The sequence below is a fragment of the Streptomyces sp. NPDC006602 genome (assembly GCF_042870385.1).
Lineage (GTDB): Bacteria > Actinomycetota > Actinomycetes > Streptomycetales > Streptomycetaceae > Streptomyces.
Genome location: NZ_JBIAHG010000003.1, coordinates 457627 through 683670, shown reverse-complemented (window position 1 = coordinate 683670; position 226044 = coordinate 457627). Strand labels below are relative to the sequence as shown.

Here is a 226044-nt window from a genome sequence, read left to right as displayed (position 1 = left end):
TGGATCCCTGGACGTCTTCGGTTCCTTGGATCCCTGGCCTCCCAAGTCCCCGGACCGCGGTCGGAAACGGCGCCGGAATGTCCCCAAGCCTGCCCAAGTCCCAAGTTCCCGAGGCCCCGAGAGCCCTTCGAATGAGCGCTCTCCCACCTGCCTCGGAACGCCCGAGGATCTAAGGATCTGACGTACGCATGAACAAGAACATCCGCCGTTCCATCGTCATAGCCGCCGGCGTCACCGGCGCGTGGGCGCTCGGTTCCACCGTCGCCAGCGCGGACGAACTGCCCGCGTCCTCCCTCTCCGCGCCGGACGCCACCACCGACGCCACCACCGACACGACCACTGGCCTCACTGACACCCTCGGGACGGTCACCGACACCGTCACCGGCACGGTCGACGGGGTCGTCTCCGACGTGCAGGACGCCATCACCGGTGCCGCGGTCACCGACACCGCAGCCGGCACCGCCGACACCGCCAGGAAGACGGCGTCCACCAGCGCCACGGACCAGGCCCGCCGGTACGTCGACGCGAAGGTCACCGTCCCGAAGGCGTCCAAGGTCAAGGGCGCCGCGGCCATCCAGGGCGCGAAGGCCGCCCGCGCGGCCCAGGCCGCCTCCACCACGGCCACCGCCGACGAGACCGTCACCGGCGTCCGGGCCACCGTCTCGGACGCGAGCGCACCGGGCGCTCCGAGTGTCCCGAGCGCTCCCCAGGACGGGATCGACTACCTCTTCGGCCCCCTCACCGCCTTCGCACCCGAGCTGGAGCAGGCCCTGGCCGCGGCCCAGACGAGGCTGCAGGGCGTGCAGTCCGCGGCCCGTTCCCAGGCGCAGGGCGTCGACGGCGTCGTACGGACGAAGGCGCAGCACACGGTCGCCGGCGCGGGCCGCGCCGCGGCAGGCGTGACCGGCGCCGCGCACACCGCAGTCACGGGTGCCGAGAGCCGGGCCGCCGGCGTGGCCACCACCGCCCACGGCATGGCCGGCACCGTCACGACCGCCGCCGACGCCACCGTCTCCTCCGTGCCGAGCCACGTCACGGGGACGGTCGGCGGCGTGGAGCAGCGGGTCGTCGGCACGGCCGCCGGCGTTCCGGGCACGGTCACCCCGGTCGTCGCGCAGACGGCGGCCGCGGTCCTCCCGCCCGTGGCGACCGCCGCCGTGGACGGGGTCCGGCCGGTCGCCGGACAGGCGGTGGCGGGTGTGGTACCGACTGCCGAGCACGCCTTCGCCGGGGTCGTGCCCGTCGCCGGGCACGCCGTGAACGGGGTGCACCCGGTCGTCACCGGGACGGTGCACGGCGTGACGCCGGTCGCGGGCGGTGCCGTGGCCGGGGTCCAGCAGACCGCCGGTCACACCGTCGACGCCGCGACCGCGCTGGCGTACGGGGCCGTGGCCGACGTCCAGCCCGTCGCGGGCGGCGTCGTGCGGGGCGTGCAGCCGGTCGCCGAGGGTGTGGTCCCGGGCGTACGGCCGGTCGTCGGCGGGGTCGTCGCGGACGTACCCCAGTACGCCGCGGCCACGGTCATGGACGTCCAGTCGGTCGTGAACGGCGTCGCCACGGGCGTCCCGGCCTACGCCACCGGCCTCGTCGGGCAGGCCGCCTACGGCACCACGGACGCCGTCCTGCCCCCGGTGGCGAACACCGCCGTGCACGGCGCGGTGCCCGTCGCCGGGCAGACCGTCGTCGACGCGACCGAGGTGGCGTACGGCGTCGCCCAGGAGGTCCAGGAGGTCCAGCCCCTCGCGACCGGCGTCGTCGGTGCCGTACCGCCGCTCGCGCACGGTGTGACCGGGCACGCGAGCGACCTCGGGTACGGCGTCGCCGGCCAGGTACCGCCGTTCGCACAGGGCGTCACCGGCGCCGTCCAGCCGGTCGTCGACACCGTCGTCGAGACCGTCCGGCCCGTCGTGCAGGGCGTCGGCGGCAGCGCGACCACGCTGGCGTACGGAGTCACCCAGGAGGTTCAGCCGTTCGCGTACGGCGTCGCCGGCGAGGTCGCCCCGTTCGGGTACGGCGTCTCCGGGCAGGTCGCACCCTTCGCGGAGGACCTGACCGGGACCGTCCGGGCCACCGCGGGCCCGCTCGCCGACCACGCCGTCACCGGAGTGGAGGGCGTCGCCGAGTCGATCACCCCGGGATACGTGCAGAACCTGTACCACGGCAGCCCGTACGGCGTCTGAGTCCAACGGACTCACGGACTCACGGACTCACGGACTGACGGACTGACCGACTGACGGACCGGCCGGGCCGACAGCCCGATCACCCGACTCCATGAGGCCGCAGGACCCGGACGGCCGAAAGCCATCGGTTTGTCCGGCCGGAACCTCGTGGACGGGGCCGGGTGGTCCCCATTGGGGTGGGGATCATCCGGCCCGTGCCCCTCAGGGGCTGTTCAAGGGGCCTCACCGGGTCAACCCCAGCCCGGTGAGGCCCTTCCCCAGTGGGTGCCCAGTGAAGAGCCCAGCGGGTGCCCAGTGCCTCTCCGAGCCCTCACATGCGGCACGCCGTGCCAGTGAGCGCGGCATCATGTGACAGGTATCACCGCTCAGGTGTGACCCGCGATTTAGAGGCCTCCGGCAAGCAGAGATAACCTGCGAGACGGACATGCCGCGCGCTCGGACACCGTGTGCGCCTCCCTTGTGACTGACAGACGGCGGACGTCACGTTGCCCTCGCGGCACGCCCACGCAGACAACGAACCGCGAGATCACTGATAGGGACGGAAGCGCGTGGACCTGTTCGAGTACCAGGCGAGGGACCTCTTCGCCAAGCACGATGTACCGGTGCTGGCCGGTGAAGTCATCGACACGCCTGAGGCGGCCCGCGCAGCCACTGAGCGTCTCGGTGGCAAGTCCGTAGTCAAGGCCCAGGTGAAGGTCGGCGGCCGTGGCAAGGCCGGTGGCGTGAAGCTGGCGGCCACCCCGGACGAGGCCGTCGCCCGCGCGACGGACATCCTCGGCATGGACATCAAGGGCCACACGGTCCACAAGGTGATGATCGCCGAGACGGCCCCGGAGATCCTGGAGGAGTACTACGTCTCCTTCCTCCTGGACCGCACCAACCGCACCTTCCTCTCCATCGCGTCCGTCGAGGGCGGCATGGAGATCGAGGAGGTGGCGGCCACCCGCCCCGAGGCCGTCGCGAAGACGCCGATCGACGCCAACGAGGGTGTGACCCCCGAGAAGGCCCGCGAGATCGTCGAGGCCGCGAAGTTCCCGGCCGAGGTCGCCGACAAGGTCGTCAACGTCCTTGTCACGCTGTGGAAGACCTTCATCGAGGAGGACGCGCTCCTCGTCGAGGTCAACCCGCTGGCGAAGGTCGCCTCCGGCGACGTCATCGCCCTCGACGGCAAGGTCTCCCTGGACGAGAACGCGGACTTCCGCCACCCCGACCACGAGGCGCTCGTCGACCACGCGGCGGCCAACCCCCTCGAGGCCGCGGCCAAGGAGAAGAACCTCAACTACGTCAAGCTCGACGGTGAGGTCGGCATCATCGGCAATGGCGCGGGTCTCGTCATGAGCACCCTGGACGTCGTCGCGTACGCCGGTGAGGCGCACGGCGGGGTCAAGCCCGCCAACTTCCTCGACATCGGCGGCGGCGCCTCCGCCGCGGTCATGGCGAACGGCCTGGAGATCATCCTCGGCGACCCGGACGTCAAGTCCGTCTTCGTCAACGTCTTCGGTGGCATCACCGCCTGCGACGAGGTCGCCAACGGCATCGTGCAGGCGCTGCAGCTGCTCAAGGACAAGGGCGAGGAAGTCACCAAGCCGCTCGTCGTCCGTCTCGACGGCAACAACGCCGAACTGGGTCGCAAGATCCTCTCCGACGCCAACCACCCGCTGGTGCAGCGCGTGGACACCATGGACGGCGCGGCCGACAAGGCCGCCGAGCTCGCGGCTGCGAAGTAAGGAAGAGGGACAGACACAGCCATGGCTATCTTCCTCAACAAGGACAGCAAGGTCATCGTCCAGGGCATGACCGGTGCCACGGGCATGAAGCACACCAAGCTCATGCTGGCCGACGGCACGAACATCGTCGGTGGCGTGAACCCCCGCAAGGCGGGCACGTCCGTCGACATCGACGGCACCGAGATCCCGGTCTTCGGCACGGTCGCCGAGGCGATCGAGAAGACGGGCGCGAACGTATCCGTCCTCTTCGTGCCGCCGGCCTTCGCCAAGGCAGCCGTCGTCGAGGCGATCGACGCCGAGATCCCCCTCGCGGTCGTCATCACCGAGGGCATCGCGGTCCACGACTCGGCCGCGTTCTACGCGTACGCCGGGTCCAAGGGCAACAAGACCCGGATCATCGGCCCGAACTGCCCCGGTCTCATCACCCCGGGCCAGTCGAACGCCGGCATCATCCCGGGCGACATCACGAAGCCGGGCCGTATCGGTCTGGTCTCGAAGTCCGGCACGCTGACGTACCAGATGATGTACGAGCTGCGTGACATCGGCTTCTCGTCCGCCGTCGGCATCGGTGGCGACCCGATCATCGGCACCACGCACATCGACGCGCTCGCCGCGTTCGAGGCCGACCCCGACACCGACCTGATCGTCATGATCGGCGAGATCGGCGGCGACGCCGAGGAGCGTGCGGCGGACTACATCGCGAAGAACGTGACGAAGCCGGTCGTCGGCTACGTCGCGGGCTTCACCGCGCCCGAGGGCAAGACCATGGGCCACGCCGGCGCCATCGTCTCCGGCTCCTCCGGTACGGCCGCCGCGAAGAAGGAGGCCCTAGAGGCCGCCGGCGTCAAGGTCGGCAAGACGCCGACCGAGACGGCGAAGCTGGCGCGCGCCATTCTCGGCAATTAAGTACGGCCTCGCCGGCTGAACCGACGCGTCATAGGGAAGGGCCCGCATCCTTGAACCAGGATGCGGGCCCTTCCCCGTGCGTCAAGGTCCCAGTGGCACCAGCTTTTCCGGCCCGTTCACCGTTTCCCCCCGCAACTTCGCCCGCAGCTCCACCTCCGCCTCCGACAAGGCTCCCGGCGCCACCCGAGGCGGTACCCCCCGCACCGTCTCCCCCGGCGCCACCGGCGGCTCGTACCGCGTGGGTGCCGACCGCAGCGACAGCGCCGTCGTGCCGATCAGGGCGACCGTGAAGGCGATGGCGGCCCGCGTCCAGAAGCGCGCCCTGCGCTCGCTGCACGTCCGTACCGTCAGCGGCTTCGCGGCCCGCAGGCGCTCCTTGGAGGCCAGTTCGGCCAGCCGCCGGGTGAGCTCCGCGGGGTCGGACAGCTCCGGCAGCCGTGCGGCGACGGCCTCCCGCGCGCGCAGCAGCCGGTTCGCGGCCGCCGGTGTGCTCGCCTCCGTCTCCGCCGCCGTCTCCGGCAGGTCGAGGCCGACACCGTCGTACAGCAGGAGCGTGCGGCGGTGCGGGGGCGGGAGATGCAGGAGTACGTCCATCAGCGCGCGGTCGGGCGCGTCGGCGGGCGGTGCCTCGGGGTGCCGGTAGCGCGGGCGGAAGCGGTGCCAGGGGGAGAGGGCGTACTCGTAGGCCGCTGCCCGCACCCAGCCCGCCGGGTCCGGGTCCACCGCCACCTCGGGCCAGCGCTGCCAGGCGAGTTCGAAGGCCCGCTCGACCGACTCGCGCGCGAGTTCCCGCCGCCCGGTGAGCAGATAGGCCTGCCGTACGAGTGCGGGGGAGCAGAACGCGTACAGGGCGTCGAAGGCCTGAGAGGGAGTCAGAGGTGACGGTGGGGGGTGACGTTCGGGCGCCGGCACCGGTACAGGGCCTGGTGCGGGGGGCGGCTCGGACGGCGCCGATGCCGATGCCGACGCCGCTGCCGGTGCCACGGGGTCGTCCGTTCGTAGGGGGCTGTCGGCCGCGTCGGTCGCCAGTTCGGCCAGCAGGCTCGCGTACGCCTCCCGTTTCCGGCCGCGCGGTGTCGTACGGCCGTTCTCCCACGCGCGTACCGTCTTGCGGGTGACGCCCACCCGGGCCGCGATCTGATCCTGCGTGAATGACCCGGCCACGCGCAGCCGCCTGCGCTCCTTCGGCGGGGGGAGCGGGGTCGCAGGACCCTGCGTCACCGGGCACCCCTTCGTGCGAAAAAGTACATAAAACGTATATTGGGCGACACTTCGGAGGTTCGCCTCTTGCGACGAGAATGCACGTGCCGTTGGGAGCATGACGGTCGTGATCCAGATGACCGCACGCCGACCACCGTTGTCGTCCCCGCGCGCCCGGTTGCGCGACCGATCGCCCGGACTGGCCGCCGGCCTCCTGGGCGGTGCGGTCGCGGCCGGGCTGGGCCTCGCCTCGTTCGCCGTCCTCGTGATGGTGCTGTGGATCAGCTCCCCCTACCCCGACAGCGGGCCCGACGGAGCGCTGCATGTCGCCGCGGCGCTGTGGCTGCTGGCGCACGGCGCCGAACTGGTCCGCACCGACACACTCTCCGGCGTTCCCGCACCCGTCGGCCTCACCCCGCTGCTCCTGCTCGCGCTGCCGCTCTGGCTGGTGCACCGGGCGGCACGCGACGCGACCGACGGGGGCGAGGACGACGACGGACGGACGGCCGTCTCGGGGAGGACGGCCTGCGCGGGCATCGTCCTCGGCTACCTCGCCGTCGGCGCCGTCGCCGCGCTCTACGCGACGGGCGGCGAGCTGCGGCCGTCCTGGGTGTGGACGGGTGTGAGCGTGCCGCTGCTCGTGACGGTGGCGGCGGCCACGGGGGTGTGGACGGCGTACGGCCGCCCGCGCGAGGTCCTGGACGAGGTACTGAGCCTGCTGCCGGGCCCACGACGGCTCGTCCTCGGCCCGGACGCCGGGGCCCGCCTCGGCACGGCCGCGCGCGCCGCGGGCGTGGGGACGGCGGTGCTCGTCGGAGGCGGGGCGCTGCTGCTGGCGGCCTCACTGGTGTGGCACGGCGGGGCCGCCCGGGGATCGTTCCTCCGGCTCACGGAGGGATGGTCGGGCCGGTTCGCCGTCCTGCTGCTCTGCCTCGCCCTGGTCCCGAACGCGGTGGTGTGGGCGGGGTCGTACGCCCTCGGCCCCGGCTTCACCCTCGGCGTCGGCCACACGGTGACGCCGCTGGCCTCCGCCCCAGCTCCCCTGCTCCCGCCGTTTCCGCTGCTGGCGGCGGTACCGGCCACAGGCACCGGGACGCCGCTGCACTGGGCGGCGGGGGTGGTGCCGGTGGCGGTCGGAGTGACGGTGGGGTGGGTCGTGGGGCGGGTCGCCGGCGGGGCACCGGTCGGCGAGGCTGCGGATGGGCCGGGTCCCGGCGGGGGACCGGGGGCCCGGGGTGTGGACGGCGGGCCCGTGGGCGGCGCGGGAGCCGGGCGCAGGGACGCTGATCACGGGCCGGTGGCGGCTGCCTGGTCGCCGGGGCGGACCGCAGGGACCGCCGGGCTGGCGGCCGTACTGTGTGCGGTCCTGGTCGCCGTCCTCGCGGCGTTCGCGGGAGGGTCGCTCGGCGTTGGCGCACTGGCCCGCTTCGGGCCGGTGTGGTGGCAGACCGGGGCTGCGGCGCTGGCCTGGACCTCGGCGCTGGCGGTTCCTACGGCGCTGGCGCTGCGGGCGTGGCGGTGCCGGGGCCGGCGCTCGATGCGTGAGGAGGCCGATGGGGCCGAGAAGGCCGAGGAAGGCAAGGAGCGTGCGGCGACGATCGGCAAGCCGCGGCCGGAAGGGCCGAAGGCCACGGAGACGCCGAGTACTTGGGAAGCCCCGAAGGCCCCGCAGGCACCCGGGGCCCGGGAAGCGCCGATGGCCGACGACAGCACCTTCGAGCCGTACGACTTCCTGCCCACCGAGGCCGCGCAGCCGCTGTGGCACGACGACGACGCGGCGCGTGAGGCGCGCTGGGCGGAGCTGAGAAAAGCGTCCGCGGAGCTGGAATCACCGGGATCATCCGATACCCCCGATACTCCCGATTCCCGCTGAGAAGCCGCCGTCAGCTGCTCGCCCCCAGCACCCCCCGCAGCTCCTTCGGCAGAAGGTCCGCGCAGGACTGCTTCGCCTCGTTGGTGAGGGCGTCGTTCGTGCAGGTGTAGTAGTCGCTGTAGACCATCTTCACGGTGAAGCCCGCGGCGACCAGGGCGATGGCCAGGGACGCCGTGACCAGGCCGCTCACCGCGGCGGTCCGCTGCGGGCGGCCGGTCTGCGCGTGCGCCGGGATGTTCGGGTCGGGCGCGGCGGGGGGCTTGGCGCGCAGGGCGCTGATGCCCCAGTAGAGGGCCAGCGCGCCGAGCAGCAGAGCGACGTAAGGCCAGCTGAACAGCGCGAAGAAGAAGGCCCACATGCCGGACAGGAGGGCGTACCGCGCGCGCCGCTGGCCCGGGTCCGTCGGGTCCCAGCGCAGACCGGGTCCCTGCCCGCCGCCGCTCGGCCCCTCGGGCGGACCGGCACCCGGGCGCTCACCGAAGCCGCCGGGGGAGCGGCCGGGCTGCTGGTCGCTCCACTGACTGCCCCAGGGGGCTCCACCGCCGTCACCGCTCGAACCGTCGGACCCCTGACCGTCTTCGCCGCCCTCGCCGCCCGTCGGGTGGCGACGCGGCTGCCACGGCCGGTCCGGAGTGCCCTCCGGCGGCGGTGCGAACGGGTTGTCGTCCGAGGCCGGAGTCGGAGCCGACGCCGGAGCCGGGGGCGCAGCCGGAGCCGAGCCGCCCTCCCCCTCGCCGTTCTGCTTGTCCGAGGGCGCGTCGGGCGGTGAGGCGGGGCGCTCCCGCAGAAGCACACCGCTACGCTCCCCTCCCTGCGACGACTGCGGGGGGAGTGTAAGGAGTCGCAAACTGCGGTCCGGCATCAAGTGAGCGTCTTCCCCTAGGTGATACGGCTGGCTGTCCTGAGCTGTCACGAGGAGAACGCACCGCACGACGACCGCGTTCCCGAGCCCGCTCCTCCCAGACGCTACCTTCCGGCCACGCCCCCGTCCCGTGGGGGCCGCCCGGTGTGCCGGTATCGTTGCTGACGGTCGGCCGCTTCGTAGACTTCCCCGTATCCCGGGGCGCGAAGCATTCGTATGACTGTACAAACCGGCCATGCAAACGCTCCCCCGAGAAAGGGCCCCACCGTGGCCGCCAAGCCCGTGGCCAAGCGCCTCGTCGTGCTGGTCTCCGGTTCCGGTACGAACCTCCAGGCGCTCCTCGACACCATCTCGACCGTCGGCACCGAGGCCTACGGCGCCGAGATCGTGGCCGTCGGTGCGGACCGCTCGGGCATCGAGGGACTGGCCCGCGCCGAGCGGGCCCGGATCCCCACCTTCGTCTGCAGGGTGAAGGACCACGCCACCCGCGACGAGTGGGACGCGGCCCTTGCGGAGGCTGTGGCCGCGTACGAGCCCGACCTCGTCGTGTCGGCCGGTTTCATGAAGATCGTGGGCAAGGAGTTCCTGGCCCGCTTCGGGGGGCGGTTCGTGAACACGCACCCCGCCCTCCTCCCCAGTTTTCCCGGCGCCCACGGTGTCCGCGACGCTCTCGCGTACGGCGCCAAGGTCACCGGCTGCACCGTCCACTTCGTCGACGACGGCGTCGACACCGGACCGATCATCGCTCAGGGCGTGGTGGAGGTCCGGGAGGAGGACCACGAGGACGAGGGTGCCGCTCTGCACGAGCGCATCAAGGAAGTCGAGCGAAGGCTGCTCGTCGATGTCGTGGGGCGGCTCGCCCGCAACGGCTATCGCATCGAGGGACGAAAGGTAGTTATCCAGTGACCGCCGAGAGCAACAAGCGGGCCATCCGACGGGCGCTCGTCAGCGTCTATGACAAGACCGGGCTCGAGGAGCTCGCGCGCGGGCTGCACGAGGCCGGTGTCGAGCTCGTCTCCACCGGTTCCACGGCCGCGAAGATCGCCGCGGCGGGCGTCCCCGTCACCAAGGTCGAGGAGCTCACCGGCTTCCCCGAGTGCCTGGACGGTCGCGTCAAGACGCTGCACCCGCGCGTGCACGCGGGCATCCTCGCCGACCTGCGCCTGGAGGACCACCAGCGGCAGCTGCAGGAGCTGGGCGTCGAGCCGTTCGACCTCGTCGTCGTCAACCTCTACCCGTTCCGCGAGACCGTCGCCTCCGGGGCATCCCCCGACGAGTGCGTGGAGCAGATCGACATCGGCGGACCGTCGATGGTGCGCGCCGCCGCCAAGAACCACCCGTCCGTGGCGGTCGTCACCAGCCCGGCCCGTTACGCCGATGTGCTGGCGGCCGTGCAGAGCGGCGGCTTCGACCTCGCCACCCGCAAGCGGCTCGCGGCCGAGGCGTTCCAGCACACGGCGGCGTACGACGTGGCCGTCGCGAGCTGGTTCGCCTCTTCCTACGCCCCTGTCGACGACTCTCAGTTCCCCGACTTCCTCGGCGCCACCTGGGAACGGGAGAACACGCTCCGGTACGGCGAGAACCCGCACCAGCCCGCCGCCCTCTACGTCGACGGCAGCGGTGGCGGCCTCGCCGAGGCCGAGCAGCTGCACGGCAAGGAGATGTCGTACAACAACTACACGGACACGGACGCCGCCCGCCGTGCCGCGTACGACCACGCCGAGCCCTGCGTCGCGATCATCAAGCACGCCAACCCCTGCGGCATCGCGATCGGCGCGGACATCGCTGAGGCGCACCGCAAGGCGCACGCCTGTGACCCGTTGTCGGCGTTCGGCGGTGTGATCGCCGTCAACCGTCCGGTGTCGAAGGAGATGGCCGAGCAGGTCGCGGAGATCTTCACCGAGGTCATCGTCGCGCCCGACTACGAGGACGGCGCGCTGGAGGCCCTCGCCAAGAAGAAGAACATCCGGGTGCTGCGCTGCCCCGAGGGCCCCGGCAACCCCGTCGAGGTCAAGCCCATCGACGGTGGCGCCCTCCTCCAGGTCACCGACCGCCTCCAGGCCGACGGCGACGACCCCGCCAACTGGACCCTCGCGACGGGTGAGGCGCTCACCGCCCAGGAACTGTCGGAGCTCGCCTTCGCCTGGAAGGCCTGCCGGGCCGTCAAGTCCAACGCCATCCTCCTCGCCAAGGACGGCGCGTCGGTGGGCGTCGGCATGGGGCAGGTCAACCGCGTGGACTCCGCGAAGCTGGCGGTGGAGCGGGCCGGCGCCGAGCGCGCGCAGGGGTCGTACGCCGCCTCGGACGCTTTCTTCCCCTTCCCCGACGGCCTGGAGATCCTGACCGAGGCCGGCGTCAAGGCCGTTGTCCAGCCGGGCGGTTCCGTCCGCGACGAGCTGGTGGTCGAGGCCGCGAAGAAGGCGGGCGTGACGATGTACTTCACGGGGACGCGGCACTTCTTCCACTGATCCCACTGATTCCGCTGACGGAACGACATCCTGGCGGCGCTACGTCGAACTGCGCAGCGCCGCCCAGGTGTTGGGCCCCACCTGGCCGTCCACCTCGAGTCCCTTGGCGCTCTGGAACTGCTTGACCGCCGACTCGGTGTCCCTGCCGAACTCGCCGTCGACGCCCGCGCTGCCGACGCTGTAGCCGCGCTTGGTGAGCATGCACTGCACCTGGACGACGCGTTGGCCCTTGTCGCCGTAGTCGGTGAGTTCGGTGCCGGAGTAGTACGTGCACTGGGAGATCCAGGGCGGGGTGGCCGGTGTCGTGGCGGTCTTGGTGGGGGTGGCGGTCGGGGCGGTGCCGCCACCGCTGTCGTCGCCGTCGGATGTGGGGGAGGCTTCGGCGGTGGGAGCGGACTGCGTGGGGCCTGCGCCGCCTACAGGTGCGTTCGGGCTCTGCGACTTCTCGGCCTCCGCTTCCCCCGGCCTGGTTTCCGTCCCGTTCCCCTTCCGCTTCCCCTTCTCCTTGTCGCCGGAGGGCGAGGCGGAGGAGCTGGGGAGGGGAGAGGCGTGCGCGGCATCGGGGGCGGTGCTGCCGGCTGCCGCCGGTGCGGCCGAGTCCGTTTCGTCGAGGGACGGGCGGGTGAGGAAGAAGGCGCCCGCGGCGACGGCGCACACGGCGAGGCCGGCGATGACGGCGAGGTAGGCCTTCCGCTTCCTCCGGCGGTCGCCGTCCTCCGGTGCCGGGGTCTGGATGGGGGTGGCGTGCTGCCAGGAGGGCGGTGCAGGCGGAGTGCTGGCGGGAGCGGGCTGCTGTGTCGGCGTACGCAACTGGACGGTCTCGTGGACGGCGACCTGTTCCAGCGCGTCGCAGGCCTGCCCTCGGGCCAGCAGCCGGGCGCTCAGCGGCTCGTGCCAGACGGCTGCGCGGCCGTGACCGGCGGCGGTGGCGGCTTCGGTGAGTTGGCGTGGGGTGGGTCGCCCGGCGGGGTCCTTGGCGAGGCAGGCGGACAGGAGGCCGGCCAACGCGGGGTCCACGGCAGCGAGTTCGGCCATGATCTCCTGCTTGGGCTCCTCGAAGGCGACCCGGTGCATCACGTCGACGCCGGTGCCGTCCCCGAAGGGGGCATGGCCGGTGGCCGCGTAGATCAGGCTCCCCGCGAGCGAGAAGACGTCGGAGGCGGTGTCGCACCGTCCCTCGCGCAGATACTCGGGTGCCATGAAGGCGGGCGTGCCGACCCTGCTCCCGGTCGAGGTGATCGCGCTGCTGTCGGCAGCCTGCGCGATGCCGAAGTCGATGACGTGCGCGCCCTGCGGGGACAGGATCACGTTGGACGGCTTGAGATCCCGGTGTACGACATCGGCGGCGGTCATCGCGGACAGCGCCTGCCCGAGGTCCGCCACCAGCCGCCACACGCCGGCCGGCGCCAGCGTGCCGCAGTCGCGCACGGCGTCGGCGAGATTGAGGCCGGGAACGTACTGCGTGGCCATCCACAGCAGCGTGTCGTCGAACCCGGTGCCGAGCAGCTGCGGCGCACGCGGGGTGTGGACCCGGGCGTGCACGGAGGCCTCCCGCTCGAAGCGCCTGCGGAAGCGGGGGTCTTCGGCGTACTCCGGGCGGATCACCTTGACGGCGGCGAGGCCGGGGGTGCTGTCGGCGGGGCGCGCGAGGTAGACCCGGCCCATGCCGCCGCTGCCGAGGAGGCCGAGGGGGACGTAGGGTCCGATGCGGCCGGGGTCGGCCGACTGCAGCGGTGTCGCGCCCGCGTGCTTCAGGGCGGCGTCATCGGACGCCGGCGTGTGGGACGGCATGGGCTGCCGCTGGTCTGTCATCGATCCCCCGAGTGCTGTTCTGGCTGCCTCCCCAACGTGCGCTTGTGTCACGCCAGTTGAGGTGAGGCTATCGCGTGGGGCGGGGGGAGTGGCCCCGAGGCGCCGGGAACGCCGGAATCCTCGGGGCACAGGTACGACCCCTGGTGAAGGGGGCGGCGTGTATCAGACGCCCAGCCTTGAGCAGCCGTGGACCGAGCCGCTGCCTCCCATGTAGAGGGGCCATTTCATGGCCTTGCGGGTCTCCGGCCCGTACACGCCGTCCACCCCCACGTCTTCGGCGTCCTGCACGGCCCTTACCGCCTGCCTGGTCTCCGGTCCGTAGATTCCGTCCCGTGAGATGTCCTGATAGCAGGTGTCGATGGCGATCTGGAGCGCGTACACGGCGTCCGACTGGGCCCCTTGGGACATCACGCAGTTCCGTGAGCCCGTACCGCTGTAGTAGGGCTGGTACGTGAAGAACGACCCGGATGCGGACACCGCCTTCTTGGCGTTGCACGTGGGATACGAGGCGGCATGAACCGCACCCGGAGACGCCAACACCGCACCCGTGCCCAACGCGAGAGCCCCGAGAACAGAGGCCAACTTCTTTCCCATGGTCCCCTCCTTCCTCACACCTGCGGCTTCTGGCACTTGTAGAAGCCCTCTCCCTCGATGTACACGCCCCAGTACGTGGCCTTGCGGGTCTCCGGGCCGTACACCCCGTCCACCGCGGCGTCCCCGTCCGTCTGTTCCTGGACGTACTTGACCGCGTTCCGGGTCTCGCTGCCGTAGATGCCGTCCTCACGGATGTTGGCGATGCCGTTGTAGCAGTCGTTGATGGCGAACTGCAGGCGCGTCACTCCCGCGGACTGGGCCCCGTAACCCATCACGCAGTTCCGTGAGCCGGTGCCCGTGTAGTACGGCTGCACCACGAAGCGCGTGGAGGAGATGTAGTGCTTCTTGGCGGCGTTGCACGTCGGGTACGAGGCGGCCTCCGCGGGGGAGGCCGTGACGGCGAGACCGGTTGCCGCCAGGGCGGCGGTCGAAACGGCGACGGCGTACTTCGGCATGATGGCGCGCAACCGCATCACAGCTCCAGGCACTTGTAGGAACCGCCGCGGCTGAACTCCCACTTCAGGTTGGAGCGTGACTCGTTGCCGTACTCGCCGTCCACGCCGATGCCCTCCTTGCCCTGTGCGTATTCGAGGGCCGCCTTGGTGGCAGGGCCGAAGATTCCGTCGACGTCCAGGCTGCGGCCGTAGCACTTGTTCAGCGAGATCTGGAGCGCCTTCACGGCCGCGCTGTTCGCGCCCCGGTTCATGTAGCAGTCCATGGACTTGTTGTAGGCGGGGATCTTCGCGTCGAAGGCGAAGCTGAGGGAGCCGAGCGCGCTGCTCCGGGTCACCGAGGTGTTGCAGTAACCCGCGTAGGCCTCGGCAGGCGACGCGGTGGCCAGGCCGAGGCCGACCCCGGACAGCAGGACGGCGGCGGCGGAGATTCCCGCCTTGGCGCGCAGTGTGCGCAATGCGTGCATGGTGATGTCCCCCTTGTTGTGTGGCTTGCGCACCCACTGTCACGGAGGGGAGGAGGGACGTGAACCTGAAACATTTCAGGTAGACCTCTTCCGGGCCTCTTCACGGGCTGCCGAGGAGTTCGCACCACACGGTCTTGCCGGCGGGTGTCAGCCACACGCCCCAGCGTCGTGCGATCGCGTCGAGCAGCAGGAGGCCGCGGCCGCTTTCGTCGTCCTCGCCCGGGTGGCGCGCGATGAGCGAGGCGTGCGGGTCGGGGTCGGTGACCTCCACCCGCACACGGCCGTCCTGACCGTGGACCAGACGGACGGTCACCGGTGCGCCCTCGCCGACATGGTTGATCACGTTCGTCAGCAACTCGCTGACGCAGAGCTGGACTTCGGGGCAGGGGCCGCCGAGGCACATCGCGGAAGTGGTCAGGGCCACACGGTCCATTGTGCAGATCGTCCCGGAAACCACCGCGACTCACCCGTTCATGGTGGGCATGACCCGGATCATGACCTTCCTCGACGCGCCACCGCTCGTGTACATCGAAGGTCTGCACAGCAGCCAAGTCATCGACTATCCGGCCCTCGTGATGCAGCACCGCGAGTCGTACGATCTGCTCAGGGCCGCCGCACTGCCCCCGGAGGCGTCCTTGGCCATGATCGAGGCAGCTGCAGAGGATTACCGGAATGAAGCCCAACAGCAACATCGACCTGAGCTCCGTGCGGTGGCGCAAGAGCAGCTACAGCAACGGGACCGGCGGTGAGTGCGTCGAGGTCGCCGACAACCTCCCCGGCATCATCCCCGTCCGCGACTCCAAGAATCCCGAGGGCTCGGCCCTGGTGTTCCCCACCCGAGCCTGGGCCCTCTTCGTCGTATCCCTCTAGGGGCGGTCAGTCCTTGGAGTAGTTCTCGGGCGACGAGCAGCCGTCTCCGCTGGCGGGCGGCTGCTGACAGACGGTGATCTTGATCCGGTCGATCCCGTCGGCGAGGTCCGTGTCGCCGATCGTGAAGTTGAAGGACCGCTTCGAACCGAGATCACTCTCGTTGTTGGTGGTCCGCGTCTCGGAATCGATCTTCGTCGACCCTGCAAAGGCTTCGAAGATCGCCCTGGTCGAGCGGCCGCCGTCCGAGATGTCCAGCACATATCCCTGGATGTTCGCGGTGCGGTTGTACCAGGTGATGGCGCCTTTGGTGTGGCCGTTCGGCTCCCCGAGGACGATGAACTCATCCGGCGCGTAGTCCGCCGCCGTCGCAGGGGCGACCGCAGCGCCGAGCGCTCCACAGGCCGCGATGAGGCCGACAACCACCTTGCGCGTGATTCGGGACATGCTCCTACCTCTCCACTGTTGGCGTACCGGCGGCGGTGCAGGAGTCAGCCTCACTCGTGACGGGAGCGCGAGGAACCTGAAATGTTTCAGGGTCGGTCGGAAGACGGCCCTGACGAGGAGTCAGCCGGCGGCCGCCGCCATGCAGCCTCCGTAGAGGAGGAAGAACGAGGCCCAGATGGGCAGCCAGACGAGGTCGCCGTAGCCCCATGTGCGGGACTCGCGGATCACGTCCAGGCTCTCCGCGTGGACGGGATCCGCGGGGTCGTAGACGATGGTGAACTCGTCGCCGACCTGGGGGATGCGGTCGTGGGTCCGGACGACGACCCAGATCTCGCCCTTCTGCTCCGGGTGCGTCCGGATGCCGCAGCGGACCCGCATCGGCCCGCCTTCCTCCTGGGGGTTGAGGTGTCCCCGGCAGATCCCCGTCGCGGTGCGGCCGTGCCTTCTCAGCCGGCGTTCGCGCTGTGCCCGGGGGAACGCCACCAGCATCGAGACGGCAGCGCCGATCGCGCAGAACAGCGCCCAATAGCGCACGGCATCCCCCCGTTCGGCACGCGCTCTCATCCACCCTTAGCAGGGACCCGACGGCTCGGGAAGCCCATCACCACCGTGAAGGAGGAGTTGAGGAGACGCGTCAGCGGTCCACCTCGTACTGCCCGACCTCCAGGAAGTACCGCAACTCCTCCGGCGTGCCGTCGATGGCCTTCTCGGCAGCCGCGCGCAGCGCGTCGCTGATGCTCGGGTCGGCCAGAATGCGGGCGATGGCGACGCGGTCGTCCTCGGCCTGGGCGAGGCGGTAGCCGGTCTCCAGGAAGGCGCGTAGGGCTTGCGGGGTGTCGGCTTCCAGGGCCTTGGTGGCTTCCCTGATGACCGCCTTGTCCTTGCTCTGCTGGGCGGTGTGGAGGATGCGGAAGGTGGCGACGCGATCGTCCTCGAACTGGGCGATCCAGCGACCCGTCTCCAGGAAGTACCGCTGGTCCTCGATGGTGCCGTCCAGGGCCGCCTGTGCGGCGGCGTAGACGGCCTTGCCGGTGTTGGGATCGGCGATGATGCGCGCGATCGCGACTCGGACGTCGTCGTCGGACATCTCGTCGACGCTGAGGTCGGCCGTCGCGGCCGCGGTCGCCACGGTGGTGGGCGAGGGCGCGCTCGGCTCGGCGGCGAAAGCCGGGGTGGTGAGCAGGAGGGCCGGCGTCAGGGCGGTGGCCGCCATGGTCAGGGCAGCGCGGGTCAATCTCACGGTGACTTTCCTTACTTGCCTGGACAACAGGTATGGAGCGAGAAACCGGCGGATGACGCGCAGGGCCGAAGCCGAAACGTCCCCCAAGTCCTGCGCCTCATCTGCCGGTACGGAAATTCTCGCTTCGGCCACGCTGGAGGTCACTGCCGGAACCAGGCACTCTTTACGGCTTGTTGTTGCCGTCCCGGCTGTCTCCGCTGTCTCCGCTGTCCCGGCACCCGCACCCGGGCCGCCGCACACGCGGGCGTCGAAAGCCCTAGCAGTTCTTGCTGACGACGTCCGTCCACGTCTTCCCCGCACCCGTGTACGTCTTGCCGTTGAAGTCCACGGGCTGGCGGTTGGCCTCCGTCGGGATGCCGTCCGTCTTGTAGCGCTGCTCGTAGTGCAGGTGCGCCCAGCCTCCGCTGTTGGCGCCGGTGGCACCGATGTGGCCGATCCGGGTCCCCGCGGTGACGCTGTCGCCCTCCTGGACGTACCTGTCGTGATTGTCCCTGAGGTGGTAGTACGCCGTGTACCAGCCGCTGCCGTGGTCGATGATGATGACGTTGCCGGCGCCTCGGTCCCAGAAGGTGCGGGCCACCTTGCCCTTGTAGCCGGGCAGCACGTTCTTGCCGGACGATCCCGTGTTGTCCTTCACCACGATGTCCAGCGCCGGGTCGTGGCCGCTGTCGTAGGTGTCGAGCCGCCAGTGCGTGTCGCAGGCGAACGGCATCTGGAACGCGGGCTTCGCCGCCGCGACCACGTCGGCCGGCTGGTCGGAGACCGGTGCCGCCGTGGCTGGGGCGCCGAACTGGAGGCCGAGCGAGAGCGCGAGCGTGCCGGCGCCGAGGGCCACGGCCGAGCAGAGCCAGGTCGTCCTCACGTACGAGGTCGAAGCGCAGGGCCAGGGAAACCAGGCGTTCCTTCTTGCCGTTCAGGCGCGGGCCGCCGCTCGGCACCGTGTCCGGAGCCGGTTTGAGACGCAGCTTGACCGCGAGGTAGTCGATGTTCCACGCCACCGACGTACGGGAGACCGCGGGCCACAACGGGCGCAGCTGCTCGACCAGCTCCTCGGCGGTCGGCAGCGGGGCGTGCGGTTCGCCGCGCAGGCGGGCGGCGCACAGGGCGACCAGGACGTGGAAGTAACGCTTGCCGCGGTCGAGCGGGAAGGCGCACGTGGTGGGCGTCCCGTCCCGCTGGCCGACGCGGTCCAGGAAGTCGTGGCGCGGGGCCCAGACGTCGAAGCTCAGCAGTTCGTTTCCGGCGGGCAGGACCACGCGGGCGAACTCGAAGGGCACCGGGGCGTCGAGCCGGCCCGGCGCGACCTTGATGTGCTCGCCCGCGCCCTCCGGGTTCTCGACCACGTACGTCTGCGCGCTGCTCAGATTGCTGAGCCGCCAGTAGGCGCCCGCGGCGGTGATCTCTCCGGCCGTACGGGAGACGCCCTCGTGCGCGACGGTCAGGTGCGGGCCGTGCGGTCCTGCCGTGCGGCCGAACGGCAGGGAGTCGCCGGGCTCCAGGTGAATGTGATCGTCCGGGCACGTGCTGTGCATGGGCACGACGATGATGCTGTGCATGACTGTTTCCTCCCCCGACAGAAACTGGAGCCAGGGTAGGAAGGGAAGGCGCGGATATCCCAACAGCATGCAAAAACGGCGTGTCCTGCACGAAATGTGCGGCATTATGCGATAGGGGGCTCCCCGGATAGGGGGCCGTCGTGCCGAGGGCGGAGATCTCGTCGGCGAACGGCCTCCGGCCCTCCCCCGAGGGAGCCGGAGGCCGCGGTCGGGCCGGACGTCGGTCAGCAGACCGGCAGGCCGGGGATGGGCTCGTAGTTGTTGCCGCCCGAGACCTTGTTCGCCGGGAAATAGCCCCAGGCGTTGTGTGAGCTTCCGGTGTCGCCCTGGGTGTAGAGCCACCAGTCGTTACGGGCGTCCCCGACGGGCGGGTTGGGGAAGTCCGGGACCTTCGACTGGCAGACGAACCAGTTGTCGCCCGCGTAGAGGTGCCCGATCGGCTGGCGGTACAGGTAGACGTCGCCGCCCTGGTAGTTGTGGCAGTAGCGCGCCGTGTAGGTGCGCCCCTCGGGGTCGGTCTGCGTGCCGGCGTTCCCCCAGCAGCCGTTCGGTGCCGCCGACGCGCCCGTCGGCGTCAGGGCGACGGCGCCCGTGGCCAGTACGGCCGCCGCACCCAGCGAGGCGAGCATGCGCTTCATGGTCGGTGTCCTTCCGGTGTTGCCACCCCCGTTGGTGGACAGGGACACCGTGCCGCCGGCGCGCCCCTGAGCGGTACCTCAGACCTCCCAGGGTCACTTCTTGCCGGGCGGCGTGTACTCCTTGAGGTAGTGGGCGACGCGGGTGGCGTAGTCGCGGTACTGCGGGGGAACTCCACCCGCGTCGTTCACGACCTTGGTCGACGTCCGGTACGCGGCCGCCAGCAGCACCTGGCGGTCACCGGACAACCCGGTCCGGTTCAGGCGCGGTTCCATGAAGCAGAGGTAGCGGCCCACGGCCGGGATCGACTCGGCCGGCGTGAGGGGAGGCCTGGGGGTCTCCTTCGCGGGGACGCCGTCGGCGCGGAGGTACCAGCGCAGGAGGCTCGGCGTCCAGCGGGCGATGCCGTACTCGCCCTCTTTCCCCACCGACGGGTCGGACAGGTTCGGGTCGAAGTTGCTCTCCGCCTTCAGCAGGGCGGCGATCAGCGCGGGGGTGACCTCCGGCTGGACGCAGTCGTGGGCGGAGTCGACGATGAGCCGGCGGTAGGCAACCGGGACGCCTTTGCCCGTACGGAGTTCGGCGGCGCCGTAGGTGGCAGCAGTGACCTTCGTGGTCCCGCCGGACCCCGGCCCCTCGCCGTCCGCGCCCCCGTCGGCCCAGCTGCTGATGCCGTAGCCGAGGAGGGCCACGGCGACGGTGGCCGCAGCGGTGGACAGGATCGTCGTACGACGGGAGCGGCGGCGCGGAAGCAGGGTGCGGGGCAGACGGGGGGAGCGGGCCGTGCCGGCTGCCGCCTCGACGCGGCGCAGCAGGGCGTCGGTGTCGACGCGGTCGGCGTGCGTACGGGCCAGACAGTCCCGCACGATCTCCCGCCAGACGTCCGGCAGTTCGGGCGACAGGCGCAGTTCGTCGGTGCCGCGGGCGTAGGCGGCGGCCGCGTCGCGGCGGGCCGTCGGGGTGCCGCCCGGCAGCGGGAAGGAGTCGGTCAGCAGCAGGTGCGCCAGCACGCCGAACGCCCAGACGTCGGCCGACGGGCGGATGCGGCGGCCGCGTTCGCCGATCTCCGACCAGAGGAGTTCCGGCGGGGTGTAGTCCGGGGTGGAGAAGGCGGGCGTGTAGGCGTGCGTGCCCTCCAGCTCCGCGGCCATGTTGAAGTCGGCGAGACGGGCCGAACCGTCCCGCATCAGCAGGACGTTGCCGGGTTTCAGGTCACCGTGCACCCAGCCCGCCCGGTGCAGCTGGGCCAGCCCCTCGCAGATCTGTGCGAGGAGGGCGGGGCCCGCGGACGGGCGGGGAGAGGCGGCGAGCAGGGCGGCCAGGGAGCGCTCCGCCCTCTCCAGTACGAGGACGGTGGCGCCGTCGAGCCGCGGGTGCCCGGGGTCGTCGACGGTGAGGGTGTCGTACATCCGGATCAGCCGCGGGCGGCGCAGCCTGCGGTGCAACTCCACTTCCCGGTCGATCAGTTCCCGCAGGTGGGCCAGCTGGCGGGGGGTGCCCGTGCCGGTCGGCAGGAACTTCAGGGCCGCCGTCCTCGGCAGCTCTTCGCCGCCGTCCGTGCGCCGCGCCTCGTACACGCTCCCGAACGCCCCCGTCGCGATCGGCTCGCGCACCTCCCAGACGCCGAGCCGGTACCCGCGGGGGACCTGCACGGCGTAGGGCTCGGTCACCGTGCCTCCCGGGCGGCCGGGTTCGAAAGGACGACGAGGTCGTCCTCCCGGACCAGGTCGAAGCGGAGCGCCAGGGACACCAGCGACTCCTTCTTGCCGTTGAGGCGCGGGCCCGTGTCCGCCGTGTCCGGCCCGGGTTTGAGGCGCAGTTTCACGGCGAGGTAGTCGATGTTCCACTGGACGGAGGTGCGGGACGCGGCCGGCCAGTTCGGGCGCAGTCGGTCCACGACCTGGTCGACCGTGGGCAGCGGCGCGTGCGGTTCACCGCGCAGGCGGGGTTCGCACAGGGCGGCCAGCACCGCGAAGTAGCGCTTGGTGCGGTCGACGGAGAAGGCGGGCGCGGTGGTGTCGCCGTCGAGGCCGCCCTCGATGCGCAGATGGTCGTGGCGCGGCGCCCAGACGTCGAAGGCGAGCAGGTCGCCCGCCGCCGGCAGCACGATCCGCGAGAACTCGAACGGCACGGGCGCGTCCAGGCGGCCCGGGCCGACCTTGATGTGCTCGCCCGCGCCCTCCGGGTTGTCCACCACGTACGTCTGGTGGGCGCTGAGGTTGCTCAGGGTCCAGAAGGTGCCCTGCGCGGTGATCGCGCCCGCTCTGCGGGACACCCCGTCGTGCGGAACGATCAGGTCGTTGTCGGCTGCGGAGCGGCCGAAGGCCAGCCGCTCGCCGGGTGCCAGCCGCAGTTGCGTCCGGTCCGGCTCGTCCTCCGTGGTCGGCGGAGGTACCACGACGATGCTGTACACGGTGCGTCTCCCCGTCCCCGCGTGTCTACGAGTCAGGGTGGGCGACGCCCGGGGGCCGTGTCACGACGTGACACGGCCCCCGGGAAAGGTTGGCGAGAAGGCGCCGTAGCGATCCGCCGTCAGTTGTGGTGAATCGGTGCTCAGTTCGAGCGGATCACGATGGACGAGCAGACCTTGTCGGCGAACGTCTGACGCTTGGCGTCCCAGGCCGGCCACAGCCAGCCGAGGTAGCACGCCAGGCTGTCCAGGAAGTGCGCGAGCCGACGGACGAAGGCCATGCCGACGCCGAGCGGCTGTCCGTCGCTCTCCCGCACCAGACGGATGCCGAGCGCCTTCTTGCCGACCGTCTGGCCGGTGCGGCCTTCCTTGATCAGCTGCCAGATCGCCAGGCCGATGACGCCGAGCGCGCCGATGACCGACAGGAACCCGGTCTGGGCGCTGACGTCGATGATGACGAGGATGTACGGAATCAGGAAGACGAGGCCGTCCACGAGGGTGCCGAGGAAGCGCTGGCCCCAGTTCGCGTACGACGGCGGCATTCCGTAACCCGGCTGCTGCGGGTAGCCGTAACCGGCCGGGGCCTGCGGCGCCTGCGGGTAGCCGTAGCCCTGCTGCGGGGGAACGCCCTGCGGGGCCTGCTGCGGGTAGCCGTACGGCTGCTGCTGGCCCTGCTGGGGGTAGCCGTAACCCGGCTGCTGCGGCTGCTGCGGCTGCTGGGGATTCTGAGGGTTCTGCGGCTGACCGTAGGGGTTGTTGGGCGAGCCGAAACTCATGGCGGGATTCCTCCGTTGCGCAAGCTGGGGACAATGCGGACTGTGCGGAGGAACGTCACGATATGAGCGGTTTGCCCCCCGAACATCAACCGCGAACTGCGCCACACATGGTTCTAGGCAGGCGAGTTGTTGTCCACCCGCATTCCGTATGTGTTGTGCAAGTGCAACATCGCTGATCATGGAGGGATACGGGCGGACGGGCGCCGTGATGTCCCGGCGGCACCCGGATTGGAACCGGGACCGGGTCATCCGCGAGGATGGGGGCATGACCGCCCAGATTCTCGATGGCAAGGCCACCGCAGCCGCGATCAAGTCCGATCTGACCGCCCGCGTGGCGGCGCTGAAGGAGAAGGGCGTCACGCCCGGCCTCGGCACGATCCTCGTCGGGGAAGACCCCGGCAGCCAGAAGTACGTCGCCGGCAAGCACCGCGACTGCGCCCAGGTGGGCATCGCCTCGATCCAGCGCGAACTGCCCGCCACGGCGACACAGGAGGAGATCGAGGCACTCGTCCGCGAACTGAACGAGGACCCGGCCTGCACCGGCTACATCGTCCAGCTGCCGCTCCCCAAGGGCATCGACGAGAACCGGATCCTGGAGCTCATGGACCCGGACAAGGACGCCGACGGCCTCCACCCGATGAACCTCGGCCGCCTCGTCCTGAACGAGCCCGCCCCGCTGCCCTGCACCCCGAACGGCGTGCTGACCCTGCTGCGCCGCTACGGCGTCGAGATCAAGGGCGCCGAGGTCGTGGTCGTCGGCCGTGGCGTGACCATCGGCCGGTCGATGCCGCTGCTGCTGACCCGTCGCAGCGAGAACGCGACGGTGACCCAGTGCCACACCGGTACGCGTGACCTGTCGGCCCACCTGAAGCGCGCGGACATCATCGTCGCCGCGGCCGGTTCCGCCCACCTGATCCGCGCCGAGGACGTGAAGCCGGGCGCCGCCGTCCTGGACGTCGGCGTCTCCCGCAGCGCCGAGGGCAAGATCGTGGGCGACGTCCACCCGGACGTCGCCGAGGTGGCCGGCTTCATCTCCCCGAACCCGGGCGGCGTCGGCCCCATGACCCGGGCCCAGCTGCTCGTCAACGTGGTCGAGGCGGCGGAGCGCAGTGTCGGCTGAGGGAATGCCCGGCAAGGCCGAGGACGTCGAGAGCGCCAAGGGCGTCGAGACGGTCGAGGACGCCGACGCCGTCGCGACTGCCGAGAACGCCGACGCCATCGCGACTGCCGGGGACACCGGCGACATCGAGGTGCGGGACCCCATCAGCGCTCCCGACGCCGACGGGAAGCCGCGCCGGACGACCCGTCGCTTCCCGCTGTTCACGCGGGACACCGCGCGCCCCGAGGGCGGCGGCCGGGCCGCACCGAGCGACGCCCCGGCGCCCGCCCGGCAGTGGCCGGTCCTCGCCGTACTGGCGATGGCCGGGCTCGGACTGCTGCTGACCGCCCTCGACCTGTTCCGGTTGGGCACGCTCCTGATCGGCGTCGCGCTGCTGGCCGGAGGTGTGCTGCGCTGGCTGCTGCCGGACGTCGGCATGCTCGCGGTGCGCTCCCGCTTCACGGACATCGTCACCTACGGCGTGCTCGGCCTCGCTATCGTCCTGCTGGCGCTGATGGTGCAGCCGAAACCCCTGCTGGTGATCCCGTTCCTGAAGGACACGCTGCACGTCACGGTCAGCAGCTGACCGGTGCCGAACGGCTGCGGCCCGTCCCCTCCCCCGAGCAAGGACGGGCCGCCGCCGAGCACCAGACTCCTGCACGGCGAACCGGCTGTTCAATGGCTGTCCGTGCGCTGTGGCACGGTGGTGACCGTTCCGCCACGGTGTCCGGGCCTTGCGACAGTCCCACCCGCCCAGGGAACCGATCAGCCCTCTGACGTCGTCACTTGCTCAGAACCGGGGTCCCAAGGGGAGGTGGCCGATGGGCGGCTGGCAGCCGTTGCCGGACGATCTGCCGCCGGAGGTGCGGCACTTCGTGGAACAGTTGCGGCTCCTGAAGGACCGCACCGGACTCAGCCTGGTCGCCCTCGGCGCCCGCACCGCCTACAGCAAGTCCTCCTGGCACCGCTACCTCAACGCCACCCAGCCCCCGCCCCGGCAGGCCGTCGCCGCCCTGTGCCGGATCGCGGGCCTCGGCGGCACGGACGCCGAACGCTTCGGCGTGCGCTGGGAACTGGCGGTCCAGGCGTGGCCCCGCCCGGTGACGGTGCCGGCCCCACCCGCCGGGAGCGAGGCGGGCGGCAACGGGAGCCACGAGTACGAGGACGATCCCACGCTGCCGTGGTGGGACGCGCCCCCCGAGGAGGGCGCTCGCTGGCGGAGCGGGCGGCTGCTTCTGTCGGCCGTGCTGCTGCTCCTTGTCACCCTGCTGATCGGCGTCGTCGGGACGGTTGCGTTTGGGTGAGCCGAACACTTGCGTGACAGGCGGTATTTCCGGTGTGTGACACTCGTGTCGATGTATTGAGACGTTCGCGGATTTGACACGAAGTCGTTCGACATCGGCGCTAGCGTGTCCCCTTCTGCCGTCGGCGTACTGGACCTCCGACCGGTGGGCGTGCAACGGTGCATGCCCGCGGCCACGATGCACCCGTGCGCCCCCACCCCGGGAACTGAGATCCTGACTGGGCGCATCCCTGTGGGTAGCCACAACGGGGACTCGGCAGAGGGCACCACGCATGGGGACAAGCGGGGAACAACCAGCACAACCCGGGGGAAGAGGGGGGTAGCAATGCCTCGTTGGAGGGCCTTGCCCGACGAGCTCGATCCGCAGGTCAGAGAGTTCGCAAGCCAACTGCGGCGGCTCGTGGACCGCAGCGGTCTGAGTATCGCCGCGGTGGCGGACCGCACGGGCTACAGCAAGACGTCCTGGGAGCGTTATCTCAACGGCCGGCTGCTCGCGCCCAAGGGCGCGATCGTCGCCCTGGCCGAGGTCACCGGCACCAATCCCATCCATCTGACGACGATGTGGGAGCTCGCCGAGCGCGCCTGGAGCCGCTCGGAGATGCGCCACGACATGACCATGGAGGCCATAAGGATCTCCCAGGCGCGTGCCGCGCTGGGCGAGTTCGGCGCGCCGCCGGCGGCCGCCCAGGGCAGCAGGACGGCCCGTAGGAGCAGTAGTGCCACCGCCACGCCCGGCATCGCCGGACCGGCCGGTGTGGTCCCGTCGGTGCCGCCGCAGCCGACGGCACCGGAGGCGCAGGACTCGGTCGGCGACGTACGGGATGTGCTTCCTTCGGGTGGGTCCTCGGGTGGTTCTGCGGGCGGTTCGTCCGGTGGCTCCTCGAGTGCTTCCTCGGGCGGCAACTCGTGGGGGCTGGCCGGGTATCAGCGGCCGGCACCGGCCGGTGGGCGGGGTGCCGGCGAGGGCGCCGGAGCCCCGGCATCGGCATCGGCATCGGCATCGGCATCGGCATCGGCATCGGCCGACGGTCCCGTTCGGACTCCGGCGCCGTCGAGCCCGTACGGCGAACCCCCGCAGGGTCCCCGTCCAGGCGGTGGGTCCTCCGGCGGGGCGGGCGGCAAGCGGCGGCTGACGATGTTCCTCGCGGGCGTCTTCGGCGTGCTCGTGGTGGTCGTGGCCGCGTACTTCCTCACCGACACGGGGGACGGCGGCAAGAACGAGGGCGCCGTCGACTCGCCCTCGCCGTCGGCCAGCACGAACCCCGACCTGCCGGCCGGGGTGAAGTGCAGCGGTGACTCCTGCACCGGCAAGGACGCGGAGAGCATGGGGTGCAGCGGTGACCTCGTGACCACCGCCAAGACCGCGACCGTCGGCACGACCGTCGTCGAGGTCCGCTACAGCGAGACCTGCGGCGCGGCCTGGGGGCGCATCACGCGGGCCGCGCAGGGCGACGAGGTGCGGGTGACCGTGGGGAAGGCCGAGCAGACCGGGAGCATCACGGTGGCCGGGGACACGATCGCGTACACGCCGATGGTGGCGGTGAAGGACGCGGGAGAGGCGGAGGCCTGCGTGACACTGTCCGCGGGTCAGGAGGGGTGCACGAAGTAACGGGAAAAGAATCCGGTCGGACGCGCATGCCCGCCTGAATCGGGGGCACGCGAACGTTACCCCCACGGGAGTCCGGAAATCGGTACCCCCAAATCGGCGGCCGCCTTCGTCCCCCCTCTCCCGGACGGGCGGCCGCCTCTTTGTGTGCGCACGCCCTTGGGGCGGGGACTCTGTGGGCTGGGCCACACGGACCCGCGCATCCGTGATCCCGGATGCGCGATAGCCTGACCGCTGGATCTCTTGACGCCGAGAGATCGATCAAACGTCCGGGGCAGGGACGCCCCACCGCCAGCTGTCATACGGAGAACGCCATGACCCGCACTCCCGTGAACGTCACCGTCACCGGCGCGGCCGGCCAGATCGGTTACGCCCTGCTCTTCCGCATCGCCTCCGGCCAGCTGCTCGGCGCGGACGTGCCGGTCAGGCTTCGCCTCCTGGAGATCACCCCGGCGCTCAAGGCCGCCGAGGGCACCGCCATGGAGCTCGACGACTGCGCCTTCCCCCTCCTGCAGGGCATCGACATCACGGACGACCCGAACGTCGCCTTCGACGGCGCCAACGTCGCCCTCCTCGTGGGCGCCCGCCCGCGCACCAAGGGCATGGAGCGCGGTGACCTCCTGGAGGCCAACGGCGGCATCTTCAAGCCGCAGGGCAAGGCCATCAACGACAACGCCGCGGACGACATCAAGGTCCTCGTCGTCGGCAACCCGGCCAACACCAACGCGCTGATCGCCCAGGCTGCCGCCCCGGACGTACCCGCCGAGCGCTTCACCGCGATGACCCGCCTGGACCACAACCGCGCGCTGACCCAGCTCGCGAAGAAGACGGGTTCGACGGTCGCGGACATCAAGCGCCTGACCATCTGGGGCAACCACTCCGCCACCCAGTACCCCGACATCTTCCACGCCACGGTCGCCGGCAAGAACGCCGCCGAGGTCGTCAGCGACGAGAAGTGGCTCGCCGAGGACTTCATCCCGACCGTCGCCAAGCGCGGCGCCGCGATCATCGAGGCCCGTGGCGCGTCGTCGGCCGCCTCCGCCGCCAACGCCGCCATCGACCACGTGTACACCTGGGTCAACGGCACCGCCGAGGGCAACTGGACCTCCATGGGTATCCCGTCGGACGGCTCCTACGGCGTCCCGGAGGGCCTGATCTCCTCCTTCCCGGTGACCACCAAGGACGGCAAGTACGAGATCGTCCAGGGCCTGGACATCAACGAGTTCTCCCGCACCCGGATCGACGCCTCGGTGCAGGAGCTGGCGGAGGAGCGCGACGCGGTTCGCGGCCTCGGCCTGATCTGAGTTTCGGCTCGACTCCTCCGTCCTCTGTCACGACCCCCACGGGCTCTGTTCCGGTACCGACCGGAGCGGGGCCCGTGGCCCTTTCCGACTGACCCTGGTGATCCCTCAGGCGAGGCGCTTCTCGAACCAGTGGGCGGCGTACACGTTGTCGTCGTAGCGAGGGATCTCCCGGTATCCGCCCGCCCGGTACATCGCCTGCGCCTCGGTGAGCGTCGCGTGCGTGTCCAGTCGTACGGCGTCGAAGCCGCGGGCGGCGGCCTCGCCCTCCAGCGCGGCGAGCAGCCGTCGGGCGAGGCCGAGGCGGCGGGCGTCCGGGTGCACCCACACGTGCCGGATCTCGCCGACCCGGGGCTCCAGCCGGCGCAACGCCCCGCAGCCCATCGGGCGGCTCTCCTCGTACGCGACGAAGAAGGCGCCGGCGTCGCCGGACACCTCCTCGGGCCGTACGAGAGCGGACGCGTCGAAGCCCTCCGGGAACCGGGCGTCGATGTCGGCGGCGTACGCCTCCAGGCAGGTGCGGGCGTCGGGGGAGGCGCCGGGCACGAGGACGACGGTGATGGCTGCCAGCCGGAGCAGGCGCTGCGCGGTGGCCAGCGCGCCGGTCAGCTCGGTGCGCTGGCCCGGGGCCAGGCCTTCGAGCAAACCGGCGGCGAGGGCGCCCGCCCGACGGTTCTGCTCCTTGACCTCGGCGCGTCCGGCGGGGGTCAGTTCCACCCTGCGCAGCCGGTTGTCGTCAGGGTCCACGCTCGTGCGGACCAGGCCCTGCGCCTCCAGGGCCTTCGCCATCCGGCTCAGATACCCGGCGTCGAGACCGAGCCGCGTCCTGAGCTCCCGCAGGGCGGCGCCGGACGCGTTCATGTGTATCTGGAACTCGTGGATCTCGAACAGCAGCCGGGCCTCGCCGAGCGGGCGGTCCTGGCCGAGGTAGTGGTCGTCCAGGACGCCGATGCGACGCGTGAAGTAGCGGTTGAAGCGGCGGAGGGCCGTCACCTGTTCCATCGACACTGGCTCCATATTTCTTTGACCTTAGTCAAAGAATCCCCATGGGTCCACGGTCGGGGCCGATTGTCAGTGGCGGCCCGTAGTGTGCGGGAGTGAGGGATGGGATACCCGCTGTGACATTCCGGTTCCGTCGGTCCCACCCGTCCCTCTATGCTGATGGTTTGTCAACAACAGCATGAGACAAGGACTTCAAGAGTTCATCCACGCATCGGGGGAGTGGAGTGAGCACCGCATACGTGCCTCAGCAACCACATCAGACATCCGCCGGCACACCGCCGGCCGAACCGCCGCCCATCGCGCCGCACGCCAGCGAGGCGACCCGGCTGCTGTGCGCGGGCACCTATCTCGACTCCGGTTATCGCGACCGCGTCATCGAGGAGCTGCACCTCAACGAGCAGCGGATCGTGGCCCCCTCGCTCGGTTACGACGCGGCCCGCGTCCTCGCGCACGCGCTGCGGGCCCGGCGCCTGGAGCTCGCCTGGGCCGGGGCGATCCTCGGGCTGTGGGTCGTCGGCACGGCCCTGACCGGGGGTGTGCTGGGTCTCTTCCTGTGGCCCAGCCTGTACCTCGCGGTCGCCGGATGGGTCAGGGGACGCGGGGAGCAGCCGCCGCTGTACCGCAGGGTCCCCGCATTCCTGCTCCGCTGGTGGGGCCGCATCATGTTCGCGCTCCTGCTGGTCCTGGTGACGGTCGCGGCGTTCGGCGGCTCGGACGACAGCGACGGGTACGGCTCGTCCTACGACTCGTACGGCTCCTCCGGCCTGTACGGCGACGGCTTCTCGGACTCGCCGGGGTTGTCCGACGCGCTGGTGCCCGACCTCGGCGACCTCGGCAGCCTCATCGAGCCCTGGCGGGCCTGGGCCACGCTCGTCATGTTCGCCCTGATCGCGCTCTGCCTCGCCGCGCAGCGTGGCCAGTTCGCCCGGGTGATGGCCGCCGAACTCTCCCCGCAGCGCTTCCCGGACGCCGCCGGCGACCCAGCCGAACGGGCCGAGGGGCAGCGGTTCCAGCGGCTGAAGGACCGTGTCCGGCTGGAACAGCACGCCCCGCTGATCATGTACAACGAGGCACGGCCGTTCTGCGGGGCCGGCGCGGCCTACGAGACCTGGGTCCTCGCCGTCGAGCTGCGCCCGGACGAGATGAAGAAGCAGGAGCCGCTCGGCAACCGCACGGTCCTGGAGAAGATCCGTCCCCTGCTCGAACAGCTGCGCCTGCCCGCCGAGTACGCCGGGAACCTGGGGCGCGACCGGCTGCGCCGACTGGAGATCGACGAGTGCGTGTTCCTGCCCGCCGAGGGGCTGCGGCGGCGCGAGGAGGCGCCGTACACCTTGCAGGCCTTCGAGGAGCACCGGGCACGTGCGGTCGAGGAGGGCGCGGAGAAGCGCCGGCACTTCCTGCGGATCCGGGTCGGCGGCTGGGAGGAGGAGCTGGTCGTCACAGTCTTCGTGCGCATCCACACCCAGGGCCGCATGCTCATGCTGGAGGTCGCGCCGCATGTGCTGACGCCGGTCCGCGAGGACTTCAAGAACGCCGACCGCACCGCCCACCGCTTCCGCCACAACAGCGCGCTGGGCAAGGCGGCCTGGGCGGTGGTCCGGGTGCCCGGATCCGCGGTCGGCTCCCTGGCCACGCTGGGCAAGGGAGTGGCGTACGTCTGGCGGCTGCTCACCGGCGGGCACGCGGGCGCGCTGCCCGAGGGGCCGGCCGTGTCGGTGCGGGAGCTGGGGTCGGTGACCGTCGGGTCCCTGTTCCAGGAGATGGACGTCCTGCGGTACCTCAAGAGCGTGCAGGACCGGGTCGCGAACGGGGTACGGGCCGCGCTCGCCGAATCCGGTTATGAGACCGGCGAGTTCGTCCAGAAGATCGTGAACATCAGCAACGGCGGCGTGAACATCGGCCGGATCGAGGGCAGCACCTTCGCGGTCGGCAGCCACGCCTCCGCGTCGTCCTCATCGACCACGACCGGCGCCGCCGCGCCGCAGAAGGGACCCCGTAACGATGGCAACGGATGAACCGAACGTCAGCATCGGCGACGTCTCGCACAGCACCTTCGCCATCGGCAGCCACGCGCACGCCGAGAGCCACCACGGCACGGCCGTACAGCGCGACCGGGCCGCCGAGGAACTCCTGAAGGCGGTGCGCGAGCTTCGCGCGGACCTGACCAGGGTCCGGGCCACCGAGGAGACGGCCACGCTGGACGAGGCACTCGCCGACACCGAGGACGAGATCACCCGCACCGGACAGGCGGGCCCGTCCCGCCTCGACCGCCTGCGGCAACTGCTCGCCGACTCGCAGGCCCTGGTCGGTCTCATCGCGTCCGCCGGGGCCGTCGCCGGTCTGCTGGGGCTGTGAGAGGGGCGGCATGAGCGGCAGCGGGGGAGCGCGGTACTGGAACGAGGAAACCCAGCGCTGGCAGGACGACGACGGCACGAGGCCCAACCTCCCGGCCCCGGCCACACCGCCACCACCGGCCCGACCGGGGGACGCGCCGGTGTGGCCGACGGGGGTGCCGGCACCGGATGTCACAGGCGGCCCGGCCATGGGCACGGCGGCCGTGGCGGGCGGCCCGGCTGCGGATCCGGCGCCTCAGGATCCGGCCCCGTCCCCGGCCCAGGCGCCGGGCCAGGCCCAGGCCCCGGTTCCGGTCCCGGCCCAGGCCCCGGCTTCGGACCTGCCGGGCGTATGGCCGGCCATCCAGTGGCCCAGTGATGCCTGGCCGCCCGCCGATCAGACCGTCCCGGCCGCCGCGGGCCCGGGCCGGGGCATGAGTCGTCGGCTCGTGTGGTCCGTACTGGTCGGGGCCGCCGCCGTCGGTGTCGCCGTGAGTCTGGTGCTGACGTTGGTGGTCGGCTCCGGGGACGACGAGGACGGGCCGACGGTCGCCGCGAGCGGGTCGCCGACCTCCGCGGGCGAGGTCTCACAGCAGAGCGACCCGAGCGCGTCGCCCACCGAGGAGTCGGCCTCGCCCACCGTCTCGGCCCTCGAACTCCCCGCCGGCTACGAGGAACAGGACGACACCGAGGGCTTCCGGATCGCGATACCCGAGGGGTGGTCGCGTACGACGGCGGACTCCCAGTACGGCATGGCCGTGGTCAACTACCGCAGCGGCGACGGCGAACACCGCTTGCAGATCTACCAGGTGTCCGAGGAGTCGCCGGACGCGTCGTTCGAGCTGTACCTGTCGGACCAGACCGCCAAGCCGGACGGCTTCGAGCAGCTTTCCCTGGAGAACCTGGACGGCGGCGAGTTCACCGGGTCACGCCTGGAGTACCTCGCCGACAGCATCAAGGGCGAGCCGGACGTCGGTACCTGGCACGTCTACGACGAGCGTTTCGTGGCCTCGGACGGCGACATCTACGCCATCGCCGCCTACGGCCCCGACGCGGACGGCCGTGACGACGAACTGGAGGTGCTCACCACGGCGTTGGAGTGGTTCTGCCCGCCGCTCGGCCAGTGCGCGCCGGCCTCGAGCTCGTTCGACATCGACTGACTCACACGCTCTGCGGATCGTCCTGCAGCTTTTGATGGCCCGCAGCGTGCGTTTTGCCTTGTTCGTCCCCATGTTCAGTGACGCAGCGCACTTTCGGCCATGGATTGCGCATGCAATCGAGGGTCGGGGGCATGCGCTAACGGTCCCGGTGAGTGACGCGTGTGTGACACAGGGGCACTGAACAGGAACGGAAGGCAAACCCGATCATGGCGGACACACCAGAACTCCAGGCGCGGAAGACCATCCACGTGGACGGGGAGTGGCTCGAAGCCGTCTCCGGCGCCACGCGCGAGATCATCGACCCCGCGGACGCCCTGCCGTTCGCCCTGGTCGCGGAGGGTGACGAGAAGGACACCGACCTGGCGGTCGCGGCCGCCCGGCAGGCCTTCGACCACGGCGCCTGGCCGCGCACCCCCGTCGCCGAACGCGCCGCACTGCTGCGCCGCGTCGCCGATCTCCTCGTACGCGACCGCGAGGAGCTCGGCCTGCTGGAGAGCCGGGACGCGGGCAAGACCGTGGAGGAGGGCCGCGTCGACATCGACTGTGTCGCGGACGCCTTCCGCTACTTCGCCGACCTCGTCGCCGCCGAGGCCCCGGGCCGGGTCGTCGACGCGGGCTCGCCCGACATCCAGAGCGTGGTCGTGCACGAGCCCCTCGGCGTGTGCGCACTGATCACGCCTTGGAACTACCCGCTCCTCCAGGCGAGTTGGAAGATCGCCCCGGCGCTCGCGGCCGGCAACACCTTCGTGGTCAAGCCGAGCGAGATCACCCCGCTGACGACGATCGCCCTGATCGACCTGCTGGCAGAGGCGGGGCTCCCGGCCGGCGTCGCGGGCATCGTCACCGGCCCCGGCCACTCGGTCGGCGCCCGGCTCGCCGAGCACCCCGACGTCGACCTCGTCTCCTTCACCGGCGGCCTGGCCAGCGGCACGAAGGTGGCCCAGGCCGCCGCCCCGAGCGTCAAGAAGGTCGCCCTCGAACTCGGCGGCAAGAACCCCAACGTCGTCTTCGCCGACGCCTGCGCCACCGAGGAGGCCTTCGACACCGCCGTCGACCAGGCCCTCAACGCGGCCTTCATCCACAGCGGCCAGGTCTGCTCTGCGGGCGCCCGCCTCATCGTCGAGGAGAGCGTCCGGGACCGTTTCGTCGCCGAACTCGCCCGCAGGGCGGACCGTATCCGCCTCGGCCGCGGTACCGAGGACGGCGTCGAGTGCGGCCCGCTCGTCTCCGAGCAGCAGCGCGCCAAGGTGGAGTCGTACGTCGACTCCGCGCTCGCCGAGGGCGCGGTGCTGCGCTCCGGCGGCAGGCGGCCGGAACCGAGCGACACGCGTCCCGCCACCGGCTACTTCTACGAGCCGACCGTCCTCGACCACTGCCACCGCGAGATGAAGGTCGTACGGGAGGAGGTCTTCGGACCCGTGCTCACCGTCGAGACCTTCCGCACCGAGGACGAGGCGGTCGCCCTCGCCAACGACACCGAGTACGGCCTCGCGGGCGGCGTCTGGACCGCCGACGCCGGCCGGGCCCGCAGGGTCGCGGGCCGGTTGCGCCACGGCACGGTCTGGATCAACGACTTCCACCCCTACCTCCCCCAGGCGGAGTGGGGCGGCTTCGGCAAGAGCGGGACGGGTCGCGAACTCGGCCCCGCCGGGCTCGCCGAGTACCGCGAGACCAAGCACGTCTACCAGAACCTCGCGCCGAAGCCCGTCCGCTGGTTCGCAGGCTGAGTCGCCTGCTCTCGCTCTCCCCCCCGCTCCCCCTCGCCCCCTGCTCTCCTCGCTCCCTCGCAAGCCCTGGAGTACCCCCCCCATGTCCGAGAACAGTCAGCTATACGACTACGTCCTGATCGGCGGCGGCACCGCAGGATCCGTCATCGCCTCTCGCCTCACCGAGAACCCCGACGTCACCGTCGCCGTCATCGAGGGCGGCCCCAGCGACGTCGGCAGAGACGACGTCCTGACCCTGCGCCGCTGGATGGGCCTGCTCGGTGGTGAGCTCGACTACGACTACCCGACCGTCGAGCAGCCGCGGGGCAACTCCCACATCCGGCACAGCCGCGCCCGCGTCCTGGGCGGATGCTCGTCCCACAACACCCTGATCGCCTTCAAGCCGCTGCCGTCCGACTGGGACGAGTGGGAGGCGGCCGGCGCCAAGGGCTGGGGCGCGGTGCCGATGGAGGCGTACTTCGCGCGGCTGAAGAACAACATCGTCCCGGTCGACGAGAAGGACCGGAACGCCATCGCCCGCGACTTCGTCGACGCGGCTCAGAAGGCACTCGGCGTCCCCCGCATCGAGGGCTTCAACAAGAAGCCGTTCGACGACGGCGTCGGCTTCTTCGATCTCGCCTACCACCCGGAGAGCAACAAGCGGTCGAGCGCCTCGGTGGCCTACCTGCACCCGGTGATGGACGAGCGCGCCAACCTGACGATCATGCTGGAGACCTGGGCGTACAAGCTGGAGTTGAACGGCACCCGCGCCGAGGGCGTGCACGTCCGCACGAAGGACGGCGAGGAGATCCTCGTACGGGCGCGGGGCGAGGTGCTGCTGTGCGCGGGCGCGGTCGACTCGCCCCGTCTGCTGCTGCACTCCGGCATCGGTCCGAAGGCCGACCTGGAGGCGCTCGGCATCCCCGTCGTGCACGACCTGCCCGGCGTCGGCGAGAACCTGCTCGACCACCCCGAGTCGGTGATCGTCTGGGAGACCGACGGCCCGATCCCGGAGAACTCCGCGATGGACTCCGACGCGGGCCTCTTCGTGCGCCGCGATCCCCAACACGCGGGCCCCGACCTGATGTTCCACTTCTACCAGATCCCGTTCACGGACAATCCGGAGCGCCTGGGCTACGAACGCCCGTCCCACGGCGTCTCGATGACCCCGAACATCCCCAAGCCGAAGAGCCGCGGCCGACTGTTCCTGACCAGCGCCGACCCGTCGGTCAAACCAGCCCTCGACTTCCGCTACTTCACCGACGAGGACGACTACGACGGCCGTACCCTCGTCGACGGCATCAAGATCGCCCGTGAGATCGCCAAGGCCGAGCCGCTCGCCGGCTGGCTCAAGCGCGAGGTGGCCCCCGGGCCGCAGGTCACGGGCGACGAGGAACTGAGCGAGTACGCCCGCAAGGTCGCGCACACCGTGTACCACCCGGCGGGGACCTGCCGTATGGGAGCCGCGGACGACCGAATGGCCGTCGTCGACCCCCAGTTGAGGATCCGCGGACTGGACGGCATCCGCATCGCCGACGCGTCCGTCTTTCCGACCATGTCCGCTGTGAACCCGATGATCGGGGTGCTGATGGTCGGGGAAAGGGCCGTCGACCTCATTGGAGGTAGTGCCTGATGACCACGACCACGACTGCGCCTGCGACCACGGCTCCCGTGTTCTCCGTCGAGGGCCTGTGGAAGGTCTTCGGCTCCAAGGCCGACAGCATCCCCACGGACCCCGAGCTGGCCGCCCTGCCGCCCGCCGAACTGCGCGCCCGCACCGGCTGCACCGCCGCCGTCCAGGACGTCTCCTTCGACGTGCGCAAAGGTGAGGTATTCGTCGTCATGGGCCTGTCCGGCTCCGGCAAGTCCACGCTGGTGCGCTGTCTGACCCGGCTGATCGAACCGACCGCCGGCGCCATCGCCATCGACGGCGAGGACGTTCGCGCGATGGACAAGTCCCGGCTGCGCGAGCTGCGCCGGCACCGCGCCGCGATGGTCTTCCAGCACTTCGGCCTGCTCCCGCACCGCACGGTGCTCGACAACGTGGCGTACGGACTGGAGATCCAGGGCATGGGCAAGGCCGAGCGCCGCGAGCGGGCCAAGAAGGTCGTCGAGAAAGTCGGTCTGGAGGGCATGGAGCAGCGCAGGCCCGGCCAGCTGTCCGGCGGTCAGCAGCAGCGCGTCGGTCTGGCCCGCGCACTCGCCGTCGACCCCGAAGTCCTGCTCTTCGACGAACCGTTCAGCGCGCTCGACCCGCTGATCCGGCGCGACATGCAGGAGGAGGTCGTCCGGCTGCACCGCGAGGAGGGCCGCACGATGGTCTTCATCACCCACGACCTCAGCGAGGCCCTGAAGCTCGGCGACCGGATCGCGCTGATGCGCGACGGCCGTGTGGTGCAGCTGGGTACGCCGGAGGAGATCGTGGGCTCGCCCGCCGACGACTACGTCCGCGAGTTCGTCCGTGACGTCCCGCGCGAGCAGGTCATGACGGTCCGCACCGCCATGCGCGCCGGGGACTGCGAGGGCCCGGAGCACCCGGGCGCGATCGCCGCCGACGCGGTGGTCGCCGAGGCGATCAAGGTCGTGGCCCGCAGCCACAAGCCCGCGTGTGTCGTGGAGGACGGCCGGTGTCTGGGGGTCGTCGATCACGAACGGCTCCTGGACGTCGTAGCCGGAACGGAGCTCCGCGAGGAGGCGGTCTGATGGCATCGGTCACCGCACCCGCCCCCCGGATCGCCCTGCCCGGCATCCTCAGGCACCGAGCCGTCCACAAGCTGCTGCTGCTCGCCGTCGCCGCGGCGATTCTCGTGCCCCTGGCGAACGCCCGCTGGGCCAGCGGCAGTTGGCCGGGCGCGCTCACCGTCGACCTCACCGATCCGCTGACGAGGACCAGCGACTGGATCATCGACAACCGCGACAGCCACCCGCTGTTCCTCTACTTCTTCGGCTACGTCAGCAACGCGGTCGTCCTCTCCGTACGGGCCGTGTACCTGGTGCTTCTCGCCGCCGGGTGGGCCGGGGTGACCGCCTTCGCCGGGCTTGTCGCCTGGCGCGTCGCCGGGGTGAAGCTGGCTCTCGGCACCGCCGCCGCGTTCCTGGCCTGCGGTCTGCTCGGCATGTGGATCCCGACCATGCAGACCCTCGCGCTGATGGTCGTGGCCGTCCTCGCGTCGGTCGTCGTGGGCGCCCTGCTGGGGCTCGCCGCCGGGCTGTCGGACCGCATGGACCGGATCCTGCGTCCGATCCTGGACACCATGCAGGTCCTGCCCGCCTTCGCCTACCTGCTCCCGGTGGTCCTGATCTTCGGCATCGGCGTGCCCGCGGCCGTCCTCGCGACGGTCGTGTACGCGGCCCCGCCCATGGCCCGTCTCACCTCGCTCGGCCTGCGCGGCGCCGACAAGGAGGTGCTGGAGGCGGTCCATTCGCTGGGGTCGACCGCCCGGCAGCGCCTGCTGACCGCGCGTATCCCGTTGGCACGCAAGGAACTCCTCCTCGGCCTCAACCAGACGATCATGATGGCGCTGTCCATGGCGGTCATCGCGTCGGTGATCGGCGCGGGCGGTCTCGGTGACCGGGTGTACCAGGCGCTGGCGTCGGTCGACGTGGGCGCGGCGCTGGCCGCCGGCATCCCGATCGTGCTCCTGGCCGTCGTACTGGACCGGATCACCGGCGCGGCGGGAGACGGCACCGAGGGATCGGGGCGCGCGGGATGGGCGTACGCGCTCGTCGCCGCCGTGGCCGTCGCGGTGGCCGGACGTCTCGTGGGCCGTCTGGACTGGCCCGACGGCTGGACGCTGAACATCGCCGAACCGGTCAACCGGGCCGTCGACTGGATGACGGACCACCTCTACTCCGGTGTGCCGGTCATCGGCGGCACCGCCGACTGGGCCGGCCACTTCACCACCTGGGTCCTCGACCCGGTGCGGGACGGTCTGCAGGGGCTGCCCTGGTGGTCGGTGCTGCTCATCGTCGCCGCGCTCGCCTGGCTGATCGGCACCTGGCAGACCGCGCTCACCGCGGTCCTCGCCATGGCCGCGATCGGCGTGCTCGGCGTGTGGAAGCCGTCGCTGGACACGCTCTCGCAGGTGCTCGCGGCGGTCGCCGTGACCCTCGTCCTGGGCTTCGCGACCGGTATCGCGGCCGCCCGCAGCGACCGCTTCGAGCGGATGCTGCGGCCCGTCCTGGACGTCTTCCAGACGATGCCGCAGTTCGTGTACCTGATCCCGGTCGTCGCCCTGTTCGGCGTCGGCCGCGCACCCGCCGTGGCCGCCGCGGTCGTCTACGCGCTGCCCGCCGTCGTCCGCATCACCACCCAGGGCCTGCGCCAGGTCGACCAGGCAGCCCTGGAATCGGCCCGCTCGCTCGGCGCGTCCAGCGGCCAGCAGATCAGGCAGGTACAACTCCCGCTCGCCCGGCCCGCGTTGCTGCTCGCCGTCAACCAGGGCGTGGTCCTGGTCCTCGCCGTCGTCATCATCGGCGGCCTGGTCGGCGGCGGCGCCCTCGGCTACGACGTCGTCTTCGGCCTCGCCCAGGGCGACCTCGCGACCGGTCTGGTCGCCGGCGCGGCGATCGTCTGCCTCGGCCTGATGCTCGACCGGGTGACCCAGCCGACCGAACGCCGCACGAAGAAGGGAGCGTGACATGCGACTTCGTACGACTGCCGTAGTGGCCGGTGCGTCCTCGCTGCTCCTCCTGACGGGCTGCGGCGCCGCCGACATGACCAAGCAGGCCTCGCCCTTCGCGGGCGCCCAGGGCGCGAAGACCGTGACCCTCTCCGTCCAGTCCTGGGTGGGTGCGCAGGCCAACGTGGCCGTCGCGCAGTACCTGCTCGAGCACAAGCTCGGCTACCGCGTCGACACCGTCCAGGTCGACGAGGTGCCCGCCTGGGACGCGCTCAGCCAGGGTCGCGTCGACGCCATCCTGGAGGACTGGGGCCACCCCGACCAGGAACAGCGCTACGTCCAGGACAAGAAGACGATCACGCGGGGCGGCGACCTCGGCGTGACCGGGCACATCGGCTGGTACGTGCCGACGTACTTCGCCAAGCAGCACCCGGACGTCACGAACTGGAAGAACCTCAACAAGTACGCCTCGCAGATGCGCACGGCGGAGAGCGGCGGCAAGGGCCAGCTCATGGACGGCTCGCCCTCCTACGTCACCAACGACAAGGCGCTGGTGAACAACCTGAAGCTCGACTACCAGGTCGTCTTCGCCGGCTCCGAGGCCGCCCAGATCACGCAGATGAGGCAGTTCGCCAAGGAGAAGAAGCCCTTCCTCACCTACTGGTACGAGCCGCAGTGGCTCTTCAAGAAGGTCCCGATGACCGAGGTGAAGCTGCCGGCGTACAAGGAGGGCTGCGACGCGGACCCGGAGAAGGTGGCCTGCGCCTACCCGCACACCCCGCTGCAGAAGTACCTCAACACGGACTTCGCCCGGTCCGGTGGCGAAGCGGCGGCCCTCCTGAAGAAGTTCAAGTGGACCACCGAGGACCAGAACGAGGTCTCCCTGATGATCGCCGACCAGAAGATGTCGCCCGAGGAGGCGGCGAAGAAGTGGGTGGACAGCCACGAGTCCACATGGAAGGCGTGGCTGTCCTGATGCTCACTTCACCTCTGCGGTGATCTCCCGCAGGGCGGCGGTGGCCCGGCGTTGCAGCCCCGGCCCGAACGTGATGCGAGTGGCCCCCAGTTCACCGAGTTCGGTGGGCGAGGGGCCCGCTCCCACCATCGCGAACACGTTGATCGGCCCCTGGATCCCGGACCGCAGCAGCGGCAGTACGGTCGTCGGGGCGCCGATCGGATAGACGCAGTCGGCGCCCGCGGCGACGTACAACGCGGCCCGGTGGATGGCCTGTTCGGGATCGGCGACGCCTGTGATGAAGGTGTCGACGCGGGCGTTGACGAAGAGCGCGTCCCCGGCGGCGTACCGCACCTCGGCGAGCCGGTCGGCGTGCTCGCGCGGGTCCTTGAGGACGCCGGCGGCGGAGTCCTCGAGGTTGCAGCCCACGGCGCCCGTCTCCAGCAGTCGTTCCACCAGCTCTGTCGGCGCGAGCCCGTACCCGCCCTCGATGTCGGCGGACACCGGCACGTCCACGGCCCGTACGATCCGCGCGACCGCCGCGAACATCTCGTCCGCCGGGGTCGACCCGTCCTCGTACCCGAGCGAGGCGGCGACCCCCGCGCTGGGCGTGGCGAGCGCCGGGAAGCCGGCCTCGGCGAAGACGCGGGCGCTGGCGGCGTCCCAGGGGCCGGGGAGGACGAGGGGATCGGCGGGGATTCGGCCTTGGTGCAGCGCGCGGAACGTCTGGGCCTTGTTCATGTCCGGACCTCGCGGTTCAGAAGTGTCGTGCGGCTCACTTGTACTGCCCCGGCTCGTAGTGCCCCGGGGCCATACGGAAGGTCACCCCGAACCGGTTCCACGCGTTGATCACCGCGATGGCGGAGACCAACTGCGCCAACTCGGCCTCGTCGAGGTGCTTGGCGGCGTTCGCGTACACCTCGTCGGGCACGAAACCGTCCGTCAGGACGGTCACGGCTTCCGTGAGCTCCAGCGCGGCGAGTTCCTTCTCGGTGTAGAAGTGCCGCGACTCCTCCCAGGCGCTGAGCTGGATGATCCGCTCGACACTCTCGCCCGCCGCGAGCGCGTCCTTGGTGTGCATGTCGATGCAGAAGGCGCAGTGGTTGATCTGAGAGGCGCGGATCTTCACCAGCTCGTACAGCTTGTGGTCGAGGCCCTGCTTGGCTGCCGAGTCGAGGCGGATCATCGCCTTGTAGACCTCGGGGGCGAGCTGGGCCCATGGCAGCCTGGCCGGCGGTTCGGGTGCGTACGCCTCGGTCCTCGCGGTGTCGGTCCTCGTGGTGTCGTCGTTGGTCGTCATGTCCTCGACCCTAGAAGTCGGGCAGCCCAGGGGTATGGTCCATTTCCATGCCGAAACCTTGGGCCACCCTGGGCATCGACCTGCATGTGGAGCCGACCGGTCCGGGACTGCGCCGGGGCCTGACCGACGCCCTGCGCGAGGCCGTACGCACCGGCCGCCTCGCACCGGGGACGCGCCTGCCCTCCTCGCGCACCCTCGCCGCCGACCTCGGCGTCGCCCGCAACACGGTCGCCGACGCCTACGCCGACCTGGTCGCCGAGGGCTGGCTGACCGCCCGCCAGGGTTCCGGGACCAGGGTGGCGGAGCGCGAGATCACCCCTCCGGCCGGCGCGGCCCCTCCCCGCCGAGAGCGCCACCGCCCGGCGTACGACCTCCGCCCCGGCACCCCCGACCTCGCCGCCTTCCCCCGTACGGAGTGGCTCAAGGCCGCCCGCCGGGCCTTCACCGCCGCCCCGAACGACGCCCTCGGCTACGGCGACCCCCGCGGCCGGGTAGAACTGCGCACCGCCCTCGCCGGCTACCTCGCGCGGTCCCGGGGCGTCCGCACGGACCCCGACCGGATCCTCGTGGTCGCCGGCTTCGTCCACGGCCTGAAGGTGCTGGGCGCGGTCCTGCGGGCGCGCGGCGTACGGACGGCCGCGGTCGAGTCGTACGGCCTGAAGGTCCACGAGGACCAGTTGAAGGCGGCGGGCCTGCGCACGGCACCGCTCCCCTTCGACGGACTGGGCACCGACCCTTCGCACCTGACCGACGAGGGAGCGGTACTGCTCACCCCCGCCCACCAGTTCCCCATGGGCGTACCCCTGCACCGGGACCGGCGGGCGGTCGTCCTGGACTGGGCGCGGCGCACCGGCGGACTGGTCCTGGAGGACGACTACGACGGCGAGTTCCGCTACGACCGCCAGCCGGTAGGCGCACTCCAGGGCCTGGACCCGGACCACGTGGTCTACCTGGGCACGGCGAGCAAGTCCTTGGCCCCGGGCCTGCGCCTGGCGTGGATGGTGCTGCCGCCGGACCTGGCCGACGCGGTGGCCTCGGCGAAGGGCGGCATCGACACCTGCGGCGTCCTCGACCAGCTCACCCTGGCCGAGTTCCTCACGTCCGGCGCCTACGACCGCCACGTACGCGCCGCCCGCCTCCGCTACCGCCGCCGCCGGGACGCCCTCGTCGACGCCGTCGCCACCCAGGCCCCCGACATCCACGTGACCGGGATCGCCGCAGGCCTCCACGCCGTCCTCACCCTCCCCCCGGGCACCGAACAGTCGGTCATCCAGGCCGCCGGCTGGCAGGGCCTCGCCGTCCACGGCCTTTCCTTCTTCCGCCACCAGTCGGCCGCCGCGGAGCAACTGGACGCGCTGGTGGTGGGATACGGGACGCCGCCGGACCACGCGTGGGCGGGAGCGTTGGGGGCGTTGTGCGGGGTGTTGCCCTAGGCGTGTCGCGCTGCGCGCCCTCACCTTCGCCCTGCGCCGACTGCGCGCCGACCCAGTCCTGTGCCTGCTCGCCCTCGCGACGTCGACGACCGGCGGATGCCCGGCGGGCTGCGCCGGATCCTCACCGACGACACCGCCGTACGGCTGCGCCTGGCCGGGCTCGCCGCGGCGGACCTCGTCTCACCGCCGTCGGTCTTCTCTCCAGCGTGAAGTCCGCGATCGTCCCCTTCGGCTCGCGGCCGAACACCCGTATGATCTGTGCGTCGTTCGGTCCCATGATGTACCGCCTTGTTGTTCCGGCCGGCTCTGCGGCCGTACAGCTGAACCCAGGGAGCCGTCAGGGTCCTGGCCTCCGGGAAGGGCCCGGGTAAACCCCCGGGTCGGCCAGGGGAGCGGGCCGCTCCGGAGAGGCGGGCCGTGGCGGGGTCCGGCGGGGTGCCTCACCGAACCGCGCGAGCGCCAACGCCCCCACCACAGCCACGAGGAACCCCAGCGCGGCCACCCACGCCAGCCCCTCTCGCGTACGATCCCCCAGCCACACCACACCCACCGCCGCCGGCCCGATCGTCTCCCCGATCACCATCGCCGCGGTGGCCGTGGTCACCGAGCCGCGCTGCACCGCCGAGGTCAGCGAAAGGAACGCGGCCCCACCGCCCAGCAGCAGGGCGTACGTCGCCGGACTCGCGAGCAGCTCCGAGGGCGCGAGCGAGTCGACCAGCCGTACCGCCACCTCCACCACCCCGAATCCCAGCCCGGCGCCCAGCCCGAGCACCGCCGCCCGCCCCCGCTCCGGCAGCCGCCCGGCCCCCAGCCCGAGCAGCAGCACGGCCACGGCGGTGGCGAGCGTCGCGTACTCCAACGCCGACGATCCGCCCCGGTCGCCTTCCGTGCCCGACGCCACCCCGAGCAGCGCGAGCCCGGCACACACCACCCCCACCGCGCCCCACTCTCGCCCGCTCAGCGGCACGCGCAGCAGCCGCGCGGCGACCACCGCCGTCACCGCGAGACTCGACGCCAGCGCCGCGCCGACCGCGTAGATCGGAGTCGACCTCAGCGCGGCGACCTGCAAGAGGAACCCCAGCCCGTCCAGCGCCAGCCCGGCCAGATACCGCCACTGGCGGACCGCCCGCAGCAGCAGCGCCGCCTCCCCGCCCCCGCCGGTGTCCGCCGCCCGCGCCGCCATCGCCTGCAACACCGTCGCCGTACCGAAGCAGCCAGCGGCACCGAGGGCGCACACCATTCCAAAGAGCACAAAGCGACTGTAGGGGAGGTCATGACGGGTGGGCCGCCTGATCGCCCGCTCTTACCGATCTCTAGGCTGTCCGCCGGACAACGCACACCGGGCCACCGGCCCGACCAACGGGGAGAAACGAACATGGCAGACGCGCGTCGGCAACTCCGCTCGGGAACGGTCGCACTCGGCGGCGTGGGCCTGCTCGCCGCGGCCCTGACGGCCTGCTCCTCCGACCCGGACAAGCGCTGCGTCGACCGCGACAGCTACAACGTCACCAAGGGCTACCAGATCGTCGGCGACAAGAACTGCAAGTCCGTCACCACCGTCGACGGCGCCTACTACTACGGCGGCAAGAAGAAGAGCGGCTGGGTCAAGGGTGGCTCCTTCACCAAGTCCGGTAAGGGGTCGGGCAGTTCGAGCACCAGCGGCAGCAGCGGCGGTGTCGACCGGGGCGGCTTCGGCAGCGGCGACAGCGGAGGCGTCGGCAAGGGCAGCTCCGGCGGCTGAACCGACCAACTCCTCCGGAACCCCGCTTTCAGGAAACCACTCATGAAACGCCACACCATCGAGCCCCGCCCCGGCTGGCAGCAGACCGTCGAGGAACAGGGGCTCATCTACCCGCTCACCCGCTACCCCGACGACTCCCTGCGCCCCTACTGGGACGAGAGCGCCTACTACTCCTTCCCCCTCCCCGAGGTCGAGGCACTGGAGGACGTCGTCGAGGAACTTCACCGCATGTGCCTCACGGCAGCTGAGCACATCGTCGCCACCAACCGCTTCGCCGACCTCGGCATCACCGACCCCCGCGTGGCCGAGTCGGTCGCCGAGGCCTGGCGCCGCCGCGCCGAACTCCCCTCCCTCTACGGCCGCTTCGACCTCCGCTACGACGGCACGAGCCCGGCAAAACTCCTGGAGTACAACGCCGACACCCCCACCTCCCTCGTCGAGGCCGCCTCCCCGCAGTGGTTCTGGATGGAGGAACGCTTCCCGGGCGCCGACCAGTGGAACTCCCTCCACGAACGCCTCGTCGCCGCCTGGAACAAGCAGGCCGCCCTCCTGCCGCCCGGCAGCCCCCTCTACTTCGCGCACTCCTCGGCCGACGAGCTCGGCGAGGATCTGATGACGGTCGCCTATCTCAAGGAGACCGCGGAACAGGCCGGCCTCGACACCGACTGGATCTCCATGGAGGAGATCGGCTGGGACCCACTTTCCGGCCGCTTCGTCGACAACCAACTCCGCTTCATCCGCAGCTGCTTCAAGCTCTATCCCTGGGAGTGGCTCTCCACCGACCGCTTCGCCGGCCACGTCCTCGACACCCTCGACAACGGCGGCGGCACCGGCAGCACTCTGTGGATCGAACCGGCCTGGAAGATGTTGCTGAGCAACAAGGCGTTGCTGGCGATCCTCTGGGAGCTGTTCCCAGGCCACCCGAACCTCCTTCCCGCCCACCTGGACGGCCCTCGTGAACTGGCGACGACGACTGGTTACGTGGCCAAGCCCCTGCTGGGCCGGGAGGGCGCGGGAGTGACGGTCCACGAGCCCGGTGCCGACCCGGTCGTCCGCGAAGAAGCCTGCTGCTATCAGGAGTTGACTCCCCTGCCCGACTTCGACGGCAACCGTGTCGTCCTCGGCGCCTGGGTCGTGGCGAACGAGTCCGCGGGTCTCGGCATCCGTGAGTCCTCCGGCCTCGTCACCGACGAGTACGCCCGCTTCCTGCCGCACGTGATCCTCTGAGGACCCGCTACAGTCCCGCGGATCCCTGCAGCCCCGAGATCCCTACAGCCCCAGCACGGCACGCAGCTGGGCAAGTCCCCAGTCCAGGTCCTCCTTCCCGATGACGAGGGGCGGCGCGATCCGGATCGTCGCCCCGTGTGTGTCCTTCACCAGCACACCCCGGTCCATCAGCCTCTCGGAGACCTCCCGTCCCGTGCCGTACGACGGCTCGATGTCGACGCCCGCCCACAGCCCACGCCCGCGCACCCCGGTCACCCGCCCCGTCCCGGCCAGCGCTCCCAACTCCCTGTGCAGACGCTCACCGAGCTCCGCCGCCCGCGCCTGGTACTCGCCGGTCCGCAGCATCGCGATCACCTCCAGCGCCACGGCACAGGCCAGCGGATTCCCGCCGAACGTCGAGCCGTGTTCCCCGGGCCTGAACACCCCGAGTACCGCCGCGCTCGACACCACCGCCGACACCGGCACGATCCCGCCGCCGAGCGCCTTCCCCAGCAGATACACGTCCGGCACCACCCCCTCGTGCTCGCACGCGAACGTCCGTCCCGTCCGCCCCAGCCCCGACTGGATCTCGTCCACCACGAACAGCACGTCCCGCTCCCGCGTCAGCTCCCGCACCCCCGGCAGGTAACCGGCCGGCGGCACCAGCACCCCCGCCTCGCCCTGGATCGGTTCGAGCAGCACCGCCACCGTGTTCTCGGTCACCGCCGAGCGCATCGCCGTCAGATCCCCGTACGGCACGATCTCGAAGCCTGGCGTGTACGGCCCGAAGTCCGCCCGCGCCTCGGCGTCCGTGGAGAAGCTGATGACCGTCGTCGTACGCCCGTGGAAGTTGTTGCCCGCGACAACGATCTTCGCCATCTCCGCCGGCACGCCCTTGACCCGGTACCCCCACTTCCGGGCTGTCTTCACCGCCGTCTCCACCGCCTCGGAGCCGGTGTTCATCGGCAGCACCATCTCCATGCCGCACAGCTCGGCGAGTTCCTCGCAGAACGCGGCGAACCGGTCGTGGTGAAACGCCCGCGACGTCAGCGTCACCCGCTCCAACTGCGCCTTCGCCGCCTCGACGAGCCGCCGGTTGCAGTGCCCGAAGTTGAGCGCCGAGTAACCGGCCAGCAGGTCCAGAAAACGACGCCCCTCCACGTCCGTCATCCAGGCCCCGTCCGCGGTGGCGATCACCACCGGCAGCGGGTGGTAGGTGTGCGCACTGCGGGCTTCGGCCGCGGCGACGAGCCTCTCCGTAGCGTTCACGGGATCTCCCTGAGGTGGCAGTGGCCTCCTTCCTATCCTCGCTCGGATGGTGGACGCGGGACCTGGGGGATGCGGCGTGCCCGGTAGGCTGACCGGCGGGCCGTGACTGGCGCGCTGGGATGGGATGAACCATCGGGGAGCGGCCCCTGGACTGTGTCCAGCACCGAGTGCCGTGCGCCTGGGCCGTACCGTGAACGCTGCACACGACGTCCGGAGGTCCCCATGCCAGCCGAACCCCTCTCCCACGAGTCCACCGCCTTCCGTGCCGCCCTCGACGTGATCCGCGCCGTCGAGCCGCGCGTGGCCGACGCCATCGGCCAGGAGGTCGCCGACCAGCGCGAGATGCTCAAACTGATCGCCTCCGAGAACTACGCCTCCCCGGCCACCCTCCTCGCGATGGGCAACTGGTTCAGCGACAAGTACGCCGAGGGCACCATCGGCCGCCGCTTCTACGCCGGCTGTCGCAACGTGGACACCGTCGAGTCCATCGCCGCCGAGCACGCTCGCGAGCTCTTCGGCGCCCGCCACGCCTACGTCCAGCCGCACTCCGGCATCGACGCCAACCTCGTCGCCTTCTGGTCCGTCCTCGCCCAGCGCGTCGAGGTCCCCGCCCTGGAGAAGGCCGGCGTCCGTCAGGTCAACGACCTCTCCGAGGCCGACTGGGCCGAGCTCCGCCAGGCCTTCGGCAACCAGCGCATGCTCGGCATGTCCCTGGACGCCGGCGGCCACCTCACCCACGGCTTCCGCCCGAACATCTCCGGAAAGATGTTCGACCAGCGCTCCTACGGCACCGACCCCACCACCGGCCTTCTCGACTACGAGGCCCTGCGTGTCACCGCCCGCGAGTTCAAGCCGCTGATCATCGTCGCCGGCTACTCCGCCTACCCCCGTCTCGTGAACTTCCGGATCATGCGCGAGATCGCCGACGAGGTCGGCGCCACGCTCATGGTGGACATGGCCCACTTCGCCGGTCTCGTCGCCGGCAAGGTCCTCACCGGCGACTTCGACCCGGTCCCGCACGCCCAGATCGTCACCACCACCACCCACAAGTCGCTGCGCGGCCCGCGCGGCGGCATGGTCCTGTGTGACGACTCCCTCAAGGACCAGGTCGACCGCGGCTGCCCGATGGTCCTCGGCGGCCCGCTCCCGCACGTCATGGCCGCCAAGGCCGTCGCCCTCGCCGAGGCCCGCCGGCCCTCCTTCCAGGACTACGCCCAGCGCATCGTCGACAACTCCCGGGCGCTGGCCGAAGGCCTGATGCGCCGGGGCGCGACCCTGGTGACCGGCGGCACGGACAACCACCTGAACCTGATCGACGTCGCGTCCTCGTACGGCCTCACGGGTCGCCAGGCCGAGGCCGCCCTGCTCGACTCGGGCATCGTCACCAACCGCAACTCCATCCCGTCCGACCCCAACGGCGCGTGGTACACCTCGGGCATCCGCATCGGCACCCCCGCCCTGACCACGCGCGGCCTGGGCACCGCCGAGATGGACGAGGTCGCGGGCCTCATCGACCGCGTCCTCACCACCACGGAGGCCGGTACCACCGGCAAGGGCGCCCCGTCCAAGGCCCAGCACGTCCTCGACCCGAAGATCGCGGACGAGATCGCCCACCGAGCCACCGACCTGGTCGCCGGCTTCCCGTTGTACCCGGAGATCGACCTCGGCTGACCTGCCGACCGATGCCCTGCCCCTGCGGGTGCGGCTCGGTATAGAGATCGATCAGCTCCTGGCGTGGTTCCTCCGGCGGCGGTCCGGCACCCGGCCGGGCCGCCGCGCGGCGTATCAGCAGCGTGCCGCCGGGGTCGGCGGCGAAGCCCGCCGCGAGACCCGGGATCGCCCACGGCACCCCCGCCCGTCCGCGTCGCACTACCATCCGTCCCCCTCCACGCATCCCAGGTCATCCGTCCCCACGCAGCCGTCTCACACGTCCCGCAGCTCCTGCCGGGGCCCCGGTTCCCGTCGTAGCCGGTCCCACCGCGTCCGCGTCGCGAACGGTCGCAGTACCAGCGCCAGGACGGCTCCGGCAGCCGCGCCGGGCAGCATCCACCACAAGTCGGTGCCGTCCCCGGGCCCTGCTTGCGCAGTCGGCGCGACTGCCGCGTCGGTCGCTGTCTCCGTCGTGCCGGTGTCAGCGCCGGTCTCACCTTCGGCGCCGGTCTCACCTGTCTCCCAAGGCGCCGGGGGGATCCCGGAGTTGCCTTCGCCCGAGGCCTTGCCCATCACGCCAAGGTCCTTGAGCAGGGTGCGCAGTTGGCCGGGGTTCTGGGCTCGATGCCAGTAGCCGTTCACCGACTCGGGCAGGTTCGCCGCGGTGTGTATCCAGACCTCGTTGGCATCCGTCCGTGGGAAGACCCGGTCGAGGCGCCAGGGCGATATGTCGTGCACCATCCAGGTGACGTTGATCTGCCGGGCGGCCGCCAGATCGCTCTCGGGCGGCTTGTCGTGGACGCCGGTGCCGGAGGCGCCCAGCAGCTGTTCCAGTTCTCCGTACTCCTCGTCGGAGTAGTACAGCGCCGCCGTCTCCGTGCTCTGCGGCGAGACCACGAGCACGCTCGTCGGTCCGCCGGCGGATGCCGAGGAAGCGCCCCACAGCATCAGCGCGGATGTCACGGTCAAGGCCCCTGTCAACGCGGCCACTCCACGACACCGAACGCTCCAGCCGAACAAGAACCCAAACCCGAACCCGAACCTGCGCATCCGACCCCCCTGCAAAGCCAGGCAATCCCTGTGCGACCCGTCCGCGAGCCGCGTGTCACTTCTGGTACACCGCCCGACCCGTCGGGGTTCCCATCCCCGGCGCACTATTTCGGGGACTCCTCCGGCGCCCCGTACAGGGACTTCGCGATCTCCACCGCCCGCCCCTGCGACGCCTCCCCCTCCAGCCGCAGCGTCACGTCCGTACCGCCGGAACCGTGCATCCACAGCAGCGTCGGACCGGCGGTCCGCTCCTCCCGGGTGTACCGGGAGCCGTGCGCGTCCACCAGCCAGAAGCTGAGCAGGTGCGGCCGGGGAAACCACAGGGCCGTGTTGCTCGGCACCCCGATGTCCTCGGGCTCCGCGCTCAGCGAGATCCACACGGGCTGCTCGGGCACGCTCTTGGCGAAGCCGATGTCCAGGCCGGCCGGGTACTGGTCCAGTCGGACCACACGCCCCTGCTCGCGCCAGCACAGGCTCACCAGGAACCGCCCCTGCGGCTCGCCGGTCACCGACACCGCGTCCGGCGCGCCCAGTGCCGGAGGCACCAGCGGCTCGAACCCGGCCTCCCGCTCGGCCTGCGCGAGCGACAGCGACCGCCCGCAGCCGGGCACCTCGGCGCCTGCCGAGGGCACCGCCGACGGGTCGTACCGCACCTCGACCCCGCCGAAGTCGAACCAGTCGAGGACCGCCGCCCGCACCGGGGGCGTGAGCACGAGCACCGTCAGCAGGCCGCACACCGCCGCGGTCAGCGACCGCCACCGTGCCCGAGTCCAGTGACGGGCAGCCCGCAGCCGCTCACCGGCCCCCGGCCGCTCGGCCACCGGGACCGGCACCTGCTCGGCGAGTATCCGCTCCAGCACCCGCTCGACCATCGACTCGGACCCGGCGCCGCCCGGCGGGTCCAGCGCACGCCCCAGGGCACGCAGCTCCTCCGGCAGCCGGGAGGCATCCGCGCCGGGCACCCGGCGGCCGGCATCCCCGGCACCACCAGTGCCCTCGCCGCCGTACGCACCCCGATCCCGATCCTGCTCCTCACTCACGCTCATCACCCCCTTCCCGAGGCTGAAAGTCCGGCAACAGTCGGCTCATCTTCCGCAGCGCGCGGTTGAGCCGGGACTTCACCGTCCCCCGGGGCCAGCCAAGCGCCTGGGCAGTCTCGGACTCGTCCATGTCCAGCAGATAGCGGTAGGTGACGACCAGGCGGTGCTCCTCGCTCAGTGTCTCCAGGGCTCTCAGCAGGGCGGCGCGGCGCTCCGTCTCGAGCGTGGCCACCGCAGGGTCCGCCGATTCCGGTATCAGCGGCTCAGCCTCCAGGAAGGCCGCCTCACGGCCGGCGAGCGTCCGCTGCCGGGCCGCCGTCCGCACTGTGTTCCTCGTCTCATTGGCCACGATCGACAGCAGCCACGGCTTGAACGACGCGCCGTCCTTGAACCGGCCCAGCGCGCAGTACGCCTTGACGAAGGCCTGCTGCACCACGTCCTCCGCGTCCGCACCCGCCCCGAGCGCGGCGGCCGCCCTGAGCGCGAGGCCCGTATGGGCTCGCACCAACTCCGCGTACGCCTCCGGCTCTCCGGCGCGTACGCGTGCGATCACCGCGGCCTCATCGACGATGCGGCCCCCCTCCCGCGTCCTCACACGATTGGTACACCGCTCGACGCGGATCGGTTCCCACCTGTGTCACATCTGTTTCCGACCAGTTCCGGATCGGCCTCCGACACCTGAGAGAATGGTGAGCATGTCCTCTGACCGACCCCGCGTGCTCTCCGGAATCCAGCCCACCGCAGGCTCGTTCCACCTCGGCAACTACCTCGGCGCCGTCCGCCAGTGGGTGGCCCTGCAGGAGTCCCACGACGCGTTCTACATGGTCGTCGACCTGCACGCGATCACGCTCCCGCAGGACCCCGCGGACCTGCGGGCCAACACCCGCCTGGCCGCCGCCCAGCTCCTCGCGGCCGGTCTCGACCCGGAGCGCTGCACGCTCTTCGTCCAGAGCCATGTCCCCGAGCACGCCCAGCTCGCCTGGGTCATGAACTGTCTCACCGGCTTCGGCGAGGCGTCCCGCATGACCCAGTTCAAGGACAAGTCCGCCAAGCAGGGCGCCGACCGCGCCAGCGTCGGCCTGTTCACGTACCCGATCCTCCAGGTCGCGGACATCCTGCTGTACCAGGCGAACGAGGTCCCGGTCGGCGAGGACCAGCGCCAGCACATCGAGCTCACCCGTGACCTCGCCGAGCGCTTCAACGGCCGCTTCGGCGAGACCTTCACCGTCCCGAAGCCGTACATCCTCAGGGAGACGGCGAAGATCTACGACCTCCAGGACCCGTCGATCAAGATGAGCAAGTCGGCGTCCACGCCGAAGGGGCTCATCAACCTCCTCGACGAGCCCAAGGCCACCGCCAAGAAGGTCAAGAGCGCGGTCACCGACACCGACACCGTCATCCGCTTCGACGCGGCGAACAAGCCGGGCGTCAGCAACCTGCTCACCATCTACTCGACCCTCACGGGCGAGGCGATCGCGGAACTCGAGCAGAAGTACGAGGGCAAGGGCTACGGCGCGCTCAAGACGGACCTGGCCGAGGTCATGGTCGAGTTCGTGACGCCGTTCCGAGAGCGCACCCAGCAGTACCTGGACGACCCCGAGACGCTGGACTCGGTTCTGGCCAAGGGTGCGGAGAAGGCGCGAGCGGTCGCCGCGGAGACCCTCTCGCAGGCGTACGACAAGGTGGGCCTCCTGCCCGCCAAGCACTGAGGCGCACCACCGCACCACCGCGCGGGTGCACTACCGCACAAGTGCACCACAGCGCAGAGCGCTGAACATCACTACGGTTGCGCCTGCCCACAACGCAGCCGTGGCCGTACAGTCGATAGCCGGACCGGCTGGGAACGCACCCGAAAAGGACGACAGGAGACGACGTGGGGACCGTAACGATCGGCGTGTCGATCGCGGTCCCGGAGCCTCACGGCAGCCTGCTCCAACAGCTGCGCGCGGGCTTCGGCGACGCGGCGGCTCACGGTATTCCCACGCACGTCACCCTGCTGCCGCCGACGGAGATCGACGATGCCATGGTGCCGGCCGTCGAGGCGCACCTGACCGAGGTCGCCGCGGCCGGTCGGCCGTTCCCCATGCGGCTGTCCGGCACTGGTACGTTCCGGCCGCTGTCGCCCGTGGTCTACGTCCAGGTCGCCGAGGGCGCCGAGGCCTGCACGTGGCTGCAGAAGCAGGTCCGTGACGCCTCCGGCCCCGTGGCACGCGAACTGCAGTTCCCGTACCACCCGCACGTCACGGTCGCCCACGGCATCGACGACGACGCCATGGACCGCGCCTTCGAGGAGCTCGCCGACTACTGCGCCGAGTGGCCCTGCACCGGCTTCGCGCTCTACGAGCAGGGCGCCGACGGGGAGTGGCGCAAGCTGCGCGAGTACGTCTTCGGGGGCGCGATCGTGCCGCAGGCGGCCCACGTGGAGCGGGGCTCGATCCCCGCCCCGTGACCTGGGTCTCCTAGAGCGGCAGTCGCCGGAACAGCCCCCGCGGCACATGCCGCAGCGCCGACATCACCACCCGTAGTGCCCCCGGCACCCAAACCGTCTCCGAGCGGCGCCGCAGTCCCAGCTCGATGGCCGTGGCGACAGCCTCCGGCGTCGTCGCGAACGGTGACTCCGGGAGGCCCGCGGTCATCTTCGAGTGGACGAATCCGGGGCGTACGACCATGACGTGTACGCCGGTGCCGTGCAGGGCGTCGCCCAGGCCCTGGGCGAAGGCGTCGAGGCCGGCCTTGCTGGAGCCGTAGATGAAGTCGGAGCGGCGGGCGCGTTCGCCGGCTACCGAGGAGAGCACCACGAGCGAGCCGTGGCCCTGGGTCTGCAACGCGCGCGCGGCGACCAGGCCCGCCGACACGGCGCCCGTGTAGTTGGTCTGTGCGACGCGCACCGCGCTCGCCGGTTCGCGCTCGTCGTGTGCCTGGTCGCCGAGGATCCCGAAGGCGAGCAGCACCATGTCGATGTCGCCCTCGGTGAAGACCTTGCCGAGTGCCGTCTCGTGGGAGTCGGGGTCGAGCGCGTCGAAGGCGACGGTGTGCACGGTGGCCCCTAGGGAGCGCAGTTCCGAAGCCGCTGTCTCCAGGGCGGGTGTCGGGCGTGCGGCCAGCCACACGGTGCGGGTGCGGCGGGCGATCAGCCGGCGTGCCGTGGCAAGCGCGATCTCCGACGTGCCGCCGAGGACGAGCAGGGACTGGGGGATACCGAAGGCGTCCTTCACGAACAGCTCCTAACGAAGGCCCAGAGGGCCGGAGGTTGCCTAGAGGCCGAGGCGGCGGGCCAGGTCCGACACGAACACCCCGCGGGGGTCCAACTCCGCGCGCAGCGCGCGGAAGTCGGCGAGTCGCGGGTACATCGCGGTGAGCAGTTCGGGCCGCAGGCGGGAGTCCTTGGCGAGGTAGACGCGCCCGTCGGCCGCGGCGACCTCCTCGTCCAGTTCGTCGAGGAAGGCGCCGAGGCCGGGCAGGTGCGCCGGGATGTCCAGGGCCAGGGTCCAGCCGGGCACGGGGAAGGACAGCCAGCCCGGGTCGGCGTCCCCGAAGCGCTTGAGGACGGCGAGGAAGGACGGGCAACGGCGCTGCGAGACACGGCGCACGATGCGGCGTACGGCGTCCTCCTGGCCGTGCCCGACGACGAACTGGTACTGCACGAAGCCGCCGCGGCCGTAGACCCGGTTCCAGTGGGGGACGCCGTCCAGGGGGTGGAAGAAGGTGGAGATCTTCTGGAGTTCGCCGGTACGCGCGCGTGGGGCCTTGCGGTACCAGAGCTCGTTGAAGAGTCCCGCGGTCGTCCGGCTGAGCAGGCCCTCCGGGAGGAGGGCGGGGGCGGTCGGGAGCCGGGGGGTGCGGAAGGCCAGCGGGTTCCCACGCGCGCGCGTGCCTTGCGGCAGCGCCTTCAGGGGGGCGTGGTCGCCCCGGGTCAGCACCGCGCGGCCCGTCGCCGAGCCGCGCGCCAGTAGGTCGATCCACGCGACTGAATAGCGGTAGTGGTGGTCGGTGGCCGTCAGACGGGCCATCAGGTCGTCGAGGTCCCGCGCGCGCTCGGTGTCGACCGACAGGAGCGAGGTCTCGACCGGCTGGAGCCGGACCGTCGCGGTCAGGATCACGCCGGTCAGGCCCATGCCGCCGGCCGTCGCGTCGAACAGGGGTGTGTCACGGCCGACCGTGCGGATCTCGCCGTCGGCGGTGAGGAGTTCGAGTGACAGGACATGCCGGGAGAAGGAGCCCGACACATGGTGGTTCTTGCCGTGGATGTCCGCCCCGATCGCGCCGCCGACCGTGACGTAGCGCGTGCCGGGCGTCACCGGTACGAACCAGCCCAGCGGCAGCAGCACTTCCATCAGCCGGTGCAGGGAGACGCCCGCGTCGCACAGCACGATTCCTTCGTCGGCGTCGATCACGTGGATGCGATCGAGACCCGTCATGTCGAGGACGGACCCGCCGGCGTTCTGCGCCGCGTCCCCGTAGGCCCGCCCCAGGCCCCTCGGGATGCCTCCGCGGGCCCCGCAGTCCCGAACGGCGGCCGCGGCCTCCTCGTACGTCCGTGGGCGGATCAGGCGGGCGGTGGTGGGAGCGGTGCGGCCCCAGCCGGTGACGGAAACGGTGTCGGCAGGCATGTCGGTGACCGTAGCGCCCCTTTGTGGGCGATTGGACTGGAAACATCCGCCTCATCCCCGAAATGGGTGATTAATGGGATGTCGCCCTATATTGCCGGGGTTCCGACAGTGTGCGCGGACGAGCCGCCCGGTCGGTCCTGCGGTTTTGGGGCACTAGGACATTTGTCTTCCGCAACGAGGGCAGAGTCGGATCATGGACTGGCTGAGAAAACTCCCCGGCGTCGGGCCGCTGGTCGCCCGCCTGATGGCCACGCACGCGTGGCGGTCGTACGAGCGGCTGGACCGGGTGAAGTGGACACGGCTGGCCGCCGCGATGACGTTCACCAGCTTCGTGGCACTCTTCCCGCTGCTCACCGTGGTCGCCGCGACCGCCGCCGCCACGCTCGGCAAGGAGCGGCAGAAGACGCTGGAGGACAAGATCGCCGAGCAGGTGCCCGGTATCGCCGACCAGCTCGACATCGACGGCCTGGTGCAGAACGCCGGCACCGTCGGCCTCATCGCGGCCGCCGCCCTGCTGTTCACCGGCATCGGCTGGGCGGGCTCGATGCGCGAGTGCCTGCGGGCCGTGTGGGAGCTGCCCGACGACGAGGAGAACCCGGTCCTGCGCAAGGCCAAGGACCTGGGCATCCTCGTCGGCCTCGGCGGCGCCGTGCTCGTCACGCTCGCCGCGTCCACCGTGGCGTCCGCGATGGTCGGCTGGATCACCGACCAGCTGGGCATCGACAGGGAGGGCTGGGGCAGCGTCCTGCTGCAGATCGCCGCGTTCGTCGTCGCCGTACTCGCCGACTTCCTGCTGCTCCTCTACGTCCTGACACTGCTCCCCGGCGTCGAGCCGAAGCGCCGCCGTCTGATCGTGGCCGCGTTGACCGGCGCGGTCGGCTTCGAGCTGCTGAAGCTGCTGCTCAGCGGCTATATGCAGGGCGTGGCCGGGAAGAGCATGTACGGCGCGTTCGGCGTCCCCGTGGCCCTACTGCTGTGGATCAACTTCACGGCGAAGCTGGTGCTGTTCTGCGCGGCCTGGACGGCCACGCAGAGCAAGGAAACAGAAGACGACACAGCGGATGTCAACGACGACGGCGTACCAGATCCGGCCGCGGCCAGCGGCGGTTGACCAGGAACGCGGCGCCCGCGAGCAGCACCAGCAGCCCGCCGGTGATCGCGAGTGCGATCCCGATGCCGCCGGACGCGCCCTCGGCCGTGGCGCTCGCCACGGGCTTCGACGAAGCCCCTGAGGACGCACCGCCGGTCCCCGTACCACCCGCCTCCCCGGAGGCGTTCGCCCCCGGCTGGGCGCTCGCCCGCGCGGCGCTCTTCGGAGGCACCAGTTCACCCACCGGCTGCACCTTGCCGACCGCCTTGAAGCCCCAGTCCAAGAGCTTGGCGGTCTCCTTGTAGACCTCGTTGTGCTCGTCCTTCGCCGGGTTCATCACGGTGACGAGCAGCACCTTGCCGCCCCGCTCGGCGACGCCGGTGAAGGTGGCGCCGGCGTTGGTGGTGTTGCCGTTCTTGACGCCCGCGATGCCCGGGTAGACGGAGACGTCCGAGTCGCCGGTCAGCAGCCGGTTGGTGTTCTGGATCTCGAAGGACTCGCGGCTCGTCCTGCCCTTCTTGTTCTTCGTCGTCTTGCCCGGGAACTTCGCGCTGACCGTCGAGCTGTACTCGCGGAAGTCCTTCTTCTGCAGCCCCGAGCGGGCGATCAGGGTCAGGTCATAAGCGGAGGAGACCTGGCCGGGCATGTCGTAGCCGTCGGGGCTGACCGCGTGCGTGTCGAGGGCCTGGAGCTCCTCGGCGTGCGCGTTCATCTCCCTGACGGTGTTGTCGATGCCGTCGTTCATCTGCGACAGCACGTGCACGGCGTCGTTGCCGGAGCGCAGGAAGACGCCGAGCCACAGGTCGTGGACGGTGTACGTCTCGCCCTCCTTTATCCCGACCATGCTGGAGCCGGAACCGATGCCGGCCAGGTCGGAGGGGGCGACCTTGTGCTTCTCGGTCCTCGCGAACTTCGGCAGCACCGTGTCCGCGAACAGCATCTTCAGGGTGCTCGCCGGAGGCAGCCGCCAGTGCGCGTTGCTGGCGGCCAGTACGTCGCCGGACTCGGCGTCGGCGACGATCCACGACCGCGCGCTCAGGTCCTTGGGCAGCACCGGCACCCCGCTCGCCAGATTGACCTGCGCCCCGGCCCGGCCGAGACGTTCGCCGCCGACGGTGGACATGTTCGCCGGGGGAGTGGCCGACGGACTCGCGGACGGGCTCGCGGGCGCGCTCGGCGACGGACCAGGAGCCGCCAGGGAGACGGGCGCGGTCAGTGCGAGCGACGACAGGGCGGACGACAGGACAACGGAAGTGACCAGCAGGGATCGCCTGCCGGTCTTCTTGGGAGCGGGCACGGTCAGGAACGTACATGGCACACGGCGTGAAGTCCCGCCCCCCTCCCCACCCCGGCCGAGGAACCGGCCAACCGGCGGAGATACTGGACGTATGAAGCTCAGCCGCCCCGTCTCCTGGTTCCTGCTCGCCTTCGGGGTGTGGAGCTGGGTCATCTGGGTCACTTTCGTCAAAAACCTGATCAAGGACAGCAGTGGGCTCGCGTTCGACGACGGTCACCCGACGGCGTACTTCTGGGTGCATCTGGTGCTCGCCGTCGTCTCCTTCGTATTGGGGACGGTCGTCGGGGGCATCGGGTTGCGCGGAGTGCGCGCATTGCGCCGTACGTCATAACCAGCCCTGACAGCCGACAACGGGGGGACACAAGACCGTGGTCATACTCTTCGTACTGCTCGTCCTGGCCGTCCTCGTGGCGGCCAACTGGTACCTGTGGAGACGCCTGTTCCGCGACACGACCCAGGCCCCCGGCGCGGTGCGCCGCGCGGGTGCGGTGCTGATCGCGGGCGGCTGGGCGCTCACGATCGCGGCCGTCGCCACCGAACGCGCCGGCGCGCCGTTCTGGCTCCAGCGCGTCCTGGCCTGGCCGGGCTTCCTGTGGATGGCCCTGTCGATCTACCTGCTGCTCGCCGTGGTGGCGGGTGAGGTCGTACGACCGCTGCTGCGACGGTTCCTGGAACGGCGGGCGGGCGCCGAGACGGCCGTACGGCAGCCGGAGCCGGTCCCGGCGGGGACGGCACCCATGCCGGACCGCGACCCGGAGCCGGAGCCGGTTCCGGCGGGAACGGCACCCACGCCGGACCCCGACCCGGATCCCGAGTCCGCGGCCGCCGCCCCACCGCCCCTTCCCTCCCGCCGCCTCTTCGTCTCCCGAGTCGTCGGGGGCGCCGCCGCGGCGGCCGCCGTCGGGACCGTCGGGTACGGCACGTACGGCGTCCTGAAGGGCCCCACCGTCAAGCGGGTCACCGTCCCGCTGGCCAAGCTCCCGCGTGCGGCGCACGGTTACCGGATCGCCGTGGTCAGCGACATCCACCTGAGCCCGGTGCTCGGCCGCGGCTTCGCCCAGAAGGTCGTCGACACCATCAACGGCACCCAGCCCGACCTGATCGCGGTGGTCGGCGACCTCGTCGACGGCAGCGTGAAGGACCTGGGCCCGGCCGCGGCACCCCTGGCCCAACTGCGGGCGCGCCACGGGGCGTACTTCGTCACCGGCAACCACGAGTACTTCTCCGGTGCCGAGCAATGGGTCGAGGAGGTACGACGGCTCGGCATGCGCCCGCTGGAGAACGCCCGTACCGAACTTGCCCACTTCGACCTCGCCGGCGTCAACGACGTGTCGGGCGAGAGCGAGGGCCAGGGCCCCGACTTCGCCAAGGCGCTCGGCGACCGCGACACGGCACGCGCGTGCGTGCTGCTCGCCCACCAGCCGGTCCAGATCCACGACGCCGTCGAGCACGGCGTCGACCTCCAGCTCTCCGGTCACACCCACGGCGGCCAGCTCTGGCCGGGCAACTTCATCGCCTCGGCCGCGAACCCGACCCTCGCCGGCCTGGAGCGCTACGGCGACACGCAGCTGTACGTCAGCCGCGGCGCGGGCGCGTGGGGCCCGCCGACCCGGGTCGGAGCCGAATCGGACATCACGGTGATCGAACTGGCGTCGAAGCAGGCCTGAACGCCGTCGGCGGACATGCTGTGAGGGCGCTGTGAAATATGGCCGAAACCCCTTGCGGCAATGTCTTTCCCAACTCCCCAGATCTCCCTTCCCCCTGCTGAAACGCCTGTGGTTAGGTGATCCGCGCCGCAGGGAGTGGCATATGCGTTGCGGCCCGTGAGGGGCCTGGGGAGGGCAAACCGATGCGCTCGGTTCGCACGCGGATACTCGCGATGCTGCTGGTGCTGGCGGCCGCCGGAGTGGGCGCCTGGCAGTTGCTGCCGTCGCAGAACGACGGCAGCACCATCACCGTCGGTACGACGGACGCCGTCACGTCGCTCGACCCGGCGGGCGCCTACGACGCCGGTTCCTGGGCGCTGTTCAGCAACGTCTTCCAGTCACTGCTGACCTTCGAGCCGGGCGGCGCCACGCCCGTGCCGGACGCGGCCAAGAGCTGTGCGTTCGTCGGCAGCGGCCTGCGCACCTACCGTTGCGAACTGCGCGAGGGCCTCACCTTCCCGAGCGGCCGCAAGATGACCGCCGAGGACGTGAAGTACTCCTTCGATCGGGTCAAGAAGATCAACTCAGCGGTCGGTCCCGCATCCCTGCTGAGCACCCTCCGCTCGGTCGGTGCGAAGGACCTCACCGTCACCTTCCAGCTGTCCTCGGCCGACGCCACCTTCCCGTTCAAGGTGGCCACCGGAGCCGGCGCGATCGTCGACCACACCAAGTACCCGGCGGACGGCCTGCGCACCGGCACCGGCGTCGACGGCACCGGACCGTACGACCTGACGACGTATACGAAGGACAAGAAGGCCGTCCTCGCGCCCAACGAACGCTACAAAGGCGCCCTCAAGAAGACCGGACGGCCCGTCGAACTGCGCTACTACGGCGATGGCGCGAAGCTCGACGCGGCCTGGAAGGCCAAGCAGATCGACGTCGCCACCCGGCAGCTGCCGCCCGAGGTCCTCTCCGGGCTCAACACCAGCGATCCCAACCAGCGCGTGTCCGTGGCGGACAGCTCCGAGACCCGCAACCTGTACCTCAACACCCACTCCGGCTCGCCGCTGCACGGCACCGGGGTCCGGCAGGCCATGGCCTGGCTGATCGACCGCGACCGGCTGGCCGCCACGGTGTACGACGGGACCGTCGACCCGCTCTACTCGCTGATCCCGACCGGCATCACCGGCCACACCACGTCGTTCTTCGACCTCTACCCCAAGCTGGACACGGACAAGGCGAAGAAACTGCTCACCGAGGCCGGCGTGACCCTGCCGGTCCGCTTCACCTACGGCTACGCCAAGGGCCGCGGCGCCGCCGCCGAGGAGGCCGCGGAGCTCAAGCGACAGCTGGAGGCGAGCGGCCTTTTCAAGGTGACCGTCAAGGGCTACGAGTGGACCGACTTCCAGAAGCAGTGGGTGTCCGGGAAGCTGGACGCGTACGCCGTCGGCTGGGTGGCCGACTACCCCGACCCGGACACTTTCGGCTCGCCGCTCGTCGGCACCGACGCCACCATGAACACCGGGTACAGCAGCAAGGCCGTCGACCAGCTGATTCAGGACAGCCAGAAGTTCGCCGACCGCACCGAGGCCACGCAGGACTTCCGCGAACTGCAGCAGGCCGTCGCCCGCGATGTTCCGGTCATCCCGTTGTGGCAGGCCAAGGAGTACGTCGTCAGCAGCGTCGACGTCGGCGGCGGCCAGTACCTCTCGGACGGCACCGGAGTCTTCCGCCTCTGGCGTCTCACCTGGATCTGACGGCTTCGAAAGCCCGGATTCGACGGATCTGACGCCATCTCGCGGTAGCGACCTTCGCTCAAGTGACGTCGTACGGCCACCCGACGCAGCACCATGTGACGGAGGTGTGGGCGGGGTGAGGAGCAAACGTGTTGAGACGCAACTCCTTCCGGCTGCCCCGGCATCCGGCTTCCGTCGGTCTCGCCCGGCGCCGGGTCCGGGACCACCTGTCCGACTGGGGCCACGCCCCGGACGGCCAGGCGCTGGCCGACGCGCTGCTGCTCGTGTCCGAGCTGGCCACCAACGTCGTACGCCACGGGCCGCTCCTCGAGCGGGAGTTCGAGGTGGCGGTGACCGCCCTGGCCGACGGCTCCTGCCTGATCGAGGTCTCCGACGAGGGCCGGGTGGAGCCCCGGCTGCGCGTGGTGGGCGAGTGGGAGGAGACCGGCCGCGGCCTGCACATGGTGGAGCACATCGCCGCGGCCTGGGGAGTGTGGAGCAGGGGGAGGCACGGCAAGACGGTGTGGGCACTCGTCCTGGCCAACGTCTGAAGCGGCACAGGGGGTACGGACAGCAGGATCACGGACAGAGTTACGACCGTACGGCCGCCCCCGCCGGCAGCGTGACCGTCACCGCCAGTCCCTCATCCGGCGCCGTCCGCACCGCCACCTCGCCGCCGTGCGCGTGCACCACACCCTGCACGATCGCCAGGCCGAGCCCGCTGCCCGCGCCCCCGCCGGCCCGGAAGAAGCGGTCGAAGACGCGCGCCGCGTCCTCCGAACAGAGCCCCGGTCCCTGGTCCGCGACACACAGCCGTACGACCCCGTCCGCGCGCTCCACGCCGAGCCGCACCGGCACGTCGGCGGGGGTGTGCGTGCGCACGTTTCCCACGAGGTTGCCGAGCACCTGGCGCAGCCCCGACTCGTCGGCGTGCACCAGCAGGGAGCCGTCGGCGTCGACCGTGACGGGCCGCTGCGGCTGCTGTACGCGCAGATCCTCGGCCGCGTCCCGGACGAGGCGGGTGATGTCGACGTTCCGGAATCGGAGTTCGGGCTGCTGGTCGAGGCGGGCGAGGGTGAGGAGCTCGTCGACGAGGCGGCCCATGCGGTCGACCTCGCCGTTCATCCGGTCCCAGGCGCGCTTGCGCTCGCTCGGGTCGGTGAGCATGCCCTTGTCGTACAGCTGGAGATAGCCGCGTATCGCGGACAGCGGGGTGCGCAGCTCGTGCGAGGCGTCGCCGACGAAGCGGCGCAGCTGGGCCGCGCTGCGTTCGCGGGTGCGGTACGCCGTTTCCACCTGGTGAAGCATGGAGTTGAGGGCGACGCGGAGCTGTTCGACCTCCAGGGTGGCCTCGCTGCTGGAGGGGACGCGCCGGGTCAGGTCGCCCTCGGCGATGGCCGACGAGGTCTCCACCATGTCCTCCAGCGGCCGCATCCGGCGCCGGACGCTGAACATCGTCAGACAGGCCAGCAGCGCGAGCAGCAGTGTGCCTATGGCCACGTCGAGCCTGACGGCCTTGGCGACGCCCTTGTGCAGGCCGTCGGTTGAGGTGGCGAGCAGGATGTACGTCCCGTCGGCCAGTCGGGTCGCCGAGGCACGGTAGGCGGCGCCCTGCACGTCGATGTCGTGCGGTTCGGGGTCCTCGATCAGCGTGCGCGGGTCGTCGACCGCGTCGGCGAAGGCGTGCTGGGCGTCGGTCGGCTCGAAGCCGAGGAGACCGACGGGCTCGCCCCGACTGTCGACGGCGGCGAAGAGCGAGTCCGGTCGTGGCTGGTCGTCCGACTGCTGCTGGACGAGCCGGTCGCGCACGAAACCCAACACGCTCAGCGAGTCGATCTCCCGCAGGGTGAGCTGCGAATCACCGAGCGAATCACGGGTCTTGGTGAGCTCCGAGTCGATCTGGTCGAGCAGGTAGTACCGCATGCCCATCACGCTCACCGCGGTCGCCGCGACCATGCTGAGGGCGAGCAGCGCCACGTTCGCCAGCGTCAGCTTGCCGCGCAGGGAGTGGATGCCGTGCTTGCGGTGGGGCCGTAGGCCGCGCGTGAGGAGCCTGGCGGGGAGCCTCATGCCAGCCCGTATCCCACACCCCGCCGGGTGGTGATCACCGGTGGCCCCAGTGTGTCGAGTTTGCGCCGCAGATAGCTGATGTAGGTCTCGACGACGGTCGACTCCTGCGGCGTGTGCTCGTACTGCCATACGTGCCGCAGCAGTTGCTCCTTGGGCACGATACGGCCGCCGTTGCGCACCAGGAAGCGCAGCAGGGCGTACTCGGTCGGGGTGAGTTCGACGGAGCGGCCCGCGCGGTGCACCGAGTACGTCGTCTCGTCCAGCTCCAGGTCGCCGTACCGCAAGGGCGGCCGCTGCGGCAGGACGTCGGCCGGGCGGACGCGGCGCAGCACCGCGGTGATCCTTGCGACGACCTCGTCGATGTTGAACGGCTTGGTGATGTAGTCGTCGCCGAAGCCCAGCGCGCCGACGACCTCCCCGGGCGCGTCGCGCGCGGTGAGAAAGACGATCGCCAAGTCGGCTCGCCGGGCGCGCAGTTGGCGCCCCAGGGCGCGCCCGTCCCCGTCCGGGAGCATCACGTCGAGCAGCGCGGCGTCGGGACGCGTGCGCTCGGCGAGCGTGAGTGCCTCGCGGACGGTGCCCGCCGTCATCACCTCGAACCGGTGGTAGCGCAGCGCGATGGCGAGGACGTCCGCGATGCTCTCCTCGTCCTCCACGACCAGCACGGTGCCTGGAGTCGTCGTCATGCTCCCCAGTATCGGTGCGACCACTGACAGTCCGGCCCGGTTCGTGCTTTGGAGTTCCTTGAGAGTCGGGCCCTTTGCATGTCCACGCACGCGTGCGCCGCCAATTCTGTTGCCCAGGACCTGGGGGACCTGTCCGGATCATGAGGGGGTTTTTGGCGTGGCGACATTGGCACGCTGGTGCTACCGGCATCGGCTGGTGGTCCTGTTGCTGTGGGTGGTGGCGCTGTTCGGCCTGGGCGCGGCGAGTTCGAGCGCGGGCACGAACTACGCGGAGGTCTTCTCCCTGCCCAACACGGATTCCAAGCGCGCGTACGACCTGATGGAGAAGGCCTTCCCGGAGCGCGCGGGCGACACCGACACGGTGGTGTGGAAGGTCGAGGAGGGAACGGTGCGGGACGAGTCCGTGCGGTCCCGGATAGAGCCCGCGCTGAAGGAGATCGGCGCGATGAAGGGGGTCGGCGAGGTCACCGACCCGTACGGGGCGCGGGGAGCGGCCCAGATCAGCAAGGACGGGCGGATCGCGTACGCCCAGGTCACCTTCGCCGAGCAGGCGAACGCGGTACCCAAGGAGCTGGTCCAGGACGTCGTCGACACCGCGCAGGACGCCGGCGGCGACGGTCTCCAGGTGGAGCTGGGCGGCCAGGCCATCACGCGCGTGCAGGAGCCGCCCACCGGCACGGCGGAGATCGTCGGCATCCTCGCGGCGGCCGTCGTACTGTTCCTGGCCTTCGGCTCGGTGTTCGCGATGCTGCTGCCGATCCTGATCGCGCTGTTCGGCGTGGGCACCGGCCTGTTCTCCACACAGCTGATCAGCCATGTCACCAACGTGCCCGAACTGGCCTCACTGCTCTCCACGTTGATCGGCCTCGGCGTCGGCATCGACTACGCCCTGTTCATCGTCACCCGCCACCGCAAGGGCATCCTGCGCGGCCAGGACCCGGAGGAAGCGGCGGTCACCGCCCTCAACACCTCCGGCCGGGCCGTGCTGTTCGCGGGCGGAACGGTGTGCATCGCGCTCGCCGGGATGCTGGTGACGAACCTGCGCTTCCTGGACGGCGTGGTCATCGGCACCTCGCTCACCGTCGTCCTGAGCGTGCTCGCGGCCGTCACCCTGCTGCCCGCGCTGCTCGGCCTCCTGGGCCACCGGGTGCTCAGCCGCCGTCAGCGACGCCGGCTCGCCGCACAGGGCCCCGAGGTGGAGCGCGCGAGCGGCCTCGCGGCCCGCTGGTCGGCCACCGTCGAGCACCGCCCGCGCTCGGTCGCCGCCCTGGCCGTCGTCGTGATGGCCGTCCTCGCCCTGCCCCTGCTGTCCCTGCGCCTGGGCACGGTCGACCAGGGCAACGACGACGCGTCGATGACGACCAGGAAGGCGTACGACCTGCTCGCGGAGGGCTTCGGGCCCGGCTTCAACGGCCCCCTCCAGGTGGTCGTGAACGGCGACTCCGGGGACAGTCTGGTCGCGACGATCAAGGAGACGGAGGGTGTCGCCCAGGCGGTCTCGGCGCCTCCCGCGAACGGCGTCACGGTCATCCAGGTGGTGCCCACCACCTCACCGCAGGCCAAGGAGACCGACCAGCTCATCGACACTCTGCGCGACCAGGTGATCCCGGATGCGGGCGTCCGGGCCCATGTCGGCGGCGTGACAGCCGTCTCCAAGGACTTCGCGTCGGTGACGGCCGACCGTCTGCCGTACTTCATCGCGACGATCATCGGCCTCGGCTTCGTCCTGCTGCTGATCGCCTTCCGCTCCGTCGTGGTCCCCCTGACGGCCGCCCTGATGAACCTGATCGCGGCGGCGGCCTCCTTCGGCGTCCTGGTCGCGATCTTCCAGTGGGGCTGGGGCCTGGACCTGCTGGGCCTCGGCCAGGAGGGCCCGATCGCGGCCTTCCTGCCGATCATCATGCTGTCCCTGCTCTTCGGCCTCTCCATGGACTACCAGGTGTTCCTGGTCAGCCGGATGCACGAGGAGTGGGTGCACACGCGCGACAACGCGCGCGCGGTGCGGGTGGGGCTGGCGGAGACCAGCCGCGTCATCAACTCCGCGGCCCTGATCATGGTGTGCGTCTTCATGGCGTTCGTACTGAGCGGCGACTACGGGGCGGCGATGGCGGGCGTGGGTCTCGCGGCCGCGGTCGCCCTGGACGCGTTCATCCTGCGTACGGCGCTCGTGCCTGCCGCGATGCACCTGCTCGGCAACTCCAACTGGTGGCTGCCGGCGTGGCTGGAGAAGCGGCTGCCGCATCTGGCGGTGGAGCCGAAGGAGGAGGCTCCCTCGCAAGGACCCGCCGCCGAGGGCCCTGCCTCGGTCGTCCACGGCCTCATCCGTACGGCGGACGGCGAGCCGGTCCCGGACGCGGCGGTGACGCTGCTGTCGGCGGGCGGACGTCAGCTGGATCGGGTGGTGTCCCTCGCGGACGGCTCGTACATCGTGTCGGTGCCGGGTCCGGGGACGTACCTGCTGGCGGCGACGGCTTCGTCGTACGGGTCGCGGGCGCGGCAGGTGGAGGTCGGGGACGGGCCGCTGGTGTGTGACGTGGAGCTGGCAGAAGGGGAGGTGGACGCCATCAACTAGCTCAGGCCACTCCGGCTTTCAGGATGCGCTCGACGTCGAGCACGACCTTGCCACCAACAGACTCGGGGAGTGTGACGAGCTCCCCGGGAATGTGGATCCCGTGTGTGGCGCAACTGGCAGATCCGTCTTCCAGTTGCTGGAAGTGACTTTGGGAGTCATCGCAGGCCGGGCGGGTCCCACGTGTCCCGTTCGCCCCCATTCATTCGATCGTGGATCACTCCCGCCCCGTCGCCCCAGCCCCCGGATCCGGCATCATCTTCGTCATCCCCGGCAGGAAGTCCGTGAACAGCTCGTGCACCTCCCGCACCAGCGGCCGCAGCACCCGGAACCGGGCCAGTGACACGCCCCGCGCGGTGAGCCGCGCCCCCCGCTCGGCCAGCCGGTAACTCCGCTCGCGGCCCTCCGTGCGGTCGAAGATCCAATACAGCACGAGTCCCATCTGGGCGAGCCACATCAACTCGGGAAGAACATCCCGCAGTTCATCCGGAACCTTGGTCTTCGCCCCGGCGAGCACCTGCCGGTGGACGCTGATGGCCTCCACGCGCGCGTGCTCCGACTCGGGGGAGAAGGGGCTGAGCGGGCTGTCCGGGTCGGCGGCGTTCTTGAAGAACTGCACCGCGAACTCGTGGTACGGCGTCGCGATGTCCAGCCACACCCTCAGGACGCCCGCGAGCCGCGCCTCCAGGTCGGTCTCCCGGGCCAGGACCTCGCGGACCGCCACCTGGTGCTCGGCGGCGATCCGGTCGTAGAAGCCCTGGATCAGGTGTTCCTTGCCCTCGAAGTAGTAGTACGCGTTGCCCACGGAGACCCCGGCCTCCTTGGCGATGGCCCGCATGGTCGTCTTGTCGTAGCCGCGCTCCTGGAAGAGCCGCATCGCCGTCTCGAGGATGAGCGCACGGGTCTGCTCGGACTTGCTCGGGTTACCGCCCTCATCGGGGCCGTCGTTGTTCGCAGGCACGCAACGGAGCCTAACGAGTGGCGCAGGTCCCGCTGTCGCAGGCCGGTGGGCCGTACGTCCATCCCCGGGCCGGGTCGTACGCCCACCCGTCCGCGCGGCGGTACACCGCGCCGCCCCACTGGCCCCCGTACGCACCCCGAGCCCTCTGTCCGCCCCACTGCGCCCCGCGCCACCTGGCCGCGGCGAGCACCGCGCCCTTGGCGAGCCTCGCTCCGGACGCCGTGCTCAGGCGGTGTGCGAGCGGCCGGTGCGCGCGCAGGGCCCACAGGGTGACGATCCAGGCGGCGGCGTCGCGGTAGACCTGCCCGGCGTCCCCGACGACGGTGATCTCGTCGAGGGTGGCCTCATGGTCCAGCCCGGGGAACCGCCGCCGGGCCTCGTCCGAGCCGGCGGCGACCATCTCGAGCGGCACCAGCTGCGGCTGCCGTACGAGCCAGTCCCGCAGGAAGGTGCACAGGGAGCACTCGGCGTCGTACAGGACGGTGAGCCGGCGGACCGGGACACGCGTGGTGGCCCGGTCCTCGGTGGGCGGCACGGTGCTCACGCCCGGACCCAGTCCTGCGGCGCGACGGGCGGTACCTGCTCCTGTTCCATGACGCTCCGCCGCCGGATCCGGCTGAGCACGTACACGTTGGCCAGGTGCATGACGCCGAGCACCAGCAGCACCACGCCCAGCTTGGTCGACAGGGCCTCGAAGATCTGGCGGGTGTCCTCGATGGTCTCGTCGCCGCTCAGGTAGAGGGCGACGAAGCCGAGGTTGACGAGGTAGAAGCCGACCACCAGGAGGCGGTTGACGGCGTCGGCGAGGCTCTCGTTGCCGCGCAGCACGTCGGCGAGGAAGACCCGCCCGTTGCGGCTGAGTGTGCGGGCCACCCAGACGGTCAGCCCGATGCTGACCAGCAGGTAGATGACGTAGGCGATGACGGTGCGGTCCATGCCCCACCCCTTCTTGAACGCGTTCAAAACGCTGACATGAAGGACTGTAGTCCCGTATTTGAACGTGTTCAACTCACTTCTGGGGTGAGGAGCGTGGGATCTGCGTCACGCCCGCCGTGCGAGCTCCGGCCGTTTGCTGTAGTCCGTGAAACCGATGACGTTCCCCCAGGGATCGGCGACCTCGACGGTCCAGCCGGTGGCCACCGAGAAGGGCTCGTCGAGCGGGGTGATGCCCGCGGCTGCCAGCTGTTTCGCGGCGCGGCGCGCGTCCGGCACCTCCAGCCACGCGCGCGTGCAGGGCCAAGGGGGCGGCCGGTGCCCGAACCCCTCCTCCTCTCTGAGCAGGATCCCGGGCGTCTCGCCCCCGACCTTGAGCAGCGCGATCCCGCCCTCGTCGAACCGGAACCCCACAGTGAACCCGGCGCGCTCGTAGAACCCGACGGCCTCCGCGAGGTCCCCGACGGGCAGCAGGAGGTTGTCGAAACCGAGCAGTTCGTACGACTCGTCATCTGACATGCCATCAGATTAGGTGCGAAGGCGCCGCTCACCGGGCGGGCTGTCCGCGGGGTCACTCATTGGGCCCAGATGCCGCCCCTTCCGCCGCTACGCTGAAGCGTCGTCAGGGGTGCGGCGCAGGGGGCAGGGATGGTTCCAGGGGTCAGGGTCTTCTTCGCGGAAGTGCGTGAGAGCTGTGCCGACGTTGCGGAGAGGCTGGGTCTCCAGGGCCCGGGCGAGCGGGAGTCGGGTCTGCCCGTCGCCGTCGCGACCTACACCGGCTCCGGCGTGAGATACGAGGTCGTCCTGGGGCTCTGGGACGGCTACGTCGAGATCCACGCGTGCCGCGAGACGCCCGCCACCCTGTGCAAGGTGAGCGTCGAGAAGCTGGCCGTCGCCGCGGGCGCCGTCGAGAAGCCCGGCGGTGTCTCGTTCGGCGCCCGCAGCCTCCGGCAGATGAGGAAGTCCCTGACGGGGCAGCTCCGTTACGTCGAACTCGTGCATCCGCTGGTGACCGCCGACGCGGAGGCGGCGGTGGAGCTGATGCGCAGGGCGGACGCGCGGGAGTGGAGCAGGCCGACCGCGTGGTGAGGCCGCGCGGTGAGGCCGAGAGGTGAAGCCGCGATCGACGGGCATTGTCAGTGGTACCTCGTACTGTCGGCGACATGGGAATCGTGACGTTCGTCGACGAGACGACAAGCGGCAGCCGCAGCGACGGCTGGGGGCTCGAGATCGCCGAGGAGCGGCTCACCGTCCGGGAGTTGATCCGGCGCCGGGTGTTCCAGGAGGTCGCCGAGTACAACGCGCGTACGCCGGGGGTGTTCCACGGGCTGGTGCAGCCCGAGGACACCGAGCGGGTGCTGAACGGGTACGCGCTGCGGACGCCGCGGCGGATAGACCCCAAGGCCCAGACCGAGCTGGCGCTCACGGCCTTCGCGGGCAACGGCTTCCTGGTGCTGGTCGGGGATCGCCAGGTCACGGACCCGGACGAGGAGATCGAGCTGGTGCTCGGCACCGAGGTCACGTTCCTGAAGCTTGTACCGCTGGTGGGTGGCTGATGGACTCTCCTCGAGTGCGTCGGCTGCGCAGCCACATCGCCGCCGGAGACATGGTCCGGGTGGCCGACGAGGCGCTGAAGGCACTGGTCGACAACCAGGGCTACTGGACCGGAGGCTGGGACGAGGTGCTCCGCGAGCTGCGGGAGCTGCCCGCCGAGCGGCGCCGCGAGCTGGTGCACGCGGTGGCCGAGCGCTTCCCGTTGGTCGGTGACGAGACGGAGAACCGGTGCAACGCCCTGACGTTGTACGCCCTCGCCGCCGACGGCCTGGATGACGATCCGCTGGCGGCCGAGCGTCGCAAGGCCCTCGACGACCTGGGCCGGCAGTACTCGCTCTGGTCCGCGACCCTCTTCCACGTTCTGGCCGAGGCGGAGTCGGCCGCGGGTCGTGCGCTGTCCCCCGCCGTCGTGGCCGTCGTCCGCCGTTCGGCCCAGGACAGGTACTGCCTGGACGAACTGGTCGGATTGGCGAAGAAGCTGACCGAGCCCGTCCTCAACGTGGGTGAGGTGTGGGCCGACCAGGCCGTGCGGGACACCGCCGATGCCGACTGGCAGGCCCTGCTCGCCCATGCCGCCACCGCCACCGCGTCCAAACCCACGGCCAGGTGGGACAAGCGGGCCGCGGCTCTGGCCGACGCCCTCGGCCCCGACCGCGTCCGCGAGGCCGTGCTGTCCTGGCTGGCGCTCGTCGGCCGCCCGCGCACCCTCCCGCTGGATCTCCGGGCGTACGAGGCGCACCTCAACAACGCCTACGACCCCTACAACGCCACTGCCCTGCGCGGCCTGGCGTGGCTGCTCTCCGTCCTGCCACCGCACCCCGACACGCCCCGCGCCCTCGGCGCCCTCGTCGAGACCTCGCTGAAGAAGGTCGCCGGCCTCGGCCCGCGCAACCCCAAGGTCGCCAACGCCGGCGTCATCGCACTCGCCCGCATCGACAGCGAGCCCGCCCTCGCCGAACTCGCCCGCCTGGCCACCCGGGTGACGTACAAGAACACCGCCAAGCTCCTCGACTCGGCCCTGGAGGCGCGGGCCGTCGCGCTGGGCCTCAGCCGCGAGGAGATCGAGGAACTGGCCGTACCGGCCTACGGGTTGACGGACGTCGGACGCGCGGAGCACCGGTTCGGCGATGTCACCGCCCTGCTGGAGGTCCGCGGCTCCAGGGCTCTGCTGACCTGGCGCAACGCAGCCGGTAAGCCGGCCAGAACCGTCCCCGCGTCCGTCCGGCGCGACCACGCCGACGAGCTCAGGGAACTCAAGGACGCGGCCAAGGACGTCGACAAGATGCTCTCCGCCCAGACCGAGCGCCTGGACCGCCAGTTCCTGGCCCGCCGGGTATGGCCGTACGCCGCCTGGCGCGAGCGCTACCTCGACCACCCCCTGGTCGGCACCCTGACCCGCCGCCTGCTCTGGACGGTAGACGGCATGACGGTCGGATACGCCGAGGGCGAGCTGCGCACCCTCACCGACGACCCCGTCCGCGAGGGCCGCGAGGTCCGGCTCTGGCACCCCGTCGGGCACGAACCCGCCGAGATCGTCGCCTGGCGCGACTGGCTGGAACGCCACGAGATCACCCAGCCGTTCAAGCAGGCCCACCGCGAGGTGTACCTCCTCACGGACGCCGAGCGCACGACAGGCAGGTACTCGAACCGCTTCGCGGCCCACTTCCTCCGCCAGCACCAGTTCCACTCCCTGGCGGCGGTGCGGGGCTGGCGCAACAAGCTCCGCCTGTGCGTCGACGACGAGGCGCCGCCGGCCACCCGCGAGCTGCCGCAGTGGGGCCTGCGCGCCGAGTACTGGATCGAGGGCGACGGCGAGGAGTACGGCATCGACACCACCGACTCCGGCAGCTACCTCCGACTGCGCACCGACCAGGTCCGCTTCTACCCGATCGACGCCCCGCAGAACTCCGCGCACTGCTACGGCGGCGAGTACCGCATGTGGCTGCGCGACGGCGCGGCCCCGGTGGACCCGCTGCCCCTCGCATCCATCCCGCCCCTGGTCCTCTCCGAAGTCCTGCGCGACGTCGACCTGTTCGTCGGCGTGGCAAGCGTCGGCAACGACCCCAGCTGGCAGGACGGCGGCCCCGACGGCCGCTTCCGCGAGTACTGGACCTCGTACGGCTTCGGCGAACTCAACCAGAACGCCGAGACCCGCCGACTCCTCCTGGACCGCCTCATCCCCCGCCTGGCGATAGCCGACCGCTGCACCCTGGAGGGCCGCTTCCTCCACGTGAAGGGCGAACGCCACACCTACAAGATCCACCTGGGCTCGGGCAACATCCTCATGACCCCGGACGACCGCTACCTGTGCATCGTCCCGAAGTCCAACGGGACTGCCCCACAGGCCGGTTACCTGCCGTACGAGGGCGACCGGATGCTGGCGGTGATCCTCAGCAAGGCGATGATGCTGGCCGACGACACGAAGATCACGGATCCGACGATCCTGAGTCAGCTGTGATCTCGCGCGCTGAGCGGTCGAGGGCCGTCGGGTCGATGTCCGACGGCCCTCGACCGGCAGCGGGGAGCTCCTCGGCTCACCCGATGGCGGTTCGCGTCGCCCAGTAACTCGCCTTGGCGATGATCTCCGTACCAGATCCCGACAGGGCGGTCTTGCTGCCCGAGTAGAAACGGACGGAACCGTCGGATCGCACGGTCCACAGATCGGGAATGGAGTCACCGTTGGCGTCCGGCGTGCCCATCAGCAGCGGGATGCTGTCGCTGCCCCAGCCGGAAGCGCCGTACTCGGTGTCCAGGCCACCCGCGGAGTTCGCGGCGGACGCCAGGGAGAAGAGATCGGTCCCGCCGCTGCTCGCGGCGATGCCCTTGCGCAACAGCAGTCGCCCGGACGCATCTGTGCGGTAGACCATGTCGGCGAGGCCGTCGCCGCTGACATCCATGACGGTCACCAGATCCCGGTCGGTCCACGAAGAGCCGGACAGGCGGATCGCCTGGTCGACGGTCGCCCCGTGGTAGCCGGTCAGTGCCCACAACTCGGCACCGACGGTGGCGAAGAAGTCGGTGCGGCCGTCGCCGGTGATGTCGCCCGCGGCGACGATCTGGGTGAGAGCGGAGGGACTGGGCGCACCGGCCGGCAGCAGGATTTCCTGGCGGCGGTCGATGTTGACGGCACCGTAGCCGTCGCCCGGATACACCCAGAGCCTGCCCCCTACGCGTGCGACGAGGTCCTGGAGGCCGTCGCCGCCGTAGACGTCGCCGTTGTGAGTGATCAGCGCGTCCTTGAAGTGACCACTCGGCGCGCTGACGTAGGGAGGCAGATCATCCCCGTTGGGGTCCTTGTCCGGGTTGGACCGGTAGGCGCCCGACATCGAGTACTGAAGATCGCCGGTGCCCTTGGCGAGGTCGCTGGTGGCCAGTGAGGGATACAGGGCGAGGTTGCCGGCCTCGGTGACCACCATCATGTCGGGCAGCTGATCGCCCGTGAAGTCGCCGGCTTTGTCGGTCTCGTCGCGGGGGGTGACATAGAAGAGGTACTTGGTCGGTTCGGAGACGTTGCCCGCGCTGTCGACGGCACGGACGTAGAGCACGTTGGGCCCGGCGGCCGGTGGCTTGGCGCCGCTGATGGTGGCGCTGACGCTGGTGGCCGTGCCGTTGGTGCGGGCGAGGCTGCCCGTGTAGCTGGGTGAGTTGTAGCTGTACTCGTAGCGCACGACGTCGGTGTTCACGGCACGGACGGTGAAGGAGCCGGCGGTCCCGAACTTCTTCGTGGACCAGTTGGCGTCCTCGGCGCCGCTGCCGAAGCCGTTCTCGCTGGCGTCCGCGTTGGGGAAGTCGGTGGAGCTGACCTTCGGCGGGCGAGGTGCGGTGGTGTCGAGGATGAACCGGCAGGGCGTCTTCGTCGGGTACCAGCCGGACGTCGTGCCGGTGTCGTCTACCGCGCGCACCCGCCAGGAGTAGGTGGCACCGCTCTTGAGCGTGCTCGTGGAGAACCTGCCCGTGGTCCGCAGGGCGGTGTCGGTGTCCCCGCCCGCGGAGACCTTGCCCGTCGACTTCAACAGGTCGCCGGTGGAGCTCCAGTTGCCCATTTCCCACAGGTCGAAGTCGAAGTAGTCGAGGTTCTTGTCCTTGTCGGAGGCCTTGGCGGTGAACGTCAGGTCACCGGAGCCCATGCGGACGTACGGCTTGGTGGTGGTGCACTTGCCGTCCGGTCCGAGGTCGAGGGAGGTGGAGACGATCGACGGCTTGCGGTTGTAGACGAGTTCGAGTACGGGCGGGAAGTCGCCGTTGGCCTGGAACTTCTTCCACGCGTACTGGGCGTTCTCGTCCCGGGCGCGCAGACCGAAGGTGATCAAGTCCTCGCCCTTGTCGGCCGCCTTCTGCGCACCCTTCCTCACGTCGAAGGTCTCGAAGGCGTCGCGGCACCCGGACTTGTAGCCGTGGGCGAAGCTCTTGGTTGCGAGCTTGTTGCCGTCGTGCAGCTTGGGCGCGTTCTTCCAGTTGGTGTGCCCGTTGATCTCGCTGGTGAGGTGGACGCTCATCGAGCGGGCCTGGCAGGACCAGGAGTAGGTCTCCAGCATCCGCAGCTTGGCACTGGTGATCTTGGTGCCCTTGAGGTCCTTGTCGAACAGGATGTTGAAGAACGACCGTGAGGTGCCCCAGGTGTCGGACTCGAAGCCGACGCGGGCCTCGTGCGTGCCGCCTGCGTTGAAGCCTTTGCCGTTGTAGAACGTGGCGTTGGGGTGCCGGTTGTAGGCGGTGGTCCAGTCCTGGGTGTGCTTCTTGACCGACGGGTCGATGAAGACCGGGTAGGTGGTGGCCGGGTCGTTGAGGAAGTCCTGGTCGGGGGTGAGCAGCCACTTCCCCGTGGCCAGGTCGGTCTCGACGAGTTCACCGCGGGAGTCAGGGGAAGGGCCGTCGAGGGCGGGCAGGCTCAGCGTTGCGGCCGAGCCGGTCTGCGTCGGCACCGGGGTGGTCTCGGCCGGTGCGGACGGCAGCGCAGACTCCGACGCGGTCGGCGCCAGGCCATCGGTCGCAGACGGCAACACCTCGACGTCGGTGTCGCTCTGTTCGTCCGACTCGACTTCCTCGTCCGTGGCGGTCGGGCTGTCGCCGGGATCCGGGTCTGCCGAGTCCGAGGCGTTGGGCGTCTCGGACGCGGTTGGCTGGGCTGTCGCGCCCACGGAGCCGTCGGTGACGGCCGGTCGCCCACTGTTGTCCCACATCAGCGGGGTGGGGGACAACGCGACCTCGTCGTCGCCGGGACTCTCGGCGCTGACGATGCCCGAGACCGGGTCGAGGCGGAAGGTGAGGCGGGTCGAGTGGAGGCCGTACACCAGCTGCTGGACGTGAGGATCGGCGGCGGCCTGACGGTTCTTCAGGACGACGAGCTGTCCGAAACCGTCATCGTCGGCGGTGAGCACGAGGTCGCCGCCCGGGAAGATCTCCGGGTAGAGCGCACGGTTGCCGTCGATGATCGGTGTCGGGACGGGACCGGGCCAGGTGAGCTGTATCTCGTACTGGTACGGGGCGGAGTCGCCCACATACAGCGTGACCAGCGGAGTCTCCGTTGCGTCCGCCGCGGCTCCCTGCACCAGGGACGCCCGCTGCACTGTGGAGCGGGAGGCGCGCCGCTCCCCGCGCTCACCGGAGCCTGCCGAGAAGACCATGCGGGTGTTGGTGGCAGCAGGCTCCCAGCCTGCCTTGGTGCGATGCAGACTCGGGTCGATCTTCTGCCACTCACCGTCCACCTTGGCGCGGACGGGCGACGAGTAGAGCCGCTTCATCATGAGGCCGTCGGGGCGGGCCCAGGTGTTGGAGCGCTCGGTCCGCGCGGTCGTCACCTCGACGTTCTTCCCGGAGCGCGCCGCCTTGGTGAGGGCGGTGGCTTCCGTGACGATCTCCGTGCGCCGGTCGTGGCCCCCGCTGTCGCGGGCGGTGTCACTGTCCAGCCGGAGCCCGGCGTACACGATGCCGGTGGCGGCGACCGTGGCGGCCAGCAGCGCCGTACCGGTCCGACGTCCGGGCGTACGGCGCCAGTTGCGCGTCATCGGACGGGTTCCCCTTCCCCCTGGTTCCCCTCGGCGCCGGCGCATGACAGGGCGCGGCCGAGCCAGCCGATGATGACCTATGGGGGAACTGTCGTCACCCTGTGGAGATGTTGCACGCCGCGCTCGGTGCGTGAGGCCGTACGGACGGCAGGGTCGGTCGAGCAGGCCAACCCTGCGTGCAAATGGGGCAAAGGGCAGTAACCGGCGACCAGTTGGGGCGATTTCTTTGGATCACCAAGCCCTGGTGCGCCTTTAGGTGTATTCGCAACGTAGCGAGCCGTTACGCGCAGTGATGATCGTCACATTGCCCTGTCGCCTCTGGTGCTCCTTCACAGTGTGATCACAGAATCTCCGCTATCTGATAAGTCGTCACGCGTGGTCTCACCGGCCCGCTTCAAGTGGCCCGGGGGACCTTGTCGTGTTCGATCGACTTCCGCATGCCCGTAGGCGCCGGACAGCTCGCACAGCCGTGCCCGTCACCGCTGCCGCGCTGCTGTTGAGCCTGCTGCCGGCCCAGGCCCTGGCGCTGCCTCCGGATCCGGTGAAGGAGGAGATCGGGCGCGAGTCGCTGACCCTGGAGGAACTCGACCAGGAGACGCCCATTCCGAGCAAGGAATCCAGCCGGCATCTGGAATCGCTGCGGGCCGACGTCCCCCAGGACCTGCTCGCGGCGCCGACCAACACGACGACCACACCGGTCGGGACGGGCTCGGTCGTCTTCGGCTCGACCACGACGACGGCCTCGGTCCGAACGGCCGCGACGGTGGAGCAGGCGGCGCTGAGCCCCGCCGGCACCCTCCCCGTCAGCCTCGGCCAGGCTCCCGACAAACCGGCGCCGACGGGGACCTGGCAGGTCACCATCCCGGACCGGACCACCCCGACGGGCCAGGGCGTGGACGGTGCCGTGCTGGTCGTGGAGGCTCCCAGCACAGGATCGGTCCCGGTCTCCGTCAAGCTGGACTACTCCAAGTTCGAGAGCCTCTACGGCGCCGACTGGGCCTCCCGCCTGCGCTTCGTGCAGTTCCCCGACTGCTACCTGACCATGCCGGACGACGAGGCCTGCCAGACGTACGAGGAACTGGAGACGACGAACGACACGGCCTCCAGGTCCCTCACCGCCACGGTCGACCCGGCCACCGAGGCTGCGGTGACACCGGCCTCGGCCACGCCCGCCTCACCCCGGAACTCCGGTGTGATCCAGGCGTCGTTCCGAAGATCCACCGCGGCGACTCCTGCCGCGACCGCGGGCAGCGGTACCGCGGTCGTCGGCGCCGTCGATTCCGGCAACGGTGGCGGAGGCACCTTCAAAGCCACGCCTCTCGCCTCGGACGGCAATTGGGAGGCGGGAGGGTCGTCGGGAGCGTTCAGCTGGTCCTATCCGCTGACCGTGCCGAGTCCGCCCGCGGGCCCGGCACCCAAGATCTCCTTCAACTACAACTCGCAGAGCGTGGACGGCCGTACGGCGGTGTCCTCACCCCAGGCCTCCTGGATCGGCGAGGGCTGGTCCTACGATCCCGGCCACATCGAGCGCCGCTACCGTTCCTGCCAGGACGACCGCAAGACGCTGACGGCCGGGACCCCCAACAACACCGCCAAGAAGGACAAGACGTCCGACCTGTGCTGGGTGTCGTACAACGCGGTGATGTCGCTGGGCGGCAAAACGACCGAACTGGTCCGGGCGGCCGCTTCCGGCAGCGATCCGGACAAGGACACCGAGGTCTACCGTCCCCAACAGGACGACGGCACGCGCGTCGAACACCGCGTCGGCGGCACCAACGACGACAACAACGGCGAATACTGGGTCGTCACCACCACGGACGGCACCCAGTACTACTACGGCCAGAACAGCGTCGGCGGCGGCCACGCCTCCACCAACTCCGTCTCGACTGCGCCGGTCTTCGGCAACCATCCGAGCGAGCCCTGCCACGCCACCGCCTTCGCCGACTCCCGTTGCGGCGCGGGCAAGCAGCAGGCCTGGCGCTGGGGCTTGGACAAGGTCGTCGACGTCCACGGCAACACGATGATCGTCAACTGGACGCAGGAGACGAACTACTACGCCGTCCGCAAGAAGTTCAAGTCGCCCGAGCAGTACGACCGTTACGCCTCCCCGGCCTCCATCGAGTACGGGATGCGCCCGGACAGCCTGACTAAGCCGTCGGCGACCGTGGAGTTCGGGACCAAGCAGCGCTGCCTGAAGTCGGACACGGCGTGCACCGCGGCCAACTTCGCCAAGACGGACGATGCCGGCGCGTACCGCCCCTGGTGGGACACCCCAGGCAACCTCAACTGCAAGTCCACGTCCAAACTCTGCCCTCCGTTCCCGTCCTTCTGGACGCAGCTGCGCCTGGACACGGTGACGACGAAGGCCGCCCGTGCGGGGCAGACCGGCCTCGGCCCGGTCGACAAGTACACGCTGCGCCAGTCCTTCCCGGAGGACTGGTACGACAGCTCTCCCGGTCTGTGGCTCAACTCGATCACCCGCACCGGCTACGCGCCCGGCGACACCACCGGCACCCTGCAGTCCAAGGACGGCATCAGCTTCGCGCACTACACGGTCGGCGCCTCCTCACCCCTGCGCGCCCGCCTGAAGGACCGCCAACTGCCCAACCTGGTGTCGAGCGGCAAGACCGACCAGCGCCCGGGCTTCACCCGTCCCCGCATCGGCACGGTCTCCACCGAGTACGGCGGCGACATCGAAGTCGAGTACACCGGTGGCTGCGCCGCCGAGCCCGCGGAGGACAAGGGCAAGAGCAACGGCACCTGCTACCCGGTGCGTTGGTCGCCGGACGGGGACGAGAAGACCCCCGCGAAGGCGTGGTTCAACAAGTACGTCGTGGCTTACGTCACGGAGGTCGACAAGGTCACCTCGCACGGCTTGCCGGTCGTCAGCAAGTACACGTACTCGGGCCCGGCCTGGGCCAGGAGCGACGACGAGTTCAGTCGCCCGACCCTGCGCACCTACAGCGACTGGCGCGGCTACCGCACGGTCAAGGTCACCAAAGGCAGCAAGTCAACCTCCGAGGAGGTGGGCGTCGCACAGCCCCAGTCGCAGTCCGTGACGCGCTACTTCCAGGGCACCGGCGGTGAGGTCAAGGACTCCACAGGCGCATACACACTGCTCTCGGACGACGCGCCGCAGTACGCCGGCATGACCGCCGAGACCATCACTTACCTCGACTCCGACGGCAAGGTCCTCAAGCGCAACCGGAACTACCCCTGGTCGAAGCAGACCGCCTCCCGAGCCCGGGAGAACGAGGACGCGACGGCCGCGGACCCCTTGCTCGCCCACCGCACGGGCGTCAAGCGGTCGGACGAAGAACAGAGGGTCGAGTCGAGCTGGCGCGGAGTGCGCACTCTCACCACACCTGACGACACCTACGGCCTCCCGATCCAGGTGGAGACGGCGGTGGTCAAGCCGAGCGGCACCTCCGAAGTGCTCTCCGACCAGACCTGTACCAAGACGTCGTACCTGCACAACACCTCGGCATGGCTGATCGGCCTGCCCAAGGAGCAGCGCACCACCGGCACGTCCTGCGCGGGCCACGACACGGCCGATCCGGCGACCAAGCTCAAGTCGTCGGTGCAGAGCACCTACGACGGTCTGGCCTACGGCGCGACCCCGACCAAGGGCATGGTCACCTCGGTGGCCGACATCAACGGGGCGGGCACGGCACACTCCGTCGTCACCGGGACGACGTATGACGACCTCGGGCGCGTACGCACCATGACCAGGCCGGGTGCGGGCGTCACCGAGACGCAGTACACGCCTCCGGAGGGCGGCCCGGTCACGGCGACCAAGACGATCAACGCCATGGAGCATGCCGTCCTGACCACCTACGACCCAGGGCGCGGCCTCCCGCTCACGGTCACGGACGCCAACAACCGGGTGGCGCGCTCCGAGTACGACGCCCTCGGCCGCCTGGTGAAGGGGTGGTCCCCGTCGCGGTCCTCGGGCGGCAAGTCGCCGAACGTGATCATCGACTACCAGTCGGCGATCGCGTCCTCCAGCGAGAACCGGCCGGCCGCGGCCATCGTCGACACACTCAAGGACGACGGCTCCTACGCCCGCGACATCACCCTCTACGACGGTCTGATGCGCGAGGTCCAGAAGCAGACCCAGGCCCACGGACCCGGCCGGATCATCGTGGACACCGACTACAACGACCACGGCCTGGTCGTCAAGAAGACCGGTAGCTACCTCGCGAAGGGCGGGCCGAGCACAGAACTCTTCACGCCGAGGTCCGAGTCGCTGATCCCCAGCCGGACCGAGTACCGCTACGACGGGCTGGAGCGTGAGCATCGGGCGACGATTTACCGCAGCGGCTCGTACATATCGGCGACATACCACTGGTACGGCGACGACAACACGAACGTGAACCCGGTGGGCTCGACAGAGCCGATGACGAGGACGTTCTTCGACGCTCTCGGTCGGGTCACCTCCATCAAGCACTACGCTCAGGACGCCCATGACACGCCCGCGGCGCGCACCACGACCTACGCGTACGACGCCCGCGGCAACCGCAACAAGGTCACCGACCCGGCGGGCAACGTCTGGTCGTACACCTACGACGCCCGCGGCCGGCTGACGTCCTCCACCGACCCCGACACCGGCACGACGGACACCTGGTACGACACGGCCGACCGCCCCAACCGGGTCAGGAACGCACGCGCGCAGGAGACGTTTACCGAGTACGACGTCCTCGGCCGAGTCAGGTACGTCCGGCAGGGCTCCGCCACCGCGACTCCGGTCAAGGAATTCAAGTACGACGAGGCACCTGGCGGCATCGGCCAGCCGCTGGAATCCCTCCGCCACACGGACACCGGCGACTACGTCAACCGCGTCACCGGATACAACGCCGACTCCCAGGTCACCGGCAGCGAGACGATCATCCCGGCCAACTCGATGACGACGGGCCTCTCCGGGACGTACTCCTACTCGTACACCTACACCCCCACGGGCAAGCCCCAGTCGGTCACCCTGCCGGCCAAGGGCGGCCTGGCCCAGGAGAAGGTCGTCACCCGCTACAACGGCGACGGCCTGGCGGAGTCGACCTCGGGTCAGAACTGGTACACGGCCGACGCCACGTACTCGCCCTACGGCGAGGTCCTGCGAACGGTCTCCGGCTCCCAGCCCTACCGCGTCTGGACGACGAACTTCGTCGACCCCCACACGGGCAGCCTGCAGCGCACGGTCGCGGACCGCGAGACAGCCGGCCCGCACCGCATCACGGACAGCTACTACTCCTACGACCTGTCAGGCACGATCACCTCCAACGCCCGCCAGCTCGGCGACTCCGCCGGCGTCTGGGACACCCAGTGCTTCACGTACGACGTGATGGGCGAACTGGTGCACGCCTGGACGTCGAAGATCACACCGACCGGCACCGGCACCGGCTGCAAGTCGGCCAACGGCACCACGTGGGGCCCCCAGACCACGTACGCGACCTCCTCGGGCCCGGTGACGGACGCGGCGGACGCGGCGGCGGACGCACTGAGCCCCGACGCGTCCCTCACCTCCACCCTCGCCGCGGCCGCCCCGGACGCGAGCACCGTGGCCACGGGCGCGACGGCATACCGCCAGTCGTACACGTTCGACTGGCTCGGCAACCGGGCGTCGATGACCGAGCACGACCCGGCGGACGCGACGAAGAACGTCACCTACAAGTACGGCTACGGCAAGACGGTCACCGGCGACACCATCGCCCAGCCGCACACGATGGCGTGGATTTCCTCCACTCCGGCAGGCAAGGGCAGCGCCTACACATACGACGCGACGGGCAACACCACGGTCCGCGACCTCTACAACACCACGCAGAACCTGGTCTGGTCGCCGGAGAGCAAACTCGATTCGATCACGGACGACGGCGCGAAGACGACGTACGTCTACGACGCCGACGGCAACCGCCTGTTGGAGAACTCGGCGACGGGCTCGACCCTCTACCTGGGCGAAACAGAGCTGACGACGGACACGACGGGCACGGTCACCCGAGCCTCACGCTCCTACGCCCAGGCCGGCGCACCGACGGTCGTCCGCACGACGAGCAACGGCGCGACGACAGGCCACAAGCTCAACGTGATGATCGCCGACCACCTCGGCACGGCGAACACGACGGTCGAACTCTCCGGCACCCAGCCGGTGACGCGCCGCGCGTTCAAGCCGTACGGCGAGCTGCGCGGACCGAAGCCGGCGAACTGGCCGAACAAGCGCGGCTACTTGGGCGTGGGCATCGACGATTCGGCGACCGGCCTCACGCACATCGGAGCCCGGGAGTACGACCAGAGCACTGGTCGCTTCCTCTCGGCGGACCCGGTCATCGACATCGCGGACCCACTCCAGATGAACGGGTACGCCTACAGCAGCAACAGTCCCGTCAGCAACAGCGATCCCACGGGCCTCTGCGCCGACCTCGACTGCCCCACCCGCGCGACGCCCAATCACGAGAACAGAACCCCTACGCATGCGGCTCCCTCTGGACCGCCGAAGTACTCGCAGAACTACCAGGCTGCAAGTGCTGCCGGAAACGTCCACACGGATGACTTTGTCGAGAAGCACCATGAGGTTTATCCCGGCGTTTTTGTAAAGAAGTGGAAGAACGCTGGAAACTACACCAAGCAGCTGTACAAGGAGCTGGCGAACTACTGCGGGTCCGAGGGTGTTTTCTGCCTGGACCCCTCTGGTGACGAGCTGAATCAGAGAACGTTCCGGCACCTCATGTTCCTCGCCTGCATGAGGCTCGGAAGGGACAGCGGCTGCGGTGGCAAGGTTCTCTCTTTGAGTGCAGGTATAGCCAACCTCGCCGCGCTCACCGGGGGCGCAGGCGAGGGGCCGGGCGGCCTGACAGGTCTCGGGGCGGGGCGGGGAGGGAAAGGGGGGTGCGCCCAGTGCTTCCTGGCAGGCACGGACGTTCTCATCGCTGATGGCAGTACCAAGGACATTGAGGATGTAAAGGTCGGCGACGAGGTCCTGGCCACTGACCCGGAAACCGGCGAATCGGGCCCAAGAAGAGTCACCCGCCTGATCATCACGGAGGACGACAAGCACTTCAACGAGCTGTCCATCGCAACCGAGGACGGCATCGAGAAGCTGACGGCCACGCACGAGCACCCCTTCTGGGTTCCGTCTCTGGGGCAATGGGTCGAAGCAGGTTCCCTCGGCGCTGGGATGACCCTGCGTCAACCTGACGGAACCACAGTCGCGGTCGTCGCCAACAGGGCCTACTCGCAGCGTGCTCGTACCTACAACCTCACTGTTGACGATCTGCACACGTACTATGTGCTGGCGGGGGCCACGCCGGTCCTCGTTCACAACAGCAACTGTTCCAGTAATGCCAAGATTCTTGGTGAGAATCTGGAGGCATCCGGGGTTACCCGGCCTGCGGATACTGCCGCGCATCACATCGTGGCCAGTACCTCTCCGAAAGCCGCAGCGGCACGGCAGCAACTCGCCAAGTTCGGAATTGATATCAACGATGCGGGCAACGGTGTGTTCTTGCCGCGAGGATCGGCGTCGGCTAACCCGACCGGTGCGTCAGTTCATTCGCGAATTCACACGAATGACTACTATGCCTACGTCAATGACTTGATCGGCGGTGCGAGAAACGCCAATGAAGCCCGAGACGTGCTGGGCCACATACAGAGGCAGCTGCAAGGCGGGCACTGGCCGTAACTGAGTGTGTAGCCTTGCCGTGGTGCGGTCACGCCTCTGCGGCCGCACCACGGCAAGGCGGTAGGGATTCTTGAAGCGAGCAAGGGAGACAAGCGATGAGGCGACCGATCGACTCTGCGCTAAGCGTAGTGCAAGGCATCGTTGACCAGCGGGGATCGAGTCGAGAGGTTCCAACTGCCGAGGAAGTTATGGCGACGGTCCGCAGCTTTGAGCGGATTGGGTTCGACGTCCCTACCGGCGCTGACTCCGATGGATTCCTTTTTCAATATGGCGAAGTGAACTGGTTTTCTGAGCCCACCTTCACGGTGGGCTTCGTGCGTCAAATGGAACTCGTTGACGCCGAAGGGGAGCATGAAGGGTACTCGCAGGTTCAGCTTGAATATAGATATCGAGTCGATGCTGACCTGAGGTCGCTTGAAAGTCATAACTCCTGGTGGTTCCGTGAGAGCGGGACGCCGTTCGATGAATGGCTCGAATCGGTGAAACGGCATCCCGTTTGGGGGGTCGTTCGGGACAAAGTTCCTGTGGAATTTGACATCTCGCAGGAGCTTGCTTGAATTTAGTCGCTCGGGCACATGGTTGTACTCATTAATGAAATTCTGCGCTGAATCCTGGATCGCCTGGCGCAGAAAATCGATGGGCTCCTTCCGAAGCTTCAGAAGGGGCCCATCGGGCGTTTGACGGCAACGCTGACGGCAACGTCAGCGGACGACGGCTGCGGCGGGTGGGGCGTCGGGGTCGACGTCGGTAGGGCCGAGGGCGTCGCCCAGGGTGTCGATGGCCTGGCGTTGGAGACGGAGCCTTACGTGGGCGTAGACGCCGGCGGTTACGCCGATGTGGGCGTGACCCAACAGTTCCTTGATGACGATGAGGTCGACGCCCTGTTCCAGGAGCAGGGTCGCGGTCGAGTGTCGTAGGTCGTGGAAGCGGATTCGTCGGAGTCCGGTCCTGGCGAGGACGCTGCGGAAGCGGCGGGTGAGGTTGGTGGGATCGAACGGGCCTCCAGCCGGGGTGGTGAAGACGAGGCCGCTGTCTCTCCAGGCCGCCCCTGCCGTCTCGCGCTCCTTGTCCTGCCGTTCTTTGTGCTCCTTGAGGGAGTGGATGCATTCGGTCGGTAGAGCGATACGGCGTTCGGACGCCCGGGTCTTGGTGGGGAGGTGAGTGAGGCCGCCGGTTCGGGTGCGTTGGAGGGATCGGCGGATGCTGGCGATACCGCCGTCGAGGTCGAGGTCTTCCCAGTGGAGGCCGAGGAGTTCGCCCTTGCGGAGTCCGGTGCGCAGGGCGAGTTCGTACAGCGCGTGGAGCCGGTCGCTACGGGCCGTGTCGAGGAACTGGCGGGCTTCGGTCGCGGTAAGAGGCTGGAAGCGCCTGGGCCGGGGCGCGGTGGTCTTCACGTTCCGGGCGATGTTGCGGGGTAGTTCGTCTTCTCGTACGGCGTGTTCCAGTGCCGACTTGAGCACCGAGTGCACATAGGTCACGGTCAAGGGGGACAGGCGCTTCTGGCAGCACTCGCCGATCGCGCAGCAGGCCTTCCTTTCGGTGTCCAGCCCCTGGGCGCAGCACTGGCAGGTGGTGCGGAGCCGGTCGAGAAGGGTGCGTACGTCGCGTGCGGTCAGCCGCGTGACCTTCTTGGTGCCGAGGCCGGGGATGAGGTGGAGGCGTATGCAGGTGGCGTAGCGGGTGTGGGTGTTCTCGCGGAGCCGGTGAATGGCGACGCTGCCGAGCCAGTAGGTGAGGTAGTCGCCGACGGTGCTGTCGGCGGTCGCGACGGGGAGGCCGCGGTTACTGTCGGCGATCTTCGCGGCGAGTTTGTTGGCGGCATCCTTGCGGGTGGTGCCGTAGACACGGACGCGTTTGTGGCTGCCGTCGGCGGCGAGGACGTAGCCGGCGGCTTCCCAGCGGCCGTCCTTGCGCTGGTAGATGGTGCCTTCGCCGTTGGCGCGGGCCTTCTTGCGCTTGGGAGCGGTCATCGGGCGGCCTCTTCCAGGTGGCTCTGGATGTAGTCGTCCAGGGCGTGGGCGGGGATGCGGCGGGCGCGGCCGATGGTCAGGGAGGCCAGGCGCCGGGTGCGCAGGAGGTCGTAGAGGGCGGAGCGGCCGATCTTGAGGCGGGCCATGGCCTCGGGGACGGTGAGCAGTTCGTCGTCACGCATCGGCTGTCACCGCCTGTTCGCGCGCCGGGCTACCGCCGATGAGTACGGCGAGGCGTTCGAGGTCGGGTGTGAGGCCGATGCCGTCGAAGGCCCAGTGGGCGAGTACGAGCGTGGTTGCTTCGGGCGTGGGGGTGTGGCGGCGGTGCCAGGCGGCGCGGGCGGATCGGAGGGCGCCGAGGGTGGTGGAGTAGGTACGGGTCTTGGTGGAGAAGTGGCCGCGGAACCCGAGCATGTGGGCCCAGGCCCGCAGTTTCAGGTGTTCGAGGTCGCGGCGGGCTCCGAGGGCCCATGCGGTGCGGATCATGCGTGCGGCGTGGTCGGGGATGGTTTCCTGGCCGAGTTCGGCGATCAGCTTCAGGCGGTGGTCGAGGGTGCCGGTGGCGCTTTCGGCGCCTTTCGTGGCGTACTTCGCGACGTATCCGGCGACCTTGCCCTCGGTGATGGTGGTGCCGTCCTGGAAGGCGGCGGATCGGATGACCTTGACGTCCAGCTCCTTGCCGAAGGCGAATGCGTAGGCGTGGCCGTCGATCTCCGGACCGTCGACGCGGGCACGGGCGACAGCGGTCCGGACGGCGTCGGCCAACATCTCGGGCGTGGCCCAGGCGGGCGGCGGGGTGTAGCCACCTGCAGGGCCGTCGAGGCGGATCACGGCATGGAAGTGGATCAGCCCGCGTCGCTGGTACTCGGCGACCTTGGCGTACGAGACCCGGACGAACTTGGAGAGCAGGCGCTGCGGGACTCCGGTAACGGCGGCGATGGTGCGGCGCAGGTGGAGCATGAATCGGGCCCACAGGGCGGGGGCGTGGGCGTTCCACAGGACGGCGCCGGTGTAGTCGTACCGATTCGAGTTGAGCGGTGTGCCGGGGGCCGGGTCGTTCTTGGCGTGGGTGTGCCCGCACCCGCAGCGCGCGGAGGAACTGGAGCGTCGGCCGTGAACCGGACCGTACGACGGGGCGGTGAGCGTGGCGAACACCCTTGGATGGGCGGCGACTTGCTCAGGGATGCTCTTCCCGCCGCGCAGACCGGCGGCCATGAGATGGAACGTGTCCTGCCGGTACAACTCGGCGCAGGAGGGGCAGCGGGTGGTGCGGCGGTTGCCGCAGCGGACCAGGAGGTGCCCGGCGGGCAGCTCCTTGGACTTCAGTTCGCGCAGGATTTCGCCGGTGGCGGCGTTGATCTCGGTGCGGTGGCCTTCGAGCCGGATGGGCTGGGCGCAGCCGCCGAGCGAGGACAACTGCCGGACGAGACCCGGCAGGTTCCGGTAGGAGGCGAACACCGCCAGGTCGGCGGCGGCCGGTTGCGGCCGGGGGATGGCGGTGGTGCGGTCGTGCGATGGCATGCTGGCGGGACCTCTCTGCACTGCGGCACACGCGTGTGCCGTGGACGGATGGGGAGGGAGGCCCCGGCAGGGGCGAGGGTTTGGCGACTACACGCCCTTGCCGGGGATCACTGCGGTACGGGGCCGGGAGCGGCCGGTGGGGTTCACGCGGCCTTGTCCAGGTCGATGCGGGTGGGCAGTTCGCGGACTTTGAGTCCGGAGGCGCACATGAGGTCGTTGATCTGCCAGCAGGCTTCGGTGGGCAGGTAGACCGAGCGCAGCCGGACGGGGGTGCGCATGTCGCCGACGGAGGCGATCGAGACGCCCTGGGGCATGGTGCGGTCGGCGGCGGTGATGTCCAGTTCCCGGCCGTCGGGGAAGAGGTGCAGGAAGTCCTCGACGGTGTCGACGCGGTGGCAGATCCGGGCGGACAGGTTGGTGCGTACGGCGGTGGTGAGCACGTCGGCGGAGGGCTTCTGGGTGAGCAGCCACAGCCGTACGCCGAACTTGGCGCCCTGGCTGGCGACGGCGAGCAGTTCGGCCTCGAAGCGTTCGCGCGCCTTGCGGTCGGGGTGGCGGGTGTAGTTCGCCACCTCGTCGATCACCACGAGCAGCAGCGGCAGTTCCGGGCTGAAGTCGGTGATGCGGTCGGTGCGGCCGGACCAGAACAGCCGCTCGCGGCGCTGCATCTCCTCGCGCACCCAGCGCAGGATCTCGGTCGGCTCGTCGGGGTGGATGGCGTCGGAGACCTTGTACGCGGTACGCCACCAGGGCGCGACCGCGCCGAGGTTGGGGTCGATCACGATCAGACGCACGTCCCGCATGAGCGAGGCGTAGGCGAGCAGCGTGTTGACGGTGATCGATTTGCCGGAGCGGGTGGCGCCGGCGATGAGGGCGTGAGCGGAGTAGGCGAGGTTGAGCACAACAGGGGTGCCGTCTTCGTCCCAGCCGAGCAGCACGTCATCGGTGGAGACGAACTGACCCGGTCGGCAGGTCGGGGAGCCGTCCGGGCCGAGCAGCGGTGAGCGGATCACCGCCTCCAGCGGCTCGCGCCGGAAGCCGCGCGCGACGATCACTCCGGGCTTGGGCTGGCCGATCCGGATGCGGCGCATGCCCCAGGCGTCGCACAGGCCCTCGGAGGCCTCCTGCCAGGCGCTCAGCCCGACCTGCGGCAGCGCATCGGCGGTGACGGTGACGCCGAAGCCGTCGGCGCAGGTGTGCAGACGCGGCACCAGCATGCGCGGCTTCGTCGGCTGTTCCTGCGGGCCGTACTGCTGGAGCACGGTCGGGGTGGCGTCCTTGACCGCAAGGCCCAGCATCGGCGCCAGCCGCTTCCAGCCCCACCGCATCTGCCGAGCCTGCCGCAGGCTGATACGTGTCTCCGTGTCGGCGCGGTACCAGCGGGCGAAGCAGAACCCGGCCCAGCCGAGCAGCCCGAGCACAGTGAGGCCGACGACGGCCAGGAGCGCGAGCCCGAGAGAGTTCCCGGTCATCAGGCGCCCGCCTTGGCGGTAACGGCGCCGCCGCGCAGGGAGATGCCGTGCCGGTCCTTGCCGTTGATCTCGTTCTCCCAGGCCGAGGCGACCAGGCCGGTGAAGGCGACGGGCATGCCGACCTTGAGTCCCTTGCCGAGGCCGGGCTCGGGCACGTTCACAGTGATCACTTCGGCGCGGCCGTTGAACGCGAACATCACGTCCACCTGGTGCAGGTGGGCGCCGGTCGTGCGGTCGATCGCGGGCTCCCGGCCGTCACGGTCCTTGAAACGCGGCCGGGGCTCGGAGGCCAAGATCACCAGGGCCTGGGACTGGTCGATGGGCATGGTCTTCACGGCAAACCTCCAGGTAGAAGGGTGCGAATCACCCATGTGGGTGATCGCTCGACCTGACCCTACCTGACTCAATCCAACTCTATCCATCCCTATTCGTGGCTGTTCTGCTCCCGCCCTGTACCTGGGGTCGCTAATCTGGCCGGTGCAGCGCGCTGTGCTGCGGGAATGGCGGCCGGCCCGTCCTTCCGCCACCGACGTACGCCGATCCGAGGGATGACGATGGCTCCTGCCGACGAGGCGCGCCTGGCGTTCGAGCGCATCGCGGACGATCTCAAGCAGCAGATCCGCAGTGAGAAGCTCCAGCCGGGGCAGTTGCTGCCGTCGCACAGCCAACTGATGGAGGCGTACGGCGCATCGAGCCTGACCGTGCAGAAGGCGGTGCGGCTCCTGCGCAGCGAGGGCTGGGTCATGACCCGCCAGGGCAAGGGCACCTTCGTGAGCAGGTCGGCGGATTTCGAGCACGCCTTCGAGAAAGTCGTCAAGGATCTGGAACGCCGGATCCGCTCCGGCAGCCTCACGCCAGGGATCAAGCTGCCGGGCCGTGAAGCGCTCGCCGACCACTACGCGGTACCGGTCCGTGTCATCGACGCGGCGGTCAGCCTGCTCGTACGCAACGAATGGCTCCGCTACGAGGACGAAGAGCAAAGCCACGACGCGTACGTACGCGACGCGGACGATCCCGCCCTCGGGCGGCACCTCGCCCACGCGGCCCTCGTCCAGAAGATTCGCAACGGCTCGTTGCCCAAGGGCACCCGGCTGACCGCAGCGGAGGCCGCCGAGGCCATCGGCCACAGCGAAGAGAACACCGAGCAGGCCCTGGCCGCGCTGGCCCTGGAAGGACATGCCCGCAAGGTCTACAAGAACCCGCGCAAGGAGATCCCCTCCCGCACCCGGCCGAGCGAGCCGCAGCCGGAAGAACTGGCGTACGTCATCGGCGAAAGCCTCTTCTGGGAAGAACCGCCAGACGCGGGCGGCACCGACGACGGTTCCGTGCAGTCGCTGCAGTCCGCGCCGCCCGGGTCCGGGGACGTCGACCTGGCGGGCAAGCTGGACCTGATCCTGGAGCAGATGGCCGACATGCGCGAGCGTCTTGAGCGCCTGGAGCAGGCAAGCCAGGGACGAGGAGCCAAGCACCCCAAGGGCGCCTGACGGCATGCAGTGAAAATCCCCGAAGGGCCATGGCTTTCCGGGGATTTCCGCTGAGGCTCGTTCCGGCCGGGTGGGACGGGCGCCGACCGGAACAGGAGATCGTGATGGGAAGTCAGTCGAGCGGGACGGGATGGGGGCTGTCCCGCTCCTCGTCCTCGGTCTCCAGGTCGTCCACGTCCAGGGTGTCGAGGTCGTCGTAGGCGGGGGCGGGCAGGCGTGCTCCCCGACTCACCGCGATCCGGTGGACGTTCGCCAATGCCTCGGTCAACTGGACTGCCAGCAGGTGCAGTTCGCCAGGCGTCCACCGGCGCCCGTCCAGAGTGTGTTGTGCCTCCTGAACGAGTTCACCGGCCAGACCGAGTTGGGTTGACTCCATGTTGTCGGCGAGGCGTGACAGGTATCCGGTCCCGTCGCCTGCGAGGTAACAGGGTTTTCCTTCCGGCCCGGCCCAGGGGAGCAGGCGGACCTGATTCGTGAGGCTCATCAGACTCGCACCTCCAAGCTGCGGGTCAGCAGGGGGTCGGTGTCGACTCCGTGCACGGCCAGCCACAGCGTGCGCCGCGGTGCCCGTCGGCGCTGCTGCTCCCGCTGTTCGTGCGCGAGCAGGTACAGGCGGACCAGTCCGGTGTCCTCACCGTGCAGTACCGGGGCAGCGGGTACGCGAGGCGGACATTCAGTCGATGCCTCCACAACGAGGAGGGCCGGCCGGGAATCTGGTGCGCGGTGGCGGCCCGGTGCGGGCCGTAGCAGCCGTAGCAGCGGTTCGAAGATGTGGGCGATACAGTGCGGCACGTCGGCGCTCCTTGTCAGCGTTGGCCACGCCCCCGGACCGTTCGCCCGGTCGCGGGGGTCCTGACTGAGCGTCAGCCTGCCGACTGGCGATGCACAGCAGTTGCACCGAAGGATGCAACTCCTCTCGCCGGGAACCTGCTATATGCCGACCCACTCCGCGTATTGCGCCAACGAACTGTTACGCGTCCGTTCCTGCCGCTTGAGGGCAAGCACGGTGTCCCGCGCGGTCGGGTGGTAGCGGGTCTGCTGCGGCGCGATGCGCCGGGCCTGGTGCAGGCAGTCCAGAGCTTCCTCCGGGTGGCCGGCCCAGGCATGGGAGCGGCCGAGGTCCATCCAGTGGTGCCCGGCCCGGGAACGGGTCCAGCCTCGCGGGATGTGCACATCCTGGGCGAGTTCGATCGCGCGACCGAAGTCGTCCATCTCCGAGGCGATGGCCACCGCATGCACACCGACGTTCACCGGCCCCCAGGTGACGCCGAAATCGGGCAACTCGCCCGTGGCCCGGGCCAGAGAGCGGGCCTCGGCCAGGCGGGCATCCGCCTCATCCCGGTCCTTCATCCGCCCCGCGATCACCGCAGCCCGCAGATGCATCACACCCCGCATGGCCTCAACTCCTGCCGGACGGCGCGCATCCAGGCCGTCGAGATCCCGCAGAGCCTGGTCAATCACCCGCAGACCCACGTCGTACCGGCCGGACGACATCGTGGTCTGTGCGCGAAGGTAGGCATACATGGCGGCCAGCCCCGGCTCGTCGGCGCGCGGAGCGATCCACGCCAGCCGGTCCAGCGCAACGGTAGCCAGGTCGATATAGCCGAAGTTCCACGCCACGGTGAACACACACCGGAACATCCCCGCCAGACACTCGTAGGCCAGCCGCTGCTCTTCCCCGGTGCTGGTATGCGTCGCCTGCACCGACTCGTCGATCAACCCGGGCAGGTCGCGCACCATGTCCGTGTACTGCGCCTGCCGGCGTTGCACGAGGGCCCGTTGGACATCAGCCCGGATCAACGCGGCTGGGCGCGAAGCCGTCTCCCAGTCGAGCGCGACATCCCAGTTCTCCAGCCCCTCACGGATCGGCTGGATCAAGGCGTCCATGCGGTCCCGGCGCAACTCCTCGGCGTACGGCTGCCCCAGCAGATCGGACGTCGAGACGCCCAGCGCGCGGGCACAGGCAGCAACAAGAGCCGGGGAGGCAGCCTTCTGCCCACACTCCACCTTCGACAGCAACGACTTCGACACGTGAGCCCGCATCGCCAGCCCCTGCTGCGTCAGGCCGCGCTGCTTCCGGATACGGGCGATCCGAGTGCCGGTGTGCTCCTCAATGCTCTGCGACACGGCGAACTCCGTTCTGCGGCAACACTCAGACGGTACCCCTGCAACACGGCCCCGGACCGGCCGAACAACGATCACCCCGGTTGCCCGCAGAACCACACCTGCCAGTCCGATGCTTCGGACCACACTCCAGCCGAACGACCAGCCGACGGCCACGGCATAGCACCAAGGCGGGATGCGTCCAAACTTTCTCTACGTCTTCAAGGCGACCCGCTGGCGCGGGTCGCGCGCGGCACGGCCGCCCACCCGGCCCGCTCTCGGCTCCGCCACCGCGGGCCGGCCAGCGACCAGGCCGCGCAGAAGCGCGTAGCGGGCGACCAGAAGTGAGCGAAGAGGGGACGCGCCCGCACGGCGAGCGCCAGGCCGACGGCGAACCAGCGGCGGAGAGTTGGCCTGTGCGCAGCCCGGCGGTGGGGTCGGTCGGCTCCATGGGCTTTACCCACCTCCCCGAGTCGGGGCCCGCGTCGGGCAAGGCCAGGGGGCCACTCGTTCAAATTCCGGGCAGGGGGAAAGCCTGCCCGAGTTGCCGGGCCAGCGTACGGCCCCTGACCATGCCCGACCCCAACCCGGGCAGGACACCGGCCAAAGCCCACTCCACCGCCCTCATGCACGCAACCGTCTGACGGCAACGCCGACGGCAACAGGGGCGCACAGAACGGCACTTCCACGCACACCCACGCACCGGTAAATTCCTGCTGACCTGCGAAAACGCAGGCAGAAAGGAGGCACCCAGCACACGTACTATGTGCTGGCGGGTGAGACTCCCGTGCTCGTGCATAACTCCGGAGGCTGCCCCGATCTGGATGCGCTTTCACAGAGTGGAATGCGTCCAGCCAAGGGGAAGACGACTCATGCAGGGCGTGAATACCAGAAGCATATGAACCGCGGCGATCTTCCTGTGGTTCCCGGCAAGGAGTTGAAGACTGCCGGGCAGGATTTGTTGGACGACATTCTAACCAATCCGCAAACCGCTACGTCCGCTGTCAATTCCGGCAACTTCGCGGGCGGAACGCGGTATATCATGCCGGACCCTGCTGGTGGGCGCGGGATCGGTGCGACCTTCGACGCAAATGGACAGTTCCAATACTTCGGGCGGTACTAGGCATGTTGGTAATCGAGCCGTGGGATGCAAAGGTGCGCGGCGCCGCTAGTCTCGCTGACCTTCGGGGTGCGATCGCGGGGGCGCCTGTGAGTGCGGTCCGCTACGTAGTTCCGCAGGGGGAAACCTGGCCCGAAGGGCACAGGGAGGATCGTGCTCATGAAGTCGACATGGCCGTTGAACTGGTCATGAGTACCGGGGCTGCACTGTCACTGTCCTGGGCGATGGATGGACTCAACGAAGGGATGGCGATCGAGCTTAGGGAGCCTGGAGAGTCGGACGCCGACTTGCCAGGGGACACTGTCGACGTGAGCGACCATGTCGATTGGGAGAGGTTCCTTGGGGCGGATATTGTGGAAATCATCCCTGCCTGGCACATTCCCAATGAAGGTTGCCCTGAAATGCCCTGGGCGTATCGCCTCGGATTCTCCAATAAGTCAAGCCTGGTTATTGCGCTAGGTGCGGCTGAGGGGGAGGGGTTCACGTATATGCCCGATGAGCTGATCGTATTCTTCGACGAGAATCTCGCAGCTTCCTATAGAATCCCAGCGAGTAATACTTCTTCACTCGGATAGGTTGAACCGAGTGAGAGGATTCGGTAAGCGCCTGGTGCGGTACGCGTAATATCCGAGCCTCTCTATTTCTCGGGAGAATAGAGTTTCTTTACTTGATCAAGGGCGTCCCGCTGACGCGGGCCGCCGCGCGTCGGCGGTCGGTGACCGCCGCCCGCTCCTGTCTGCCGCCCCGCTGGCGACGGCCGCCGACCACTCGGCGCGCAGAGCCCGGGAGCGTAAGCCGGACCACCAATCGGAAGCCCCGGTCCGACCGCTCAGCAGCAGACTGGCCGGGCACCTGAGAGGCCGCCCGGCGGGCTCGCGCCGTCCCGGACGCCCATGCCGGCTGCCTGGCTGGGGGCCGTGACGACGGAGATAACTGGGCTGATGCCGGCGCGGGGTTGAGCGAGACACACGTGGCGGGTGATCGGTCGGCGCGCCCGCCGTCGTGGCTGACTTTCTGTGGCAGAGGCCAGAACCCCCACAGTCATGGGCACGGCACGCACGTGAGGCCCGTCCCTGCCGAGGCTGACGAGTGCGGGGGAGCCTCGATCGGCTGCGCCCGGCAGGGACGGGAGTCGGGTGGGTCAGCGCGGTGCGGCGCCTGGGCGAGCGAGGTGGGTCACGTCTGGCGCCAGGTCCGCCAGGGGCGGGTGATGATCTCCCGGTAGGTGTGGTGGGACGGGTTCTGGCCGCAGTGTCGCAGCACCCAGTCCTGCGGTTCGGCGAAGTCCTCGCTTGTCGGCGAGGTCTCTCCGTCCACGGCGCACTGCATCGCGTAGAGGACCGGCTCCGCGTCCGGCTCGCGGTCGGGCTGGAGCGTCCACGTCTCGTAGCGCAGGACCGAGCGCGGGGTCACCGTCCCCACCTCCGGTTGGCCACGGCCACCTTCGCGCTCAACTCCTCCGTCGGAGTCGGCGAACGTACGTCCTCGGGCGGCACGTCCCACTCCAGGCCACCGCGCGGCGGCCGAAGCTGCACGTACGGCCCCACATGCCCCATCACCACCCCCACCTTGCCGCTCCGCCGGTCGACCACCAGGGCGCCGGCATCGGGCGAGACGGTGTGCCCGTCGGCATCAGGGACGGGGGACGTCATCGTGACCACCCCGGCGAGGCGGCGCGGGACCGGGCGTCCAGTCGCAGGGCGGGAACACGTGGGGTGGCACTCATTCGCACGGTGACGCTCCTCGGCGGCGTTGATGCGTGCCCCTGGGCCTGTTAGTGCCGCAGGGTCGGCACCGATCCTCACGCCGGTCACCGGGACGAAGGAACCTCCACCAAACCCCACTTCGGGACGTCCTGCACCGTGTAGAACGTCCCTGGTGCCGTCCTGAGACGAAGGGGGAGACTCGTGCCGAACGAGAGACTACGAGCCGTCATGGCGGCGGGAGGCTGGACGTACGCCGCACTCGCTCAGCAGGCCGAGGTCGACCCCAAGTCGGTCGAGCGCTGGGTGAACCTCGGGCGTATCCCACGCCGTGCCACAGCCCTCCAGGCGGCCAAGGCCCTGGGAGAAGACGTGCACGCACTCTGGCCGGCGCTCCGCCAGGCCCGCCCCGCCCGCGCCATCAGCCCCGAACTGGTCGCGCTCTACGAACAGCGGGCCGACATCCCCGTCTCGACGTTCACCGACCTGATGGCCCAAGCCCGGGAACGGATCGACATCCTTGTCTACGCGGCGGTCTTCCTCCACGAGGCTTACCCGCGGCTGAACGAACTCCTCAAGGAACGTGCCGCAGAAGGCTGTACCGTCCGCATCGCGATCGGGGACGCCGACAGCGACAACGTCCAAGCCCGCGGTCAGGAGGAGCGGTTCGGCCACGGCATCGAATCCCGCTGCCGCCTCGCGCTCATGCACTACTGGCCGCTCGCTGGCACCCCCGGCATCGATGTCCGCACTCACGGCACCACGCTCTACAACTCCCTCTACCGGGCCGACGACCAGCAACTCGTCAACGCACACGTCTGGGGCGTTAACGCCTACGCCGCCCCCGTGTGGCATCTTCGCCGTCACGAGACAGGCGGCATGTTCGACACCTACGCCGACAGCTTCGACGCGGTGTGGGCGACGGCGACCCCCGTGCGAGAGGAAGGCTGATCGTGGCGCGCACCGAGTACTACGACGACCCGAACGCGCCCAAGCCGAACAGCATGGTCGTCGCCGCTTCCGCCGTCGTCACCGACGACCACGGGCGCATCCTCCTCCAGCGTCGCCGCGACAACGACCTGTGGGCGCTGCCCGGAGGCGGTATGGACCTCACCGACTCCCTGCCAGGCACGGCCGTCCGCGAGGTCAAAGAGGAGACCGGCCTCGATGTAGAGATCACCGGCCTGGTCGGCACCTACACCGACCCGAAACACATCATCGCCTACACCGACGGCGAGGTCCGGCGACAGTTCAACGTCTGCTTCACCGCCCGCATCACCGGCGGCCAACTGACAATCTCCGACGAGTCCACCGAGCTCCGGTTCGTGCCGCCGGAAGAGATCGAGCAGCTGCCGATGCACCACACTCAACGACTCAGGCTCCAGCACTTCCTGGAACAGCGCGAGAAGCCGTACCTGGGCTGAACCCACTGACGGCAGTAGCTGACGGCAACAACCCCGCACAACCACGGACACCCACGTACTTCACCGAACCAGCAAACTGAGCTTGACCTGCGGAAAAGCAGGTAGAGGGGTCCGCGTAGCACACGTACTATGTACTTGCTGGTCAGACGCCGGTCCTCGTTCACAATTCGGGACCGAACTGCGGGGTTCCGCTTGGAGGTAAGAATGAGTTGGTATGAGCACGTGGCGCGGATGGAGAGAGAGCTTGAGCTTCCCGATTCTGACAGGTCTGTCTGGGGTGCGCATGACTTGATCGCAGCCGACTCCCTTAGGGATTTCATCGCCAGGGGTTTGGAGTTGGTTCCGGAGAAGGAGTCGAGCAATTTTATTGCCGCTCTCGGTGAGGCAGATTCGAGATTTCTCTCGTATACGGAAGTCGACGAACTGGGCGCCCTCCTTCGGCTGGCTGGTGATGAGCCTAAAGCGCGTGGATGGTGGTGGGTGCGTATTCCGCGATCTGGTCCCATCCGGAGAGAGCTAGACCGATTTTCTGCGTCGCTCTAAGAGCTGTCCCGTAACCCACGAGGCTGAGGTCATGTTGTGTCAGGGTCGGTACCGATGGGCACCGGCCGAGCGAAGCAAACGCCCGAGGTCTCCGGTGAGGATGCGGGGGTGTCGCCGCCACCACCACAGCTCGGGTCCGGGCAATCTGTGGAACTGGTGGAGTGCTTGGCCGTCGTCGTCGACGGTCGCGGCCTTGTACCGGTCGTCCAGAGCTTTGATCTGCGGAGTCCAGAGCTGAACGATGTGTTCGTCCAGCAGGAGCCACGCCTCGTGCAGCCAGTTTCGGCAATAGAGGTCGTTGGTGTACTCGTAGATGTCATCGCCGTAGCCACGCTCGATGACGCTCACCAGGGCGGCCCACGCGTTCACCCTTTCAGCGACCGTGAATGCCGTTCGCCAGCCGCGCTGGTGCAACAGCTCTCCCACCTGGGTTTCAGTAGCCACGGGCGTGAGGCTCTCATGCCGAATCCGTCCGGGCGACCGAGATATGTCTCGCCAGAGGCTGCGGGTTCTGGAACATGATCGAGGTGAGACGATCTCGCTGTGGCTGGTGTGATCACGGCGTCGGAACCCTCCTGGATAGCCCCGTTCACCGGGTTGAGCCCGCGACAGTTCACGAAGCTCGTGACCGCGTTGCGGCGGGACGGAACCGACCCGATGCGTAGAGGTCGCCCCTGGGGCCTGCCGCTAGAGGACAGGGTCTTGCTGGTGGCGGCGTACTGGCGGACGCACCTCACCTGCGGCAGCTAGCCCCGCTGTTCGGGGTGTCCAAGTCCGCCGCAGACCGGATGATCGCCCACCTCGGGCCATCGCTCGCCCTGCAGCCTCGCAAGCGGTTCCGGAGGGACACCGTGCTGATCGTCGATGGCACCCTCGTCCCCACCCGTGATCACACGATCGCCGAGCAGTCGAAGAACTACAGGTACTCCACTAACCACCAGGTCATCATCGACGCCGATACCCGTCTGGTGGTCACAGTCGGCCGACCGGTCCCGGGGAACCGCAACGACTGCAAGGCATGGGAGCTGTCCGGAGCGAAGGACGCCATCGGCCGGACTACCGTGATCGCTGACGGCGGGCTACCGGGGCACTGGCCTGGTCATCCCTCACCGCCGTGACCCCGGCCAGGCCGAACTCCCGCCGATTCTGATTCGGAATCTCTCCGAGAGGATCTCATTCCCGATTGGTTCGCAGAGGTGACTCGCGGATCCGTTGTAGTCGGTCATGACGGCCCGGCGTCCTTGGGGGTTCAACAGTATGTTTCCCGTCGGGGCGAAGAACCGTGGGAACTTCAGGACTGGCTATTCTGCTTCGACCCGCAGTTGAGGGGTTGGGCATGGTGGGATGCGACCCAACTTACCGATGAATCGGTGGTGCTGTGGGTCGATTCTTCTGGGGAGCCGGTTTCCCATGTGAAGAGTTCCGCTGGCTGGCTTACGCCTGTGGTGCGAAGACCGTTGAGGGGCCTACTCTAAGGTCTGTCTCAGAGTGGCGGCAATCGCGTCAGGATTCGGCGACATAGAGGAGTGCTCTTCGGCTCTCTGGCAGATTCTGCTGAGGGGCCAAGAGCCGAGCCGCGGTGCGAGCGCGCCCAGATATTGCCGAAGGAGTAGACGAGGGCCAGGGGTGCGGTGACCGCCATGACCACGGTAACGGTGCGCCGGGTGAAACGCTTAAGGACTACGTCCGCGTTGTTGTCGCGGCACTGTGCTCGGGCCTCAAGGCTGCTATCAGAGCGCAGAGTTGGTGTGGGCCGGTGCTGAGGATGGTCTTCGGTTCGTCGCTTTCGCGGAGGAGGATCGTTCCGGCGGGAGTGGCGGCGAGGTAGACGCAGGCGGAGCCTTCTTCACTGTAGGTCGACTTCTGCCAGGCCGATTCGGTCATGGTTGGTTCCTCCGGTCTCATGTGTCTTGGGTGATGCGGTGGATGAGGTCGCGGGAGGCGGCGGGCTTCAGGGCGACTGCTTCCATGCGGTCCAGGACGAGCCGGTACTTCTCCAGTTGTCCTGCGGCGTCGATGAGTTCGCTGCCGTGGGCGGTGTCGACCTCGACGGTGTCGAGGGCAGGTACCGGGCCGTGGAAGTAGTCGACGGCGTGGCCCGTGGTGGGAAACGAGGTGCCGTCGAAGGGGATCACACGGAGGCTGATGTTGGCCTGCTCGCTGGTCTCGGCGAGGTGCTTGAGCTGAGCCCTGGCAACTTCGCGGCCGCCGAACTGCATGCGCAGCGCGGCCTCGTGGACGATTGCCGTGTACGACGTTGGCTGCTCGCGGTGGAGGACGGCCTGGCGCTTGATGCGGTGGGAGATGCGGTACTCGATCTCATGCGGGCGCAGCGCCGGTACTGCCTCCCGGAACAGGGCGCGGGCGTGTTCTGGTGTCTGGAGCAGTCCGGGGAAGTTGATGACCTGGGTCACGCGCAGGGCGGTGGCGTGGTGTTCCATCTCGGCGAGGTCGAGGAGGCGGGGCGGCAGGATGTCGCGGTACTCCTCCCACCAGCCGCGCGTGCGGTCCGCGGCCATGTCGGCGAGGGCGTCGACCAGGGGCTGGTCCGTGCAGCCGTAGATATGGGCGAGCGTGCGCACGCGATCCGCGCTGATTCCGAAGCGGTTGGCCTCGATGTTGCTGATCTGGGCCTGTGTGGTGCCCAGGGAGCGGGAGGCCTCGGCGGCGGTCATGCCGGCGCGTTCCCGCATCCGGCGCAGTTCTACGCCGATGCGGAGGCGGCGTGCCGTTGGGGCGCTGCGTGGTGCCATGTCCTCGCTCCGTTTCGTACGCCTGGCGTGGCGGTCACCCACACGAGGTAAAAGCCTGAAGGTTTTGCCGCTCTGTGCAAAACCTTCAGCATCTGCAGTCTACGGTGAGACCCGCGCCGCCCAACCGGCCCAAGTCCCCCGACCGCAGGAGGCATTCATGGTCACCGTATCCCCGTCGGAGTGCGAGACGTCCCCAACATGGGCGTATGCCCTCCAGCTGCCCCACGACGCCCGCGCAGCCCGCATCGCCCGTGTCACCCTGCGAGCCGTACTCGCAGGACACGGCATGGACCAACTCCATGAGGTCGCTGAGCTGTTGGCCTCTGAGCTGGTCACCAACGCCTACCGGTACTCGGACGGGCCGGCGGCCCTGCGCCTGCGCGGACTCGGCGGCAACCGGCTGCGGGTGAGCGTCTGGGACACCAACCCGCACATCCCGCCGCCCTTCGATAAACGGTCCCGGCCCCTGTGCCCGGTTCCGGCGACAGCAGCCGGCGGGCGTGGCCTGTTCCTCGTATGCCACTACGCAGAAACCTGGGGCGGCTATCCGCTCGGAGACGACCTCTTCGGGCGAGGCGGGAAGCTGCTCTGGTGCGAGCTGGCAGTCAGGACGGTGGGCGGGGTGGCTGCGGCGTGAGCTGGGTCGAGTGCCGGGCGGCCGTGGCAGGCCGCGTTATCGTGGGAGACGCGACACGCTCTGTAATCAGTGCAGGACCGTGGTGACCATCATGACCGAGCGTTCGACGGCCATAGACGCTCTATCTGCTGCTCGACATGAAGGTCCAGGACATCTCCGCCTTCTGGGATCCGTCCCCCAAGGGGTACCGCTCCCGCACCAACGTCCCCTTCGGGCGGCCCTTGCGTGTTCCCGCCCCGTTCGACTTCGAGCTCGACACCTCGGAGTTCGCGGTGCTGTCAGGGGAGAGCGACCCCGAGGCGGACAACGTCGGCGAGGACGCCCAGGGGCAGGCCTGACCCCGGCTCACTTCGGGCACACGCAAGGACCCCGCCCCGGTGCGAAACCGGGAAACGGGGCCCTCAGGGACGTAGCGAAGACGACGTCAGTAACGCCGCGTGATCAGCGCCCTCTTCACTTCCTGGATCGCCTTCGTGACCTCGATGCCGCGCGGGCAGGCGTCCGTGCAGTTGAACGTGGTGCGGCAGCGCCAGACGCCGTCGCGGTCGTTCAGGATCTCCAGCCGCTGCTCCGCCGCGTCGTCGCGCGAGTCGAAGATGAAGCGGTGGGCATTGACGATGGCGGCCGGGCCGAAGTACTGGCCGTCGTTCCAGAAGACCGGGCAGGACGACGTGCAGGCGGCGCACAGAATGCACTTCGTCGTGTCGTCGAAGCGCTCGCGGTCCTCGGCCGTCTGGAGACGCTCGCGCGTGGGCTCGTTCGTCTCCTTCGTGATGAGGAAGGGCATCACGTCGCGGTACGCCTGGAAGAACGGGTCCATGTCCACGACCAGGTCCTTCAGGACCGTCAGGCCCTTTATGGCCTCGACCGTGATCGGCTTCTCGGGGTTGAGGTCCTTGATCAGCGTCTTGCAGGCCAGACGGTTCTTGCCGTTGATCCGCATGGCGTCCGAGCCGCAGATGCCGTGCGCGCAGGAGCGGCGGAAGGTCAGCGTGCCGTCCAGCTCCCACTTGATCTTGTGGAGGGCGTCGAGGACGCGTTCCTTCGGGTCGATCTCCACCTGGAAGTCTTCCCAGGTCGCTTCCGCCGAGACCTCGGAGTTGAAGCGACGGATGCGGAAGGTCGCCGTGATGTACGGGGAGTCGGCGAAGCCGGGCTCGGGCGTGCCGGCCGCGTCCGCCTTGTCCAGGGTCGGGGTTGCCATCAGTACTTACGCTCCATCGGCTGGTAGCGGGTCTGGACGACCGGCTTGTAGTCGAGACGGATGGACTCGGTGCCGTCGTCGCCCACCTCGCGGTACGCCATGGTGTGGCGCATGAAGTTGACGTCGTCGCGGTTCGGGTAGTCCTCGCGGTAGTGACCGCCGCGGGACTCCTTGCGGGCCAGGGCCGACACCGCCATGACCTCGGCCAGGTCGAGCAGGTTGCCCAGCTCGATGGCCTCCAGGAGGTCGGTGTTGAACCGCTTGCCCTTGTCCTGGATCGAGACGTTCAGGTAGCGCTCGCGCAGCTCCGCGATCTTCTCCACGGCCGTCTTGATCGTCTGCTCGGTGCGGAACACCATGACGTTCGCGTCCATGGTCTCCTGCAGCTCGCGGCGCAGGACCGAGACCCGCTCGGTGCCGGTGGCGTCGCGCAGGCGCTCGACCTGGTCCAGCACCAGCCGCGCCGGGTCCTCGGGCAGCTCGACGAAGTCCGCCTTCTGGGAGTACTCCGCCGCGGCGATGCCCGCCCGCTTGCCGAAGACGTTGATGTCCAGGAGGGAGTTCGTGCCCAGGCGGTTCGCGCCGTGCACCGACACACAGGCGACCTCGCCGGCCGCGTACAGGCCGGGGACGACCGTCGTGTTGTCCGCGAGGACCTCGCCCTCGACGTTCGTCGGGATGCCGCCCATCGCGTAGTGCGCGGTGGGCTGGATCGGGATCGGGTCCGTGTACGGCTCGATGCCCAGGTAGGTGCGCGCGAACTCGGTGATGTCCGGGAGCTTGGCGTCCAGCTGCTCCGGCGGGAGGTGCGTGAGGTCGAGGTAGACGTGGTCGCCCTCGGGACCGCAGCCGCGGCCCTCACGGATCTCCGTGTAGATGGAGCGGGACACGACGTCACGGGACGCGAGGTCCTTCATCACCGGCGCGTACTTCTCCATGAAGCGCTCGCCGTCCTTGTTGCGGAGGATGCCGCCCTCACCGCGGGCGCCCTCCGTCAGCAGGATGCCCATGCGCCAGATGCCGGTCGGGTGGAACTGGAAGAACTCCATGTCCTCCAGGGGGAGGCCGCGACGGTAGACCGCCGCCTGGCCGTCGCCTGTCAGCGTGTGCGCGTTCGACGTCACCTTGAAGAACTTGCCGCAGCCCCCGGACGCGTAGATCACGGCCTTCGCCTGGAAGACGTGGATCTCGCCGGTCGCCAGTTCGTAGGCGATGACACCGGCCGAGCGCTTCACGCCGTCGACCTCGGTGATCAGCTGGTCCAGGACGTAGAACTCGTTGAAGAACTCCACGCCCTCCTTGACGCAGTTCTGGTACAGCGTCTGGAGGATCATGTGGCCGGTGCGGTCGGCCGCGTAGCAGGAGCGGCGGACCGGGGCCTCGCCGTGGTTACGCGAGTGACCGCCGAAGCGGCGCTGGTCGATGGTGCCGTTCGGGGTGCGGTTGAACGGCAGGCCCATCTTCTCCAGGTCGAGGACCGAGTCGATGGCCTCCTTCGCCAGGATCTCGGCGGCGTCCTGGTCGACCAGGTAGTCACCGCCCTTGACCGTGTCGAAGGTGTGCCACTCCCAGTTGTCCTCCTCCACGTTGGCCAGCGCGGCGGCCATGCCGCCCTGCGCGGCGCCCGTGTGGGAGCGGGTGGGGTAGAGCTTGGTCAGCACGGCGGTGCGGCTGCGCTTCGTCGACTCGATGGCGGCGCGCATACCGGCGCCACCGGCGCCGACGATGACGGTGTCGTACTTGTGGATCTTCATGGGTGGATTACCTCAGCCCCGTGCCTAGCGGATGTTCGGGTCGAAGGTGAAGATCACCAGCGTGCCCAGCAGGATGGTGAACACCGTGGCGGTGTAGAGCAGGCCCTTGAGCCACAGCCGGGTGCCCGGGCGCTCCGCGTAGTCGTTGATGATCGTACGCAGGCCGTTGGCGCCGTGCAGCATCGCCAGCCACAGCATCAGCAGGTCCCAGACCTGCCAGAACGGGGACGCCCAGCGGCCCGCCACGAAGGCGAAGCCGATCTTGGAGACGCCGCCGTCCAGCACCAGCTGGATCAGCAGGTGGCCGATGACCAGGACGACCAGGACGATGCCCGACAGGCGCATGAACAGCCACGCGGCCATCTCGAAGTTGCCCCGTGTGGACTTCGGGGTCTTCTTGGTGCGCTGACGCGGCGCCTCGATGAGCGGGGCCGGGTTGTCGACGCTGTAGAGGGACTCGCCCTCGACAGGGCCGATACCGGACGCGGCGGTCTCGGTGGTGACGGTGTTGTTTGACATGCGCGCGCGTCAGCTCCCGAACAATTCGCGGTAGGCGTGGCCGAGGACGGGGTAGATCGCCCCGATCATCAGTACGACCCACACGCCCAGGACGGACCAGAACATCTGCTTCTGGTAGCGCGGGCCCTTCGACCAGAAGTCGACGGCGATGACGCGCAGGCCGTTGAGTGCGTGGAAGAGGATGGCGGCGACGAGGCCGTACTCCAGGCACGCGACGAGCGGGGTCTTGTAGGTGGCCACGACGTTGTCGTAGTCCTCGGGGGAGACACGGACGAGCGCGGTGTCCAGCACGTGAACGAACAGGAAGAAGAAGATGAGGACGCCGGTGACTCGATGAGCCACCCAGGACCACATTCCTTCCCTGCCGCGGTACAGCGTTCCAGCCGGCACGGAAGAACCCTCCGGGAGCGGGGATTGGGGCCGCGCCGGCTTCTGTGTCGGACGGGCCCGGCCGGGTACGGTCCACCGGCCCCCAGCATCGTAGCGAGACGCTGGCGCTGGGCTTACGCGGGGCCTCTCGGTGTGATCAAAGTGGCACGCGTATGGGTTAGGGTCGGCGGGTTCTGGGGCGGTGTGTCCTGTTATGTGCCGGGTGTGGCGCCGTTGTGGCTGGTCGCGCAGCTCCCCGCGCCCCTTAGGCGACTCGCCAACCGTCCTCTTGCCAGGCGCCGGAGTTCCTCTGCCGTCACGACCCGCTCCTCCTCCGGATCGTTCGTCAATCGTGACCGGATGGCTGCCAGGAGCTGATCGGCGGCCTCTGAAGGGGGTACCCCGTCCAGGCAGATGACGAACCGGTGTCCGAACCGGGCCTCGTACGCCGCGTGCGCCGCGTCCAGCGCCATGTGTGCCGCCCCGTACGCGTCGTCCGGCAGTACCGGCAGTGTCTCGGCGGCCAGGGCCTCGGTCAGATCGCCCGGTGTCAGGTCGTACGCCGCCTCGTCGGATGCGGCGAGGAGGGAGTCCGGGTTCGGGTAGGGGCGGTGGGCGGCGACCCGTGTGGCCCAGCGGAGGCTGTGGAGGCAGGTGAGGAGGGTGTGGAGGATCTCGTAGGCGGGGGCGGTGTTGAAGTGCTCCAGCGGGGCAGTCGAGCCGGGTGTGTCCCGGGTCTGCTCGGGCAGCGAGGGTATGGCCATTCGGCCAGGAAGGTGTGTGGGCGTCACGTGGGTTTCGGCAGGGGGTGATGTGAGAGATGTGGCGTCACGTTATCGAGAGCGCACATCAGGTGTCCGACGGATGCCCGAATTTCATCCGAACGGGAGAGTTTCAGAACGTGTGGTGGACGAGACTCGGCCCCCCGAGAGCCTAGGTTTGGTGCCGTGAGTCAGCACAGACGGAGTCAGCAAATGCGCAGGACACCGGTGAAGAGCGCGTTGCGGCGAACGTGGGTGCTGATCGTCGCGGTGGTGGTCGTGACGGTCGCGGCCGGGGTGAGCCTCGGCCTGCTGGCCGCCGGCGACGACGGCGACGGCGGAAGTCGGCCCGTGGGATCGGCGCAGGAGGACTCGTCCCGGAGCGCTCCCACGGGAGAGTCGTCCCGCGCCGCCTCGAAGACCCCGAGCCCCACGCCCACCCGCTCCTACCCGCTGTCGAAGACACCCCGCACCATCCCGGCCGTCCGCAGCCACACCCCGGCGCGCGGACCCGGTTGGACGCCGGGCAAGGGTGAGCGGGTCGTGGTCAGCGACGGGGACCTCGCCGACGAGGGGCGGCTGCTCGCCGGTGAGCTGGGGCTGACGTACGCCGGTGAGAAGGACGACGTGCGCGCCGGGGACGTACGGCTGGCACTGAACGACGACGAGGGCGCCGATCCGGAGTCGTACACGATGACCGTGCGCGGCGGGCGGGTGACCGTCAGCGGGCCCGCGGACTCGGGTGTGTTCTACGGCACGCGCACGCTGAAGCAGGAGGTGCACGGGGGCGGTACGGCGCCGGAGGGTGTCGTGCGGGACGAGCCGGCCGAGCCGGTGCGCGGGTTCATGCTGGACATCGCGCGCAAGAACTTCACCGCGGACTGGATCGAGGACCGGGTCCGCGAACTGGGCGACCTGAAGTACAACCAGCTCCATCTGCACTTCTCCGACGACCAGGCCTTCCGTATCGAGTCCGACACGCATCCGGAGATCGTCTCCTCGGAGCATCTGACGAAGGCGCAGGTCAAGGAGATCGTCGGTCTCGCTGCCGGTCGCCACATCACCGTGGTGCCGGAGATCGACTCGCCCGGGCATCTGGGGGCGGTCATCGCCGCGCATCCCGACCTCCAGTTGCGCAACGTGCGCGGTGTGCCGGTGCGGGGCGCGGTCGACATCTCCGACCCCGATTCCGCCGAGATCGTCGACGACCTGCTGAACGAGTACGCCGGCCTGTTCCCCGGCGGCCAGTGGCACCTCGGCGGCGACGAGTACCAGGCGCTGGTGGTGTCCGACCCCGAGGCGTCCTTCCCGCAGCTCGCCTCCGCGGCCCGGGAGGCCCACGGCTCCGGCGCGAGCGTCGAGGACTTCACCACCGGCTGGCTCAACGACCGCGCCGACACGGTCCGCGCCCACGACAAGAGCCCCCGTGCCTGGAACGACGGGTTCTTCAGGGGTACGTCCGTCAAGGCCGACAAGGACATCCAGGTCGCCTACTGGACGGGCAAGGAGATCGGGGCGCGGCTGCCGGCCGGGTATCTGAGCGAGGGGCGGAAGGTCGTCAACTACAACGACGAGTTCCTGTACTACGTCCTCGGACAGCCGCAGACCTTCGTCTATCCGACCGGGCAGCGGATCTACGAGCAGTGGACACCGCTCGTCCTGCGCGGCACGCAGGCGGTTCCGGCGAAGTACGACGACCAGATCCTCGGCGGGACCTTCGCGGTGTGGTGCGACTTCCCGAACGCGCAGACCGAGGCGCAGGTCGCGGCCGGGATCCGGATGCCGCTCAGGGCGACGGTCCAGAAGCTGTGGGATTCGGGGAGGCCGGAGCTGTCCTGGACGGGGTTCAGGGCGCTCGCGGACCGACTCGGCTGACCACGGTTCGGGAGCGGGGCGGACGGACCGCGGCGGTTGGACTGGGACGGATTGTTCCGTCCGGCTGCGAACGGCCGTACGAATGTGGTGTATTCGGGCGGAGCCGTACGGAGAGCAGCCGGGGGGAACCGGAATGGGCTACTGGGGGTATTTCGTCGTCGGTCGCGGGGAGCGGCCGCTCGCGGAACGGGAGGCGTTGGCCGGCGTCAAGGGCCTGTCGCTGCGGGCGTCGGCGCCGGGCGGGTGGCAGGTGTGGGAGTACCCGAGCGGTGACGGCGACGTCGGCAGCATGAACGGGCTCGCCGTGGAGACGGGCGCGCCCGCGCTTTTCGGGTACGTCATGGACAGTGCGACGGCGGTCGTGGAGGCGGCGGGGCCGGAGAGCGGGGCGTGGACGACCTGTCTGGCCCGGGCGGTCATGGCCACCTATCTCGGCGCCGACCGGGAGGGGCTGACCGTGGAGGACTACTTCCTGGATCCCCGGGACGCCGCCGAACGGGCCGTCGCGTGGGCGGCGGAGGCGGGGCACGAGGCGGCCGCCGAGCCGGTGTACGAGGTCCTGACCGCAGACTCCGACCCCGCGGCGGGCCTGTTGGCCGAAAACCTGTTCTTCCGGCTGCTCGATCGGCTCGGCGTGGTGCCCCTGTGACACTCCCGGGCCGTCGCGCGCAGTAAGGGGAAGTGCGGGCTCCGTTAGGGATGGCCGCCTGGCGAGGGAGCGTGGGATGAGCCTGGTGGAACTGATCGCTCAGGCCGACGAGCGCGGACTGGCCACCAGCGGGTTGGCTTGTTTGGATCGGTGCCTGCCTCTGCTGGCCGGCGACGACGAGGTGCTGCGGCCGCTGTGGGCCGGCCTCGCGGACGACGGCGACATCGGAGACTGGGGCATGCGCATCGCCCAGGTGCGCGACAAGCTCGCCGGCGTCGGCCCCGCGGAGTCCGCCGGGGACGAGGCCGCGCTGCTGGCCAGCCGGATGCTCGCCGCCGCCCCGGCCGACCTGTCCGCCGCCGAGGTACGGGTGTGGGCCGACGCCTGTTCCGTCGCCTCCCTGCAGATCCACCGCCTCCTCGACCCCTCCGCCGGCCGGGCGTCGTCCGTCGACGCCCCCCGAGAGGGCCGTACGGAGGGCATGCCGCCCCTCGTCGCCGCCGAACTGCGCCGCCAGATCACTGTCCTGGAACTGCTCGCCGAACACGGCGCGGGCGGCGTGCGCCGGGCGCTGGAGGTGTCGACGGACGGGCGGCGAGTGCTGCGCGCGGTGGTGTCGCGGCGCTCCCGGAAGAAGCGCTGAGCGGCGGCCGGCAGAGAGGCTGAGCCCTACTGGCTCACCGCACCAGCCGATTCACCGCGCCAGCCATTTCACCGCGCCAGCCATTTCACCGCACCAGCCATTTCACCACCGCGTCCCCGTAGAAGGCCGTCTGCGTGTAGAACGCGGTCAGGTCCCGGTGCGCGGACTCGAACATGCACCGGGCGCCCGGTTCCGCGCCCGCCCCGCCGTACCTCGGCAGCAGTTCGTCGCGGGCGTCCCGCCACAGCGCCTCGAAGTCGGCCGACGTGAGGTAGTCGGCGACCCGGGCCGTCTGGGCGGCCGTCAGCAGCAGGAACGGCGGTTCGTCGGGTCCGTTCGGGAAGACCGGGCCGCCGCCGAGGACGACATGGGATCGCGGGCCGTTCCGGGCGTGGTGCGGGGGTGCGCCGGTGTAGAGGAGCTCGTGGCCGAGGTAGCCCTTGTCGAGCACCTCCTCACGGCACCGGCCGATTCGTTGCCGCACGGTGTCCCAGTCGTCCTCGAACAGCCGTCGCAGCCAGGTCGCGCTGTTGCGCAGGGCCGGGGGCGGCACCGCGCGGAGATGGAAGTACATGCTCATCACAGAGAGGAGCGCACGGGAGCGGCGGAGTGTCACACCCGTGTAAACCTCATTCCTGAGGGAGTCGTGTGACTGTCGTGGGGCGGCGGTGGGGCGGTCCTGCACCGGTTGCGGAAATGCTCCGGATCCGGGTGACGAAACGCCGTCCGACCACGCTTTTCACGGTGTGACGACTGTGACGAGTGCGACGACACATCAGGAGACCAGGCCCTCCGCCGCGACCAAGCCCGTGCGGTGGGCGGCGGACGTGGTGTCGACCCTGCGCGAGGGGGCGCGGCTGCGGCTCGACTACTCGGCGCGGAGTCTGTGGAGCGTCGACCGGATGATCGAGGAGATACGGCGGGACGGGGCGCCCTACGCCGCGGTGGAGACGGTGCTGCGCGGGCTCGGCGCGTACGCCGGTGAGGTGATCGTCCGTCAGGCCGGCGCCGAGTGGTGGGCGTCGGGCGGCGACCACTGGATCCGCACCCCCGACGGCCGCCTGTGGGACCCGCTCGACGAGGCCCGCCGGTGCTTCGCCGAGGACGGGTCGCTGCGGCTGCTGTGCCGGGACGCGACGGCGGGGAAGTGACGGCGGGGACTGACGGCGGGGAACTGACGGCGGGAAATGAGGATGGGGAAGTGACCGTCCGGCCCGGATACGGCGGCCGGACGGTCACTTCTCCTGAGCCGGCTGCTACGGCGTCAGGGTCTGCCCCAGGCGGCCGTCCGTCGGGGTGCCCAGCGTGGTCTTGCTGTAGATGACGGTGTCGGCGTAGCCGAGGCCCGTGCTGTTGCTCGGCAGGTGCAGGAGGATGCCGTCGGTGCCGTCCTCGCCGTCGGAGCCGAACGTCAGGTCCGCGCGGCCGTAGCCGGACAGGTCCGACAGGGACACGGACGAGCCGAACCGGTCGCCGGCCTCGGTGGCGCCCGGGACGCCGGAGGTGTCCTGCGAGACGCCGATCGAGCCGGAGCCGGTGAGGCCGGAGGCGCTGCCCCTGACCAGGATCGCGTCGCCCGCGTCGGCACGGTTGACGCCGTCGCGAGTGAGGTCCTCGCCGGGGGCGCCGGCGAGGGCGTCGGCGTAACCGTCGGCGTTGTAGTCGCCGACCGAGACCGAGGTGCCGAAGGCGTCGCCGGACTCGTTGCCGCCCGGGACGCCCGTCGTGTCCTGGTGGATGGTCGTCATGCCGGTGGTGGTGAAGCCGGTCGACGTGCCGGGGACCATGGTGATCTGACCGCCCGAGATGCCGCCGGACTCCGAGGCGACCGGCTGGCCGATGACGATGTCGTCGTAGCCGTTGCCGTTGACGTCACCCGCGGCGATGGAGCGGCCGCCCCTCACGGAGATGACCCCGACCTTGGCGAGGCCGGTCGCCGAGCCCGCGAAGCGGACCACGCGGCCGATGCCGCCGGTGTCGCGGTAGTTGAGGGCGACGTCCGCGTAGCCGTCCCGGTTGAAGTCGCCGGTCGCGGCGTCCAGGTAGGCGACGGAACCGGTGGCGGAGGTGAGCGCGCCGTACTGGTACTTGCCGCTGCCCAGCCGGACGTTCCAGTTGCCGCCCGTGCCGGAGCCGGCCGCGAAGACGTCCGCCTTGCCGTCGCCGTTGAAGTCGCCGACGGTGACGGCGGAACCGAGCTTGGCGCCGGCCGCCGTGATTCCCGAAGTGCTGTACGAGAAACCGGTGTTGAGCGCTGGGCCGTACATGACCGTGACCTGGCCGCGGTCGGTGCCGCTGGTGTCGTCCTCGCCGGGGGTGCCGATGGCGAGGTCGGCGTAGCCGTCGCCGTTGACGTCGCCCCAGGCGGTGGAGGTGCCGAAGGCGTCACCGGTCTCGGTGGCGCCGGGGACGCCCGTGCTGTTCTGGGTGAGCGTGACCGTCGCGGCGGGGACCGGCCCGCTGACGCTGCCGGGGATCACCTTCACCGCGTTCGCCTTCGGGACGCCCGCGACCAGGTCGGTGACGCCGTCCCGGTTGAAGTCGGAGGTGGCCAGGGCGTGCGAGATGCCCGGCGTCTTGGCGACCTGGGCGATCCGGGTGAGCTTGGAGTAGAGGTTCGCGCCGGGGCAGGCCGTGGCGTTGGTGTCCCGGTGCCCGAAGACGCGCGGCAGCGTGATCGACTGGCCCTTGGGGACCTTGTTGCCGTCGACGCCCTGGTCCGAGCCCGAGGTCAGCGTCACCTTGCCGGTCGGGTCGATGCCGTACATCCCGAACTTCCACGCCACGATCCGGGAGATCGCGTCGAGCGCGGCCCGGCTCGGCTGGGCCGTCTCGAAGTTGCCGATGTACGAGATGCCGACGGTGTTCGTGTTGAAGCCGATGTCGTGCGCGCCGATCACGGGGAGGTCCATGCCGCCGCTGCGGCCCTCGAAGATCTGGCCGCACTTGTCGACGACGAAGTTGTAGCCGATGTCGTAGTAGCCGCGGGAGAAGTGTTCCTGCTGGATGGACCTCAGCCGGGCGGCGGACTGGGCGCAGGACACGGTGTTGTCGCTGTCCACGCCGGTGTGGTGGATGACGGCGGCCTTGATCTCGGTGCCGTAGCCCGGCGTGCCGTCGTAGTCCGTGGAGGCGCCCCACTGCGCCTGTGTGATGATCGGCGGCTTGACGACGGTCGAGGGCCGGGGGGCGGGGACCGTGGAGGTGGGGGACGGCGAGGCCGTCACCGACGGGGAAGCCGAGGTCGAGGTCGACGGCGAGACCGACGGGGACGTCGGCGCCGAGGTCGACGGGGAGGCGGAGTCGGACGCCGGGTCGGTGGGCGTCACCGTCGCCGTGGGAGAGTCCGTCGCCGTGGAGAAGTCGGCCGACGTTGGGGAATCGGTTGCCGTCGGGGTCTCCTCCGCGAATGCGGCCGGCTCCAGGTCGGCAGCACCGGTCGGCCTCGGGTCGGTGCCCGGATCCAGCAACTTGACGTCCATGCCGGCGGGTTGGCCGCCCGCCTCCGTGCCGTCCGCCTTCACGACGCGCACCTCGACGCCGTCGGAGTCGCCGGTCCACACCGAGACGGTACCGCCGCGCACGGCGACCCGCTCGCCCTCCGCGCCGTCGGCCTGGCTCGGCTCGTTGTCCAGCTTCTGCCAGCCGGACCACTCGCCGGTCGTCAGGTCCCGGGTGCGTACCTCGGGCGTGCCGTTGGCGTGCGCGTCCGGGTCGTCCCAGGTCACCAGCACGGCGCTGAACCGGTCCGTCTCCTGCTTGGCCAGCCCCCTGCGGCCGCCGCCCTCGCTGCTGAGCTTCAGGGTGTGCACGGCCGGCTTGCGGCTCTGGCCCCTGGCGTCGGACTGCGCGGGCTGACCGGCCATCGCGTACGTGGCGACGCCCGCGCCGCTCAGGACGACGGCTCCGATCGTCAGCCAGGCTCTCCGCCGCAGACTCAGCGGTCTGTACGCATGGGTCTTGCGAGGACTCAACTACCCCACCCCTACACAAATGGTTACGTAAGCGTCACCTGTCACACAGGTCGCACTTGTACAGCGCACAGATCCGGTCGGACGTCACCGACCAGGGAGGCGGAAGCGACCAGTGATGTTTCTGAGGCGACAGACGCTTGGTCAGGCGGGGGGAGTGGCCGGAGGCGGGAGCTCCCGAGACCGACCGAGCGAAGGGGGCCGACGTGGACAAGGGGATGGGCAAGAGAGACGAACGCGGGCAGGGCGCAAGGCAGATGCGGCCGTACGCGACGGCCTTCGTCGCCCGCGTCACCGCACGCAACCGACTGCCGCTGGACTACTCCGTGGCCAGCCTGCGCGTCGTCGACTTCCTGATCGACGGACTGCGCAAGGGCGGCGCGGACCGGCAGCACGCGCGTCAGACGCTGCTGGAGCTCGGGGCGTACGTCGGTGAGGTGCTGGTGCGCCGGGCGGGGGCGGTGTGGGTGGACCTCGACGTCGAGCAGCGCGCCTACTTCGGCCAACCGGTCGGCGTACGCATGCCGGACGGCCGGGTCTGGAACCCGCTCGGCAAGGTCCACAACCGTTTCGACACCGGTGGTCCCGAGGAGTCGCTGCGGACCTTCTACCTCACGCTGCACGGCCGGGCACGGCGGGTCGTGGCGTGAGGTGCCCGCATCGTCCGGGCCGTTGATGACCGTGGGATGCACGAGCGGCTGTGACACTTTTGTGAAGTCCGGCGCTGATCACCGTGGGGGACATGAGCAAGGGCGGCCGGATCTGCACCATGGGGATCCGCCGCCGACCGGGTACGGACGAGGACGGTTCTTGGGTCAAGGAGGGGAACCCCGCCGGGTGCAGGCGTACGACGGGGAACTGGGCGCGGCCGTCGCGCGGGCCCAGCAGGGTGACGAGGCCGCCTTCGCGGTCGCCTACCGGCTGGTGCAGCCCGGCCTGCTCGGGTATGTGCGCGGGCTCGTCGGTGACGACGCCGAGGACGTGGCGTCCGACGCCTGGCTGGAGATCGCCCGGGACCTCGGCCGGTTCAAGGGCGACGGGGCCGGGTTCCGCGGCTGGAGCGCGACCATAGCCCGGCACCGGGCACTGGACCATCTGCGCCGCCAGAAGGTACGGCCCCGGCCGTCGGCGCTCGAACAGGACGTACTGGATCTGCCCGGCCCGCACAGCACCCACGACCAGGCGCTGGAGTCCATCTCCACGGAGTACGCCCTGGAACTGGTCCGCGGGCTGCCGCGCGACCAGGCGGAAGCCGTACTGCTGCGTGTCGTCGTGGGCCTCGACGGCCCCGCCGCCGCCCGCGTCCTCGGCAAGCGTCCCGGTGCGGTGCGCACGGCCGCGTACCGGGGGCTGAAGCGGCTGGCCCGCCAGCTCGGCGGCGAGAGCGCGGACGATGGTGTGACGGATGACGGTCCCCGGACGCTGGGGGAGTCGACATGACGGGCGACGGTGACAACAGGACGCCGGACGGCCCGATCCGGTGGGACGGTTCGGACGGACCGGACGGGAACGGACACGGTATGGGTGAGCGGCACAACGGCAGCGGGGTCCCCGACCGCCGACGCGTACGCCCTGACGATCGGGTTCCGGGCGGCCCTGCGGCCGACTCCGCCGCGTTGGAGACCCTGCTCGCCACCGCCATGCGCGCGGGCGGTATCGACGCCGAGGCCGAGCAGCGGGCCGTGGCCGCCTTCCGGGTCGCCCGGGACGCGGGTGCGCACCGCTCGCGCACCCGGCGCCGGGACGACTGGCGGCCCCGGGAGCACCGGCGCGCGACGCGTTCGCTGAGGACCACGCTGTCCGTGTTCCTCGCCAGCCTCACCCTCGGCGGTGTCGCCTATGCCGCGATCGGCTCGGTGGGCCCGTCCTCGGGCGACGCCGGAGACGACAGCGGAAGCGCCCGTGCCTCCGTGAGCGCCGAGGCGCGGCCGAGCGGCCCGACCCCCGCCCCGGGGTCCGGCACCTCGGACCGGCCGGTCTCCGCCGAGGACACCGAGGCCCACTGCAGGGCGTACGAGCAGGTCCAGGGCCGCGGCAAGGCGCTCGACTCGACGCTCTGGCAGCGGCTGGTGGCGGCCGCGGGCGGCGAGGCGAAGGTGCGGGCCTACTGCGTTGAGCAGTTGGCGCGGGCGGCGGCCGAGGGCAACCCGACCGACCCGGCCAATCCTGCAAAACCAGATATCCCGGATAAAGCGGCCAATCCGGGCAAGCCCGCCGACACCGGCGCGGACTCCGGCTCCGCCGGCGACAACGCCGGTAACGATCAGGAAAAGGCCGACAAGGCCAAAGAGAAGAACTAGGCCGGGAGCCAGGCCGAAGAGCAGAGCTGGGCCGAAGAGAAGAATCAGGCCTCAGACAAGAATCAGGCCCCAGACAAGAACCGACTGCCGCGGCAACGGCCGGGGCCGCCACCCCCCACAGGAGAGGCCCCGGCCGTCGCGCGGCACGGGCCGCGCGGCGGCCCGTACTTCCTACAGCGCCAGGTGTGCGTTTTCTGTCACACCCCCCGGTGTCACCGGCGGCACCCCAGGTGGTCGAACCTTGTACGGACATGGACGAGCAGCGGTTTCAGGTCGTAACGTGCCTTTCGCGCCGGGCGCGGAAGTTGCAGGATCACCGCAACCATCGGCGGCTCGAAGCCGCGACCATCGACTGAGGAACACTGTGCTGGGGGACGACGCGGAGCTGACGGCCGCCGTGCTTGCCGCACAGGACGGGGACGAGACCGCGTTCCGGACTGTGTACCGCACGGTGCACCCGCGGCTGCTCGGGTACGTACGGACACTCGTCGGCGATCCCGACGCCGAGGACGTGACGTCCGAGGCATGGCTGCAGATAGCCCGTGACATGGAGCGGTTCAGCGGCGACGCGGACCGGTTCCGCGGCTGGGCGGCGCGGATAGCCAGGAACCGTGCGCTGGACCACATACGCATGCGCGGCCGCCGCCCCGCGATCGGCGGCGACGAGACCGAACTGACCGGCAGACCCGCCGACTCGGACACCGCGGGCGAGGCCATGGAGGCCCTGGCCACCGACGGCACCCTCTCCCTCATCGCCCGGCTGCCGCAGGACCAGGCCGAGGCGGTCGTACTGCGGGTGGTCGTGGGCCTGGACGCCAAGACCGCGGCCGAGGCGCTCGGCAAACGGCCTGGTGCCGTACGGACGGCCGCGCACCGCGGTCTGAAGCGGCTCGCCGAACTCCTCGACGGCGATCCGGAATCGGTCGGCGGGCTCGACGCCCTGCCGCCCCCGCGAGAACCGCGCGGACGCGCGGTGACGTCCGCGAGTGTGACGGATACGCGTGCGCGGACGCAGAAGGACATGTGATGGCCGACGAGCACTATAGGTGGCTGGACCGCGAAACGGCGGAGCGTCTGCTGAGCGGAGAGTCCCTCGATGCTGTCGACGCGGCCGACCGCGACCAGGCCGAACGGCTCGCCAAGACCCTCGGCGCACTCTCCGTGGACCCGCCTGCCAGTGTAGAACTCCCTGGTGAGGCGGCCGCGTTGGCCGCTTTCCGCAAGGCGCGCACGGACCGCGTGGACGACTGGGTCGGCGACCGCGCTGCTGACGGCACCGGTGCGCGAGCCTCCCGGGGCCACCGCCCCCGCCCCCGTTCCTCCGACGCCGGCGTGGTCCGCATCGGCGGCCCGGACCCGGACGCTCCGCGCCGCGGCCGCACCCGCCCCCTGCGCCTCGGGCTGGCCGCCGCGCTGGCCGTCGGCATGGTCGGCGGGGTCGCCGTCGCGGCCGGAACCGGAGCGCTGCCGTTCGGCGACTCCGAACCGGAACCCGCCGCCTCGGTCTCGGCCGAGGTCACACCGGACCGCCCGCTGGTGACGCCCTCGTCGAGGGCCCCGCAGAGCGAGCCCACCCCCGACGGCACGACCGGCGACACCGGGCAGGGCTCCTCGCGCGACACCGCACGCGGCGGCCCGGCCACGCGGGACAACGGAACCGGAACCGGCGCCGACGGCCGCGGGGGCCACTCCGGCGCCGCATGGAGCGGGGCCGCCTCGGCCTGCCGTGCCGTGCGCGACGGCGAGAAGCTGAGCCCCGAGCGCAGGCGCACCCTGGAGGGCGCGGCCGGCGGCTCCGCTCAGGTGTGGAAGTACTGCAAGGGCGTGCTCGCCTCCGGCTCCTCCGGCGAGGACGCCAACGGCGACGACAAGGGCGGAACAGGCGACCAGGGCGCCCAGGAGGACAACGACGCCAAGGACGACCCGCACGACCGGGGCGACAGGGACGGCGGGAACCCCGGCGAGGGCGGCACCGGCAGCGAGGGCGGCACCGGCTACACCTCTCCCGGCCGCAACCACCACCACACGGACGGCGGGTTCGTCACGCCGTCGGCCTCCGCGTCCTCGTCGTCCTCGTCGTCCTCCGTTTCCCCCGCGCCGAAGCGGGCGATGGCCTCGAACGGGCCGACGCCCGGCCCGAGCTGCAGCGCTGTCTGATCGACAGGCGCCCCTGACCTGTGACACTGACCTGCGGTTTTGCGGTCCGCACGGGTCCCGTCGAAATTCTTCCGCGGTGGGTGTGACGTTTTCGGCCGCCATGGCGCAGTAATGAGTGAGCCGACTGGTCATCGGCCGTCGCACAGAGCCGGGGTTCCCCCCGTACTCACGGCTCGTGCACCTAGGCGCGGGCGGGACACGTTCCCCCGGTCCCGCCCGCGCCCCGCACGTCTCTTCTTCTCGCGCCTACCAGTGGACGACGACCTTGTCGCCGTTCCTCACCTGCGCGAACAGATCCGCGATGGCAGGCTCGTCCCGTACGTTGACGCAGCCGTGCGAGGCGCCCGCGTATCCGCGGGCCGCGAAGTCGGACGAGTAGTGCACCGCCTGGCCGCCGCTGAAGAACATCGCGTACGGCATCGGCGAGTCGTACAGCGTCGACACGTGGTGACGGGACTTCCAGTAGACGCTGAACACGCCCTCGCGGGTGGGCGTCCCCTGCGAGCCGAAGCGGACCGACACGGTGGTGACCGTCCGCCCGTCGATCATCCAGCGCAGGGTCCGGCTCGTCTTGCTGATGCACAGCACCCGCCCGGTCAGGCAGCGCGGATCCGGTGTGTCGGCCGGCTGCCCGCCCATCAGGTACAGGTCCCACTTGCCCGGCTCGTTCGTCATCCTCAGCAGCCGCTGCCAGGTGACGGTGTCGGTCTCGCCGGTCTTCGGCAGCCCGCGCTTGCCCTGGAAGCCCTTGACCGCCCGCTCGGTCAGGTCGTCGTACGACCCCGTCGGCCCGTCGAAGAGCCAGGCGACCTGCCGCAGCCGGGCCTGGAGTTCACGGACGTCCCGGCCGGTGTCGCCGCGGGACCAGAGGACTTCGGGGGCTTCGGGGGCGGGTTCGGTGTCCTTCTCGGTGGGCGCCGAGCTCGGCTTGTCGTCGGCCGGGCCGGCCGAGGGACTCTTGCCGGGCAGCTCGATGCGCACGGGTGAGCGCTGCTTGCCGTCCCCGTCGGCGGCCTGCACCGTGCAACCGCTCAGCGCGGCCAGGGCCAGCAGCGCGGCGAACCATCTCCCCATGCCCTCAGTACGCATTGCGACCCCCCGCCGTCTCACCGATGAGCACCCATGCCACCTGAGATGTCTGCCCCCGGATGACTGGTTGCGAACGGCGCGGCATTGTTGTGACCGGGACCTCGAAAGTCCTGTGAGCAAGGTCCCAGCGTGCTCCCCTCCACCGGGTGCACGCCCACCGCTACAGTCCGTCGAAGGGTCGGACCGTACCAGTTGGTAGCCGGCGAGTAACCTCAGCGGGAGGCAACACACCATGGCGCGCGAGTCGGAGTCCGGACTGCCCATCGAGCCCGTCTACGGGCCGGATGCTCTGGCGGGCTGGGACCCGGCCGAGAAGCTGGGGGAGCCGGGTTCGTACCCGTTCACCCGCGGTGTCTACCCGTCGATGTACACCGGCCGCCCCTGGACCATGCGCCAGTACGCCGGCTTCGGTACGGCGACCGAGTCCAACGCCCGCTACAAGCAGCTGATCGCCAACGGCACGATGGGTCTGTCGGTCGCTTTCGACCTGCCCACCCAGATGGGCCACGACTCCGACGCGGCGATCTCGAGCGGCGAGGTCGGCAAGGTGGGTGTGGCGATCGACTCGATCGACGACATGCGGGTGCTGTTCGGCGGGATCCCGCTGGACAAGGTGTCGACGTCGATGACGATCAACGCGCCGGCGGCACTGCTGCTGCTCATGTACCAGCTGGTCGGCGAGGAGCAGGGCGTACCCGCCTCCCAGCTCACGGGCACGATCCAGAACGACGTGCTGAAGGAGTACATCGCGCGCGGGACGTACATCTTCCCCCCGAAGCCCTCCCTGCGTCTGATCGCGGACATCTTCAAGTACTGCAAGGCCGAGATCCCGAAGTGGAACACCATCTCGATCTCCGGCTACCACATGGCGGAGGCGGGTGCCTCGCCCGCGCAGGAGATCGCCTTCACGCTCGCGGACGGCATCGAGTACGTCCGTACGGCGGTCGCGGCCGGCATGGACGTCGACGACTTCGCGCCCCGCCTGTCCTTCTTCTTCGTGGCCCGTACGACGATCCTGGAGGAGGTGGCGAAGTTCCGCGCCGCCCGCCGGATCTGGGCGAAGGTGATGAAGGACGAGTTCGGCGCGAAGAACCCCAAGTCGCTGATGCTGCGCTTCCACACGCAGACCGCCGGCGTGCAGCTGACCGCCCAGCAGCCGGAGGTCAACCTGGTCCGCGTGGCGGTCCAGGGGCTGGGCGCGGTGCTGGGTGGCACGCAGTCGTTGCACACCAACTCCTTCGACGAGGCGATCGCGCTCCCGACGGACAAGAGCGCGCGGCTGGCCCTGCGCACCCAGCAGGTCCTGGCCTACGAGACCGACGTGACGGCGACGGTCGACCCCTTCGCGGGCTCCTACGTCATCGAGAAGATGACCGACGACGTCGAGGCGGCCGCGATCGAGCTGATGGCCAAGGTGGAGGAGCTGGGCGGCGCGGTCGACGCGATCGAGCACGGCTTCCAGAAGGGCGAGATCGAACGCAACGCCTACCGCATCGCGCAGGAGACCGACTCCGGCGAGCGCGTCGTCGTCGGCGTCAACCGCTACCAGCTCGACTTGGAGGAGCCGTACGAGCCGCTCCGCGTCGACCCGGCCATCGAGGCCCAGCAGGCGGAGCGCCTGGCGAAACTGCGTGCGGAGCGGGACCAGGCGGCGGTGGACGCCGCTCTGGGCGCCCTCAAGAAGGCGGCGGAGGGCGAGGACAACGTCCTCTACCCGATGAAGGACGCGCTGCGGGCCCGGGCCACGGTGGGCGAGGTGTGCAACGCGTTGCGGGGCGTCTGGGGGACCTACGTGCCCAGCGACGCGTTCTGATCCCGATGTGACAGGCGTGCTGATCCCGACGTAACAGGTCGTCTGTCGGCGCCTCTACAGACCGGTTCGCCTCGCGTACTCCGCCAGCCCACCGGCCGTTTCGCCCGCCCAGCCCACGTAACCGTCCGGGCGGATCAGGAACAGCCCCGTTCCGTACACCGCGTGCGGGGGCCCGGCGACGACCCGCACCGGCTCGCCGACGTCCGGCGCCTGTGTGCCCAGCGCCAGCAGCGTCCAGTGCGGCCCCCGGAACGCGTCGAAGAGCCGTACGTCTCCCACCGTCGCGTCCGGTGCGCGGTCACCGGCGCGCACCCGGCCTGCGGCCGCCCGTGTCTCCTGGGTGAGTGACGACTCCCGGTAGCCCAGGCCGAGTTGGCGCGTCGCCTTGCCCCGCCGTACCTCTCCCCGGTGCACGCTCGTCGACAGGCCCAGCATGTCGGCGGCGATGGCGCGGCGCTCCTCCTCGTAGGTGTCGAGGAGCGTCGCAGGAGCGCCGCCCCTCAGCACCGCTCCCAGCTTCCAGCCCAGGTTGTAGGCGTCCTGGACGCTGGTGTTCAGGCCCTGGCCCCCGGCCGGCGAGTGGACGTGCGCCGCGTCCCCGGCGAGGAAGACCCGCCCGGAGCGGAAGCGGTCCGCGAGGGCTGCCCGGGGCCGGAAGTCCGACGCCCACCGCACCTCCGTCACGTCCTCGGGAGCGAGGTGGGAGCGGGCGGCGACGACCTTGCGGATGCCGTCGAGGGAGAGGTCCACCGTGCTGCCCTCGGAGAATTGGGCGACGGCCTGGAAGTCCTCCGTACCCGCGAGCGGGCAGATCGCGAGGAAGCCCTCGCCCTCGCCCGGCGGGAAGATGTGCCAGTTGTCGCGGTCCAGGCCGGTGATCCGGAGGTCCGCCACGAGGGTCGGGTGCGGGTCGACGGTCTCGCCGGTCATGCCGATGCCGAGGGCCCGGCGTACGACCGAGCGGCCGCCGTCGGCGGCGACGACGTACGAGGCGCGGAGGCTGCCGCCGTCACCGAACCCCACCGTCACCCCCTCGGCGTCCTGCTCCAGCCCCACCACCTCCCGGCCGAAGGCCGCCCGCCCGCCGAGTTCCTCCAGGCGCGCGAACAGGATTTCCTGGGTGCGCCACTGCGGAACCATCCACGGCTCGGTGTACGGGGAGTCCTCGGTCGCCTCGGCCGGGTCGAACATCCGGTGCTCGCCCACCCGCTTCCCGTCCTGCCAGATCACCCCGACCGGATAGTCGCCCCCGGCCGCGCGGATCGCGTCGAGGACGCCGAGGTCGTCGAACACCTCCATCGTGCGCGGCTGGATGCCCTTGCCGCGCGAGCCGGGGAACAGGCCGTCCGCCCGTTCCACCACCAGCGCGTCCACACCCCGCCGGGCGAGGTCGACGCCCAGGGCGAGACCGGTCGGTCCGGCGCCGACGATCAGTACATCCGTATGCACGGCAAGTCTCCTTAACGTTGTTAAGTTCCGTCGACCACGACTGTGCCCTTAACGCCGTTAAGCTGTCAAGCTGTCAGGCGTGAACACGGAACGACGAGCACCCCTCGACCGCCGACGGGTCGCGGACACCGCCCTGAAGCTGCTGAACGAGGTCGGTCTGGACGGCCTGAGCCTGCGCGCCATCGCCAAGGAACTGGACGTCAAGGCGCCCGCCCTGTACTGGCACTTCAAGGACAAGCAGGCGCTGCTCGACGAGATGGCCACGGAGATGTACCGGCGGATGGTCGCCCAGGCCGCCCTCGATCCCGGGGACACCTGGCAGGAGCGGCTGCTCAGGTCCAACCGCGGACTGCGCGCGTCACTGCTCTGCTTCCGCGACGGCGCGAGGGTCTTCAGCGGCTCGCGCTTCACCGGCCTGGTGCACGTGGAGCAGATGGAGGAGACCCTGCGCCTCTTCACGGCCGCCGGGTTCACCCTCACCCAGGCGGTCCGCGCCACCTCGACGACGTACCTCTACACCCTCGGCTTCGTCACCGAGGAACAGAGCGTCCAGCCGCTGCCCGGCGAGCGCCGCGAGGGCTTCGACGTGGACGAACGCGCCCGCCGGATGGCCGACTTCCCGCTGTCGGCCGCGGCGGGCGCGGAGATCTTCGAGGACTACGACCGGCACTTCGAGGAGGGGCTGGCCCTGCTCATCGCGGGGATCGGGGCGCGGTACGGAGTCGGCTGAGCGGCGGACGCGCGAACGTCACCGCACCCTTGCCAGCGCCGCCCTCAGCCACGGAGTCAACGGCTTCTCCACATACCGGTTCAGCAGCCACGCCAGCAGCAGCATCGACGCGATCGTCAGCGCGAAGGTCTCCGCGGAGGGCAGGTCGAGGCCGATGTGCAGCGCGTGGATCACCACCCAGCCGAGATGCTCGTGGACGAGGTAGAAGGGGTAGGTCAGCGCCCCCGCGACCGTCAGCCAGCGCCAGTTCGCCCAGTTGAACCAGCCCAGCGCGATCGCCGCGACCGCCACGAACCCGAAGGCGACGACGAGGACGATGCCGAGCGAGGTGCGGTGGGCGAAGGCGTTCGGGTCGGAGGCGTTCCACAGGCTCCGCACCGCGTAGTGCTGCCCGATCAGGAAGCTCACGGCCACGATGCCCCAGCCGTAGACGTCCCGCCGGTCGCGGTGGACGAGGTAGAGGCCGACACCGCCGATGAAGAACGGGGCGTACTCCGGCATGAACACGATGTCGAGCAGCGGCTGGTGGGCGCCCTGGGTGATCGCCGCCGCCAAGGTCCAGCCCGCGCAGAACATGATCACGCGCCGCCGGGAAGCCCCGGGCAGCACGACACACAGCGCGAACAGCGCGTAGAAGCGGACCTCCGCCCACAGCGTCCAGCACACGCCCAGCACCCGGTCGACGCCCAACGGGTACTGCAGCATCGTGAGGTTGACCAGGGTGTCGCTCGGCGAAAGCGCCTTGTAGGCGACCATCGGCAGCGCGAACACCGCGGACACGATCAGGACGGCCGCCCAGTACGCGGGCAGCAGCCGGGAGGCGCGGGAGGCGAAGAACGACTTCAGGGGCCGGCCCCAGCCGCTCATGCAGATCACGAATCCGCTGATCACGAAAAAGACCTGGACGCCGAGGCAGCCGTACGCGAAATAGTCGTGCAGTGTGGGGAACTGGTCCGCGGCGGAACTTCCCCAGGCGCGGGTGATTTCGCCGCCCCGGCCGCCGTAGTGATAGGCCGCCACCATCAGCGCCGCGATCAGTCGCAGTCCGTCGAGGGCGCGCAGCCGGGATTCCCGGCGGACAGGCCGGTCCGACCGAGGGGCTTCGGGCGCGTCGGGCACCGGCCGGACGGTCATGCTGGTCACGAAATTCCCCTTGGTCGACGCGCGGGCGCTCCTGCGGTACACGGGCACATTAGTCCGATTCACAGGGATGTCGTGGTCCGCGAGGGGACGGTTGTCCGGGTGGTCTCTGCGAATTCACCTGGACTTCGCCTTCGTTTCCTAACTTTCTCCCAACCTCCCCCCACGTGCTAATAAAGAGCGAATCCCGCAACCCAGCTGCGGCAAAATCAGGAGTGCCATGACGAGGGTCCAGAACAGACGGGCACGTGTGCGCGGAGGGGGGCTGGACGACTGCTTGCGCGCCTGCGCGGTGCACAGCGGCAAACTCGTCGGCAGCATCGACCGCCGCCGTGTCGAACTCGCCGAGCAGCTGCGGAAGTTGCTGGTCGTGTGGGGCACCACCTCGACCGTCGCCCCCACGCCCGCCCCGGCCGGTGCCACCGCCCTGCTGAAGCGGGCGGTCAAGGGCACCGCGACCCCCTCCGCCGGTCTCGGCAACGAACTCCTCGACGCCCTGCTCGCCGTCGCCAACAAGGCGCTGGAGTGCGGCTACGACGACGAGTTGAACCTCGCGCTGATCATCAGCGACACCGTCCTCGCCCAGCGCAAGAACTCCCGCGCCGGCTGGCGACTGCGCGCCCGCCTCCTGGAGGCCCTCGGTGAGGAGGCCGAGGCCCTGGAGGCGTACGAGCGCTACCTCGCCCTCACCGAGGACGACGGCTTCGGCGTCCGCGCCCGGATCGCCGGACTGCGCGCCGCGGGGGAGAAGGAGCGGGAACTGCTCGCCCTGCTCGAGCGGCAGTGCCCGCGCGCCCGGGACTTCGCCCGCGGCCCCGCCACCGACGTGTGGGCCGAGGGCCTGGCCGCGCACGCCGTCGGCGACTGGGCTCAGGCCGAGCCCCGGTTCGTGGGAGCGCTCCTCGCGCTGGCCGCCGACGACGCCTCGGTGAACGACCGGCAGGAGCTGCTGAGCCAATACCTGGACCTGCGCACCGCCGTCCCCGGCACCGACCTGCCCGCGCTCGCCGCGGCCATCGAGCTCTACGCCGAGCAGCGCCGCAACCGCATGCGCGGCCCGGTCGCCGACCCCACCATCGGCGGCGTGCAGTGGATCACGCTGGGCGAGTTCCGCAACCGCATCGCCGGCAAGTCCATCTGCCTGATCGCCAACTCCGGTCGGGTGGGCGCCAGTTCGATGGGCGCGGAGATAGACGCGTACGACCTCGTCGTGCGCTTCAACTCGTACCGGATCGACCCGAAGCACACCGGCAGCCGCACCGACATCCACGCCACGATCCACAAGCACGGCTTCAACTGGGAAAAGCCGGTCGACACCCGGCTCGTCTTCGGCGGCGTCTTGGGCGACTGGAAGCACTCGCTGCGCAACCGCCTGGTCCCCGGCGCCCAGACGTGTCTCGGTGACGAGTCCCTGCGCTGGCCCGTGCGCAACATCGGCAAGCTCGGCACCGACGTCTGGTCGGGCATCCCGACCACCGGCTTCAACATGCTGTTCCTGCTGGACTTCCTCGACGTCAGCCCGACCCTCGACCTGATCGGCTTCGACTTCTACGAGAGCGGCGCCTACCGCGTCCAGGAAGCGATGAAGCTGGCCATCACCTCCGTGCACGAATACACCAGCGAGAAGGCATGGGTCATGCAGCGGGCCCAGAGCGTGACCGACATGAGGATCTCACTGCGATGACCACGACCTCCCTGACCTCGGCCGCCGCCCCCCTGGCCCCGGCGACCGACGCGCACGCCCTCACCGGCAAGCGCCGCATCGCCTTCGCGAGCTACGTCGACGAGAACTACCTCCCCGGCTTCCTCGTCCTGCTGCGCAGCCTCGCCCTGTCCAACCCGGGCGTGTGCGAGGACTTCGTCGTCCTCTACGACGACCTGCGCCCCGGCTCGATCGCCAAGATCCGCGACCTGCACCCGCGGATCGTGCTGCGCCGGGTGAACGCCGAGCACTACGACTCGTACAAGAAGGGCGACCAGGACAACTACCTGGTCCGCAAGGCGTACTTCATCCTCGACGTCTTCCGGCTGCGCGAGTACGACACCGTCATCACCCTCGACACCGACATGGTCGTCCTCGGCGACCTGGGCGAACTGCTCCGGCTGCGCGAGGGCCTCGCGGCCGTGTCGCAGTTCTTCTACGGGCAGCACAAGCTCAACTCCGGCCTGCTGGTCATCCAGCGCGAGTACCTGAGCGACGAGTTCTGCGCCAGGCTCGACGCCACCGGACGCAGCGGCGACTACGAGCTCGACAAGCACGACCAGGGCATCCTCAACGCGGTCCTCGACGGCGACTTCATCCGCCTCGACGCGCGCTACAACTTCGTCAAGCGGCGCCTGTCCGGCGACCTCCCGGTCCCCGACGACACCGCGATCCTGCACTTCACCGGCCGCCACAAGCCGTGGCAGGGCGGCGAGGCCGGCTACAGCCAGGCCGAGGACCGCTGGCGCGCGTTCGAGCTGTCCGACGCCGAATTCCACGCCGAGTACCTCTCGAAGCCGGGCGGCCTCCACCATGACCTGCTCGTCCACTTCGGCACCCCGCACGTCAGGCGCACCGGTGACGTGGAGGCCGCCCGCAAGGTCGCCGCCGCACACATCTCGACCGGCGACTACCAGGACGCCGTGGACATCCTCAGCAGCGTCCGCATCCCGCTCGACGAGGCCTGGCCGCACGAGGTGCTCGGCCACGCCCTGATGAGCGTCTCGCGCCACGACGAGGCCAAGGCGCAGCTGCTGCTGGCCGCCGCCGCCCCCAACCGGGCCGCCACCGCCTACGCCCGCCTCGCCCAGATGGCCTGGGTGCACGGCGACAGCGCCGAGGCCCTGCGGTACGCCACCGCCGGCCTGTCCGTCGACATCACCCACCGCTCCAGCCGACTGTGGGCGCAGCGTGCCTCCGGCCTGCCCTCCCAGGAGCAGGGTGCCGCCGAGGAACAGCTCGCGCACGTCGCCTTCTACATGGACCGGCAGGGCAACGCGGGCGACAAGCTCCTCCCGGAGACCGTCCGCCTCGCCTTCGGCCCCGACACCAGCTCGCGCCGCTGGCACTCGGTGCACGCCCACCGACTGTTCGACGAGGCGGCTTTGGAGCGCGTCAACTCCCGGCGCGGCCTGGTCATCGGTGGCGGCGGCCTGTTCATCCCGGACACCATGCCCAACGGCAACAGCGCCTGGCAGTGGAACGTCCCCGACGAGCTGCTGAACCGTATCGACGTGCCGATCTCGGTCTTCGCCGTGGGCTTCAACGCCTTCGACGGCCAGTCGTACCGCGCGGGCCGGTTCCGGGACTCGCTGCGCCTGCTCGTCGAGAAGTCCTCCTTCTTCGGCCTGCGCAACCACGGCTCGATCGAGAAGGTGCGCGCCATGCTGCCCTCTCACCTGCACGACAAGGTGCGCTTCCAGCCGTGTCCGACGACGGTCATGCGCCAGCTGGTGGCGGACTGGCAGGACCCGCTGACGCGCGACGACACCATCCTGATCAACGCCGCCTACGACCGCGCGGGCCTGCGCTTCGGCCACGACTACGACTACTTCCTGGCCCAGATGGCCCGGGCGGTACGGGACCTGGGCGAGCTCGCCGAGGTGAAGTGCGTGGCGCACTCGCTCGACGACGAGAAGATCGCCTTCGACCTGCGGCGTAAGCACGGCATCTCGATGCCCGTCATCCCGATGTACGACTTCGACAACGACGAGATCCGCGACCTGTACGCCCGCACCAAGCTGGTGATCGGTATGCGCGGCCACGCCGGCATGATCCCGTTCGGCGTCGGCACACCCATCATCAGCCTGATCTCGCACCCGAAGATGGCGTACTTCCTGCGCGACATCGAGCGTCCCGAGTGGGGCGTCTCCGTGCACGACCGCCACCTCGCCGCCCGTCTGGTGGAGCGCTCCAAGGACCTCCTCGCCGACCACGCCAAGACCGTCGCCGACGTGCACGGCCGGCAGCAGGAGCTCTGGAAGGTCACCGAGGCGAACGCGGCCGACCTGCGCGCCATCCTGGGCGGCTGACGGTTGGCGCCTGACGACTACCCTGGCCGACGGTGCCTCGCTGGTGCGGCCACCGGTCACCGTACTGGTGGCTGGTGGCCGCCCTGCCCGCCGTGGCGGCCGTGGTGCACACCGTGGCCGCCTTCTGTGCGAGGAGCGCCACGACGGCGAGCGCGAACAGCAGCCGTCGGTGTCGGCGCAGCGCCTCGAAGCGGCCCGGGAGCCCTCGGGGCCGTTCGGTCATCCCGGGGGCGCTGTCCGAGACGGTCTCCGTCTGCACAGCACCCACGTCCAGTCTTGACGTCACCCTCTGCGGACCAGCCGCTTGAGTCGGGTCACCGGCGACACCCGCGACGCCGACCCGCGATCGGTCTCGTACGCCTTCTTGAGCTGCTCGAAATGGTCCGCCCGAGTCCTGCTCAGGTACTCGTCCGACAGCAGCGGCTTCGCAACGGACCAGGCCCGCTTGTGCCGGCCGTCGTAGTGGGCGACGTACGCCTTGGCCAGTTCCAGGACGGACTTGAAGGGGATGCCGCCGGTGTGGTCGCGGTCGATGCGGTCCTGGACGGCGGAGATCAGGGCGAGTTTCTCGTCGACCGTGTAGGTGTCCTCGGAGATGGACTTGAAGACGTGGTCCGGAATCGGCTGAGTCACCTCGAAGGCGAGCGTGGAGCGGATCGGGGGGCCCGCGATCTCGATGTAGGGGAGCAGTGCGCCGGTGCTCCAGTGCAGCCAGGGCAGGCGCGGGCCGGCGAAGTCCTGGTGGAGGACGACCGAGCCGGGGCGCAGGCGGGTCAGGAAGCGTTCGGAGACGCAGTGGAAGACCCTGGCCGTCTTGGCGATGTCGATGTGCAGGAACTCGACGGGCGTGGTGTCGTTCGGGTCGGAGGTCTGCCAGAGGTCGCCGGCGTGGATCTCCAGGAACGGGAGGAAGGGCTCCAGGCGGCCGCGGAAGTCGTTCAGGAAGGAGTTGTCGTCCTCCGGCTTGTGGCCGGAGGTGAAGAACTTCTCCGTGGCGAAGGTGCCCTTTCCGACGCGGAAGAAGTCGTACGCGTGCAGCCGCCCCGTCTTCTCGTCGAAAACCGGGCTCTCCTTCAGGCCCATTGCCAGGGCGTACGTCGATCCGCCGCCACCGGAGCCCAGTTCGACGATGTGGCCCTCGCCCGACAAGGTGTGGCGCCCGACGAGGTACAGGAACTGCAGCTCCCAGGTGCTGCACTGGGTGTAGGGCAGGTTGTCGGGCAGCTGGACGCTGTCGAACATCGAGTAGAGCCGGCCGAGCTTCGTCATGAGTGCCTCACGGGATTCGGTAAGCGGTGTCCGTGATCCTAGGGTCACGAACACCGCCTAGCCATGGAATCCATGGAGACATTCGATCGTGTGCCGCTGTTTCCTCGGTCTTGTCCGAAGGTTCATCCCTGCTTCGCCCAGCGGCACCGGGCCTTCCTCAGCGCTTCACAGCCTTCTTCAACGCCCGTGCCCTCCGCACCACCCGGCGCGCCGTCGAACTGCGCGGCAGGAATGCCAGCCGCTCCGGAATGCCGCCGGGCAGCCCGAGCGAGGTGAGCCGCTTGCGCTTGAAGTAGCGCCGGGTGCGGGGGCCGAAGCGCTTCGAGAGATAGCGTTCGGCCGCCGGGCGCAGCGACGGGTAGATCTGCGGCTGCATGCTGAAGCCGACCGCCGTGACCAGGCCGTTCAGGTCCTCGGCGGGGATCGGGTCCTCGCCGCCCCGGGACTCCAGGTCCGCCAGCACCGCGTCGGCCAGCACCGCCGGGACCCGGTTGCTGTTCTGGTACGGCGTCAGCCGCTCGAGCAGCGGCGCGGTGCCGATGCGGGCGACGGGGAGGTCGTAGAAGGAAGACGCCGTGAAGAGGGCCGTGGAGAAGCAGCCGACGACCAGCCCCGGTCGCGCCTTCTCGAACAGCACCTCGGCGAGCACCGGCGTGTCCAGCACCGTGAGGTCGACGCCCAGCTTCTCCGCCTCGGTCTCCAGGGCGCGGCTGTAGCGGGCCGGTGCGGTGGGGTGGGGTTTGAAGACGACCGTGCGGTGTCCGCGTTCGACCGCGCCCCGCATCATCCGCACGTGCAGGTTCTCCTCCTCGGCGGGGGAGAGGATGTTCAGCGCGGACAGGTACTGGCCGAGCAGCAGCGCCGCGTTGTCCGGCAGGACCGGCAACTCGGGTACGGCGGAGGTCAGCTCGCCCATCACCTTCAGGAAGGCGTCCGTCGGCACGACGACCGGTGGCACGTCGAACTCGGTCAGCAGCATCGGCGTGAGCCCCGGCACCAGGTCCAGGTGCAGCAGTCGGCGCACCCGCGTGCCGACCAGCGGGTCGAGCTTGTTGCGGGTGGGGCCGTAGCTCATCAGGCCGTCGGCGTAGACGTCGACGGGCGCGCCGGTGAACAGTTGGGCCACGGTGAGGGCGGGGGTGACCTGGATGGACTCCAGGACCAGTTCGACGCGGTCCTCGCCGAGGCCCCACAGGAGGCGCAGACAGCGCTCGAAGAGGGGGATGTCGTCCGGGCGCGGGGTCCAGGAGCCGGGGTGGAAGGGGCGGATGGCCTCGTTCCAGGACAGCACCTCGTCGAAGTGGCTGCGCAGCGGCTCGAAGCCCGGCATCTCGTCGAGCGCCGGGGTGGTCTCCGGGGTGGCCGAGTTGTTGAAGACCAGCAGGACCCGGCGGTCCGGCTCGGCGAACAGGTCGGAGTCGATGGCGGCGGCCAGGGTGGCGGCGCCGTACAGCGTCGAGGCGCAGAAGATCTGCACAGTACGGGAGGGCATCAGGCGGCCGCCTTCGCTGTGGTGACCCGGCGCCGCAGCCGCCGCAGCCTGGAGGAGCGGCGCATGTCCATGGTCTCGAGTACGTCACCGAGCGCGTCCTGCGGCATGCGCTGTATCGCCGCCGCGCTCATCGCCCGCAGCCGCTTGGCCACGGCCGGTTCCCACTTGGACTCGTCCGCGAGGTGGTGGGCGATGATCGCGCAGTAGGTGCGCACCGCCTTGGGGAGCAACTGGTCGGCGTCCGGGTCCGCCGCCGTCTCCTCGATCACCTGGTCGAAGGCGCGGATGAAGTCGAGCTGGCGGGCGTCGCCGATCTGGGTCAGCGAGGAGGCGACCCCGCGCCGGTAGAACACGCCCAGCAGGCTCACCACGGCGAACGACTCGGCCTCGCGGTGCAGCTTCCAGATCCACGGCCGGTCCTCGGCCGTGCGCAGCCCGTCGGTGAAGTGCAGCAGACCCTTGTCGAGGAGGCGGCGGTGGTAGGCACCGGCCCAGGCGTAGGCGTAGTCGACCGAGGTGGTCCGGTCCGCGGGCAGGATCGCCTCGCGCGGGTTCAGCACCTCGCCGCGTCTGCCCACCGGGGCCCGGTGCACGGTCCGGGCGCGGGCGGTGGCCTGCACATGGTCGGTGCGCACGAAATCGCAGCCCAACCCCTCGATCGACGACACCAGTTCGGCGAGGTATCCGCGGGCCAGCCAGTCGTCGCCGTCCAGGAACGTCAGGTACTCGCCCTGCGCGGCGTCCAGGCCGGTGTTGCGCGCGGTGGCGAGGCCGCCGTTCACGCCGTGGCGGATGTAACGCACCTGGGCGACGTCGGAGAGTTCGTCGGCGGCGCGTTCGATAATGGCCGGGGTTTCGTCCGTCGACCTGTCGTCGATCAGCACGAACTCGAAGTCGCGCCGAGCGTTCATTCGAAGGCTTCTGAGGGTGTCCGGGGCGAATTGCTGCACATTGTAGAACGGCACGATCACGGAAAGCTTTGGCACCCGCAAAACCCTAGGAGCCGGTCCGGCAGCGGAACCGTACGGTGAACAGACAGGGAGTGAACTCCATGTGTCGGAATGGTGCACCCCGTGTACTTTCCGCTTTCCCGTGGGCCAGTTCGGCTCCAGGGGGGCTGTTGTTAACTTTTCGTTGATTCCCGGTTGGGCCGCACCTAGAAATTGCTTCCTAGCGTCTTCCTCGTGCCACCAAGTACCGGAACAAGTACAAGGAACACCCCGCGAATCGCCGTCCTCGCGGACTCGGACACCCGCTGGAAATGGGGTGCGCTGACCGCGGACCGCATCACGCCGGGCCCGTCCATGGAAGCCGCATCGCGCGACGACGCGCAAGCCGGCCCCGCCCTGAGCGGATTCCTGCTGCGCGGCCGGGCCACGCCCACGCCCCGCCAGCTGGAGGAAGTGGGGGTGCGGGCCGACTCGCTGCGCGAGGTCACCGCGGTCGAGTTCCTGCGGGCCATGGCCGAGCAGGAGTACGACGTCGTCGTCATCGCCCTCGTCGGCGGCGGCGTCCAGGCGATGCTGCACGGCCTGGGGCGGGTCTGGGAGGGCCGTCAGAAGCGTCCCGTCGTCGTCACCGGCTATGTCGGCGTCGTCTACGAGAAGCTCGCCGACGGTCTCCTGCTGCGGCACGGCGCCGATCTCGTCCTCGCCAACTCCCGCCAGGACGCGGACCGTTTCCGAGCGGTGTACGAGGGAGTGGGCGCCGACGCCTCGTCGGTGACCGAGGTGGCACTCCCCTTCATCGGCGGGGCCCCCTACACGGGGGAGCACGACCCGTCTGCGAAGCAAGGGCGCAGGCCCTACACGGTGGTCTTCGCGGCCCAGCCGTCGGTCCCGGACAGCCGCAAGGACCGTACGTACCTGCTGGAACGGCTCGTTCGGCACGCGCGGATGTTCCCCGAGCGCGAGGTACTGCTGAAGCTGCGCTCCAAGCCGGGCGAACACACCACGCACATCGAGGAGTTGCCCTACCAGAAGCTGGCGCAGCGGTCCGACCTGCCGCCCAACTTCCGTCTCGTGTACGGCCACATGGGCGAGGTCCTCGACCGTACCGACCTGCTGGTGACGGTCAGCTCGACGGCCGCCCTGGAGTCGCTGCACCGACGCATCCCCACCGTGGTGCTCACCGACCTCGGCGTCCGCGAGGTACTCGGCAACCACCACTTCGTCGGCTCCGGGTGCCTCGCCTCCTGGGACCAGCTCGACACCGGGCACCGGCCGGCGCCCGACGAGGAGTGGGTGGCCCGGCAGGGCGTCGCGGCGGACGGCTCGTACGCGACGGCCTTCGAGGCGGCCCGCGAGCGCATCGCCAAGCTGCTGGCCGCGCCCGAGTTGCCCCCACTCACCCCGTACTACACACCCGCGACCGCGCCCGGCTACCTGCCCGGCATCCTCGCCCGCCACCACCTCGGCCCCGACGGCAGCCCGCTGCCCGGCGCCCCCGCCGCTGACAGGGAGCCGGGCCCGGTCCGGCAGATCGTGCGCCGGGCGGCACGCGGCGCCTACCGGCACGGGGTGCAGCGGGTCGCTCCCGTCATCCGGCGGATGGGCGAGCTGTGACCTCTCTTCACGCAGTAGACCCCGTTCAAGGAGTAGATCCCATGTCCCACCCGGCAGCGGGCCAGGGCGCTTCGGTGCGCCGGGTGCTCGCGGTGATCCCCGCGCGCGGCGGCTCCAAGGGCGTGCCCGCGAAGAACCTCGCCCCCGTCGGCGGTGTCCCGCTGGTGGCGCGGGCGGTGCGCGAGTGCCGCGCAACCCGGCTGGTGACGGACGTGGTCGTCTCCACCGACGACCAGGCCATCGCGGCCGCCGCCCGCCAGGCCGGCGCGGAGGTCGTCCTGCGCCCCGCCGCCATCGCCGGTGACCTGGCGACCTCGGAGGCCGCGGTCCTGCACGCCATGGACGCCCACGAGGCGCTGCACGGCTCGGCCGTCGACGTCGTCCTGCTCGTGCAGTGCACCAGCCCCTTCATCGTCCGCGAGGACATCGACGGGGTGGCCGGCGCGGTCGTCGACAAAGGCGCCGACACCGCGGTGACGGTGGCGCCCTTCCACGGGTTCATCTGGCGCGACGCGGGTGACGAGGCCAACTCCGACGATGCCAACTCCGGTGAGATGACCGACGGTTACGGCGTCAACCACGACAAGTCCTTCCGCCCCCGCCGCCAGGACCGCCCCCAGGACCTCCTGGAGACGGGCGCCGCCTACGCGATGGACGCGACGGGCTTCCGCAAGCACCGGCACCGCTTCTTCGGCCACACGGAACTGGTCCGCACGGACCCGGCCCGCGTACTGGAGATCGACGACCCCCACGACCTCGCCCGGGCCAGGGCACTGGCCCCCCTCTTCGACGCGGACCGGCCCGGCGTCCTCCCGGCCGCCGACGACATCGACGCGGTCGTCCTGGACTTCGACGGCACCCAGACCGACGACCGGGTGCTGATCGACGCCGATGGAAAGGAGTTCGTCTCCGTGCACCGCGGAGACGGCCTCGGCATCGCCGCCCTGCGCGACAGCGGCCTGGACATGCTGATCCTCTCCACGGAGCAGAACCCGGTCGTCGCCGCCCGGGCCCGGAAGCTCAGGATCCCGGTCCTGCACGGCATCGACCGGAAAGACCTCGCGCTGAAGCAGTGGTGCGAGGAGCAGGGCATCGCGCCGGAGCGCGTGCTCTACGTCGGCAACGACGTCAACGACCTCCCGTGCTTCGCCCTCGTCGGCTGGCCCGTGGCGGTCGCGAGCGCCCACGACGTCGTACGCGGCGCCGCACGCGCGGTCACCACCGTCCCCGGTGGCGACGGCGCGATCCGAGAGATCGCCAGCTGGATCCTCGGCCCCTCTCTCGACTCCCTCAACAGTTAAGGAACGTTCCGCCATGAGCACCAACTCCCGTCTGCGTCAGTTCGGTTCGAAGACCGCCGGTCCCGGCCACCCCGTGTACATCTGCGGCGAGATCGGCATCAACCACAACGGCGAGCTGGAGAACGCCTTCAAGCTGATCGACGTGGCCGCCGAGGCCGGTTGCGACGCGGTCAAGTTCCAGAAGCGCACCCCCGAGATCTGCACCCCGCGCGACCAGTGGGACATCGAGCGCGACACCCCCTGGGGCCGGATGACGTACATCGACTACCGCCACCGCGTGGAGTTCGGCGAGGACGAGTACCGCCAGATCGACGAGTACTGCAGGACCAAGAACATCGACTGGTTCGCCTCCCCGTGGGACAACGAGGCCGTCGCCTTCCTGGAGAAGTTCGACGTCCCCGCCCACAAGGTGGCCTCCGCCTCCCTGACCGACGACGAGCTGCTGCGCGAGCTGCGCGCCACGGGCGGTACGGTCATCCTCTCCACCGGCATGTCCACCCCGAAGCAGATCCGGCACGCGGTCGAGGTCCTGGGCAGCGACAACATCCTGCTCTGCCACGCCACGTCGACGTACCCGGCGAAGGCCGAGGAGCTCAACCTCCGCGTGATCAACACGCTGGAGAAGGAGTACCCGAACGTCCCGATCGGCTACTCCGGCCACGAGACGGGCCTGCAGACCACCCTCGCCGCGGTCGCCCTCGGCGCCGCCTTCGTCGAGCGCCACATCACCCTCGACCGCGCGATGTGGGGCTCCGACCAGGCCGCCTCCGTCGAGCCGCAGGGCCTCACCCGCCTGGTGCGCGACATCCGCACCATCGAGGCCTCGCTCGGCGACGGCGTCAAGAAGGTCTACGAGTCCGAGCTCGGCCCGATGAAGAAGCTGCGCCGCGTCAGCGGTGTCGTCGCCGAGGCGGAGATCGCGGCGGCGGCGGGCGAGCCGGTCTCGGTCTGAGCCACCACACCCCCCACCGAATCGGTTACGACGGGACGGTCGTACGTAGATGAGCCGCCGCGCCGGGTCCGCCGGCCCCCGCACTCTCGCCTTCGTGGAGAGTCCGGTACAGCTGCTGAACGTGCTGGAGTGGGCGCACGAGCACGCGCCCGGCGCGGGGTTCACCCTCGTCGTGCTGTCCCCCATCGACCCCATGACCCGCGGCCAGCTGCGCCGCATGTCCGAGCTGGCCCGCGAGGAGGGTCACCAGGTCCGCTGGGAGGAGGCGCGGGGCGGTGCCATGGCCCCGTTCCACACCATCGGCGGCCTGACCGGCATGCTCCGGCGGGCCGACCGGGTGGTCCTGGGCGACCCGTTCTCCCGTTACGTACAGCTGCTGCTGACGATCACCCGGGCCCGCGACCTAGTCGTCGTGGACGACGGCACGGCGACGATGGAATTCGTCGCCCAGCTCGCCAACGGTGAGCGCCTGGTGCGCTGGCACCGCAAGGGCGGCCGCCCCGGCCCCCGGGACGTGGTCTTCGCGCCGGTGTCGTCCGTGGCCCGCAGGCGGCTGACGCCCGGCGCGAAGCGCGGGGTGGAGATCTTCTCGTCCATGCCGATGCAGGAGCCCCCGGCCGGCGTCACGGTGACCGCCAACAGCTTCGCCTGGACCCGCTCCCGCTTCGGCCCGCCCCGCATCACCAAGGGTGCCGACCTGGTCGGCACCTCGCTGGTCGAGACGGGAGTCGTCGACGGCGACCGCTACCTGGAGGCCGTCCGCTCCCTGGCCAAGGCCCACGGCGCGACCCGCTACTTCGCCCACCGCCGGGAAGCCACGGAGAAACTCCACCGCCTTGCCGTGGAGACGGGGCTGGAGATCGTCCGCCCCGACCTGCCCCTCGAGCTCATCGCCCGCCGGGGCCCGGTCGGCCGTACGATCCTCAGCTTCCCCTCGACCGTCGTCCACACCCTCCCGCTCGCCCTCGTCGGCACGGACGTACGGGTCGCGGTCTGCGACATCGACCCCGAATGGCTCACCCGCAACGCCTCGCCGCGCGCGCAGGGCTTCCTGTCGGGCGTGACGGGCTCGGCGCGGGACGTGACCCGGCTGTCGGCGGTCACGGCGGTGTGACGGTGTGACGGTTCTTACGCGGACTTTGCCGCATGTGGGCTGCCTCACGCGGACTGCGTCACGCGGACTGCGTCACGCGGGCTTCCTCGCCAGCACGAAAGCCCGCGGCCGCGTCTCCTGCTCGTACGGCTCACGCAGCATCCGGGCCTGGAGGCGCAGGCCCGCCTTGGTGAGCTGGTCGGCCACCGCCTGAGGCGTACGCCAGTAGTAGTCGAGCGAGATCTCCTCGCCGAACCGCTCCGTCAGGTGCATCCGCTCCTCCTCGTCCCCGGACTGGAAGAGGAGCAGCACATGCCCGCCGGGCACCAGGACCCGGTGGAACTCGGCGAACGCCGTGGGCAGGTGCTCGTCGGGCACGTGGATGATCGAGTACAGCGCGATGATCCCGCCCAGCGTCCCGTCCGGCAGGTCCAGGGATGTGAGAGAGCCCACATGGAAGCGCAGGTCGGGATGGGCCCGCCGGGCCAGCTCCACCATCCGGGGCGAGAGGTCGACCCCGAACACCGGCAGGCCGAGCGCGTGCAGCCGGGCCGTGACGTACCCGGTACCGCTGCCGAGGTCGGCGACGGGGGCGTTGCCATTGCCGCGCACCAGCTCCGCGAAGGCGGTGACCTGGGCGCGGTCCACCGGTCTGTCGTCGAGTCCGTCGCCGGGGAAGCGCTCGCCGAAGGCGTCGGCGATCTTGTCGTACGAGCTTCGGGTGGCCGCTATGAACCCGGGATCCTGTGCACTCACGCTGCCGCACCCTAGCCGTCGTGCCGCACCGGTGCCCGGCACTTCACCGGGGCGGCATCCGGAGTTTCCGGGCCGCCCTCGGCACGCCGGGTCAGGGCTCGTCGGCGGTCCAGGTGAAGCCGGACAACGGGCCCGGCGGGGGCTCGACGGGCGTGGAGTCCGCGGCCCCGCCCCGCGCGGGTTCGCTCCTTCGGCGCAGCAGCCATACCGTCGTCGACAGCAGCCAGCCCGCCAGGATCATCAGGACGAGCACGGTCACGGCCAGGCCCACCGTGCCGAACAGGCCGAGCTTCGCCAGCAGCCCGGGGATCTGGTCCTCGCCGCAGCCGCAGGCCTGCCAGTGGGCCGTCGCCAGGGTGGTCGTCATGGAGGCAGGGTGCCCGCCCAGGGCGTCGCCTGTACGCAGCGTCGCGCAACCGTCGCCCGGTGGTGATGATTCCGGGATCTGGGCCCGCTTCCGTGCCGCCGCGGTCCCGAACGCTGAACAGATCGGCCTCTTCCCCGCCCGGCGTGGTATCCGTGGAGGGAGGGGTGGGTGCCCTTCGGCAGTCACCCGGCCGGAAAGCCGGTCGAGTGTACCCACCCCGAACGGTACATATGCGTTCGGCGGTCAGATTTTCTTCCCCTAACGGGCTGATCTTTTGTTGATCGTGGGTCAGCTGACCGGTCGGGCGTCCTACCCTTCAGAGGGTGAAGCCATTGATGTCACTAGAGCCCGAGGCCGATCTCGCCGGGGAAGCACTGCTTCCCGGTGCGCTGCCCGAGGCGCTCCGTGCCGAACTCGTCGCCTTCCGACGCGACCTGCACATGCACCCCGAGCTCGGCAACCAGGAGTTCCGCACCACCGCGGCGATCAAGGAGCGGCTCGAGCAGGCCGGCCTGAAGCCGCGCGTGCTCGCCGTCGGCACCGGTCTCGTGTGTGACATCGGCGACTGGGACGGGGGCCGGCCCATGCTCGCCCTGCGCGCCGACATCGACGGCCTGCCCATCCCGGACACCAAGACCGATTGCTCGTACCGCTCCACCGTGCCGGACCGCGCGCACGCCTGCGGTCACGACGTGCACACCACCGTGGTGCTGGGCGCCGGGCTCGTCCTCGCCGACCTGCACCGGCAGGGGCGGCTGCCCAGACCCGTACGGCTGATCTTCCAGCCCGCGGAGGAGGTGCTGCCCGGCGGTGCCGCCGACGCCATCGACTGCGGGGTGCTCGAAGGGGTCGGGCGGATGATCGCCGTGCACTGCGACCCCCGCGTCGACGCCGGGCTGATCGGGCTGCGGGAGGGCGCCATCACCTCCGCGTGCGACCGGCTGGAGATCTCCCTCGACGGACCCGGCGGCCACACCGCGCGCCCCCACCTGACGACCGACCTCGTGACGGCCGCCGCCCGCGTCGTCACCGACGTCCCCGCGCTCGTCGCCCGCCGCGTCGACGCCCGCGCCGGGCTCGCCGTGACCTGGGGCCGGATCGAGTCGGGCCACGCCCCGAACGTGATCCCGCAGCACGCCGAGCTCTCCGGGACCGTACGGTGCCTGGACATCGACGCGTGGCGGCAGGCTCCCGACCTCGTGGTCGCCGCGATCGACGAGGTCGCCAACCTGCACCGCGCCAAGTCGGAGATCAACTACGTCCGCGGCGTCCCGCCCGTCGTCAACGACCCGGTCGTCACCGAGCTGGTCCGCGACGCCATGATCGCCCGTCGGGGCGTCGACTCCGTCGAGAGCACCGAGCAGAGTCTGGGCGGCGAGGACTTCTCCTGGTACCTCCAGCACGTCCCCGGCGCCATGGCCCGCCTCGGCGTCCGCACCCCCGGGGAGCGCGCGGTGCGCGACCTCCACCAGGGCGACTTCGACGCCGACGAGTCGGCGATCACGGTGGGCGTGGAGCTGTTCACGGCGGCCGCGCTGCTGGACGCGACCGGGCGCTGACACGGACGAGCGCCGGGCGCGCGGCCCTTTCGAGGGCCGTTCCGTCGTCCGGCGCAACACGGTTGTAAGCCAATCGTGAACCGCTCGCAACGCGCGGTGCACAAGCCCCAAGACCCTGAGTTCAGAAGCCGTTTGCCTCGAATCGATAACGGCTTCGGGAGGGGTGTTTTTCTGACATCTACGCGCGTTACGATGCCGCGAAGCCGACGCCGCAGGGGCGTCCAGGCCCGAGCACTGACATGGTGCTCACATGAAGCGCCGAAGGTGGCGCTCAGGTCAGGTGAAGGAGCCTCCCGTGCGCCGGGTAGCAAAGCTTTCCGCTGCGTGTATCGCAACCGCAGCTCTCGCACTGACTGCCACTGCCTGTGGCAGCACCTCTTCCGAAGACGAAGGTTCGTCGTCATCGTCGTCCTCCGCAGGCGGCGGCAAGGGCGTCAAGATCGGCCTCGCGTTCGACGTCGGCGGCCGTGGTGACCGTTCCTTCAACGACTCCGCCGCGCGCGGCGCCGACAAGGCCAAGGACGAGTTCGGCGGCGAGATCAAGGAGCTCACCGCCAAGACCTCCGACACCGAGGCCGACCGCGAGCAGCGGCTGTCGGACATGGCCGACGCGGGCTACAACCCGGTCATCGGCGTCGGTTTCTCCTACGCCACGTCGATGGGCAAGATCGCGCCCAAGTTCCCGGACACGACCTTCGGCATCATCGACTCGGTGGTGGACGCCAAGAACGTCAACAGCATCACCTTCGCCGAGGAGCAGGGCTCGTACCTGGCCGGTGTCGCCGCGGCGCTGAAGACCAAGAAGAACCACGTCGGCTTCGTCGGTGGCGTGGACACGCCGCTGATCAAGAAGTTCGAGGCGGGTTACGTCCAGGGCGTCAAGGACACCAAGCCGGCGGTCAAGGTCGACGTCCAGTACCTGAGCCGCGGCACCGACCTGTCCGGCTTCGCCAGCCCCGACAAGGGCAAGGAGGCCGCGTCGGGCATGCTCGACAACGGCGCCGACGTCGTCTACACGGCGGCCGGCTCCTCCGGCAACGGCGCGATCGAGGCCGTCAACGGCGTCAAGGGTGCCTGGGCCATCGGTGTGGACTCCGACCAGTACAACATCCCCGGCCTGGCCAAGTACAAGAGCTCGATCCTCACCTCGATGATCAAGAACGTCGACGTCGGCGTCTACGACCTCATCAAGTCCGTCCACGACGGCAAGCCGGCGACCGGCATCAGCGCCTACAACCTCGCCAAGGACGGTGTCTCGCTGGCCACCAGCGGCGGATTCATCGACGACATCCAGCCCCAGCTGGACGCGGCCAAGAAGAAGATCGTCGACGGCTCCATCAAGGTCAAGACCACCCCGTGACCTGAGGTTCCCGTCGGACTTAGGCTCGGCAGGGGGCGCACACCGGCCCCCCGCCGAGCCATAACAATGTGTCAACTCTACGCGTGTAGCATGGAGTTGTCGCGCTAGCGTCGCCGACGCCTGCCCTCCCCTACGCAGCCCCTTTCCCTCAGGAGAGTGCGCCATCAACGCGTCCAGCCCTCCCGCTGCCGTCGAACTGCGCGGCATCACCAAACGCTTCCCCGGCGTCGTCGCCAACCGCGACATCGACATCACCGTCGCCGCGGGCACCGTCCACGCCCTGTGCGGTGAGAACGGCGCCGGCAAGTCCACCCTGATGAAGATCCTGTACGGCATGCAGCAGCCGGACGAGGGCACCATCACCGTGAACGGCGAGCGGGTCACCTTCCACAACCCCGCCGACGCCATCGCGCGCGGCATCGGCATGGTGCACCAGCACTTCATGCTCGCCGACAACCTCACCGTCCTGGAGAACGTCGTCCTGGGCGCGGAGAAACTGCACGGCATCGGCGCCAAGGCACGCGGGAAGATCAAGGAGATCTCCGACGCGTACGGGCTGAACGTCCGGCCCGACGTCCTCCTGGAGGAGCTCGGCGTCGCCGACCGCCAGCGCGTGGAGATCCTCAAGGTCCTCTACCGCGGCGCCAAGACCCTCATCCTCGACGAGCCCACCGCCGTCCTGGTGCCGCAGGAGGTCGACGCCCTCTTCGACAACCTGCGCGAGCTGAAGGCCGAGGGGCTCACCGTCATCTTCATCTCCCACAAGCTGGGCGAGGTACTGTCCGTCGCCGACGAGATCACCGTCATCCGGCGCGGTACCACGGTCGGCACGGTGCAGCCGAGGAACACCACCACCAAGCAGCTCGCCGAGCTGATGGTCGGCAGCGAACTGCCCACGCCGGAGACCGAGGAGTCCACCGTCACGGACGTCCCGATGCTCGAGGTGGCCGGGCTGCGCCTGATCCAGACGGACCTCGACGGCGTCGAGCGGGTCATCCTCGACGACATCAGCTTCACCATCCACCAGGGAGAGGTCCTCGGCATCGCCGGTGTGGAGGGCAACGGCCAGTCCGAACTGGTCGAGACGATCATGGGCATCCGCCTCCCCGACGCCGGCGTCATCACGCTCGGCGACACCGACATCTCCCACGCCCCCACCCGCCACCGACGCGAAGCGGGCGTCGGCTACATCCCCGAGGACCGCCACCGCCACGGACTGCTCCTGGAAGCACCGCTGTGGGAGAACCGCATCCTCGGCCATGTCAGCGAGCGGCCCAACTCGCGCGGCGGACTGCTCGACCTGAAGGGCGCCCGCGCCGACACCGAGCGCATCGTCCGCGCGTACGACGTCCGCACGCCCGGTATCGAGGTGACCGCCGGCTCGCTGTCCGGTGGCAACCAGCAGAAGCTGATCGTCGGCCGCGAGATGAGCCACGCGCCCAAGCTCCTCATCGCCGCCCACCCCACCCGCGGCGTGGACGTCGGCGCGCAGGCCGCCATCTGGGACCACATCCGCGAGGCCCGCCGCGAGGGCCTCGCCGTGCTGCTGATCTCCGCGGACCTGGACGAGCTCATCGGGCTCTCCGACACCCTGCGGGTGATGTACCGCGGCCGTCTGGTCGCCGACGCCGACCCCGCCACCATCACTCCCGAGGAGCTGGGATCCGCCATGACGGGTGCGGCCACCGGCCACCTGGAGCACGCAGAGGACGACGACCGATGAACAAGCTGACCGCACGGATCGACAAGGAGCGGCTGCTCCTCGGCATCGCGGCCCCGCTGCTGGCGCTCGTCGCCGCGATCGTCGTCACCGCCCTGGTGATCCTCGCCACCGGCAAGAACCCGGGCGCCGCCTTCAGCGACATGCTGACCTACGGCTCCGCCAGCGACAGCCAGGTCTACATCCTCAACAAGGCGACGACGTACTACCTGGCGGGTGTCGCGGTGGCCATCGGCTTCCGCATGAACCTGTTCAACATCGGCGTCGACGGCCAGTACCGGCTCGCCGCGTTCATGGCCGCCGTCCTCGGCGGCGCGCTGACCGTCCCCGGCTGGCTCGCCGTCCCGCTGATCATCCTGTGCGCCATGGCCACCGGTGCCCTGTGGGCGGGCATCGCGGGCATCCTCAAGGTGACCCGCGGCGTCAGCGAGGTCATCGCGACGATCATGCTCAACTCGATCGCCACCGCGATCATCGCCTACCTGCTGCAGCCCGGAAAGCTCGCCCAGCTCGACGCGGCGGGCACCACCGTCTCCACCAAGCCGCTGCGCGAGTCCTCGTACTTCTTCAACATCGACACCGGTCCCGCCGGAGAGCTGTGGGGCTTCATCTTCATCGCCGTGCTCGTCGGCATCGCGTACTGGTTCGTGCTCGGCCGCACCCGGTTCGGCTTCGACCTGCGCACCGTCGGCCAGTCCGAGAGCGCCGCCGCCGCGAGCGGTGTCTCCGTCAAGAAGATGATCGCCACCAGCATGGTCATCTCGGGGGCGGTGGCCGGCCTGATCGGCATGCCGACCCTCCTCAACGACAGCCACCAGTTCAGCAACGACTTCCCGGCGGGCATCGGCTTCACCGGCATCGCCATCGCGCTGCTCGGCCGCAACAGCCCGATCGGCATCGCGCTCGGCGCCCTCCTGTGGGGCTGGCTGGAGCGCACCACCAATCACCTGGAGTTCGAGGGCTACGACAAGGAGATCCTCGGCGTCATCCAGGGCGTCATCGTCCTGTGCGTCGTGATCGCCTACGAGGTCGTACGCCGCTACGGCCTCAAGCGCCAGCAGCAGCGGGTCGGTGCCGAGCTCGCCGCCCAGGCCGCCGCCCCGACCCAGAAGCAGGAGGTGGCGTGATGACTGCCACGATGACCGACACACCGCCCCCCGCGGCGCCCAAGGCGGACACCGGCAAGCGCTCGGGCCGCTCCCTCGGCCAGATCCTCATGATCGTCGCGGGCGCGCTGATCCTGGTGGCCGCGGTCCGCGTCATCACCGGCGCCGACCAGCTCACCTCCGACGGACAGATCGGCGCCGCGCTGGGCCTCGCCGTGCCCATCGGCCTCGCCGGCCTGGCCGGCCTGTGGTCCGAGCGGGCCGGTGTGGTCAACATCGGCCTCGAGGGCATGATGATCCTCGGCACCTTCGGCGCCGGCTGGGTCGGCTGGCAGTCCAGCCCCTGGCTCGGCCTGCTGTGCGGCGTCGGCTTCGGCGTCCTCGGCGGCCTGGTGCACGCGGTCGCGACCGTCACCTTCGGCGTCGACCACATCGTCTCCGGTGTCGCGGTCAACCTGCTCGCGCTCGGCACCACCCAGTACCTCGCCAAGCTCTTCTTCTCCGAGGGCAGTGCGGCGGAGGCGGGCGGCAACCCCAAGCAGTCCCCGCCCGCGGACTCGCTGCCCACCATCGACGTGCCCGGGCTCTCGGACGCCCTCGAGTCGGTCCAGCAGCACCACTGGTTCCTGATCTCCGACCTCGCGGGCATTCTCGGCGGCCTGGTCACCAACCTGTCCGTCGTGACGGTCCTGGCCGCGGTGTTGTTCGTCGGGAGCTGGTGGCTGCTGTGGCGCACCCCGTTCGGTCTGCGGCTGCGCTCCTGCGGTGAGAACCCGATCGCCGCGGAGTCGCTCGGCGTCAACGTCTACAAGTACAAGTACGCGGCCGTGGCCGTCTCCGGCGGCCTCGCCGGCCTCGGCGGCGCCTTCCTCGCGCTGGTCACCTCGCACAGCTACCTGGAGGCCCAGACCGGCGGACGCGGATACATCGGCCTCGCGGCGATGATCTTCGGCAACTGGCGGCCCGGCGGCCTGGCGATGGGCGCCGGCCTGTTCGGCTTCTCCGACGCCCTGCAGCTGCGCAACGGCGGCCAGACCGTGCACGCGCTGCTGCTCCTGCTGGTCGTCCTGCTCGCCGCCCTCGCCGGCTGGAAGCTGTACCGCAAGGCGCACTGGCAGGCCGGGATCAGCCTCTTCGTCGCCGCGCTCGTCCTGATCTGGTACCTGTTCACGGACGAGGTCCCGAGCGACTTCGTGGGCGCCACCCCGTACGTCGTCACGCTGCTGGTGCTGTCGCTGTCGGCGCAGCGGCTGCGGATGCCCAAGGCGGACGGCATGCGGTACCGGAAGGGACAGGGCAAGTGACCGACGTCGACTGGGAGCAGCTGCGCGCGGTCGCCCGGGATGCCATGTCGCGGGCCTACGCCCCGTACTCCGGCTACCCGGTCGGCGTGGCGGCCCTGGTCGACGACGGGCGTACGGTCTCCGGCTGCAACGTCGAGAACGCCTCCTACGGCCTCGGCCTGTGCGCCGAGTGCGGACTGGTCTCGGAGCTGCGGAACACGGGGGGCGGTCGCCTCACGCACTTCACCTGCGTGGACGGCCACGGCGAGATCCTCGTCCCGTGCGGCCGCTGCCGACAGCTGCTGTACGAGTTCGGCGGCCCCGACCTGCTCCTGGAGACCCCGGCGGGCGTCCTGCCGCTGTCGGCGATGCTGCCGCAGGCCTTCGGGCCGGGGCATCTCGCCAAGTAAGTACCGTGCGGCCCCTTTGAGCTGCCCACTTCGGCCGCTCGGGGGGCCGCGCAGTTTCTGCATGCTTTTCGGAAGGAAGGCCAAGCCATGGCCATGGACGTCATCTCCGTCATCCGCACCAAGCGGGACCGTGGTGAGCTCAGCGACCAGCAGATCGACTGGGTCATCGACGCGTACACCCGCGGGGAGGTCGCCGACGAGCAGATGTCCGCGCTCGCGATGGCCATCCTGCTCAACGGCATGAACCGCCGGGAGATCGCCCGCTGGACCGCCGCGATGATCGCCTCCGGCGAGCGCATGGACTTCTCGTCCCTGTCCCGCCCGACGGCGGACAAGCACTCGACGGGCGGCGTCGGCGACAAGATCACCTTGCCGCTCGCCCCGCTGGTCGCGGCCTGCGGCGCGGCGGTCCCGCAGCTCTCCGGCCGCGGCCTCGGCCACACCGGCGGCACCCTCGACAAGCTGGAGTCGATCCCCGGCTGGCGGGCCCTGCTCTCCAACGAGGAGATGCTGTCCGTGCTCGAGGGAACGGGCGCGGTGATCTGCGCGGCGGGCGACGGCCTGGCCCCGGCGGACAAGAAGCTCTACGCCCTGCGTGACGTGACCGGCACGGTCGAGGCCATCCCGCTGATCGCCTCCTCGATCATGTCGAAGAAGATCGCCGAGGGCACCGGCTCCCTGGTCCTGGACGTGAAGGTCGGCACCGGCGCCTTCATGAAGACGCTGGAGGACGCCCGTGAGCTGGCCGCCACGATGGTGGGCCTGGGTACCGACCACGGCGTGAAGACGGTCGCCCTGCTCACGGACATGTCCACACCCCTGGGCCTGACCGCGGGCAACGCGCTGGAGGTCCGCGAGTCGGTGGAGGTGCTGGCGGGCGGCGGCCCCGCGGACGTGGTGGAGCTGACCCTGGCCCTGGCCCGCGAAATGCTCGACGCGGCCGGAGTGAAGCACGCCGACCCGGCGAAGGCCCTCGCCGACGGCTCGGCCATGGACGTCTGGCGTCGCATGATCGCGGCCCAGGGCGGCGATCCGGACGCTCAGCTGCCGGTGGCACGCGAGCAGCACGTGATCAAGGCTCCGTCCTCGGGTGTTCTGACCCGCCTCGACGCCTACGGCATCGGCGTCGCCGCCTGGCGCCTGGGCGCCGGCCGCGCCCGCAAGGAGGACCCGGTGCAGGCGGGCGCGGGCGTGGAGATGCACGCCAAGCCCGGCGACACGGTGACCGAGGGCCAGCCTCTGCTGACCCTGCACACGGACACGCCCGAGCGCTTCGAGTACGCCCTCGAGTCGGTGGAGGGCTCGTACGACATCGCGGCGGCGGGCACGGACTTCACGGCGTCGCCGGTGGTGCTGGAGCGGATTGCCTGACGCGGGTGACAGGTAGGAGGGGCCGGGGCTGATCGACGGCTCCGGCCCCCCTCTTTTCCGGTCTTCCACGCTCCCGTCCCCACTCCCGGCGCAGCCCGGCGCTGTGGGGTGCCGCTGCACCCACCCGTGCCGCCATGCGGCACGACTGCCCGCAGCTGCGTCGTGTTGCCGCTCGTGGCGCAGCCCGGCGCTGTGGGGTGCCGCTGCGTCCACCTGTGGGGCCTTGCGGCACGACTGCCCCGCAGCTGCGTCAGCGGTCCCGCTCCCGGTTTCAGCCGAGCAGAGCCGCGACCACGACCAGCACCGGTACCGACAGCACCGTCGACACCAGGATCGAGTCTCGCGCCAGCCGCTCGCCCACCCCGTAACTCGACGCGTAGGTGAAGAGGTTCTGCGCGGCCGGGAGGGCCGACGTCACCACCACGTCGAGCAGCGGTGCCCCGCGCAGCCCGAACACCCCCACCGCCAGCGCCCAGGCCACCACCGGCTGGCCCACCGTCTTCAACGCGACCGACAGCAGCACGAGCGGGCGGTCCGGACCCCGGCCCGGCATCGTGCTGCCGCACAGCGAGATGCCGAAGGCGAGCAGGACCGCCGGGACGGACATGTTGCCGATGAGGGTCACGGGGTCCATGACCGGCGACGGGACGCGGACGCCGGCCGCCGAGACCACGACCCCCGCGAGCGACCCCACCGCGATCGGATTGCGCAACGGCGTGAGCAGCCGCTGCCACATCGGACCCTTCTCGCCCCTGCCCGACAGGTCCAGGACCGTCAGGGCGACCGGAGTGAGCAGGAGCAGCTGGAACAGCAGGACCGGCGCCACCAGCGAGGCGTCGCCCAGCACGTACACGGCGATCGGGATGCCGAGGTTGCCCGAGTTGACGTAACCGGAGCACAGTGCGCCGATCGTCGTACGGCCCACCCCCCAGCCGCGTACGACACCCACCGCCACGAAGACGCCCGCTGCCGCCGCCGTGCTCAGCGCGGTCACGATCAGGCGGCTGGAGAAGATCAGCGACAGATCGGTGCGGGCGAGCGTGGTGAACAGCAGAGCCGGTGAGGCCACATGGAACGCGAGTTTGGTCAGGACGTCCCGGCCGTGCTCGCCGAGGTGGCCGCCCCGGCCGATCGCGTAGCCGACGCCGATCACTACGGCGATGACCGCGAAGCCGGTCAGCACTCCCTGCACGGAGCCTCCTCGGAGGTGAGGAAGGCGTGCGGTCTCCAGGGCGGTGCCGATATGTGGGGCATACAGGCAACCCTCCGGGGAAGGCGGGCGCCGGGTCAATGTGATCCCGATCGGCGGACGGCAGGGGACGACGCCGACCGCGATGAGTTACGCCCACCCCGCCGGTCTACCGACCGTGGACGCCATGACACCCGCTGTACTCGTGCTGGCCGGCCCCGTCACCAGGGACGAGGTGACCGGGCTGTGCGACGACGTGCGGGCGCTGCTGGAAGCCGGCGGTGCCGGGACAGTGGTGTGCGATGTCGGAGGGCTCGGGCCGCCGGGGCTCGCCGCCGTCGACCTCCTCGCGCGGCTGCAGCTCGCCGCCCGGCGGGCCGGGGGCCGGATCCGGCTGCGCGACCCCGACCCCGGCCTACACGCCCTTCTCGACCTGGTCGGTCTCCGCTTCGAGACGGAGGGGCAGCCCGAACAGCGGGAACCACCGCTGGGTGTCGAGGAAGCAGTGGAACCCGGTGATCCGGCCGTCTGAGATCTCCAGGACCTGGACCGCCCAGGGAACGTAACCGCCCTTCTCCGGGTCCGGCTTGTACTGGGCGAACCCGGGCAGGCCGTTGACCTGGACCGGCACCAGATGCGAGCCCGCGCAGGGGGCGCCGAGCGTCGTCATGAAGCCGGTGATGTCCGACGGGCCGGTCAGCCACAGGTCGAACGGCGGCATCGTCATGACCGCGTCCTCATGCAGCAGGGCCGTCAGAGCCGTCATGTCGTAGCCCTCGAACGCCGCCACATAGCGGTCGAGCAGCTTCTGCTGCTCCTCGTCCAACGGGTCCGACACCGCCGCCTCCGCGCCGTGCTGCTCCCGCTCGGCGAGGGTCGCCCGGGCCCGCTGCAGCGCGCTGTTCACCGATGCGACCGTGGTGTCGAGCAGCTCGGCGACCTCGCTCGCCTTCCAGGCCAGCACCTCGCGCAGGATCAGCACCGCGCGCTGCTTGGCCGGCAACTGCTGCAGCGCGGCCATGAAGGCCAGCCGCACGGACTCCTTGGCCACGGCCGCCTCCGCCGGGTCGTCGGTCGTGGGCAGCACGCGCGCGTCCGGCATCGGCTCCAGCCAGGTGTTGTCCGGGCGGGGGGACAGGGCGGCCTGGGCGAGGGGGGTGGAATCCGTGAGGTCCATGGGCCTCGCGCGCTTGTTGCCGGCCGTCAGCATGTCCAGGCAGACGTTCGTCGCGATCCGGTAGAGCCAGGAGCGGAGGCTGGAGCGGCCCTCGAACTTCTCGTAGCTCCGCCAGGCCCGGACCATCGTGTCCTGTACCGCGTCCTCGGCCTCGAAGGAGGAGCCGAGCATGCGGTAGCAGTACCCCGTCAGCTCCGTCCGGTGTTTCTCCAGCCTGAGGTCAAGATCCGTCGTCACCGTGTCACTCATCGCCCACCCGCCCCTGTGGCCGTTCCTGTCCGCACGCGTCTTTGCGCCCAGCACGTTTGAAGCTATCGCAGGGCACTGACAATGGCGTGCCGAGTGGGTGAACGTGCAGGTCAAATGGGTCTCGCCCCCGCCGCCCCTACCCGTCCCGTCCCTGGGGGCTGGCCCCCGGGTCGGGACGGGTAGGGGCGGCGGGGGCGAAGGAAACGTCAGTGGACCGGCACCGGGCTCCGCCGCGCAGCGACCCGCGCCGCCCGCGACCCGAACACCGTGATCGTCACGACACCGAGCACCGCCAGCAGGCCGACGCCCACCGTCCCGCCCCAGCCCCCCGCGTGGAACGCCACCGCGCCGACCGTACTGCCCGCGCTGGAGCCGACGTAGTAGGCGGACTGGTAGAGGGCCGACGCCTGCGCCCGCCCCTTCGTCGCCGTCTTGCTGACCGCCGACGAAGCGACCGCGTGCCCCGCGAAGAAGCCCGCGGTGATCAGCACCAGGCCCAGCAGGACCAGCGGAAGGAAGTCGGACAGGGACAACACCAGCCCCGTGGCCGTCGTACCGCCCGCCGTGTACAGCGCCCCCCGGCGGCCCAGCCGACCGACCAGCCGCCCCGCCGTGGACGCCGACACCGTACCCACCAGATAGACCAGGAAGATCGACCCGATGATGCCCTGCGGCAGGCCGAAGGGTGCCTCGGTCAGCCGGTATCCGATCACCGTGTACACACCGCCGAACACCGTCATGAACAGTGCGCCGATCGCGTACAGCCGGCGCAGCAGCGGGTTGGAGAGGTGGTCGCGGACCGTGCGGGCCAGCACCCGCGGCCGCAGCGAGCCCGGCACGAAGTTCTTCGGCGCCGGCAGCAGCAGCCGGAAGGCCACCGCGCAGCCGACCGCGATCGCGCCGATCACGCCGACCGCGACCCGCCAGCCCCACTCCTGCGCGACCCAGCCGGTGATGACCCGGCCGCTCATCCCGCCGACGCTGTTGCCCGCGACGAACAGGCCGATCGCGGTGACCAGCGCCTTGGGCGTGACCTCCTCCGCGAGGTAGGCCGTCGCCGAGGCCGGCAGACCGGCCAGCGCGGCCCCCTGGACCGCCCGCAGCACCACCAGAGCCGTCAGCGAGGGCGCGAAGGGGACCAGCAGCCCGACCGTCACCGCGACCGCCAGCGAGGCCGTCATCACCGTACGGCGGCCGAATCGTTCCGACAGGGCGCTCATCGGCAGGACGAACACCGCCAGTCCGCCGGTCGCCGCCGCCACCGTCCAGCTCGCCTCGCTCGCCGCCACGCCGAAGTCGGAGGAGATCAGCGGCAGCAGGGCCTGTGTCGAGTAGAGGAGGGCGAAGGTAGCGACACCGGCGAGGAAGAGGGCGAAGCTCATCCGGCGGTAACCGGGACCGCCGGGGGCCACACGGGAGTCGACTACAGGGGCAGAGGCTGCGGCGCCCACGATGGTGGACGCCCCGGTACTGGCGGGAGACATGCCTCGAAGTTACGTACGCTCCCGGTCATCCGTCCAATGCATGGAATCGTCATAATCGTTCCCATGAAGCATCAGCAGAGGTCACAGGCCCGCCTGTCACCATCCGGTGACACAGAAGACATGGTGATGTCGCTGGCCCCGCGCCTGGCCTACTTCGCCGGCGTCGCCCGCACCGAGCACGTCACCCGCGCCGCCCAGGAGATGCAGGTCCCGCAGTCCACCCTGTCGCGGGCCATGGTCCGCCTCGAACATGACCTCGGCGTCGATCTGTTCGCCCGCCACGGCCGTACGGTCTCCCTCACCCCCGCCGGACGCACCTTCCTCGCCTCCGTCGAGCGTGCCCTCGCCGAGGTCGGGCGCGCCGCCGACGCGGTCCGCGCCGACGCCGACCCCGCCACCGGCAAGGTCGCCTTCGGCTTCCTGCACACCATGGGCGCCGAGACCGTCCCGGGCCTGATCCACTCCTTCCGCGCCGACCATCCCGGCGTCCGCTTCAGCCTCGTCCAGAACTACGGCGAGGCGATGATCGAGCGCCTGAGGGCAGGCGAACTGGACCTTTGCCTCACCTCTCCCGTCCCGGACGCCCCCGACCTCGTCGCCCGCCGCCTCGACGAACAGAAGCTCCGCTTGGTCGTCCCGGCCGACCACCGCCTCGCCGCCCGCCGCCGCGTCCGCCTCGCCGAGGCCGCCGACGAAACCTTCGTCACTCTCGAACCCGGCTACGGCCTCCGCCGCATCACCGACGACCTCTGCCAGGAGGCCGGCTTCAAACCGAGGGTCGCCTTCGAAGGCGAGGAAGCGGAAACCCTGAGGGGCCTGGTCGCGGCGGGCCTAGGCGTAGCCCTCCTGCCACCACCCGTCTTTCCTCGCCCGGGAGTCGTGGAACTGACGGTCACGGCTCCACGGGCGGCCAGGGAAATCGGCGTGGCCTGGCTGGACGGCCACCCGGACACACCCCCCGTGGCGGCCTTCAAGAAGTTCCTGCTCTCAAGACGGGGCAATCTGCTGCCGGGTTAGGGGCGCGGGGCTGTGACACAGCGGCTCCGCCGCGGGGCGCGACCAGCCACAACGAACCCGCAGCCCGAAGACAAGCCGGTAGCCCCCGGACCTACCGCCGCCGCCCGAACCCGGAAGCAAGCGGCATCCGCAACCCCAACGGCGGCGGCGCCGCCAACGCATCCCGAACCGGCCGCGACAACGCCCGCCCGAACAGCGCCCCCATCACGAAGTCCTCCGCCAGCGCGTGCACCTCCTCCCGGTGCTGATGCAACCCGTGCCCGTCGGAGTGCACTTCGAACCGGCACACGTCCCGGTTCGCCTTCTTCGCGCGCGCCGCCAGCCGGAACGACAACTCCGGGTCCGTACGTTCGTCATTCGTGCCGTGCACGATCAGCACCCGGCGCCCCACGAGCTGCTTCACCGGTTCGGGTGGCGCGGCCACGTCCTCCTCGGGCAGCCAGGGCGCCAGTGCCACCGCGGAGTTGACGGCCTCGTGCCCGCTCGCGTGCAGCGCGGCGCGGCCGCCCATGCCGACGCCCGTGAGGCAGACGGGGACGTCGCCGTAGCGCCGTACTGTCTCGTCGACCGCCCAGGCGGCGTCGTGGGCCAGATGCGCCTCGCTGCCGTTCCAGCCGCGATAGCGGTAGTGGACGACGTGCGTGGCCAGGCCGTCCTCGCGGCCCGCGCGGGCCAGGCGCCGTCCCAATGCCCTTACGGACGCGGTCGCCATCATCGGTGACGGTCTGCGGCCGGAGACCTCGTCGCCACCGGGGAGCAACAGCACCACCCCGCTCACCGCCGTCGGCTCCGGTCCCAGTGCCCGCCCCAGCCGGGCCGTGCGAACCGGCGTCGCTTGCTGTGCCATGACAGAACAGTGTCAGAAGGCGAGGTGTACGACACTGGTCCGTGCGGTCACCGTTACGTATCGACGATTTCGTACAGCGCGCGATCTACGCGCGTAGGCGTTAGAGTGCGGAAATGACGAGCCAGACTGCCCCGAAGGGGACCACCCCGAACTCGGACCAGATCCGCCGGGCGCCCAAGGTCCTGCTGCACGACCACCTCGACGGCGGCCTGCGCCCCGGCACGATCGTCGACCTCGCCCGGGAGACCGGGTACTCCGACCTTCCGGAGACCGACCCCGACAAGCTCGGCGTCTGGTTCCGCGAGGCCGCCGACTCCGGTTCGCTGGAACGGTACTTGGAGACCTTCTCGCACACCGTCGGCGTCATGCAGACCCGTGACGCGCTCGTGAGGGTCGCCGCCGAATGCGCCGAGGACCTCGCCGAGGACGGGGTCGTGTACGCGGAGGTGCGGTACGCCCCCGAGCAGCACCTGGAAGGCGGGCTCAGCCTCGAAGAGGTCGTCGAGGCCGTCAACGCGGGCTTCCGGGAAGGGGAGCGGCGAGCCCGCGAGAGCGGCCACCGTATCCGCGTCGGGGCCCTGCTCACCGCCATGCGGCATGCCGCCCGCGCCCTGGAGATCGCCGAACTGGCCAACCGCTACCGGGACCTGGCGGGCGGCGGTGTTGTCGGATTCGACATCGCGGGCGCGGAGGCCGGGTTCCCGCCCACCCGGCACCTCGACGCCTTCGAGTACCTCAAGCGCGAGAACAACCACTTCACCATCCACGCCGGCGAGGCCTTCGGACTGCCGTCCATCTGGCAGGCCCTCCAGTGGTGCGGCGCCGACCGGCTCGGCCACGGTGTGCGCATCATCGACGACATCCAGGTCCACGAGGACGGCTCGGTCAAGCTCGGCCGGCTCGCCTCCTATGTACGGGACAAGCGGATCCCGCTGGAGCTGTGCCCCAGTTCCAACCTCCAGACCGGAGCCGCCGCCTCGTACGCCGAGCACCCCATCGGGCTGCTGCGCCGGCTGCACTTCCGGGCGACGGTCAATACCGACAACCGCCTGATGTCGGGCACCAGCATGAGCCGGGAATTCGAGCACCTTGTCGAGGCGTTCGGTTACACGCTCGACGACATGCAGTGGTTCTCCGTCAATGCTATGAAATCAGCGTTCATTCCTTTCGATGAACGCCTCGCCATGATCAATGACGTCATCAAGCCGGGATATGCCGAGCTGAAGTCCGAATGGCTGTTCCAGCAGACCGCCTCCACCAGCGGTTCTGTGGGCAAGGAGGGCTGAGCCGAGGAAATTCCGGGCACCGGAATGCGGGCGGGCTTTCACGATCCGTCCGCATTTCGATGTTTGCGGCGGGTGCCGTCACGTGTTTACGGTCGTGGACCGCTCACATCCCCGTCATCCCATTCAAGGACGCGTTTTAATGAAGCAGTCTGCTGCCAAGACCCTCGGTGTCGCCGCTCTCGGTGCCGCCTTCGCCGCCGCCGGGGCGGGTGCCGCGAACGCCGCACCGGCCGTTCCGGACGCCCCCGAGGCGCTGGGCGCCGTCACCCAGACGCTGCCGGCGGAGAACGTCACGAAGGCGCTGCCGGGGGCCGGTGAGGCGGTGTCGCAGGCGCAGCCGGCGCTCACCACGAGCCTCGCCACCGTGCAGCCGGTCGCACAGAAGGTGCTCTCCGAGGGCCCGACCGCGCCGGTCGCCGGTCTGCTCGGCGGTCTCCCGGTCGGTGGCACCGGGCTGCCCACGAACAACCTGCCGGTGAACGGGATCCCGCTCGGCTGACCCGCACCGCCTCCGCACGCGCCGGTGGGGCGCACCCTTGGACACGGGGTGCGCCCCACCGGCGTACGTACGCCTACCAGGCGGTGCGCGTGGCCTTGTCCTCCGACGGGAACAGGATCCACAGCGCGATGTAGAGCAGGAACTGCGGGCCCGGCAGCAGGCAGGACACGAGGAAGATCACCCGCATCGTCGTGGCGGAGGTGCCGAAGCGCCGTGCCAGCGCGGCACACACTCCGCCGATCATGCGGCCGTTGGTGGGGCGGGCGAGGCGGGACATGGCTGCTCCTTCGTGAGCGTCTGTGGGAGGCGACCTTGTTGGCTGCCATCTGACAACCACGGTACGGAGACGAAGCGGGCAAAGCGTCGCTCTACGGTGCGATACCGACCCTGGGAATCGTCGGGGTCCGACCCTGAGGAGCCTCCTCCTGGCGGACGGAGCGGTGGTGTACGCGCTCCGTCCTGCGGCGCAGCCAGGCGCGGGCCACCGGCACGAGCGCCGCGTGCGTGAGGGCGACGCCCGCCGTGTTCAGGAGCAGCGAGTCTATGTCGACGACCTGTCCGGGCACCCCGGTCTGGAGCAGCTCGATGCCCAGGGAGATCAGGGCGGCGGCGGCCGTCGTACGGAGCAGGGAGGCGAGCGGGGAAACGGCGAGCCTGCCGTGTGCCATCGGGAGCAGTGCGCCCAGCGGGGCCAGCAGCGCCAGCCCCTCGGTGATGCGCCGGGCGCCCTCCTGCCAGCCGAGCGCCGTATCCGCTCGGATACCGGCCAGCGGATGAAGGTTGGGTGGCATCACCCAGGGGACGTCCAGCGGACGCAGCGTGAACCAGGCGACGAACGCGAGGTGTGCGACGAGGAGGACACCTCCGGTCACACGGATGCGAATCGCGGCACTGCCGCCGATGGAGCCTTGACGCTGCACGCCCCCCTAGACGCGGCCTCCGGCACGATCGGTTCCGGGACACCCAGAGGTACGTGCATGAGGCTTGCGCCACACGCCCCCCTTTTTTTTGGGGCTCGGTTCGCCTCCGGGGCGCCTCACTCGCCGGTGTCAGCCGCCCGCCACCTCGCTCGACGGTGGCTCCTTGCTGCCCGGGCGGGAGCGGACCTCGTCCGTGCACTCGTAGCGGCGCAGGGGCTCGCTGCCGGGGCCGCCGAGGATGACGGAGCCGTCGCCCTCCGCGGCCGCCGAGTCGGAGAAGGTGCAGACGAGCTGGGCGAGGGAGTAGGAGGTGAGGTCGCCCGGCCGGGTGCTCAGGCGCAGGGCGTCCGCGGGATCCCCGGGGCGCGGCCCGCTCACCGTCATGCCGCCGCGCACGTCGGAGGTGTAGCCGGCCTCCTTCTCCGCGGCCGACGGCGTCGCGGCGAGTTCGTCCAGCAGCTCCTGCGCGACCAGCACGCGCCGCGCGGAGTCCGCCGTACCGTCCGGGACGCGCACGGTCCGGTCGACGGTCACCAGAGACGAACCGCACAGCAGGAACACCTGGACCGGCAGCCCGCGCGAGGCCTGCGTGGTGATGTCCGGCTTGGAGAGGGAGCAGCGCACCCTGGAGGGCGCGGGACCGAAGTCGGTGGGCACCTCGGTGGCCCGGATGCCACACCCGGCGAGGAGCAGGGCGAGCACGGGGAGCGCCAGCACTCGGCGTACGTTCATCAGGCGTCCCCCCTGGCCTTCTCACCTTCGTCGGGCTCCTCCGTGAGCGGCGACGAGTCCCGCGGCAGCCGCAGGGTGAACACCGCGCCTCCCTCGGTGGAGTTGGCGGCGGTTATCCCGCCGCCGTGGATGTGGGCGTTCTCCAGGGCGATGGACAGGCCGAGGCCGCTGCCCTCGGAGCGCGGCCGGGAGGCGCTGGCCTTGTAGAACCGGTCGAAGACGTGCGGCAGGACGTCCTCGGGGATGCCCGGCCCGTGGTCCCGCACCTGGATGACCACCTCGTCGTCCGCCTCCCGCACGGCGATCCGCACCGGCGACCCGCCGTGCTTGAGCGCGTTGCCGACGAGGTTCGCCAGGATCACGTCCAGGCGGCGCGGGTCGAGGCGGGCGTGGATGCCGCGCTCGGCGTCCAGATCCACCGCGTCCAGCCAGGCCCGCGCGTCGATGCACGCGGTGATCTGGTCGGCGACGTCGACGTCGTCCAGGACCAGCCGCGCCGTGCCCGCGTCGAAGCGGGTGACCTCCATGAGGTTCTCGACCAGCTCGTTGAGCCGCCGCGTCTCGCTGACCACGAGCCGTACCGCCGGATCGACCATGGGATCGATGCCGCCCGACTCCAGCTCATCCTCCAGCACCTCCGAGACGGCGGTGATGGCGGTGAGCGGCGTCCGCAGTTCGTGCGACATGTCCGCCACGAACCGCCGGGACGCGTCCTCCCGCGCGGCCATGTCGTCCACCCGCTTCTCCAGCGCCGCCGCCGCGTTGTTGAACGTCCGTGACAGATCGGCGAGTTCGTCGGTCCCGGACACCTGCAGCCGCGTGTCCAGCTTCCCCTCGCCGAGCCGCCGGGCGGCGACACCCAGCCGGTGCACCGGCTTCAGTACGGTCGTGGAGGCCGCCTGCGCGAGCAGCGCGGAGCCGAGCAGCGCCAGGCCGGTGGCGATGCCGAGCGACCAGGCGAGCGAGTTGAGGTCCTTGGCCTCCGGTTCCAGCGACTTGAGCATGTAACCGGTCGGCCCGCCGCCGATCACCTTCGTGCCCGCCACCAGATACGGGGTGCCGTCGCTGACTATCCGCTGCCAGTACAGGTGGTAGGCGTACTTGTTGGTCGAGGTGACCCGCTGCTTCCTGTTCACCGCCTCGCGCAGGGAGGCGGGCACGTCCTGAAGCGAGAAGCCGTTCAGTGCGCCGGAGTTGCCGTACACCGTCGTGCCGCTCTCGTCCGCGGCGACCAGCAGCACGCTGAAACGCTGGCTGCTGTTCGCCATCTGGCCCGCGGTGTGCTGCAGTTCGTCCTGGCTGGGGTTCTCGGGCAGCGCGCCCGCGCGGTTCTGCATCTCCTGCTCGAAGTCGCGCAGCACCGCGTCCTGGGTACGGGTGAGCACCGCCTCGCGGTTGAGCCAGTAGGCGATGCCGGACGCGGACACGGCGGCGGTCAGCGCCACCAGACCGAACACGACGACCAGCCGCAGGCGCAGGCTGGTGAAGCGCAGCCGTGACCAGGTTCCCTTACGAGCCGCGGCCCAGCCGCGGACCCCCCCTTGCGCTTCGGTCACTGAGGACTGTCCAGCCGATAACCCACGCCCCGCACGGTACGGATCAGCGTCGGGGACGACGGCACGTCCTCGACCTTGGCGCGCAGCCGCTGCACACAGGCGTCCACCAGCCGGGAGTCGCCGAGGTAGTCGTGCTCCCACACCAGCCGCAGCAACTGCTGCCGGGACAGGGCCTGTCCGGGCCGGCGGCTCAGTTCGAGCAGCAGCCTGAGCTCGGTCGGGGTCAGCTGGAGGTCCTCGCCGTTCTTGGTCACGGTCATGGCCGCGCGGTCGATGACCAGCGAACCGAACGTGGCCGCGTCGTTCGCCTCCCGCTCGCCGCGCCGCAGCACGGCCCGGATCCGGGCGTCGAGGACCCGCCCCTGGACAGGCTTGACGACATAGTCGTCGGCACCGGACTCCAGCCCGACCACCACGTCGATGTCGTCGCTGCGCGCGGTCAGCAGAATGATCGGCAGCTGGTCCGTGCGCCGGATGCGACGGCACACCTCGAACCCGTCGATACCGGGCAGCATCACGTCCAGCACGATCAGATCCGGCCGCTGCTCACGCAGCAGCTTCAGGCCGTCCTCGCCGGTGGCAGCGGTGGCAACCCGGTGTCCCTGGCGCGTCAGAGACAGCTCCAGGGCCGTACGGATGGCGTCGTCGTCCTCGATCAGCAACAGGGAAGGCACGGGGGTCATTCTGGCCCATGGCGGGGTGGGGCTGCGACACCTGTATTTTTCCGACCCGAACCTGTATTTCTACCCGCCGGTAGCGCTCTCGTCTGTGTGGGGGCTGTGCCACGTCCGGGAGCGGCCTGCGAAGGGGGCCCTGTGACAGGTCTGTGACAGTCGGCGGACACGGCCATGAAGTGGCCCGGGCAAGCTTTTCGGCACAGGCAAGGAAGCAGCACGCAGGACCGAAACACCGGGAAGTCCACGACGGGGGGCGCGAGATGAACACGCTGCACGGCACCAGCGCGAGCGCAGTGATCACGCGTCTGCACGACGTGAACGGGGGCCGGGGTTCCGAGAAGTCCGCTGTTGATGGGGGTCCCTCCCGCGCGAGTGCATTCGAGCGTGGGGGAGGGCGGGGGTGCGCTCGCGGCGCCGGGCGTCAGCACACCGGGTACATGACGGTGGTTGACGGCTTCACGGGGGAAGCGCACGGGGGAAGCGCGTACAGGGAGGACACGGGGGAGCGTCGTTCGCTGTCGGAGGCGGAGTTCACCGCCTACGTCCAGGAGCGCCGCGCCTCCCTGTACGCGACCGCCTACCACCTCACCGGCGATCGCTTCGAGGCCGAGGACCTGCTGCAGAGCGCGCTGTTCTCGACGTACCGGGCGTGGGAGCGGATCAGTGACAAGGCCGCGGTCGGGGGCTACCTCCGCCGCACCATGACCAACCTGCACATCAGCGCGTGGCGCCGCCGCAAGCTGAACGAGTACCCGACCGAGGAACTGCCGGAGACGCCCGGCGACACGGACGCGATGCGCGGCACGGAACTGCGCGCGGTCCTGTGGCAGGCGCTCGCCCGGCTGCCGGAACTCCAGCGCACCATGCTGGTCCTGCGCTACTACGAGGGCCGCACGGACCCGGAGATCGCGGAGATCCTCGACATCAGTGTCGGCACGGTGAAGTCCAGCATCTGGCGGTCGCTCCGCCGGCTGCGCGAGGACGAGGTCCTCAGCTTCGGCCGTGACGAGGAAAGCGCCTTCGGGGAGCTCGTCGCCTGAAGGTTGGGGGGAAGCAAGTAACGGGGGAGCGGTAACCGGGGGGCCAACGGGGGTCACGGGGGACCAACGGGGGGCCATGGGGGGAAGCACGGGGGAGCACCAAGGGAGCGGGACTGGAGGGCCGGGGGGTCCGTCCAGTCCCGTTTTCGCGTGTACGGCGGTCAGCGGGCGGAGATCAACCCCGCGAGGCCGAAGTCGCCGCCGGGCGGCGTCCCGCCGCGGCCGAGGCCAGGCGGCCCAGGGCCTCCTCCTTGTCGCAGGCGTGGGCGCCCAGGGCCGTCTGGCGGGCCACGATGGAGCGTTCGGCGCGCATCAGGCGCCAGCCCCGGCGCAGGAGGAAGGGCACCGACTTGCGGCCCTCCCGCAGGTCGCGGAGGAAGCGGCGGCGGAAGGTGCGGACCGGGCCGCGGCTCAGGCACAGGGCGTCGGCGAGGACGTCGAGTTCCTGGCAGCGGGTGACGATCTCGGCCGCGAAGATGCCCTCCGCGATGAACAGCGGGGTGCGGCCCACCTCGACCGACTCCTCGCCGGTGCGGGCGCTCAGGGAGATGTCGTAGACGGGGATCTTTGTTCGGCCCGTACGGCACAGGTCTACGATCGCGGCGATCGCCGTGTCCGCGTCCCACGAGTCCGGGTGGTCCCAGTCGATGTCGGAGCTCCCGGCCACCAGCGGCAGCGTCGGGTCGTCGCCCTCCTTGTAGAAGTCGTCGAGCCGCAGGACCGGCAGGCCGGAGCGGGCGGCGAGGAGGGACTTGCCGGAGCCGGAGGGGCCGCAGAGCAGCACGACTCGCGTCGGTATGGGTGGTTGGGAGCTCACGGGACACCAGTGTGAGGCATCGATCGGCTCCCGCACGACCCCGCGGGTCGGCTTTGAAGCGCGCGTCACAGTTCAACTACCCTTCGTGTCGTCCTGATTACCATGCGCAAGTCGAAGCAAGCAGAAGGTGGCAGAAACGATGGTCCGACACGCGTCCTCCCAGAACCCGACCGCCCAGCGCGCCCTGGTCGCCCTCGCGACCGCGGGCATGGCCCTGGGAGCAGGCGCGGTGACGGCGTCCGCGGACACCGAGCCGGTCGTCGACGTGCTGCGCACCCGCCCGTCCTCGCTCGGCAACGTCGACCCGCAGGCCGGCCTCCAGGCTCTGACCGGCACCGTCGGCCACGTCACCGGCCCGGTCGCCGGCCTCAAGCCCAACCCCCTTGCCGGCACGGGAGTCGACCCGCTCGACAACGGCGTCGGCACCCAGCTCGCCGACTTCCAGCCGCTGACGTCGCAGGCGCTGACCGGGCCGGTCGCGCAGGCGCAGTCCATCGGGAGCGTGCCGGTGGTCGGGCAGGTGGCGGGGCTGCTGAACCACTGAGGACGGCAGGTGAAGAGCCGCGCCTCCCCCGGACGGAGGGGAGGCGCGGCTCTCCGGTCTTCGGTGAAGGTCGGGCCGGTCAGTAACCCGATCCGGACGCGCCCAGGGAACCCGTGGGGTGCCAGACCGTCTTCGTCTCCAGGAACGCCGTCATACGGTCGATGCCGGGCGTCGCCGACCAGTCGTCCACAGGCTGTGGACGAAGGACGCGCTTCAGGTTGTCCGCCGCCGCGATCTCCAGTTCCTTCGCCAGTCCGTCGTCGGTGCCGGCGCCGGCCAGATCGATCGCGTTGACGTCCTGGTGCGCCGCGAGGGGCGCCGCGATCTCCGCCGTACGGCCGGAGAGGACGTTGACGACACCGCCGGGCAGGTCGGAGGTGGCAAGGACCTCGCCCAGGGAGAGGGCGGGGAGCGGGGACTTCTCGCTCGCGATCACGATCGCCGTGTTGCCGGTCGCGATCACCGGGGCGACGACCGAGACCAGGCCGAGGAACGACGACTCCTGGGGGGCCAGCACGGTGACCACACCCGTCGGCTCGGGGGACGAGAGGTTGAAGTACGGGCCCGCCACCGGGTTGCCGCCGCCGACCACCTGGGCGATCTTGTCGGTCCAGCCCGCGTACCAGACCCAGCGGTCGATCGCCGCGTTCACCTGCTCGGCGGCCTTGGACTTCGAAAGGCCCTCGGCGTCGGCGACCTCGTGGACGAACTGCGCCTTGCGGCCCTCCAGCATCTCGGCGATGCGGTAGAGGATCTGGCCGCGGTTGTACGCGGTCGCGCCGGACCAGCCGCCGAACGCCTTGCGGGCCGCCACCACGGCGTCACGGGCGTCCTTGCGGGAGGAAAGGGGCGCGTTGGCCAGCCACTTGCCCTTCGGGTCCGTCACCTCGTACACCCGGCCGCTCTCGGAACGCGGGAACTTCCCGCCGACGTACAGCTTGTAGGTCTTGAACACACTGAGACGGTCAGACATCGAGGTACGCCTCCAGGCCGTGGCGACCGCCCTCGCGGCCGAAGCCCGACTCCTTGTAGCCGCCGAACGGCGAGGTCGGGTCGAACTTGTTGAACGTGTTGGACCAGACGACGCCCGCGCGGAGCTTGTTCGCCACCGCGAGGATGCGGGAGCCTTTCTCGCTCCAGATGCCGGCGGAGAGGCCGTACTGGCTGTTGTTGGCCTTCGCGACCGCCTCGTCCGGGGTGCGGAAGGTGAGGACGGACAGCACCGGGCCGAAGATCTCGTCGCGGGCGATGGTGTGCGCCTGGGTGACGTTCGTGAAGAGCGTCGGGGCGAACCAGTAGCCGGAGGAGGGGAGTTCGCAGGCCGAGGACCAGCGCTCGGCGCCCTCCGCCTCGCCCTGCTCGACGAGCGTCGTGATCCGGGACAGCTGCTCGGCGGAGTTGATCGCGCCGATGTCCGTGTTCTTGTCCAGCGGGTCGCCGAGGCGCAGCGTGGAGAGCCTGCGCTTCAGCGAGTCCAGCAGCTCGTCCTGGATCGACTCCTGGACCAGCAGCCGGGAGCCCGCGCAGCAGACCTGGCCCTGGTTGAAGAAGATGCCGCTCACGATGCCCTCGACGGCCTGGTCGATCGGGGCGTCGTCGAAGACGATGTTGGCGCCCTTGCCGCCGAGTTCGAGGGTGACCTTCTTCTTCGTGCCCGCCACCTGGCGCGCGATGGCCTTGCCGACCGCCGTGGAGCCGGTGAAGGCCACCTTGTTCACGTCGGGGTGCTCGACGAGCGCCGCGCCCGTGTCGCCGTATCCCGGAAGGATGTTGACGACGCCCTTGGGCAGGCCCGCCTGGCGGCAGATGTCCGCGAAGAACAGGGCGGACAGGGGGGTCGTCTCGGCGGGCTTGAGCACCACCGTGTTGCCGGTCGCGAGAGCCGGGGCGATCTTCCAGGCCAGCATCAGGAGCGGGAAGTTCCAGGGGATGACCTGGCCCGCCACGCCGAGGGGCCGGGGGTTCGCGCCGAAGCCGGCGTGGTCGAGCTTGTCGGCCCAGCCCGCGTAGTAGAAGAAGTGCGCGGCGACCAGGGGGAGGTCCGCGTCGCGGGTCTCCTTGATCGGCTTGCCGTTGTCCAGGGTCTCCAGGACGGCCAGTTCGCGGCTGCGCTCCTGGATGATCCGGGCGATGCGGAACAGGTACTTCGCGCGCTCCGAGCCGGGCAGTGCCGACCACTTCTCGAAGGCCCTGCGGGCGGCCTTGACCGCGCGGTCGATGTCCTCCGTGCCGGCCTGGGCGATCTCGGACAGCACTTCCTCGGTGCTCGGCGAGACCGTCTTGAAGACCCTGCCGTCGGCCGCCTCGGTGAACTCGCCGTCGATGAACAGGCCGTAGGACGGGGCGATGTCGACGACCGAGCGGGACTCGGGGGCCGGTGCGTACTCGAATACAGAACCCATGGTGATCAGTCCACCGTCACGTAGTCGGGGCCGGAGTAGCGGCCGGTGGCCAGCTTCTGGCGCTGCATCAGCAGGTCGTTCAGGAGCGAGGAGGCACCGAAGCGGAACCAGTGGTTGTCCAGCCAGTCCTCGCCCGCGGTCTCGTTGACCAGAACGAGAAACTTGATGGCGTCCTTGGAAGTGCGGATCCCGCCGGCCGGCTTCACGCCGACCTGCACCCCGGTCTGGGCGCGGAAGTCGCGGACGGCCTCCAGCATCAGGAGCGTGTTCGCGGGCGTCGCGTTGACGGCGACCTTGCCGGTGGACGTCTTGATGAAGTCGGCGCCGGCGAGCATGCCGAGCCAGCTGGCGCGGCGGATGTTGTCGTACGTCGACAACTCGCCCGTCTCGAAGATCACCTTGAGGCGGGCGGAGGACCCGCAGGCCTCCTTCACGGCGATGATCTCGTCGTACACCTTCATGTAGTTCCCCGCGAGGAACGCCCCGCGGTCGATGACCATGTCGATCTCGTCGGCACCCGCGGTGACCGCGTCCCGGACGTCCGCCAGCTTCACGGAGAGGGCGGCCCGGCCGGCCGGGAAGGCGGTGGCGACCGAGGCGACCTTCACGGAGGAACCGGCGACGGCCTCCTTGGCGGTGGCCACCATGTCCGGGTAGACACAGACGGCCGCGGTCGCCGGGGTCGTACGGTCGGTCGGGTCGGGGCGGACCGCCTTCGCGCCGAGCGCCCGGACCTTGCCCGGGGTGTCCGCGCCTTCCAGCGTCGTCAGGTCGACCATCGAGATGGCGAGGTCGATCGCGTACGCCTTGGCGGTCGTCTTGATGGAACGGGTGCCGAGTGAGGCGGCGCGCGCCTCCAGGCCGACCGCGTCGACGCCGGGCAGCCCGTGGAGGAAGCGGCGCAGCGTGCTGTCGGACGCGGTGACGTCGGCGAGAGCTTTTGCAGCAGCAGGTGCAGTGGTGGGCATGGTCACCAGACGAGCATATCTACGCGCGTAGCGGCTGTACACCCCGACAGACATATCAGGTGCTCATCCGGTACGGCGGCCCGCGTACGACCCTCACCGGGGCCTTCGGGCAGAATCGGAACCATGACGACCCCGCAACCCCAGTCTCCAGCGCCGCGGCCCTCGGCACCCCAGCTGCCGGACCGGATCTACCGGTCGCCCGCGGGCATGGCCGGCGGTTTCCTGCTGCTCGGCATCGCCGGCTGGCTCGGCGTCGACGCGATCGTCTCGGGGGAGGGGCGCACGCCCTGGCTGGCGCTCGCCGCGCTGATCCTCCTGGTGCCGTTGGTGGTGGCCTTCACGCTGCGGCCCGCCGTGTTCGCCAACGAGGAACGGCTGCGCATCCGCAATCCGTTCCGCGTGATCGTGTTGCCGTGGGGGCAGGTCGAGCTGCTGCGCTCGGGCTACTCGAACGAGGTCATCGCCGACAGCAGGAAATTCCAGCTGTGGGCCATTCCCGTGTCGCTGCGGGGGCGCAAGAGGGCGGCTCGGCGGAAGGAGCGGCAAACCGCGGAGGGCGCCGGGCGGCGTGGCGCGTTCGGCGGGGGGCTGTCCGGGCTGTCCGGGTCCGGGGGGATGCGGGGCGGTGGTCGGGGTGCGGTACCGGACGGGCCCCCGCGCGCCGAGACCGACCGGGCCATGGACGAGCTGCGCGAGCTCCAGGAGGCTCAGGCGAAGTCGGAGGCGGCGCAGGGCGAGGTGACCGTGCGGTGGGCCTACGAGGTCGTGGGGCCGGCGGTGGCCGGAGCGGTGCTGCTGGCGATCCTGATCGCCGGCGGGTGATTCCGGTTCCACCGTTGCCCGGAGTGCGGAGCGAGGCGTGGTGCCCACGTCAAGCTGCCTGGGGAAATCGCCCGATGGGGGCCCTGAGTTTCCTCGGGGGCGCCCCACCGTGCCGTCGCTCGCGGCTCAGATGCCGGCCGCCGTCGAGAGGTCCCGCTTGATCGTCGCCAGCAGGTCCGTCGCCTTCGCGCGGGCCGCCGGGAGACCGGCGTGCGCGGCGACCGGGACGACGACCTCCAGGTAGCACTTCAGCTTCGGCTCCGTCCCGCTGGGGCGGACGATGACCCGGGCGCCGTCCAGCGTGTAGCGCAGGCCGTCGGTGGGCGGCAGCTTGTCCGTGCCCCGGGTGAGGTCCTCGGACCTGGTGATCGGCAGTCCCGCGAGGTGGGTCGGGGGCTGTTCGCGCAGGCGACGCATCGCGGCGGCGATGACCGACAGGTCCTCGACGCGGACCGCGAGCTGGTCGGTGGCGTGCAGGCCGTGCTCGACGGCGATGTCGTCGAGGAGGTCGAGGAGGGTGCGGCCCTCTTCCTTGAGCGTGGAGGCGAGTTCCGTGATCAGGAGGGCGGCCGTGACGCCGTCCTTGTCGCGTACGCCGTCCGGGTCCACGCAGTAGCCGAGGGCCTCCTCGTAGCCGTAGCGCAGGCCCTCGACGCGGGCGATCCACTTGAAGCCGGTCAGGGTCTCCTCGTACGGCAGGTTCGCCTTCTCGGCGATACGGCCGAGCAGGGACGAGGAGACGATCGACTCCGCGAAGGTGCCGCGGGCTCCGCGGGCGACCAGGTGGGTGGCGAGGAGGGCGCCGACCTCGTCGCCGCGGAGCATCCGCCAGTCGCCGTCGTCCTTGACCGCGACCGCCAGCCGGTCCGCGTCCGGGTCGTTGGCGATGATCAGGTCGGGGTTCGTCTCACGGGCCTTCGCGAAGGCGAGGTCCATCGCGCCGGGCTCTTCCGGGTTGGGGAAGGCGACGGTCGGGAAGTCCGGGTCGGGGTCGGCCTGTTCGGCGACGAGGGCGGGCCGCGGGAAGCCCGCGCGGGCGAAGGCGGCGAGGAGGGTTTCCTTGCCGACGCCGTGCATCGCCGTGTAGACCGTGCGGGCCGTGCGGGGCGAGTCGGGGGCGAGGACGGCGTCCGTGCGGGCGAGATAGGCGTCGAGGACGGCGTCGTCGAGGGTCTCCCAGCCGGTGGTGGGGCGGAAGACGGTGGTGAGGGACGGGATGGCGTCGATCTCGGCCGCGATCTCGGCGTCCGCCGGGGGCACGATCTGGGAGCCGTCGCCGAGGTAGACCTTGTAGCCGTTGTCGCGGGGCGGGTTGTGGCTGGCGGTGACCTCCACGCCGGCGACCGCGCCGAGGTGCCTTATGGCGAACGCCAGGACGGGCGTCGGGAGGGGGCGGGGGAGGACGGCCGCGCGCAGGCCCGCTCCCGTCATCACGGCGGCGGTGTCCCGGGCGAAGTCGGCGGACTTGTGGCGGGCGTCGTAGCCGATGACGACGACTCCGTCCGTGTGGCCGTTCTTCTTCAGATACGCGGCGAGACCGGCGGCCGCCCGGATCACCACGGATCGGTTCATCCGCATGGGCCCGGCGCCGAGCTCGCCTCTGAGGCCCGCCGTACCGAACTGGAGGGTTCCGCTGAACCGTTCGGCGAGCTCGGCGACGTCCTTGGCGTCGATCAGCTCGGCGAGTTCCTCACGGGTCTGCGTGTCGGGGTCCTCGGCGAGCCATGCCTTGGCCTGTGCGATGACATCGGCGTGCACGATCGGTCAACCTCTCGTTTCGGTTTGTCGGTGGCTGCGGGACGGGTTTCTCGCCCCCGCCGCCCCTACCCGTCCCGTCCCTGGGGGCTGCGCCCCCAGACCCCCATCGGCCCGAAGGGCCTCGTCCTCAAACTCCCCCAGAGGGGGGACCCCCAGACGGTCTGACGTCAGCGGTCGGCGCTTGAACCGCGGGTGGCTACAGCCGGCCCAGCACCTGGGCCAGCAGTGCGCCCATCCGCGTCGCCGAGTCACGGCCCGCCTGCAGGACCTCCTCGTGGTTCAACGGCTCGCCCGTCATGCCCGCCGCCAGGTTCGTGACCAGCGAGATGCCCAGCACCTCCGCACCCGCCTCACGCGCCGCGATGGCCTCCAGCACCGTCGACATGCCCACCAGGTCCGCGCCGATGACCCGGGCCATGCGGATCTCCGCCGGCGTCTCGTAGTGCGGGCCGGGGAACTGGGCGTAGACGCCCTCCTCCAGCGTGGGGTCGATCTCCTTGCACAGGGCGCGCAGGCGCGGGGAGTAGAGGTCGGTGAGGTCGACGAAGTTGGCGCCGATGATGGGGGACGTCGCCGTCAGGTTGATGTGGTCGCTGATCAGGACCGGCTGGCCAGGGCGCATGCCCGCGCGCAGGCCGCCGCAGCCGTTGGTGAGGACGATCGTCTTGCAGCCGGCGGCGGCGGCCGTACGGACGCCGTGCGCGACCGCGGCGACACCGCGGCCCTCGTAGTAGTGGGTGCGGCCCAGGAAGACCAGGGCCCGCTTCGCACCGATCCTGTACGAGCGGATCGTGCCGCCGTGGCCCTCGACCGCCGGCGGCGGGAAGCCCGGCAGTTCGGTGACCCGGAACTCGGCGTCGGGAGCACCGAGGGCGTCGACGGCCGGCGCCCAGCCGGAGCCCATCACGAGGGCGACGTCGTGGGTCTCGGCGCCGGTCAGTTCGCGCAGGCGCGCGGCGGCGGCGTCGGCGGCGGCGTGGGGGTCGCCCTGGATGTCGTCCGGAAGAAGAGATGCGTTCACGCGACGAGGGTAGCCGTTCTGGGCCTACGCGCGTAGATGACAGAGCCCGCGGATGGGGATCGTTGTCTTGTCGTTTCCAACGAGATTTCCGCCGGGACCGTCGCCCCCGGCGGCCTCAGCAGGGGTGTTTTCGCAGCTGCATCACATAGTCGTGCGGTGCCCCCGCCGACTCCGCCGCGTCCGCGACCTCGCCCAGGTAGCGGGCCGAGGGCAGGCCGCCCTCGTAGCCGTTGAGGACGTACACCCAAGCCGGCTCCTGGCCCTCCAGGGTGTGGACGCGCACGCGCATCCGGCGGTAGATGTCGAGGCCGACGCCCTCCCAGCGGTCCATCGAGTCCTCGTCCATGGGCGCGAGTTCGTACAGCGCGACGAAGACCTGGGCGCCGGGCGCCTCCACGATCGTCGCGAGGGCGCCCTCCCAGCCCATGTGTTCGCCGCCGAAGGTCAGCCGCCACCCGTTCAGCCAGCCCGTCGCGCGCAGCGGTGAGTGCGGGGCGCGGCGGGTCATCAGCCGCGCGTCGAGGTTGCCGGCGTACGCGGCGTAGAGCGACATGGGTCGAGGGTACGGCAGCTGTTTCCCGTGTCTCTCCCGTAACGGAGGTAACAGATGGGCCTTCGTGTCGCCCCCGGGGCGGTGGCACCCCGGCGCGTGCGGGAGAATGGAGTACGTGACTCGGATCGTGATCATCGGTGGCGGACCCGGCGGATACGAGGCGGCCCTGGTGGCCGCCCAGCTCGGCGCGGAGGTGACCGTCGTCGACTGCGATGGTCTGGGCGGGGCGTCGGTGCTCACCGACTGCGTCCCGTCGAAGACTCTCATCGCCACGGCCGAGGTGATGACCACCTTCGATTCGTCGTACGAAGAGCTGGGGATCATCGTCGCCGACGACACCCCACCGATGGAGCAGGCCGCCCGGGTGGTGGGCGTCGACCTGGGGAAGGTCAACCGGCGTGTGAAGCGGCTCGCACTGGCGCAGTCGCACGACATCACCGCCTCCGTGACGCGTGCCGGCGCCCGGGTGCTGCGCGGGCGCGGGCGCCTCGAGGGCATGCAGGCCCTCGACGGCTCGCGGAAGGTCGTGGTGCGTGCCGCCGACGGGACGGAGGAGACCCTCGTCGCGGACGCGGTGCTCATCGCCACCGGCGGTCAGCCGCGTGAGCTGGAAGACGCCCAGCCCGACGGCGAGCGCATCCTCAACTGGACCCAGGTCTACGACCTCGACGAGCTCCCCGAGGAGCTCATCGTGGTCGGTTCCGGTGTCACCGGCGCCGAGTTCGCCGGTGCCTACCAGGCGCTCGGCTCCAAGGTCACCCTCGTCTCCTCCCGCGACCGGGTCCTGCCCGGCGAGGACCCGGACGCCGCCGCCGTACTGGAAGAGGTCTTCCGGCGCCGTGGCATGAACGTCCTGGCCCGCTCCCGCGCCCAGTCCGCCAAACGGGTCGGCAACCGGGTCGAGGTCACGCTCGCCGACGGGCGGGTCATCAGCGGCTCGCACTGCCTGATGGCCGTCGGTGCCATCCCGAACTCCGCGGGCATGGGCCTGGAGGAGGCCGGCGTCAAGCTCCGCGAGTCCGGGCACATCTGGACCGACAAGGTCTCCCGGACCACCGCCCCCGGCGTGTACGCCGCCGGCGACGTGACCGGCGTCTTCGCTCTCGCCTCCGTCGCGGCGATGCAGGGACGTATCGCCATGTACCACTTCCTCGGCGACGCCGTGGCCCCGCTGAACCTCAAGACGGTCTCCTCGAACGTCTTCACCGACCCGGAGATCGCCACCGTCGGCTACAGCCAGTCCGACGTCGACTCCGGCAAGATCGACGCCCGGGCGGTGAAGCTGCCGCTGCTGCGCAACCCGCGCGCGAAGATGCAGGGCATCCGGGACGGCTTCGTCAAGATCTTCTGCCGCCCGGGTACCGGGATCGTGGTCGGCGGTGTGGTCGTGGCGCCGAAGGCCTCGGAACTGATCCACCCCATCTCGATCGCCGTCGACAACAATCTGACGGTCGAACAGATCGCGAACGCGTTCACCGTCTATCCGTCCCTTTCGGGGTCGATCGCCGAGGTCGCACGGCAGCTGCACACCCGTAAGGCGGGCGACGAAGGCTGACGGCCGAGGACGGCCGAAAGCGATTCCCCGCTGGTCACGGGGAGTTGTCGCGCATGCGTGCGGCATAGGCGCCGGGATTAGGCCCTATACCACTTGCCGCCCTGGTGTGCGAACAACTTCTGTAATTCGGCGCAAACTGCTGAAACCAGACGGTCGTTGGGGTTACTGTCAGTTTCGTGTTCGCTGCAGAACGTCGCCAATTGATCCTCGAAATGGTGCGAGCGAACGGGGCCGTGTCGCTCCGTGAGCTCGCCCGCGTCGTCCAGACCTCCGAAGTGACCGTACGGCGGGACGTGCGCGCGCTGGAGGCAGAAGGACTCCTCGACCGCCGGCACGGCGGTGCGGTATTGCCGGGCGGGTTCACGCGAGAATCCGGCTTTCCGCAGAAATCCCATCTCGCGACCGCCGAGAAGACGGCCATCGCCGATCTCGCCGCGAGCTTCGTCGAAGAGGGCGAAGCCATCGTGGTCGGTGCGGGAACCACGACACAGGAGCTGGCCCGCCGGCTCGCCCGGGTGCCCGGGCTGACCGTCGTCACCAACTCCCTGTTGGTGGCCCAGGCGTTGGCCCACGCCAACCGCGTGGAGGTCGTGATGACCGGCGGTACGCTCCGTGGTTCGAACTACGCCCTCGTCGGCAGCGGTGCCGAACAGTCCCTCCAGGGGCTCAGGGTGTCGCGGGCCTTCCTCTCCGGGAGCGGACTGACCGCAGAGCGCGGGCTCTCCACGTCCAACATGCTCTCGGCGTCCGTCGACCGGGCGCTGGTGCAGGCCGCCTCCGAGGTCGTGGTCCTCGCCGACCACACCAAGCTCGGCACCGACACCATGTTCCAGACCGTGCCGACGGACCTCATCACCCGCCTCGTGACGGACGAACCGCCCGGCCACGACGACCGCGCGGCCACCGAGCTCCAGGCCCTCGCCGACCAGGGGGTGCAGATCGCCGTCGCCGGCGCGTCGGAGCAGCCGGGGGGTGATCAGGTCCCGGTGCGTCGGCAACAGCGTCGGGACGTGCCCCTGCCGGGCCCGCGCCGCGGCCAGGTCCCGGGCGCCGGCCCGGGCCTCCGCTCCGCCACGGCCCTGGGCGAGCAGACGCCCGGCACCGAACGGGCGCGGGTCGCCGACCTCCGCCGCCGCTGACGGCACGCCCGGGAACAACGGCGGCCCGGCGGGGCTCCGCCGTAGCCGTGAGGGCGCGCGAGAGGGGTTCCCGGGGCCGCAACGGTCCCGGTCCGGGCGGCCTGGCTGCTGCCTGCCTTCCTGATGACGGCCGTCGCCTTCGGTGTCGCGGGCCTCGTCATCGGCACGCCACGGCACCGGCTGGGTGCGGACCCAGGAGACCGACCGCGAGAGACCGACGGGGCACGGGGACAACGAGGCGCCCGGCGGGCTGATCGCTCAGTCCGCCGGGCGCCTCGGGATGTCGTACCGGACTCCGGTATGTCGTACCGGAAGGCCGTCAGTCCTTGATCTCGCAGATGGCGGCGCCGGAGGTGATGGACGCGCCGACGTCGGCGGACAGGCCCTTGATGGTGCCGGCCTTGTGCGCGTTCAGCGGCTGTTCCATCTTCATCGCTTCGAGTACGACGATCAGGTCGCCTTCCTGGACCTCCTGGCCCTCCTCGACCGCGACCTTGACGATCGTGCCCTGCATGGGCGAGGCGAGGGTGTCGCCGGAGGCGGCCGGGCCGGACTTCTTCGCCGCGCGGCGCTTGGGCTTGGCGCCCGCCGCGAGGCCGGTGCGGGCCAGGGACATGCCGAGCGAGACCGGGAGGGAGACCTCCAGGCGCTTGCCGCCGACCTCGACGACGACCGTCTCGCGGCCCGCCTCCTCGTCGACCTCGGTGTCCGCGGGGGCGGTGAAGGGCTTGATGTCGTTGACGAACTCGGTCTCGATCCAGCGGGTGTGGACCGTGAACGGGTCGGCGGAGCCGGTGAGCTCGGGGGCGAACGCCGGGTCCCTGACCACCTTGCGGTGGAAGGGGATGGCGGTGGCCATGCCCTCGACCTGGAACTCCTCCAGGGCGCGGGCGGCGCGCTGCAGGGCCTGCTCGCGGGTGGCGCCGGTGACGATCAGCTTGGCCAGCAGGGAGTCCCAGGCCGGGCCGATGACCGAGCCGGACTCCACGCCCGCATCCAGGCGCACGCCCGGGCCGGACGGCGTGGCGAAGGTGGTGACCGTGCCGGGGGCCGGGAGGAAGCCGCGGCCCGGGTCCTCGCCGTTGATGCGGAACTCGAAGGAATGGCCGCGCAGCTCGGGGTCGCCGTAGCCGAGTTCCTCGCCGTCGGCGATGCGGAACATCTCGCGCACCAGGTCGATGCCGGCGACCTCCTCGGTGACCGGGTGCTCCACCTGGAGACGCGTGTTGACCTCCAGGAAGGAGATGGTGCCGTCGGCGCCGACCAGGAACTCCACGGTGCCGGCGCCGACGTAGCCGGCCTCCTTGAGGATGGCCTTGGAGGAGGCGTACAGCTCGGCGACCTGCGCCTCGGACAGGAAGGGGGCGGGGGCCTCCTCGACCAGCTTCTGGTGGCGGCGCTGCAGCGAGCAGTCACGGGTGGACACGACGACCACGTTGCCGTGCTGGTCGGCCAGGCACTGCGTCTCGACGTGCCGGGGCTTGTCCAGATAGCGCTCGACGAAGCACTCGCCGCGGCCGAACGCGGCGACCGCCTCGCGCACCGCCGAGTCGTACAGCTCCGGTACCTCTTCGAGGGTGCGGGCGACCTTCAGACCGCGACCGCCGCCGCCGAAGGCGGCCTTGATCGCGATGGGCAGGCCGTGCTCCTGGGCGAAGGCGACGACCTCGTCGGCTCCGGAGACCGGGTCGGGCGTGCCGGCGACCAGCGGGGCGCCGGCGCGCTGCGCGATGTGCCGGGCGGCCACCTTGTCGCCCAGGTCGCGGATGGCCTGCGGCGGCGGGCCGATCCAGATCAGCCCCGCGTCCCCGACCGCCTGGGCGAACTCGGCGTTCTCGGAGAGGAATCCGTAGCCGGGATGGATGGCGTCGGCGCCGGACTCGCGCGCGGCGTTCAGCACCTTCTCGATGTCGAGATAGCTGGTCGCGGGAGTGTCACCGCCCAGAGCGAACGCCTCATCCGCGGCGCGGACATGCAGAGCGTCCCGGTCCGGGTCGGCGTAGACGGCCACGCTCGCGATACCGGCATCCCGGCAGGCCCGGGCCACGCGGACAGCGATTTCGCCACGATTGGCGATGAGCACCTTGCGCACGATTGAGGCTCCCTCCTTGAAACAAGCCGAGTTTAGGGACTGCCGACACGACACTTCGACCCGTCCCCACTGGTGAGCTTGCCCACACGGAGCGTGATACGGGGCTCGCCCGACCGCGAAATCCCTTGTCGCACCTAGGTGGGCAGGGCTCCTGACGAAACCCTAGCCCTCCTTTGTGGCCAAGGTCTCTATGAGAGCGTGCTGCGCGCCACAGGGTTTCTTTGTGGAGTCCCTACGAATGGCCCAATGATTCTTTGCCCGGCGCCGGACTCTTGTCCGTGGGTTTACCCGTTAGTAGCGTTCGGGTTGTCCCGAACGTACTCGGGGTAACGGCAGCCTTGCTCGAGTGGTACTCGAAAAGCTCGGAAGTGGGTGGGACCGGTGGTGCGCAGACCGGTGGCGTGGATCGTGGCGGTCGTGCTCTTCGTCGAGGCGCTCGGGGTCGTCGGGCTGAACTGGCTCCTGGGGACCGTCGTCGACAACCAGCAGATGTCCCTGGCCGGCCTCGACCCGGACGTGATGTCCACGTCCTCGAAGGTCAGCGGCTTCGTCTTCGGCCTCTACTTCGTCCTGTGCGGCCTGGTCGCCCTGCTGGTCGCCCTCCGCAACCGCCCGCCGGCCGGCCTCGGCCGCGTCCTGCTGATCAGCGCGGCCGTGGTGCACGGGCTGCTGGGCGCGTTCGCGTGGGGGCTGATGGGCCGGCCCGAGTTCCTCTTCATGATGGTCGTGCTGGCGCTCATCGTGCTGCTGCTGATGACCTACGACAGGCAGGGCGAATCCGGGTCGAGGCCCGAGCCCGCCGACGAGGCGCCGGGCGGCACCGAGGGCGGCGACGGCTCACCGCTCGCGCCCCCGCAGGCGCCCAGCACGCCCTGATCGCCTCTCCCGGTCACTTTTCCCCGGGGGCCCACAACTCCGTGATGCCGACGCCCAGTTCGGCCAGCAGTCGCCGAACGAGGGGCAGGCTGATGCCGATCACGTTGCCGTGGTCGCCGTCGATGCCGTCGATGAAGGGGGCCGAGCGGCCGTCGAGGGTGAACGCCCCGGCGACGTAGAGGGGTTCGCCCGAGGCGACGTACGCGGCGATCTCCTCGTCGGTGGGCTCGCCGAAGTGGACGACGGTCGAGGCGACGCCCGAGGTGTAGCGCCCGGTGGCGGTGTCGTGGACGCAGTGGCCCGTCTGGAGCGTCCCCGCCCGCCCGCGCATCGCCTTCCACCGAGCGGTGGCCTCCTCGGCGTCCGCCGGCTTGCCCAGGGCCTCGCCGTCCAGGTCGAGCACCGAGTCGCAGCCGATCACCAGGGCGCCCTTCACCTCGGGCTTCGCCGCCACCACGGACGCCTTCGCCTCGGCCAGGGCGAGGGCCAGCTCGGCAGGGGTGGGCGCGCTGACGGCGTCCTCGTCGACGCCGCTCACGATCACCTCGGGGTCGAGTCCGGCCTGGCGCAGCAGGCCGAGCCGGGCGGGGGACTGGGAGGCGAGGACGAGTCGGCGGCGCGGCTGATCAGTCATGCGGCCAGGGTATCGGCGGCCGTCGCGGAGGTCTCACCTCACTCCGAGGACGATCATCGCCAGCACCATGGCCAGCGCCATGAGGACGCCCAGCCGCCGAAGCATGTTCTGCGTGTCACGCAGTTCCTTGGGCGGCTCGTTCTCGGGGTCGGACCACAGCATGGTGTCCAGGGTGCGGCGGTTTCGTGGAGGGCGCCTGAGTACGCGTACTCAAATACCGATGAGCAGCCGACGTACAAGCCGGCGCCGGTGGTGGGGCGGCGGACGTCATCGCCGGGTACCGGCAGCTGATACGGCAGGCCAAGGGACTGAGGGTCGTCGGCGCGACTCTGCTGCCCTTCGGCGGCTCCGACCACTTCGGCGATCACCTGCACCCGAACGACGTCGGGTACGAGGTGATGGCCGAAGTGTGGTCAACAGCTTTCTAACCGGGCCAGTAGGTGCGGCCCCACGCCGTCGGGCCCGGCTGCGGCAGCCGGTGTGCCGCGATGCGGGACGGGTCCGACCACGCGTCCCTCGGGCTGGGCGCGCCGGGCGGAGTCTCTGCTGCCGCCGCGGCGCGGGCGCGGACCACCGCCAGGGCGGCGGCCAGCTCCTCCGGGGTCGGGTTGCCCCGTACGACCTTGATCGTCATGACGGCTCCTAGAGGGGGATGTTGCCGTGCTTCTTCGGGGGCAGGGATTCCCGCTTGGTACGCAGTTGACGCAGGCCCCGTACGACGTGCCGACGGGTGTCCGACGGCATGATCACGGAGTCGACGTAGCCGCGCTCGGCCGCGATGTAGGGGTTGAGGAGGGCGTCCTCGTACTCCTGGATGAGCCGCGCCCTGGTCGCCTCCAGTTCCCCGGCGGCCTCCGCCTCGGCGATGGTGCGGCGGTGCAGGATGTTGACCGCGCCCTGGGCGCCCATCACGGCGATCTGGGCCGTGGGCCAGGCCAGGTTGAGGTCGGCGCCGAGGTGCTTGGAGCCCATGACGTCGTAGGCGCCGCCGAAGGCCTTGCGGGTGATCACGGTGATGAGCGGGACCGTGGCCTCCGCGTAGGCGTAGATCAGCTTGGCGCCGCGGCGGATGATGCCGTCGTGCTCCTGGTCGACGCCCGGCAGGAAGCCGGGGACGTCCACGAAGGTGATGACCGGGACGTTGAAGGCGTCGCAGGTCCGCACGAAGCGGGCGGCCTTCTCGCTGGCCTTGATGTCGAGACAACCGGCGTACTGCATCGGCTGGTTGGCGACGATGCCGACGGGGCGGCCCTCCACCCGCCCGAAGCCGGTGAGGATGTTCGGCGCGAACAGCGGCTGCGTCTCGAAGAACTCGGCGTCGTCCAGGACGTGCTCGATCACCGTGTGCATGTCGTACGGCTGGTTCGCGCTGTCCGGGACGAGTGTGTCCAGCTCGCGGTCCTCGTCGGTGACGGTGAGGTCCGCCTCCTCCGGGAACGCCGGGGCCTCGCTGAGGTTGTTGGACGGCAGGTACGACAGCAGCTGCTTGACGTACTCGATGGCGTCCTTCTCGTCCCCGGCCATGTGATGCGCCACGCCGGAGGCGGAGTTGTGGGTGCGGGCGCCGCCCAGTTCCTCGAAGCCGACGTCCTCGCCGGTGACCGTCTTGATGACGTCCGGGCCGGTGATGAACATGTGCGAGGTCTGGTCGACCATGACGGTGAAGTCGGTGATCGCCGGGGAGTAGACCGCGCCGCCCGCGCAGGGGCCGACGACCAGGCTGATCTGCGGGATCACGCCGGACGCGTGGGTGTTGCGGCGGAAGATCTCGCCGTACGCGCCGAGGGAGGCCACGCCCTCCTGGATGCGGGCGCCGCCGGAGTCGTTTATGCCGATGACCGGGCAGCCGGTCTTCAGCGCGAAGTCCATCACCTTGACGATCTTCTGGCCGTAGACCTCGCCCAGGGCGCCGCCGAAGACGGTGAAGTCCTGGGAGAACACGGCGACGGGACGGCCGTCGACGGTTCCGTACCCGGTGACGACGCCGTCGCCGTACGGGCGGTTCTGGTCCAGGCCGAAGTTGGTGGAGCGGTGCCGGGCGAACTCGTCGAGCTCGACGAAGGATTCCTCGTCGAGCAGGAGCTCGATCCGTTCCCGGGCCGTCAACTTGCCCTTGGCGTGCTGCTTCTCGACGGCGCGTGCGGAGCCGGCGTGCGTCGCTTCCTCGATGCGGCGCTGGAGATCCGCGAGCTTGCCCGCGGTGGTGTGGATATCGATCCCTGGGATCTCGTGACGCTCTTCCGGCTCGGACATCGGGATACGGCTCCCTGCCTGCTCAAAAGGGGGGACGATTACTCATCCGTAGCGTAGTGGGGTGCCTACTAATCAGCAGTGCGGCGTTTGCCACACCTAGGGTGGCTTGCATGACGCCGCGCGATGACTCAGACGACAGCCGTTGGTCCGACCTGGAGCGCCCTCCACTCAATGGTGCCTCGCTGCGCAGGGCGCTGGTGCGGGACGGCGGGTTGTGGTCCGGGATCGAGGTGGTGCAGCACACCGGCTCCACCAACTCCGACCTCGTGGCCCTCACGGCGGAGGGCAAGGCGGCCGAGGGCGCGGTCCTGGTGGCGGAGGAGCAGTCGTCCGGGCGGGGCCGCCTCGACCGCCGGTGGACGGCACCTGCCCGCTCGGGGCTGTTCTTCTCCGTCCTGCTGAAGCCGAGCGGGATCCCGGTGGCCCGCTGGGGCTGGCTGCCGCTGCTCACCGGGGTGGCGGTGGCGACGGGGCTGTCACGGGTGGCGGGCGTCGATACGGCACTCAAGTGGCCGAACGACCTGCTGGTGACCGTGGGGGGCGAGGAACGCAAGGCCGGCGGCATCCTCGCCGAGCGGGCCGGGGACGACGGGGTGGTCGTCGGGATCGGCATCAACGTCACCCTGCGCGCGGACGAGCTGCCGGTGCCGCAGGCCGGGTCGCTGGCGCTGGCGGGAGCCGTGAGTACGGACCGGGATCCGCTGCTGCGGGGGGTGCTGCGGTCGCTGGAGGACTGGTACGGGCGCTGGCGGGGTGCCGGGGGTGATCCGGCGGCGAGCGGGCTGCAGGAGGCGTATGCGGCGGGGTGCGCGACGCTCGGGCGGACGGTGCGGGCGGAGTTGCCCGGGGGGCGGTCGGTCGTGGGAGAGGCGGTGGCGATCGACGGGGACGGGCGGTTGGTACTGGCGACCGGTGACGGGGTGCAGGAGCCTGTGGGCGCGGGGGACGTCGTACACCTTCGGCCGGCGTGAGCCGGGTGGGCGCCCGGCGCTGGTGCGGGCCTCGCCTGGGGGCTCCGCCCCCGAACCCCCGACCCATGCCCACCCCCCACCCGACTCGTCGGAGGAAAGGCCGGCCACACAGGCCCCCGGACTTCCGGCCGCACAGTCCGGCTCGCCTCGCGGAGTGAGCTGGCGCACACCTGCCGTAGAGTTGAGGCCGGTCGATACCTGACCGTGACAGATCGGAAGGGCAGCAGGCGTGACCGTCGACGACACGGGCTCCGGCGCGGACGCGGACGGCCGGGCAGACCCCGATGCCGCCGAGTCCGGAGAGGGCGAGGACCCGCTCGCCCTGCGCATCGAACAGCTCATCCTGGGCGCCGAGCGGCGCTACACCCCCTTCCAGGCGGCCCGTAGCGCGGGCGTCTCCGTGGAACTGGCCACTCGCTTCTGGCGGGCCATGGGCTTCGCCGACATCGGGCAGGCCAAGGCGCTCACGGAGGCCGACGTGCTCGCGCTGCGCCGGCTCTCCGGTCTCGTGGAGGCGGGGCTGCTGAGCGAGGCGATGGCGGTGCAGGTGGCCCGGTCCACGGGGCAGACCACCGCCCGGTTGGCGGAGTGGCAGATGGATTCGTTCCTGGAGGGCCTGACCGAGCCGCCCGAGCCCGGCATGACCCGCACCGAGGTGACGTACCCGATCATCGAGCTGCTCCTGCCGGAGCTGGAGGAGTTCCTCGTCTACGTCTGGCGCCGCCAGCTCGCCGCCTCGGCCGGCCGGGTCGTCCAGACCGCCGACGACGAGGAGATGGTCGACCGGCGCCTGGCCGTCGGCTTCGCCGACCTGGTCGGGTTCACGCGGCTGACGCGTCGTATGGAGGAGGAGGAGCTCGGCGAACTCGTCGAGGCCTTCGAGACCACCGCCGCCGACCTGGTCGCCGCGCGCGGCGGACGGCTCGTCAAGACGCTCGGCGACGAGGTGCTGTACGCGGCGGACGACGCCGGCGTCGCCGCCGAGATCGCCCTGAGGCTCATCGAGACCATGGCGAACGACGAGACCATGCCGGAGCTGCGCGTCGGCATAGCCTTCGGCACGGTCACCACCCGTATGGGCGATGTCTTCGGTACGACGGTGAACCTCGCCTCCCGGCTGACGTCGATAGCCCCGCGCGACGCCGTCCTCGTCGACAGTGCCTTCGCGGAGGAGCTGATCCGCACCGGCGAGGCCCCGGCCTCCGAGGCGGAGGCGGCCGAGGCCGCGGCGACCGCCGAGAAGGAGGGCGAGGAGCCGCCGACGTACCGCTTCGCGCTGCAGCCGATGTGGCAGCGGCCGGTGCGCGGGCTCGGCGTGGTCGAGCCGTGGCTGCTGACGCGGCGGAACAGGGAGTCGTAGTTCCCGATGGTCCCGGGCGGCCCCCTCAGTAGTGGTGCCGGGCTGCCGGCGGGTCCACGCACACGGCGATGACCGGCACGCACAGGCCGGGCCGGTCCGGGTGGTCCGGCTGCGGGGCCGGGGGAGGCGTGGTCCTGCTCGGCGTGGGGGTCGGGGCGGGCTGCTGGGTCGTGCCGGTGGATGCCGAAGGGTGAGGCGCGGGGGTGGGCGTTGCCGCGCCGGTCGCGTTCGGTGCGTCCGGGACGGTCGTGGGCGGCGTCGGGCGGGACGATCTCGCGGTCGGGGTGGGGGTGAAAGACACGCCCGGGGTGGGCAGTGCGCTCGGACCGCCCATGACGGTGGTCGCCGACGGGCTCGCCGTGGGGACGGTGGCCGCGACGGTGGCGGCGGCGTTGGTCGACAGGTCCACGCCGGTCTCCGGGTCCACGCGGGGTTCGGCCTCCGCGGCGCCGAGGCCGCTGACGCCCGTGTCCGGGACCATCCGTACGAGGCTCAGCGCGCCCGCCGCCAGGGCCAGGCCTCCCGCCGCGAGCAGCACCTTGCGGGGACGGGGACGGCGATGCCGGCCGCGGGGACTCCACGGCCGGGTGCAGATGCCGTGCGACTCCTGCGTCGGGGTCCCACCCTCCGCGCCGTCTCTCTCCGCCGTCGCCGATGGCGTGTCGCTCATCGTCATCGTGATCCCTCCCCGTGCGCTCACGCCTCCTGTGCGCTGTGGCGGACGCACGTTATGCGCTCCCTTGGGCGGTGGGTCGGGAGTTGGGCGGGATGTCACTCGAACGGGGTGTCGGGTGCGGACAAACCCGCCCGGCCTTTCCCCTGCGGGGCCCGGCTGCGATGATCGGACCAACGGAAGTTAACCGTCGTTAACCGGGAGGGTGCCATGAGCGACATGAGCGAGGAGCGGTTCGGGGACTTCGTGCTGGTACGGCGACACGTGGACGGGGCTGACGAGCATGTCGCGGAGCTGGCCCTGGACCGGCCCAAGGCCATGAACGCCGTCTCGACGGAGCTGGCCCGGTCGCTCGCCGGGGCATGCGCGGCGCTGGGTGCGGATCGTGACGTACGGGTGGTCGTGGTGACCTCCACCCACGAGCGGGCCTTCTGCGTCGGGGCCGACCTGAAGGAGCGGAATTCCTTCACCGACGCGGATCTGCTGCGGCAGCGGCCGGTGACGCGCGGGGCGTACACAGGGGTCCTGGAGCTGCCGGTGCCGACGATCGCGGCCGTGCACGGGTTCGCCCTGGGCGGCGGCTTCGAGCTGGCGCTCGCCTGCGACCTGATCGTGGCGGACCGTACGGCCGTGGTGGGGCTGCCGGAGGTGTCGGTCGGGGTGATTCCGGGGGGTGGCGGTACGCAGCTGCTGCCGCGGCGGGTGGGGGCTGCCCGCGCGGCCGAGCTGATCTTCACGGCGCGGCGGGTGGAGGCCGGGGAGGCGGCTGCGCTGGGGCTCGTGGATGTGCTGGTGGAGGAGGGGCGGGACCGCGAGGAGGCGTTGACGCTGGCGTCCCGCATCGCGGGGAACTCGCCGGTGGGGCTGCGGGCGGCGAAGAAGGCGTTGCGGTTGGGGCCGGGGCTGGATCTGCGGGCGGGGCTGGAGGTGGAGGACGCGGCGTGGCGGGCGGTGGCGTTTTCGGGGGACCGGGCGGAGGGGGTGGCGGCGTTCAACGAGAAGCGACGGCCTTCCTGGCCGGGGGAGTAGGGGCGCCGCCTTTTCGCACGAGCTACCAGGGGGCTCCGCCCCTGGACCCCCGGCCCATGCCCACCCACCACCCGACTCGGTCGGTCAAAAAGTGGCCCTCGCCCAGTGGTGCACCTGTGGACCAAGGGGCGGAGCCCCCAGGGGTGGTCACCCCTGCGGCGCGGAAAGTGACCGGTTCGTCCTGAACCTCCCTAACCTGGAGTAATGGGTGAGGACAGTCGGCTCGCGGGCGTCGTCGCGTTGGCTCAGGGCATGGCCGCGGCGCACAGCTCGCGGGAGGTGTGGTGGGCTGCCGCGAGCGGAGGGTGCCGCGCGCTCGGCGGGAGCTTCGCCGCGCTGTCCGTGTGGGAGCGGGAGCTCGGCCGGCTGCGGGTGCTGGTGAACGTGGGGGAGCGGGCCGAGGACGAGGACGAGTTCCCGGAGGACGAGGCCTACCCGGTCCACCAGTTCGCGGAGATCACCGAGTTCCTGCACGAGCGCTGGGCCGGGGGCGGCGAACCCCACGCATGGGTCGAGACCGCCGAAGGACCTGCCGCCGGACGCCGCCCCGGTTACGTCCATCAGCGCGTCGCCGCCCTGCGGCGCAGAGGCCGCGGCTGCTGCGTCATCGCGCCGATCGTGCTGCACGGCCGGGCCTGGGGCGAGCTCTATGTCGCCCGTCCCGTCGGCGCCCCCGTCTTCGGCCGTGAGGACGCCGACTTCGCCACCGTCCTGGCGTCCGTCGTCGCCGCCGGTATCGCCCAGACCGAGCGGCTGGAGGAGGTACGGCGGCTGGCGTTCACCGACGCGCTGACCGGCCTCGCCAACCGCCGCGCGGTCGACGTCGGCCTGGACGAGGCCGTCGAGCGGCACCAGAAGGACGGGGCGGTCGTCAGCCTCGTCGTCTGTGACATCAACGGCCTCAAGCGTGTCAACGACACCCGCGGCCACGCGGTCGGCGACCGCCTCCTCGAACGCTTCGGCTCGGTCCTCTCCCTCTGCGGCGCCATGCTCCCCGGCGCCCTCGCCGCCCGCCTCGGCGGTGACGAGTTCTGTCTGCTCGCGGTCGGACCGTCGGCCGACGAGGTCGTCAAGGCGGCCGACGAACTGTGCCGCAGAGCATCCGAGTTGGAGCTGGGGGAAGGGGTCGCCTGCGGGGTCGCGTCCACCGAGGACCCCATCGGGCCCGTGGCCTCCGCCCGGCGGCTGTTCCGGCTGGCCGACGCGGCTCAGTACCGGGCCAAGGCCGAGCGGGCCACCCGGCCGGTCGTCGCCGGACGGCAGGGGCCCTGCGATCCCGTCGTACGTCTGGCCGACGAGCCCTCCGCCGACCAGCCGCCCGGCGAGCGCCGCCGCTTCCGTGGGCGTGGCTGAAGTGTGACCCATTGGTAAGGGGCAATCCCGGCCCCCACTGGTGACATCCTGGAATTCACTGCGTACGCTCCTGAATATGGATATGCACACTGTGGTGGTGGGGACCACCGGGGTCACCGCGTCCGACGTCCTCGCCGTGGCGCGCGCCGGCGCCCGGGTCGAGCTCTCCGCGGAGGCGGTCGCGGCCCTCGCCGCGGCCCGCGGCATCGTGGACCAGCTTGCGGCCAAGCCCGAACCCGTCTACGGCGTGAGCACCGGCTTCGGTGCCCTGGCGACCCGGCACATCAGCCAGGAACTGCGGGCCCAGCTGCAGCGCAACATCGTCCGCTCGCACGCCGCCGGCATGGGGCCGCGGGTGGAGCGGGAGGTCGTACGGGCCCTGATGTTCCTGCGGCTCAAGACCGTCTGCTCGGGACACACCGGCGTACGCCCCGAGGTCGCGCAGACCATGGCCGACGTCCTGAACGCCGCCATCACCCCGGTAGTCCACGAGTACGGCTCACTCGGCTGCTCCGGCGACCTGGCCCCGCTCTCCCACTGCGCCCTCACGCTCATGGGCGAGGGGGAGGCCGAGGGTCCGGACGGTGGCGTACGGCCCGCGGGCGAGCTTCTCGCCGAGCACGGGATCGCCCCCGTCGAACTGCGCGAGAAAGAGGGCCTCGCCCTCCTCAACGGCACCGACGGCATGCTCGGCATGCTGGTCATGGCCCTCGCCGACCTGGACACCCTCTACAAGTCCGCCGACATCACCGCGGCCCTCACCCTGGAGGGTCTGCTCGGCACCGACAAGGTCCTCGCCCCCGAACTGCACGCCATCCGCCCGCACCCGGGGCAGGGCGCCAGCGCCGCCAACATGCTGGCCGTGCTGAAGGGTTCGGAGCTCACCGGGCACCACCAGGACGACGCGCCCCGCGTCCAGGACGCCTACTCCGTGCGCTGCGCCCCGCAGGTCGCCGGCGCCGGACGGGACACGCTCGCTCACGCCCGCCTCGTCGCCGACCGCGAACTGGCCTCCGCCGTCGACAACCCCGTCGTCCTGCCCGACGGACGTGTCGAGTCCAACGGCAACTTCCACGGCGCCCCGGTCGCCTACGTCCTCGACTTCCTCGCCATCGCCGCCGCCGACCTCGCCTCCATCGCCGAGCGTCGCACCGACCGGCTGCTCGACAAGAACCGCAGCCACGGGCTGCCGCCGTTCCTCGCCGACGACCCGGGCGTCGACTCCGGGCTGATGATCGCCCAGTACACGCAGGCGGCGCTGGTCAGCGAGATGAAGCGGCTCGCCGTACCGGCGTCGGCGGACTCGATCCCGTCCTCCGCGATGCAGGAGGACCACGTCTCCATGGGGTGGTCGGCCGCCCGCAAGCTGCGCTCGGCCGTCGACAACCTCACCCGGGTCATCGCCATCGAGCTGTACGCCGCCACGCGCGCCGTCGAACTGCGCGAGGGGCTGACCCCGGCGCCGGCGTCCCGGGCGGTCATCGACGCCGTACGGGAGGCCGGGGTGGAGGGCCCGGGGCCGGACCGGTTCCTCGCGCCCGACCTCGCCGCGGCGGACGCGTTCGTACGCGCCGGGCACCTGGTCGCGGCGGCGGAGACGGTCACCGGGCCGCTGCGGTAACAAGAAGAACGGGCCTTGTCGGTCGGGAGACCGACAAGGCCCGAGGGGTCACTTGAGCTTGGCGGCCTGCGCGTCGATCACGGCCGCCGGGACGTCGTACGGCTTGCCGGAAGAGAGAAGCGCGAAGTTCACCGAGTAGTACGTGGCGATGGTGCTGCCGTGCCGGACCACCTCGGTGTGGAAGGTGCCCGACTCGCCGTCCGCCCCGGAGTCCACGGCGAACGCCACCGACTCGTCACCCGCGCCCGAGGCCTTCTCGGAGGTGATTTTGGAGATCTTCGTGTCCGTACCGTCGGCGGTGAAGCCGAATCCGCCCGAGCAGGCCGCGACCCCGTCGGAGACGGCCTTGAAGGCCTTCTCCGCGCCGTCACCCTCGTACGAGGAGAGGCCCACGTAGGTCGCGGTGAGGTTGAAGGCCTCGGCGAAGTCGTCCGTGGAGGGGGCGTCCGTCGGGGCGTCCTCGGTGACGGTGTTGCTCGCGTTCGCGTCCGTGTCGCCCGGTGGGAGCGCGGCCATGGCGTAGGCGACGGGCTCGCACTCGGCCTTGTCGATGTTCTTCAGCACGCTCTTGGCCTTCGGCAGGGTGTTGTCGCCGGAAGTGACCTTGTAACCCTTGATCTCGCCCTGCGCGAGCAGCAGCTTCTCCAGCTCCGCGGCGCTGTATGCCTTCGCGACCGTGGTCGCGGCCGGCGACGACGAGGAGGCCCCGGAGCCGGCGGAGTCCTTGGAGTCGTCCGACCCGTCGTCGGAGCACCCTGTGACGAGGGCGAGCGACAGCACGCTCACGGCAACCGTGGCGCCCATGCGCGCGCCCGATGATCTCTTCATGAGCGGACTATGAAGGCTTCTTCAAGAACGCGTCAAGCGAGTTCAAAAACCGAGGCGTTCCCGCCGTACCGAATACACGACGAACCCGGCGCCCATGGCCAGGAACAGGGTCCCGCCGGCGATGTACGGAGTGGTGTCGAAGCTGCCCGTGTCGGCGAGATGGGTGCCCTCGCCGGTGGTGCTGCCGATGTCCGTGGATGCGGCCCGTGCCTGGGTCGTGACCTGCGACGTCGGGGTCGCGGAGGGCTGCGTTCTGGCCGGCTCGTCCCCCGTCGCGTTCGCGGAGGGGACGAACCACAGGGCGCCCAGAAGGGTCCCCGCGGCGGTGGCGGTCAGCAACGGACGGCGAACGGATGACACGGAATATCTATCCCCTTGTGGCGCTGGCGAATTGGCCGTGTACGGCGATGTTAGTGAAAGGCGCGGGTCACGGGAAAGTGACGGGAGGCAAGAGTCGTACGCTCCGGGACATGAGCACTCCAGAGACATCACGATTTGTACGGCTTCGTGTCGAGCTGGTCCTCGAGGTCGACGACGCCGGGGCCGTCACCGAGGCCGCGCTGGGGCGGATCGCGGACGACACCGACATGCCGGCCGACGAACGGGCACACGCCGAGAGCGCTGTGACGGAAGACACCGCGGAGGGCCTCGCGTACCTCGTCGACCCGTTCGACCTGGTCAGCGAGATCCCGGGGGTCGAACTCGCACAGGCGTCCTGGTCCAGCGAGCGGATCGACTACGACCCCGATTCGCCCAACTGGGACCTCGACGACGATGATGTCGACGCAGAAGACGAGACGGCGGACGAAGACGAGTACGACGGCGACGGCGATGTCGCGCACGACCACGAGGACGAGCGGGTCGGCTGACGTTCCTTGGGGAAATCGTGACCCCGGACGGCAACCGCTGTCCGGGGTTTCGTCGTCTCATGGGGCGCACGGACCGACACCGGCACCACTCGCCTCCGCGAACGTGGTGTGCCCCACACCTTCGGAGCATGTGGAACGGGACGAACCGGTCGTAGCGTTAAAGGTTCTTGACGGGGACTCTCTGGGGTTTTGGGGATTCGGCAACGATGGAGAAGCGTGTGATGACCAACAGTAGGCGGCGCAAGGGCCTGACGGTCGCGTCCGCACTGCTCGGCGGTGTGTTGGTGCTTTCGGCGTGTTCCAGCGGAGGAGACGACTCCTCCGCGAGTGACGGCGGCAAGGACACCTCACAGGCCAAGGTCGACGAGGCCGCGGCCGAGAAGACCTCCGAGGCCCAGATCAAGATCACGCCGAAGGACGGTTCGGACAACGCCTCCATCAACAACTCCGCCGCCGTCACCGTGAGCAAGGGCACGCTCACCGACGTGTCGATGACGACCGCAGACGGCACCGCGGTCACCGGCGAGATATCCGCCGACAAGACCAGCTGGAAGCCCACCGTCCAGCTGGAGCGGTCCACCACCTACAAGCTGGCGGCGGAGGCGAAGGACGCCGACGGCCGCGTCGCGCACGAGAACGCCTCGTTCACCACGGTCTCCCCGGCCAACAGCTTCATCGGCACCTTCACGCCGGACGACGGCACCACCGTCGGTGTCGGCATGCCCGTGTCGATCAACTTCGACAAGGCGATCACCAACAAGTCGGCCGTCCAGAAGGGCGTCACCGTCTCCTCCACCAGCGGGCAGGAGGTCGTCTGCCACTGGTTCAACACCAACCGCATGGACTGCCGGCCCGACGACTACTGGCAGGAGAACTCCACCGTCACGCTGAAGCTCGCGCTCGACGGTGTCGAGGGTGCCGACGGGGTCTACGGCGTCCAGCAGAAGACGGTCACCTTCAAGATCGGCCGCAACCAGGTGACGTACGTCGACGCGAAGACCAAGCAGATGAAGGTCACACAGGACGGCAACACCGTCAAGACCATCCCGATATCCGCCGGTTCGCCCGACAACCTCACGTACGAGGGCCAGATGGTGATCTCCGAGAAGTTCAAGGAGACCCGGATGAACGGCGCGACGGTCGGCTTCACCGACGACGACGGCAAGGGCGAGTACGACATCAAGGACGTACCGCACGCCATGCGTCTGACCACCTCCGGCACCTTCGTGCACGGCAACTACTGGGGCGCGAAGTCCATCTTCGGCAGCGTGAACACCAGCCACGGCTGTGTGGGCCTGTCGGACACCAAGGGCGCGAACGACCCGAACACGCCGGGTGCCTGGTTCTACAACAGCTCGATCATCGGTGACGTGGTGGTCGTCCAGAACACCGGCGACAAGACGGTCGCGCCGGACAACGGTCTGAACGGCTGGAACATGAGCTGGGCCGACTGGAAGGCCGGTTCGGCGGTCTGAGCCTCGGGCCCGACCGACTCCGACCGACCTGGAATTCACAGCTTTCCGATGCCGCCCCCAGGGGCGGCATCGGTGTTTCCGGGGCCCATCTCAGCCTTCTCATGCTTCTCTTATTTCAGCCTTATCCCTTCATCACACGCCGTACCTACCTTGCGGCCATGTTCTTCACCTACCTGAGGCGCGAGCTGCGCCGCCGCAGAAAAGCGGCCCTCGTCGTCGCCTCCGGCCTCGCGCTGGGTATCGCGCTCGTCATCGTGGTCAATTCCGTGTCCTCCGGCATGGGCAAGGCCCAGGACAAGGTCCTCCAGTCCCTCTACGGGCTGGGCACGGACATGACCGTCACCAAGGCGGCCCAGCCGCAGGCCAGTGCCTCCGACCGCCCGCGCTTCCAGTTCGACGCCCAGGACGGCGACTCCGACGCGGAGCAGAGCACCGACCGCGTCCTGGTGCAGGGCTTCGAGACCCTCTCCACCGCGACCGTCGCCAAGGTCGGCGAGCAGACCGGCGTCTCGGACGCGGTGGGCGGCCTCAGCCTGCAGGTCATCAAGGTCAACGGCCAGTTCACCCGCGGCCAGGTCCAGCAGGGCGAGGGCGGCGACCAACAGGGCGCTCCCGGCGGCACGGGCCAGCCGCAGGGCGAAGTACAGGGCGGCGGCGCCAACTTCGACGTCGACAACTACTCCGTCTACGGCACCGACGTCACCGAGTCGGCCCTCGGCCCGCTGACCTCCTCCAAGATCACCAGCGGTCGTACGTTCACGTCGTCCGAGACGAACGCCAAGGTGGCCGTCGTCGACTCGGCGTACGCCAAGGAGAAGAAGCTCAAGGTCGGCAGCACGGTCACCATCAAGAGCGTCAAGTACAAGGTGATCGGCGTCGCCACGGCCGACAGCGGTGACGCGGCGGCCAACGTCTACATCCCCCTGACGCAGGCCCAGACCCTCAGTGACGCGAAGAACAAGGTCACCACGATCTACGTCCAGGCGACCGACTCCCAGAAGATCGGCAGCGTCAAGTCGACCATCCAGAAGAACATCTCGGGTACGACGGTGACGACCTCGGCGGACCTCGCGGACACCGTGTCCGGCTCCCTCTCCACCGCCTCCTCCCTCGCCACCAGCGTCGGCAAGTGGCTGTCGATCGCGGTGCTCATCGCCGCGTTCCTGGTCGCCGGTCTGCTGACCTCCTCGGCGGTGTCCCGCCGGGTGCGCGAGTTCGGCACGCTGAAGGCGCTGGGCTGGAAGTCGGGGCGGGTGACCCGGCAGGTGGTCGGCGAGGCGATGGTCAACGGGCTGCTGGGCGGTGCGCTGGGCATCGCGCTCGGCCTGGCGGGAGCGTACGTGGTGACGGCCATCAGCCCCACGCTGCAGGCGCAGTTGGGCGGGGGCGGGGGCACGGGCGGTCCCGGCGGGGGCGGCGGCTTCGGCGGCCCCGGCCGCCAGGCGGCGGCCAAGACCCTGGACGTGGCCCTGACGGCACCGGTGAGCGTGACGACGGTAGCGATCGCGGTGGGGCTCGCGGTGGCGGGCGGCCTGATCGCGGGTGCGTTCGGCGGATGGCGTGCGTCCCGTCTGCGACCGGCGGATGCGCTGCGGCGCGTCGAGTAACGCTCACCTTCGGCCGGCGGGACTGTACCTCCCCAGGGGCGCGGGGAACTGCGCGACCAGCCCCCACCGGCCCGCAGTCACGAGCAATCCGCACCACCCCGAACCCCACCCAGGAGCACCCACCATGTACGAACTCAAGAGCGTCACCAAGCGCTACACCCGCGGCAAGGAAACCGTCGACGCCCTCGACGGCGTCGACCTCACCATCGCCGACGGCGACCGCCTGGTCATCCAGGGCCCCACCGGCGGCGGCAAGTCCACGCTGCTCCAGATGCTCGGTGGCCTCGACCGGCCGACGTCCGGTGAAGTCGTCCTCGACGGCACGGACATGGCCAGGCTGTCCGAGGCCCGGCTCACCAAGGTGCGCAGCGAGAACATCGGCTTCGTGTTCCAGAGCTTCAACCTGATCCCGACGCTCACCGCGCAGGAGAACGTCGAGACCGCACTCGTTCCGCTCGGCGTGAAGGTGAAGGACCGGCGTGAACGGGCCGCCGAGGCGCTGAGGTCGGTCGGGCTGGGCGAGCGGCTCGGGCATCTGCCGGGCGAGATGTCCGGCGGCCAGCAGCAGCGCGTCGCCATCGCCCGCGCGCTGGTCAAGCAGCCGAAGGTGCTGCTGGCCGACGAACCCACGGGAAACCTCGACGAGTCGATGCGCGACGAGATCATGGACGTACTCGAGACCATGTGGAAGGAGCTCGGGCTGACCTTCATCATGGTCACCCACGACTCCTCGATCGCGAAAAAGGCCCCGCGGGTGGCGACGATCCGCAAGGGGAAGATCACGGTGAAGGAGAACGCCGCCTCGTAGGGACGACATTCGGAAATGGCCGGGGTTATTCGCTTACCCGGCGATCGTGTAACAGACCCTTCCTGTCAGCCGCCTGTCTATTGAGGTGCTTGAACACCCCCCGGCATACTGCGAGTTCCGGGGGGTGCACGGGCATGCGTGCGTAATCGCCCCCGGCCGGACGAACGGGGAATTCGTCCGGTACTTCTGCAAGGGGGAAACTTGCGCAGACAAGTGAAAAGAGCGTGCGCGGCCACGATCGCCACGGCGGCCGCCGTGGCCCTGGCGGCGGGCATGACCAGCCCGGCGTCGGCGAAGCCCGAGCAGCGTGCGACCGACGCTGCCCCGCTCACGTCCCACCACCGCATCACCCTGATCACGGGTGACCGCGTGTCCGTCGACTCCAAGGGCCGCGTCGTCGGCCTGGAACGGGCGAAGGGGCGCGACCACATACCCGTACAGATCCGCAAGGTCGACGGCCACACGCTCGTCATCCCGGCCGACGCGGCCCATCTGGTCGCCACCGGCAAGCTCGACCAGCGGCTCTTCGACATCACCGAGCTCAACAAGTCGGCGACCCGCACCTCCCAGAAGAACGGCCTGAAGGTCATCGTCGGCTACCAGGGAGCCGCGACCGCCACCAAGGCCGACGTCCGTGACGCGGGCACCCTGCGCCGGACCCTGAAGTCCCTGAACGCCGACGCGGTGCAGACGCCGCAGCAGGACACGCCCGAACTGTGGGACGCGGTCACCAACGGTGACAAGACGGCCTCCGGCGTCGCGCACGTCTGGCTCGACGGCGTCCGCAAGGCCACCCTCGACAAGTCCGTGCCGCAGATCGGCGCCCCCAAGGCGTGGGCCGCCGGATACAACGGCAAGGGCGTCAAGATCGCCGTCCTGGACACGGGTGTCGACGCGACCCACCCGGACCTCAAGAACCAGGTGATCGCGGCCAAGAACTTCTCGACCTCCACCAACGACAAGGACCACGTCGGCCACGGCACGCACGTCGCGTCCATCGCGGCGGGCACCGGCGCCAAGTCCGGCGGCAAGTACAAGGGTGTGGCACCCGGCGCGTCGATCCTCGCCGGCAAGGTCCTCGACGACACCGGCTCCGGCGACGACTCAGGCATCCTCGCCGGTATGGAGTGGGCAGCCGAGCAGGGCGCCGACGTCGTCAACCTGAGCCTGGGCGGCCAGGACACGCCCGAGCTCGACCCGCTGGAGGCGGAGGTCAACAAGCTGTCCGACGAGAAGGGCATCCTCTTCGCGATCGCGGCCGGCAACTCCGGTCCGGAGTCGGTCGGTTCGCCGGGCAGCGCGGACGCCGCGCTCACCGTCGGCGCCGTCGACGACAAGGACAAGCTCGCCGAGTTCTCCTCGACCGGCCCGCGCCTCGGCGACGGCGCCATCAAGCCGGACGTCACCGCGCCCGGCGTGGACATCACGGCCGCGTCCGCCAAGGGCAGCCTCATCGAGCAGGAGGTCGGCGAGAAGCCGGCCGGCTACCTGACCATCTCCGGTACGTCGATGGCCACCCCGCACGTCGCCGGTGCCGCCGCGATCCTCAAGCAGCAGCACCCCGACTGGACCTACGCCGAACTCAAGGGCGCACTGACCGCCTCCGCCAAGGGCGGCAAGTACACCCCGTTCCAGCAGGGTTCGGGCCGCATCCAGGTCGACAAGGCCATCAAGCAGACCGTGATCGCCGACCCGGTGTCGGTGAGCTTCGGCACGCAGCAGTGGCCGCACACCGACGACAAGCCGGACACCAAGCAGCTGACGTACCGAAACCTCGGTACGAAGGACGTCACGCTCACCCTGTCGGCGACCGCCACCAACCCCAAGGGCGCGGCGGCTCCGGCCGGCTTCTTCAAGCTCGGCGCGACGAAGGTGACCGTCCCGGCGAACGGCGGCAAGGCGTCCGTGGACGTCACCGTCAACACCAAGCTGGGCGGCACACTCGACGGCGCGTACTCCGCGTACGTGACGGCGACCGGCGGCGGCCAGAGCGTCCGTACAGCCGCGGCGGTCAACCGTGAGGTGCAGTCGTACGACGTCACCATCAAGCACGTCGGCCGCGACGGGCAGCCCACGGACGGTTACAACACCATTCTCCTCGGCTACTCGGGCCTGGGCGACGGCCGGGCCTACCAGGTCCCGACGGCCGCCTCCGGCACCACGACCATGCGGCTGCCCAAGGGCACCTACCTGTTGGACGCCTGGATCGCGAAGGACTTCGTGAACCTTGAGGGCGGCCTCGACTGGCTGGTCCAGCCGAAACTGAGCGTCACCAAGAACACCTCGGTGACGATCGACGCCCGCAGGACCAAGGCGGCCGACATCACGGTGCCGGACGCCCAGGCCAAGCAGACGGCCGCGATGAGCAACTACTTCTACGAGCCGGCCGGCATCGGCATCGGCATCGGCCTCGAGTCCTTCGCCGACCTGCGCATGGCCCACCTGGGCGGGGAGGTCACCGGCCTTTCGCAGACCTGGAACGGTCAGTGGACCAAGGGCGCGAACGCCGAGTACGACGTGGCCACCACCGCCAAGGTCAAGAAGATCCAGGGCGACAAGGTCCGGCACTTCAAGGCGAGCGAACTCGCCACGGTGAAGAACAACCTCGGCGCCGCCGCCTCCGGCAAGTCCGGCGGGCTCGTCACCTGGGGCTTCTTCCCCGAGGACTTGGTGCTGGGCTTCCCGGTGGAGCAGAAGCTGCCGGGTGCGCGCACGCTGTACCTCTCGACGGCCGACAAGATCCAGTGGACCTTCGACCTCGAGCAGTACAGCGGCAAGGACGCGGACGGCTTCCCGATCGTCGACGCGTTCTACACGCTGGGCGACCCGCAGACCTTCAAGGCGGGCAAGAAGTACACGAAGACCTTCAACACGGCGGTCTTCGGCCCGCACCTGAACGCGGACTACGGGCTCTTCCGCGACGGCAACACCATCTACGGCCTGCTGCCGCTGTTCGCCGACGGGGCCGGCCACGCCGGTTCCTCGGACTTCACGTCGGTGGCCACGTCGCTGTACCGCAACGGCACCAAGGTCGGCACCAACGCCGACCCGCTGTTCGGTGAGGGGATCTTCAAGGTCCCGGCCGGTGACGCCCAGTACAAGCTGATCACCTCGGTCAAGCGGAGCGCCAAGGTCGCCGCCGCCTCCACCCGGATCGACGCGAGCTGGACCTTCCGCTCGAAGAAGCCGACCGGAGACGACACGGCCACCCTCCCGGCCTCCACGGTCCGCTTCAAGGCCAAGACGGGCCTGGACAGCAAGGTCGAGGCGGGCAAGACCGTCTCGATCCCGGTCACCGTCGAGGGCGCGGCCAAGGGCTCCAACCTGAAGTCGCTGGCGGTGTACGTGTCGTACGACGGCAAGACCTGGAAGAAGGTCACCGTCAAGGACGGCAAGATCACCGTGAAGAACCCGGCGAAGGGCAAGGCCATCTCCTTCCAGGCAAAGATCGCCGACAAGAAGGGCAACAAGTCGACGATCTCGATCTACAACGCGTACTACGGCAAGTGATCTACAACGCGTACCACGGCACGTGAGCCGTACCAGTACGACGGGTGAGTAGGCCCTGAGCGAAAGGCCTGCCGGAGGTACAGCCTCCGGCAGGCCTCTCGTGTTTGTGTGGGCACATGACGACTCAGACCGTCGAATACGTCCGGTACCGCATCCCCGAAGAGCAGTCGGCGGTGTTCCTGTCCGCCTACACCAAGGCCGCCGCCCTGCTGGCCGCGGCGCCGCAGTGCGTGGACTTCGAGCTGGATCGATGCGAGGAGGACTTCGAGCACTTCGTCCTGCGCATCACCTGGACCTCGACCGAGGACCACCTGGAGGGCTTCCGCAAGTCGGAGCTGTTCCCCGACTTCCTCGCCGAGATCCGGCCGTTCATCCCGTACATAGAGGAGATGCGGCACTACAAGCCGACCACGGTCCGCGGCACGGGCTCCGCCGTGCCCACGCTCTACGAGTGGGCGGGCGGCGCGGAGGCCTTCGCCCGGCTGACGACGGTCTTCTACGAGAAGGTCCTCGCGGACGACGTGCTCGCCCCCGTCTTCGCGGGGCTCGACCCCGAGCACGCCGAGCACGTGGCGCTGTGGCTCGCCGAGGTGTTCGGCGGTCCGCCCGCCTACTCCGAGACCCAGGGCGGGCACGGGCACATGGTCGCCAAGCACATGGGCCGCGGGATCACCGAGCCGCAGCGGCGCCGCTGGGTGAACCTGATCCAGGACGCGGCGGACGAGGCGGGCCTGCCGACGGACGCCGAGTTCCGTTCGGCGTTCCTCGCGTATGTGGAGTGGGGCACGCGGCTGGCCGTGTACTTCTCCGGCCCGGACGCGACGCCGCCGGCGGAACAGCCGGTGCCGAAGTGGACGTGGGGGGCGGCACCGCCGTACCAGGGCTGACGCGGGCACCCTGCTGCGCCGCGTCGGCGCCGGTGCTTTCAGGGCGCCGGTGCTCTCAGGGCGCCGGCGTCGAAGTCCCCGTACCGGCCCGCGTCGCGTCCGTGCCCCAGCTGGCCAGCAGACGCAGGGCTTCGGCCGACGGGGAGCCCGGCTCGGCGTGATAGGTGATCAGGGACTGCTCGTGGTCGTCGATCAGCTTGAACGTCTCGAAGGAGAGTTCCAGCCGGCCGACGAGCGGATGCTGCATCCGCTTGACGCCGTGGCTCTTCTCCTTGACGTCGTGGGTGGCCCACAGCCGCCTGAACTCCCCGCTCTTCACGGAGAGTTCGCCCACCAGGGCGGACAGCCGCGGGTCGTCCGGGTGGCAGCCCGCGTCCATCCGCAGATAGCTGACGATGTCGGTCGCCTTCTGCTCCCACTCGACGAACAGCTCGCGGTACTCCGGCGTGAGGAACACCATCCGCGCCCAGTTCCGTTCCTGCGGCGGCAGCCGCGCCCAGTCGCCGAAGACCGCCGCGGCCATCCGGTTCCAGACGAGGATGTCGGAGCGCCGGCCCACGATGTACGCGGGAATGCCCTCCATCGTGTCCAGCAGCTGCCGCAGCGCACCCCGCACCTGGTGGCTGGGGGCGGCCTGCTTCTTCTTGTGCTGCTTGGGCTTCGCCAGATGCGTGAGATGGGCGTGCTCGGCGTCGGTCAGCCGCAGCGCGCGGGCGATGGCGTCGAGGACCTCCGTCGACACGTTCCGCCCGTTGCCCTGTTCCAGGCGTGTGTAGTACGCCACGGACACCCCGGCCAGCTGTGCCAGTTCCTCCCGGCGCAGCCCCGGCACCCGGCGGTGCCGCCCGAAGTCCGGCAGCCCCACCTCCTCCGGCTTCAGCCGGGCCCGCCGGGTGCGCAGGAACTCGCTGAGCTCGGCACGCCGGTCCAGGGACCCACCGGCCTCAGGGGTGGGTCCCGGCGCGGGTTCGGGTTGTACGTCCATGCCTCCAGTATTCATGGTCGTACGCACAGCAGCCTGACCCCGCCAGTGGTAGGACCAGCGGACATAGGCCGAGCCGTGGCCTGGGTGAATGTCGATCCGTAGGGCAGGCTGGTCTCCGTGCCCGGTCGGAAGGCAGCCGGGCGCGACACCATCGCTAGGAGAACCCCCGGCATGACCACTGTTGCTGCGTACGCCGCCCCCGCCCCCAAGGCTCCGCTGGAGCGCACCACCATCGAGCGTCGTGCGGTCCGCGAGTTCGATGTCCTGATCGACATCAAGTTCGCCGGTATCTGCCACTCCGACATCCACCAGGCCCGTGAGGGCTGGGGCGAGGCGATATTCCCGATGGTCCCGGGCCACGAGATCGCGGGCGTCGTCTCCGAGGTCGGCCCCGGCGTGACCAAGTTCAAGGTCGGCGACCGGGTCGGTGTCGGCTGTCTCGTCGACTCCTGCCGTGAGTGCGACAACTGCAAGGCCGGCCAGGAGCAGCACTGCACTGGCGGCTCGGTCGGCACGTACAACGCCATCGGCAAGGACGGCGAGCCCACGTACGGCGGCTACTCCACGCACGTCGTCGTCGACGAGAACTTCACCGTCCGCATCCCCGACGGCCTGTCCCTGGACGTCGCCGCGCCGCTGCTGTGCGCGGGCATCACCACGTACGCGCCGCTGAAGCAGTGGGGCGCGGGGCCCGGCAAGAAGGTCGCGGTGATCGGCCTGGGCGGCCTCGGTCACATGGGCGTCAAGATCGCGCACGCGCTCGGCGCCGAGGTCACGGTCCTCTCGCAGTCCCTGCGCAAGAAGGACGACGGCCTGAAGCTGGGCGCCGACCACTACTACGCGACCAGCGACCCGAAGACGTTCGAGGAGCTGGCCGGCTCCTACGACCTCATCGTCTCCACGGTGTCCGCCCCGCTGGACTTCGGCGCCTACCTCAGCCTGCTGAAGACGGGCGGCGCCCTGGTGAACGTGGGCGCCCCGGAGGAGCCCATCGCGCTGAACCTGTTCTCCCTCATCGGCGGCAACAAGATCCTCGCCGGTTCGGCGATCGGCGGCATCGCCGAGACCCAGGAGATGCTGGACTTCTGCGCGGAGCACGGCATCGGCTCGGAGATCGAGCTGATCGGCGCGTCCGAGATCAACGACGCGTACGAGCGAGTGGTCAGCAGCGATGTGCGGTACCGGTTCGTGATCGACACGGCGACGATCTGATCCTGGTCGTGTGAGCGAGGGCCCCGGGTGTTGGTTTCCCGGGGCCCTTCACCGTGTCGCCGTACGACGCCCCAGCAGCCACAGCAGATACGGCCCGCCGACCAGGGACGTGAGCGCGCCGACCGGAATCTCCAGCGGGGGCAGCAGCGTGCGGGCCGCGAGGTCGGCGGCGACCAGGACGAACGCGCCCGTCAACGCCGAGCACAGCAGCGGCAGTTGAGGAGTCCGGGTGATGCGGCGGGCCAGCTGGGGCGCGGTCAGCGCGACGAAGCCGATCGGTCCCGCGGCGCCGGTCGCCGTGGCGGCGAGGACGACCCCCAGCACGGTGAGGCACAGCCGGACCCGAACCCGATGCCCCAGGGCCCGCGCCGTCTCGTCCCCCAGCGCCAGCGCGTCCAGCCCCCGAGCGCAGGCCAGCACCAGCACCGCACCCCCCGCCAGGAACGGCAGCATGCGTACGACCGTGTCCGCGTCCCGCCCGCTCAGCGCCCCCACCTGCCAGAACCGGAACTGGTCGAGCGTGGCGGAGCTGGAGGTGAGGACGACGGTCGTGCCCCCGGCGGTCATCGCGGAGAGCGCAGTCCCCGCCAGCGCCAGCTTCACCGGCGACGCCCCGTCCCGCCCCCGCGCGGCGATCGCGTACACCAGGAACGCGGCGACGACGGCACCGGCGAAGGCGTACCAGACGTACCCTGCGAAGCCGTTCGCCAGCCCGAACCCGATCGCGAGGACGACCCCGGCCGCGGCGCCCTGGCTCAGCCCGAGGATGCCGGGATCGGCGAGCGGATTGCGGGTCACGGCCTGGAGCGCGGCGCCCGCGACGCCGAGCGCGGCACCAGCTGTCAGCCCGACCTCGGTACGGGGTACCCGCAGCGACCGTACGACCAGGGCGTCCGGCGAACCCCCGCCGTGCAGCAGGGCGTCGAACACGGCCGACAGCGGCACCGCGCGGGTGCCGGCGGCGAGGCTGAGCATGCCGACGGCGGCCACCGCGAGGACGGCCGCCGGCCAGGCGAGGCGTTTCGGGCTCACTTGCCGATGTGCTCGGCGAGCTGTCGTATCACCAGACGCGCGGCGGTGGGACCGGCGTTGAGGTACCAGGGGTCGTCGTCGACCTTCACGGCCTGTCCCGCCACGACGGCCTTCATCGACTTCCGCAGCGGCCCGGCGACGATACTCGCGGCGTCGGTCTCGGACGCGTCGCCCTGGACGGAGTAGAAGATCCAGTCACCGTCGGCGGTGTCGACGCTCTCCGGGCCGATGTCCTCGGAAATCGCGTTGAACTGCTGCGACTTGGGCCGCAACAGTCCCATGTCGACGGCGATGGACCCGGTGAAGGACGAGACGCCGAACATCCGGGTGCGGTCGGGCGTGAACCTGACCATGGAAATGGTGGGGCCGCCGAGGTCAGCACCCTTCGCCGTGGCGTCGGCGGTGATGTCGTCCAGCATGTCCTGGGCCGCCTCGCCCTTGCCGACGGCCGCGCCGACGAGGAGCAGGTCGCGCTTCCAGTTGATGCCGTTGCCCGCGGTGATCACGGTCGGCGCGATCTTCGACAGCTTGGGGTACAGCTCGCCGAGCGAGTCGTTGGCGAGGATCAGATCCGGCTCGGCCGCGGCGAGGGACTCCAGGTTGGGCGCCTGCCGGGTGCCCGCGTCGGTCATGTCGGCGAGCCGCGCCTTGTCCTTCGGGAAGGCGTCGGCGAGGTAGTCGGGCACGAGCCCGGCGTTGTCGGCGCGCGTCGTCGCCGTGGGCACGATCCCCAGGGACAGCAGGTCGTCGAGCTGCCCCGTGCTGAGGACGGCGATCTTCTTCGGCTCGGCCTTGATGGTCGTCGTGCCCTGCACGTGGGTCACGGTCCGCGGGAACGTTCCGTCGGTGTCGGGGTCGGCACCCATGCCGTCGGCGAGCGCGCTCGGCGCGGCGGACGGCCCTTCCGTGGCCCCCTTCGAGGCACCCATAACGGGGTTGCGGGCCCCGTCCGCCTTCGCCGCGCTCTCACCGCCCCCGTCCGAGGACGAGCAGCCGGCGAGCAGCCCTCCGACCACGGTCGCGGCCAGGACGGCCGTCACTGCTGATGCACGCACGAGGACTCCGACGCTGTGGTGGTCCACCGATGGTGCCGGCACCGTTGCACTGCTTTACCAATGAACCAGTTTGCTAAGGCAAGGCTTACCTTAACCTGCCGCGGAGTATGGTCGGTACGGAGGAGGCCCGCACTCGGCGCGAGGAGGCCCGCACGATGACCGTCCAGCTGAACCACACCATCGTCGCCGCACACGACAAGCACGCCTCGGCCCGGTTCCTCGCCGACATCCTGGGACTCGGAGTGGGCCCGCAGTACGGCCCCTTCATCCCCGTCGAGGTCCCGAACGGCGTGACCCTCGACTACATCGACACCCCCGGCCCGATCACCCCGCAGCACTACGCCTTCCTCGTCTCCGAGGACGACTTCGACACGATCTTCGCCCGTGTCCGGGCCGCCGGCCTGACGTACTGGGCGGACCCGTTCCATCGCCGGGTCGGCGAGATCAACCACAACGACGGCGGCCGGGGCACGTACTTCGACGACCCGAACGGCCACAACCTGGAGATCCTCACGCGACCGTACGGCAGCGGCAGTTGACGCCTTCGGGCTCGGCCGGCCGCCCCGTCCCTCCGCCGGTCTCGCGGGGCACCGCGGTCGGCGGAAGGACGGGAACCGCCCAGCCGTTAGGGCAGCTTGACGAAGGGGGACAGGAACGCCCGGGCTCCGGGGGCGTCGAGGCGGTAGGCCACGTTGGTGGCGTAGCACGGTGTGTCGCCGGTGATCGTGGTCGCGGCGAGGATGTTCTTGCCGCCCACGACCGCGAAGTTGGGGCCGCCCGAATCGCCGTAGCAGGCACCGCCGTTGCCCTGGGGTGCGGTCATGGCCAGCCGTATCCACGCGTTGTTGAGGGCGTCGAAGGTCACCGGGGCCTTCATGCGGACACCACCGCCCGGGTGGGTCTGCCCGCCCGGTCCGTTGACGGCCTCCTGGGTGCCGTACCCGGCGACGAACCAGTCGGTGGCGTTGAGCCCTTGAGGGCCGAGTGCCCCGAACTGGTCGGCGGTCGGGAGGGTCGCCGGGGTGAACGTCCAGCGCGCCTTGAGCTGTTGGGCGGGCAGATCGATCACCGCGATGTCGTGCGGGTCGGAGGCGGGGCCGGGGTAGGCGGGGTCGGTGTGGGCGGTGCCCTGGACGCCGACGGCCTTGGCCTGCGCGGCCGGATCGCCCGGGTACTGCTTGGCAGCGGCGTCGAGTCCGGCCTGGACGTCCTGGTCAAGGGACACGTAGAACTTCACGTTGGCCGGCCAGTCGGTGGTGCAGTGGGCGGCGGTCAGGAAGGTGTTCCCGTCGATCATGGTGCCGGAGCAGACCCAGTCGACGCGGTCCGGGGTGGCCGGGTTGGCGTCGTTGTCCCAGGTGGCGACCAGGGCGCCGACCTCGGTGCGCTCCGGCGCCGGGGTCGCGTTGTAGGAGTTGATCGCGGACGAGGGCAGCGCGGTCGCGAGCACGGCGGCGCAGGCGGCCGCGGCGACGGCGGTGATGCGGGCCATGAAGGTGGTGCGGGCCATGGTGGTGGCACGTCTGTCGTTCAAGAGAAAACCCTTCGGCTGGGTGGGACGGGTGTTCTCCTGTGGGGGGTGAGCAGCGATCAGTGAAGCGCCTGCGGCCGATCGCGGCAAGAGGGCGGCGCGTTCATCGCGAAGCGAGCGGGATCAGGCGCGCAGACCATTGAGGCCGTCGTAGGCGGACATGACGATCTCCAAACCCCGCTGGTCCTCCGCGGGTTCGCGCATCTGATGCGTCACGTACGCCACCACCGTGCGCGCGTCGGGTTCGATCATCACCAGTGAGCCACCCCAACCGCCCCACCCGTAGGTGCTGCCGAACAGCCCGTAGCCCAGGCCGTAGCGCACCGGTATGCCCAGGATCCGGTCCTCGCCGCTGAACTGCTCCACCCAGGCGCGGTCACAGCCCGCCCGCGACAGCAACCGCACCCCGCGCACCGCTCCTCCGCAGGCCATCACCGACTGCGCGAGGGCGACCGAGCGGGCATTGCCGAATCCACTCGCCGCGGGGATCTGCGCGCGGCGCCAGGCCACGCTGTTCCCGTCGCGGACCTGTATCCCGGTCCCGGCGGACGGGTTCGCGCCGCTGCCGGGCGCGCTCGCGGTGTAGTCCTCGTCCCGGGACGGCGGCGGGACCGTGAGCGCCACGCGGTGGCCGGCGAACTGAGGTGGTATCTAGCCCCCACCGGGCCGTCGGAGGCAACCGAGATTCCCTCGACGGCTGAGCGCGGGGCTACGTCTCCTTGCTCACCGAGGTCTTCGTCGGCGGGGAGTCCTGCGTGCCCATGTCGAGACGGAACGGCGGGTACTGATCGGTCAGTAGGGCGGCATAGGCGGTGACCCGCGCGACCCAGCGGGCCAGGCCGATCAGGAAGTCGAAGAGGTGGACCGGATAACGGGCGGTGAACGCCAGGATGATCACGGCGACCAGGGAGAGAAAGGGAATCAAGCCACCGCCGTGCCAGCCGCTTCCTCCTTCCCAGGCCCAGCCCCACTCGCCGACGAAGATCCCGACGACGACGTACTGCGGAATCACCAGCAGCCACCACTTCACCAGCACCAGGCCGCGGGAGAGGCGCTCGGGATAGGCGACGTCGAAATGCGCCGGATAGTCGGGCACGTCCGCGAGGGTGAACGGCGGATACCGGTCGGTGCCGAGCGCGGTGTGGGCGTAGTAGCTGACACGCCAGTTCCAGCGCATCACGCCGACACTGAAGTCGAAGAGGGACCGGGGGTATCGGCCGGTGAACAGGATGGCGAAGAACGCGATGACGGTCACGACGACGAACGCGATCCACAGGAAGAACAGCACGATGTAGTGCGGGATGGCGAGGAGCCACTTCACCAGCCACAGCCATCTGGACAGCCGGGGATCGAGAAACGCTTCGAGACGCACAGGTGACGCGGCAACCGGGACCATGCGGCGCAACTCCCTTCGAGCCTCCCCCCAGCCTGGCGCCCACCGTCCGTCAGCTTCCCCGCACGGGCAGGTGACCAGGTGTTTTCCGGATCATGAATCCAGGCTCGCACGCGAGGCGGAAGGCCGCGACCGGGGCTGGGCGTGCCCGCGGGGCGCGATGCGGACGATGACGATCAAAGGGGCGCGGGCTGGTGATCGGGACCGCAGGGCCGGTCGGACGGCACGGAATCGCCGGGGCCCCTCGCGCGTTGAGCGGGGTGGGCCGGGATGCCGGTGGTGTGTGAGCCGAGCAGCCCGAGCGACCGAGCTGACTGATATTGGAGGGGCCGTAATGGCTGTGCAGACGCAGAGGGCCGTGCTGGCGGGCGGGTGCTTCTGGGGGATGGAGGAGCTGATTCGCCGACTCCCGGGCGTGACGGCGACCCGGGTCGGATACACCGGGGGTGACGTGCCGAACGCGACGTACCACAACCACGGCACGCACGCGGAGGCCATCGAGATCCTCTTCGACCCCGCGAAGACCGACTTTCGAGCGATCCTGGAGTTCTTCTTCCAGATCCACGACCCGAGCACCAAGAACCGCCAGGGCAATGACATCGGCCTCAGCTACCGCTCGGCGATCTACTACGTGGATGACGAGCAGAAGCGGATCGCCGAGGACACGATCGCGGATGTGGACGCCTCCGGACTGTGGCCGGGCAAGGTCGTCACCGAGGTAGAGCCGGTCGGCCCCTTCTGGGAGGCCGAGCCCGAGCATCAGGACTACCTCCAGCGTTACCCGGACGGCTACACCTGCCACTTCCCGCGCCCGGGATGGCGGCTGCCCGCCCGCGCGGAGGGCTGACCGCGAGGCGGCCCGGCGGAAGGCGGAGGCTGACTGGCCGAGACTCCGCAGCAGGGCCGCGCTTGCGCCGCCGGGACCGGCGGTGCCCCGCTGTGGACGAAGGGTGCCGACAGCGCTTGACGCCCGTCCCGGGGAGCCTTGCCGCCATGTGCTCCGTAGGTGGCAGTACGGGCTTACTCAGGCTGAGTTGAGTATCTGCGCTCATGCCCGGCCGGCCCTTGGGCGGCGAGTATCGGTGCAACGGCGCAGTCGAAAGGCGCCGGCCCGATCCAGCTCAGACGCCTACGGAGATTCTCATGTCCCGACGTATTGCTCTGTCCGTGGCCGCCGGTGTCGTTGTCCTCGGTGGCGCCGGTGCCTTCGCTCTCGCCTACGCCGGGGAGGAGCCTGCGCCGCTGGCGCACAGTACTGCCCGCTACACCGCTCCCGACGGCGACCGCGACGGCTCGTTCACCTTCGCCACCGACGTCACGGTTTCCTCCGGTGTCAAGAGCGTGAAGGTGCTGGCATGGCCGGAGAGCTCGTTCTCCGCCAAGAACAAGCTGACCGCCAAGGACATGGCCGACGTTGACTCGGCCGTCTGCAAGCCCTCCGGGGAGGACACCGCGCACTGCACCTACAGCGTCAAGGTCACCGGAGCCGATGCTGAGTCGTCCCCGCGCGGTGCCTGGCACGTCGCTGTCCTGGTCACCGCGCAGGACGGCACCACGAACCTGGACACCAAGGCGGCCGACTTCACCGTCAAGTAACCCGGACGGCCGGGGACCGAGAACGTCGGCTCCGGGCGGTCCTGGAGCGCCTGCTCGCAGGTGGTTCCGGGCCGCCCCGAATGCCGGCCCGGCGTCGTCAGCCCGACGCCGTCTCGTCCACGTTCGCCAGGCTGAGGTCGCTCATCCGGCAGAACTCACCCGCCGGGTCACCGCGGTAGCGCCACGGGAGGGTGCCGACGTACCTGTCCACCAGGCGGAACTGCTCGACGGCCGCCTCGTCCCGGTCCTGCAGGCACAGGTAGAAGGCCGGCAGGTGGCGCACTTCCGGCAGGCGCGGGTGGGCCGGGTCCGCGACGCGAACTCGCGGGCCGGCTTCTCGGAGCCGCGGACGCCCTCAGTTCGGCAGCGTCGCCGGGCTGCCCCCGTTCGCCTCGTAGCCCGCCACCGCCAGCGCCCGGTAGACCGCGAACTCCGCGGCCGGGTCCGGGGACAGCGTCCAGGGGAGGGCGCCGACATGGCCGTCGATGTGTATGAGCTGGCTCATCGCCTCCGCCCAGCGCTCGGCGCGGACCAGGAAGAAGACCAGCAGATGGCGGACGTGCGCCAGCATCGGGTCGTCGGCGCGGGCCGAGTGGACGGCGTGCAGCGCGCCGTGGATCGCCTTGGTCACGACCTCGCTCTGGTAGAAGCCGCTGACCAGGTTCACCTCGGGAAGGTGCTCGAAGACCGCGAAGAGCGGCATGGCCGCCAGGAGGGACCCCCGGGGCGCTCTCGCCGCGGCCGCCTCCGCGAAGCCGTACGCCTGCTCGCGCGAGCCGTGCCACTTCTCGCACCAGTAGTGCAGGGCGGCCAGATGCGCCCCCATGTGGTTGGGGGCGCGGTCCAGGATCTTCAGCCAGAGCTGCTCGAACTCCGGCTGGGAGTACGCCAGGCCGCGCGCCACCGAGAGCTCGATGATGTACGGGATCGGGTCGCCCGGGGCGAGCAGAGCCGCGTCACCGACCGCGGCCTTCGCCTCCTCCATGATGATCCGGAACTCGTCCGTGCCCGGCGTCGACGTCCGCCACGCCTGCTGGACCAGGAACTCCGCGTGCACAGCCGCGCCGCCCGCGTCCTTGGGCGCCTCGGCCCGCCACACCCGCAGCCACTGCCCGCCCGGAGTCTCGCTGACCCCGCCGGGCCGCAAGCTCAGCTCCAGCGAGGCGGCGCCGGCGAAGGCCTGCACGCGCTGCCAGCGCAGCTCGCCCGCGGCCTCCGTGCCGGCCAGGAGCTGGGCCGCCGCCCGGTGGTCCTGGGTGCGCTGCACCAGATCCAGTACGTCCACCAGATCCTGGTCGGGACCGGGCATCCGGACGTCCAGTTCCTCCTGCTGCAGGAAGCCGTAGTTCGCCGGGTCCGCCGCATCCGGGTGGCCGGGCGGGACCTGCTCGATCATGCCGCGCCTGCGCCGCGTGAAGGGGAGCAGCACGAAGCCGAGCATGACCAGTGCGATCAGGACCCAGAGAATTTCCATGTCTCAAGGGTTCCAGACGCCTCCGACAATTGGCGAACCCGGTCGGCGGCCTGTGGAAAACTCCCGCCGAGGGCCTGTGGAAAGCGTCCGCGGCTCCCCTCCGTGGCCCCGCCGACCTCGGCGTCCGGCATCTGCCCCGCCAGCGCACTACGCTCGGTGCCCATGAGCGACAGGCACATCAGTCAGCACTTCGAGACCCTCGCGATCCACGCGGGCAACACCGCGGATCCCCTCACCGGCGCGGTCGTCCCGCCGATCTACCAGGTCTCGACCTACAAGCAGGACGGCGTCGGCGGCCTGCGCGGCGGCTACGAGTACAGCCGCAGCGCCAACCCGACCAGGACGGCCCTGGAGGAGAACCTCGCGGCCCTGGAGGGCGGCCGCCGCGGGCTCGCGTTCGCGTCCGGACTGGCGGCCGAGGACTGCCTGTTGCGTACGCTGCTCAGCCCCGGCGACCACGTGGTCATCCCCAACGACGCGTACGGCGGCACGTTCCGTCTCTTCGCGAAGGTCGTCTCCCGGTGGGGCGTGGAGTGGTCGGTCGCCGACACCAGCGACCCGGCCGCGGTACGGGCCGCCATCACCCCGAAGACCAAGGCGGTGTGGGTGGAGACCCCCTCCAACCCGCTGCTCGGCATCACCGACATCGCCGTCGTCGCCCAGGTCGCCCGGGACGCGGGTGCGCGGCTCGTCGTCGACAACACCTTCGCCACGCCGTACCTGCAGCAGCCGCTGTCGCTCGGCGCGGACGTCGTGGTGCACTCGCTGACGAAGTACATGGGCGGCCACTCCGACGTCGTCGGCGGCGCCCTGGTCGTCGGCGACCCGGAGCTGGGCGAGGAGCTGGCGTACCACCAGAACGCGATGGGCGCGGTCGCCGGGCCCTTCGACTCGTGGCTGGTGCTGCGCGGCACGAAGACGCTGTCGGTGCGCATGGACCGGCACAGCGAGAACGCCACCAAGGTCGCCGACATGCTGAGCCGGCACGCGCGCGTGACGAACGTCCTGTACCCGGGTCTGCCCGACCACCCGGGTCACGAGGTCGCCGCCAAGCAGATGCGGGCGTTCGGCGGCATGATCTCCTTCCAGGTCGCGGGCGGCGAGGAGGCGGCCGTCGAGGTCTGCAACCGCGCCAAGGTGTTCACGCTCGGCGAGTCCCTGGGCGGCGTCGAGTCGCTCATCGAGCACCCCGGACGCATGACGCACGCCTCCGCGGCAGGCTCGGCCCTGGAGGTGCCCGCCGACCTGGTACGCCTGTCCGTGGGCATCGAGAACGTCGAGGACCTCTTGGAGGACCTCCAGCAGGCGCTCGGCTGAGTCCTCGCCTCCCGGGTGCCTGCCGGGCTCACCAGCCGGTGAGCGGTGGGGTCGTCTCCGACGGCGGCTCCACCCAGGGCTCGACCATCAGCGCCCACACGACGAAGGCGACGATCACGGTGGCGAGCAGCAGCCACAGCAGACGCCGGGCGGCCCTCCTGCGGCGCAGCATGCGGCCGCCGCGTCGCACGACCTCCCCGTACAGCTCCGGGGGCACGGAGGGCACCGACCGCTCCATGATCCGCCGTGCGGTGGCCTCCCGCTGGGGCCGGTTCATGTCCGCCTCCGGATGCCGGGCCACCGCGGGCCGCCGACTCGCGCCGGGTCCACGTCATGCGGCCGCCTCATGACGGTGCCACCCTCGCCCCGGCCACCGTCGGCGCCGGGCCACGGGGCGGATGCAGCAGGGTCGTCGTCGCGCGTTCGCAGAGAGCGCGGACGCGTTCCACGGGGAGGCCGAGGAGGGCAGCCGCCTGCTCCTCGGCGACGCCCTCGTACAACCTGAGGACGAGGACCAGACGTTCCTGCGGGGTGAGCCGGGCCAGGGCGCCGGCCGGCTGCCGGCGGGCCCGGACCGGGCCCCCGTACTGGTGCCACGCGCCGCGCGCGAAGCGGGTGGCCAGGTACTGGCGGGCACGGTCGTAGGGGTCCTCGCCGCGCAGCCGGTCCCAGCACGCGTACGTGTGCGCCAGGGCCAGCGTCAGCAGGCGCCGCGCGCGCGGGTTGTCGTGCGGCTCCTCCGCCGTGAGGAGCGTGGCGGCGTGCAGCAGCCGCCCGGCCGCGCCCGCGACGAACGCCTCGAACTCCCGGGCCCGGCGGGCGTCCTGTGCCGCTTGCCGTTGCCGCATCGCGCCTCCCGCCTGAGGGCGACCCTGAGGGGAACGGGTCCGGCCGCCTACGGCATGCGAAGCCGTGTACGACTGGGACCCGATCTCATATGAGGCCAGGCGCGGCCCGTTGGTCAAGAGCCGCGCACGGCCGAGAGCATCGCGCCGGTGGGCCCGGTGTGCCCCTGGTGGGCGCTCAGGAGGCCGACGGCCCGTCCGGTACGTCCTGGGTCGCCATCCGGGCGGAGAGGGCGGTGTTGAAGCGCGTGAGGAGCGTGCAGAACGTCTCGCGCTCCTCGGGCGCCCAGTCGTGTGTCAGCTCGGCCATCAACTGACGCCGGGACGAGCGCACTTCCTCCAGGCGGGACAGCCCGCGCGGGGACAACTGGAGCACCACCGCGCGCCCGTCCTCGGGGTGAGAGGTCCGCTTGACGAGCCCGGTGTCGACGAGTGGGGCCACCTGCCGGGTGACCGTCGAAGAGTCGATCCCCATGCTCGCGGCGAGCGCCTTGACGCCCATCGGGCCTTCCTTGTCGAGCCGGTTGAGCAGCAGGTACGCGGCGCGGTCCATGGAGTTGCGCACCTGCCCCACGCCGCCGAGCCGGGTCTGTTCGGCACGTCGGGCGAACACCGCCACCTCGTGCTGCAGCGTGTCGAGGAGACCGCTGTCACCGACGGTCGTCATGTCCATCGACATTTCAGGTGTTGTGGGCATGGCCGGGGGCTCACTTCGTGAAGGGGGTGCTGGATTGGGGGACAGGGTACGCGGCCCGGAGGCGGGCCGTACCGGGGCTGCGCAAACCGGTCTCGGAGGTTGGTCACAGCGGCGGTCCGCGCGTGTGAACTGCGAGACTTGAGTCATGAACTACCGTGAGGCCCCCTCCGTGCCGCCGGTGACGCTCGACGACGTGCGCGGCGCCCAGAAGATGCTCTCGGGCGTGGCGCGGGTGACCGCGATGGAGGGCAGCCGGCACCTGACCCAGCTGGTGGGCGCGCCGGTTCACTTCAAGTGCGAGAACCTCCAGCGGACGGGATCGTTCAAGCTGCGCGGCGCGTACGTCCGTATCGCCGGACTGCTGCCCGAGGAGCGGGCCGCCGGTGTGGTGGCCGCGAGCGCGGGCAACCACGCCCAGGGCGTGGCGCTGGCGTCGTCGCTGCTCGGCGTGCGGTCCACGGTGTTCATGCCGAAGGGCGCCCCGCTGCCGAAGATCAGCGCCACCAAGGAGTACGGCGCCGAGGTGCGCCTGCACGGGCAGGTGGTCGACGAGACGCTGGCCGCCGCGCAGGAGTACGCGGAGGCGACCGGCGCGGTGTTCATCCACCCGTTCGACCACCCTGACATTATCGCCGGTCAAGGCACGGTCGGCCTGGAGATCCTGGAGCAGTGCCCCGAGGTGCGCACGATCGTCGTGGGTATCGGCGGGGGCGGGCTCGCGGCCGGAGTCGCGATCGCGGTGAAGACGTTGCGGCCGGACGTGCGGATCGTGGGCGTGCAGGCGGCGGGCGCGGCCGCGTACCCGCCCTCGCTGGCGGCCGGGCGGCCGGTGGTGATCGACAACCCGGCGACGATGGCCGACGGCATCAAGGTCGGGCGGCCCGGCGATGTGCCGTTCGGGATCATCGGCGAGCTGGTGGACGAGGTGCGCACGGTGACGGAGGACGAGCTGTCCACCGGGCTGCTGCTGTGTCTGGAGCGGGCCAAGCTGGTCGTCGAGCCGGCCGGGGCGAGCCCGGTCGCCGCGCTGCTGAGCGACCCCGGTTCTTTCGAGGGGCCGGTCGTGGCGCTGCTGTCCGGCGGCAACGTCGACCCGCTGCTGATGCAGCGCGTCCTGACCCACGGTCTGGCCGCACAGGGCCGCTACCTGGCCGTACGCCTCCGGCTGACGGACCGTCCCGGCGCCCTCGCGACGCTTCTCGGGGTGTTGTCAGTGGTGGACGCTAACGTCCTCGATGTGGGCCACGTACGGACCGATCCTCGGCTCGGGCTCACGGAGGCGGAGGTCGAGCTGCATCTGGAGACCAAGGGTCCGGCGCACTGCGCCGAGGTCGGTCACGCCCTGCGCGACGCGGGCTACACGGTCATCGGCTGAGGTCGGACGACTCTTCGTCACCCGATCGGGTAAGTCCATTGAGGGACGCGATACATCGCGTTATGGTGTGTCTCGTGCCACTCGCTCGGCGCCGGTTCACCCACCCGGCGGAACAAGACGTACATCCTAGGCTTTACGAAGCTTCCTCAACGACGTGGAGACTCATATGCCAGGCGCCATCTACGCCGAAGGCCTGGTCAAAACCTTCGGCGACGTAAGGGCTCTGGACGGCGTCGACCTCGATGTCCCCGAGGGCACCGTGCTGGGCCTGCTCGGGCCGAACGGCGCGGGCAAGACGACCACCGTCCGCTGTCTGACGACCCTGCTGCGCCCCGACAGCGGCAAGGCGGTCGTCGCCGGCCTCGACGTACTGAAGCAGCCCAACGAGGTACGGCGCTCGATCGGCCTGTCCGGCCAGTTCGCCGCGGTCGACGAATACCTCACCGGCCGCGAGAACATCCAGATGGTCGGCCAGCTTTACCAGATGAAGGCCAAGGCCGCGAAGGCCCGGGCCGAGGAACTGCTGGAGCAGTTCCACCTCACGGACGCCGCCGACCGCCCCGCGAAGACCTACTCGGGCGGCATGCGCCGCCGACTCGACCTCGCCGCGGCGCTCGTCGTGTCCCCGCCCGTGATGTTCATGGACGAGCCGACCACCGGCCTCGACCCGCGCAACCGCCAGCAGCTGTGGGAGGTCATCAAACAGCTGGTCTCCGGCGGTACGACCCTGTTGCTGACCACCCAGTACCTCGAAGAGGCCGACCACCTCGCGCACGACATCGCGGTGGTCGACCAAGGCCGGGTCATCGCCCGCGGCACTTCCGACCAGCTCAAGGCCCGCACCGGCGGGGAGCGCGTCGAGGTCGTCGTGCACGAGCGCGAGCACATCCCGACCGCCCGCGAGGTGCTGGCCGGCTTCGGCAAGGGCGAGACCACCGTCGAGGAGCACACCCGCAAGCTCACCGTGCCCGTCACCGGCGGCGCGAAGCTCCTCGCCGAGGTCATCCGCGAACTGGACGTCCGGGGCATCGAGATAGACGACATCGGCCTGCGCCGCCCGACCCTCGACGACGTCTTCCTCTCCCTGACGGGCCATGTGGCGGAGGCCAAGGACGAGCAGAACGGCGCGGACACCAAGGACACCAAGGACGCCAAGGACCGCCGGCACAAGAAGGAGACCACCAAGTGAGTGCCGTCACCGACGCCGTGCGGATCACGGCGCCCACCAACCCCGTCACCCAGTCGATCCGCGACTCGCTGGTCGTCGCCAAACGCAATCTGATCCGGATGTCCCGCATCCCGGAGATGGTCATCTTCGGGCTCATCCAGCCGATCATGTTCGTGGTGCTGTTCAGCTACGTCTTCGGCGGATCGATGAACATCGGTGGCACCACCGAGCCCGATGTCTACCGCGAGTTCCTCATGGCGGGCATCTTCGCGCAGACGGTCACGTTCGCCACCGCGGGCGCCGGCGCGGGCATCGCCGACGACATGCACAAGGGGCTCATCGACCGGTTCCGCTCCCTGCCCATGGCGCGGGGCGCGGTGCTGACCGGGCGGACGCTCGCCGACCTGGTGCAGACCGCGCTCACCCTGTTCGTGCTGGCCGTCGTCGCCCTGCTGGTCGGATGGCGGACCCACACCAGCGTGGGTGAGGTCCTCGGCGCCTTCGGGCTGCTGCTCCTGGCGGGCTACGCGTTCACCTGGATCGGCGCGGTGATCGGCCTGTCCGTGCGCACGCCCGAGGCGGCCACCTCCGGCGGACTCATCTGGCTGTTCCCGGTGACGTTCATCTCGAACGCGTTCGTGGACTCCAGCCGGATGACGCCCTGGCTGCGGCACGTCGCCGACTGGAACCCTTTCAGCGCCACCGTCCAGGCCTGCCGCCAGCTCTTCGGCAACCCCGGGGTCTCGACCTCGGACGCCTGGCCGATGCAGCACCCCGTGTGGGCCTCGCTGCTCTACTCGGTCCTGATCATCGCCATCTTCAGGACCCTGGCAGTACGCAAGTACCGGTCCGCGACGGCCTGACACGACATGACGGGCGCCTGAGACGGCATGACGACACCCCCGGCGTCAGCAGGCGCCGGGGGCATGGCCAAGGACGTGCGGGGAAACCGGGTCAGCCGCTGTAGGGCTCGGCCTTGAGGATCGTCACCGAGGCCTTCTTGCCGTTCGGCAGTTCGTACTGCGCTTCCTCGCCGACCTTGTGGCCGATCACGCCGGATCCCAGCGGGGACTGGGGGGAGTACGTCTCGACGTCGGAGCTCGCGTACTCGCGCGAGGCCAGCAGGAAGGTCATCGTGTCGTCCTCGTCACCGTCGAAGGCGATCGTCACGACCATGCCGGGCGCCACCGCGCCGTCGGTGGAGGCCGGGGCCTCACCGACCTTGGCGTTGTCCAGGAGCTGGGTCAGCTGGCGCACGCGGAGCTCCTGCTTGCCCTGCTCCTCCTTGGCCGCGTGGTACCCGCCGTTCTCGCGCAGGTCCCCCTCCTCGCGCGCGGCCGCGATCTTGGCGGCGATCTCCGTGCGCGCAGGACCAGACAGGTACTCCAGCTCGGCCCTCAGCTGGTTGTACGCCTCCTGGGTCAGCCAGGTGACGTTCTCGCTGGTCTGGGTCACAGGTGCTCCTCGTAGGTACTGGGAATACAAAGCATCGCCCTACCCAGAAGAATGTTCCTTCACGGATGGGCGAAACCACGAGCCTAACAATTCAGCGGCCCAAGGGGGAGGACATAAGCCTCAGAATCCCGTCGTGGCAGGTCAGCGCCCGCGCATCGCGGTCGGCCTCAGTCGGCGTGGCAGCCGAGCAGCTCGGCCGTCGTGCCCGGCGACGTCGTGCGCAGTGTGACGACCTTGTCGATGCGGGTGGCGTCGCCGTCGAAGTGGAAGTCGGCACGGCCCACCTCGGCGCCGGTCTCCGCCTGGGAGCGCAGGGTGCAGTAGCCGCTCGCACCGGAGTCCTTGCGGACCTCCAGATGCACCTGCACCGCGTCCTTCCCGGGCTCGAACGTGATCACCTCGGCGCTGATCTTGTTCTGGCCGACGTAGTGGTACGCGAAGTAGCCGACGAGGGCGAGCAGCAGGGCGGCGAGGACGGCACCGGCGATCCTGAGCCTGTGGTCGGCGCGCTCGTCCGAGGAGCGGCCGTAACGGCCCTCGGGCAGTCGCGTGCTCGCCGTGCTCATGGTCATCCTCTCGGGCAGGGCTCCCGAAGTGTGGGCCCCGGAATTATTGGCCCTCCGATTCGGTCACTATAGAAGGCCCCGCCCGCCGCCCGACCCGCCACCCCTCAGGGACGTCCCTCAGCGACGTCCCTGAGGGACGACACCAATTGAATGCCCGTTCACACCGGGCGCCGACTTACAAGGATTGAGTCTTGACTGACCAGCTGCGACTGATGGCCGTGCACGCCCACCCCGACGACGAGTCGAGCAAGGGCGCGGCCACCATGGCGAAGTACGTGTCCGAGGGGGTGGACGTGCTCGTCGTGACCTGCACGGGCGGGGAGCGCGGCTCCATCCTCAATCCGAAGCTCCAGGGCGACAAGTACATCGAGGAGCACATCCACGAGGTACGCAAGAAGGAGATGGACGAGGCCCGCGAGATTCTCGGCGTCAAGCAGGAGTGGCTCGGTTTCGTCGACTCCGGCCTCCCCGAGGGCGACCCGCTGCCTCCGCTCCCCGAGGGCTGCTTCGCCCTGGAGGACGTCGACAAGGCGGCCGGCGAGCTGGTGAAGCAGATCCGCTCCTTCCGTCCCCAGGTGATCACCACCTACGACGAGAACGGCGGCTACCCGCACCCCGACCACATCATGACCCACAAGATCTCGATGGTGGCGTTCGAGGGCGCGGCGGACACCGAGAAGTACCCGGAGGAGGAGTTCGGACCGGCGTACCAGCCGCGGAAGCTCTACTACAACCAGGGCTTCAACCGCCCGCGCACCGAGGCGCTGCACAACGCGCTGCTGGAGCGCGGCATGGAGTCGCCGTACGGGGACTGGCTCAAGCGCTGGGACGAGTTCCAGCGTGACGAGCGGATCCTGACCACGCACGTCCCGTGTGCCGACTTCTACGAGATCCGCGACAAGGCACTGATCGCGCACGCCACGCAGATCGACCCCGACGGCGGCTGGTTCCGCGTCCCGATGGAGATCCAGAAGGAGGTCTGGCCGACGGAGGAGTACGAGCTCGCGAAGTCTCTCGTCGATACCTCCCTCCCCGAGGACGACCTCTTTGCGGGCATCCGCGACAATGCCTGACATGAGCGCAAGCACAAGCCTGGCAATGACACACCTCGTCACCTTCGCCAAGGAGGTCGACGAGGACAAGGTCACCCCCGGCGTCCTCGGCTTCATCGTCTTCGCGGCGATGGCCCTGGCGGTGTGGGCCCTGATGAAGTCGATGAGCAAGCACATGGGCAAGGTCGACTTCAAGGAGACCCCGGACGCGCGGGCGAAGGCGGGGACAGAGTCCGAGGACACCTCCGCCGGGCCCGGGGCGAAGCAGGGCTGACGGTCCGCCCACCGGTCTCCGGCGGGCGGACCCCTTCCCGTAGTGCGTGTCGCGCAGCGGCCCGGAGACCGCGCCGGCGGGGCGTCGCTCAGGCCCCTGCCCCCACCGCGACCCCCATCACCTCGCGGGCATGCCTCCCCGGCACCATTCCCAGCCGCCAGGCCTGCCAGCCCGCCTCCAGGTTCACCCCGCGCTCGAGCAGCAGCTGATACGCCTCCACGTAGTCGTCCAGCTTCTCGTCCCGGGCCGGATGCCCCGCCCGCCCCAGCTGCGCCAGCTCCTCCTGTGCCACGGCCGTACCGACGTCCACGCCACCCGGGGCGGCGTACGGCAGCAGCGTGCAGCGCAGGAAGCGGGCCCAGTCCTCGCCCCGCCGGTCCCCGTACGAGGTGAACAGCGCCACCGCCTCGTCGCACAGGGCGAGGGCCTGGGGGGTGCGGGCGTTGCCGGCGTCCACGACCGCGAGCTCCAGGCACGTCCACGCCTCCCCGTGGGCGACGCCGATGCGCTGGAAGTCGGCGCGGGCGTCGACCAGGAGCTGGCGGGCGAAGCCGGAGTTCCGCAGCGACCCGGTCTGCGCCGCCCTTTGGTCGCGGGTCACGCGTGCCGAGTGGTGGCGGGCGCAGGCCAGGCCGTAGACGTCGCGGATGCGGGAGAACATCGTGCGGGAACGCTCGAGTTCGCGGACCGACAGGTCCAGGTTGCCGGTCTCCTCCAGGGCCTGGCCGAGGTAGTACACCGTCCACGCCTCGCCGCGCGCGTCCTCGTTGTCGCGGTGCCGGGACGCCGCCTGGCGCAGCCCGTCGACCGCCGCCGACGCGTCACCGGCGACCAGGCGGGCGCGGGCCAGCTGGGTCAGGGCCCAGGCCTCGCCGCGGGCGTCGCGGGTACGGCCGTACAGGTCGAGGGCCGTGCGCAGCTCCTGCTCGGCGCGCGGTACGTCGCCCATGCGCAGGCCCAGTTGGCCGAGCTGGAAGTGGGCCCAGGCCTCGCCGTGGACCGACTCGCCGGCGCGGTGCAGGAGAAGGGACTGGGTCAGCAGGTCCATGGCCTCGGCCAGTCTGGAGCGGTCGCGTTCGACCGCGGCCAGCGCGTGCATCGTCCAGGCGCGGTCGGTGGCCAGTTCGGGGGCCGACTGCAGGTCGAGGGCCTCGCGCAGCTTCGACGCCGCCTCCGTGAGATTCCCCTGGTGGTGGAGCGTGATGCCCAGCGAGCACAGGGCCCGGGCCGCGCCCGCGTCGTGGTGGGCCTCCATATAGAGGTCCACCACCGAGGTCAGCGTCGTGCGCGCCTTGTCCAGCTCACCCAGCTGCCGCGCCGCGATGCCCGTGCGCCACTGCACCGAGCGGACGAGCAGGCCCTGGTCGACCGCCTGCGCCAGCTCGCTGATCTCGCCCAGGCGGTACAGGTCGCCGCGCAGCAGGCAGTAGTCGCACAGGGCGCCCAGCAGGTTCAGCACGGCGCCCTGGTTCACGCCCTCCGCCTGCCTGAGTGCCGCCGTGATGAAGCTCGACTCGTCGTCGAGCCAGCGCAGAGCCTCGTCGAGGGAGTGGAAGCCGTGCGGGCTGAAGCGGTCGGAGCGGGTCGACATGTTGCCGTCGACCAGGCGCAGCACCGAGTCCGCGAGGTCGGCGTAGTTCACGATCAGGCGTTCCTGTGCCGCCGTGCGCTCGGAGGGTTCCTCCTCGTCCAGGAGGCGGGCGTGGGCGAAGGCGCGGACCACGTCGTGCAGTCGGTAGCGGCTGCCGCGGACGTGGTCGATGAGGCCCGCCCGGGCCAGTGCGACCAGGTGGCGGGTGGCCTCCGTCTCGTCCGTGGCCAGCAGTGCGGCGGCCGCGGCGGCGCCGAGGGAGGCGCGGCCGGCCAGGGCGAGGCGGCGCAGCAGCCGGCGGGCGGTGTCGCTCTGGTCGGTGTAGCGCAGCCACAGGACTCTCTCGGCGGGCTCGACCGGGCCGTAGGCGGCGAGGTCCGTGGCCAGTTGGCGGGCCGAGCGGGGGCCGAGCGAGGAGCCCGCGATGCGCAGGGCGAGGGGCAGGCCGCCGCACAACTGGCTGATCCGGTCGGCGGATTCGGCGTCGTAGGGACCGGTGGTGTCCTGTGCGGCCGAGCCCAGCAGCTCCTCCGAACCGGCGGGGTCCAGGGTCTCGACGGGCAGCTCGTGCACCCAGGCGGCCAGGTCGGCGGGCAGGTCGAGCGGCTCGCGGGCGGTGACCAGGACCAGGCTGTCGGAGCGCTCGGGAACGAGGGTGCGCACCTGCTCGGGGTCCGAGGCGTCGTCCAGGACGATCGTGACGGGCAGGCCGGTCAGATGCTGGTGGTACAGCTCGCTCAGCCGCTTGACCTGCTGGTCCGCGGAGGAACGCTCACGGAAGAGCAGCTGTTCGCGGGGTGCGCCGAGACGGTTCAGGAGGTGCAGCAGCGCGTCGCGGGTGGACAGCGGCTGCTCGTCCGCGGTGTCGCCGCGCAGGTCCACGACGCACGCGCCGCGGAAGTAGTCCTTCAGGTCGTGGGCGGCGCGCACCGCGAGTGTCGTACGACCGCTGCCGGGCGCCCCGTGCAGGACGACGACCGTCGGCCGGGTCTCGGTGCTCGCACGGGCCGCCTGCACCCACTGCCGGATCCGCGCCATCTCCTGACGGCGGCCCGCGAAGGAGCCCGCCGGCTCGGGAAGTTGACCGAACGACTGCTCCAGCACGTTCCGTCCGCGGGCCGCCGCGCTCTTGTCGGTGCCCTTCAGCCGCGGACCCGTCCGCTTCGGTCCGGTCGAGGCGTTCCGTACCCGCTGCTGGTCGAGGTAGGGGCGGATGCCGCGTACTTCGAGGGCCGTCAGCCACTGCAACCGCAGCTGTTCGGGGCCGCCGGGCTGGCTGATCGCGCCCGCGCGGTGGTGTGCGGCGGGCAGATGCGAACCGGCCACCTTCACCACCGTCGCCGCGGCGCCCACCACCCCCACGGTCACCCCGGCGGCCAGCGCCGTGTTCGCGCCGGTGCGGAGGGCCAGGTCGGCGACGGTGGCCGCGACCGCGGCGACGCCCGCCACCAGCAACGGAGTTCCGCCGCCCTCGCGCGCGTAGCGCTGCCCGAAGGTGAGCCGGCCGGCCTCCGACTCCTCCAGGGCGCGGGTGTACGCCTCGTACTCCTCGGCGGCCGTCTGCGCCATCGAGTCCAACGCCGCACGGGCCCGCGACAGCAGCACGGCCCCGTCGGTACGCCCGCCCGACCGGCGTACCTCCTCCTCCACGGCCCGCGCCAGCAACCGCTCGGCCTCCGCGCGATGACTGTCCCGCATGTCATGTCCCCCTCCGCGGCAACGACTCTTACTCCGTGGTTCCTTGGTCGTTCCTTGGTCAAGTGTGCTGCGGACGGGGCCTCGGGGCGAGAGGGCGACGGGCTTCGATCGCCTTGTCGAACGCGCCGGGAAAACTCGGCATCACCCTCCGGGAGACGCCTGCCGCCGGACAGACCGGGTACTGCGGCAGGATGGACACCATGCCGAACCGACTGGCCCATGAGACGTCCCCCTACCTCCTCCAGCACGCCGAGAACCCCGTCGACTGGTGGCCGTGGTCGGCGGAGGCCTTCGAGGAGGCGCGCAAGCGGGGCGTGCCCGTGCTGCTCAGCGTCGGTTATTCGAGCTGCCACTGGTGCCATGTGATGGCGCACGAGTCGTTCGAGGACCAGGAGACCGCCGACTACCTCAACGCCCATTTCGTCAGCGTCAAGGTCGACCGCGAGGAGCGTCCCGACGTGGACGCCGTCTACATGGAGGCCGTGCAGGCCGCGACCGGGCAGGGCGGCTGGCCCATGACGGTGTTCCTGACGCCGGACGCCGAGCCCTTCTACTTCGGAACCTACTTCCCGCCCGCCCCCCGCCAGGGCATGCCCTCCTTCCGGCAGGTCCTGGAGGGCGTGCACAGCGCCTGGACCGACCGGCGGGACGAGGTCGCCGAGGTCGCCGGGAAGATCGTGCGGGACCTGGCGGGTCGCGAGATCTCCTACGGCGACAGCCAGGCACCCGGCGAGGAGCAGCTGGCCGCGGCGCTGCTCGGGCTGACCCGGGAGTACGACCCGCAGCGCGGCGGGTTCGGCGGGGCGCCCAAGTTCCCCGCGTCCATGGTGATCGAGTTCCTGTTGCGCCACCATGCGCGGACGGGGGCCGAGGGCGCCCTGCAGATGGCCCAGGGCACCTGTGAGCGCATGGCCCGCGGCGGCATCTACGACCAGCTCGGCGGCGGGTTCGCCCGCTACTCCGTCGACCGCGACTGGATCGTGCCGCACTTCGAGAAGATGCTGTACGACAACGCGTTGCTGTGCCGCGTCTACGCGCACCTCTGGCGCTCCACCGGCTCCGAGCTCGCCCGCCGGGTCGCCCTGGAGACCGCCGACTTCATGGTGCGGGAACTGCGGACGAACGAGGGCGGGTTCTCCTCCGCGCTCGACGCCGACAGCGACGACGGGACCGGGAAGCATGTCGAGGGCGTCTACTACGTGTGGACGCCCGGGCAGCTCCGCGAGGTGCTCGGGGACGAGGACGCCGAGCTGGCCGCCCAGTACTTCGGCGTCACCGAGGAGGGGACGTTCGAGCACGGCTCCTCCGTCCTCCAACTCCCGCAGCAGGACGTGGTCTTCGACGCCGACCGCATCGCTTCCATCCGCGAGCGCCTTCTTCACAAGCGGAACGACCGCCCCGCACCCGGCCGCGACGACAAGGTCGTCGCCGCCTGGAACGGGCTGGCGATCGCCGCGCTCGCCGAGACCGGCGCCTACTTCGACCGTCCCGACCTGGTCGAGGCCGCGCTGGGAGCCGCCGACCTCCTCGTACGGCTGCATCTGGACGAGCATGCCCGCCTCGCCCGCACCAGCAAGGACGGGCAGGTCGGCGCGAACGCCGGGGTGCTGGAGGACTACGCCGACGTGGCGGAGGGCTTCCTCGCGCTGGCCTCCGTGACCGGCGAGGGCGTGTGGCTCGAGTTCGCCGGGTTCCTCCTCGACCACGTCCTCACGCGGTTCACCGACGACTCCGGCAGCCTCTACGACACCGCCGCCGACGCCGAGAAGCTGATCCGCCGGCCTCAGGACCCCACCGACAACGCCACCCCGTCCGGCTGGACCGCCGCCGCCGGCGCCCTGCTGAGCTACGCCGCCCAGACCGGCGCCGCACCCCACCGCACCGCCGCCGAGAAGGCACTCGGCGTCGTCAAGGCCCTGGGCCCGCGCGTCCCCCGCTTCATCGGCTGGGGGCTGGCCGTCGCCGAGGCGCTGCTCGACGGGCCGCGCGAGGTGGCGATCGTGGGTTCGAGCCTGGACGACGAAGGCACAAGGACCCTGCACCGTACGGCACTTCTCGGTACCGCCCCCGGCGCGGTCGTCGCCGTCGGCACCCCCGGAAGTGACGAGCTGCCTCTCCTCGCGGACCGGCCGCTGGTCAACGGTGAACCGACCGCGTATGTCTGCCGTAACTTCACCTGTGACGCTCCGACGACCGATCCCGAACGGTTGCGTACGACGCTGAGCGGCTGAAACGGAAGAGGAATACATGCTTCCGTCACCCGAACGTGACCATGTGCTCGGATACGTCCCGGAAGTCACCGCACCGTTCCGAAACACGTTATTTATCAGGGGAGTTCCTGGGCTTCACAGTTCCCACCTAAATTCTGCACAGTGACGTGGCGGAGGGGACATTCCGTCGCGACGGGGTTTGGGATCTGGGGGGATCTGTTGCTGACGTCTGTACTCATCGCTGCCATTTCGCTGGCCTTGTTCTGGATGGCGGCCTTCACCCTGTGGTGGCAGATGCACGCGTGGCGTACGCCCGAAGTGCTCGCCTCCACCCGCTTCGACAGACCGGACGGCGGGGAGAGCCTGTCGTTCTCGCTGCTGGTTCCGGCCCGGCACGAGCAGGCCGTGCTCGACCACACCATCCAGCGGCTGCTGGAGTCGAGCCACACCGACTTCGAGATCATCATCATCGTCGGCCACGACGATCCGGAGACCACGGCGGTCGCCTGCGACGCCGCGGAGCGCGACCCGCGCGTGCGGGTCGTCGTCGACACCCATGCGAAGAAGAACAAGCCGAAGGCCATGAACACGGCGCTGCCGCACTGCCGCGGCGACGTCGTCGGAGTCTTCGACGCCGAGGACCAGGTCCACCCGGAGCTGCTCGCCCACGTCGACCACGCGTTCCGGACGACGAAGGCGGACGTTGTGCAGGGCGGCGTCCAGCTGATCAACTTCCACTCCAGCTGGTACAGCCTGCGCAACTGCCTGGAGTACTTCTTCTGGTTCCGCTCCCGGCTGCACCTGCACGCGCAGAAAGGGTTCATCCCGCTAGGCGGCAACACCGTCTTCGTACGGACCGACGTCCTCAGGGAAGCCGACGGCTGGGACCCCGACTGTCTCGCCGAGGACTGCGACCTGGGCGTGCGCCTGTCCAGCGTCGGCAAGAAGGTCGTCGTCGCCTACGACTCCGACATGGTGACCAAGGAGGAGACCCCCGGTTCGCTGATGTCGCTGCTCAAGCAGCGCACCCGCTGGAACCAGGGCTTCCTCCAGGTGTACCGGAAGAAGGACTGGAAGCAACTGCCGGGATTCGGGCAGCGGATGCTCGCCCGCTACACCCTCATGACGCCGTTCATGCAGGCGTTCACCGGCGTCATCATCCCGCTCAACGTGGCCATCGCGCTCTTCCTCGACGTGCCCGTGAGCATCGCCTTCGTCACCTTCCTCCCCGCCGTGACCGCCCTGGTCACCTTCGTCTTCGAGCTCGTCGGACTGCACGACTTCGGCAAGCAGTACGGGCTCCGCGTCCGCTTCGTCCACTACCTCAAGCTCGTCGTGGGCGGCCCCTTCTACCAGGTGCTCCTCGCCGGGGCCGCGGTCCGCGCCGTCTGGCGTGAGCATCGCGGCCGTAACGACTGGGAGTTGACCACTCATGTCGGCGCGCATCTCACACCGTCCGAAGTGACCCGAGAGGACGTCCCTGCGTGACCTCCACCCTTTCCGCGGTGACCGCTCCCCAGGTCCCCGCGCAGCGGCAGCCTGTGCCTGAAACCGGTTCGGCCGGTCGAACAACCCCGCCCGGCCGACTCCGCTCCTCCCGCGCCGACCTCCTGCTCTGCGGTCTCCTCCTGGTGGCGATCCTCGTCGTGCAGGGCTGGAACATCGCCGACTACCCGACGCTCAGCGACGACGAGGGCACCTACCTCGCCCAGGCCTGGGCGGTCCAGGAGGGCAAGGGCCTCGCCCACTACACCTACTGGTACGACCACCCGCCGCTCGGCTGGATCCAGATGGCCCTGCTGACCTGGATACCGTCGATGATCAGCCCCGGGTCGATGACGGTCGGCTCGATGCGCGCGACGATGCTGGTGATCAGCGGCATCAGCGCGGTGCTGGTCTACGTCCTCGGCCGGCGCCTGTCCCTGCCCCGCTGGGCCGCCGCACTCGGCATGGTCCTCTTCGGGCTCTCGCCGCTCTCCGTCGTCCTGCAGCGGGAGATCTTCCTCGACAACCTCGCGGTGATGTGGACGCTCGTGGCGTTCACCCTCGCCGCCTCCCCGAGCCGCCACCTCTGGCACCACTTCGGGGCCGGCATCGCGGCCGCCACGGCCGTCCTCACCAAGGAGACGATGCTCGTCATCCTGCCGGCGCTGCTGCTCACCATGTGGCGGCACAGTCACCGCGACACCCGGAAGTTCGCGCTCACCGGCGCCATCACGGCCTGCACGCTGATCGGCTTCTCGTACCCCCTCTTCGCCCTCCTCAAGGGCGAGCTGCTGCCCGGCGGCGGGCACGTCTCCCTCTGGGACGGCGTCACCTACCAGATGACCCGGCCGGGTTCGGGCTTCATCCTCGACCAGGGCTCCGGCTCGCACGGCGTCTTCCAGTCGTGGCTCTACTACGACCGGGTCCTGCCCCTCGGCGGCCTCGCCGGCGCCCTCCTGCTGCTGGCCACCTGGCGCTGGTCGGTCACCGCCCGCGCCCTGGCCGGACCCGCCCTGACGGTGGCGATACTCGCCGCCCTGGCCCTGCGGCCCAACGGCTACCTGCCCGCCATGTACGTCATCCAGGCGCTGCCCTTCCTCGCCCTCGTCCTCGCCGGAGGCACCGCCTCCGTCACCCACGCGGTGCTGCGCAGGTGGCGGCGCCCCGACGAGCGGCAGTGGAAGACGGGCGGACGGTACGCCCTCGCCGCGGTCCTCGCCGTCGCCGCCGGCGCCTACGTCGTACCGCGCTGGTACGACGGTGACCACACCGCCGTCACCGCCAACGCCAACGCGCCCTACCAGGCCGCCTCGAAGTGGCTGAGCACCGAGGTGGAGGACCCCGAGGACACCCGGGTCCTCGTCGACGACGCGATGTGGCTGGACCTGGTGCACGCCGGGTACCGGCCCGGGCTCGGCGTCATCTGGTTCTACAAGGCAGACCTCGACCCGGCGGTGACCAAGACCATGCCGGGTGGCTGGAAGGACATCGACTACGTCGTGGCCTCCCCGACGGTACGGCGGGACGCGGTCGACCTGCCCAACGTCAAGGCCGCCATCCAGCACTCGACGCCGGTCGCCGTCTTCGGCACCGGCGAGGACCGGATCGAGATCCGGCACATCCAGGACACCTCCGGAGGCGCACGATGACGCAGGAGTACACCGCCCCCGGTGAGTTGGGGGATCCCGCCGTACGGGCCGCGGAGGTGCCCGAGCCGGGTGCCGTCACCATCGTCGTCCCGACCTTCAACGAGTCCGCCAACATCCGCGAACTGCTGCACCAGATCACCGAGTCGGTGCCGTCCCGGCTGCCCTGCGAGGTCGTCTTCGTGGACGACTCCACCGACGACACCCCCGAGGTCATCCACGAGGCCGCGAAGGACTGCCCCTTCCCGGTGACCGTCCTGCACCGGGAGGAGCCGGTCGGCGGGCTGGGCGGCGCGGTCGTCGAGGGCATCAAGGCGGCCGGCTCGGGCTGGATCGTCGTCATGGACGGCGACTGCCAGCATCCGCCGTCCCTGATACCGGAGCTGGTGGCCACCGGCGAGCGGGCGAACGCCGGTCTCGTCGTCGCCTCCCGGTACATCAAGGGCGGCAGCCGCGCCGGACTCGCGGGCAACTACCGGGTCGCCGTCTCGCGCGCCGCGACCTGGCTGACCAAGTCACTCTTCCCGCGCAGGCTGCGCGGCATCAGCGACCCGATGAGCGGGTTCTTCGCCATCCGGCGCAGCGCGGTCACCGCCGACGTGCTCCAGCCGCTCGGCTACAAGATCCTCCTCGAACTGGCCGTCCGCAGCCGTCCGCGCGGGGTGAGCGAGGTCCCGTTCGTCTTCCAGGAACGGTTCGCCGGGGAGTCCAAGTCGAGTGCCCAGGAGGGCCTGCGTTTCCTGCGCCACCTGGTCGGCCTGCGCTCCGCCTCGCCGGTCGCCCGCATGGTCGGCTTCGGCCTGATCGGCGCTACGGGATTCGTGCCGAACCTGTTCGGCCTGTGGGCGCTGACCGCGGTCGGCATGCACTACCTGGCGGCGGAGGTCCTCGCCAACCAGCTCGGCGTCGCCTGGAACTTCGTGCTCATCGAGCACCTGCTGTTCCGCGACCGCCGCCGGCACCGGCAGTGGTGGGACCGCGTCGGCAGGTTCGCGCTGCTCGCCAACGCCGATCTGGTGCTGCGGATCCCGCTGATCGCCTTCTTCGTCCACCGCTTTGACATGAGCGCGCTGTCCGCGACCGCGCTCGCCCTGGTGACGACCTTCGTCCTGCGCTTCCTGGGGACCGAAGCGCTGGTCTATCTGCCGCGAAGGGGCCGCGGGGGCCTCGACAGCGGAACTACCGCAAGGAGAGCCGCGTGAACAGACGTGTACTGACCAGATATCGAAGAAGAACCGCCCTAGTCGGGGTCGGCGCGCTCACCGCCGGCCTGCTCCTCACGTCACCGCAGACTGCCTCCGCCGCCAACCTGGTCAAGAACGCCGGCTTCGAGACCGCCGGCAGCGGTGACATGCCGTACTGCTGGGAGAAGTCCGGCTGGGGCGACAACGACTTCACCTTCACCACCACCTCCGACGCCCACTCCGGCTCCAAGGCCATGAAGGTCGCGCTCACGCGCCGCGTCAACGGTGACCGCAAGGCGCTGATCACCGAGACCGCCGAATGCGCGCCGACGGTGACCGCGGGCAAGCAGTACGACCTCGGGCTCTGGTACAAGTCGACCACCCCGGACACGTCGCTGACGCTCTTCCGGCACGACGCGACCGCGGGCTGGCAGTACTGGACCGACCTGAAGACGCTGGAGATGTCCTCCACGTGGTCCCAGGCCGCGGTGCGCACCCCGGCGGTTCCCGTCGGCACCGACCGCATCACCTGGGGCGTCTCCGTCTACGGCACGGGCTCGGTCACCACCGACGACTACACGATGGACCAGGTCGCCGACCCGGTCCCGCCCGCCGCCTGCACGAGCACGGCCGAGGAGTGCGCCAACGGCAAGTGGACGGTGCTGCCCACGCAGAACCCCGTCCGCTCCATGCACTCCGTGGTCCTCAACAACGGCAAGGTGCTGTTGATCGCGGGCTCCGGCAACAGCGAGGAGCAGTTCAACGCGGGCACGTTCACCTCGGCGGTGTACGACCCGGTCAATGGCACGTACAAGGTCATCCCCACTCCGAAGGACATGTTCTGCTCCGGGCACGTCCAGCTCCAGGACGGGCGTGTGCTGGTGATGAGCGGCAACAAGGCGTACCCGGTCCCGGGCGGGCACGGCTACGAGGGCTTCAAGGACTCGTACATCTTCGACCCGGTCACCGAGACGTACGGCAAGACCAACGACATGAACGACGGCCACTGGTACCCGTCGGCGACCGAGCTCGGCAACGGTGACGTCATCTCCTTCGGCGGGCTGAAAGAGGACTCGACCGGCTCGGTGACCGCCGAGTACTGGTCGGACGCCGAGCAGCAGTGGCAGCCGCTGTGGAAGGTCAACCAGACCTGGTCGTACTGGGGTCTGTACCCGTCGATGGTCCTGATGCAGGACGGCCGCCTCTTCTACACGGGCAGCCATGTCTTCGGCAACAACATCCCGGGCACGGGTTCGGCGATCTACGACTACAACGCCAACACGGTCACGTCCGTCCCCGGCCTGCAGAAGAAGGACGAGCGCGACCAGTCGGCGAGCGTGCTGCTGCCTCCGGCGCAGGACCAGAAGGTCCTCACCCTAGGCGGCGGCAACATCGACTCCAACCCGGACGGCAACCGCCTGACGGACATCATCGACCTCAAGGCCGCGAACCCGTCGTACGTCGCCGGGCCCCCGCTGCCGCAGGGCACCGTCGACCTCGGCAACGGCAAGGTGGCCGAGACCGGCAACCAGGGCAAGATGTACGTCTCCGCCGTACTGCTGCCTGACGGCAAGGTGCTGGAGACCGGCGGCGCGCTGCACAACCGGGCCGACCCGGTCTTCGAGTCGTCCATCTACGACCCCGGGACCAACACCTTCGACCCGGTGGCCGCCGACCCCCAGGCACGCGGGTACCACTCGTCGTCGTTCCTGCTGCCCGACGGCCGGGTGATGTCGACCGGCGACAACCCGGGCAACGGCACCTGGAACCACAACGTGTCGATCTACACCCCGCCCTATCTGCTCAAGGGCACGCGCCCGTCGATCACTTCGGTGATCGACACCGAGTGGAACTACGGCGACACCCAGCGGATCACTGTCGACCGGCCCATCGCCAAGGCGGAGCTGATCCGTCCGGCCGCGGTCACCCACTCCTCGGACCCCAACCAGCGGTTCGTGGATCTGCCGCTGTCGGTGGACGGCAACAACGTCGACCTGAACGTGACGAGCAACCCCAACCTGGCCCCGCCCGGCTGGTACATGCTCTTCGCGGTCGACGCCAACGGCGTGCCGTCGGTGGCCAAGTGGGTGCACCTCCAGGGTCCGGCGGCGCTCAGCGCCACCTCCGCCTCGGCGCACATCCACTCCTTCGCCGACTCGCTCGAGGGCGCCGTCACCGAGCCCGGCACGAAGAAGACCTCGCAGAAGGTCAGCCCGGCCATCTCCGGCTGCGACCGGCACTACGGCTCGATCAACGTCTGTGTGCCGACCGTGTTCCCGGACCAGGTCAAGAAGACGACGGCCGCCCGCTGCGGCTGGCTGAAGGCGAACCACTACGGCCGCCTGAAGGTCAACGGCAAGGACGACCCGCTCAGGCTCGACCGCAACAAGGACGGGATCGCCTGCGGAAAGGGTGACGTGAAGAAGAAGAGCTAGCGGTCACGCCGCTCAGCGGTCGCCCGCGAACTCCTCCAGGGCGCGCTCCACGATGGCCTCAAGCTGCTCGTGGTGCGCGCCCTTCCAGTACGCCCGGCCGCACTCCCGGCACTGCGCGAAGAGGTCGTACGTCCGCTGCGTCCCGCCCTGCAGCTGGTCGGCGACCTCCTCCTTGGTGGCCTCCCGGAGCAGCCCGTTGCAGGCGGTACACCGGGTCCAGGGCCTGAGCTCGGGGCGGAACCGGTCCAGGACGTCCCGTAGCTGGTCCTCGGGGCGGGTGCTGTAGACGAACGCCCCCACCCACAGCTCGCGGCGGCGCAACAGGCCCCGATCCCGGCTGAGCATGACGCGCCGCTCGGCCGCCGAGCGGGCGGCGAGGACGGGATCGCCGATGTCGGTCGACTCGTACGCCGTGTCGACGCCGAGCAACCGCAGCCGTCGGGCGAGGGTGCCGAGATGGACGTCGAGGAGGAAGCGCAGCGGAGCGCCGGGGACCTGCTGGGGGCGTTCGACGGGGCGTACGCGCACCGACTCGCCCGCCGCCGGGACGTGCGACACGGCGACCTCACGGCCGTCCACGACCAGCGAACCGACCTCGGTCAGCGGGACGCCGAGGGACTCCACGACATGGCCGAGGGTGGAGACGCCGTCGGTGGCGACCCGAGTGGCGCCGGACCGTCGTCCCTGGGGGACGAACAGGGTGAGTTCAGGGGCGAATGCGACGTGGATCTCCGGTGCTGCGGTCACCGGATCAGGATGTCATGACCCCCGGCGCCGGCCTCAGGGCCTTTCCGGGGTGAGGCCGTGTTCGACGACGTCCAGGGCGCGGTCGAGGAGGTCGGGGAGGTCGTCGCGGAAGTCGTTCTCGGCCCAGTACAGGGAGACCTCCGCGAGGCCGCCGATCAGGGACATCGTGTAGACCCGCACCTCGAGGCTGTCCTCCGGGCGACCGGTGCGGGCCGCGACGGCCGAGGCGAGGAGCCTGCCGGTGACCGACATGCTCTCCATCATGCGGGCGCGCACGGCGGGCACCTGGACCATCAGGTGGGACCGCACCCGGGTCACCTCGGGCTCCTGGGCCGCTCCGAGGCCGATGGTCTTGCGCATGACGTACCGCAGGGAGTCCGGCCACGGCTCGTCCGCCGACCGGGCCTTCAGCTCCTCCAGGAGGATCGAGTCGTACTCGTCCGTGAGGACGATGTCCTCCTTCGTGGGGAAGTACCGGAAGACCGTGGACGGCGACACCTCGGCGCGCTCGGCGATCTGCTCGATCGTCGTGGCGTCGTACCCCTGCTCCTCGATCAGCGCGTACGTCGCGTCGCGGATCGCCGTCCGGGTCTTGATCTTCTTCCGCTCACGAAGTCCCAGCTGGGGACGGTCGGTGGGGGGAGTGGTGCGTGCGGGCGTCATGAGGGTCATTGTCGGGCATCGACCTCGGCGTCAGCCATGTCCGGGGTCTCGGCGCTCTTGGTGGCGGACCCCCAGCCGGCCCGGTCGCGGGGCAGCGCGCCGAGGGCGCCGTTCATCGCCGGGACGACCGAGAAACCGCAGCCGACGCCGGCGATCGAGAGCCACAGCGCGGTGAAGCCGGAGCCGGAGTCGACGGTCGTACGACTGCCGAGCAGCGCGGCGAAGGCCAGCACCACCAGGCCCGCGCTGACAGCCGCACGCGAACCGAACCGCTCGACGACCGGCTGCGCGCTCCGCGCGGCGACCATCAGTCCGCCCATCATCGGCAGCAGCCGCAGACCGGTGCCGAGGGCGTCGTGCCGAGGATGAGCATGCTCGCGACGAGGGCGGCGAGGGCACCACCAGCGGCGGGGATCGGGCTGTACTACCTCGAGAAGTTCAGTGACAGTAGCAATGAAATGAGAGTAACTCTCAAAAATTATCCACTGTCAATCTGTGGGACTGTTCTCGGGCATGCGAAAAGGGCCACGGCTCAAAAGTCGTGGCCCTCGGCTGTCCTCGAGAACGGGGTGCTACGTGTGCTGGTACGCCACCAGTGAGATCCCGACGTAGTGCGCGATGAACGCCGCCAGGGTGAGGGAGTGGAACACCTCGTGGAAGCCGAACCAGCGCGGTGACGGGTTCGGGCGCTTGAGGCCGTAGATCACTCCGCCCGCGCTGTAGAGCAGGCCGCCCACGATCACCAGTACGAGGACGGTGATGCCGCCGGAGCGCATGAAGTCGGGCAGGAAGAAGACGGCCGCCCAGCCCATCGCGATGTAGCAGGGCGTGTAGAGCCAGCGCGGGGCGCCGACCCAGAAGACACGGAAGGCGATGCCCGCCACGGCCGCCCCCCAGATGCCCCACAGCAGCCACTGACCCTTGGCGTCCGGCAGGAGCAGCATCGTCAGCGGCGTGTAGGTGCCGGCGATGATCAGAAAGATGTTGGCGTGATCCAGTCGTCGCAGGACGCCGTCCATCCGCGGGCTCCAGTTGCCCCGGTGGTACAGCGCGCTGACGCCGAAGAGCAGGCAGGCCGTCAGGGCGAAGATTCCGCAGGCGAGGCGGCCTCTGGGGGAGTCGGCGAGGGCGGTGAGCACCAGCCCCGCGATGAGTACGGCCGGAAACATACCCAGGTGCAGCCAACCGCGGAGTTTGGGCTTGACCGGGTGCGGCAGGGAGGTCGCGACGGGACCGCGGCCTGCGGCCGGGGTGTCCGTGGTCGCGTCGGGGTCGGACGCAGTCATGCGGGCATCGTACCTACGGAACCGTAAGTTGCGGGTCAGTGGGACTCGTTGGCCGATGAAGAGTGGCCATCATCTCACGGGGGTTTGGCGGGAGTCCCGTCCGTGTCGTTTCAAAGACGGTTCAGCTGAATC

206 protein-coding genes and 5 pseudogenes are annotated in these 226044 nt (G+C 70.2%); 107 read left to right on the top strand and 104 right to left on the bottom strand.

Annotated elements, in window-relative coordinates:
* The first annotated feature begins 188 nt into the window (after positions 1–188).
* From ACFYO2_RS11900 to sucD, 3 genes are all read left to right on the top strand, one after another.
* Positions 189–2180, top strand: coding sequence for a hypothetical protein (locus ACFYO2_RS11900; protein WP_388347384.1), 1992 nt, complete (start codon positions 189–191; stop codon positions 2178–2180).
* Positions 2181–2728: 548 nt separating this feature from the next.
* Complete coding sequence (gene sucC / locus ACFYO2_RS11895) at positions 2729–3907, top strand: ADP-forming succinate--CoA ligase subunit beta (RefSeq protein ID WP_388347382.1); 1179 nt, start codon at positions 2729–2731, stop codon at positions 3905–3907.
* A gap of 21 nt (positions 3908–3928) precedes the next feature.
* Positions 3929–4813, top strand: a complete 885-nt coding sequence (gene sucD, locus ACFYO2_RS11890) for a succinate--CoA ligase subunit alpha (RefSeq protein WP_388347380.1) — start codon at positions 3929–3931, stop codon at positions 4811–4813.
* 81 nt (positions 4814–4894) lie between these two features.
* On the opposite strand, the gene ACFYO2_RS11885 is transcribed toward sucD, so the two are convergent.
* The gene (locus ACFYO2_RS11885; RefSeq protein WP_388347378.1) at positions 4895–6034 is read right to left on the bottom strand and encodes a sigma factor-like helix-turn-helix DNA-binding protein; all 1140 of its coding nucleotides are present in this window, start codon (positions 6032–6034) and stop codon (positions 4895–4897) included.
* A 97-nt stretch (positions 6035–6131) separates the two neighbouring features.
* Here ACFYO2_RS11885 and ACFYO2_RS11880 point away from each other — a divergent pair, with 97 nt between their 5' ends.
* Complete coding sequence (locus ACFYO2_RS11880) at positions 6132–7886, top strand: DUF6350 family protein (protein ID WP_388347376.1); 1755 nt, start codon at positions 6132–6134, stop codon at positions 7884–7886.
* Positions 7887–7896: 10 nt separating this feature from the next.
* On the opposite strand, the gene ACFYO2_RS11875 is transcribed toward ACFYO2_RS11880, so the two are convergent.
* The gene (locus ACFYO2_RS11875; RefSeq protein WP_388347374.1) at positions 7897–8748 is read right to left on the bottom strand and encodes a hypothetical protein; all 852 of its coding nucleotides are present in this window, start codon (positions 8746–8748) and stop codon (positions 7897–7899) included.
* Between the two features lie 267 nt (positions 8749–9015).
* Between ACFYO2_RS11875 and purN the strand changes: the two genes are divergently transcribed.
* Both purN and purH read left to right on the top strand, forming a co-directional pair.
* Positions 9016–9654, top strand: a complete 639-nt coding sequence (gene purN, locus ACFYO2_RS11870) for a phosphoribosylglycinamide formyltransferase (protein WP_388347372.1) — start codon at positions 9016–9018, stop codon at positions 9652–9654.
* Positions 9651–11216, top strand: coding sequence for a bifunctional phosphoribosylaminoimidazolecarboxamide formyltransferase/IMP cyclohydrolase (purH, locus tag ACFYO2_RS11865; protein ID WP_388347370.1), 1566 nt, complete (start codon positions 9651–9653; stop codon positions 11214–11216). The genes purN and purH overlap by 4 nt, the downstream gene beginning before the upstream one ends.
* Positions 11217–11255: 39 nt before the next feature.
* Here purH and ACFYO2_RS11860 read toward each other — a convergent pair whose 3' ends face one another.
* The 5 genes from ACFYO2_RS11860 to ACFYO2_RS11840 all read right to left on the bottom strand — a co-directional run bounded on the left by ACFYO2_RS11860 (position 11256) and on the right by ACFYO2_RS11840 (position 14965).
* A complete protein-coding gene (locus tag ACFYO2_RS11860; RefSeq protein WP_388347368.1) occupies positions 11256–13028 on the bottom strand; it encodes a protein kinase in 1773 nt (590 codons plus the stop codon).
* A gap of 162 nt (positions 13029–13190) precedes the next feature.
* Complete coding sequence (locus ACFYO2_RS11855; RefSeq protein ID WP_388347366.1) at positions 13191–13622, bottom strand: peptidoglycan-binding protein; 432 nt, start codon at positions 13620–13622, stop codon at positions 13191–13193.
* A 14-nt stretch (positions 13623–13636) separates the two neighbouring features.
* On the bottom strand, positions 13637–14095 hold the full coding sequence (locus ACFYO2_RS11850; RefSeq protein WP_388347364.1) for a peptidoglycan-binding protein: 459 nt from the start codon (positions 14093–14095) through the stop codon (positions 13637–13639).
* Positions 14095–14541 carry a peptidoglycan-binding domain-containing protein gene (locus ACFYO2_RS11845; RefSeq protein WP_388347362.1) on the bottom strand — a complete coding sequence of 149 codons (447 nt, stop codon included), beginning with the start codon at positions 14539–14541 and terminating at the stop codon, positions 14095–14097. Before ACFYO2_RS11845 ends, ACFYO2_RS11850 begins: the two co-directional genes overlap by 1 nt.
* Positions 14542–14641: 100 nt before the next feature.
* Positions 14642–14965, bottom strand: a complete 324-nt coding sequence (locus tag ACFYO2_RS11840; protein ID WP_388347360.1) for an ATP-binding protein — start codon at positions 14963–14965, stop codon at positions 14642–14644.
* Between ACFYO2_RS11840 and ACFYO2_RS11835 the strand changes: the two are divergent.
* Both ACFYO2_RS11835 and ACFYO2_RS11830 read left to right on the top strand, forming a co-directional pair.
* Positions 14940–15290, top strand: a pseudogene (locus ACFYO2_RS11835) (Scr1 family TA system antitoxin-like transcriptional regulator); the annotation flags it as partial. The gene ACFYO2_RS11840 and the pseudogene ACFYO2_RS11835 sit on opposite strands and share 26 nt — an antisense overlap.
* The gene (locus ACFYO2_RS11830) at positions 15214–15411 is read left to right on the top strand and encodes a DUF397 domain-containing protein (RefSeq protein ID WP_388347358.1); all 198 of its coding nucleotides are present in this window, start codon (positions 15214–15216) and stop codon (positions 15409–15411) included. The pseudogene ACFYO2_RS11835 and the gene ACFYO2_RS11830, both read left to right, overlap by 77 nt.
* Before the next feature lie 6 nt (positions 15412–15417).
* Here ACFYO2_RS11830 and ACFYO2_RS11825 read toward each other — a convergent pair whose 3' ends face one another.
* From ACFYO2_RS11825 to ACFYO2_RS11785, 9 genes and pseudogenes are all read right to left on the bottom strand, one after another.
* Positions 15418–15855 (bottom strand): hypothetical protein, encoded by a 438-nt coding sequence (locus ACFYO2_RS11825; RefSeq protein WP_388347356.1) that lies wholly within the window; start codon positions 15853–15855, stop codon positions 15418–15420.
* A 120-nt stretch (positions 15856–15975) separates the two neighbouring features.
* The gene (locus ACFYO2_RS11820; RefSeq protein ID WP_388347354.1) at positions 15976–16419 is read right to left on the bottom strand and encodes a hypothetical protein; all 444 of its coding nucleotides are present in this window, start codon (positions 16417–16419) and stop codon (positions 15976–15978) included.
* Between the two features lie 70 nt (positions 16420–16489).
* Positions 16490–17095 (bottom strand): ALF repeat-containing protein, encoded by a 606-nt coding sequence (locus tag ACFYO2_RS11815; protein ID WP_388347352.1) that lies wholly within the window; start codon positions 17093–17095, stop codon positions 16490–16492.
* Positions 17096–17351: 256 nt separating this feature from the next.
* Positions 17352–17807 (bottom strand): M23 family metallopeptidase, encoded by a 456-nt coding sequence (locus tag ACFYO2_RS11810; RefSeq protein ID WP_388347604.1) that lies wholly within the window; start codon positions 17805–17807, stop codon positions 17352–17354.
* A 109-nt stretch (positions 17808–17916) separates the two neighbouring features.
* A pseudogene (locus tag ACFYO2_RS11805) lies at positions 17917–18651 on the bottom strand (FHA domain-containing protein); the annotation flags it as partial.
* 224 nt (positions 18652–18875) lie between these two features.
* Entirely contained in the window at positions 18876–19289 is a 414-nt protein-coding gene (locus tag ACFYO2_RS11800; protein ID WP_388347350.1) for a hypothetical protein, read from the bottom strand.
* Positions 19290–19382: 93 nt separating this feature from the next.
* On the bottom strand, positions 19383–20957 hold the full coding sequence (locus ACFYO2_RS11795) for a serine/threonine protein kinase (protein WP_388347348.1): 1575 nt from the start codon (positions 20955–20957) through the stop codon (positions 19383–19385).
* Positions 20954–21700, bottom strand: a complete 747-nt coding sequence (locus tag ACFYO2_RS11790; protein WP_388347346.1) for an FHA domain-containing protein — start codon at positions 21698–21700, stop codon at positions 20954–20956. The genes ACFYO2_RS11795 and ACFYO2_RS11790 overlap by 4 nt, the downstream gene beginning before the upstream one ends.
* Before the next feature lie 140 nt (positions 21701–21840).
* Positions 21841–22473, bottom strand: a complete 633-nt coding sequence (locus ACFYO2_RS11785) for an RDD family protein (protein ID WP_388347344.1) — start codon at positions 22471–22473, stop codon at positions 21841–21843.
* 265 nt (positions 22474–22738) lie between these two features.
* Between ACFYO2_RS11785 and ACFYO2_RS11780 the strand changes: the two genes are divergently transcribed.
* The 5 genes from ACFYO2_RS11780 to ACFYO2_RS11760 all read left to right on the top strand — a co-directional run bounded on the left by ACFYO2_RS11780 (position 22739) and on the right by ACFYO2_RS11760 (position 27785).
* A complete protein-coding gene (locus ACFYO2_RS11780) occupies positions 22739–23593 on the top strand; it encodes a bifunctional methylenetetrahydrofolate dehydrogenase/methenyltetrahydrofolate cyclohydrolase (protein WP_388347342.1) in 855 nt (284 codons plus the stop codon).
* 4 nt (positions 23594–23597) lie between these two features.
* Complete coding sequence (locus ACFYO2_RS11775) at positions 23598–24158, top strand: DUF3017 domain-containing protein (RefSeq protein ID WP_388347340.1); 561 nt, start codon at positions 23598–23600, stop codon at positions 24156–24158.
* A 235-nt stretch (positions 24159–24393) separates the two neighbouring features.
* Positions 24394–24876: a helix-turn-helix domain-containing protein gene (locus tag ACFYO2_RS11770; protein ID WP_388347338.1), complete on the top strand. Its 483-nt coding sequence runs from the start codon at positions 24394–24396 to the stop codon at positions 24874–24876.
* Between the two features lie 324 nt (positions 24877–25200).
* Positions 25201–26484 carry a DUF2690 domain-containing protein gene (locus ACFYO2_RS11765; protein ID WP_388347336.1) on the top strand — a complete coding sequence of 428 codons (1284 nt, stop codon included), beginning with the start codon at positions 25201–25203 and terminating at the stop codon, positions 26482–26484.
* A gap of 311 nt (positions 26485–26795) precedes the next feature.
* Positions 26796–27785 (top strand): malate dehydrogenase, encoded by a 990-nt coding sequence (locus ACFYO2_RS11760; RefSeq protein WP_388347334.1) that lies wholly within the window; start codon positions 26796–26798, stop codon positions 27783–27785.
* Between the two features lie 105 nt (positions 27786–27890).
* Here ACFYO2_RS11760 and ACFYO2_RS11755 read toward each other — a convergent pair whose 3' ends face one another.
* Entirely contained in the window at positions 27891–28784 is an 894-nt protein-coding gene (locus ACFYO2_RS11755) for a GNAT family N-acetyltransferase (protein ID WP_388347332.1), read from the bottom strand.
* A 224-nt stretch (positions 28785–29008) separates the two neighbouring features.
* Between ACFYO2_RS11755 and ACFYO2_RS11750 the strand changes: the two genes are divergently transcribed.
* From ACFYO2_RS11750 to ACFYO2_RS11715, 8 genes are all read left to right on the top strand, one after another.
* Positions 29009–30799 carry a hypothetical protein gene (locus ACFYO2_RS11750; RefSeq protein ID WP_388347330.1) on the top strand — a complete coding sequence of 597 codons (1791 nt, stop codon included), beginning with the start codon at positions 29009–29011 and terminating at the stop codon, positions 30797–30799.
* Positions 30786–31139 carry a hypothetical protein gene (locus ACFYO2_RS11745; protein ID WP_388347328.1) on the top strand — a complete coding sequence of 118 codons (354 nt, stop codon included), beginning with the start codon at positions 30786–30788 and terminating at the stop codon, positions 31137–31139. The genes ACFYO2_RS11750 and ACFYO2_RS11745 overlap by 14 nt, the downstream gene beginning before the upstream one ends.
* Before the next feature lie 10 nt (positions 31140–31149).
* The gene (locus ACFYO2_RS11740) at positions 31150–32277 is read left to right on the top strand and encodes a hypothetical protein (RefSeq protein WP_388347326.1); all 1128 of its coding nucleotides are present in this window, start codon (positions 31150–31152) and stop codon (positions 32275–32277) included.
* Positions 32278–32483: 206 nt separating this feature from the next.
* Entirely contained in the window at positions 32484–34004 is a 1521-nt protein-coding gene (locus ACFYO2_RS11735) for an aldehyde dehydrogenase family protein (protein WP_388347324.1), read from the top strand.
* Positions 34005–34086: 82 nt separating this feature from the next.
* Positions 34087–35616, top strand: coding sequence for a GMC family oxidoreductase (locus tag ACFYO2_RS11730; RefSeq protein ID WP_388347322.1), 1530 nt, complete (start codon positions 34087–34089; stop codon positions 35614–35616).
* A complete protein-coding gene (locus ACFYO2_RS11725; protein WP_388347320.1) occupies positions 35616–36686 on the top strand; it encodes a glycine betaine/L-proline ABC transporter ATP-binding protein in 1071 nt (356 codons plus the stop codon). Before ACFYO2_RS11730 ends, ACFYO2_RS11725 begins: the two co-directional genes overlap by 1 nt.
* A complete protein-coding gene (locus ACFYO2_RS11720; protein WP_388347319.1) occupies positions 36686–38623 on the top strand; it encodes an ABC transporter permease in 1938 nt (645 codons plus the stop codon). Before ACFYO2_RS11725 ends, ACFYO2_RS11720 begins: the two co-directional genes overlap by 1 nt.
* A 1-nt stretch (position 38624) precedes the next feature.
* Positions 38625–39581 carry an ABC transporter substrate-binding protein gene (locus tag ACFYO2_RS11715; RefSeq protein ID WP_388347317.1) on the top strand — a complete coding sequence of 319 codons (957 nt, stop codon included), beginning with the start codon at positions 38625–38627 and terminating at the stop codon, positions 39579–39581.
* A gap of 3 nt (positions 39582–39584) precedes the next feature.
* On the opposite strand, the gene ACFYO2_RS11710 is transcribed toward ACFYO2_RS11715, so the two are convergent.
* Both ACFYO2_RS11710 and ACFYO2_RS11705 read right to left on the bottom strand, forming a co-directional pair.
* Positions 39585–40301, bottom strand: a complete 717-nt coding sequence (locus ACFYO2_RS11710) for an isocitrate lyase/phosphoenolpyruvate mutase family protein (protein ID WP_388347315.1) — start codon at positions 40299–40301, stop codon at positions 39585–39587.
* Positions 40302–40335: 34 nt separating this feature from the next.
* The gene (locus tag ACFYO2_RS11705; RefSeq protein ID WP_388347313.1) at positions 40336–40860 is read right to left on the bottom strand and encodes a carboxymuconolactone decarboxylase family protein; all 525 of its coding nucleotides are present in this window, start codon (positions 40858–40860) and stop codon (positions 40336–40338) included.
* Between the two features lie 47 nt (positions 40861–40907).
* Here ACFYO2_RS11705 and ACFYO2_RS11700 point away from each other — a divergent pair, with 47 nt between their 5' ends.
* Both ACFYO2_RS11700 and ACFYO2_RS11695 read left to right on the top strand, forming a co-directional pair.
* Positions 40908–42293, top strand: a complete 1386-nt coding sequence (locus ACFYO2_RS11700; RefSeq protein ID WP_388347311.1) for a PLP-dependent aminotransferase family protein — start codon at positions 40908–40910, stop codon at positions 42291–42293.
* A gap of 60 nt (positions 42294–42353) precedes the next feature.
* Positions 42354–42503, top strand: coding sequence for a hypothetical protein (locus ACFYO2_RS11695; protein ID WP_388347309.1), 150 nt, complete (start codon positions 42354–42356; stop codon positions 42501–42503).
* 127 nt (positions 42504–42630) lie between these two features.
* Here the strand turns inward: ACFYO2_RS11695 and ACFYO2_RS11690 are convergent, their stop codons facing one another.
* On the bottom strand, positions 42631–43533 hold the full coding sequence (locus tag ACFYO2_RS11690) for a hypothetical protein (RefSeq protein WP_388347602.1): 903 nt from the start codon (positions 43531–43533) through the stop codon (positions 42631–42633).
* Between the two features lie 135 nt (positions 43534–43668).
* Here ACFYO2_RS11690 and ACFYO2_RS11685 point away from each other — a divergent pair, with 135 nt between their 5' ends.
* Positions 43669–44034: a hypothetical protein gene (locus tag ACFYO2_RS11685; RefSeq protein WP_388347307.1), complete on the top strand. Its 366-nt coding sequence runs from the start codon at positions 43669–43671 to the stop codon at positions 44032–44034.
* 42 nt (positions 44035–44076) lie between these two features.
* Positions 44077–45261 carry a glutathionylspermidine synthase family protein gene (locus ACFYO2_RS11680; protein ID WP_388347305.1) on the top strand — a complete coding sequence of 395 codons (1185 nt, stop codon included), beginning with the start codon at positions 44077–44079 and terminating at the stop codon, positions 45259–45261.
* A 42-nt stretch (positions 45262–45303) separates the two neighbouring features.
* Here the strand turns inward: ACFYO2_RS11680 and rocD are convergent, their stop codons facing one another.
* Entirely contained in the window at positions 45304–46509 is a 1206-nt protein-coding gene (gene rocD, locus ACFYO2_RS11675) for an ornithine--oxo-acid transaminase (RefSeq protein ID WP_388347303.1), read from the bottom strand.
* Between the two features lie 222 nt (positions 46510–46731).
* Between rocD and ACFYO2_RS11670 the strand changes: the two genes are divergently transcribed.
* Complete coding sequence (locus ACFYO2_RS11670; protein WP_388347302.1) at positions 46732–48180, top strand: glycine hydroxymethyltransferase; 1449 nt, start codon at positions 46732–46734, stop codon at positions 48178–48180.
* Between the two features lie 252 nt (positions 48181–48432).
* On the opposite strand, the gene ACFYO2_RS11665 is transcribed toward ACFYO2_RS11670, so the two are convergent.
* The 3 genes from ACFYO2_RS11665 to ACFYO2_RS11655 form a co-directional block, all read right to left on the bottom strand.
* On the bottom strand, positions 48433–49122 hold the full coding sequence (locus tag ACFYO2_RS11665) for a hypothetical protein (protein ID WP_388347601.1): 690 nt from the start codon (positions 49120–49122) through the stop codon (positions 48433–48435).
* A gap of 191 nt (positions 49123–49313) precedes the next feature.
* Positions 49314–50255, bottom strand: a complete 942-nt coding sequence (locus ACFYO2_RS11660; protein ID WP_388347300.1) for a hypothetical protein — start codon at positions 50253–50255, stop codon at positions 49314–49316.
* Positions 50242–50802, bottom strand: coding sequence for an RNA polymerase sigma factor (locus ACFYO2_RS11655; RefSeq protein WP_388347298.1), 561 nt, complete (start codon positions 50800–50802; stop codon positions 50242–50244). Before ACFYO2_RS11655 ends, ACFYO2_RS11660 begins: the two co-directional genes overlap by 14 nt.
* A gap of 142 nt (positions 50803–50944) precedes the next feature.
* Between ACFYO2_RS11655 and trpS the strand changes: the two genes are divergently transcribed.
* Both trpS and ACFYO2_RS11645 read left to right on the top strand, forming a co-directional pair.
* Positions 50945–51958, top strand: coding sequence for a tryptophan--tRNA ligase (gene trpS, locus ACFYO2_RS11650; RefSeq protein WP_388347297.1), 1014 nt, complete (start codon positions 50945–50947; stop codon positions 51956–51958).
* A gap of 164 nt (positions 51959–52122) precedes the next feature.
* Positions 52123–52698 carry a 2'-5' RNA ligase family protein gene (locus ACFYO2_RS11645; protein WP_388347295.1) on the top strand — a complete coding sequence of 192 codons (576 nt, stop codon included), beginning with the start codon at positions 52123–52125 and terminating at the stop codon, positions 52696–52698.
* A gap of 10 nt (positions 52699–52708) precedes the next feature.
* On the opposite strand, the gene ACFYO2_RS11640 is transcribed toward ACFYO2_RS11645, so the two are convergent.
* A complete protein-coding gene (locus tag ACFYO2_RS11640) occupies positions 52709–53464 on the bottom strand; it encodes a decaprenylphospho-beta-D-erythro-pentofuranosid-2-ulose 2-reductase (protein ID WP_388347293.1) in 756 nt (251 codons plus the stop codon).
* 39 nt (positions 53465–53503) lie between these two features.
* A complete protein-coding gene (locus tag ACFYO2_RS11635) occupies positions 53504–54859 on the bottom strand; it encodes an FAD-binding protein (protein WP_388347292.1) in 1356 nt (451 codons plus the stop codon).
* Positions 54860–55052: 193 nt separating this feature from the next.
* Here ACFYO2_RS11635 and ACFYO2_RS11630 point away from each other — a divergent pair, with 193 nt between their 5' ends.
* A complete protein-coding gene (locus ACFYO2_RS11630) occupies positions 55053–55970 on the top strand; it encodes a YihY/virulence factor BrkB family protein (RefSeq protein WP_388347291.1) in 918 nt (305 codons plus the stop codon).
* On the opposite strand, the gene ACFYO2_RS11625 is transcribed toward ACFYO2_RS11630, so the two are convergent.
* Positions 55924–57246 carry a D-alanyl-D-alanine carboxypeptidase family protein gene (locus ACFYO2_RS11625; RefSeq protein ID WP_388347289.1) on the bottom strand — a complete coding sequence of 441 codons (1323 nt, stop codon included), beginning with the start codon at positions 57244–57246 and terminating at the stop codon, positions 55924–55926. The two genes, ACFYO2_RS11630 and ACFYO2_RS11625, sit on opposite strands and share 47 nt — an antisense overlap.
* A gap of 91 nt (positions 57247–57337) precedes the next feature.
* On the opposite strand from ACFYO2_RS11625, the gene ACFYO2_RS11620 reads away from it, so the two are divergent.
* From ACFYO2_RS11620 to ACFYO2_RS11605, 4 genes are all read left to right on the top strand, one after another.
* On the top strand, positions 57338–57577 hold the full coding sequence (locus ACFYO2_RS11620; RefSeq protein WP_388347287.1) for an SCO4848 family membrane protein: 240 nt from the start codon (positions 57338–57340) through the stop codon (positions 57575–57577).
* 37 nt (positions 57578–57614) lie between these two features.
* Complete coding sequence (locus tag ACFYO2_RS11615) at positions 57615–58913, top strand: metallophosphoesterase (protein ID WP_388347285.1); 1299 nt, start codon at positions 57615–57617, stop codon at positions 58911–58913.
* A 182-nt stretch (positions 58914–59095) separates the two neighbouring features.
* Positions 59096–60649, top strand: a complete 1554-nt coding sequence (locus tag ACFYO2_RS11610) for an ABC transporter substrate-binding protein (protein ID WP_388347284.1) — start codon at positions 59096–59098, stop codon at positions 60647–60649.
* Between the two features lie 128 nt (positions 60650–60777).
* Positions 60778–61179 (top strand): ATP-binding protein, encoded by a 402-nt coding sequence (locus tag ACFYO2_RS11605; protein ID WP_388347282.1) that lies wholly within the window; start codon positions 60778–60780, stop codon positions 61177–61179.
* A 40-nt stretch (positions 61180–61219) separates the two neighbouring features.
* On the opposite strand, the gene ACFYO2_RS11600 is transcribed toward ACFYO2_RS11605, so the two are convergent.
* Both ACFYO2_RS11600 and ACFYO2_RS11595 read right to left on the bottom strand, forming a co-directional pair.
* Complete coding sequence (locus tag ACFYO2_RS11600; RefSeq protein ID WP_388347280.1) at positions 61220–62698, bottom strand: sensor histidine kinase; 1479 nt, start codon at positions 62696–62698, stop codon at positions 61220–61222.
* Entirely contained in the window at positions 62695–63384 is a 690-nt protein-coding gene (locus ACFYO2_RS11595) for a response regulator transcription factor (RefSeq protein WP_388347278.1), read from the bottom strand. The genes ACFYO2_RS11600 and ACFYO2_RS11595 overlap by 4 nt, the downstream gene beginning before the upstream one ends.
* A 166-nt stretch (positions 63385–63550) precedes the next feature.
* Here ACFYO2_RS11595 and ACFYO2_RS11590 point away from each other — a divergent pair, with 166 nt between their 5' ends.
* A complete protein-coding gene (locus ACFYO2_RS11590; protein WP_388347599.1) occupies positions 63551–65956 on the top strand; it encodes an MMPL family transporter in 2406 nt (801 codons plus the stop codon).
* Positions 65957–66170: 214 nt separating this feature from the next.
* Here ACFYO2_RS11590 and ACFYO2_RS11585 read toward each other — a convergent pair whose 3' ends face one another.
* From ACFYO2_RS11585 to ACFYO2_RS11570, 4 genes are all read right to left on the bottom strand, one after another.
* Positions 66171–66914, bottom strand: coding sequence for a TetR family transcriptional regulator (locus tag ACFYO2_RS11585; protein ID WP_388347276.1), 744 nt, complete (start codon positions 66912–66914; stop codon positions 66171–66173).
* Between the two features lie 10 nt (positions 66915–66924).
* Positions 66925–67458: a thiol-disulfide oxidoreductase DCC family protein gene (locus ACFYO2_RS11580; RefSeq protein WP_388347274.1), complete on the bottom strand. Its 534-nt coding sequence runs from the start codon at positions 67456–67458 to the stop codon at positions 66925–66927.
* Positions 67455–67850 (bottom strand): hypothetical protein, encoded by a 396-nt coding sequence (locus ACFYO2_RS11575; RefSeq protein WP_388347272.1) that lies wholly within the window; start codon positions 67848–67850, stop codon positions 67455–67457. Before ACFYO2_RS11575 ends, ACFYO2_RS11580 begins: the two co-directional genes overlap by 4 nt.
* Before the next feature lie 105 nt (positions 67851–67955).
* Positions 67956–68366: a VOC family protein gene (locus ACFYO2_RS11570; RefSeq protein ID WP_388347270.1), complete on the bottom strand. Its 411-nt coding sequence runs from the start codon at positions 68364–68366 to the stop codon at positions 67956–67958.
* A gap of 129 nt (positions 68367–68495) precedes the next feature.
* Between ACFYO2_RS11570 and ACFYO2_RS11565 the strand changes: the two genes are divergently transcribed.
* From ACFYO2_RS11565 to ACFYO2_RS11555, 3 genes are all read left to right on the top strand, one after another.
* The gene (locus ACFYO2_RS11565) at positions 68496–68936 is read left to right on the top strand and encodes a hypothetical protein (RefSeq protein WP_388347268.1); all 441 of its coding nucleotides are present in this window, start codon (positions 68496–68498) and stop codon (positions 68934–68936) included.
* A gap of 74 nt (positions 68937–69010) precedes the next feature.
* Positions 69011–69403, top strand: a complete 393-nt coding sequence (locus ACFYO2_RS11560; RefSeq protein WP_388347266.1) for a hypothetical protein — start codon at positions 69011–69013, stop codon at positions 69401–69403.
* A complete protein-coding gene (locus ACFYO2_RS11555) occupies positions 69403–71859 on the top strand; it encodes a DUF4132 domain-containing protein (protein ID WP_388347264.1) in 2457 nt (818 codons plus the stop codon). Before ACFYO2_RS11560 ends, ACFYO2_RS11555 begins: the two co-directional genes overlap by 1 nt.
* A gap of 76 nt (positions 71860–71935) precedes the next feature.
* Here the strand turns inward: ACFYO2_RS11555 and ACFYO2_RS11550 are convergent, their stop codons facing one another.
* A complete protein-coding gene (locus ACFYO2_RS11550; RefSeq protein ID WP_388347263.1) occupies positions 71936–75406 on the bottom strand; it encodes a DNRLRE domain-containing protein in 3471 nt (1156 codons plus the stop codon).
* A gap of 469 nt (positions 75407–75875) precedes the next feature.
* Here ACFYO2_RS11550 and ACFYO2_RS11545 point away from each other — a divergent pair, with 469 nt between their 5' ends.
* Positions 75876–83072: a polymorphic toxin-type HINT domain-containing protein gene (locus ACFYO2_RS11545; RefSeq protein WP_388347261.1), complete on the top strand. Its 7197-nt coding sequence runs from the start codon at positions 75876–75878 to the stop codon at positions 83070–83072.
* 95 nt (positions 83073–83167) lie between these two features.
* Complete coding sequence (locus ACFYO2_RS11540) at positions 83168–83629, top strand: hypothetical protein (RefSeq protein WP_388347259.1); 462 nt, start codon at positions 83168–83170, stop codon at positions 83627–83629.
* A 144-nt stretch (positions 83630–83773) separates the two neighbouring features.
* Here ACFYO2_RS11540 and ACFYO2_RS11535 read toward each other — a convergent pair whose 3' ends face one another.
* The 5 genes from ACFYO2_RS11535 to ACFYO2_RS11515 all read right to left on the bottom strand — a co-directional run bounded on the left by ACFYO2_RS11535 (position 83774) and on the right by ACFYO2_RS11515 (position 88361).
* Positions 83774–85042 carry a tyrosine-type recombinase/integrase gene (locus tag ACFYO2_RS11535; protein ID WP_388347257.1) on the bottom strand — a complete coding sequence of 423 codons (1269 nt, stop codon included), beginning with the start codon at positions 85040–85042 and terminating at the stop codon, positions 83774–83776.
* Positions 85039–85224 (bottom strand): helix-turn-helix domain-containing protein, encoded by a 186-nt coding sequence (locus ACFYO2_RS11530; RefSeq protein WP_329327058.1) that lies wholly within the window; start codon positions 85222–85224, stop codon positions 85039–85041. The genes ACFYO2_RS11535 and ACFYO2_RS11530 overlap by 4 nt, the downstream gene beginning before the upstream one ends.
* Positions 85217–86563, bottom strand: a complete 1347-nt coding sequence (locus ACFYO2_RS11525) for a replication initiator (RefSeq protein ID WP_388347255.1) — start codon at positions 86561–86563, stop codon at positions 85217–85219. The genes ACFYO2_RS11530 and ACFYO2_RS11525 overlap by 8 nt, the downstream gene beginning before the upstream one ends.
* A 143-nt stretch (positions 86564–86706) precedes the next feature.
* Positions 86707–88035 carry an FtsK/SpoIIIE domain-containing protein gene (locus ACFYO2_RS11520; RefSeq protein ID WP_388347253.1) on the bottom strand — a complete coding sequence of 443 codons (1329 nt, stop codon included), beginning with the start codon at positions 88033–88035 and terminating at the stop codon, positions 86707–86709.
* Positions 88035–88361, bottom strand: coding sequence for a hypothetical protein (locus ACFYO2_RS11515; RefSeq protein ID WP_388347597.1), 327 nt, complete (start codon positions 88359–88361; stop codon positions 88035–88037). The genes ACFYO2_RS11520 and ACFYO2_RS11515 overlap by 1 nt, the downstream gene beginning before the upstream one ends.
* A gap of 222 nt (positions 88362–88583) precedes the next feature.
* On the opposite strand from ACFYO2_RS11515, the gene ACFYO2_RS11510 reads away from it, so the two are divergent.
* Entirely contained in the window at positions 88584–89519 is a 936-nt protein-coding gene (locus tag ACFYO2_RS11510) for a GntR family transcriptional regulator (RefSeq protein ID WP_388347251.1), read from the top strand.
* Positions 89520–89631: 112 nt separating this feature from the next.
* Here ACFYO2_RS11510 and ACFYO2_RS11505 read toward each other — a convergent pair whose 3' ends face one another.
* The 3 genes from ACFYO2_RS11505 to ACFYO2_RS11495 all read right to left on the bottom strand — a co-directional run bounded on the left by ACFYO2_RS11505 (position 89632) and on the right by ACFYO2_RS11495 (position 91646).
* Positions 89632–90003 (bottom strand): hypothetical protein, encoded by a 372-nt coding sequence (locus tag ACFYO2_RS11505; RefSeq protein ID WP_388347249.1) that lies wholly within the window; start codon positions 90001–90003, stop codon positions 89632–89634.
* The gene (locus tag ACFYO2_RS11500) at positions 90003–90311 is read right to left on the bottom strand and encodes a hypothetical protein (protein WP_388347247.1); all 309 of its coding nucleotides are present in this window, start codon (positions 90309–90311) and stop codon (positions 90003–90005) included. Before ACFYO2_RS11500 ends, ACFYO2_RS11505 begins: the two co-directional genes overlap by 1 nt.
* A gap of 138 nt (positions 90312–90449) precedes the next feature.
* On the bottom strand, positions 90450–91646 hold the full coding sequence (locus tag ACFYO2_RS11495; RefSeq protein WP_388347245.1) for a helix-turn-helix domain-containing protein: 1197 nt from the start codon (positions 91644–91646) through the stop codon (positions 90450–90452).
* A gap of 763 nt (positions 91647–92409) precedes the next feature.
* Here ACFYO2_RS11495 and ACFYO2_RS11490 point away from each other — a divergent pair.
* Complete coding sequence (locus ACFYO2_RS11490; protein WP_388347243.1) at positions 92410–92745, top strand: hypothetical protein; 336 nt, start codon at positions 92410–92412, stop codon at positions 92743–92745.
* Between the two features lie 167 nt (positions 92746–92912).
* Positions 92913–93317: a hypothetical protein gene (locus ACFYO2_RS11485; RefSeq protein WP_388347241.1), complete on the top strand. Its 405-nt coding sequence runs from the start codon at positions 92913–92915 to the stop codon at positions 93315–93317.
* 601 nt (positions 93318–93918) lie between these two features.
* Here ACFYO2_RS11485 and ACFYO2_RS11480 read toward each other — a convergent pair.
* Both ACFYO2_RS11480 and ACFYO2_RS11475 read right to left on the bottom strand, forming a co-directional pair.
* Positions 93919–94164, bottom strand: coding sequence for a hypothetical protein (locus tag ACFYO2_RS11480; protein ID WP_004000830.1), 246 nt, complete (start codon positions 94162–94164; stop codon positions 93919–93921).
* A complete protein-coding gene (locus ACFYO2_RS11475; RefSeq protein ID WP_388347238.1) occupies positions 94152–94403 on the bottom strand; it encodes a hypothetical protein in 252 nt (83 codons plus the stop codon). The genes ACFYO2_RS11480 and ACFYO2_RS11475 overlap by 13 nt, the downstream gene beginning before the upstream one ends.
* A gap of 273 nt (positions 94404–94676) precedes the next feature.
* Here ACFYO2_RS11475 and ACFYO2_RS11470 point away from each other — a divergent pair, with 273 nt between their 5' ends.
* Together ACFYO2_RS11470 and ACFYO2_RS11465 are read left to right on the top strand one after the other, a co-directional pair.
* On the top strand, positions 94677–95396 hold the full coding sequence (locus tag ACFYO2_RS11470) for an XRE family transcriptional regulator (RefSeq protein ID WP_388347595.1): 720 nt from the start codon (positions 94677–94679) through the stop codon (positions 95394–95396).
* Between the two features lie 2 nt (positions 95397–95398).
* On the top strand, positions 95399–95869 hold the full coding sequence (locus ACFYO2_RS11465) for an NUDIX domain-containing protein (protein WP_388347236.1): 471 nt from the start codon (positions 95399–95401) through the stop codon (positions 95867–95869).
* A 582-nt stretch (positions 95870–96451) separates the two neighbouring features.
* Here the strand turns inward: ACFYO2_RS11465 and ACFYO2_RS11460 are convergent.
* On the bottom strand, positions 96452–96856 hold the full coding sequence (locus ACFYO2_RS11460) for a hypothetical protein (protein ID WP_388347235.1): 405 nt from the start codon (positions 96854–96856) through the stop codon (positions 96452–96454).
* A gap of 99 nt (positions 96857–96955) precedes the next feature.
* Here ACFYO2_RS11460 and ACFYO2_RS11455 point away from each other — a divergent pair.
* Positions 96956–97552 (top strand): annotated as a pseudogene (locus ACFYO2_RS11455) (transposase family protein); the annotation flags it as partial.
* Between the two features lie 540 nt (positions 97553–98092).
* Here the strand turns inward: ACFYO2_RS11455 and ACFYO2_RS11450 are convergent.
* Together ACFYO2_RS11450 and ACFYO2_RS11445 are read right to left on the bottom strand one after the other, a co-directional pair.
* A complete protein-coding gene (locus ACFYO2_RS11450) occupies positions 98093–98296 on the bottom strand; it encodes a DUF397 domain-containing protein (RefSeq protein WP_388347233.1) in 204 nt (67 codons plus the stop codon).
* 17 nt (positions 98297–98313) lie between these two features.
* Entirely contained in the window at positions 98314–99165 is an 852-nt protein-coding gene (locus ACFYO2_RS11445) for a Scr1 family TA system antitoxin-like transcriptional regulator (protein WP_388347231.1), read from the bottom strand.
* A gap of 157 nt (positions 99166–99322) precedes the next feature.
* Here ACFYO2_RS11445 and ACFYO2_RS11440 point away from each other — a divergent pair, with 157 nt between their 5' ends.
* A complete protein-coding gene (locus tag ACFYO2_RS11440; protein WP_388347229.1) occupies positions 99323–99802 on the top strand; it encodes an ATP-binding protein in 480 nt (159 codons plus the stop codon).
* Positions 99803–99939: 137 nt separating this feature from the next.
* Positions 99940–100140: a hypothetical protein gene (locus ACFYO2_RS11435; RefSeq protein ID WP_388347227.1), complete on the top strand. Its 201-nt coding sequence runs from the start codon at positions 99940–99942 to the stop codon at positions 100138–100140.
* Positions 100141–100226: 86 nt separating this feature from the next.
* Here ACFYO2_RS11435 and ACFYO2_RS11430 read toward each other — a convergent pair whose 3' ends face one another.
* The 5 genes from ACFYO2_RS11430 to ACFYO2_RS11410 all read right to left on the bottom strand — a co-directional run bounded on the left by ACFYO2_RS11430 (position 100227) and on the right by ACFYO2_RS11410 (position 104412).
* Positions 100227–101006: a succinate dehydrogenase iron-sulfur subunit gene (locus ACFYO2_RS11430; protein WP_266434683.1), complete on the bottom strand. Its 780-nt coding sequence runs from the start codon at positions 101004–101006 to the stop codon at positions 100227–100229.
* On the bottom strand, positions 101006–102760 hold the full coding sequence (sdhA, locus tag ACFYO2_RS11425; RefSeq protein ID WP_388347225.1) for a succinate dehydrogenase flavoprotein subunit: 1755 nt from the start codon (positions 102758–102760) through the stop codon (positions 101006–101008). The genes ACFYO2_RS11430 and sdhA overlap by 1 nt, the downstream gene beginning before the upstream one ends.
* Before the next feature lie 24 nt (positions 102761–102784).
* Entirely contained in the window at positions 102785–103279 is a 495-nt protein-coding gene (locus tag ACFYO2_RS11420; RefSeq protein ID WP_388347223.1) for a succinate dehydrogenase hydrophobic membrane anchor subunit, read from the bottom strand.
* A gap of 9 nt (positions 103280–103288) precedes the next feature.
* On the bottom strand, positions 103289–103669 hold the full coding sequence (gene sdhC / locus ACFYO2_RS11415; protein WP_388347222.1) for a succinate dehydrogenase, cytochrome b556 subunit: 381 nt from the start codon (positions 103667–103669) through the stop codon (positions 103289–103291).
* 191 nt (positions 103670–103860) lie between these two features.
* Positions 103861–104412, bottom strand: coding sequence for a 2-oxo-4-hydroxy-4-carboxy-5-ureidoimidazoline decarboxylase (locus tag ACFYO2_RS11410; RefSeq protein ID WP_388347220.1), 552 nt, complete (start codon positions 104410–104412; stop codon positions 103861–103863).
* A gap of 210 nt (positions 104413–104622) precedes the next feature.
* On the opposite strand from ACFYO2_RS11410, the gene ACFYO2_RS11405 reads away from it, so the two are divergent.
* The 3 genes from ACFYO2_RS11405 to ACFYO2_RS11395 all read left to right on the top strand — a co-directional run bounded on the left by ACFYO2_RS11405 (position 104623) and on the right by ACFYO2_RS11395 (position 107576).
* Complete coding sequence (locus tag ACFYO2_RS11405) at positions 104623–106284, top strand: family 20 glycosylhydrolase (RefSeq protein ID WP_388347219.1); 1662 nt, start codon at positions 104623–104625, stop codon at positions 106282–106284.
* Positions 106285–106417: 133 nt separating this feature from the next.
* A complete protein-coding gene (locus ACFYO2_RS11400; protein ID WP_388347217.1) occupies positions 106418–106933 on the top strand; it encodes a hypothetical protein in 516 nt (171 codons plus the stop codon).
* 76 nt (positions 106934–107009) lie between these two features.
* The gene (locus ACFYO2_RS11395; protein WP_388347215.1) at positions 107010–107576 is read left to right on the top strand and encodes a hypothetical protein; all 567 of its coding nucleotides are present in this window, start codon (positions 107010–107012) and stop codon (positions 107574–107576) included.
* An 85-nt stretch (positions 107577–107661) separates the two neighbouring features.
* Here the strand turns inward: ACFYO2_RS11395 and ACFYO2_RS11390 are convergent, their stop codons facing one another.
* Complete coding sequence (locus ACFYO2_RS11390) at positions 107662–108150, bottom strand: DUF1877 family protein (protein WP_388347213.1); 489 nt, start codon at positions 108148–108150, stop codon at positions 107662–107664.
* 172 nt (positions 108151–108322) lie between these two features.
* Between ACFYO2_RS11390 and ACFYO2_RS11385 the strand changes: the two genes are divergently transcribed.
* Positions 108323–108727, top strand: a complete 405-nt coding sequence (locus ACFYO2_RS11385; protein WP_388347212.1) for a hypothetical protein — start codon at positions 108323–108325, stop codon at positions 108725–108727.
* 105 nt (positions 108728–108832) lie between these two features.
* Here the strand turns inward: ACFYO2_RS11385 and ACFYO2_RS11380 are convergent, their stop codons facing one another.
* Positions 108833–111550, bottom strand: coding sequence for an FG-GAP-like repeat-containing protein (locus ACFYO2_RS11380; protein ID WP_388347210.1), 2718 nt, complete (start codon positions 111548–111550; stop codon positions 108833–108835).
* Positions 111551–111765: 215 nt separating this feature from the next.
* Between ACFYO2_RS11380 and ACFYO2_RS11375 the strand changes: the two genes are divergently transcribed.
* From ACFYO2_RS11375 to ACFYO2_RS11355, 5 genes are all read left to right on the top strand, one after another.
* A complete protein-coding gene (locus tag ACFYO2_RS11375; RefSeq protein ID WP_388347208.1) occupies positions 111766–112197 on the top strand; it encodes a hypothetical protein in 432 nt (143 codons plus the stop codon).
* 160 nt (positions 112198–112357) lie between these two features.
* Positions 112358–112987 (top strand): RNA polymerase sigma factor, encoded by a 630-nt coding sequence (locus ACFYO2_RS11370; protein ID WP_388347206.1) that lies wholly within the window; start codon positions 112358–112360, stop codon positions 112985–112987.
* Positions 112984–113847 carry a hypothetical protein gene (locus ACFYO2_RS11365; RefSeq protein ID WP_388347204.1) on the top strand — a complete coding sequence of 288 codons (864 nt, stop codon included), beginning with the start codon at positions 112984–112986 and terminating at the stop codon, positions 113845–113847. The genes ACFYO2_RS11370 and ACFYO2_RS11365 overlap by 4 nt, the downstream gene beginning before the upstream one ends.
* A 364-nt stretch (positions 113848–114211) precedes the next feature.
* On the top strand, positions 114212–114874 hold the full coding sequence (locus ACFYO2_RS11360) for an RNA polymerase sigma factor (RefSeq protein ID WP_388347202.1): 663 nt from the start codon (positions 114212–114214) through the stop codon (positions 114872–114874).
* A complete protein-coding gene (locus tag ACFYO2_RS11355) occupies positions 114874–116004 on the top strand; it encodes a hypothetical protein (RefSeq protein WP_388347200.1) in 1131 nt (376 codons plus the stop codon). Before ACFYO2_RS11360 ends, ACFYO2_RS11355 begins: the two co-directional genes overlap by 1 nt.
* Before the next feature lie 246 nt (positions 116005–116250).
* On the opposite strand, the gene ACFYO2_RS11350 is transcribed toward ACFYO2_RS11355, so the two are convergent.
* Positions 116251–117093, bottom strand: coding sequence for a L,D-transpeptidase family protein (locus ACFYO2_RS11350; RefSeq protein ID WP_388347199.1), 843 nt, complete (start codon positions 117091–117093; stop codon positions 116251–116253).
* A gap of 232 nt (positions 117094–117325) precedes the next feature.
* Here ACFYO2_RS11350 and ACFYO2_RS11345 point away from each other — a divergent pair, with 232 nt between their 5' ends.
* Entirely contained in the window at positions 117326–118906 is a 1581-nt protein-coding gene (locus ACFYO2_RS11345) for a methylmalonyl-CoA mutase (protein ID WP_388347197.1), read from the top strand.
* Positions 118907–118960: 54 nt separating this feature from the next.
* On the opposite strand, the gene ACFYO2_RS11340 is transcribed toward ACFYO2_RS11345, so the two are convergent.
* Positions 118961–120355 (bottom strand): FAD-dependent oxidoreductase, encoded by a 1395-nt coding sequence (locus tag ACFYO2_RS11340; RefSeq protein WP_388347195.1) that lies wholly within the window; start codon positions 120353–120355, stop codon positions 118961–118963.
* A 79-nt stretch (positions 120356–120434) separates the two neighbouring features.
* On the opposite strand from ACFYO2_RS11340, the gene ACFYO2_RS11335 reads away from it, so the two are divergent.
* Complete coding sequence (locus ACFYO2_RS11335; RefSeq protein ID WP_388347194.1) at positions 120435–121085, top strand: TetR/AcrR family transcriptional regulator; 651 nt, start codon at positions 120435–120437, stop codon at positions 121083–121085.
* An 18-nt stretch (positions 121086–121103) separates the two neighbouring features.
* On the opposite strand, the gene ACFYO2_RS11330 is transcribed toward ACFYO2_RS11335, so the two are convergent.
* Positions 121104–122219, bottom strand: a complete 1116-nt coding sequence (locus ACFYO2_RS11330; RefSeq protein ID WP_388347593.1) for an acyltransferase family protein — start codon at positions 122217–122219, stop codon at positions 121104–121106.
* 226 nt (positions 122220–122445) lie between these two features.
* Between ACFYO2_RS11330 and ACFYO2_RS11325 the strand changes: the two genes are divergently transcribed.
* Positions 122446–123909, top strand: coding sequence for a glycosyltransferase family 29 protein (locus ACFYO2_RS11325; RefSeq protein ID WP_388347192.1), 1464 nt, complete (start codon positions 122446–122448; stop codon positions 123907–123909).
* Complete coding sequence (locus ACFYO2_RS11320; RefSeq protein ID WP_388347190.1) at positions 123906–126239, top strand: glycosyltransferase; 2334 nt, start codon at positions 123906–123908, stop codon at positions 126237–126239. Before ACFYO2_RS11325 ends, ACFYO2_RS11320 begins: the two co-directional genes overlap by 4 nt.
* A gap of 282 nt (positions 126240–126521) precedes the next feature.
* Here ACFYO2_RS11320 and ACFYO2_RS11315 read toward each other — a convergent pair whose 3' ends face one another.
* The 3 genes from ACFYO2_RS11315 to ACFYO2_RS11305 all read right to left on the bottom strand — a co-directional run bounded on the left by ACFYO2_RS11315 (position 126522) and on the right by ACFYO2_RS11305 (position 129986).
* A complete protein-coding gene (locus ACFYO2_RS11315) occupies positions 126522–127508 on the bottom strand; it encodes a hypothetical protein (protein ID WP_388347188.1) in 987 nt (328 codons plus the stop codon).
* Between the two features lie 157 nt (positions 127509–127665).
* A complete protein-coding gene (locus ACFYO2_RS11310) occupies positions 127666–129000 on the bottom strand; it encodes an alpha-2,8-polysialyltransferase family protein (RefSeq protein ID WP_388347187.1) in 1335 nt (444 codons plus the stop codon).
* On the bottom strand, positions 129000–129986 hold the full coding sequence (locus tag ACFYO2_RS11305) for a glycosyltransferase family 2 protein (RefSeq protein WP_388347185.1): 987 nt from the start codon (positions 129984–129986) through the stop codon (positions 129000–129002). Before ACFYO2_RS11305 ends, ACFYO2_RS11310 begins: the two co-directional genes overlap by 1 nt.
* 198 nt (positions 129987–130184) lie before the next feature.
* On the opposite strand from ACFYO2_RS11305, the gene ACFYO2_RS11300 reads away from it, so the two are divergent.
* Genes ACFYO2_RS11300 through ACFYO2_RS11285 form a run of 4 tightly spaced genes read left to right on the top strand, consistent with a single transcriptional unit; the run spans position 130185 to position 134931 of the window.
* Positions 130185–131564, top strand: a complete 1380-nt coding sequence (locus ACFYO2_RS11300; RefSeq protein WP_388347183.1) for a DUF6716 putative glycosyltransferase — start codon at positions 130185–130187, stop codon at positions 131562–131564.
* 41 nt (positions 131565–131605) lie between these two features.
* Complete coding sequence (locus tag ACFYO2_RS11295) at positions 131606–132865, top strand: cytidylyltransferase domain-containing protein (RefSeq protein WP_388347181.1); 1260 nt, start codon at positions 131606–131608, stop codon at positions 132863–132865.
* A 13-nt stretch (positions 132866–132878) separates the two neighbouring features.
* Positions 132879–133817 carry an N-acetylneuraminate synthase family protein gene (locus tag ACFYO2_RS11290; protein WP_388347179.1) on the top strand — a complete coding sequence of 313 codons (939 nt, stop codon included), beginning with the start codon at positions 132879–132881 and terminating at the stop codon, positions 133815–133817.
* 49 nt (positions 133818–133866) lie between these two features.
* Positions 133867–134931 carry a hypothetical protein gene (locus tag ACFYO2_RS11285; protein ID WP_388347177.1) on the top strand — a complete coding sequence of 355 codons (1065 nt, stop codon included), beginning with the start codon at positions 133867–133869 and terminating at the stop codon, positions 134929–134931.
* Positions 134932–135003: 72 nt separating this feature from the next.
* Here the strand turns inward: ACFYO2_RS11285 and ACFYO2_RS11280 are convergent, their stop codons facing one another.
* Both ACFYO2_RS11280 and ACFYO2_RS11275 read right to left on the bottom strand, forming a co-directional pair.
* Positions 135004–135666 carry a class I SAM-dependent DNA methyltransferase gene (locus ACFYO2_RS11280; RefSeq protein WP_388347175.1) on the bottom strand — a complete coding sequence of 221 codons (663 nt, stop codon included), beginning with the start codon at positions 135664–135666 and terminating at the stop codon, positions 135004–135006.
* Between the two features lie 91 nt (positions 135667–135757).
* On the bottom strand, positions 135758–136033 hold the full coding sequence (locus tag ACFYO2_RS11275) for a hypothetical protein (protein WP_388347173.1): 276 nt from the start codon (positions 136031–136033) through the stop codon (positions 135758–135760).
* A 335-nt stretch (positions 136034–136368) separates the two neighbouring features.
* Here ACFYO2_RS11275 and ACFYO2_RS11270 point away from each other — a divergent pair, with 335 nt between their 5' ends.
* The 7 genes from ACFYO2_RS11270 (at position 136369) to ACFYO2_RS11240 (ending at position 144842) form a co-directional block, all read left to right on the top strand.
* The gene (locus ACFYO2_RS11270; RefSeq protein ID WP_388347171.1) at positions 136369–137592 is read left to right on the top strand and encodes an amidohydrolase; all 1224 of its coding nucleotides are present in this window, start codon (positions 136369–136371) and stop codon (positions 137590–137592) included.
* Positions 137593–137887: 295 nt separating this feature from the next.
* Positions 137888–138952: a BMP family protein gene (locus ACFYO2_RS11265; protein ID WP_388347169.1), complete on the top strand. Its 1065-nt coding sequence runs from the start codon at positions 137888–137890 to the stop codon at positions 138950–138952.
* 196 nt (positions 138953–139148) lie between these two features.
* A complete protein-coding gene (locus tag ACFYO2_RS11260) occupies positions 139149–140675 on the top strand; it encodes an ABC transporter ATP-binding protein (RefSeq protein WP_388347591.1) in 1527 nt (508 codons plus the stop codon).
* On the top strand, positions 140672–141799 hold the full coding sequence (locus tag ACFYO2_RS11255; RefSeq protein WP_388347167.1) for an ABC transporter permease: 1128 nt from the start codon (positions 140672–140674) through the stop codon (positions 141797–141799). The genes ACFYO2_RS11260 and ACFYO2_RS11255 overlap by 4 nt, the downstream gene beginning before the upstream one ends.
* The gene (locus tag ACFYO2_RS11250; protein WP_388347165.1) at positions 141799–143082 is read left to right on the top strand and encodes an ABC transporter permease; all 1284 of its coding nucleotides are present in this window, start codon (positions 141799–141801) and stop codon (positions 143080–143082) included. The genes ACFYO2_RS11255 and ACFYO2_RS11250 overlap by 1 nt, the downstream gene beginning before the upstream one ends.
* The gene (locus ACFYO2_RS11245) at positions 143079–143471 is read left to right on the top strand and encodes a cytidine deaminase (RefSeq protein ID WP_388347163.1); all 393 of its coding nucleotides are present in this window, start codon (positions 143079–143081) and stop codon (positions 143469–143471) included. The genes ACFYO2_RS11250 and ACFYO2_RS11245 overlap by 4 nt, the downstream gene beginning before the upstream one ends.
* Positions 143472–143564: 93 nt before the next feature.
* Positions 143565–144842, top strand: coding sequence for a thymidine phosphorylase (locus ACFYO2_RS11240; protein WP_388347589.1), 1278 nt, complete (start codon positions 143565–143567; stop codon positions 144840–144842).
* A 271-nt stretch (positions 144843–145113) separates the two neighbouring features.
* Here the strand turns inward: ACFYO2_RS11240 and ACFYO2_RS11235 are convergent, their stop codons facing one another.
* Positions 145114–146034: an AEC family transporter gene (locus ACFYO2_RS11235; RefSeq protein ID WP_388347162.1), complete on the bottom strand. Its 921-nt coding sequence runs from the start codon at positions 146032–146034 to the stop codon at positions 145114–145116.
* Positions 146035–146176: 142 nt separating this feature from the next.
* Here ACFYO2_RS11235 and ACFYO2_RS11230 point away from each other — a divergent pair, with 142 nt between their 5' ends.
* The gene (locus tag ACFYO2_RS11230; RefSeq protein WP_388347161.1) at positions 146177–146563 is read left to right on the top strand and encodes an STAS domain-containing protein; all 387 of its coding nucleotides are present in this window, start codon (positions 146177–146179) and stop codon (positions 146561–146563) included.
* Here ACFYO2_RS11230 and ACFYO2_RS11225 read toward each other — a convergent pair.
* Together ACFYO2_RS11225 and ACFYO2_RS11220 are read right to left on the bottom strand one after the other, a co-directional pair.
* Positions 146447–147457, bottom strand: a complete 1011-nt coding sequence (locus ACFYO2_RS11225) for a sigma-70 family RNA polymerase sigma factor (RefSeq protein ID WP_388347159.1) — start codon at positions 147455–147457, stop codon at positions 146447–146449. The genes ACFYO2_RS11230 and ACFYO2_RS11225 overlap by 117 nt on opposite strands.
* A gap of 206 nt (positions 147458–147663) precedes the next feature.
* Positions 147664–148941 carry an MFS transporter gene (locus ACFYO2_RS11220; RefSeq protein ID WP_388347157.1) on the bottom strand — a complete coding sequence of 426 codons (1278 nt, stop codon included), beginning with the start codon at positions 148939–148941 and terminating at the stop codon, positions 147664–147666.
* 63 nt (positions 148942–149004) lie between these two features.
* On the opposite strand from ACFYO2_RS11220, the gene ACFYO2_RS11215 reads away from it, so the two are divergent.
* Positions 149005–149958, top strand: coding sequence for a LysR family transcriptional regulator (locus ACFYO2_RS11215; RefSeq protein ID WP_388347155.1), 954 nt, complete (start codon positions 149005–149007; stop codon positions 149956–149958).
* Between the two features lie 91 nt (positions 149959–150049).
* Here the strand turns inward: ACFYO2_RS11215 and ACFYO2_RS11210 are convergent, their stop codons facing one another.
* Entirely contained in the window at positions 150050–150805 is a 756-nt protein-coding gene (locus ACFYO2_RS11210) for a prolyl oligopeptidase family serine peptidase (RefSeq protein ID WP_388347153.1), read from the bottom strand.
* 113 nt (positions 150806–150918) lie between these two features.
* On the opposite strand from ACFYO2_RS11210, the gene ACFYO2_RS11205 reads away from it, so the two are divergent.
* Positions 150919–152091 carry an adenosine deaminase gene (locus ACFYO2_RS11205; RefSeq protein WP_388347151.1) on the top strand — a complete coding sequence of 391 codons (1173 nt, stop codon included), beginning with the start codon at positions 150919–150921 and terminating at the stop codon, positions 152089–152091.
* Between the two features lie 139 nt (positions 152092–152230).
* Positions 152231–152590, top strand: a complete 360-nt coding sequence (locus ACFYO2_RS11200; protein ID WP_388347149.1) for an ATP-binding protein — start codon at positions 152231–152233, stop codon at positions 152588–152590.
* A gap of 73 nt (positions 152591–152663) precedes the next feature.
* Here ACFYO2_RS11200 and ACFYO2_RS11195 read toward each other — a convergent pair whose 3' ends face one another.
* From ACFYO2_RS11195 to afsQ1, 5 genes are all read right to left on the bottom strand, one after another.
* A complete protein-coding gene (locus tag ACFYO2_RS11195) occupies positions 152664–152867 on the bottom strand; it encodes a PspC domain-containing protein (protein WP_388347147.1) in 204 nt (67 codons plus the stop codon).
* A 91-nt stretch (positions 152868–152958) separates the two neighbouring features.
* Complete coding sequence (locus tag ACFYO2_RS11190; RefSeq protein ID WP_388347145.1) at positions 152959–153510, bottom strand: VanZ family protein; 552 nt, start codon at positions 153508–153510, stop codon at positions 152959–152961.
* A 129-nt stretch (positions 153511–153639) separates the two neighbouring features.
* Positions 153640–154242 (bottom strand): hypothetical protein, encoded by a 603-nt coding sequence (locus tag ACFYO2_RS11185; RefSeq protein ID WP_388347143.1) that lies wholly within the window; start codon positions 154240–154242, stop codon positions 153640–153642.
* Complete coding sequence (locus tag ACFYO2_RS11180; protein WP_388347141.1) at positions 154242–155798, bottom strand: ATP-binding protein; 1557 nt, start codon at positions 155796–155798, stop codon at positions 154242–154244. Before ACFYO2_RS11180 ends, ACFYO2_RS11185 begins: the two co-directional genes overlap by 1 nt.
* Entirely contained in the window at positions 155795–156472 is a 678-nt protein-coding gene (gene afsQ1, locus ACFYO2_RS11175; RefSeq protein WP_055611283.1) for a two-component system response regulator AfsQ1, read from the bottom strand. The genes ACFYO2_RS11180 and afsQ1 overlap by 4 nt, the downstream gene beginning before the upstream one ends.
* A 263-nt stretch (positions 156473–156735) precedes the next feature.
* Here afsQ1 and ACFYO2_RS11170 point away from each other — a divergent pair, with 263 nt between their 5' ends.
* Positions 156736–157515, top strand: a complete 780-nt coding sequence (locus ACFYO2_RS11170; RefSeq protein ID WP_388347139.1) for a SigE family RNA polymerase sigma factor — start codon at positions 156736–156738, stop codon at positions 157513–157515.
* A 175-nt stretch (positions 157516–157690) separates the two neighbouring features.
* Here ACFYO2_RS11170 and ACFYO2_RS11165 read toward each other — a convergent pair whose 3' ends face one another.
* Positions 157691–158401 carry a uridine kinase gene (locus tag ACFYO2_RS11165; protein WP_388347137.1) on the bottom strand — a complete coding sequence of 237 codons (711 nt, stop codon included), beginning with the start codon at positions 158399–158401 and terminating at the stop codon, positions 157691–157693.
* Positions 158402–158471: 70 nt separating this feature from the next.
* On the opposite strand from ACFYO2_RS11165, the gene ACFYO2_RS11160 reads away from it, so the two are divergent.
* A complete protein-coding gene (locus ACFYO2_RS11160; protein WP_388347135.1) occupies positions 158472–158876 on the top strand; it encodes a hypothetical protein in 405 nt (134 codons plus the stop codon).
* Positions 158877–158955: 79 nt separating this feature from the next.
* Here the strand turns inward: ACFYO2_RS11160 and ACFYO2_RS11155 are convergent, their stop codons facing one another.
* The 3 genes from ACFYO2_RS11155 to deoC are packed head-to-tail and all read right to left on the bottom strand — an operon-like array spanning position 158956 to position 162246.
* Positions 158956–159849 (bottom strand): aldehyde dehydrogenase family protein, encoded by an 894-nt coding sequence (locus ACFYO2_RS11155; protein WP_388347133.1) that lies wholly within the window; start codon positions 159847–159849, stop codon positions 158956–158958.
* Complete coding sequence (locus ACFYO2_RS11150) at positions 159842–161278, bottom strand: aldehyde dehydrogenase family protein (RefSeq protein ID WP_388347131.1); 1437 nt, start codon at positions 161276–161278, stop codon at positions 159842–159844. Before ACFYO2_RS11150 ends, ACFYO2_RS11155 begins: the two co-directional genes overlap by 8 nt.
* Positions 161279–161283: 5 nt before the next feature.
* Positions 161284–162246, bottom strand: coding sequence for a deoxyribose-phosphate aldolase (deoC, locus tag ACFYO2_RS11145; protein ID WP_388347587.1), 963 nt, complete (start codon positions 162244–162246; stop codon positions 161284–161286).
* 123 nt (positions 162247–162369) lie between these two features.
* Here deoC and ACFYO2_RS11140 point away from each other — a divergent pair, with 123 nt between their 5' ends.
* Positions 162370–163068, top strand: coding sequence for a PH domain-containing protein (locus ACFYO2_RS11140; protein WP_388347129.1), 699 nt, complete (start codon positions 162370–162372; stop codon positions 163066–163068).
* 126 nt (positions 163069–163194) lie between these two features.
* Here the strand turns inward: ACFYO2_RS11140 and ACFYO2_RS11135 are convergent, their stop codons facing one another.
* From ACFYO2_RS11135 to ACFYO2_RS11125, 3 genes are all read right to left on the bottom strand, one after another.
* Positions 163195–164826, bottom strand: a complete 1632-nt coding sequence (locus ACFYO2_RS11135; RefSeq protein ID WP_388347127.1) for a phospho-sugar mutase — start codon at positions 164824–164826, stop codon at positions 163195–163197.
* Positions 164827–165022: 196 nt separating this feature from the next.
* A complete protein-coding gene (locus tag ACFYO2_RS11130; RefSeq protein ID WP_388347125.1) occupies positions 165023–165847 on the bottom strand; it encodes a purine-nucleoside phosphorylase in 825 nt (274 codons plus the stop codon).
* 115 nt (positions 165848–165962) lie between these two features.
* Positions 165963–166400: a gamma-glutamylcyclotransferase gene (locus tag ACFYO2_RS11125; protein ID WP_388347123.1), complete on the bottom strand. Its 438-nt coding sequence runs from the start codon at positions 166398–166400 to the stop codon at positions 165963–165965.
* 106 nt (positions 166401–166506) lie between these two features.
* Here ACFYO2_RS11125 and ACFYO2_RS11120 point away from each other — a divergent pair, with 106 nt between their 5' ends.
* Both ACFYO2_RS11120 and ACFYO2_RS11115 read left to right on the top strand, forming a co-directional pair.
* Entirely contained in the window at positions 166507–167955 is a 1449-nt protein-coding gene (locus ACFYO2_RS11120; RefSeq protein ID WP_388347121.1) for an NAD(P)H-quinone dehydrogenase, read from the top strand.
* 176 nt (positions 167956–168131) lie between these two features.
* On the top strand, positions 168132–169094 hold the full coding sequence (locus ACFYO2_RS11115) for a DeoR/GlpR family DNA-binding transcription regulator (RefSeq protein WP_388347119.1): 963 nt from the start codon (positions 168132–168134) through the stop codon (positions 169092–169094).
* Between the two features lie 319 nt (positions 169095–169413).
* On the opposite strand, the gene ACFYO2_RS11110 is transcribed toward ACFYO2_RS11115, so the two are convergent.
* Positions 169414–171186, bottom strand: a complete 1773-nt coding sequence (locus tag ACFYO2_RS11110; protein ID WP_388347117.1) for an acetyl/propionyl/methylcrotonyl-CoA carboxylase subunit alpha — start codon at positions 171184–171186, stop codon at positions 169414–169416.
* Positions 171187–171567: 381 nt separating this feature from the next.
* Here ACFYO2_RS11110 and ACFYO2_RS11105 point away from each other — a divergent pair, with 381 nt between their 5' ends.
* The gene (locus tag ACFYO2_RS11105; protein WP_388347115.1) at positions 171568–172062 is read left to right on the top strand and encodes a hypothetical protein; all 495 of its coding nucleotides are present in this window, start codon (positions 171568–171570) and stop codon (positions 172060–172062) included.
* A gap of 13 nt (positions 172063–172075) precedes the next feature.
* Here ACFYO2_RS11105 and ACFYO2_RS11100 read toward each other — a convergent pair whose 3' ends face one another.
* From ACFYO2_RS11100 to ACFYO2_RS11085, 4 genes are all read right to left on the bottom strand, one after another.
* Positions 172076–172696 (bottom strand): Maf family protein, encoded by a 621-nt coding sequence (locus tag ACFYO2_RS11100; protein ID WP_388347113.1) that lies wholly within the window; start codon positions 172694–172696, stop codon positions 172076–172078.
* Positions 172697–172729: 33 nt separating this feature from the next.
* On the bottom strand, positions 172730–172858 hold the full coding sequence (mmpB, locus tag ACFYO2_RS11095) for a morphogenic membrane protein MmpB (RefSeq protein ID WP_388347111.1): 129 nt from the start codon (positions 172856–172858) through the stop codon (positions 172730–172732).
* 262 nt (positions 172859–173120) lie between these two features.
* Positions 173121–173330, bottom strand: a complete 210-nt coding sequence (locus ACFYO2_RS11090) for an acyl-CoA carboxylase subunit epsilon (protein WP_388347109.1) — start codon at positions 173328–173330, stop codon at positions 173121–173123.
* Between the two features lie 8 nt (positions 173331–173338).
* Complete coding sequence (locus ACFYO2_RS11085; protein WP_388347107.1) at positions 173339–174949, bottom strand: acyl-CoA carboxylase subunit beta; 1611 nt, start codon at positions 174947–174949, stop codon at positions 173339–173341.
* Positions 174950–175059: 110 nt separating this feature from the next.
* Between ACFYO2_RS11085 and ACFYO2_RS11080 the strand changes: the two genes are divergently transcribed.
* Positions 175060–175920 (top strand): biotin--[acetyl-CoA-carboxylase] ligase, encoded by an 861-nt coding sequence (locus ACFYO2_RS11080; protein ID WP_388347105.1) that lies wholly within the window; start codon positions 175060–175062, stop codon positions 175918–175920.
* Between the two features lie 229 nt (positions 175921–176149).
* Positions 176150–177280: an adenylate/guanylate cyclase domain-containing protein gene (locus ACFYO2_RS11075; RefSeq protein ID WP_388347104.1), complete on the top strand. Its 1131-nt coding sequence runs from the start codon at positions 176150–176152 to the stop codon at positions 177278–177280.
* A gap of 25 nt (positions 177281–177305) precedes the next feature.
* Here the strand turns inward: ACFYO2_RS11075 and ACFYO2_RS11070 are convergent, their stop codons facing one another.
* Positions 177306–177950, bottom strand: a complete 645-nt coding sequence (locus tag ACFYO2_RS11070) for a hypothetical protein (RefSeq protein WP_388347102.1) — start codon at positions 177948–177950, stop codon at positions 177306–177308.
* Between the two features lie 222 nt (positions 177951–178172).
* On the opposite strand from ACFYO2_RS11070, the gene ACFYO2_RS11065 reads away from it, so the two are divergent.
* The 3 genes from ACFYO2_RS11065 to hutH all read left to right on the top strand — a co-directional run bounded on the left by ACFYO2_RS11065 (position 178173) and on the right by hutH (position 181956).
* Positions 178173–178982, top strand: a complete 810-nt coding sequence (locus tag ACFYO2_RS11065; protein ID WP_388347585.1) for an enoyl-CoA hydratase-related protein — start codon at positions 178173–178175, stop codon at positions 178980–178982.
* 204 nt (positions 178983–179186) lie between these two features.
* On the top strand, positions 179187–180335 hold the full coding sequence (locus ACFYO2_RS11060) for a diguanylate cyclase domain-containing protein (protein ID WP_388347100.1): 1149 nt from the start codon (positions 179187–179189) through the stop codon (positions 180333–180335).
* Between the two features lie 82 nt (positions 180336–180417).
* On the top strand, positions 180418–181956 hold the full coding sequence (gene hutH, locus ACFYO2_RS11055; RefSeq protein ID WP_388347583.1) for a histidine ammonia-lyase: 1539 nt from the start codon (positions 180418–180420) through the stop codon (positions 181954–181956).
* Positions 181957–182004: 48 nt separating this feature from the next.
* On the opposite strand, the gene ACFYO2_RS11050 is transcribed toward hutH, so the two are convergent.
* The gene (locus ACFYO2_RS11050; protein WP_388347098.1) at positions 182005–182784 is read right to left on the bottom strand and encodes a hypothetical protein; all 780 of its coding nucleotides are present in this window, start codon (positions 182782–182784) and stop codon (positions 182005–182007) included.
* A gap of 42 nt (positions 182785–182826) precedes the next feature.
* The gene (locus ACFYO2_RS11045) at positions 182827–183123 is read right to left on the bottom strand and encodes an LAETG motif-containing sortase-dependent surface protein (protein ID WP_388347581.1); all 297 of its coding nucleotides are present in this window, start codon (positions 183121–183123) and stop codon (positions 182827–182829) included.
* Positions 183124–183254: 131 nt separating this feature from the next.
* On the opposite strand from ACFYO2_RS11045, the gene ACFYO2_RS11040 reads away from it, so the two are divergent.
* The 6 genes from ACFYO2_RS11040 to ACFYO2_RS11015 all read left to right on the top strand — a co-directional run bounded on the left by ACFYO2_RS11040 (position 183255) and on the right by ACFYO2_RS11015 (position 191940).
* On the top strand, positions 183255–183653 hold the full coding sequence (locus ACFYO2_RS11040) for a hypothetical protein (protein ID WP_388347097.1): 399 nt from the start codon (positions 183255–183257) through the stop codon (positions 183651–183653).
* A gap of 221 nt (positions 183654–183874) precedes the next feature.
* The gene (locus tag ACFYO2_RS11035; protein WP_388347095.1) at positions 183875–185128 is read left to right on the top strand and encodes an Ig-like domain-containing protein; all 1254 of its coding nucleotides are present in this window, start codon (positions 183875–183877) and stop codon (positions 185126–185128) included.
* A 158-nt stretch (positions 185129–185286) separates the two neighbouring features.
* Positions 185287–186735 (top strand): ABC transporter permease, encoded by a 1449-nt coding sequence (locus tag ACFYO2_RS11030; protein WP_388347093.1) that lies wholly within the window; start codon positions 185287–185289, stop codon positions 186733–186735.
* 124 nt (positions 186736–186859) lie between these two features.
* Complete coding sequence (locus ACFYO2_RS11025; RefSeq protein ID WP_388347091.1) at positions 186860–187543, top strand: ABC transporter ATP-binding protein; 684 nt, start codon at positions 186860–186862, stop codon at positions 187541–187543.
* 273 nt (positions 187544–187816) lie between these two features.
* Complete coding sequence (locus ACFYO2_RS11020; protein WP_388347579.1) at positions 187817–191053, top strand: S8 family serine peptidase; 3237 nt, start codon at positions 187817–187819, stop codon at positions 191051–191053.
* Positions 191054–191169: 116 nt separating this feature from the next.
* The gene (locus ACFYO2_RS11015; RefSeq protein WP_388347089.1) at positions 191170–191940 is read left to right on the top strand and encodes a group II truncated hemoglobin; all 771 of its coding nucleotides are present in this window, start codon (positions 191170–191172) and stop codon (positions 191938–191940) included.
* 55 nt (positions 191941–191995) lie between these two features.
* Here ACFYO2_RS11015 and ACFYO2_RS11010 read toward each other — a convergent pair whose 3' ends face one another.
* On the bottom strand, positions 191996–192925 hold the full coding sequence (locus tag ACFYO2_RS11010) for a helix-turn-helix transcriptional regulator (RefSeq protein WP_388347087.1): 930 nt from the start codon (positions 192923–192925) through the stop codon (positions 191996–191998).
* A gap of 171 nt (positions 192926–193096) precedes the next feature.
* On the opposite strand from ACFYO2_RS11010, the gene ACFYO2_RS11005 reads away from it, so the two are divergent.
* Positions 193097–194137 (top strand): NAD(P)-dependent alcohol dehydrogenase, encoded by a 1041-nt coding sequence (locus ACFYO2_RS11005; protein WP_388347085.1) that lies wholly within the window; start codon positions 193097–193099, stop codon positions 194135–194137.
* 48 nt (positions 194138–194185) lie between these two features.
* Here the strand turns inward: ACFYO2_RS11005 and ACFYO2_RS11000 are convergent, their stop codons facing one another.
* Positions 194186–195169: a FecCD family ABC transporter permease gene (locus ACFYO2_RS11000; protein ID WP_388347083.1), complete on the bottom strand. Its 984-nt coding sequence runs from the start codon at positions 195167–195169 to the stop codon at positions 194186–194188.
* Positions 195166–196224: an ABC transporter substrate-binding protein gene (locus ACFYO2_RS10995; RefSeq protein ID WP_388347081.1), complete on the bottom strand. Its 1059-nt coding sequence runs from the start codon at positions 196222–196224 to the stop codon at positions 195166–195168. Before ACFYO2_RS10995 ends, ACFYO2_RS11000 begins: the two co-directional genes overlap by 4 nt.
* 155 nt (positions 196225–196379) lie before the next feature.
* On the opposite strand from ACFYO2_RS10995, the gene ACFYO2_RS10990 reads away from it, so the two are divergent.
* A complete protein-coding gene (locus ACFYO2_RS10990; RefSeq protein WP_388347079.1) occupies positions 196380–196763 on the top strand; it encodes a VOC family protein in 384 nt (127 codons plus the stop codon).
* A gap of 86 nt (positions 196764–196849) precedes the next feature.
* Here the strand turns inward: ACFYO2_RS10990 and ACFYO2_RS10985 are convergent, their stop codons facing one another.
* From ACFYO2_RS10985 to ACFYO2_RS10975, 3 genes and pseudogenes are all read right to left on the bottom strand, one after another.
* On the bottom strand, positions 196850–197758 hold the full coding sequence (locus tag ACFYO2_RS10985) for a trypsin-like serine protease (protein ID WP_388347077.1): 909 nt from the start codon (positions 197756–197758) through the stop codon (positions 196850–196852).
* Between the two features lie 120 nt (positions 197759–197878).
* A pseudogene (locus tag ACFYO2_RS10980) lies at positions 197879–198423 on the bottom strand (serine hydrolase); the annotation flags it as partial.
* 41 nt (positions 198424–198464) lie between these two features.
* Positions 198465–199151: a DUF4389 domain-containing protein gene (locus tag ACFYO2_RS10975; protein ID WP_388347076.1), complete on the bottom strand. Its 687-nt coding sequence runs from the start codon at positions 199149–199151 to the stop codon at positions 198465–198467.
* A 331-nt stretch (positions 199152–199482) separates the two neighbouring features.
* Between ACFYO2_RS10975 and msrA the strand changes: the two genes are divergently transcribed.
* Together msrA and ACFYO2_RS10965 are read left to right on the top strand one after the other, a co-directional pair.
* The gene (gene msrA / locus ACFYO2_RS10970; RefSeq protein ID WP_388347074.1) at positions 199483–199995 is read left to right on the top strand and encodes a peptide-methionine (S)-S-oxide reductase MsrA; all 513 of its coding nucleotides are present in this window, start codon (positions 199483–199485) and stop codon (positions 199993–199995) included.
* A gap of 296 nt (positions 199996–200291) precedes the next feature.
* Positions 200292–200744, top strand: a complete 453-nt coding sequence (locus tag ACFYO2_RS10965; RefSeq protein WP_388347072.1) for a DUF5707 domain-containing protein — start codon at positions 200292–200294, stop codon at positions 200742–200744.
* Positions 200745–200841: 97 nt separating this feature from the next.
* Here the strand turns inward: ACFYO2_RS10965 and ACFYO2_RS10960 are convergent, their stop codons facing one another.
* Positions 200842–201027 carry a hypothetical protein gene (locus tag ACFYO2_RS10960; RefSeq protein ID WP_388347070.1) on the bottom strand — a complete coding sequence of 62 codons (186 nt, stop codon included), beginning with the start codon at positions 201025–201027 and terminating at the stop codon, positions 200842–200844.
* A 72-nt stretch (positions 201028–201099) separates the two neighbouring features.
* Positions 201100–202218 (bottom strand): hypothetical protein, encoded by a 1119-nt coding sequence (locus ACFYO2_RS10955; RefSeq protein WP_388347068.1) that lies wholly within the window; start codon positions 202216–202218, stop codon positions 201100–201102.
* 162 nt (positions 202219–202380) lie between these two features.
* Between ACFYO2_RS10955 and ACFYO2_RS10950 the strand changes: the two genes are divergently transcribed.
* Positions 202381–203535: a cystathionine gamma-synthase gene (locus ACFYO2_RS10950; protein ID WP_388347066.1), complete on the top strand. Its 1155-nt coding sequence runs from the start codon at positions 202381–202383 to the stop codon at positions 203533–203535.
* Between the two features lie 28 nt (positions 203536–203563).
* Here ACFYO2_RS10950 and ACFYO2_RS10945 read toward each other — a convergent pair whose 3' ends face one another.
* The 3 genes from ACFYO2_RS10945 to ACFYO2_RS10935 all read right to left on the bottom strand — a co-directional run bounded on the left by ACFYO2_RS10945 (position 203564) and on the right by ACFYO2_RS10935 (position 205059).
* On the bottom strand, positions 203564–203812 hold the full coding sequence (locus ACFYO2_RS10945) for a hypothetical protein (RefSeq protein WP_388347064.1): 249 nt from the start codon (positions 203810–203812) through the stop codon (positions 203564–203566).
* A gap of 67 nt (positions 203813–203879) precedes the next feature.
* Positions 203880–204383 carry a sigma factor-like helix-turn-helix DNA-binding protein gene (locus ACFYO2_RS10940; protein ID WP_388347063.1) on the bottom strand — a complete coding sequence of 168 codons (504 nt, stop codon included), beginning with the start codon at positions 204381–204383 and terminating at the stop codon, positions 203880–203882.
* A 175-nt stretch (positions 204384–204558) separates the two neighbouring features.
* Complete coding sequence (locus ACFYO2_RS10935) at positions 204559–205059, bottom strand: MarR family winged helix-turn-helix transcriptional regulator (protein WP_388347577.1); 501 nt, start codon at positions 205057–205059, stop codon at positions 204559–204561.
* Positions 205060–205222: 163 nt separating this feature from the next.
* Between ACFYO2_RS10935 and ilvA the strand changes: the two genes are divergently transcribed.
* The 3 genes from ilvA (at position 205223) to ACFYO2_RS10920 (ending at position 208483) form a co-directional block, all read left to right on the top strand.
* Positions 205223–206452, top strand: coding sequence for a threonine ammonia-lyase (gene ilvA, locus ACFYO2_RS10930; protein ID WP_388347061.1), 1230 nt, complete (start codon positions 205223–205225; stop codon positions 206450–206452).
* 166 nt (positions 206453–206618) lie between these two features.
* Positions 206619–207641, top strand: a complete 1023-nt coding sequence (locus ACFYO2_RS10925) for an ATP-binding cassette domain-containing protein (RefSeq protein WP_388347059.1) — start codon at positions 206619–206621, stop codon at positions 207639–207641.
* Positions 207638–208483 carry an ABC transporter permease gene (locus tag ACFYO2_RS10920; protein WP_388347057.1) on the top strand — a complete coding sequence of 282 codons (846 nt, stop codon included), beginning with the start codon at positions 207638–207640 and terminating at the stop codon, positions 208481–208483. The genes ACFYO2_RS10925 and ACFYO2_RS10920 overlap by 4 nt, the downstream gene beginning before the upstream one ends.
* A gap of 91 nt (positions 208484–208574) precedes the next feature.
* Here the strand turns inward: ACFYO2_RS10920 and greA are convergent, their stop codons facing one another.
* Together greA and ACFYO2_RS10910 are read right to left on the bottom strand one after the other, a co-directional pair.
* Positions 208575–209075 carry a transcription elongation factor GreA gene (gene greA / locus ACFYO2_RS10915; RefSeq protein WP_388347056.1) on the bottom strand — a complete coding sequence of 167 codons (501 nt, stop codon included), beginning with the start codon at positions 209073–209075 and terminating at the stop codon, positions 208575–208577.
* Positions 209076–209242: 167 nt separating this feature from the next.
* Positions 209243–209641, bottom strand: a complete 399-nt coding sequence (locus ACFYO2_RS10910) for a DUF4307 domain-containing protein (protein ID WP_388347054.1) — start codon at positions 209639–209641, stop codon at positions 209243–209245.
* 212 nt (positions 209642–209853) lie between these two features.
* Here ACFYO2_RS10910 and mca point away from each other — a divergent pair, with 212 nt between their 5' ends.
* Both mca and ACFYO2_RS10900 read left to right on the top strand, forming a co-directional pair.
* Entirely contained in the window at positions 209854–210714 is an 861-nt protein-coding gene (gene mca, locus ACFYO2_RS10905; protein ID WP_388347575.1) for a mycothiol conjugate amidase Mca, read from the top strand.
* Positions 210707–210967: a hypothetical protein gene (locus tag ACFYO2_RS10900; protein WP_388347052.1), complete on the top strand. Its 261-nt coding sequence runs from the start codon at positions 210707–210709 to the stop codon at positions 210965–210967. Before mca ends, ACFYO2_RS10900 begins: the two co-directional genes overlap by 8 nt.
* A gap of 88 nt (positions 210968–211055) precedes the next feature.
* On the opposite strand, the gene ACFYO2_RS10895 is transcribed toward ACFYO2_RS10900, so the two are convergent.
* Complete coding sequence (locus ACFYO2_RS10895; RefSeq protein WP_388347050.1) at positions 211056–214256, bottom strand: tetratricopeptide repeat protein; 3201 nt, start codon at positions 214254–214256, stop codon at positions 211056–211058.
* Between the two features lie 200 nt (positions 214257–214456).
* Between ACFYO2_RS10895 and ACFYO2_RS10890 the strand changes: the two genes are divergently transcribed.
* From ACFYO2_RS10890 to ACFYO2_RS10870, 5 genes are all read left to right on the top strand, one after another.
* Positions 214457–216487: a thioredoxin domain-containing protein gene (locus tag ACFYO2_RS10890; RefSeq protein WP_388347048.1), complete on the top strand. Its 2031-nt coding sequence runs from the start codon at positions 214457–214459 to the stop codon at positions 216485–216487.
* Positions 216488–216685: 198 nt separating this feature from the next.
* The gene (locus ACFYO2_RS10885) at positions 216686–217954 is read left to right on the top strand and encodes a glycosyltransferase (protein ID WP_388347046.1); all 1269 of its coding nucleotides are present in this window, start codon (positions 216686–216688) and stop codon (positions 217952–217954) included.
* On the top strand, positions 217951–219600 hold the full coding sequence (locus ACFYO2_RS10880; RefSeq protein ID WP_388347044.1) for an ArnT family glycosyltransferase: 1650 nt from the start codon (positions 217951–217953) through the stop codon (positions 219598–219600). Before ACFYO2_RS10885 ends, ACFYO2_RS10880 begins: the two co-directional genes overlap by 4 nt.
* A complete protein-coding gene (locus ACFYO2_RS10875; protein WP_388347042.1) occupies positions 219597–220799 on the top strand; it encodes a glycosyltransferase in 1203 nt (400 codons plus the stop codon). Before ACFYO2_RS10880 ends, ACFYO2_RS10875 begins: the two co-directional genes overlap by 4 nt.
* Positions 220800–220810: 11 nt before the next feature.
* Entirely contained in the window at positions 220811–223216 is a 2406-nt protein-coding gene (locus ACFYO2_RS10870; protein WP_388347573.1) for a galactose oxidase-like domain-containing protein, read from the top strand.
* Positions 223217–223228: 12 nt separating this feature from the next.
* Here the strand turns inward: ACFYO2_RS10870 and ACFYO2_RS10865 are convergent, their stop codons facing one another.
* The 4 genes and pseudogenes from ACFYO2_RS10865 to ACFYO2_RS10850 all read right to left on the bottom strand — a co-directional run bounded on the left by ACFYO2_RS10865 (position 223229) and on the right by ACFYO2_RS10850 (position 225912).
* Positions 223229–223963 (bottom strand): Mut7-C RNAse domain-containing protein, encoded by a 735-nt coding sequence (locus tag ACFYO2_RS10865; RefSeq protein ID WP_388347041.1) that lies wholly within the window; start codon positions 223961–223963, stop codon positions 223229–223231.
* Between the two features lie 33 nt (positions 223964–223996).
* A complete protein-coding gene (locus ACFYO2_RS10860) occupies positions 223997–224626 on the bottom strand; it encodes a TetR/AcrR family transcriptional regulator (RefSeq protein WP_388347040.1) in 630 nt (209 codons plus the stop codon).
* Between the two features lie 65 nt (positions 224627–224691).
* Positions 224692–224985, bottom strand: a pseudogene (locus tag ACFYO2_RS10855) (MFS transporter); the annotation flags it as partial.
* A 213-nt stretch (positions 224986–225198) separates the two neighbouring features.
* Positions 225199–225912 (bottom strand): hemolysin III family protein, encoded by a 714-nt coding sequence (locus ACFYO2_RS10850; protein WP_388347038.1) that lies wholly within the window; start codon positions 225910–225912, stop codon positions 225199–225201.
* Positions 225913–226044 lie beyond the last annotated feature (132 nt).

Coding starts and splice junctions, on each gene's coding strand:
- ACFYO2_RS11900 (WP_388347384.1), top strand. CDS start 189: ATGAACAAGAACATCCGCCGTTCCATCGTCATAGCCGCCGGCGTCACC.
- sucD (WP_388347380.1), top strand. CDS start 3,929: ATGGCTATCTTCCTCAACAAGGACAGCAAGGTCATCGTCCAGGGCATG.
- ACFYO2_RS11880 (WP_388347376.1), top strand. CDS start 6,132: ATGACGGTCGTGATCCAGATGACCGCACGCCGACCACCGTTGTCGTCC.
- ACFYO2_RS11875 (WP_388347374.1), bottom strand. CDS start 8,748: ATGCCGGACCGCAGTTTGCGACTCCTTACACTCCCCCCGCAGTCGTCG.
- ACFYO2_RS11860 (WP_388347368.1), bottom strand. CDS start 13,028: ATGACAGACCAGCGGCAGCCCATGCCGTCCCACACGCCGGCGTCCGAT.
- ACFYO2_RS11855 (WP_388347366.1), bottom strand. CDS start 13,622: ATGGGAAAGAAGTTGGCCTCTGTTCTCGGGGCTCTCGCGTTGGGCACG.
- ACFYO2_RS11850 (WP_388347364.1), bottom strand. CDS start 14,095: ATGCGGTTGCGCGCCATCATGCCGAAGTACGCCGTCGCCGTTTCGACC.
- ACFYO2_RS11845 (WP_388347362.1), bottom strand. CDS start 14,541: ATGCACGCATTGCGCACACTGCGCGCCAAGGCGGGAATCTCCGCCGCC.
- ACFYO2_RS11830 (WP_388347358.1), top strand. CDS start 15,214: ATGAAGCCCAACAGCAACATCGACCTGAGCTCCGTGCGGTGGCGCAAG.
- ACFYO2_RS11825 (WP_388347356.1), bottom strand. CDS start 15,855: ATGTCCCGAATCACGCGCAAGGTGGTTGTCGGCCTCATCGCGGCCTGT.
- ACFYO2_RS11820 (WP_388347354.1), bottom strand. CDS start 16,419: ATGAGAGCGCGTGCCGAACGGGGGGATGCCGTGCGCTATTGGGCGCTG.
- ACFYO2_RS11810 (WP_388347604.1), bottom strand. CDS start 17,807: ATGCCGTTCGCCTGCGACACGCACTGGCGGCTCGACACCTACGACAGC.
- ACFYO2_RS11800 (WP_388347350.1), bottom strand. CDS start 19,289: ATGAAGCGCATGCTCGCCTCGCTGGGTGCGGCGGCCGTACTGGCCACG.
- ACFYO2_RS11785 (WP_388347344.1), bottom strand. CDS start 22,473: ATGAGTTTCGGCTCGCCCAACAACCCCTACGGTCAGCCGCAGAACCCT.
- ACFYO2_RS11780 (WP_388347342.1), top strand. CDS start 22,739: ATGACCGCCCAGATTCTCGATGGCAAGGCCACCGCAGCCGCGATCAAG.
- ACFYO2_RS11775 (WP_388347340.1), top strand. CDS start 23,598: ATGCCCGGCAAGGCCGAGGACGTCGAGAGCGCCAAGGGCGTCGAGACG.
- ACFYO2_RS11770 (WP_388347338.1), top strand. CDS start 24,394: ATGGGCGGCTGGCAGCCGTTGCCGGACGATCTGCCGCCGGAGGTGCGG.
- ACFYO2_RS11765 (WP_388347336.1), top strand. CDS start 25,201: ATGCCTCGTTGGAGGGCCTTGCCCGACGAGCTCGATCCGCAGGTCAGA.
- ACFYO2_RS11760 (WP_388347334.1), top strand. CDS start 26,796: ATGACCCGCACTCCCGTGAACGTCACCGTCACCGGCGCGGCCGGCCAG.
- ACFYO2_RS11755 (WP_388347332.1), bottom strand. CDS start 28,784: ATGGAACAGGTGACGGCCCTCCGCCGCTTCAACCGCTACTTCACGCGT.
- ACFYO2_RS11745 (WP_388347328.1), top strand. CDS start 30,786: ATGGCAACGGATGAACCGAACGTCAGCATCGGCGACGTCTCGCACAGC.
- ACFYO2_RS11740 (WP_388347326.1), top strand. CDS start 31,150: ATGAGCGGCAGCGGGGGAGCGCGGTACTGGAACGAGGAAACCCAGCGC.
- ACFYO2_RS11735 (WP_388347324.1), top strand. CDS start 32,484: ATGGCGGACACACCAGAACTCCAGGCGCGGAAGACCATCCACGTGGAC.
- ACFYO2_RS11730 (WP_388347322.1), top strand. CDS start 34,087: ATGTCCGAGAACAGTCAGCTATACGACTACGTCCTGATCGGCGGCGGC.
- ACFYO2_RS11725 (WP_388347320.1), top strand. CDS start 35,616: ATGACCACGACCACGACTGCGCCTGCGACCACGGCTCCCGTGTTCTCC.
- ACFYO2_RS11720 (WP_388347319.1), top strand. CDS start 36,686: ATGGCATCGGTCACCGCACCCGCCCCCCGGATCGCCCTGCCCGGCATC.
- ACFYO2_RS11715 (WP_388347317.1), top strand. CDS start 38,625: ATGCGACTTCGTACGACTGCCGTAGTGGCCGGTGCGTCCTCGCTGCTC.
- ACFYO2_RS11710 (WP_388347315.1), bottom strand. CDS start 40,301: ATGAACAAGGCCCAGACGTTCCGCGCGCTGCACCAAGGCCGAATCCCC.
- ACFYO2_RS11705 (WP_388347313.1), bottom strand. CDS start 40,860: ATGACGACCAACGACGACACCACGAGGACCGACACCGCGAGGACCGAG.
- ACFYO2_RS11700 (WP_388347311.1), top strand. CDS start 40,908: ATGCCGAAACCTTGGGCCACCCTGGGCATCGACCTGCATGTGGAGCCG.
- ACFYO2_RS11690 (WP_388347602.1), bottom strand. CDS start 43,533: ATGGTGTGCGCCCTCGGTGCCGCTGGCTGCTTCGGTACGGCGACGGTG.
- ACFYO2_RS11685 (WP_388347307.1), top strand. CDS start 43,669: ATGGCAGACGCGCGTCGGCAACTCCGCTCGGGAACGGTCGCACTCGGC.
- ACFYO2_RS11680 (WP_388347305.1), top strand. CDS start 44,077: ATGAAACGCCACACCATCGAGCCCCGCCCCGGCTGGCAGCAGACCGTC.
- ACFYO2_RS11670 (WP_388347302.1), top strand. CDS start 46,732: ATGCCAGCCGAACCCCTCTCCCACGAGTCCACCGCCTTCCGTGCCGCC.
- ACFYO2_RS11660 (WP_388347300.1), bottom strand. CDS start 50,255: ATGAGCGTGAGTGAGGAGCAGGATCGGGATCGGGGTGCGTACGGCGGC.
- trpS (WP_388347297.1), top strand. CDS start 50,945: ATGTCCTCTGACCGACCCCGCGTGCTCTCCGGAATCCAGCCCACCGCA.
- ACFYO2_RS11635 (WP_388347292.1), bottom strand. CDS start 54,859: ATGCCTGCCGACACCGTTTCCGTCACCGGCTGGGGCCGCACCGCTCCC.
- ACFYO2_RS11630 (WP_388347291.1), top strand. CDS start 55,053: ATGGACTGGCTGAGAAAACTCCCCGGCGTCGGGCCGCTGGTCGCCCGC.
- ACFYO2_RS11620 (WP_388347287.1), top strand. CDS start 57,338: ATGAAGCTCAGCCGCCCCGTCTCCTGGTTCCTGCTCGCCTTCGGGGTG.
- ACFYO2_RS11610 (WP_388347284.1), top strand. CDS start 59,096: ATGCGCTCGGTTCGCACGCGGATACTCGCGATGCTGCTGGTGCTGGCG.
- ACFYO2_RS11600 (WP_388347280.1), bottom strand. CDS start 62,698: ATGAGGCTCCCCGCCAGGCTCCTCACGCGCGGCCTACGGCCCCACCGC.
- ACFYO2_RS11595 (WP_388347278.1), bottom strand. CDS start 63,384: ATGACGACGACTCCAGGCACCGTGCTGGTCGTGGAGGACGAGGAGAGC.
- ACFYO2_RS11575 (WP_388347272.1), bottom strand. CDS start 67,850: ATGGACCGCACCGTCATCGCCTACGTCATCTACCTGCTGGTCAGCATC.
- ACFYO2_RS11570 (WP_388347270.1), bottom strand. CDS start 68,366: ATGTCAGATGACGAGTCGTACGAACTGCTCGGTTTCGACAACCTCCTG.
- ACFYO2_RS11565 (WP_388347268.1), top strand. CDS start 68,496: ATGGTTCCAGGGGTCAGGGTCTTCTTCGCGGAAGTGCGTGAGAGCTGT.
- ACFYO2_RS11560 (WP_388347266.1), top strand. CDS start 69,011: ATGGGAATCGTGACGTTCGTCGACGAGACGACAAGCGGCAGCCGCAGC.
- ACFYO2_RS11555 (WP_388347264.1), top strand. CDS start 69,403: ATGGACTCTCCTCGAGTGCGTCGGCTGCGCAGCCACATCGCCGCCGGA.
- ACFYO2_RS11550 (WP_388347263.1), bottom strand. CDS start 75,406: ATGACGCGCAACTGGCGCCGTACGCCCGGACGTCGGACCGGTACGGCG.
- ACFYO2_RS11540 (WP_388347259.1), top strand. CDS start 83,168: ATGAGGCGACCGATCGACTCTGCGCTAAGCGTAGTGCAAGGCATCGTT.
- ACFYO2_RS11535 (WP_388347257.1), bottom strand. CDS start 85,042: ATGACCGCTCCCAAGCGCAAGAAGGCCCGCGCCAACGGCGAAGGCACC.
- ACFYO2_RS11530 (WP_329327058.1), bottom strand. CDS start 85,224: ATGCGTGACGACGAACTGCTCACCGTCCCCGAGGCCATGGCCCGCCTC.
- ACFYO2_RS11525 (WP_388347255.1), bottom strand. CDS start 86,563: ATGCCATCGCACGACCGCACCACCGCCATCCCCCGGCCGCAACCGGCC.
- ACFYO2_RS11520 (WP_388347253.1), bottom strand. CDS start 88,035: ATGACCGGGAACTCTCTCGGGCTCGCGCTCCTGGCCGTCGTCGGCCTC.
- ACFYO2_RS11515 (WP_388347597.1), bottom strand. CDS start 88,361: ATGCCCATCGACCAGTCCCAGGCCCTGGTGATCTTGGCCTCCGAGCCC.
- ACFYO2_RS11510 (WP_388347251.1), top strand. CDS start 88,584: ATGACGATGGCTCCTGCCGACGAGGCGCGCCTGGCGTTCGAGCGCATC.
- ACFYO2_RS11505 (WP_388347249.1), bottom strand. CDS start 90,003: ATGAGCCTCACGAATCAGGTCCGCCTGCTCCCCTGGGCCGGGCCGGAA.
- ACFYO2_RS11485 (WP_388347241.1), top strand. CDS start 92,913: ATGGCCGTTGAACTGGTCATGAGTACCGGGGCTGCACTGTCACTGTCC.
- ACFYO2_RS11470 (WP_388347595.1), top strand. CDS start 94,677: ATGGCGGCGGGAGGCTGGACGTACGCCGCACTCGCTCAGCAGGCCGAG.
- ACFYO2_RS11450 (WP_388347233.1), bottom strand. CDS start 98,296: ATGACCGAATCGGCCTGGCAGAAGTCGACCTACAGTGAAGAAGGCTCC.
- ACFYO2_RS11445 (WP_388347231.1), bottom strand. CDS start 99,165: ATGGCACCACGCAGCGCCCCAACGGCACGCCGCCTCCGCATCGGCGTA.
- ACFYO2_RS11440 (WP_388347229.1), top strand. CDS start 99,323: ATGGTCACCGTATCCCCGTCGGAGTGCGAGACGTCCCCAACATGGGCG.
- ACFYO2_RS11435 (WP_388347227.1), top strand. CDS start 99,940: ATGAAGGTCCAGGACATCTCCGCCTTCTGGGATCCGTCCCCCAAGGGG.
- ACFYO2_RS11430 (WP_266434683.1), bottom strand. CDS start 101,006: ATGGCAACCCCGACCCTGGACAAGGCGGACGCGGCCGGCACGCCCGAG.
- sdhA (WP_388347225.1), bottom strand. CDS start 102,760: ATGAAGATCCACAAGTACGACACCGTCATCGTCGGCGCCGGTGGCGCC.
- ACFYO2_RS11420 (WP_388347223.1), bottom strand. CDS start 103,279: ATGTCAAACAACACCGTCACCACCGAGACCGCCGCGTCCGGTATCGGC.
- ACFYO2_RS11410 (WP_388347220.1), bottom strand. CDS start 104,412: ATGGCCATACCCTCGCTGCCCGAGCAGACCCGGGACACACCCGGCTCG.
- ACFYO2_RS11405 (WP_388347219.1), top strand. CDS start 104,623: ATGCGCAGGACACCGGTGAAGAGCGCGTTGCGGCGAACGTGGGTGCTG.
- ACFYO2_RS11400 (WP_388347217.1), top strand. CDS start 106,418: ATGGGCTACTGGGGGTATTTCGTCGTCGGTCGCGGGGAGCGGCCGCTC.
- ACFYO2_RS11395 (WP_388347215.1), top strand. CDS start 107,010: ATGAGCCTGGTGGAACTGATCGCTCAGGCCGACGAGCGCGGACTGGCC.
- ACFYO2_RS11390 (WP_388347213.1), bottom strand. CDS start 108,150: ATGTACTTCCATCTCCGCGCGGTGCCGCCCCCGGCCCTGCGCAACAGC.
- ACFYO2_RS11375 (WP_388347208.1), top strand. CDS start 111,766: ATGGGCAAGAGAGACGAACGCGGGCAGGGCGCAAGGCAGATGCGGCCG.
- ACFYO2_RS11365 (WP_388347204.1), top strand. CDS start 112,984: ATGACGGGCGACGGTGACAACAGGACGCCGGACGGCCCGATCCGGTGG.
- ACFYO2_RS11355 (WP_388347200.1), top strand. CDS start 114,874: ATGGCCGACGAGCACTATAGGTGGCTGGACCGCGAAACGGCGGAGCGT.
- ACFYO2_RS11350 (WP_388347199.1), bottom strand. CDS start 117,093: ATGCGTACTGAGGGCATGGGGAGATGGTTCGCCGCGCTGCTGGCCCTG.
- ACFYO2_RS11345 (WP_388347197.1), top strand. CDS start 117,326: ATGGCGCGCGAGTCGGAGTCCGGACTGCCCATCGAGCCCGTCTACGGG.
- ACFYO2_RS11330 (WP_388347593.1), bottom strand. CDS start 122,219: ATGACCGTCCGGCCGGTGCCCGACGCGCCCGAAGCCCCTCGGTCGGAC.
- ACFYO2_RS11325 (WP_388347192.1), top strand. CDS start 122,446: ATGACGAGGGTCCAGAACAGACGGGCACGTGTGCGCGGAGGGGGGCTG.
- ACFYO2_RS11320 (WP_388347190.1), top strand. CDS start 123,906: ATGACCACGACCTCCCTGACCTCGGCCGCCGCCCCCCTGGCCCCGGCG.
- ACFYO2_RS11315 (WP_388347188.1), bottom strand. CDS start 127,508: ATGACGAAGCTCGGCCGGCTCTACTCGATGTTCGACAGCGTCCAGCTG.
- ACFYO2_RS11310 (WP_388347187.1), bottom strand. CDS start 129,000: ATGCCCTCCCGTACTGTGCAGATCTTCTGCGCCTCGACGCTGTACGGC.
- ACFYO2_RS11295 (WP_388347181.1), top strand. CDS start 131,606: ATGTCCCACCCGGCAGCGGGCCAGGGCGCTTCGGTGCGCCGGGTGCTC.
- ACFYO2_RS11290 (WP_388347179.1), top strand. CDS start 132,879: ATGAGCACCAACTCCCGTCTGCGTCAGTTCGGTTCGAAGACCGCCGGT.
- ACFYO2_RS11285 (WP_388347177.1), top strand. CDS start 133,867: ATGAGCCGCCGCGCCGGGTCCGCCGGCCCCCGCACTCTCGCCTTCGTG.
- ACFYO2_RS11275 (WP_388347173.1), bottom strand. CDS start 136,033: ATGACGACCACCCTGGCGACGGCCCACTGGCAGGCCTGCGGCTGCGGC.
- ACFYO2_RS11270 (WP_388347171.1), top strand. CDS start 136,369: ATGTCACTAGAGCCCGAGGCCGATCTCGCCGGGGAAGCACTGCTTCCC.
- ACFYO2_RS11255 (WP_388347167.1), top strand. CDS start 140,672: ATGAACAAGCTGACCGCACGGATCGACAAGGAGCGGCTGCTCCTCGGC.
- ACFYO2_RS11250 (WP_388347165.1), top strand. CDS start 141,799: ATGACTGCCACGATGACCGACACACCGCCCCCCGCGGCGCCCAAGGCG.
- ACFYO2_RS11240 (WP_388347589.1), top strand. CDS start 143,565: ATGGACGTCATCTCCGTCATCCGCACCAAGCGGGACCGTGGTGAGCTC.
- ACFYO2_RS11230 (WP_388347161.1), top strand. CDS start 146,177: ATGAGTTACGCCCACCCCGCCGGTCTACCGACCGTGGACGCCATGACA.
- ACFYO2_RS11225 (WP_388347159.1), bottom strand. CDS start 147,457: ATGAGTGACACGGTGACGACGGATCTTGACCTCAGGCTGGAGAAACAC.
- ACFYO2_RS11220 (WP_388347157.1), bottom strand. CDS start 148,941: ATGTCTCCCGCCAGTACCGGGGCGTCCACCATCGTGGGCGCCGCAGCC.
- ACFYO2_RS11215 (WP_388347155.1), top strand. CDS start 149,005: ATGAAGCATCAGCAGAGGTCACAGGCCCGCCTGTCACCATCCGGTGAC.
- ACFYO2_RS11210 (WP_388347153.1), bottom strand. CDS start 150,805: ATGGCACAGCAAGCGACGCCGGTTCGCACGGCCCGGCTGGGGCGGGCA.
- ACFYO2_RS11205 (WP_388347151.1), top strand. CDS start 150,919: ATGACGAGCCAGACTGCCCCGAAGGGGACCACCCCGAACTCGGACCAG.
- ACFYO2_RS11200 (WP_388347149.1), top strand. CDS start 152,231: ATGAAGCAGTCTGCTGCCAAGACCCTCGGTGTCGCCGCTCTCGGTGCC.
- ACFYO2_RS11195 (WP_388347147.1), bottom strand. CDS start 152,867: ATGTCCCGCCTCGCCCGCCCCACCAACGGCCGCATGATCGGCGGAGTG.
- ACFYO2_RS11185 (WP_388347143.1), bottom strand. CDS start 154,242: ATGAACGTACGCCGAGTGCTGGCGCTCCCCGTGCTCGCCCTGCTCCTC.
- ACFYO2_RS11170 (WP_388347139.1), top strand. CDS start 156,736: ATGAACACGCTGCACGGCACCAGCGCGAGCGCAGTGATCACGCGTCTG.
- ACFYO2_RS11160 (WP_388347135.1), top strand. CDS start 158,472: ATGGTCCGACACGCGTCCTCCCAGAACCCGACCGCCCAGCGCGCCCTG.
- ACFYO2_RS11155 (WP_388347133.1), bottom strand. CDS start 159,849: ATGTCTGACCGTCTCAGTGTGTTCAAGACCTACAAGCTGTACGTCGGC.
- ACFYO2_RS11150 (WP_388347131.1), bottom strand. CDS start 161,278: ATGGGTTCTGTATTCGAGTACGCACCGGCCCCCGAGTCCCGCTCGGTC.
- deoC (WP_388347587.1), bottom strand. CDS start 162,246: ATGCCCACCACTGCACCTGCTGCTGCAAAAGCTCTCGCCGACGTCACC.
- ACFYO2_RS11140 (WP_388347129.1), top strand. CDS start 162,370: ATGACGACCCCGCAACCCCAGTCTCCAGCGCCGCGGCCCTCGGCACCC.
- ACFYO2_RS11125 (WP_388347123.1), bottom strand. CDS start 166,400: ATGTCGCTCTACGCCGCGTACGCCGGCAACCTCGACGCGCGGCTGATG.
- ACFYO2_RS11120 (WP_388347121.1), top strand. CDS start 166,507: ATGGAGTACGTGACTCGGATCGTGATCATCGGTGGCGGACCCGGCGGA.
- ACFYO2_RS11100 (WP_388347113.1), bottom strand. CDS start 172,696: ATGACTGATCAGCCGCGCCGCCGACTCGTCCTCGCCTCCCAGTCCCCC.
- mmpB (WP_388347111.1), bottom strand. CDS start 172,858: ATGCTGTGGTCCGACCCCGAGAACGAGCCGCCCAAGGAACTGCGTGAC.
- ACFYO2_RS11090 (WP_388347109.1), bottom strand. CDS start 173,330: ATGACGATCAAGGTCGTACGGGGCAACCCGACCCCGGAGGAGCTGGCC.
- ACFYO2_RS11085 (WP_388347107.1), bottom strand. CDS start 174,949: ATGTCCGAGCCGGAAGAGCGTCACGAGATCCCAGGGATCGATATCCAC.
- ACFYO2_RS11080 (WP_388347105.1), top strand. CDS start 175,060: ATGACGCCGCGCGATGACTCAGACGACAGCCGTTGGTCCGACCTGGAG.
- ACFYO2_RS11070 (WP_388347102.1), bottom strand. CDS start 177,950: ATGAGCGACACGCCATCGGCGACGGCGGAGAGAGACGGCGCGGAGGGT.
- ACFYO2_RS11065 (WP_388347585.1), top strand. CDS start 178,173: ATGAGCGAGGAGCGGTTCGGGGACTTCGTGCTGGTACGGCGACACGTG.
- ACFYO2_RS11060 (WP_388347100.1), top strand. CDS start 179,187: ATGGGTGAGGACAGTCGGCTCGCGGGCGTCGTCGCGTTGGCTCAGGGC.
- hutH (WP_388347583.1), top strand. CDS start 180,418: ATGCACACTGTGGTGGTGGGGACCACCGGGGTCACCGCGTCCGACGTC.
- ACFYO2_RS11050 (WP_388347098.1), bottom strand. CDS start 182,784: ATGAAGAGATCATCGGGCGCGCGCATGGGCGCCACGGTTGCCGTGAGC.
- ACFYO2_RS11040 (WP_388347097.1), top strand. CDS start 183,255: ATGAGCACTCCAGAGACATCACGATTTGTACGGCTTCGTGTCGAGCTG.
- ACFYO2_RS11035 (WP_388347095.1), top strand. CDS start 183,875: ATGACCAACAGTAGGCGGCGCAAGGGCCTGACGGTCGCGTCCGCACTG.
- ACFYO2_RS11030 (WP_388347093.1), top strand. CDS start 185,287: ATGTTCTTCACCTACCTGAGGCGCGAGCTGCGCCGCCGCAGAAAAGCG.
- ACFYO2_RS11025 (WP_388347091.1), top strand. CDS start 186,860: ATGTACGAACTCAAGAGCGTCACCAAGCGCTACACCCGCGGCAAGGAA.
- ACFYO2_RS11020 (WP_388347579.1), top strand. CDS start 187,817: ATGACCAGCCCGGCGTCGGCGAAGCCCGAGCAGCGTGCGACCGACGCT.
- ACFYO2_RS11015 (WP_388347089.1), top strand. CDS start 191,170: ATGACGACTCAGACCGTCGAATACGTCCGGTACCGCATCCCCGAAGAG.
- ACFYO2_RS11010 (WP_388347087.1), bottom strand. CDS start 192,925: ATGGACGTACAACCCGAACCCGCGCCGGGACCCACCCCTGAGGCCGGT.
- ACFYO2_RS11005 (WP_388347085.1), top strand. CDS start 193,097: ATGACCACTGTTGCTGCGTACGCCGCCCCCGCCCCCAAGGCTCCGCTG.
- ACFYO2_RS10990 (WP_388347079.1), top strand. CDS start 196,380: ATGACCGTCCAGCTGAACCACACCATCGTCGCCGCACACGACAAGCAC.
- ACFYO2_RS10975 (WP_388347076.1), bottom strand. CDS start 199,151: ATGGTCCCGGTTGCCGCGTCACCTGTGCGTCTCGAAGCGTTTCTCGAT.
- msrA (WP_388347074.1), top strand. CDS start 199,483: ATGGCTGTGCAGACGCAGAGGGCCGTGCTGGCGGGCGGGTGCTTCTGG.
- ACFYO2_RS10965 (WP_388347072.1), top strand. CDS start 200,292: ATGTCCCGACGTATTGCTCTGTCCGTGGCCGCCGGTGTCGTTGTCCTC.
- ACFYO2_RS10955 (WP_388347068.1), bottom strand. CDS start 202,218: ATGGAAATTCTCTGGGTCCTGATCGCACTGGTCATGCTCGGCTTCGTG.
- ACFYO2_RS10950 (WP_388347066.1), top strand. CDS start 202,381: ATGAGCGACAGGCACATCAGTCAGCACTTCGAGACCCTCGCGATCCAC.
- ACFYO2_RS10945 (WP_388347064.1), bottom strand. CDS start 203,812: ATGAACCGGCCCCAGCGGGAGGCCACCGCACGGCGGATCATGGAGCGG.
- ACFYO2_RS10940 (WP_388347063.1), bottom strand. CDS start 204,383: ATGCGGCAACGGCAAGCGGCACAGGACGCCCGCCGGGCCCGGGAGTTC.
- ACFYO2_RS10935 (WP_388347577.1), bottom strand. CDS start 205,059: ATGTCGATGGACATGACGACCGTCGGTGACAGCGGTCTCCTCGACACG.
- ilvA (WP_388347061.1), top strand. CDS start 205,223: ATGAACTACCGTGAGGCCCCCTCCGTGCCGCCGGTGACGCTCGACGAC.
- ACFYO2_RS10925 (WP_388347059.1), top strand. CDS start 206,619: ATGCCAGGCGCCATCTACGCCGAAGGCCTGGTCAAAACCTTCGGCGAC.
- ACFYO2_RS10910 (WP_388347054.1), bottom strand. CDS start 209,641: ATGAGCACGGCGAGCACGCGACTGCCCGAGGGCCGTTACGGCCGCTCC.
- mca (WP_388347575.1), top strand. CDS start 209,854: ATGGCCGTGCACGCCCACCCCGACGACGAGTCGAGCAAGGGCGCGGCC.
- ACFYO2_RS10900 (WP_388347052.1), top strand. CDS start 210,707: ATGCCTGACATGAGCGCAAGCACAAGCCTGGCAATGACACACCTCGTC.
- ACFYO2_RS10895 (WP_388347050.1), bottom strand. CDS start 214,256: ATGCGGGACAGTCATCGCGCGGAGGCCGAGCGGTTGCTGGCGCGGGCC.
- ACFYO2_RS10890 (WP_388347048.1), top strand. CDS start 214,457: ATGCCGAACCGACTGGCCCATGAGACGTCCCCCTACCTCCTCCAGCAC.
- ACFYO2_RS10875 (WP_388347042.1), top strand. CDS start 219,597: ATGACGCAGGAGTACACCGCCCCCGGTGAGTTGGGGGATCCCGCCGTA.
- ACFYO2_RS10860 (WP_388347040.1), bottom strand. CDS start 224,626: ATGACGCCCGCACGCACCACTCCCCCCACCGACCGTCCCCAGCTGGGA.
- ACFYO2_RS10850 (WP_388347038.1), bottom strand. CDS start 225,912: ATGACTGCGTCCGACCCCGACGCGACCACGGACACCCCGGCCGCAGGC.